212 protein-coding genes, 2 pseudogenes and 1 riboswitch (2 of these 215 only partly in view) are annotated in these 225,638 nt (G+C 72.7%); of the genes and pseudogenes, 84 read left to right on the forward strand and 130 right to left on the reverse strand.

Going from position 1 to position 225,638, the window contains the following annotated elements:
- On the forward strand, window positions 1–58 hold the 3' portion of the coding sequence (locus BLW57_RS32930; RefSeq protein WP_093479369.1) for an AAA family ATPase. It extends 2,936 nt beyond the left edge of the window; 58 of the gene's 2,994 nt are visible here — the last part of the coding sequence; its start codon lies off the left edge, out of view; it ends in the stop codon at window positions 56–58.
- Here the strand turns inward: BLW57_RS32930 and BLW57_RS32935 are convergent.
- The gene (locus tag BLW57_RS32935; RefSeq protein ID WP_093479370.1) at window positions 55–501 is read right to left on the reverse strand and encodes an Lrp/AsnC family transcriptional regulator; all 447 of its coding nucleotides are present in this window, start codon (window positions 499–501) and stop codon (window positions 55–57) included. The two genes, BLW57_RS32930 and BLW57_RS32935, sit on opposite strands and share 4 nt — an antisense overlap.
- A 94-nt stretch (window positions 502–595) precedes the next feature.
- Here BLW57_RS32935 and BLW57_RS32940 point away from each other — a divergent pair, with 94 nt between their 5' ends.
- Window positions 596–1,072 (forward strand): rhodanese-like domain-containing protein, encoded by a 477-nt coding sequence (locus BLW57_RS32940; protein ID WP_073895107.1) that lies wholly within the window; start codon window positions 596–598, stop codon window positions 1,070–1,072.
- A gap of 26 nt (window positions 1,073–1,098) precedes the next feature.
- Window positions 1,099–1,614, forward strand: a complete 516-nt coding sequence (locus tag BLW57_RS32945) for an Imm21 family immunity protein (RefSeq protein WP_093479371.1) — start codon at window positions 1,099–1,101, stop codon at window positions 1,612–1,614.
- A 24-nt stretch (window positions 1,615–1,638) separates the two neighbouring features.
- Here BLW57_RS32945 and BLW57_RS32950 read toward each other — a convergent pair whose 3' ends face one another.
- From BLW57_RS32950 to BLW57_RS32965, 4 genes are all read right to left on the reverse strand, one after another.
- A complete protein-coding gene (locus BLW57_RS32950) occupies window positions 1,639–2,877 on the reverse strand; it encodes a cytochrome P450 (protein ID WP_093479372.1) in 1,239 nt (412 codons plus the stop codon).
- Window positions 2,878–2,910: 33 nt separating this feature from the next.
- Window positions 2,911–4,302, reverse strand: a complete 1,392-nt coding sequence (locus BLW57_RS32955) for an NAD(P)/FAD-dependent oxidoreductase (protein ID WP_093479373.1) — start codon at window positions 4,300–4,302, stop codon at window positions 2,911–2,913.
- Window positions 4,292–4,534, reverse strand: coding sequence for a ferredoxin (locus BLW57_RS32960; RefSeq protein ID WP_093479374.1), 243 nt, complete (start codon window positions 4,532–4,534; stop codon window positions 4,292–4,294). Before BLW57_RS32960 ends, BLW57_RS32955 begins: the two co-directional genes overlap by 11 nt.
- Window positions 4,535–4,701: 167 nt before the next feature.
- Entirely contained in the window at window positions 4,702–5,379 is a 678-nt protein-coding gene (locus tag BLW57_RS32965; protein ID WP_093479375.1) for a hypothetical protein, read from the reverse strand.
- Window positions 5,380–5,592: 213 nt separating this feature from the next.
- On the opposite strand from BLW57_RS32965, the gene BLW57_RS32970 reads away from it, so the two are divergent.
- Complete coding sequence (locus BLW57_RS32970) at window positions 5,593–6,438, forward strand: SDR family oxidoreductase (RefSeq protein WP_093479376.1); 846 nt, start codon at window positions 5,593–5,595, stop codon at window positions 6,436–6,438.
- A 33-nt stretch (window positions 6,439–6,471) separates the two neighbouring features.
- Here BLW57_RS32970 and BLW57_RS32975 read toward each other — a convergent pair whose 3' ends face one another.
- Window positions 6,472–8,163, reverse strand: a complete 1,692-nt coding sequence (locus tag BLW57_RS32975; RefSeq protein ID WP_093479377.1) for a DUF885 domain-containing protein — start codon at window positions 8,161–8,163, stop codon at window positions 6,472–6,474.
- A 53-nt stretch (window positions 8,164–8,216) separates the two neighbouring features.
- Complete coding sequence (locus tag BLW57_RS32980) at window positions 8,217–8,702, reverse strand: Lrp/AsnC family transcriptional regulator (RefSeq protein WP_093479378.1); 486 nt, start codon at window positions 8,700–8,702, stop codon at window positions 8,217–8,219.
- Between the two features lie 60 nt (window positions 8,703–8,762).
- Here BLW57_RS32980 and BLW57_RS32985 point away from each other — a divergent pair, with 60 nt between their 5' ends.
- A complete protein-coding gene (locus BLW57_RS32985; RefSeq protein ID WP_093481005.1) occupies window positions 8,763–9,962 on the forward strand; it encodes a trans-sulfuration enzyme family protein in 1,200 nt (399 codons plus the stop codon).
- A gap of 463 nt (window positions 9,963–10,425) precedes the next feature.
- Here the strand turns inward: BLW57_RS32985 and BLW57_RS32990 are convergent, their stop codons facing one another.
- The 5 genes from BLW57_RS32990 to BLW57_RS33010 all read right to left on the reverse strand — a co-directional run bounded on the left by BLW57_RS32990 (window position 10,426) and on the right by BLW57_RS33010 (window position 19,450).
- Window positions 10,426–11,862: a GNAT family N-acetyltransferase gene (locus tag BLW57_RS32990; protein WP_256339642.1), complete on the reverse strand. Its 1,437-nt coding sequence runs from the start codon at window positions 11,860–11,862 to the stop codon at window positions 10,426–10,428.
- 162 nt (window positions 11,863–12,024) lie between these two features.
- A complete protein-coding gene (locus BLW57_RS32995) occupies window positions 12,025–14,679 on the reverse strand; it encodes a DUF7824 domain-containing protein (protein ID WP_093479380.1) in 2,655 nt (884 codons plus the stop codon).
- On the reverse strand, window positions 14,676–16,109 hold the full coding sequence (locus tag BLW57_RS33000) for an SWIM zinc finger family protein (RefSeq protein ID WP_093479381.1): 1,434 nt from the start codon (window positions 16,107–16,109) through the stop codon (window positions 14,676–14,678). The genes BLW57_RS32995 and BLW57_RS33000 overlap by 4 nt, the downstream gene beginning before the upstream one ends.
- Before the next feature lie 147 nt (window positions 16,110–16,256).
- Window positions 16,257–17,843, reverse strand: a complete 1,587-nt coding sequence (locus tag BLW57_RS33005) for an alkaline phosphatase D family protein (RefSeq protein WP_093479382.1) — start codon at window positions 17,841–17,843, stop codon at window positions 16,257–16,259.
- A gap of 776 nt (window positions 17,844–18,619) precedes the next feature.
- Window positions 18,620–19,450, reverse strand: a complete 831-nt coding sequence (locus BLW57_RS33010; RefSeq protein ID WP_073895088.1) for an alpha/beta fold hydrolase — start codon at window positions 19,448–19,450, stop codon at window positions 18,620–18,622.
- Between the two features lie 123 nt (window positions 19,451–19,573).
- On the opposite strand from BLW57_RS33010, the gene BLW57_RS33015 reads away from it, so the two are divergent.
- Window positions 19,574–20,452 (forward strand): RNA polymerase sigma-70 factor, encoded by an 879-nt coding sequence (locus BLW57_RS33015; protein ID WP_093479383.1) that lies wholly within the window; start codon window positions 19,574–19,576, stop codon window positions 20,450–20,452.
- Window positions 20,453–20,701: 249 nt separating this feature from the next.
- Window positions 20,702–21,463 (forward strand): GntR family transcriptional regulator, encoded by a 762-nt coding sequence (locus BLW57_RS33020; protein WP_093479384.1) that lies wholly within the window; start codon window positions 20,702–20,704, stop codon window positions 21,461–21,463.
- A gap of 386 nt (window positions 21,464–21,849) precedes the next feature.
- Here the strand turns inward: BLW57_RS33020 and BLW57_RS33025 are convergent, their stop codons facing one another.
- The 3 genes from BLW57_RS33025 to BLW57_RS33035 all read right to left on the reverse strand — a co-directional run bounded on the left by BLW57_RS33025 (window position 21,850) and on the right by BLW57_RS33035 (window position 24,959).
- Window positions 21,850–23,007, reverse strand: coding sequence for an ROK family transcriptional regulator (locus BLW57_RS33025; protein WP_093479385.1), 1,158 nt, complete (start codon window positions 23,005–23,007; stop codon window positions 21,850–21,852).
- Between the two features lie 126 nt (window positions 23,008–23,133).
- Window positions 23,134–23,790: a response regulator gene (locus tag BLW57_RS33030; RefSeq protein WP_093479386.1), complete on the reverse strand. Its 657-nt coding sequence runs from the start codon at window positions 23,788–23,790 to the stop codon at window positions 23,134–23,136.
- Window positions 23,791–23,804: 14 nt separating this feature from the next.
- On the reverse strand, window positions 23,805–24,959 hold the full coding sequence (locus tag BLW57_RS33035) for a sensor histidine kinase (RefSeq protein WP_093479387.1): 1,155 nt from the start codon (window positions 24,957–24,959) through the stop codon (window positions 23,805–23,807).
- 108 nt (window positions 24,960–25,067) lie between these two features.
- On the opposite strand from BLW57_RS33035, the gene BLW57_RS33040 reads away from it, so the two are divergent.
- On the forward strand, window positions 25,068–25,988 hold the full coding sequence (locus BLW57_RS33040; RefSeq protein ID WP_093479388.1) for an ATP-binding cassette domain-containing protein: 921 nt from the start codon (window positions 25,068–25,070) through the stop codon (window positions 25,986–25,988).
- A gap of 2 nt (window positions 25,989–25,990) precedes the next feature.
- Entirely contained in the window at window positions 25,991–26,707 is a 717-nt protein-coding gene (locus BLW57_RS33045; protein WP_093479389.1) for an ABC transporter permease, read from the forward strand.
- 142 nt (window positions 26,708–26,849) lie between these two features.
- On the opposite strand, the gene mug is transcribed toward BLW57_RS33045, so the two are convergent.
- The 9 genes from mug to BLW57_RS33090 all read right to left on the reverse strand — a co-directional run bounded on the left by mug (window position 26,850) and on the right by BLW57_RS33090 (window position 37,312).
- Complete coding sequence (mug, locus tag BLW57_RS33050; RefSeq protein ID WP_256339858.1) at window positions 26,850–27,386, reverse strand: G/U mismatch-specific DNA glycosylase; 537 nt, start codon at window positions 27,384–27,386, stop codon at window positions 26,850–26,852.
- A gap of 38 nt (window positions 27,387–27,424) precedes the next feature.
- Window positions 27,425–28,867: an adenylosuccinate lyase gene (gene purB / locus BLW57_RS33055; protein ID WP_093479390.1), complete on the reverse strand. Its 1,443-nt coding sequence runs from the start codon at window positions 28,865–28,867 to the stop codon at window positions 27,425–27,427.
- Between the two features lie 222 nt (window positions 28,868–29,089).
- Window positions 29,090–29,878: an SGNH/GDSL hydrolase family protein gene (locus tag BLW57_RS33060; protein ID WP_093479391.1), complete on the reverse strand. Its 789-nt coding sequence runs from the start codon at window positions 29,876–29,878 to the stop codon at window positions 29,090–29,092.
- A gap of 104 nt (window positions 29,879–29,982) precedes the next feature.
- Window positions 29,983–30,996, reverse strand: coding sequence for a hemolysin family protein (locus BLW57_RS33065; protein ID WP_093479392.1), 1,014 nt, complete (start codon window positions 30,994–30,996; stop codon window positions 29,983–29,985).
- Complete coding sequence (locus tag BLW57_RS33070; protein WP_093479393.1) at window positions 30,993–32,336, reverse strand: hemolysin family protein; 1,344 nt, start codon at window positions 32,334–32,336, stop codon at window positions 30,993–30,995. The genes BLW57_RS33065 and BLW57_RS33070 overlap by 4 nt, the downstream gene beginning before the upstream one ends.
- A gap of 151 nt (window positions 32,337–32,487) precedes the next feature.
- The gene (locus BLW57_RS33075) at window positions 32,488–32,913 is read right to left on the reverse strand and encodes a GNAT family N-acetyltransferase (RefSeq protein ID WP_093479394.1); all 426 of its coding nucleotides are present in this window, start codon (window positions 32,911–32,913) and stop codon (window positions 32,488–32,490) included.
- Window positions 32,914–32,958: 45 nt separating this feature from the next.
- Window positions 32,959–33,846 carry an LLM class F420-dependent oxidoreductase gene (locus tag BLW57_RS33080; protein ID WP_093479395.1) on the reverse strand — a complete coding sequence of 296 codons (888 nt, stop codon included), beginning with the start codon at window positions 33,844–33,846 and terminating at the stop codon, window positions 32,959–32,961.
- A gap of 78 nt (window positions 33,847–33,924) precedes the next feature.
- Window positions 33,925–36,495, reverse strand: coding sequence for an ABC transporter permease (locus tag BLW57_RS33085; protein ID WP_093479396.1), 2,571 nt, complete (start codon window positions 36,493–36,495; stop codon window positions 33,925–33,927).
- A 4-nt stretch (window positions 36,496–36,499) separates the two neighbouring features.
- Window positions 36,500–37,312, reverse strand: coding sequence for an ABC transporter ATP-binding protein (locus BLW57_RS33090; RefSeq protein WP_093479397.1), 813 nt, complete (start codon window positions 37,310–37,312; stop codon window positions 36,500–36,502).
- 175 nt (window positions 37,313–37,487) lie between these two features.
- Between BLW57_RS33090 and BLW57_RS33095 the strand changes: the two genes are divergently transcribed.
- The gene (locus tag BLW57_RS33095; protein ID WP_093479398.1) at window positions 37,488–37,730 is read left to right on the forward strand and encodes a toxin-antitoxin system HicB family antitoxin; all 243 of its coding nucleotides are present in this window, start codon (window positions 37,488–37,490) and stop codon (window positions 37,728–37,730) included.
- Between the two features lie 40 nt (window positions 37,731–37,770).
- A complete protein-coding gene (locus BLW57_RS33100) occupies window positions 37,771–38,109 on the forward strand; it encodes a fic family toxin-antitoxin system, toxin component (protein ID WP_371127871.1) in 339 nt (112 codons plus the stop codon).
- On the opposite strand, the gene BLW57_RS33105 is transcribed toward BLW57_RS33100, so the two are convergent.
- The 4 genes from BLW57_RS33105 to bioB all read right to left on the reverse strand — a co-directional run bounded on the left by BLW57_RS33105 (window position 38,110) and on the right by bioB (window position 42,170).
- Window positions 38,110–38,802, reverse strand: coding sequence for a class I SAM-dependent methyltransferase (locus BLW57_RS33105; protein WP_093479400.1), 693 nt, complete (start codon window positions 38,800–38,802; stop codon window positions 38,110–38,112).
- 126 nt (window positions 38,803–38,928) lie between these two features.
- Entirely contained in the window at window positions 38,929–39,657 is a 729-nt protein-coding gene (gene bioD, locus BLW57_RS33110; RefSeq protein WP_093479401.1) for a dethiobiotin synthase, read from the reverse strand.
- Between the two features lies 1 nt (window position 39,658).
- A complete protein-coding gene (locus BLW57_RS33115) occupies window positions 39,659–40,948 on the reverse strand; it encodes an adenosylmethionine--8-amino-7-oxononanoate transaminase (RefSeq protein WP_093479402.1) in 1,290 nt (429 codons plus the stop codon).
- Window positions 40,941–42,170, reverse strand: a complete 1,230-nt coding sequence (gene bioB / locus BLW57_RS33120) for a biotin synthase BioB (protein WP_093479403.1) — start codon at window positions 42,168–42,170, stop codon at window positions 40,941–40,943. Before bioB ends, BLW57_RS33115 begins: the two co-directional genes overlap by 8 nt.
- Before the next feature lie 148 nt (window positions 42,171–42,318).
- On the opposite strand from bioB, the gene BLW57_RS33125 reads away from it, so the two are divergent.
- Window positions 42,319–43,446, forward strand: a complete 1,128-nt coding sequence (locus BLW57_RS33125) for an 8-amino-7-oxononanoate synthase (protein WP_093479404.1) — start codon at window positions 42,319–42,321, stop codon at window positions 43,444–43,446.
- A gap of 67 nt (window positions 43,447–43,513) precedes the next feature.
- Here the strand turns inward: BLW57_RS33125 and BLW57_RS33130 are convergent, their stop codons facing one another.
- Complete coding sequence (locus tag BLW57_RS33130; RefSeq protein ID WP_093479405.1) at window positions 43,514–43,738, reverse strand: DUF397 domain-containing protein; 225 nt, start codon at window positions 43,736–43,738, stop codon at window positions 43,514–43,516.
- Between the two features lie 9 nt (window positions 43,739–43,747).
- Entirely contained in the window at window positions 43,748–44,608 is an 861-nt protein-coding gene (locus BLW57_RS33135) for a helix-turn-helix domain-containing protein (protein WP_093479406.1), read from the reverse strand.
- A 212-nt stretch (window positions 44,609–44,820) separates the two neighbouring features.
- On the opposite strand from BLW57_RS33135, the gene BLW57_RS33140 reads away from it, so the two are divergent.
- Complete coding sequence (locus BLW57_RS33140) at window positions 44,821–45,279, forward strand: ATP-binding protein (RefSeq protein WP_093479407.1); 459 nt, start codon at window positions 44,821–44,823, stop codon at window positions 45,277–45,279.
- Window positions 45,280–45,491: 212 nt separating this feature from the next.
- On the opposite strand, the gene BLW57_RS33145 is transcribed toward BLW57_RS33140, so the two are convergent.
- From BLW57_RS33145 to BLW57_RS33155, 3 genes are all read right to left on the reverse strand, one after another.
- Complete coding sequence (locus tag BLW57_RS33145) at window positions 45,492–45,974, reverse strand: C40 family peptidase (RefSeq protein ID WP_073895036.1); 483 nt, start codon at window positions 45,972–45,974, stop codon at window positions 45,492–45,494.
- Between the two features lie 3 nt (window positions 45,975–45,977).
- Window positions 45,978–46,209, reverse strand: a riboswitch (cyclic di-AMP (ydaO/yuaA leader).
- 339 nt (window positions 46,210–46,548) lie between these two features.
- Entirely contained in the window at window positions 46,549–46,857 is a 309-nt protein-coding gene (locus tag BLW57_RS33150) for a hypothetical protein (RefSeq protein WP_093479408.1), read from the reverse strand.
- Between the two features lie 7 nt (window positions 46,858–46,864).
- A complete protein-coding gene (locus tag BLW57_RS33155) occupies window positions 46,865–47,500 on the reverse strand; it encodes an ATP-dependent Clp protease proteolytic subunit (protein ID WP_093479409.1) in 636 nt (211 codons plus the stop codon).
- 88 nt (window positions 47,501–47,588) lie between these two features.
- On the opposite strand from BLW57_RS33155, the gene BLW57_RS33160 reads away from it, so the two are divergent.
- The 8 genes from BLW57_RS33160 to BLW57_RS33195 all read left to right on the forward strand — a co-directional run bounded on the left by BLW57_RS33160 (window position 47,589) and on the right by BLW57_RS33195 (window position 54,487).
- Entirely contained in the window at window positions 47,589–47,867 is a 279-nt protein-coding gene (locus tag BLW57_RS33160) for a type II toxin-antitoxin system Phd/YefM family antitoxin (protein WP_093479410.1), read from the forward strand.
- 223 nt (window positions 47,868–48,090) lie between these two features.
- Window positions 48,091–48,393 carry an urease subunit gamma gene (locus tag BLW57_RS33165; RefSeq protein WP_093479411.1) on the forward strand — a complete coding sequence of 101 codons (303 nt, stop codon included), beginning with the start codon at window positions 48,091–48,093 and terminating at the stop codon, window positions 48,391–48,393.
- Window positions 48,394–48,403: 10 nt separating this feature from the next.
- Entirely contained in the window at window positions 48,404–48,715 is a 312-nt protein-coding gene (locus BLW57_RS33170) for an urease subunit beta (protein WP_093479412.1), read from the forward strand.
- The gene (locus BLW57_RS33175) at window positions 48,708–50,429 is read left to right on the forward strand and encodes an urease subunit alpha (protein ID WP_093479413.1); all 1,722 of its coding nucleotides are present in this window, start codon (window positions 48,708–48,710) and stop codon (window positions 50,427–50,429) included. Before BLW57_RS33170 ends, BLW57_RS33175 begins: the two co-directional genes overlap by 8 nt.
- A gap of 11 nt (window positions 50,430–50,440) precedes the next feature.
- Window positions 50,441–51,115 carry an urease accessory protein UreF gene (locus BLW57_RS33180; protein WP_093479414.1) on the forward strand — a complete coding sequence of 225 codons (675 nt, stop codon included), beginning with the start codon at window positions 50,441–50,443 and terminating at the stop codon, window positions 51,113–51,115.
- A 200-nt stretch (window positions 51,116–51,315) separates the two neighbouring features.
- On the forward strand, window positions 51,316–51,993 hold the full coding sequence (gene ureG, locus BLW57_RS33185; RefSeq protein ID WP_093479415.1) for an urease accessory protein UreG: 678 nt from the start codon (window positions 51,316–51,318) through the stop codon (window positions 51,991–51,993).
- Complete coding sequence (locus tag BLW57_RS33190; protein ID WP_093481007.1) at window positions 51,990–52,751, forward strand: urease accessory protein UreD; 762 nt, start codon at window positions 51,990–51,992, stop codon at window positions 52,749–52,751. The genes ureG and BLW57_RS33190 overlap by 4 nt, the downstream gene beginning before the upstream one ends.
- A 140-nt stretch (window positions 52,752–52,891) precedes the next feature.
- The gene (locus BLW57_RS33195; protein WP_176985808.1) at window positions 52,892–54,487 is read left to right on the forward strand and encodes an alpha/beta hydrolase; all 1,596 of its coding nucleotides are present in this window, start codon (window positions 52,892–52,894) and stop codon (window positions 54,485–54,487) included.
- Between the two features lie 63 nt (window positions 54,488–54,550).
- Here BLW57_RS33195 and BLW57_RS33200 read toward each other — a convergent pair whose 3' ends face one another.
- The 10 genes from BLW57_RS33200 to BLW57_RS33245 form a co-directional block, all read right to left on the reverse strand.
- Window positions 54,551–55,564, reverse strand: a complete 1,014-nt coding sequence (locus BLW57_RS33200) for an NAD-dependent epimerase/dehydratase family protein (protein WP_093479416.1) — start codon at window positions 55,562–55,564, stop codon at window positions 54,551–54,553.
- A gap of 74 nt (window positions 55,565–55,638) precedes the next feature.
- The gene (locus BLW57_RS33205) at window positions 55,639–56,364 is read right to left on the reverse strand and encodes a lysophospholipid acyltransferase family protein (RefSeq protein ID WP_093479417.1); all 726 of its coding nucleotides are present in this window, start codon (window positions 56,362–56,364) and stop codon (window positions 55,639–55,641) included.
- A 519-nt stretch (window positions 56,365–56,883) separates the two neighbouring features.
- Entirely contained in the window at window positions 56,884–58,101 is a 1,218-nt protein-coding gene (gene rocD / locus BLW57_RS33210; protein WP_093479418.1) for an ornithine--oxo-acid transaminase, read from the reverse strand.
- Entirely contained in the window at window positions 58,101–58,910 is an 810-nt protein-coding gene (gene ddaH, locus BLW57_RS33215; RefSeq protein ID WP_073895012.1) for a dimethylargininase, read from the reverse strand. The genes rocD and ddaH overlap by 1 nt, the downstream gene beginning before the upstream one ends.
- Before the next feature lie 152 nt (window positions 58,911–59,062).
- Window positions 59,063–59,548, reverse strand: a complete 486-nt coding sequence (locus BLW57_RS33220; protein WP_093479419.1) for an Lrp/AsnC family transcriptional regulator — start codon at window positions 59,546–59,548, stop codon at window positions 59,063–59,065.
- Between the two features lie 37 nt (window positions 59,549–59,585).
- On the reverse strand, window positions 59,586–59,765 hold the full coding sequence (locus BLW57_RS33225; protein WP_176985809.1) for a hypothetical protein: 180 nt from the start codon (window positions 59,763–59,765) through the stop codon (window positions 59,586–59,588).
- A gap of 83 nt (window positions 59,766–59,848) precedes the next feature.
- Window positions 59,849–60,799: a cytochrome c oxidase assembly protein gene (locus BLW57_RS33230; protein WP_093479421.1), complete on the reverse strand. Its 951-nt coding sequence runs from the start codon at window positions 60,797–60,799 to the stop codon at window positions 59,849–59,851.
- Window positions 60,800–60,903: 104 nt separating this feature from the next.
- On the reverse strand, window positions 60,904–61,929 hold the full coding sequence (locus BLW57_RS33235; protein ID WP_093479422.1) for a 6-phosphofructokinase: 1,026 nt from the start codon (window positions 61,927–61,929) through the stop codon (window positions 60,904–60,906).
- Between the two features lie 236 nt (window positions 61,930–62,165).
- A complete protein-coding gene (locus BLW57_RS33240) occupies window positions 62,166–62,894 on the reverse strand; it encodes a type 1 glutamine amidotransferase (protein WP_073895005.1) in 729 nt (242 codons plus the stop codon).
- Window positions 62,895–62,914: 20 nt separating this feature from the next.
- A complete protein-coding gene (locus tag BLW57_RS33245) occupies window positions 62,915–64,153 on the reverse strand; it encodes a MurT ligase domain-containing protein (protein ID WP_073895003.1) in 1,239 nt (412 codons plus the stop codon).
- A 152-nt stretch (window positions 64,154–64,305) separates the two neighbouring features.
- Between BLW57_RS33245 and def the strand changes: the two genes are divergently transcribed.
- Window positions 64,306–64,845 (forward strand): peptide deformylase, encoded by a 540-nt coding sequence (gene def, locus BLW57_RS33250; RefSeq protein WP_093479423.1) that lies wholly within the window; start codon window positions 64,306–64,308, stop codon window positions 64,843–64,845.
- A 90-nt stretch (window positions 64,846–64,935) separates the two neighbouring features.
- Here the strand turns inward: def and BLW57_RS33255 are convergent, their stop codons facing one another.
- Window positions 64,936–65,580, reverse strand: a complete 645-nt coding sequence (locus BLW57_RS33255; protein WP_093479424.1) for a TetR/AcrR family transcriptional regulator — start codon at window positions 65,578–65,580, stop codon at window positions 64,936–64,938.
- Window positions 65,581–65,746: 166 nt separating this feature from the next.
- On the opposite strand from BLW57_RS33255, the gene BLW57_RS33260 reads away from it, so the two are divergent.
- Window positions 65,747–66,973 (forward strand): acyl-CoA dehydrogenase family protein, encoded by a 1,227-nt coding sequence (locus BLW57_RS33260; protein WP_093479425.1) that lies wholly within the window; start codon window positions 65,747–65,749, stop codon window positions 66,971–66,973.
- Window positions 66,974–67,021: 48 nt separating this feature from the next.
- On the opposite strand, the gene BLW57_RS33265 is transcribed toward BLW57_RS33260, so the two are convergent.
- From BLW57_RS33265 to BLW57_RS33300, 9 genes are all read right to left on the reverse strand, one after another.
- Window positions 67,022–67,594, reverse strand: a complete 573-nt coding sequence (locus tag BLW57_RS33265; RefSeq protein ID WP_176985810.1) for a cupin domain-containing protein — start codon at window positions 67,592–67,594, stop codon at window positions 67,022–67,024.
- 7 nt (window positions 67,595–67,601) lie between these two features.
- Window positions 67,602–68,819, reverse strand: coding sequence for a cytochrome P450 (locus BLW57_RS33270; RefSeq protein WP_093479426.1), 1,218 nt, complete (start codon window positions 68,817–68,819; stop codon window positions 67,602–67,604).
- Window positions 68,816–69,877, reverse strand: a complete 1,062-nt coding sequence (locus BLW57_RS33275) for a type III polyketide synthase (RefSeq protein WP_093479427.1) — start codon at window positions 69,875–69,877, stop codon at window positions 68,816–68,818. Before BLW57_RS33275 ends, BLW57_RS33270 begins: the two co-directional genes overlap by 4 nt.
- 611 nt (window positions 69,878–70,488) lie before the next feature.
- Window positions 70,489–70,722: a DUF6213 family protein gene (locus BLW57_RS33280; RefSeq protein ID WP_073894992.1), complete on the reverse strand. Its 234-nt coding sequence runs from the start codon at window positions 70,720–70,722 to the stop codon at window positions 70,489–70,491.
- A gap of 26 nt (window positions 70,723–70,748) precedes the next feature.
- Entirely contained in the window at window positions 70,749–72,134 is a 1,386-nt protein-coding gene (locus BLW57_RS33285) for an NADP-dependent succinic semialdehyde dehydrogenase (RefSeq protein WP_093479428.1), read from the reverse strand.
- 75 nt (window positions 72,135–72,209) lie between these two features.
- Window positions 72,210–72,683: an NUDIX hydrolase gene (locus tag BLW57_RS33290; RefSeq protein ID WP_093479429.1), complete on the reverse strand. Its 474-nt coding sequence runs from the start codon at window positions 72,681–72,683 to the stop codon at window positions 72,210–72,212.
- The gene (locus BLW57_RS33295) at window positions 72,680–74,218 is read right to left on the reverse strand and encodes an ATP-dependent DNA ligase (RefSeq protein WP_093479430.1); all 1,539 of its coding nucleotides are present in this window, start codon (window positions 74,216–74,218) and stop codon (window positions 72,680–72,682) included. Before BLW57_RS33295 ends, BLW57_RS33290 begins: the two co-directional genes overlap by 4 nt.
- A gap of 29 nt (window positions 74,219–74,247) precedes the next feature.
- Complete coding sequence (locus BLW57_RS40665) at window positions 74,248–74,388, reverse strand: hypothetical protein (RefSeq protein WP_176985811.1); 141 nt, start codon at window positions 74,386–74,388, stop codon at window positions 74,248–74,250.
- A 22-nt stretch (window positions 74,389–74,410) separates the two neighbouring features.
- Window positions 74,411–75,379 carry an NAD(P)/FAD-dependent oxidoreductase gene (locus BLW57_RS33300; protein WP_093479431.1) on the reverse strand — a complete coding sequence of 323 codons (969 nt, stop codon included), beginning with the start codon at window positions 75,377–75,379 and terminating at the stop codon, window positions 74,411–74,413.
- 78 nt (window positions 75,380–75,457) lie between these two features.
- Between BLW57_RS33300 and BLW57_RS33305 the strand changes: the two genes are divergently transcribed.
- The 6 genes from BLW57_RS33305 to BLW57_RS33330 all read left to right on the forward strand — a co-directional run bounded on the left by BLW57_RS33305 (window position 75,458) and on the right by BLW57_RS33330 (window position 80,684).
- On the forward strand, window positions 75,458–76,042 hold the full coding sequence (locus BLW57_RS33305) for a helix-turn-helix domain-containing protein (RefSeq protein ID WP_093479432.1): 585 nt from the start codon (window positions 75,458–75,460) through the stop codon (window positions 76,040–76,042).
- A gap of 86 nt (window positions 76,043–76,128) precedes the next feature.
- Complete coding sequence (locus tag BLW57_RS33310; protein ID WP_093479433.1) at window positions 76,129–77,100, forward strand: NADPH:quinone oxidoreductase family protein; 972 nt, start codon at window positions 76,129–76,131, stop codon at window positions 77,098–77,100.
- A complete protein-coding gene (locus BLW57_RS33315) occupies window positions 77,097–78,278 on the forward strand; it encodes an acyl-CoA dehydrogenase family protein (RefSeq protein WP_093479434.1) in 1,182 nt (393 codons plus the stop codon). Before BLW57_RS33310 ends, BLW57_RS33315 begins: the two co-directional genes overlap by 4 nt.
- The gene (locus BLW57_RS33320; RefSeq protein ID WP_093479435.1) at window positions 78,275–79,357 is read left to right on the forward strand and encodes an acyl-CoA dehydrogenase family protein; all 1,083 of its coding nucleotides are present in this window, start codon (window positions 78,275–78,277) and stop codon (window positions 79,355–79,357) included. Before BLW57_RS33315 ends, BLW57_RS33320 begins: the two co-directional genes overlap by 4 nt.
- 167 nt (window positions 79,358–79,524) lie before the next feature.
- A complete protein-coding gene (locus BLW57_RS33325) occupies window positions 79,525–80,388 on the forward strand; it encodes a phosphatidylinositol-specific phospholipase C/glycerophosphodiester phosphodiesterase family protein (protein WP_093479436.1) in 864 nt (287 codons plus the stop codon).
- Window positions 80,389–80,489: 101 nt separating this feature from the next.
- Window positions 80,490–80,684 carry a hypothetical protein gene (locus BLW57_RS33330; protein ID WP_020938562.1) on the forward strand — a complete coding sequence of 65 codons (195 nt, stop codon included), beginning with the start codon at window positions 80,490–80,492 and terminating at the stop codon, window positions 80,682–80,684.
- Window positions 80,685–80,771: 87 nt separating this feature from the next.
- Here BLW57_RS33330 and BLW57_RS33335 read toward each other — a convergent pair whose 3' ends face one another.
- The 4 genes from BLW57_RS33335 to BLW57_RS33350 form a co-directional block, all read right to left on the reverse strand.
- Window positions 80,772–81,950, reverse strand: a complete 1,179-nt coding sequence (locus BLW57_RS33335) for a phosphodiester glycosidase family protein (RefSeq protein WP_176985812.1) — start codon at window positions 81,948–81,950, stop codon at window positions 80,772–80,774.
- A 134-nt stretch (window positions 81,951–82,084) separates the two neighbouring features.
- Entirely contained in the window at window positions 82,085–82,444 is a 360-nt protein-coding gene (locus tag BLW57_RS33340; protein ID WP_093479437.1) for a DUF779 domain-containing protein, read from the reverse strand.
- Window positions 82,445–82,549: 105 nt separating this feature from the next.
- Window positions 82,550–82,897: a VOC family protein gene (locus BLW57_RS33345; protein ID WP_093479438.1), complete on the reverse strand. Its 348-nt coding sequence runs from the start codon at window positions 82,895–82,897 to the stop codon at window positions 82,550–82,552.
- Window positions 82,898–82,938: 41 nt separating this feature from the next.
- The gene (locus BLW57_RS33350; RefSeq protein ID WP_093479439.1) at window positions 82,939–84,390 is read right to left on the reverse strand and encodes a purine-cytosine permease family protein; all 1,452 of its coding nucleotides are present in this window, start codon (window positions 84,388–84,390) and stop codon (window positions 82,939–82,941) included.
- Between the two features lie 90 nt (window positions 84,391–84,480).
- Between BLW57_RS33350 and BLW57_RS33355 the strand changes: the two genes are divergently transcribed.
- The gene (locus tag BLW57_RS33355; protein WP_093479440.1) at window positions 84,481–85,116 is read left to right on the forward strand and encodes a TetR/AcrR family transcriptional regulator; all 636 of its coding nucleotides are present in this window, start codon (window positions 84,481–84,483) and stop codon (window positions 85,114–85,116) included.
- A gap of 258 nt (window positions 85,117–85,374) precedes the next feature.
- Window positions 85,375–87,054, forward strand: a complete 1,680-nt coding sequence (locus BLW57_RS33360) for an amidohydrolase (RefSeq protein ID WP_093479441.1) — start codon at window positions 85,375–85,377, stop codon at window positions 87,052–87,054.
- A gap of 147 nt (window positions 87,055–87,201) precedes the next feature.
- Here BLW57_RS33360 and BLW57_RS33365 read toward each other — a convergent pair whose 3' ends face one another.
- The 12 genes and pseudogenes from BLW57_RS33365 to BLW57_RS33420 form a co-directional block, all read right to left on the reverse strand.
- Window positions 87,202–87,840 (reverse strand): DedA family protein, encoded by a 639-nt coding sequence (locus BLW57_RS33365; RefSeq protein WP_093481011.1) that lies wholly within the window; start codon window positions 87,838–87,840, stop codon window positions 87,202–87,204.
- An 839-nt stretch (window positions 87,841–88,679) separates the two neighbouring features.
- Entirely contained in the window at window positions 88,680–89,111 is a 432-nt protein-coding gene (locus BLW57_RS43170) for an ANTAR domain-containing protein (RefSeq protein WP_306822923.1), read from the reverse strand.
- A pseudogene (locus BLW57_RS43175) lies at window positions 89,011–89,385 on the reverse strand (GAF domain-containing protein); the annotation flags it as partial. The pseudogene BLW57_RS43175 and the gene BLW57_RS43170, both read right to left, overlap by 101 nt.
- A 61-nt stretch (window positions 89,386–89,446) precedes the next feature.
- Window positions 89,447–89,620: a hypothetical protein gene (locus BLW57_RS41590; RefSeq protein ID WP_176985813.1), complete on the reverse strand. Its 174-nt coding sequence runs from the start codon at window positions 89,618–89,620 to the stop codon at window positions 89,447–89,449.
- 125 nt (window positions 89,621–89,745) lie between these two features.
- Complete coding sequence (locus tag BLW57_RS33375; RefSeq protein ID WP_093479442.1) at window positions 89,746–90,159, reverse strand: GAF domain-containing protein; 414 nt, start codon at window positions 90,157–90,159, stop codon at window positions 89,746–89,748.
- A gap of 4 nt (window positions 90,160–90,163) precedes the next feature.
- Entirely contained in the window at window positions 90,164–90,559 is a 396-nt protein-coding gene (locus BLW57_RS33380) for an STAS domain-containing protein (protein WP_176985814.1), read from the reverse strand.
- Between the two features lie 423 nt (window positions 90,560–90,982).
- Entirely contained in the window at window positions 90,983–91,339 is a 357-nt protein-coding gene (locus BLW57_RS33385; protein ID WP_093479444.1) for a PRC-barrel domain-containing protein, read from the reverse strand.
- Window positions 91,340–91,820: 481 nt separating this feature from the next.
- The gene (locus BLW57_RS33395) at window positions 91,821–92,081 is read right to left on the reverse strand and encodes a hypothetical protein (protein WP_093479445.1); all 261 of its coding nucleotides are present in this window, start codon (window positions 92,079–92,081) and stop codon (window positions 91,821–91,823) included.
- A gap of 1,145 nt (window positions 92,082–93,226) precedes the next feature.
- Window positions 93,227–93,631, reverse strand: coding sequence for an FKBP-type peptidyl-prolyl cis-trans isomerase (locus BLW57_RS33405; protein ID WP_093479447.1), 405 nt, complete (start codon window positions 93,629–93,631; stop codon window positions 93,227–93,229).
- A 400-nt stretch (window positions 93,632–94,031) separates the two neighbouring features.
- The gene (locus BLW57_RS33410) at window positions 94,032–94,292 is read right to left on the reverse strand and encodes a hypothetical protein (RefSeq protein ID WP_143051631.1); all 261 of its coding nucleotides are present in this window, start codon (window positions 94,290–94,292) and stop codon (window positions 94,032–94,034) included.
- A 42-nt stretch (window positions 94,293–94,334) separates the two neighbouring features.
- On the reverse strand, window positions 94,335–95,282 hold the full coding sequence (locus BLW57_RS33415; protein ID WP_093479449.1) for a phosphotransferase family protein: 948 nt from the start codon (window positions 95,280–95,282) through the stop codon (window positions 94,335–94,337).
- A gap of 557 nt (window positions 95,283–95,839) precedes the next feature.
- On the reverse strand, window positions 95,840–96,829 hold the full coding sequence (locus BLW57_RS33420) for an AraC family transcriptional regulator (protein ID WP_256339859.1): 990 nt from the start codon (window positions 96,827–96,829) through the stop codon (window positions 95,840–95,842).
- Between the two features lie 390 nt (window positions 96,830–97,219).
- On the opposite strand from BLW57_RS33420, the gene BLW57_RS33425 reads away from it, so the two are divergent.
- Entirely contained in the window at window positions 97,220–97,972 is a 753-nt protein-coding gene (locus BLW57_RS33425) for a LuxR C-terminal-related transcriptional regulator (protein ID WP_176985816.1), read from the forward strand.
- On the opposite strand, the gene BLW57_RS33430 is transcribed toward BLW57_RS33425, so the two are convergent.
- Window positions 97,956–99,263: a beta-ketoacyl-[acyl-carrier-protein] synthase family protein gene (locus BLW57_RS33430; protein ID WP_218138120.1), complete on the reverse strand. Its 1,308-nt coding sequence runs from the start codon at window positions 99,261–99,263 to the stop codon at window positions 97,956–97,958. The genes BLW57_RS33425 and BLW57_RS33430 overlap by 17 nt on opposite strands.
- Window positions 99,264–99,636: 373 nt before the next feature.
- Between BLW57_RS33430 and BLW57_RS33435 the strand changes: the two genes are divergently transcribed.
- Both BLW57_RS33435 and BLW57_RS33440 read left to right on the forward strand, forming a co-directional pair.
- Window positions 99,637–101,433 carry a fatty acyl-AMP ligase gene (locus tag BLW57_RS33435; RefSeq protein ID WP_256339644.1) on the forward strand — a complete coding sequence of 599 codons (1,797 nt, stop codon included), beginning with the start codon at window positions 99,637–99,639 and terminating at the stop codon, window positions 101,431–101,433.
- 71 nt (window positions 101,434–101,504) lie between these two features.
- A complete protein-coding gene (locus BLW57_RS33440) occupies window positions 101,505–103,313 on the forward strand; it encodes a fatty acyl-AMP ligase (protein ID WP_093479453.1) in 1,809 nt (602 codons plus the stop codon).
- A 318-nt stretch (window positions 103,314–103,631) separates the two neighbouring features.
- On the opposite strand, the gene BLW57_RS41595 is transcribed toward BLW57_RS33440, so the two are convergent.
- The 7 genes from BLW57_RS41595 to xylB form a co-directional block, all read right to left on the reverse strand.
- Entirely contained in the window at window positions 103,632–103,778 is a 147-nt protein-coding gene (locus BLW57_RS41595; RefSeq protein WP_176985818.1) for a hypothetical protein, read from the reverse strand.
- Between the two features lie 1,238 nt (window positions 103,779–105,016).
- Entirely contained in the window at window positions 105,017–106,204 is a 1,188-nt protein-coding gene (locus BLW57_RS42600; RefSeq protein WP_256339646.1) for a hypothetical protein, read from the reverse strand.
- Window positions 106,205–107,811: 1,607 nt separating this feature from the next.
- Window positions 107,812–109,335: an acetaldehyde dehydrogenase ExaC gene (locus tag BLW57_RS33455; RefSeq protein ID WP_093479455.1), complete on the reverse strand. Its 1,524-nt coding sequence runs from the start codon at window positions 109,333–109,335 to the stop codon at window positions 107,812–107,814.
- 76 nt (window positions 109,336–109,411) lie between these two features.
- Window positions 109,412–110,698 (reverse strand): GAF domain-containing protein, encoded by a 1,287-nt coding sequence (locus tag BLW57_RS33460; RefSeq protein WP_093479456.1) that lies wholly within the window; start codon window positions 110,696–110,698, stop codon window positions 109,412–109,414.
- Window positions 110,699–110,787: 89 nt separating this feature from the next.
- The gene (locus BLW57_RS33465) at window positions 110,788–111,393 is read right to left on the reverse strand and encodes an N-acetylmuramoyl-L-alanine amidase (RefSeq protein ID WP_093479457.1); all 606 of its coding nucleotides are present in this window, start codon (window positions 111,391–111,393) and stop codon (window positions 110,788–110,790) included.
- A gap of 849 nt (window positions 111,394–112,242) precedes the next feature.
- On the reverse strand, window positions 112,243–113,454 hold the full coding sequence (locus BLW57_RS33470; RefSeq protein ID WP_093479458.1) for an ROK family transcriptional regulator: 1,212 nt from the start codon (window positions 113,452–113,454) through the stop codon (window positions 112,243–112,245).
- Window positions 113,455–113,461: 7 nt separating this feature from the next.
- Entirely contained in the window at window positions 113,462–114,943 is a 1,482-nt protein-coding gene (xylB, locus tag BLW57_RS33475; protein ID WP_093479459.1) for a xylulokinase, read from the reverse strand.
- A 119-nt stretch (window positions 114,944–115,062) separates the two neighbouring features.
- Between xylB and xylA the strand changes: the two genes are divergently transcribed.
- Window positions 115,063–116,229, forward strand: coding sequence for a xylose isomerase (gene xylA, locus BLW57_RS33480; RefSeq protein WP_093479460.1), 1,167 nt, complete (start codon window positions 115,063–115,065; stop codon window positions 116,227–116,229).
- Between the two features lie 131 nt (window positions 116,230–116,360).
- Here the strand turns inward: xylA and BLW57_RS33485 are convergent, their stop codons facing one another.
- From BLW57_RS33485 to BLW57_RS33495, 3 genes are all read right to left on the reverse strand, one after another.
- On the reverse strand, window positions 116,361–117,701 hold the full coding sequence (locus tag BLW57_RS33485; RefSeq protein ID WP_093479461.1) for an esterase-like activity of phytase family protein: 1,341 nt from the start codon (window positions 117,699–117,701) through the stop codon (window positions 116,361–116,363).
- Between the two features lie 152 nt (window positions 117,702–117,853).
- Window positions 117,854–119,161 carry an SWF or SNF family helicase gene (locus BLW57_RS33490; protein ID WP_093479462.1) on the reverse strand — a complete coding sequence of 436 codons (1,308 nt, stop codon included), beginning with the start codon at window positions 119,159–119,161 and terminating at the stop codon, window positions 117,854–117,856.
- Window positions 119,158–122,064 (reverse strand): DEAD/DEAH box helicase, encoded by a 2,907-nt coding sequence (locus BLW57_RS33495; protein WP_093481013.1) that lies wholly within the window; start codon window positions 122,062–122,064, stop codon window positions 119,158–119,160. Before BLW57_RS33495 ends, BLW57_RS33490 begins: the two co-directional genes overlap by 4 nt.
- Window positions 122,065–122,312: 248 nt before the next feature.
- On the opposite strand from BLW57_RS33495, the gene BLW57_RS33500 reads away from it, so the two are divergent.
- The gene (locus tag BLW57_RS33500) at window positions 122,313–122,495 is read left to right on the forward strand and encodes a hypothetical protein (RefSeq protein WP_073894937.1); all 183 of its coding nucleotides are present in this window, start codon (window positions 122,313–122,315) and stop codon (window positions 122,493–122,495) included.
- 157 nt (window positions 122,496–122,652) lie between these two features.
- On the opposite strand, the gene BLW57_RS33505 is transcribed toward BLW57_RS33500, so the two are convergent.
- The 3 genes from BLW57_RS33505 to BLW57_RS33515 all read right to left on the reverse strand — a co-directional run bounded on the left by BLW57_RS33505 (window position 122,653) and on the right by BLW57_RS33515 (window position 124,720).
- Window positions 122,653–123,519, reverse strand: coding sequence for a hypothetical protein (locus BLW57_RS33505; RefSeq protein WP_093479463.1), 867 nt, complete (start codon window positions 123,517–123,519; stop codon window positions 122,653–122,655).
- 139 nt (window positions 123,520–123,658) lie between these two features.
- Complete coding sequence (locus tag BLW57_RS33510; RefSeq protein ID WP_093479464.1) at window positions 123,659–123,955, reverse strand: hypothetical protein; 297 nt, start codon at window positions 123,953–123,955, stop codon at window positions 123,659–123,661.
- A gap of 231 nt (window positions 123,956–124,186) precedes the next feature.
- Window positions 124,187–124,720, reverse strand: a complete 534-nt coding sequence (locus BLW57_RS33515) for a PadR family transcriptional regulator (RefSeq protein ID WP_093479465.1) — start codon at window positions 124,718–124,720, stop codon at window positions 124,187–124,189.
- Between the two features lie 114 nt (window positions 124,721–124,834).
- Between BLW57_RS33515 and BLW57_RS33520 the strand changes: the two genes are divergently transcribed.
- Complete coding sequence (locus BLW57_RS33520; RefSeq protein ID WP_093479466.1) at window positions 124,835–125,590, forward strand: alpha/beta fold hydrolase; 756 nt, start codon at window positions 124,835–124,837, stop codon at window positions 125,588–125,590.
- Window positions 125,591–125,687: 97 nt separating this feature from the next.
- Here the strand turns inward: BLW57_RS33520 and BLW57_RS33525 are convergent, their stop codons facing one another.
- Window positions 125,688–126,287 carry a class I SAM-dependent methyltransferase gene (locus BLW57_RS33525; RefSeq protein ID WP_093479467.1) on the reverse strand — a complete coding sequence of 200 codons (600 nt, stop codon included), beginning with the start codon at window positions 126,285–126,287 and terminating at the stop codon, window positions 125,688–125,690.
- 152 nt (window positions 126,288–126,439) lie between these two features.
- Between BLW57_RS33525 and BLW57_RS33530 the strand changes: the two genes are divergently transcribed.
- The 5 genes from BLW57_RS33530 (at window position 126,440) to BLW57_RS33550 (ending at window position 131,528) form a co-directional block, all read left to right on the forward strand.
- Window positions 126,440–127,213 (forward strand): MHYT domain-containing protein, encoded by a 774-nt coding sequence (locus BLW57_RS33530; protein WP_093479468.1) that lies wholly within the window; start codon window positions 126,440–126,442, stop codon window positions 127,211–127,213.
- Window positions 127,214–127,264: 51 nt separating this feature from the next.
- Complete coding sequence (locus BLW57_RS33535; RefSeq protein ID WP_176985819.1) at window positions 127,265–129,865, forward strand: sensor histidine kinase; 2,601 nt, start codon at window positions 127,265–127,267, stop codon at window positions 129,863–129,865.
- Window positions 129,862–130,299: a roadblock/LC7 domain-containing protein gene (locus tag BLW57_RS33540; RefSeq protein WP_093479469.1), complete on the forward strand. Its 438-nt coding sequence runs from the start codon at window positions 129,862–129,864 to the stop codon at window positions 130,297–130,299. Before BLW57_RS33535 ends, BLW57_RS33540 begins: the two co-directional genes overlap by 4 nt.
- 19 nt (window positions 130,300–130,318) lie before the next feature.
- On the forward strand, window positions 130,319–130,729 hold the full coding sequence (locus tag BLW57_RS33545; protein WP_093479470.1) for a DUF742 domain-containing protein: 411 nt from the start codon (window positions 130,319–130,321) through the stop codon (window positions 130,727–130,729).
- A 196-nt stretch (window positions 130,730–130,925) separates the two neighbouring features.
- A complete protein-coding gene (locus BLW57_RS33550) occupies window positions 130,926–131,528 on the forward strand; it encodes a GTP-binding protein (RefSeq protein ID WP_093481015.1) in 603 nt (200 codons plus the stop codon).
- Between the two features lie 9 nt (window positions 131,529–131,537).
- Here the strand turns inward: BLW57_RS33550 and BLW57_RS33555 are convergent, their stop codons facing one another.
- On the reverse strand, window positions 131,538–131,966 hold the full coding sequence (locus tag BLW57_RS33555) for a PPOX class F420-dependent oxidoreductase (RefSeq protein ID WP_093479471.1): 429 nt from the start codon (window positions 131,964–131,966) through the stop codon (window positions 131,538–131,540).
- Between the two features lie 93 nt (window positions 131,967–132,059).
- On the opposite strand from BLW57_RS33555, the gene BLW57_RS33560 reads away from it, so the two are divergent.
- Window positions 132,060–132,473, forward strand: a complete 414-nt coding sequence (locus BLW57_RS33560) for a roadblock/LC7 domain-containing protein (RefSeq protein ID WP_093479472.1) — start codon at window positions 132,060–132,062, stop codon at window positions 132,471–132,473.
- A gap of 124 nt (window positions 132,474–132,597) precedes the next feature.
- Entirely contained in the window at window positions 132,598–133,599 is a 1,002-nt protein-coding gene (locus BLW57_RS33565) for a DUF6397 family protein (RefSeq protein WP_101376948.1), read from the forward strand.
- A gap of 31 nt (window positions 133,600–133,630) precedes the next feature.
- Here BLW57_RS33565 and BLW57_RS33570 read toward each other — a convergent pair whose 3' ends face one another.
- Window positions 133,631–134,497, reverse strand: coding sequence for an acyl-CoA thioesterase (locus BLW57_RS33570; protein ID WP_093479473.1), 867 nt, complete (start codon window positions 134,495–134,497; stop codon window positions 133,631–133,633).
- A 19-nt stretch (window positions 134,498–134,516) separates the two neighbouring features.
- A complete protein-coding gene (locus BLW57_RS33575; protein WP_176985820.1) occupies window positions 134,517–137,030 on the reverse strand; it encodes a DEAD/DEAH box helicase in 2,514 nt (837 codons plus the stop codon).
- A gap of 145 nt (window positions 137,031–137,175) precedes the next feature.
- Here BLW57_RS33575 and BLW57_RS33580 point away from each other — a divergent pair, with 145 nt between their 5' ends.
- On the forward strand, window positions 137,176–137,970 hold the full coding sequence (locus tag BLW57_RS33580) for a metal-dependent hydrolase (protein WP_093479475.1): 795 nt from the start codon (window positions 137,176–137,178) through the stop codon (window positions 137,968–137,970).
- A 74-nt stretch (window positions 137,971–138,044) separates the two neighbouring features.
- Here BLW57_RS33580 and BLW57_RS33585 read toward each other — a convergent pair whose 3' ends face one another.
- The 4 genes from BLW57_RS33585 to BLW57_RS33600 form a co-directional block, all read right to left on the reverse strand.
- Window positions 138,045–138,308 (reverse strand): type B 50S ribosomal protein L31, encoded by a 264-nt coding sequence (locus BLW57_RS33585; RefSeq protein WP_073894907.1) that lies wholly within the window; start codon window positions 138,306–138,308, stop codon window positions 138,045–138,047.
- 66 nt (window positions 138,309–138,374) lie between these two features.
- Window positions 138,375–138,845: a DUF5709 domain-containing protein gene (locus BLW57_RS33590; RefSeq protein ID WP_073894905.1), complete on the reverse strand. Its 471-nt coding sequence runs from the start codon at window positions 138,843–138,845 to the stop codon at window positions 138,375–138,377.
- Window positions 138,846–139,511: 666 nt separating this feature from the next.
- Window positions 139,512–141,293 carry an ABC transporter ATP-binding protein gene (locus BLW57_RS33595; RefSeq protein WP_093479476.1) on the reverse strand — a complete coding sequence of 594 codons (1,782 nt, stop codon included), beginning with the start codon at window positions 141,291–141,293 and terminating at the stop codon, window positions 139,512–139,514.
- A complete protein-coding gene (locus BLW57_RS33600; protein ID WP_093479477.1) occupies window positions 141,290–143,116 on the reverse strand; it encodes an ABC transporter transmembrane domain-containing protein in 1,827 nt (608 codons plus the stop codon). The genes BLW57_RS33595 and BLW57_RS33600 overlap by 4 nt, the downstream gene beginning before the upstream one ends.
- A 256-nt stretch (window positions 143,117–143,372) precedes the next feature.
- Here BLW57_RS33600 and BLW57_RS33605 point away from each other — a divergent pair, with 256 nt between their 5' ends.
- Window positions 143,373–144,089 (forward strand): L,D-transpeptidase family protein, encoded by a 717-nt coding sequence (locus BLW57_RS33605; RefSeq protein WP_093481016.1) that lies wholly within the window; start codon window positions 143,373–143,375, stop codon window positions 144,087–144,089.
- Here BLW57_RS33605 and BLW57_RS33610 read toward each other — a convergent pair.
- Both BLW57_RS33610 and BLW57_RS33615 read right to left on the reverse strand, forming a co-directional pair.
- Window positions 144,086–146,098, reverse strand: coding sequence for an N-acetylmuramoyl-L-alanine amidase (locus BLW57_RS33610; protein ID WP_176985821.1), 2,013 nt, complete (start codon window positions 146,096–146,098; stop codon window positions 144,086–144,088). The genes BLW57_RS33605 and BLW57_RS33610 overlap by 4 nt on opposite strands.
- Before the next feature lie 160 nt (window positions 146,099–146,258).
- Entirely contained in the window at window positions 146,259–147,833 is a 1,575-nt protein-coding gene (locus BLW57_RS33615; RefSeq protein ID WP_256339647.1) for a M1 family metallopeptidase, read from the reverse strand.
- Between the two features lie 201 nt (window positions 147,834–148,034).
- On the opposite strand from BLW57_RS33615, the gene BLW57_RS33620 reads away from it, so the two are divergent.
- The gene (locus tag BLW57_RS33620) at window positions 148,035–149,645 is read left to right on the forward strand and encodes a peptide-N4-asparagine amidase (protein ID WP_256339648.1); all 1,611 of its coding nucleotides are present in this window, start codon (window positions 148,035–148,037) and stop codon (window positions 149,643–149,645) included.
- 61 nt (window positions 149,646–149,706) lie between these two features.
- On the opposite strand, the gene BLW57_RS33625 is transcribed toward BLW57_RS33620, so the two are convergent.
- Window positions 149,707–150,156, reverse strand: a complete 450-nt coding sequence (locus BLW57_RS33625; RefSeq protein WP_093479480.1) for a MarR family winged helix-turn-helix transcriptional regulator — start codon at window positions 150,154–150,156, stop codon at window positions 149,707–149,709.
- Window positions 150,157–150,270: 114 nt separating this feature from the next.
- Between BLW57_RS33625 and BLW57_RS33630 the strand changes: the two genes are divergently transcribed.
- Both BLW57_RS33630 and mltG read left to right on the forward strand, forming a co-directional pair.
- The gene (locus BLW57_RS33630; RefSeq protein WP_093479481.1) at window positions 150,271–152,082 is read left to right on the forward strand and encodes an ABC transporter ATP-binding protein; all 1,812 of its coding nucleotides are present in this window, start codon (window positions 150,271–150,273) and stop codon (window positions 152,080–152,082) included.
- Window positions 152,083–152,158: 76 nt separating this feature from the next.
- A complete protein-coding gene (mltG, locus tag BLW57_RS33635) occupies window positions 152,159–153,058 on the forward strand; it encodes an endolytic transglycosylase MltG (RefSeq protein ID WP_093479482.1) in 900 nt (299 codons plus the stop codon).
- Between the two features lie 12 nt (window positions 153,059–153,070).
- Here the strand turns inward: mltG and BLW57_RS33640 are convergent, their stop codons facing one another.
- Complete coding sequence (locus BLW57_RS33640) at window positions 153,071–154,150, reverse strand: NAD(P)-binding domain-containing protein (protein ID WP_093479483.1); 1,080 nt, start codon at window positions 154,148–154,150, stop codon at window positions 153,071–153,073.
- A gap of 123 nt (window positions 154,151–154,273) precedes the next feature.
- On the opposite strand from BLW57_RS33640, the gene BLW57_RS33645 reads away from it, so the two are divergent.
- Complete coding sequence (locus BLW57_RS33645; RefSeq protein WP_093479484.1) at window positions 154,274–154,696, forward strand: secondary thiamine-phosphate synthase enzyme YjbQ; 423 nt, start codon at window positions 154,274–154,276, stop codon at window positions 154,694–154,696.
- Window positions 154,697–154,735: 39 nt separating this feature from the next.
- Here BLW57_RS33645 and BLW57_RS33650 read toward each other — a convergent pair whose 3' ends face one another.
- Entirely contained in the window at window positions 154,736–155,527 is a 792-nt protein-coding gene (locus BLW57_RS33650) for a helix-turn-helix transcriptional regulator (protein WP_093479485.1), read from the reverse strand.
- A gap of 318 nt (window positions 155,528–155,845) precedes the next feature.
- Entirely contained in the window at window positions 155,846–156,241 is a 396-nt protein-coding gene (locus BLW57_RS33655) for a DUF5997 family protein (RefSeq protein ID WP_093479486.1), read from the reverse strand.
- A 58-nt stretch (window positions 156,242–156,299) separates the two neighbouring features.
- On the opposite strand from BLW57_RS33655, the gene BLW57_RS33660 reads away from it, so the two are divergent.
- Entirely contained in the window at window positions 156,300–157,106 is an 807-nt protein-coding gene (locus BLW57_RS33660; protein WP_176985822.1) for a LysR family transcriptional regulator substrate-binding protein, read from the forward strand.
- A 69-nt stretch (window positions 157,107–157,175) separates the two neighbouring features.
- Here BLW57_RS33660 and BLW57_RS33665 read toward each other — a convergent pair whose 3' ends face one another.
- The 3 genes from BLW57_RS33665 to BLW57_RS33675 form a co-directional block, all read right to left on the reverse strand.
- A complete protein-coding gene (locus tag BLW57_RS33665; RefSeq protein ID WP_093479488.1) occupies window positions 157,176–158,672 on the reverse strand; it encodes an MFS transporter in 1,497 nt (498 codons plus the stop codon).
- A gap of 106 nt (window positions 158,673–158,778) precedes the next feature.
- Entirely contained in the window at window positions 158,779–159,465 is a 687-nt protein-coding gene (locus tag BLW57_RS33670) for an HAD family hydrolase (protein WP_093481018.1), read from the reverse strand.
- 20 nt (window positions 159,466–159,485) lie between these two features.
- Window positions 159,486–159,962 carry an Lrp/AsnC family transcriptional regulator gene (locus tag BLW57_RS33675; RefSeq protein ID WP_073894876.1) on the reverse strand — a complete coding sequence of 159 codons (477 nt, stop codon included), beginning with the start codon at window positions 159,960–159,962 and terminating at the stop codon, window positions 159,486–159,488.
- Between the two features lie 230 nt (window positions 159,963–160,192).
- Between BLW57_RS33675 and BLW57_RS33680 the strand changes: the two genes are divergently transcribed.
- Entirely contained in the window at window positions 160,193–161,683 is a 1,491-nt protein-coding gene (locus BLW57_RS33680; protein WP_093481019.1) for an FUSC family protein, read from the forward strand.
- 128 nt (window positions 161,684–161,811) lie between these two features.
- Entirely contained in the window at window positions 161,812–162,861 is a 1,050-nt protein-coding gene (locus tag BLW57_RS33685; RefSeq protein ID WP_093479489.1) for a lactonase family protein, read from the forward strand.
- 79 nt (window positions 162,862–162,940) lie between these two features.
- Here the strand turns inward: BLW57_RS33685 and BLW57_RS33690 are convergent, their stop codons facing one another.
- The 4 genes from BLW57_RS33690 to BLW57_RS33705 form a co-directional block, all read right to left on the reverse strand.
- Entirely contained in the window at window positions 162,941–163,864 is a 924-nt protein-coding gene (locus BLW57_RS33690; RefSeq protein ID WP_093479490.1) for a sirohydrochlorin chelatase, read from the reverse strand.
- Window positions 163,865–164,037: 173 nt separating this feature from the next.
- Window positions 164,038–165,012, reverse strand: coding sequence for an N-acetylglucosamine kinase (locus tag BLW57_RS33695; RefSeq protein WP_093479491.1), 975 nt, complete (start codon window positions 165,010–165,012; stop codon window positions 164,038–164,040).
- On the reverse strand, window positions 165,009–165,686 hold the full coding sequence (locus BLW57_RS33700; protein ID WP_093479492.1) for a uracil-DNA glycosylase: 678 nt from the start codon (window positions 165,684–165,686) through the stop codon (window positions 165,009–165,011). The genes BLW57_RS33695 and BLW57_RS33700 overlap by 4 nt, the downstream gene beginning before the upstream one ends.
- 84 nt (window positions 165,687–165,770) lie before the next feature.
- On the reverse strand, window positions 165,771–166,859 hold the full coding sequence (locus BLW57_RS33705) for a WD40/YVTN/BNR-like repeat-containing protein (protein ID WP_176985823.1): 1,089 nt from the start codon (window positions 166,857–166,859) through the stop codon (window positions 165,771–165,773).
- Between the two features lie 280 nt (window positions 166,860–167,139).
- Here BLW57_RS33705 and BLW57_RS33710 point away from each other — a divergent pair, with 280 nt between their 5' ends.
- Window positions 167,140–167,730, forward strand: coding sequence for an Rv1733c family protein (locus BLW57_RS33710; protein WP_176985824.1), 591 nt, complete (start codon window positions 167,140–167,142; stop codon window positions 167,728–167,730).
- Window positions 167,731–167,855: 125 nt separating this feature from the next.
- Here the strand turns inward: BLW57_RS33710 and BLW57_RS33715 are convergent, their stop codons facing one another.
- Together BLW57_RS33715 and BLW57_RS33720 are read right to left on the reverse strand one after the other, a co-directional pair.
- Entirely contained in the window at window positions 167,856–169,835 is a 1,980-nt protein-coding gene (locus BLW57_RS33715; protein ID WP_093479494.1) for a PBS lyase, read from the reverse strand.
- 155 nt (window positions 169,836–169,990) lie between these two features.
- Entirely contained in the window at window positions 169,991–171,649 is a 1,659-nt protein-coding gene (locus BLW57_RS33720) for a DNA alkylation response protein (RefSeq protein WP_093479495.1), read from the reverse strand.
- 71 nt (window positions 171,650–171,720) lie between these two features.
- Here BLW57_RS33720 and BLW57_RS33725 point away from each other — a divergent pair, with 71 nt between their 5' ends.
- The 3 genes from BLW57_RS33725 to BLW57_RS33740 all read left to right on the forward strand — a co-directional run bounded on the left by BLW57_RS33725 (window position 171,721) and on the right by BLW57_RS33740 (window position 177,772).
- Window positions 171,721–172,479 carry a PaaX family transcriptional regulator C-terminal domain-containing protein gene (locus BLW57_RS33725; protein WP_093481021.1) on the forward strand — a complete coding sequence of 253 codons (759 nt, stop codon included), beginning with the start codon at window positions 171,721–171,723 and terminating at the stop codon, window positions 172,477–172,479.
- Window positions 172,480–172,956: 477 nt separating this feature from the next.
- A complete protein-coding gene (locus BLW57_RS33735) occupies window positions 172,957–173,472 on the forward strand; it encodes a hypothetical protein (protein WP_093479497.1) in 516 nt (171 codons plus the stop codon).
- Between the two features lie 10 nt (window positions 173,473–173,482).
- Window positions 173,483–177,772 (forward strand): cation-translocating P-type ATPase, encoded by a 4,290-nt coding sequence (locus tag BLW57_RS33740; RefSeq protein WP_093479498.1) that lies wholly within the window; start codon window positions 173,483–173,485, stop codon window positions 177,770–177,772.
- A 47-nt stretch (window positions 177,773–177,819) separates the two neighbouring features.
- On the opposite strand, the gene BLW57_RS33745 is transcribed toward BLW57_RS33740, so the two are convergent.
- Window positions 177,820–178,899, reverse strand: a complete 1,080-nt coding sequence (locus BLW57_RS33745; RefSeq protein ID WP_093479499.1) for an NADH:flavin oxidoreductase/NADH oxidase — start codon at window positions 178,897–178,899, stop codon at window positions 177,820–177,822.
- 131 nt (window positions 178,900–179,030) lie between these two features.
- Between BLW57_RS33745 and BLW57_RS33750 the strand changes: the two genes are divergently transcribed.
- Window positions 179,031–179,387, forward strand: a complete 357-nt coding sequence (locus BLW57_RS33750; protein ID WP_093479500.1) for an ArsR/SmtB family transcription factor — start codon at window positions 179,031–179,033, stop codon at window positions 179,385–179,387.
- Between the two features lie 46 nt (window positions 179,388–179,433).
- Here BLW57_RS33750 and BLW57_RS33755 read toward each other — a convergent pair whose 3' ends face one another.
- A complete protein-coding gene (locus tag BLW57_RS33755; RefSeq protein ID WP_093479501.1) occupies window positions 179,434–180,768 on the reverse strand; it encodes an FAD-dependent oxidoreductase in 1,335 nt (444 codons plus the stop codon).
- Window positions 180,769–180,929: 161 nt separating this feature from the next.
- Window positions 180,930–181,604, reverse strand: a complete 675-nt coding sequence (locus tag BLW57_RS33760; protein ID WP_093479502.1) for a TetR/AcrR family transcriptional regulator — start codon at window positions 181,602–181,604, stop codon at window positions 180,930–180,932.
- Window positions 181,605–181,848: 244 nt separating this feature from the next.
- On the opposite strand from BLW57_RS33760, the gene BLW57_RS33765 reads away from it, so the two are divergent.
- Window positions 181,849–182,097: a DUF2630 family protein gene (locus BLW57_RS33765; protein WP_093479503.1), complete on the forward strand. Its 249-nt coding sequence runs from the start codon at window positions 181,849–181,851 to the stop codon at window positions 182,095–182,097.
- On the opposite strand, the gene BLW57_RS33770 is transcribed toward BLW57_RS33765, so the two are convergent.
- The 4 genes from BLW57_RS33770 to BLW57_RS33785 all read right to left on the reverse strand — a co-directional run bounded on the left by BLW57_RS33770 (window position 182,085) and on the right by BLW57_RS33785 (window position 185,252).
- Window positions 182,085–182,819: an HAD family hydrolase gene (locus tag BLW57_RS33770; RefSeq protein ID WP_093479504.1), complete on the reverse strand. Its 735-nt coding sequence runs from the start codon at window positions 182,817–182,819 to the stop codon at window positions 182,085–182,087. The genes BLW57_RS33765 and BLW57_RS33770 overlap by 13 nt on opposite strands.
- Before the next feature lie 10 nt (window positions 182,820–182,829).
- A complete protein-coding gene (locus BLW57_RS33775; RefSeq protein ID WP_176985826.1) occupies window positions 182,830–183,546 on the reverse strand; it encodes a phosphatase PAP2 family protein in 717 nt (238 codons plus the stop codon).
- 122 nt (window positions 183,547–183,668) lie between these two features.
- Window positions 183,669–184,604 (reverse strand): M56 family metallopeptidase, encoded by a 936-nt coding sequence (locus BLW57_RS33780; RefSeq protein ID WP_093481023.1) that lies wholly within the window; start codon window positions 184,602–184,604, stop codon window positions 183,669–183,671.
- Between the two features lie 90 nt (window positions 184,605–184,694).
- Entirely contained in the window at window positions 184,695–185,252 is a 558-nt protein-coding gene (locus BLW57_RS33785) for a DUF5134 domain-containing protein (protein WP_093479505.1), read from the reverse strand.
- Between the two features lie 165 nt (window positions 185,253–185,417).
- On the opposite strand from BLW57_RS33785, the gene BLW57_RS33790 reads away from it, so the two are divergent.
- Window positions 185,418–187,085 (forward strand): FUSC family protein, encoded by a 1,668-nt coding sequence (locus BLW57_RS33790; protein ID WP_093479506.1) that lies wholly within the window; start codon window positions 185,418–185,420, stop codon window positions 187,083–187,085.
- The gene (locus tag BLW57_RS33795; protein ID WP_093479507.1) at window positions 187,082–187,672 is read left to right on the forward strand and encodes a MarR family winged helix-turn-helix transcriptional regulator; all 591 of its coding nucleotides are present in this window, start codon (window positions 187,082–187,084) and stop codon (window positions 187,670–187,672) included. The genes BLW57_RS33790 and BLW57_RS33795 overlap by 4 nt, the downstream gene beginning before the upstream one ends.
- A gap of 33 nt (window positions 187,673–187,705) precedes the next feature.
- Here the strand turns inward: BLW57_RS33795 and BLW57_RS33800 are convergent, their stop codons facing one another.
- On the reverse strand, window positions 187,706–188,470 hold the full coding sequence (locus BLW57_RS33800) for a VOC family protein (protein WP_093479508.1): 765 nt from the start codon (window positions 188,468–188,470) through the stop codon (window positions 187,706–187,708).
- A 187-nt stretch (window positions 188,471–188,657) separates the two neighbouring features.
- A complete protein-coding gene (locus BLW57_RS33805) occupies window positions 188,658–189,050 on the reverse strand; it encodes a VOC family protein (RefSeq protein WP_093479509.1) in 393 nt (130 codons plus the stop codon).
- Between the two features lie 68 nt (window positions 189,051–189,118).
- On the opposite strand from BLW57_RS33805, the gene BLW57_RS33810 reads away from it, so the two are divergent.
- Window positions 189,119–189,658 (forward strand): GNAT family N-acetyltransferase, encoded by a 540-nt coding sequence (locus BLW57_RS33810; RefSeq protein ID WP_093479510.1) that lies wholly within the window; start codon window positions 189,119–189,121, stop codon window positions 189,656–189,658.
- Between the two features lie 27 nt (window positions 189,659–189,685).
- On the opposite strand, the gene BLW57_RS33815 is transcribed toward BLW57_RS33810, so the two are convergent.
- Window positions 189,686–190,369 carry a glycerophosphodiester phosphodiesterase gene (locus tag BLW57_RS33815; protein ID WP_093479511.1) on the reverse strand — a complete coding sequence of 228 codons (684 nt, stop codon included), beginning with the start codon at window positions 190,367–190,369 and terminating at the stop codon, window positions 189,686–189,688.
- Window positions 190,370–190,771: 402 nt separating this feature from the next.
- On the opposite strand from BLW57_RS33815, the gene BLW57_RS33820 reads away from it, so the two are divergent.
- From BLW57_RS33820 to BLW57_RS33835, 4 genes are all read left to right on the forward strand, one after another.
- The gene (locus BLW57_RS33820) at window positions 190,772–192,169 is read left to right on the forward strand and encodes a DUF6421 family protein (RefSeq protein WP_093479512.1); all 1,398 of its coding nucleotides are present in this window, start codon (window positions 190,772–190,774) and stop codon (window positions 192,167–192,169) included.
- Between the two features lie 41 nt (window positions 192,170–192,210).
- The gene (locus BLW57_RS33825) at window positions 192,211–192,966 is read left to right on the forward strand and encodes an SDR family NAD(P)-dependent oxidoreductase (protein ID WP_093479513.1); all 756 of its coding nucleotides are present in this window, start codon (window positions 192,211–192,213) and stop codon (window positions 192,964–192,966) included.
- Window positions 192,963–194,033, forward strand: a complete 1,071-nt coding sequence (locus BLW57_RS33830; protein ID WP_093479514.1) for a threonine aldolase family protein — start codon at window positions 192,963–192,965, stop codon at window positions 194,031–194,033. The genes BLW57_RS33825 and BLW57_RS33830 overlap by 4 nt, the downstream gene beginning before the upstream one ends.
- A gap of 92 nt (window positions 194,034–194,125) precedes the next feature.
- Complete coding sequence (locus BLW57_RS33835; protein ID WP_093479515.1) at window positions 194,126–194,716, forward strand: transglutaminase domain-containing protein; 591 nt, start codon at window positions 194,126–194,128, stop codon at window positions 194,714–194,716.
- 105 nt (window positions 194,717–194,821) lie between these two features.
- Here BLW57_RS33835 and BLW57_RS33840 read toward each other — a convergent pair whose 3' ends face one another.
- Both BLW57_RS33840 and BLW57_RS33845 read right to left on the reverse strand, forming a co-directional pair.
- On the reverse strand, window positions 194,822–195,550 hold the full coding sequence (locus BLW57_RS33840; RefSeq protein ID WP_093479516.1) for a lysophospholipid acyltransferase family protein: 729 nt from the start codon (window positions 195,548–195,550) through the stop codon (window positions 194,822–194,824).
- A gap of 179 nt (window positions 195,551–195,729) precedes the next feature.
- Window positions 195,730–196,146 carry a DUF4395 domain-containing protein gene (locus tag BLW57_RS33845; RefSeq protein WP_093479517.1) on the reverse strand — a complete coding sequence of 139 codons (417 nt, stop codon included), beginning with the start codon at window positions 196,144–196,146 and terminating at the stop codon, window positions 195,730–195,732.
- Window positions 196,147–196,221: 75 nt separating this feature from the next.
- Here BLW57_RS33845 and BLW57_RS33850 point away from each other — a divergent pair, with 75 nt between their 5' ends.
- The 5 genes from BLW57_RS33850 to BLW57_RS33870 all read left to right on the forward strand — a co-directional run bounded on the left by BLW57_RS33850 (window position 196,222) and on the right by BLW57_RS33870 (window position 200,838).
- Window positions 196,222–196,635, forward strand: a complete 414-nt coding sequence (locus tag BLW57_RS33850; protein ID WP_093481024.1) for a TlpA family protein disulfide reductase — start codon at window positions 196,222–196,224, stop codon at window positions 196,633–196,635.
- 192 nt (window positions 196,636–196,827) lie between these two features.
- A complete protein-coding gene (locus BLW57_RS33855) occupies window positions 196,828–197,337 on the forward strand; it encodes a flavin reductase family protein (protein WP_093479518.1) in 510 nt (169 codons plus the stop codon).
- 217 nt (window positions 197,338–197,554) lie between these two features.
- Window positions 197,555–198,340 carry an electron transfer flavoprotein subunit beta/FixA family protein gene (locus tag BLW57_RS33860; RefSeq protein WP_073894819.1) on the forward strand — a complete coding sequence of 262 codons (786 nt, stop codon included), beginning with the start codon at window positions 197,555–197,557 and terminating at the stop codon, window positions 198,338–198,340.
- Between the two features lie 53 nt (window positions 198,341–198,393).
- Complete coding sequence (locus BLW57_RS33865) at window positions 198,394–199,356, forward strand: electron transfer flavoprotein subunit alpha/FixB family protein (RefSeq protein ID WP_093479519.1); 963 nt, start codon at window positions 198,394–198,396, stop codon at window positions 199,354–199,356.
- A 183-nt stretch (window positions 199,357–199,539) separates the two neighbouring features.
- The gene (locus BLW57_RS33870) at window positions 199,540–200,838 is read left to right on the forward strand and encodes a DUF6986 family protein (RefSeq protein WP_093479520.1); all 1,299 of its coding nucleotides are present in this window, start codon (window positions 199,540–199,542) and stop codon (window positions 200,836–200,838) included.
- A gap of 98 nt (window positions 200,839–200,936) precedes the next feature.
- Here BLW57_RS33870 and BLW57_RS33875 read toward each other — a convergent pair whose 3' ends face one another.
- Both BLW57_RS33875 and BLW57_RS33880 read right to left on the reverse strand, forming a co-directional pair.
- The gene (locus BLW57_RS33875) at window positions 200,937–201,731 is read right to left on the reverse strand and encodes a hypothetical protein (protein ID WP_093479521.1); all 795 of its coding nucleotides are present in this window, start codon (window positions 201,729–201,731) and stop codon (window positions 200,937–200,939) included.
- A gap of 7 nt (window positions 201,732–201,738) precedes the next feature.
- The gene (locus BLW57_RS33880; RefSeq protein WP_093479522.1) at window positions 201,739–202,788 is read right to left on the reverse strand and encodes a LacI family DNA-binding transcriptional regulator; all 1,050 of its coding nucleotides are present in this window, start codon (window positions 202,786–202,788) and stop codon (window positions 201,739–201,741) included.
- Window positions 202,789–203,034: 246 nt separating this feature from the next.
- Between BLW57_RS33880 and BLW57_RS33885 the strand changes: the two genes are divergently transcribed.
- The gene (locus BLW57_RS33885) at window positions 203,035–203,988 is read left to right on the forward strand and encodes an ROK family protein (protein WP_093479523.1); all 954 of its coding nucleotides are present in this window, start codon (window positions 203,035–203,037) and stop codon (window positions 203,986–203,988) included.
- Window positions 203,989–204,033: 45 nt separating this feature from the next.
- Here BLW57_RS33885 and BLW57_RS33890 read toward each other — a convergent pair whose 3' ends face one another.
- Both BLW57_RS33890 and BLW57_RS33895 read right to left on the reverse strand, forming a co-directional pair.
- On the reverse strand, window positions 204,034–206,055 hold the full coding sequence (locus BLW57_RS33890) for an NPCBM/NEW2 domain-containing protein (RefSeq protein ID WP_176985827.1): 2,022 nt from the start codon (window positions 206,053–206,055) through the stop codon (window positions 204,034–204,036).
- A gap of 450 nt (window positions 206,056–206,505) precedes the next feature.
- Window positions 206,506–206,859, reverse strand: a complete 354-nt coding sequence (locus tag BLW57_RS33895; RefSeq protein WP_093479525.1) for a hypothetical protein — start codon at window positions 206,857–206,859, stop codon at window positions 206,506–206,508.
- Between the two features lie 133 nt (window positions 206,860–206,992).
- On the opposite strand from BLW57_RS33895, the pseudogene BLW57_RS42605 reads away from it, so the two are divergent.
- From BLW57_RS42605 to BLW57_RS33905, 3 genes and pseudogenes are all read left to right on the forward strand, one after another.
- Window positions 206,993–207,159: pseudogene (locus tag BLW57_RS42605) on the forward strand (DUF6191 domain-containing protein); the annotation flags it as partial.
- A 7-nt stretch (window positions 207,160–207,166) separates the two neighbouring features.
- The gene (locus BLW57_RS33900; RefSeq protein WP_093479526.1) at window positions 207,167–207,358 is read left to right on the forward strand and encodes a hypothetical protein; all 192 of its coding nucleotides are present in this window, start codon (window positions 207,167–207,169) and stop codon (window positions 207,356–207,358) included.
- A 143-nt stretch (window positions 207,359–207,501) separates the two neighbouring features.
- Window positions 207,502–208,545 (forward strand): NUDIX hydrolase, encoded by a 1,044-nt coding sequence (locus tag BLW57_RS33905; protein ID WP_093479527.1) that lies wholly within the window; start codon window positions 207,502–207,504, stop codon window positions 208,543–208,545.
- Between the two features lie 341 nt (window positions 208,546–208,886).
- Here the strand turns inward: BLW57_RS33905 and BLW57_RS33910 are convergent, their stop codons facing one another.
- Both BLW57_RS33910 and BLW57_RS33915 read right to left on the reverse strand, forming a co-directional pair.
- A complete protein-coding gene (locus BLW57_RS33910; protein WP_093479528.1) occupies window positions 208,887–209,597 on the reverse strand; it encodes an MBL fold metallo-hydrolase in 711 nt (236 codons plus the stop codon).
- A 61-nt stretch (window positions 209,598–209,658) separates the two neighbouring features.
- Window positions 209,659–211,011 carry a dipeptidase gene (locus BLW57_RS33915; protein ID WP_093479529.1) on the reverse strand — a complete coding sequence of 451 codons (1,353 nt, stop codon included), beginning with the start codon at window positions 211,009–211,011 and terminating at the stop codon, window positions 209,659–209,661.
- A 132-nt stretch (window positions 211,012–211,143) separates the two neighbouring features.
- Here BLW57_RS33915 and BLW57_RS33920 point away from each other — a divergent pair, with 132 nt between their 5' ends.
- A complete protein-coding gene (locus BLW57_RS33920; protein WP_093479530.1) occupies window positions 211,144–212,388 on the forward strand; it encodes a geranylgeranyl reductase family protein in 1,245 nt (414 codons plus the stop codon).
- On the opposite strand, the gene BLW57_RS33925 is transcribed toward BLW57_RS33920, so the two are convergent.
- Window positions 212,378–212,833, reverse strand: coding sequence for a nitroreductase family deazaflavin-dependent oxidoreductase (locus BLW57_RS33925; RefSeq protein ID WP_093481025.1), 456 nt, complete (start codon window positions 212,831–212,833; stop codon window positions 212,378–212,380). The genes BLW57_RS33920 and BLW57_RS33925 overlap by 11 nt on opposite strands.
- 146 nt (window positions 212,834–212,979) lie before the next feature.
- Here BLW57_RS33925 and BLW57_RS33930 point away from each other — a divergent pair, with 146 nt between their 5' ends.
- From BLW57_RS33930 to BLW57_RS33940, 3 genes are all read left to right on the forward strand, one after another.
- Window positions 212,980–213,669: a TetR/AcrR family transcriptional regulator gene (locus tag BLW57_RS33930; RefSeq protein ID WP_093479531.1), complete on the forward strand. Its 690-nt coding sequence runs from the start codon at window positions 212,980–212,982 to the stop codon at window positions 213,667–213,669.
- 292 nt (window positions 213,670–213,961) lie between these two features.
- Window positions 213,962–215,182 carry a sensor histidine kinase gene (locus BLW57_RS33935; protein ID WP_176985828.1) on the forward strand — a complete coding sequence of 407 codons (1,221 nt, stop codon included), beginning with the start codon at window positions 213,962–213,964 and terminating at the stop codon, window positions 215,180–215,182.
- Window positions 215,179–215,847, forward strand: a complete 669-nt coding sequence (locus BLW57_RS33940) for a response regulator (RefSeq protein WP_093479533.1) — start codon at window positions 215,179–215,181, stop codon at window positions 215,845–215,847. The genes BLW57_RS33935 and BLW57_RS33940 overlap by 4 nt, the downstream gene beginning before the upstream one ends.
- 191 nt (window positions 215,848–216,038) lie before the next feature.
- On the opposite strand, the gene BLW57_RS33945 is transcribed toward BLW57_RS33940, so the two are convergent.
- Window positions 216,039–217,529: an MFS transporter gene (locus tag BLW57_RS33945; RefSeq protein WP_093479534.1), complete on the reverse strand. Its 1,491-nt coding sequence runs from the start codon at window positions 217,527–217,529 to the stop codon at window positions 216,039–216,041.
- Window positions 217,530–217,614: 85 nt separating this feature from the next.
- Between BLW57_RS33945 and BLW57_RS33950 the strand changes: the two genes are divergently transcribed.
- Window positions 217,615–218,013, forward strand: coding sequence for a MarR family winged helix-turn-helix transcriptional regulator (locus BLW57_RS33950; protein ID WP_093479535.1), 399 nt, complete (start codon window positions 217,615–217,617; stop codon window positions 218,011–218,013).
- Between the two features lie 7 nt (window positions 218,014–218,020).
- Here the strand turns inward: BLW57_RS33950 and BLW57_RS33955 are convergent, their stop codons facing one another.
- Both BLW57_RS33955 and BLW57_RS33960 read right to left on the reverse strand, forming a co-directional pair.
- Window positions 218,021–218,761, reverse strand: a complete 741-nt coding sequence (locus BLW57_RS33955) for a maleylpyruvate isomerase family mycothiol-dependent enzyme (protein WP_093479536.1) — start codon at window positions 218,759–218,761, stop codon at window positions 218,021–218,023.
- A 691-nt stretch (window positions 218,762–219,452) separates the two neighbouring features.
- Entirely contained in the window at window positions 219,453–220,622 is a 1,170-nt protein-coding gene (locus tag BLW57_RS33960) for an MFS transporter (protein ID WP_093479537.1), read from the reverse strand.
- 395 nt (window positions 220,623–221,017) lie between these two features.
- On the opposite strand from BLW57_RS33960, the gene BLW57_RS33965 reads away from it, so the two are divergent.
- Window positions 221,018–221,413, forward strand: a complete 396-nt coding sequence (locus tag BLW57_RS33965) for a luciferase domain-containing protein (protein ID WP_176985829.1) — start codon at window positions 221,018–221,020, stop codon at window positions 221,411–221,413.
- Between the two features lie 73 nt (window positions 221,414–221,486).
- On the opposite strand, the gene BLW57_RS33970 is transcribed toward BLW57_RS33965, so the two are convergent.
- A complete protein-coding gene (locus tag BLW57_RS33970; RefSeq protein WP_093479538.1) occupies window positions 221,487–222,266 on the reverse strand; it encodes a DeoR/GlpR family DNA-binding transcription regulator in 780 nt (259 codons plus the stop codon).
- A 247-nt stretch (window positions 222,267–222,513) separates the two neighbouring features.
- Between BLW57_RS33970 and BLW57_RS33975 the strand changes: the two genes are divergently transcribed.
- Genes BLW57_RS33975 through BLW57_RS33985 form a run of 3 tightly spaced genes read left to right on the forward strand, consistent with a single transcriptional unit; the run spans window position 222,514 to window position 225,087 of the window.
- Window positions 222,514–223,395, forward strand: coding sequence for an SIS domain-containing protein (locus tag BLW57_RS33975; RefSeq protein WP_093479539.1), 882 nt, complete (start codon window positions 222,514–222,516; stop codon window positions 223,393–223,395).
- A 31-nt stretch (window positions 223,396–223,426) separates the two neighbouring features.
- A complete protein-coding gene (locus BLW57_RS33980) occupies window positions 223,427–224,311 on the forward strand; it encodes a class II fructose-bisphosphate aldolase (protein ID WP_093479540.1) in 885 nt (294 codons plus the stop codon).
- Window positions 224,312–224,313: 2 nt separating this feature from the next.
- Entirely contained in the window at window positions 224,314–225,087 is a 774-nt protein-coding gene (locus tag BLW57_RS33985; protein WP_093479541.1) for an AraC family transcriptional regulator, read from the forward strand.
- On the opposite strand, the gene BLW57_RS33990 is transcribed toward BLW57_RS33985, so the two are convergent.
- On the reverse strand, window positions 225,074–225,638 hold the end of the coding sequence (locus tag BLW57_RS33990; protein WP_093479542.1) for a methyltransferase. Its footprint extends 569 nt past the window's final position; the window shows 565 of its 1,134 coding nt (coding positions 570–1,134); its start codon lies beyond the right edge, outside the window; it ends in the stop codon at window positions 225,074–225,076. The genes BLW57_RS33985 and BLW57_RS33990 overlap by 14 nt on opposite strands.

The following is a 225,638-nucleotide window of genomic DNA, read 5'->3' on the forward strand; positions in this document are numbered from 1 at the left end:
ACTGGAGGTCGTCAAGGGCAGGACGGGGTCGGTGCTGCGGCAGCGGGGGGCGGTCTAGCGGCCCAGGGGGCGGCGGGGCAGCGGGGAGGAGTAGACGACGCTCGTCGTCACCGAGCCCAGGGCGCCGATCCTGCCGGAGATCTCCTCCAGGTGGGACATGGACCGCGCGGTGACCTTGATGACGAAGCAGTCGTCGCCGGTGACGTGGTGGGCCTCCAGGATCTCGGGCGTCGCCGCGACCAGGTCGTGGAACGGCTTGTAGTTGCCGTTCGGGTACCTGAGCCGCACGAACGCCAGTATCGGCAGTCCGAGCCGCTCGGGGTCGACGACCGCCGCGTACCCCTGGATGACGCCCGCCTCCTCCAGCCGCCGGACCCGTTCGGTGACGGCACTCGGCGACATGGAGACCGCCCGGGCCAGTTCGGCGTAGCTGGCCCGTCCCTCGCGCTGGAGGACTTCGAGGATGCGCCAGTCGGTGGCGTCCGGGGAATACACGGTCATCCCGGATGGATAGCAGGGGAATCCCCGGCCGGGCAAGGGCAGGCCCGTGGATCGTCCCTTCAGGGCGCGGGCGCCGGACCGTAGATTTCCGTGCATGATCACTCATGCCTCCGAGAACCCCGTCCTCCGTGTCGCCCCCGCGGCTCCCGCCGAGGCCGCCGCCCACTTCCGGGCGAGCCTCGCCTTCCACGCCGACGTCTCCGACGTGGCCGCCGCCCTCACGGCCGGCACCGACCCCGGCTTCGCCGTCGTCGACACCCGCTCCACCGCGTCCTGGGACCAGGGCCACGTCCCCGGCGCCGTGCACCTGCCGACCGCGCTCGTCCCCGAGCAGGCCGAGCGGCTCCTCGACCGGTCCGTGCCCGTCGTGACGTACTGCTGGGGACCCGGCTGCAACGGTGCCACCCGCGCCGCCCTCGCCCTCGCCGAACTCGGCTTCCGCGTCAAGGAGATGCTCGGCGGCTTCGAGTACTGGGTCCGCGAGGGCTTCCCCTACGAGACCTGGCAGGGGCCGGCCCGCCGGGACGCCGACCCGCTGACGGCACCCGTGGAAGGCGAGTGCGGCTGCTGACGGCCCGCCGTGTAGGTTCTTGCGCCATGGCTCGATACGCGGATCCAGGCGTGCTGGAGTGGGTGGAGTCGGGCGGCGGTCCGCTGATAGCCGTACCGGAGACGGTCCTGCCGTTCTGGGCGGGTGCCGACACCGAGGAACTCGACACGGACTACGACCGGGCGTGCGAGGTCGTCGGACACATCGGCCTGCTGCCGGTCGGCGACAGCGCGGCCCTCGTCCTCGGCGACGAGCCGGCCTCCACCTCCTACCTGCCCGAGCACCACACCCTCGTGCGCTGGTCGGCCGCGGACTCCGAGGACGAACTGCTCGCCGCCGTCCCGGCCGCGCTCGCGGAGGCCGAGTGGGGCGACGAGGTCCGCTGGACCGTTCCCGGCCCCGTCGTCCTCTTCGACTCAGCCCGGCAGGGCGGCGACACCCCGCGCATCGAACACCTCCGCATCCCGCTGGATGCGGGCCCCTACGCGGTGCGAGCCGCCTGGGCCACCCCGCGACCCGAGACCTGGGTCGGCCTGGTGCAGCTCAGACGGCTCGCCACCTGACGGGCCGCTCGCCCCGGCACAACCTCAACGCAGGTCGTCGAAGGCGATGTTCAGGTGCCGCGGGCCGCGCAGCACCGCGTTCGGCCGGTACGGCGGCGGATCCTCGACCAGCCGCGGGTTCTCCAGCCGGCGGGCCAGTTCGATCAGGGCGATCTGCGTCTCCAGCCGGGCCAGCGGAGCGCCGAAGCAGCTGTGGATGCCGCTGCCGAAGCCGAGGTGCTGGATGTCCTCCCGGTCCGGGTCGAACCGCTCGGGGTTCTTGAACCGCTCCGGATCCCGGTTGCCGGCCGCGATCATCAGCCAGATGCGCGACCCCTTGGGGATGGTGACCCCGCGCACCTCGATGTCGGCGATGCAGGTGCGCTGCGGCACGATCTGCACCGGCGGCTCGTACCGCAGCAGCTCCTCCACGATGTTGACCGCCAGCGCCGGCTCCTCCCGCAGCCGCCGCAGGACGTCCGGGTGGCGCAGCAGGGTGAGCATGCCGTTGGTGATGAGGTTGACCGTCGTCTCGTGGCCGGCGATCAGCAGCAGCACGGCGGTGCTGAGCACCTCCATCATCGTCATGGAGCCGTTCGGGCCGTCGCTGCGCACCAGGTCGGAGAGCAGGTCGTCCTGCGGTTCCTTGGTGCGCTGCTCGGCCAGGCCGGACAGATACATGCCGAGCGCCATCCGCGACTCCCGCAGGGAGTTCAGGAACTCCTCGTCCGCGCCCTGCCGGGTGTCGGGGTCGAGGCTCGCGACCAGCGGGTCGACCCAGGCGCGGAACTTCGGCTCGTCCTCCCGGGGCACCCCGAGCAGCCGGCAGATCACCGTCACCGGGAACGGATAGGCGAACTGGTCGACCAGGTCGACCTGCCGGGCGTCGCCGAAGCCGTCGATCAGATGGGTGACCGTCGCCGCCATGTCGCCCCGCAGGTTGTCGACCCGGCGGGGCCGGTGGGGCGGCCCGAAGCCGCTGTTGGCGATGCGCCGCAGCCGGTCGTGCTCGGGCGGGTCCAGGCGCAGGAAGGACGGCGGCAGCCCGCCCGTCTCCTCCAGGTCGTTCAGCGCGTCGCGCCCCGAGGCGGCCACGTTGGCGGCGTCGGAGCTGATCCGCGGATCGTGGAGCAGGGCCTTGATGTCGTAGTACGAGCTGAGGACGTAGGGGCCGCCCTCCTCCTCGTGCAGCACCGGGGTGGCGCGGAGCTCCTCGTACAGCGGGTACGGGTCGGCGCGGTTCGCGAAGTCGGTGATCCGGTTGACCAGCGAGGCTTCTGTCATGACAGGTCCTTGGGCGTCGGGCCGGGCGGCCGTCTAGTGGCGGGCGGGGTGGAAGACCAGCTGCTGGTCGGCCGGCGAGTAGCCGCTGAGGGTCACGGTGGGCCCGTGGGTGGGCAGCGACGGGTCGGGGAAGTCGGCGGCCACCGGCTGCCGGCCCTCGGGACGCCGGTCCATCGTCGGGTACTCCACCGGGAACGGCGCGCCCCGCTCGATCTGCCGTGCGTAGAACTCCAGCCACCGGGTGTTGTCGAAGCTCACGGCGGCGATGACGCGGCCCTGGTGGCCGTACACGCCGACGAACCGCCGCTCGGCCGGCGAGCCCTGCGTGATCATGATCTGGTCGCCCATCGGCGGCACACCGACGGACTTGATGTTCACGCCGAACATCGACGACCAGAAGGCCGGCATCCACAGGTGCGGCCGCCGGTCGGCGCCGTGGCAGATCATGTTGTGCGCGGCCGTCTCCGCCTGCGCGACGGCGTTGCCCCAGTGCTCCAGCGACAGGAACTGGTAGCCGAACAGCGCGTGCGGGGACCGCGCGACGTCGCCCGCGACGAAGACGTCGTCCGTGACGATGCCCCGGAAGTCGAAGGCACGGCAGCCCGCGTCGCAGGCGATGCCCCGGGGGCCCGCGCCCAGCCCCGACCCGGCCAGCCAGTCCGTGTTCCGCAGCGAACCCAGCGAGACCACGACCACGTCCGCCTCGACGACACTCTCGTCGGACAGGTGGACCGCCCGCACCCTGCCCGTCGCGTCGCCCTCCAGAGCGGTCACCGTGACATGCGTGCGCAGATCCACGCCGTTCTCGAGCTGGAGCTCCGCGGCGACCGCGCCGACCACTCCGCCGAGCGCACCCACCAGCGGCGCCCCCGCGCGCTCCGCGACCGTGACGGGGATGCCCATCTCCCGGCAGGCCGAGGCGACCTCCGAACCGGCGAACCCGGCACCGATGATGAACACCCGGCGCGGCCCCGCCTTCAGCCGGTGGTACAGAGCGGCCGCGTCGTCCCGCGTCCGCAGCAGGCAGACGCCGTCCAGCCGGGCCTCCTCCTCCTTCGGCCAGGGCCGCGCGCGGACACCGGTCGTGATGAGCAGCCGGTCGTACTCCACCTCGTCGCCGTCGGCCAGCCGGACCCGTTTGGCCGACAGGTCGAGCCCGGCCGCCGGGACACCGAGCCGCCACTTGGCGTCGATCTCCCGGCGGTGCGGCAGCTCGGTGTGCAGCGGTGACGCCCGGCCCAGCAGCACGGACTTCGACAGCGGCGGCCGGTCGTAGGGCTCGTACGGCTCGTCACCGATCAGGGTCAGCTCGCCGGTGAAGCCCTCGGCGCGAAGGGTCTCGGCGGCGCGCAGACCCGCCAAGGAGGCACCGACGACGACGATCCGGCCCTCGCGCCTGAGCCATTCCACGGGGTCAGCGGCCATCGGACGCCCCCAGCGACCGGGACGCCGAATCCTCCGCACCGTCCAGACCGTCCGCGGTGATCGCCTGCACCGGGCACGCGGCGACGGCACGCGCCAGCCGCTCCCGCTGCTCCTCCTCCGCACGCGGGTTGTACACCAGCGACTCCTCGCCGTGCATGGCGAAGACGTCGGGCGCGAGGAACGCGCACTGCGCGTACCCCTGACACTTGTTGAGATCGACGACGAGCCTCATCGACGCTCCGCCCTTTCCGGTGGCCAGGTCCGGTGCGCTCCACCCCGTGGCGTGCGGTCAGCTCCGGACGGCGGTCATGTCCCGCACGCCAGCATGGGAGCCGGGCCGCGGGGCCGCCCGCCGGGAGGACCGACCGGGTGAACGGCGGCGCGGGGGTGCCGACACGGTCAGGAGGACGCCGCGGCCCGGGCCCTCGCGCGGCGGCCGACCATGAGGATGTGCAGGCTGAGCACGAGCGACCAGGCCGGGAAGACCAGCTCCGCCCAGGGCACGTTCGGGGACACGAAGAGCAGCGTCAGCGTGGTGAGGATGCCCACGACCGACAGCCAGCGCGGCAGCACCCCGAGGCGGTGACCCATCACCGACAGGGAGCACACGAAGACGGCCGCCATCCGCATGCCGTACCCCACCAGCAGCGTGTACGCGAAATCGCGGCCGAAGTCCCAGACGGACGGCCCGGGCGTCGCGCCCGTGGGAGCCTCCACGGCGAGTACGGCGGACGCCGCCGCGGCGCCCCCGAACATCATGGCCGTGAAGATCAGTCCGCTGCCCAGGAAGACGGTGGCCAGGAACCGGTCCTCGACCGCCCCGACGTGGGTGCGTACGGCGCCGACGAACCACAGGAAGAAGATGCCGGCGAAGGGCACCAGCGCGAGGGCCGCCAGCACGGCCCTGCGCCGCCCGGACTGCTGGAAACCCTGGGCGGTGACCGCGTCGGCCCCCGCGGGGACCCCCAGCCGGACCAGGACGATCGTCGCCGCCAGCAGCAGCGCGAAGACGACCCCGGCCAGCCCGGCCGCCCGCGGTGTCTCCAGCACCCGCTGCCCCGGCCTCTTCTCCCGCATGTCCCGGCCCGCCTCCTCCGCGTCGCCCCGGCACCAGCTAGCGGCCTGGCCACCGCGGACGCCACCGGGGGACGGCCGGACGGCCGAGGGGGGCCCCGCCCGCCCCGGAGGCGGGCCGTACCGGGCAGGCCGTGGTGGAGCGGCACGAGGTCCGCCGCCCGCTCGCCGGAATTCGCTCGCACCGGGCGCGGCGCACCCCTATCGTGGCCGGTCATGTCTCCTGACGCGCACCACCCCGCCCCGGAGGACCTGCGCCGGGATCCGCTGCCGCTGCTGGGCCGTACGGCCCTCGTCACCGGCGTCGGCCGGCGGGCGGGGATCGGGCACGCCGTCGCCCGGCGGCTGGCCGCGTACGGCGCCGGCGTCTACCTCCACCACCACGTACCGCACGACATGGAGATGCCCTGGGGCGCCGACAGCCCCGAGGCCGTCGCCGCGTCCGTGCGCGCGGCGCTCGGCGATCCGGCGGCACGCGTCGTGGAGGGGCCGGGCGACCTGGCCGATCCGGACGGACCGGCCCGGCTGATCGACACCGTCACAAAGGAGTTCGGGCGGCTGGACATCCTCGTCGCCAACCACGCCCTCAGCGGCCGCGACGGCACCCTGGACGAGGTCGACGCCGCGATGCTGGACGCGCACTGGGCCGTGGACACCCGCTCGGTGCTGCTGCTCGTCCAGGCGTACGTGCGCGCGCGCTCGCAGCTGCCCCCGGGGGCACCCGGCGGCCGCGTCGTGATGATGACCTCGGGGCAGGACATCGCCGGCGGCATGCCGGGCGAGATCGCCTACGCCCTCCAGAAGGGCGCCCTCGCCTCCGTCACCCGCTCGCTGTCCACCGCGCTCGCCGAGCGGTCGATCACCGTCAACACCGTCAACCCGGGCCCGGTGGACACCGGTTACGCCACCGGCGAGGACCACGCGGCCGTCGCCGCGCGGTTCCCCGCCGGACGCTGGGGGCTGCCCGACGACCCGGCCCGCCTCATCGCCTGGCTGGCCACCGACGAGGCGGGCTGGATCACCGGAGAGGTCATCAACTCCGAGGGGGGCTTCCGGCGTTGAACCGGAGGACGGCGGCCGGAAGCCCCCGGCAGGTCAGAGCCGGGCCAGCTCGTCGACCAGGTCGTCCAGGCCCAGCGAACCCTGCGACAGCGCCGCCATGTGCCAGGCCTTCAGGTCGAACGCGTCGCCGTGCCGCGCGCGGGCCTTCTCCCGGCCCAGCAGCCACGCCCGCTCACCGAGCTTGTAGCCGATCGCCTGACCCGGGATGGTCAGGTACCGGGTCAGCTCGCTCTCCACGAAGTCCGCGGGCCGGCTGCTGTGCGCCCCGAAGAACTCCTGCGCCAGCTCCGGCGTCCAGCGCTCCCCGGGGTGGAACGGCGAGTCCGCCGGGATCTCCAGCTCCAGGTGCATACCGATGTCCACGATCACCCGCGCCGCCCGCATCATCTGCGCGTCCAGGTAACCGAGCCGCTCCTCCGGGCCCGTGAGGTAGCCCAGTTCGTCCATCAGCCGCTCCGCGTACAGCGCCCAGCCCTCCGCGTTGGCACTGACCCCGCCGACGGTCGCCTGGTAGCGGGAGAGGTTCTCGGCCACGTGCGCCCACTGCGCGATCTGCAGATGGTGGCCGGGCACGCCCTCGTGGTACCAGGTCGACACCAGGTCGTACACCGGGAACCGGGTCTGGCCCATCGTGGGCAGCCAGGTGCGGCCCGGCCGGGAGAAGTCCTCCGACGGCCCGGTGTAGTACGGGGCGGCCGCGCCGCCGGGCGGGGCGATGCGCGACTCCACCTTCCGTACCCGCTCGGCGAGTTCGAAGTGCGTGCCGTCCAGGTCCGCGATGGCCTTGTCCATCAGGCCCTGCAGCCACTCGCGGACCTCTTCCACGCCCTCGATGTGCCGGCCGTGCTCGTCGAGGTGCGCGAGCGCCACCCACGGGGTCTCGGCGCCGGGCAGGACCTTCTCCGCCTCCTGCCGCATCTCGCCGAGGATGCGGTGGAACTCCGACCAGCCGTACGCGTACGCCTCGTCCAGGTCGAGATCGGTGCCGTTGAAGTAGCGGGACCAGCGCGCGTACCGCTCCCGGCCCACCGTGTCCGGGGCGCCCTCGACGGCCGGCGCGTACACGTCCCGCAGCCAGTCCCGCAGCTCCACCAGGGCGCCGGTCGCCGCGCGGGCCGCTTCCTTCAGTTCCGTGCGCAGGGCCTGCGGGCCCCCGTCGGCGAAGTCCTCGAACCAGCCCCGGCCCGAGCCGTCGGTGTCCGTCCACTCCGTGAGCTGTTCGATGAACGTCGCGGTCGGGCGCGGAGCGCCGAACAACTTCCGGTCCAGACCGAGTTGCAGCGACTCGTGGTACCCGGCGAGAGCCGCCGGCACCGCGCGCAGCCGCTCGGCGATCGCCGCCCAGTCCTCGTCCGTCTGTGACGGGGTGACCGTGAAGATGTCCCGCACCGAGTGGCCGGGCGTGTGCATGTTGCCGACCGCGCGCAGGTGCTCGTCCGCCTCGTGCACGGCGAGTTCGGCGGTCAGCCGCTCGCGCAGCAGCCGGCCGCAGCGCCGCTCCACGTCGCTGTCCGCGCCGGGCCGGCGTTCCGCCTCGTCCAGCTTCGTCAGGGTGGTCCGGGCCAGCTCCGCGAGGGCCTCCCGACCGGCCGGCGAATAGTCGGGCAGCCTGCTCGAACTCTCCTGCACGCCGAGGTAGGTACCGGTGATCGGATCGAGGGCGATGAGGTCGTCCACGTACGCGTCGGCGACCTGACGGGGGAGCGCGCTCTTGGTGTCAGACATGCCGCCCATCCTCGTACGCCGAGGATCACCGCGTCACCCACGTTTCGGGGGATTCAGCTCTGGGCGTCGCCGGGCGGCAGCAGTGGCCCGCACTCCCACTGCTGGAAGATCAACCGGGTCTCCACCCGGGCCACCTCCCGCCGTGCCGTGAACTCGTCCAGCACCAGCCGCTGCAGATCGGCCATGTCCGCGACGGCCACATGCACGAGGTAGTCGTCCGGGCCGGTCAGGTGGAACACCGAGCGCGCCTCCGGGAGCTCGCGGATCCGCTCGACGAACGGTCCCACCAGCTCCCTTCGGTGCGGACGCACCTGCACCGACAGCAGCGCCTGCAGCCCGCGGCCCAGTCTGCCCGGGTCGACCTGCAGCCGGTGGCCGAGTATCACCCCCGAGCGGCGCAGCCGGGTCACCCGGTCCAGACAGGTCGACGGCGCCACGCCCACCTGCGCGGCGAGGTCCCGGTAGGTGGTCCGGGCGTCGTTCTGCAACAGGCGCAGCAGGTGGAGGTCCACCGGATCCAGTACGACAGATTCGGCCATTGGCCGAACGTAGCACGGTGTTCGATTCCAGTGAACCGTTCGATGTTCACCCTTCCGCCCATGGACACAGCGAGCACCGGTGCCTACGACGACGTACGCACCGCAACGAGAGCACTGGCCACCGAGGCCGTGCACGCCGGCCGCGACGATCTCGCCCGCCAGGGTCTGCACGCCCCGCCGATCGACCTGTCCACCACCTACCCGTCGTACGACAGCCGCGGTGAGGCCGCCCGCATCGACGCCTTCGCCGCCGACGGCGCCGATCCGGTGGGTCCGCCCGTCTACGGCCGTCTCGGCAATCCCACCGTGGCCCGCTTCGAGACCGCGCTCGCCCGCCTGGAGGGCACCGAGTCCGCCGTCTCCTTCGCCAGCGGCATGGCCGCCCTCAGCGCGGTCCTCCTCGCCCGCTCCGCCATGGGCCTGCGGCACGTCGTCGCGGTACGGCCCCTGTACGGCTGCAGCGACCACCTGCTGACCGCTGGCCTCCTCGGCTCGGAGGTCACCTGGACCGACCCGGCCGGCATCGCCGACGCGGTGCGCGCGGACACCGGCCTGGTGATGGTCGAGTCCCCGGCCAACCCGACGCTCGCCGAGGTCGATCTGCGGGCCGTCGCGCACGCCTGCGGCTCCGTACCGCTGCTCGCCGACAACACCTTCGCGACCCCCGTGCTCCAGCGTCCGGCCGAGCACGGCGCCCGGCTGGTGCTGCACAGCGCCACGAAGTACCTCGGCGGTCACGGCGATGTGCTCGCCGGGGTCGTCGCCTGCGACGAGGAGTTCGCGGGCCGGCTGCGGCAGATACGGTTCGCCACCGGTGGCGTGCTGCATCCGCTGGCCGGCTACCTGCTCCTGCGCGGCCTGTCCACGCTCCCCGTCCGGGTCAGGGCCGCGTCCGCCAACGCCGCCGAACTGGCCCGCCGGCTCAGCGACGACCCGCGCGTCGCCCGCGTCCGCTATCCGCGGCTCGGCGGTGCGATGGTCGCCTTCGAGGTGCACGGCGACCCGCACGAGGTCATCAGCCGGGTCCGCCTCGTCACCCCGGCGGTGAGTCTCGGCAGCGTCGACACCCTCATCCAGCACCCCGCGTCCATCAGCCACCGGATCGTCGACGCCGACGACCGGCGCGGCGCGGGCGTGAGTGACCGGCTGCTGCGGCTGTCCGTCGGCCTCGAGGACGTGGACGACCTCTGGGCCGACCTCGACCAGGCCCTCGGCGTCCCGGCCCGCACCCCGGTACCCCTCCGGGAAGCGGTGCACTGACCGGGCTGTCCGCCGTCGTCCGGGTCGGGGGACCGGACGATCGGAGGGCGGGCGCGGTCGGCGGTGGTGCGCGAGGCGGCACCGCCGACCGCCGCCGTACGGGCCAGGCGCCGGTGCCGGTGCGGGTGCACGCTCGCCGACGGACCCTGGGGTCAGGCCCACCGGGCGGGCCGCGACCGTCGAACCAGCAGCGGTCGGCGCGGCGGCTCCGGCGGACCGTTTGGGCGGCGCCGGCCGATCGGGGTACGACGGCGCGGGCCGCTGCCGGCCGAGCGGAGCTTCAGCCGGCCGGGGAGGCTGGTGCCGGCCTGACGAGCCGACGGCGGCCGGCCCGGGCGACGGGTCCGGTGGGTCGATGCCGCCCGGGTGCGATGCGGGCGGCAAAGCCGGCTGACTGACATCGCCGGGGCCCGGGAAGTGGCCCGGCCGGTCGGGCCGGGCCGTCGCGGTGTGCGGTGGCGGGTCAGTCCCGGCGGGTCGGGGCGCCGAGCCGGTCCTGCGCGGTGTCGTGGGCCGGCCGGGCGGCGACCGGTGTGGCGTCCAGCCGGGCCGTGATCACCAGGGTGCCCTCCTCGATCTGGTAGTCCAGGGGCAGCCCGAGACCGCGCATCGCGGCGACCATCCCGGTGTTGGAGGCCTGCGTCACCGCGTACACGCTCTCGCAGCCTGCCTCCGAGGCCATCGTCACCAGCCGGCCGAGCAGTTCCGCGCCGATACCGCGCCGCTGCCACGCGTCCTCGATCAGCAGCGCGATCTCGGTCTCGTCACCGTCCCACAGCAGATGCCCGAGGCCGACGACGCGGCCCGAGGTGGTCTGGGCGGCGAGGGTCCGCCCGAAGCGCGGGCTGAGCAGATGGTTCAGATAGCGGTCGGCGTCGGGGACCGGGCCGTGGTAGCGCATGCCGAGGGTGCGCGCCGAGCACCGGTCGTGCATCGCCTTCGCCGCCGGCAGGTCCCCGGTGTCGATCCGTCGCACGGTGATGTCGTTGCCCTCGGGCAGCGTCAGCACGTCCCTGCCCTCCGGGATCCGCGGTCCGAGCCGGCTGTCCAGCTCCACCAGGGCGCGGGCCCGCGCGAACTCGGTCGGCGTGAACGGCAGATACGGCCGCTCCACGGTGAGCACACCGCCCTCCGGCGCCCGCAGTCGCATGACCGTGTCCTCGAGGACGCCCTCCACCGGCACCGGCTCCGGCCCGCGGCCGCCCCCGAACGGCGTCCCGGGCAGCGAACGGATCGAGCACCGGCCCAGCAACTGACGCAGAGCAAGGGGGAGTTCCGCGGCGTCCAGCGCGGTGCGGGCCGCCAGGCCGAGCACCCGGGTCGGGGCGTCGACCAGATCGTGGGCGTCGGCCCGTTCGATCCAGGTGGACCTGCCCCCGGCCAGCGAGACCGCCCGGGTGAGTTCGGCCGCCTGCAGTCCGCCCGGCGCCCGGACCAGGAACTCGTCCACGGTGCCGTCGGCCAGCGGGTGCGTCTGCAGGCTGAGGATGTCGACCCGGTACTCGGCCAGCGCGGCGCAGAGCGCCGCCAGCGATCCGGGTTCGTCCTTCACCGTCGTCCGCATCCGCCACAGCGCACCGGTGCCGGCCACCTCGTCCGTCGAGGCGCCGGGCTGCCCGGTGGGCCCGGCCGACCGCGTCCGCGCGGCCTGCCGGGCACCGGTATCACTGACCGGCGGTGCGTGTCCGTGGCGCCGTGCCCACCAGACGTGGAAACCTGCCGTCGCCGCCAGCAGCATGGCGGAGACCACCAACAGGGTCGGACCGTCGGGTCCGTGGCCGATCAGGTTCGCCACCGCGTCCGCCACCGCGACGGCCGTGAAGAGCGCGGCGAGTTCGACGACGTCCCGCCGCCAGTGGTGCACGGGTCGTCCGTGCTTCGTCCGGGTCACATCAGACATGTCTGGAGTCATGCAGCCACTGTGAAGGAAGGGTGTTGCGTGATCACGAACGGTTTGTGACCGATGGGTAAAGCATGCTCCGCCCCATTTGTTGGAATTTCTACTGCTGCGGGTGCGGCCGAGCCGCACCCGCAGGCCGGTCCACGGCCGGACCCGACCCGTTCACGCGGCCAGCGCCTCCGAGGCGAGCGCGGCTCGCAGCCGCCGCGCCTCGGTGACCAGCCGGGAGCTGCCCTTGCGCGCGGCGATGCCCGCCAGATGCGGCAGCTCCCCGTGTGCCCCGGAACGCTCGGCGCAGTCCGCCGCCGCGGCCAGCAGATCCCCGAGCCCTCTGGCGGGAACGGTGGACGCCTCCGGCCGGCCGGTCGCGAGGTCGGCGAACAGCACGGGAAGGGCATGCCGCAACATCTCCCAGACCGTCGCGTGCGCTCCGGTGGCCGCCGCCGTCCGAGCCGAGTCGGCCAGCCGCTGCGGTTTCACCGCGCCGCGCCGCACCAGCTGGCCGAGGTCCGCGCCCAGCACCGCGGTGTCGAGCTGCCCGCGCCCGGCCAGCACCAGCAGGGCGTCCACGGCGGCGAGCCGGTCCTCCGCGTGCCGTGCGCCGAGACCGTAGGCCACGCACAGGTGCACGGCCTCACCGGCCTCCCCACCGGACTCGGCGAGCAGCGGCAGGACGGCGGCACCACGGCTGTCGTCCACGGCCGTGGCCGCCACGTCGTGCTGCAGCCGGATCGCGACCAGCTCCCGGCGCTCCGGCAGTACGGCGAGCCAGTGACGGCGCAGCGCGTGGTCCCAGTGACCGCACCAGCGCTCCGTGAAGACGGAGACCGGCCCGCCGAGCCGGTGGAACTCCTGCGGGAACCCCTCCACGAGCTCGGGCAGTTCACCGAGCTCCAGCAGTACGCGTGGGCCGTGGACGCGCCGCCGGACCGGAGGCCGGACCGGATCGCCCGTCGACAGCCGGTGGGCCAGCCGCGCACCCTCGCGGGTGCCGAGCGCCCGTGCGTGCCGCGCCGCCTCCTCGGCCGCCGCGCGGTCGTCCGTGCGCACCCGCAGCAGGGCCTGGGCGAAGTCGGCCCCGCCCACCCGGGCGTCCAGGCGCCGGTACTCCGCGAGGCGGGCCACCAGGTCCGCCGGCTCCAGCAGGCCGGTGCTCCAGGTGGGTGTGGCGAGCAGCAGCGGCAGCGGATCCGCCCGGAGGCGGTACGCCACCTCGCGCAGCCGGGCGTCGAACACACAGCTGAGGCCGGCGTGCGGGCACTCGTGCTCATGGGGGACGCGCCGCACCGCGTCCAGCAGCGTGGCCGTGCTCACCTTGCCGTGCAGGGTCGCGAGGAGCAGGTCGAGACCCTCGCCGGCGCCGAGTGCGCCGTAACGGCCGTTGCCGAACATGTCGTCCATACGCGGCCAGTGGGTGTCGTCCGAGGTCGCCCACCAGCGGCTGGCGACGACCGGTCCGAGTGCCTCACGCAGCGCGTCGGGGTTCCGATGGGAGTGGCGCACCAGGCCGTCCAGCACCCGCTCGTAGGCGGCGACGTCCTCGTCGGCGGAGGCCAGCACCGCGCCGATCTCCTCGGCCAGTTCCACCGCCGTCTCCGGCGCGGGCCGCAGGCGCACCGGCTCGGGGGCGGGCGGCAGGATCTCCTCGTACACCTCCGGGGCTGCCACGGTGATGCCCGGCAGCGTGGCCGCCCGGGCGCGCAGGACGGGGGACAACTGCTCGACCGCCCAGCCCAGTTCTTCGACCGAGCCCAGCCGTGCGGCATGCCGTTCGACCAGTTTGAGGGCGCGCTCCTGCACCTGGGCGTCCTCGTGCCCGAACGCCTGGGCCACCACCGGCAGCAGCTCCGCCGCGGTGCCCGGCGCACGGGCCAGCACCTTGCCGAGCAGCACGAGCTGCGCCCGGACCAGCTTCTTCTCCGTGCGGAACAGCAGTCCCTCGGAGGCCTCGGCCAACTGCCGCGGGGTCAGCTCGCCGTCCAGGGCCAGGGCCGCGAGCACCGCCTGGGCATGGGCCGCCACGGGGGAGACCGCGTCCCGGGCGAGGGCGGTCCACTCGGCGATCCGCTCCCGCTCCTCCGCGCTCCCCAGGGCGAGGCCGGTGAGCAGCGGCAGGAAGACCCGGTGGTCCGTGGGGCCGCCGCCGCGCAGCAGCCGGGCGACGCAGGCGTCCACGAGGGACGCGCGGTCGAGGACACCGTCCCGGGCCAGGGTGAGCAGGGCGCTCTGCCACGAGTGCGGTCCGTCCTCCAGCAGCCAGCGCACCTCGCCGAGGTCCGTGAGCGTGAACAGACCGGCGACCAGAGCGGCCAGATGAGGCTCGACGCGCAGCGCGTCCAGCACCTTCGACTCGTCCCACCGGCCCCCGATGTGCTGGACCCAGCCGACGAGGTAGGCGTCCGTGACGGGCACCTCGCAGCCCGCGCGCGCCACGAGCCCGGACATCAGCGGGTACGGCACCCGCGCGGACACCGGCCGGCGTGCCAGCCGGTGTGCGACATCGGCCAGCCAGCCGGCGTCCCGGTGCTCCAGCGCCCGCAGGATGCTCTCGGTGGGGGCCTGACGCCAGCGCATGTCCGCGCCGGCGAGCCAGTCGGCGGCCGCCGCCGCGCCCGTCTGACAGGCGGTCCCCGCCAGATGCAGCGCCGGAGAGATCCGCTCGGACCGGGACTCCCACCACGGGACCGCCCGCATCTCCTTGCGCAACTCCTTCAACCCCGGCAGATGAAGCCGTCGTTCGGCATCCGTCAGCCCGGTCAGCAGTTTCAGCGCGTCCGCCGTGCGGCCCGCCCGGACCGCCTCCATCAGCTCACTCATCGCACACCCCCGTCGATTCCCGCCAGATCCCGCTGCACCGCGTCGGCGCTCGCCGCCGCGCCCGGCACCGCACCGCGCCGGACCATCCGCACCGCCAGCGCGTGCTTGCACGGCCCGCGCCCGCCCCGGTACCTCGCCCACCACAGACAGCTGCAGGTGAGCACCCCCGCCTCGTCCCGCACCCGGTGCACATGGCCGTCCTCCGCCGTCACCGTGGCGAGGGAGCCGTCCAGAGCCACCGCGCCCGCCTCGACCAGCGCCCGCGCCGAGCGCAACCGGGGATTGTGCGGCTCGGCGCGCCCCGAGTCGTACGGCAGCTCCCGGTGGAAGTGGGCCGCCTCCGCCGTGTCGTACCCGACCTGGCCCGAGGTGCCCAGGCGGACCAGGGCGGCACGGACCCGCTCCGGGGTGAGACCGGACGCGGCGGCGAGGTCGGCCACGTCGACGCGCGGCTCCCAGGCCGGCAGGACGGAGATCAACTCGGCGTCCTCCGCCGCCTCTTCCGTGGCCAGCGCGTCCAGCACCCCGCCCTCACCGGAGAAGCCGCGCGAGGCGTCCGGCGACAGCGTCAGCGTGAGCCGCATGCCGGGCAGGACGACCTCCCAGGCGGCGGCCGCGGGGGCCGTACCGGTGACCGCGGAGCCGTAGACCCGCAGAGCCGTGGCGTGGCGCAGCACCCGCTGGAGCGCGGCCAGCCGCTCCGGGCCCGGCAGGCAGACCGCGCCCGGCACCGGACGGGTCGTCGGCCGCAGCCCCCGGCCCACCGGCACCACCCAGCGCGGCCCGGCGGGGGCGCGGCGGCCGCCGTCGGAGCGGGGCAGTCCGCGCAGGAACCGCACCGCCTCGGCCGCCGGCAGTTCGGCCCGCAGGTCGAACCCCGCCGCCACCACCTGCGCCTCGGCGAAGCCGCGCAGCCAGCGCTCGGGCAGCGGGACCTTCTTCTCCACCACCGGTCCGCCCAGGGTGGTGACCGCCAGCTCGTCCGGGCCGACCCTCAGGTGCAGCGGGTCGTCGCCGCCGAGGCGGGTCAGCGCCTCACGCAGCGGGTTGTTGACGTCGACGTTGGTGGTGCCGTGACCCACCTCGCCGCCGTCCAGGCCCGGGGTGAGCACGTCCAGGCGGGCGTACACCCCGCCGCAGCCGGAGAAGGACTCGAAGCGCAGCCGGTCGCCATTGCCGGTCACCACCGGGTCGAGCGAGGCACGCAGTTGCGGCTGGTAGTACCGCGCGGCCGCCACGTCGGCCACCGCGAGCAGGCCCGCCGCCGCCACCTGAGGTGTGGTCAGGAAACCCGCGAAGAAGCTCGGATGGTCCTGGACACCCGTCGGCGTGGCCCCGCGGGAGGTTTCCAGCCCGAGCCGGCGCCCGTCCGCCGCCGACTCCAGCGCGGAGGGTCGGCGATAGGCCACGGCCTGCAGTGATCGCGTCATGGAAAAACCGTAGAGGCGACCACTGACAATCGGTCCGACCTGCGGAAACGTCCCAGACGCACGGGTAGTTGCCGTGCCGCGCTCCGGGGGATGACGCCGGGGCGCGGCACACTCGACAGGGTACGGGGCACGGCCGCCCCGCCGGTGCTACTGGCCGACCCGGCCCGGCTGGAGCGACTTCGTGAACAGCACGGTCCCGTCCTGCTCGCGTAGCCGGACCGTCAGCTCGCCGCTGCCGCCGTCGATGTCGACCTCGCCGAAGAACTGGTAGCCGCCCGCGGGCGACACGTTCGACGCCGTCGGCGCCTTCACGAACACCCGCTCCGGACCGAAGGTGCCGTCCAGCGCGCTCGCCGGGAATGCGCCCGCGTTGAGCGGACCGGAGACGAACTCCCAGAACGGCTCGAAGTCGGTGAACGCGGCGCGCGACGGCTGGTAGTGCTGGGCGGAGGTGTGGTGCACGTCCGCCGTCAGCCACACGGTGCCGGTGATCCGCCGGTGCTTGATGAACCTGAGCAGTTCGGCGATCTGCAGCTCGCGGCCGAGCGGGGCGCCCGGGTCGCCCTGGGCGACCGCCTCGATGTTCGGCCGGTTCTCGGTCGTGTCGGGCACCACGAGGCCGAGCGGCATGTCGGCGGCGATCACCTTCCACACCGCGTGCGAGCGGGACAGCTCCCGCTTGAGCCATTCCAGTTGCTCGCGGCCGAGGATGCCCTGCGGGTCGACGGTCTGGTCGTCGGGGGAGTTGGCGTTGCGGTAGGTGCGCATGTCCAGGACGAACACGTCCAGCAGCGGGCCCTGGCGCAGCACGCGGTGGACGCGGCCCTCCTTCGCGCCCGGCCGCAGCGTGGAGATCGGGAAGTACTCGCCGAACGCCCGCCGGGCGCGCGCGGCGAGCACGTCGACGCTCTTCTCGGTGTACCGGGTGTCCGTGGCCGCGATCACCTCGCCGGGATACCAGTTGTTGCGGACCTCGTGGTCATCCCACTGGATGATGGAGGGCACCTGGGCGTTGAACCGGCGCAGGTTGTCGTCGAGCAGGTTGTAGCGGAAGTTGCCCCGGAACTCCGCGAGTGTCTCGGCGACCTTCGCCTTCTCCTCGGTGGTGACGTTCCGCCAGGTGCTGCCGTCGGGCAGGGCCTGGGTGGGACTGATCGGGCCGTCGGCGTAGATGTTGTCGCCGCTGCACAGGAAGAAGTCGGGGTCGAGCTTCGCCATCGCGTCGTAGATGCGGTAGCCGCCCCGGTCGGGGTTGATGCCCCAGCCCTGGCCGGCCAGGTCGCCCGACCACAGGAACCGTACGCCGTCGCGGCGGTGGCGGGAGACGGTACGGAAGGCGCCCGCCACCGGCTCGCCCGTGCGGCGCGGGTCGTCGGGGTCGGCGAGGAGCACACGGTAGTGGATCTGCTCGCCGGACGGCAGGCCGCGCAGCCGGGTCGTGCCGGTGAAGTCCGTGCCGGCGTCCAGCAGCGGGCCGTGGAAGCGGCGCGGGTTGCGGAACGACTCCGTCGCCGATGTCTCCACGATCATCCGGGCAGGCCGGTCCGAACGCACCCACATCAGGCCGGAGTCGGTGGTCACGTCGCCCGTCTGCACGCCCCAGCCCGCCTGGGGGCGCCCGGACCGGGCGAACGCCGGGGCCGCGCCGAGGCCCACGGGCAGGGTCAGGGCCGCCGACGCGGCGAGGGAGCCGCGCAGAACGCTGCGGCGGCCCGGGAACGGACGGTGTGACATGGCTGCGCCTCCAGGAACGGGATCCGGCCAGTGTGCAGAGCCACACCTACTGGGGTGCTGCGGCGCGCACGGAAACCGAAGGTGAACAACGGACCGTCCGGCCACCGGACTCCGTCGCGGTCACGGAGACCGACGGTACGTCAGCCGGTGGGGGCACGGGGCGGCGGCGGTGCGGGTCGGCGGCCGCCGGGGCCACGGCCGGGGTCGGGTTCGCGGCGAGCGGTTGTCGTCGGGCCGGCTGGTACGTGGCTGTGCCGAGGCCCCGTGCGCGACAGATGCCGGCCGGTTGCCGCCGCCGAGTCGGCCACGCGTGCGCGGCCGCCTCGAAACGCGCGCGTGCAGCGGCGGGCAACAGCAGCGGCGGGACGGCACGTAGGGCCGGGCAGCTGCCGTTCGGGCGGCGTGCGGCCGCCGCCGGCTTGGCGACGCGTGGCGAGCCCGTGCGCGGCTGCCCTGAATCCGCGCGCGTGCAGCGCCGGCCAACAGTCGTGACGGGCCGACATGTACGGCCGTCGGCTGCCGCCGGGCGGCGCGCGCGACCGGCCGGCGCGCGGCCGTGCCGAGGTCCCACGCGCGCGACCGGCGCCGGGCGAAGGCTGCCGCAGGCCGGGTCGCGTGACCCGGTGCCGGTCGGCTGCCGCCGCCAGGGCGGCGTGCGGCGCGCACAGGCGCGGCTCTCATGAGGGCCGCGCGCGTGCGGCCCTGGTCAACAGGCTTCAGGGGAACGGTACGTACGACCAGCGACCGCTGCCCGGTCGGCACGCGAGCCGTGTGGGTCAGCGACTGCCGTCGAGGATGACCCGGGCGACCAGGGCCGGGTCGTCGTTCATCGGGCAGTGACCGCAGCCGGGCAGCCGCACCAGGCGGGCGTGCGGGATCATCTGCTTGGCGCGTATGCCCTGGCGGCGCAGGAGCAGCCGGTCCTGGGTGCCCCAGGCCACGGTGACCGGCAGGCCCGGCAGGTCGTCGGTGAACCGGACGGCCGTGCCCGCGCGCAGGGTGGCGTCGAAGCCGGTCGCCCCCACGAGGGCGAGCGTCTCGGCGACCACGGCCTCCGGGGCCCGGCGCGCGGGCCGGCTGTAGATGGTGCTCGTCAGCGCCGTACGGCCGGCCGCGCTGCGGCTCAGCCGCTCCACCAGCGGCAGCGGCAGCCGCTGGGCGATGCCCCGCATCGCCAGCAGCACCGCGAAGGCGTACCGGCGCTCGGCCTCCGTCCAGAACCCGGCGGGGGACAGCGCCGTGACGGACCGTACGCGCTTCTCGCGGCCCAGTTCCAGGGCGAGCAGACCGCCCAGCGAGTTGCCGGCGATGTGCGGGCGGTCCAGTTCCAGGGCCTCGAACAGGGCGCCGAGCACGGTGTTGGTCGTGGGCAGGTCGTAGGCGAGGTCGCCCGGCAGGGCAGGGGAGGCGCCGAAACCCGGGAGGTCGACGGTGATCACGTCACGCTCGGTGGCGAGGATGTCCACGACCGGGTCCCAGGCCTGCCGGTGATGGCCGATCCCGTGCAGCAGGACCAGGGGTGCCCCGTGTCCCACGCGCGCGTAGGACACGGTCACGTCCTTCGGGCCGTGCGCGGTCGGGACCTGGAAGGAGACGGTGGCGGACATGGGTGCTCCTCGTCTGGGTGCTGACGGACGCCGTAGACAGCTTGTCAGCAATTGCTACCGACGGGTAGCCCCTGACCCGGTCCCGGGTGGACAACCGCCAGGTGTGTCGGATGGGATGACGAGGTGACAGCTGACCTCACCGACGTCTTCGAAGCGCACCGGTCCCTGCTCATGGGGGTTGCCTACCGCATGCTGGGACGGGTGGCCGACGCCGAGGACGTGGTCCAGGACGCCTGGCTGCGCTGGTCCCGTGCCGACCGCACCGAGGTCGGCGAACCGCGCGCCTACCTGGTGCGGGTCATCACCCGGCTGGCCATCGACCGGCTGCGCCGCACGAAGGCGCACGGCGAGGCGTACGTCGGCCCGTGGCTGCCGGAGCCCTGCGTCACCGAGTTCGGCGGCACCGCCCCCGACACCGCGGAGCGTGCCCTGCTCGCCGACACGGTCTCCCTCGCCGTCCTGGTCGTCCTGGAGTCGCTGTCCCCGCTGGAACGGGCCGTCTTCGTGCTCAGGGAGGCCTTCGGCTACCCGTACGCCGAGATCGCCGCCCTGCTCGACCGCGGCGAGGCGGCGGTACGGCAGCTCGCCGGGCGGGCCCGCCGGCACGTGGCCGAACGACGACCGCGCTACGACGTGGACCCGGTCCAGCGCCGTGACCTGACCGAACGCTTCCTCGCCGCGGCGGGTGAGGGCGACCTGGAGGGCCTGCTGTCCCTGCTCGCCACGGACGTCCGCCTCGTCGGCGACAGCGGCGGCAAGGCCAAGGCACCGCTGCGGACCCTGCACACCGCGGACAAGGTGGGCCGCTTCCTGATCGCCGTGTCGGGCACCGTACCCGAGCTGTCCGTGCGCTTCCTGGAGGTCAACGGCGGTCCCGCCGTGCTGATCCTGTCCGGCGGCAAGCCCGACAGCCTGATCCAGGTGGACGTCGCCGACGCCCGCGTCAGCACCGTGTACATCGTCCGCAACCCCGACAAGCTGCGGCACCTCGCCGACCACTGAGGCGCCTCACCGAGCCGGACCCCGCGAGCCCCCGTCGTGCGACGGGGGCTTTGCCGCGATGTCACGCACACCGCCCATGACGAACGCCTCGTGAACGCTCCACGGCGGACGGCCGGTACATGACGCAGGGGACCGAGGATTGGTCTTGACCAAGGGTGACGGCAGCCCTATCGTCGCAGAGAAGTGCAACAACCTTTAATAAACAAGGGCGCTAAAAACCGCCGGACCACGGCTCTTGCGGAGGACAGGGTGGGGACCACGCAGCTGGAATCGGTGCCGGAACCGAAGTACTGGCATCTCAAGACCGTGCTCACCGAGGCACTCGACTCGGAGTTCTCGGTCGGTGAGATCCTGCCCAACGAGCGCGATCTCGCCGCCCGCTTCGGCGTGGCCCGCGCCACGCTCCGCCAGGCCCTCGAACAGCTCGAGCTGGAAGGCCGCCTGCAGCGCCGGCGCGGCGTCGGCACGACCGTGGCCCCGCCGCGCGTGGGCGTCGCCGTCGGCAGCGAGCAGCACACCTGGCCGGGGGCCGCGGGAGACGCCTGGCAGCCCGTCGACAGCGCCCAGGAGACCCCGCCCGCCGCGGTCGCCGCCGGCCTGGAGACCGGACCGGACGACGCCGTGCACACCGTGCGCCGCTCCCGGACGTCCCACGGCCAGCTGGTCGCCACCGAGCTGCTGTACATCCCGGCGGACTCGGTGCCCGACCTCACCGCGATCGACGCCCCGTCCGGCCCGGCACGCGCGCGTGCGGTGCTGCGCGAGCTCCAGCGGCTCGAACTGGAGGGGCAGGACCGCGCAGTCGAGCTGGGGTCCGCCCGTGCGGACGACGCCAGGGAACTCGACCGGCTGCCCGGCTCGCCCGTCCTCGTCGTCACCACCCGCTTCTTCGCGCAGGGCCGCACCGCGGCGCTGTCCGTGGCGACCTACCGTGCCGACACCTGCCGGCTCACCTTCGGCGACTCGGCCGGCGTCGAAATACACCACGATCCCGAGCGGCAGGCTTCCTGACCCCTCCGCCGAGCCTCCCGTCGGAGCGTGGGGCGGACTTCCCGAGCCCGTCCGCCCCACGCCCGCGGCACACCGTCGCGCTCCGGAACTCCACCGGGGCGCGGGGCGTCTGACGGTCCGGCACACCGGCCGTGGACGAGATACCGTCACATCCGTCGCTTCTCGGCCCTGGCCCCGGACGGGCCGACGCACGGACCCCGCCCGGCGGGACGGTGTACCCGACCCACTCGGCGGCACCCGGCGGCCCGGTGAAGCCGTCCGGCCGGACGACCGGCACACCCCCCCCGCGCTGAAGCAAAAGCACTGGTCCTCGCACGCAGCAAGGCGCTCCTGGTAACGCCCCGAGCGCCCCGTCCGCGCGGGGCCTCCGGCCGGCCCCGCCCCGGTCAGCGGCGGGTCGTCGCCGCGCCCTCCACCGCGAACAGCTGCGCCTCCACGTGGTCCAGGGCGAGGCGGAGCGCGCCCGTGGCCACGGCGGCCTCGCCCAGCAGCGAGAGCGTCACCTGGGGCGGCCGCAGGCAGTAGCGGGCCAGTTCGCGGCGCAGCGGCTCCAGGACACCGTCGAGTCCGGCCGCCCAGCCGCCGATCACGACCAGCTCCGGATCGAGCGCCAGGACCAGCGCGGCCACGTCGTGCACGAGCCGGTGGTTGAACCGCTCGACCGCCGCCCGCGCCCGCTGGTCGCCGTCCCGCGCCAGCGCGAACACCTCGGCGACCGCCTGCTCGTCCAACGGGTGCAGCGGCTCGTCGGTGGTCGACAGCAGAGTCTCCGGCGTGGCCTCCCGGCCCAGCAGGTGCAGCGCGCCGATCTCCCCGGCCGCTCCTCCGTAGCCACGGTGCAGCCGGCCGCCGATCAGCGAACCCGCCCCGGGACTGAGCCCGGCCAGCACGAACACGACGTCGTCGGTCTCGGTCGCCGCGCCCTTCCAGTGCTCGGCGACGGCCGCCGCGTTGGCGTCGTTCTCCACCAGCACCGGGCACTTGAAGGAGCGGCTGAGCCGGTCCCCGAGCTTCAGGCCCGTCCACTGCGGCAGGGCCGTGCTCAGCCGAACCGTTCCGTCGGCCTCCACGATGCCCGGGGTGCCCACGCCCACCGCCCGCAGCGAACCGCGAGCGACCCCGGCCCGCCGCAGCAGCTCGGCGACCGCGCCGCGCAGCCGGTCGAGTCGCTCGTCCGCCGGGGCGGACTCGTCGACGTCCTTGGCCTGCGCGCCGAGCACCCGCCCGTCCAGGTCGGACAGCAGCGCGGCGACGCGGTGCGGCCCGATCTCCAGGCCCAGCAGATGGCCCGCCTCGGCCCGGAACCGGAACCGTCGGGCCGGCCGGCCCTGGCGTCGCGTGGTGCCCTCGTCGGCCGCGGTCTCCACGACGAGCCCCGCCTCGATGAGGCCTTCGACCACGCCCTCCACGGTCGGCCGGGACAGTCCGGTGACCCGGGTGACCTCGGTGAGCGTCGCGCAGTCCGTGGCCCGCAGCGCGTGCAGCACCACCGCGGAATTGATCCTTCGCAGCAGCGAGGGATCGCCGCCGGTCAGCTGCCCCACCGTCCGTCCTTCCAGCTCGCGGGCGTGTTTGCCGGATCGTACTCGGCCCGGCGCACCCCGGCGAGTGCGGGTCGCCCCGGGCCGGGTACCCGCCCTCGACGGCGCACCCGGCCGCCCGCACCCCGGTCAGCCCGGCTCGACGAATCCCGACTCGTACGCGGCGATGACCGCCTGGGTGCGGTCCCGCGCGCCCAGCTTGGCGAGCACGCCGCTCACATGCGTCTTCACCGTCTCGGTGCCCACGACCAGCTGTTCGGCGATCTCCGCGTTGGACAGCCCCCGCGCCATGAGCCGCAGCACCTCCGCCTCCCGTTCCGTGAGCCGGGCCCGCTCCAGCGCGACCTCCGCCGGGCGTTCATCGTCGCCGTACCGGGCGGCGAGGCGTCGTACGGAGGCGGGGAACAGCAGCGACTCGCCCTCCGCCACGAGTCGTACCGCGTGCACGATCTCGGCCGGCCGGGCCCGCTTCAGCAAAAACCCGTCGGCACCGGCGCGCAGCGCCTCGTACACGAACTCGTCGTCCTCGAAGGTGGTCACCACCAGGATCTTCGGCGGCTCGGGCACCGTGCGCAGCACCGCGCGGGTGGCCTCGATGCCGTCCAGCAGCGGCATGCGGACGTCCATCGCGACGACGTCCGGCCGCAGTTGACGCACCAGCGGGATGACGGCGGCCCCGTCGGCCGCCTCACCGACCACCTCGATGTCGGGCTGGGCCTCCAGAACGGCCCGCAGACCCGCGCGGACCAGGGGTTCGTCGTCGACGAGGAGTACGGTGACCGGCATCCCGCCAGCGTAGATCAACTCAGCGGCAGCTCCGCGCGCACCTGCCAGTCGCCCTCGTCGGGGCCGGTGCGGGCGGTGCCGCCGAGCAGCGCGGCCCGCTCGCGTATGCCGCGCAGACCGCTGCCCCGGCCGGGGCCGGGCACCGGAGCCGGCAGCGGATTGCGGACCTCCAGGTCCAGCCGGTCGCCGGTGACCCGGACGCGGACCCGTACCGGGACGGCTCCCGCGTGCCGCAGCACGTTGGTGAGCGCCTCCTGGAGGATGCGGTAGCCCTCCCGGGACACCGGCCCGGGCAGGGCGGCGACCGGACCGGTCACCTCGGCGTCGACCTTCGCACCGGAGGTCCTGGCCGAATCCAGCAGCCGGCCCGCGTCGGCCAGGGTGGGTCGGGCGCTCACCGGCCGGTCGGCCTCGCGCAGCACGCCCAGCACCCGCTCCAGGTCCTCCAGGGCGGCCCGGCCGGTCTCCTCGATGGCGGCCAGCGCACGGTCGGTGAAACCGGGGTCGCCGGCCGCCCGTGCCGCGCCCGCCTGCACCACCGCGACCGTCAGAGCGTGCCCGATCGAGTCGTGCAACTCCCGTGCGATGCGAGTGCGTTCGAGCAGCTGCTCGGTGCGCTGCTCCAGGGCGGCCAGCCGCTCGGCGGCGGACGGACCGAGCAGCCGGCGGGCCCCGGCGGTGGCCAGCGCGCCGAGGCCCACCACCAGGCCGTACAGGACGATCAGGGGGAGCGGGACGAGGAGTCCGTAGGCCCAGTGCGGGCGGACCTCGTCCAGCAGCGGGGAGTGGGGGTCGGTGTGCCCGCCCGCGAGCCGGCCCAGCTCGTAGGAGAAGACGGGCAGCCACACCGAAGCGAACGCCGTCGGAACGGCGAGGAGCATCCGCAGCTCGAGCCAGAGCACCGTGCGCCCCCGGTCCCGCCAACTCGCCGACGGCGTCTCCGAGATGCCCGGCTCCTCCTTGCCGGGCGTCAGCAGCAGCCGGGCCTGGACGCCCTCGCCCACGCGCACGGCGGGTACCAGGCCGACCGGCAGGAGGACGAGCGCGGGCACCCACGGCTTCGACATGTCGATGAACAGCCACACGCTCTCCATCAGCATGGGCACCCACAGATGCAGCAGCCGGGTGTACGTCGTCCCCCGCAGAAGCGGGCGCAGGCAGCGGACCATGAGCACATCGTCGCAGGTGGCACCGGAGACGGACCTCCCCCGCACGGGGGAGGCGGTCCCCACCGGCGGGGGAGGGGCAACCGCCCGCGAAGGGCCAGGCTGTCGGTCATGTTGAGCATCGACGTACGAGACCTCACCAAGGAGTACGCCGGCCGCCGGGCCGTCGACGGGCTGACCTTCAGTGTGCGCCCCGGCAGTGTCACCGGCTTCCTCGGCCCCAACGGCGCTGGCAAGTCCACCACCATGCGACTCGTCCTCGGCCTCGACCGGCCCACCTCCGGTACGGCCGTGATCGGCGGCCGCGCCTACACCGAACTGCGGGATCCGCTGCGCCGGGTGGGCGCCCTGCTCGACGCGCGTGCCGCACACGGCTCCCGCACGGCACACGACCATCTGCGGGCTCTGGCCGTCAGCAACCGCATCCCGGCCCGGCGGGTCGACACGGTGCTGGAGGAGACCGGACTCGCCGCGGTCGCGGGACGCCGGGTGAAGACGTACTCCCTCGGCATGCGCCAGCGGCTCGGCATCGCCGCAGCCCTGCTCGGCGACCCCGAGGTGATCCTGCTCGACGAGCCCGCGAACGGCCTCGACCCCGAAGGCATCGTGTGGATCCGCACGTTGCTGCGCGGGCTCGCCGCAGAGGGCCGTACGGTCCTGGTCGCCAGCCACCTCATGGGCGAGACCGCCGCGTTCGCCGACCACCTGCTGATCCTCGGCCGGGGCCGCCTGCTCGCCGACACACCGGTGCGGGAGTTCATCGACGCACGCGTGCGGCCCCACGTCCGCGTCCGCAGCACCGATCCCGTAGTCCTCGGCGCCCTGCTCGCCCGGCACGGGCACGACGCCTCACGCGGCGAGGACGGCAGTTGGACGGTCCGGCACGCGCGCGTGGACGACATCGGCCGGCTGATGTCCGAGGCGTGTGTCCCTGTCCTCGAACTCGCCGCAGGCGAGGCCACCTTGGAGGAGGCCTACCTCGACCTGACCGCCGCCGAGGCCGAGTTCACCGCACAGCCCCAGGAGGCCTGACCATGTCGTTCGTCCCCGTGTTCCACTCCGAGTGGATCAAGATCCGTACCCTGCGTTCACTGTGGTGCGCACTCGCCGGAATCCTCCTGGCCACCGCCGCGTTCTCGGCGCTCGCCTCCGCCGACGCCGACACGGGCGACGCCGACCCGCTGTTCGCGGTGTTCTTCGGCATCAGCTTCGGGCAGATCGCCGCGATCGCCTTCGGTACGACGGCCGTCTCGTCCGAGTTCCGGGGCGGCGCGCTGGGACTGACACTGGCGGCGGTGCCCGACCGGCGGCGCTGGTTCGCCGCGAAGGCGACGGCGATCGCCCTGCCCGTGCTGGCGGTCGGCCTGCTCACCGGCCTGGTGACGCTCGTGCTCGGCAAGGCGGTGCTCGGGAGCGCCGGGCCCGGCTGGACCGAGGGGCTGCGCGGCGCGGTCGGCTGCGGACTCCAGCTCACGCTCATGGCGCTGTTCGCCGCCGGTCTCGCGGCCGTGCTGCGCAGCGGGGTCGCGACGCTCTCGGTGCTGATCCCGTTCCTGCTGATCGTGTCCTTCGTCGTCGGGGACCTGTCCGGCGGGGTCGCCGACCTCCTGCCCGACCGGGCCGGCCAGGTCGTCCTGCACAGCACCTGGGACGGCACCCTCGGCCCGTGGACCGGCCTCGCGGTGACCGCACTGTGGACGGCCGCGGCCCTGCTCGCGGGTGGCTGGTGCCTGAGGAGCCGGGACGTGTGACGGGTCGGCCGCAGCGCCGGGACGTACGACGCCGTGCGCCCGCGACCGCCGGGGGAGCGCCGGCCGGCCGGGAGCCGGGAGCCGGATCCCGGCGCCGCTCGCCGCCCGTCGGCCACCGCCCGGCGAGGCGGTCGGACACCCGTCAGTCGGGATCCTGCGGGGCGAACGCGGCCTGTCGCAGACGGGCGAACTCCTCGGCCATCGTGGCCGCCGTCCAGTGCGCGTTCAGTCCGCTCGGATTGGGCAGCACCCACACCCTGCTGTCCCCGATGGCCCGCTCCTGCGGGCCCACCCGCGCGGTGCGGTCGCCGAACGCGGACCGGTACGCGGTCACGCCCACGACCGCCAGCCACCTCGGCCGCAGCTCCGTCACCTTCGCGGTCAGCAGCCGGCCGCCCGCCACGTACTCCTCGGCGGTCAGCTCGTCCGCCCGCGCGGTGGCCCGCGCCACCACGTTCGTGATGCCGAGACCGTACGACAGCAGCTCGCCCTGCTCGGCCGGCCTCAGCAGCCGCGGGGTGAACCCGGACAGGTGCAGCACGGGCCAGAACCGGTTGCCGGGGCGGGCGAAGTGGTGGCCCGTCGCCGCTGTCATCAGCCCCGGATTGATCCCACAGAACAGGACGTGGAGGCCGTCCGCGACGACGTCCGGTACGAGACGGTCGCGGGCGGCCTCCAGCTCCGCCTTGGTGAAGCGGGGCGAGCGGGGGGAGCCGGTCAGAGGATCGCCCCGGGGGTGTAGCCGGCGGCCTCCGGGTGCTGCTTGGCGAGCTCTTCGATCCGGCCGACGACCACGCCGACCTGGTCGGCCGCGGCACCGGTGAAGGACAGCTTGTCGGCCATCAGCGCCGCCAGCTGCTCCCGGTCGAGCGGCAGCCGCTCGTCGGCGGCGAGCTTGTCGAGCAGCTCGTTGCGCTCGGCGCCCTGCTCCCGCATCGCGAGCGCGGAGGCGACGGCGTTCTCCTTGATCGCCTCGTGCGCGACCTCGCGGCCCACACCCGCGCGCACGGCACCCATGAGCACCTTGGTGGTGGCGAGGAACGGCAGGTAGCGGTCCAGCTCGCGGGCGACGACGGCCGGGAAGGCGCCGAACTCGTCGAGGACCGTCAGGAAGGTCTCCAGCAGGCCGTCCAGCGCGAAGAACGCGTCCGGCAGCGCGACCCGGCGCACCACCGAGCAGGACACGTCGCCCTCGTTCCACTGGTCGCCCGCCAGCTCACCGGTCATCGAGGCGTAGCCGCGCAGGATCACCATGAGGCCGTTGACGCGCTCGCAGGAGCGGGTGTTCATCTTGTGCGGCATCGCCGAGGAACCGACCTGGCCGGGCTTGAAGCCCTCGGTGACCAGCTCGTGCCCGGCCATCAGCCGGATCGTCTTGGCCAGCGAGGACGGCGCCGCCGCCAGCTGCACCAGGGCGGTGACGACCTCGTAGTCCAGCGAGCGCGGGTAGACCTGGCCGACCGAGGTGAACGCCTGCGAGAAGCCGAGGTGCCCCGCGATCCGGTCCTCCAGGTCGGCGAGCTTCGCCGCGTCGCCACCGAGCAGGTCCAGCATGTCCTGCGCGGTGCCGACCGGGCCCTTGATGCCCCGCAGCGGGTAGCGGCCCAGCAGCTCCTCGACGCGGCCGTACGCCACGAGCAGCTCGTCGGCGGCCGTCGCGAAACGCTTGCCGAGGGTCGTGGCCTGCGCGGCGACGTTGTGCGAGCGGCCGGCCATGACCAGCTCCGCGTACTCGCCCGCGAGCTTGCCCAGCCGCGCCAGCACGGCCACCGTGCGGTCGCGCATCAGCTCGAGGGAGAGCCGGATCTGCAGCTGCTCGACGTTCTCGGTGAGGTCGCGGGAGGTCATGCCCTTGTGCACGTGCTCGTGCCCGGCGAGGTCGTTGAACTCCTCGATCCGCGCCTTCACGTCGTGCCGGGTGACCTTCTCGCGCTCGGCGATCGAGGCGAGGTCGACGGTGTCGAGGACCCGCTCGTAGTCGGCGATCGCCGCGTCCGGCACCTCGATGCCGAGGTCCTTCTGGGCCCGCAGCACGGCGAGCCAGAGCTGGCGCTCCAGCTTCACCTTCTGCTCGGGCGACCAGAGCGTGGCGAGCTCGGCGGAGGCGTAACGTCCGGCGAGGACGTTCGGGATGCGGGGCTTGGCGGGCGCAGAAGTCACGTGTCCAGAGTCTACTGGCGATTCGTGCAGGCCAGCGCCATGGGGTGGTTCGGCTGAAGCTACGAGACGCCCGTCACCTCGTGCGGGCCGGGGAAGCGGCCGCGGCCTCGCCGGCGGCACCGGCCGCTCCATGACTCCGCTACACGGCCGCGACCTCGGCCCGGGCGCCGTCCCGCTTCCTCTTCCGGAGTCGTGGGCGCACGGGCCGTACAGCGGGTGCGGCTACGCCAGGTCCTCGTACGGCAGCAGCTCCGGCCGCTTCGCCGGGCGGCCGTCCCCCGAGGAGCGGCCGGTCAGGCGCCGCCCTATCCACGGGAGCAGGTGCTGTCGGGCGAACCGCGCGTCCGCGACCCGCCGGGCCATCCAGCCCGGCGGCAGGGTGGCCGGCATCGGCACCCGCCAGTCGGAATCCTCGGGCTCGTAGCCGAGCGTCTGCCAGACCGCCTCGGCGACCCGGCGGTGACCCTCGGCGGTCAGGTGCAGCCGGTCCACGTCCCACAGCCGCGGGTCCGCCAGCGAGGGCGCCCCGTACAGGTCGACCACCAGGGCGCCGTGCTTGGCGGCCAGTTCGTCCACGCACGCGAACAGCTCCTCCATGCGCGGCCGGAACCGCTCCAGCACCGGGCCCTGCCGGCCGGGGCTGCGCATCAGCACCAGTTGCTCGCAGGACGGCGCGAGGCGCTCCACGGCCTCGGTGAGCAGGTCCCGGACCTGGACCATGTCGCACTTGGGCCGCAGGGTGTCGTTGAGGCCGCCGACCAGGGTGATGACGTCGGGCTTCATGGCCGCGGCCACCTCGACCTGCTCGTCGACGATCTGCCGGATCAGCTTCCCGCGCACGGCGAGGTTGGCGTACCGGAAACCGGGGCTGCGGGCCGCTATCCGCGTGGCGAGCAGATCGGCCCAGCCGCGGTAGGAGCCGTCGGGCAGCAGGTCCGACATGCCCTCGGTGAAGGAGTCGCCGAGTGCGACCAGGCTGGTGTGCGTGGGAGGTGTGGGATTCGTCTGCATGGCGACAGCGATGGTATCCCGGCTCCATACCCGCCGGTCGGTCGGCCCGGTCCCGTCCGTCGGCGGGACCGGGCCCCGAGCCCGACGCGGGCCTGGGCGCGGCGTCAGGCGGGCTGGCCGAACAGCTGCCGCAGCACGTCCTCCATGGTCACCAGACCGGACAGTCGGCCGTCGTCGCCGAGCACGGCCGCGAGGTGCGTGCGGCTGCCCCGCATCGCGGTGAGCACGTCGTCCAGCGGCGTCCCCTCGCGCACCCGCGGGATGGGACGCATGTCCCGCAGCCGGAACGGCACGTCCCGCGGCGAGGCGTCCAGCGCGTCCTTGACGTGCAGATAGCCCACGATCCGCCGGCCCGCGTCGACCACCGGGAACCGGGAGAAGCCCGAGTCGGCCGACAGCCGCTCCAGCTGCTCCGGGGTGACGCCCACGCGCGCGTAGACGACGCGTTCCAGCGGGACCACCACGTCCCGTACGGGCCGGCTGCCCAGCTCCAGGGCGTCGTGCAGCCGCTCCTGGGCCCGGCCGTCGATCAGCCCGGCCTCGCTGGCGTCCTTGACGATCTCGGCGAGTTCGGCGTCCGTGAAGGTCGCCGCGACCTCGCCCTTGGCCTCCACGCGCAGCAGCTTCAGCAGCCCGTTGGCGAAGGCGTTCACGCTGAAGATCACCGGTCGCAGCGCCCTGGACAGGCCGACCAGCGGCGGCCCGAGCAGGAGCGCGCTGCGCACCGGTTCCGCGAGCGCGATGTTCTTGGGCACCATCTCGCCGAGCAGCATGTGCAGATAGGTCGCCAGGGTCAGCGCGATCACGAAGGACACCACGTGGCCCGCGCTCTCGGGCACGCCCACCGCGTGGAACACCGGTTCCAGCAGGTGCGCGATCGCCGGTTCGGCGACGACGCCGAGGACCAGGGTGCACAGCGTGATGCCGAGCTGGGCGGCGGCCAGCAGCGCCGACACGTGCTCCAGACCCCACAGCACGCTCCGGGCGCGGCGGTCGCCACCCTGCGCGAGCGGCTCGATCTGCGAGCGGCGCACGGAGATCAGCGCGAACTCCGCGCCGACGAAGAAGGCGTTGACGACGAGCGTCGTCAGGCCGATCAGCAGCTGGACGACGGTCATCGCGCCCCCTCCGGCGTCTCGTCCGCCCGCTCGTCGTCCAGCGGCGCGTGCAGCAGCACCCGGGCCGCCCGGCGGCCGGAGGCGTCCACCACGTCCAGCCGCCAGCCGGCGACGAGGACGGTGTCACCGATCTCGGGTATCCGCCCCAGTTCGGTGGCGACCAGGCCGGCCAGCGTCTCGTACGGCCCCTCGGGGACGCGCAGGCCCACGCGCGCGAGCTGGTCGATGCGGGCGGCGCCGTCGGCCGAGTACAGGGCCCGGCCCTCCTCGTCCGCACCGGCCGGGGCGAGATCGGGGGTCTCGTGCGGATCGTGCTCGTCGCGCACCTCGCCGACGACCTCCTCGACGATGTCCTCCAGCGTGGCGACGCCCGCCGTGCCGCCGTACTCGTCTATGACGACGGCCATGGTGCGCCGTCCGCCGAGCCGCTCCAGCAGCCGCTCCACGGTCAGCGACTCGGGCACCAGCAGCGGTTCGCGCATCACCTGGGCGACCGTGCGGTGGCGCCGCTCGTCGGCGGGCACGGCGAGCACGTCCTTGATGTGCGCGGTGCCGACCACCGAGTCCAGGCTGCCGCGGTAGACCGGGAACCGGGACAGGCCGGTGGCCCGGGTCGCGTTCGCCACGTCCTCGCAGGTGGCCTGGGTGTCGAGGGCGACGACCTGGACGCGCGGGGTCATCACGTTCTCCGCCGTCAGGTCGGCCAGGTTCAGCGTGCGGACGAACAGCTCCGCGGTGTCCGCCTCCAGCGCGCCCTGCTTGGCGGAGTGCCGGGCCAGGGCGGCCAGCTCCTGCGGGCCGCGCGCCGAGGCCAGTTCCTCCGCCGGTTCGATGCCGAGACGACGCACGAAACGGTTGGCCGTGTTGTTCAGATGCGTGATGAAGGGGCGGAAGGCCGCGCTGAACCAGCGCTGGGCGCTCCCCACCCGCTTCGCCACCGCCAGCGGTGAGGAGATCGCCCAGTTCTTGGGCACCAGCTCGCCGACGACCATCAGGAACACCGTGGACAGGGCCGTGCCCAGCACCAGGGCGACGGAACTCGCCGTGGCCGGCGACAGCCCCAGGGCCTCGAACGGGCCGGACAGCAGCTTGGCGATCGACGGCTCGGCGAGCATGCCGACCACCAGGTTGGTGACGGTGATGCCCAGCTGGGCGCCGGAGAGCTGGAAGGTCAGGCTCCGTACGGCCTTGAGGGCGCCCGAGGCTCCGCGCTCGCCGCGCTCGGCGGCCCGCTCCAGCTCGCCGCGCTCGACCGTGGTCAGCGAGAACTCCGCCGCCACGAAGGCGCCGCAGGCGAGCGACAGCAGGATCGCCACCAGCAGGAGCAGCACTTCGGTCATCGGGTCACCCCCGTCCCATGATCGGACAGGGCAGGGGGAATCGCGCGGTGTCGCGGACCGGGAGGCTCGCCCATGGGCGGACGCTCACAACCTTTCATGGAGGGACGGGTGCTCCCTCAATGGTAAAGGATGGGCAAAGAGATCGGTGATCTCAGTACGTCAGCGGCTTCACCCAGCGCCGCCACTGCTCCTGCGGCCCGTAGCCGGCGGCCCGCCAGGCATGCTGCCCGCTCTCGTTGCGGACCAGCACCATGGCGTCAGCGCGCCGGCCGCCGAGCCGGGTGAACCGCTCCTCCGCGGCGGCGAGCAGCGCGGAACCGATGCCCCTGCGGCGCCGCTCCGGATGCACCGCGAGCCGGTAGAGATGACACCGCCAGCCGTCGAAGCCGGCGATCACCGTGCCCACCAGCTCCCCGCCGGACTCGGCGAGCAGCAGCGCGTCCGGGTCCCGCTCGACCAGCCCCTCCACACCGGCGCGGTCGTCGCTGACGCTCGTCCCCTCGGCGGCCGTCTTCCAGAACGCGAGGACGGCGTCGAGATCGTCCGGCCCGGCAGGTCGTACACACAGCTCGGTCATGCGGTCATCGGATCACGGACAACCCGGCCGGGCGCGGGAATTCCGTCATACGGACTCCTCGCGCAGCCGTCGCATCACCGGCGCGAACGCCTCCATGGACGGCTCCAGCACGGTCAGGTACGAGAACCCGAACCGCTCCCGCTGCGCCCGCACCCGCGCGACGATCTGCTCCAGGGTCCCGACCAGCATGATCGGCAGGGCCAGTGCCCGGTCCAGGTCCAGCCGCGGGTGCCGTTCCAGCAGCGGCTTCAGTACGGGTTCGGGGTCGTCCGTGACGGCCACCAGCTGGATGAGCAGGTTCAGCTCGGCCGGTGCGGGGCGGTCCGCCGCCAGCTCGCGGTAGCGGGCCACGCGCTCGTCCAGCTCGTCCGCGGTGAGCGGCGTCAGCGTGCCCGCCGCGTCCGCGGCCCGGGCCCCGGTGAACGCGGCGACGTCCGCGTGCTCGGCGGTCAGCCGCAGCATCCGGTCGCCGTTCGCGCCGATCAGCAGCGGCACCCTCGGCTGAGCCGGGCGCGGCCGGTGTTCGGCGGAGCGGAGCGCGCGCTCCAGCTCCCCGACGGTACGGCGGAGCAGGTCCACCCGCTCCCGCGGCGAGCCGAACGGCAGGCCGGCCGTCTCGTGCTCGGCCCGGACGTACCCGGTGCCCAGGCCCAGTTCGAGGCGGCCGCCGGTCAGCGCGTCCGTGGTCGCCACCTCACGCGCCAGCAGCGCCGGGTTCCAGAAGCCCGCGTTCAGCACGAACGTGCCGAGCCGGGGCCGCTCGGTGGCCCCGGCCGCCGCGACGAGCGCCGGGAACGGCGCGACCATGCCCAGGTGGTCGGGCACGAGGATCACGTCGTACCCGAGTTCCTCCGCGCGACGGCACTTGGCCCGCCACTCGGCGGCCAGCGCGGACGTGAGCAGGTTGACCCCGAAGCGGAACGGGCGTGGCATGAACTCTCCTCACCGACAAGTGACTTGGCTCTGCCCCGCGATTCCATCACGTCCGCGGCCCGCTCGGCACGGGTGCTCTCACTCGTGCGCGATCGCCGCCAGCACGTTCATCCGCGACGCCCGCAGCGCCGGCAGCAGGGCCGCGACGACGCCCACCACCGCCGAGCCGATCACGACCGCGACGATCGTGCCCCAGGGGACAGCGAACGCCGTCAGGCCGCGCAGCGCCAGCACCTGCTGCATGCACACACCCCACACGAGCCCCAGCGCCAGCCCGAGGACCGCGCCGAACACCGCGATCACCACCGACTCCAGCCGGATCATCCGGCGCAGCTGCCGCCGCCCGAGCCCGATCGCGCGCAGCAGACCGATCTCCCGGGTGCGCTCGACCACCGACAGCGCGAGGGTGTTGACCACACCGAGGACCGCGATGACGATCGCCAGCCCGAGCAGCGCGTACACGAGGTAGAGCAGCACCGAGATCTGGTCGTGGACCAGCTTCTTGTAGTCGGTCTGGTTGCGCGTCTGGACCTGCGGATACGGCTTGAGCGCCTGTTCGAGCCGGGGGCGCAGCTCCTCCGCGCCGGTCCCGGAGGCCGCGTTCACGTAGAGAGCGGAGTCCTGGGCGTCCGGCACGTACCGGTCGAGGGTGCCGAGGCCGAGGAAGAGGCCGCCCTGGGCGCCGAACCCCTGCGTCGTCTCCTGATCGGTGAGGGCGCCGACCGTCAGCTCGGTGTGCCGTCCGCCCGGGAACTCCGCGGGCAGCACGCTGCCGACGCGCACGCCGTGGTCCCTGGCGAAGTCGGCGTCCATGGCGAGGTGCCCGTCGGCCAGCGCGGCCGCCGAACCGCCCCGCGCGTAGGGGATGTGCACGACGTCGTCGAGACCCGGCCCGTACGCGGCGGCGGACGTCTTGACCCGGTCCCCGTCCGGCAGCCGTACGGCGAGGGGGGTCTGCCGCTGCGGCACCACGAGCCCCACACCCGGCGTTCCGCGCACGGCGGCGCGCACCTCCTTGGTGAACGGGGCGAAGTTCGTGTTCTGGACGATCAGGTCGGCGCCCAGCGTCCTGTCGATCTGCCGGTCGAACGACGCGGACAGCGAGGCGCTCGCCACCGACATCCCGCCGACCAGGGCCAGGCCCACCATCAGCGCGGCGGCCGTGGCACCGGTACGGCGCGGATTGCGCAGGGCGTTGCGCTGGCTCATGCGGCCGACCGGCCCGAACAACGCGGGGAAGGCGCCGCCCAGCACCCGGATCACCGGCCGCACGAGCAGCGGCCCGGCGACCACGGTGGCGATCAGCGTCAGGACCACGCCGAGTCCCAGCAGTGCGGCCGCCTGCGCGGTCCGCGTGGCCGCGGCGCACCCGGCCAGGGCGGCGGCACCGGCCGCCCCGACCAGCGCTCCGACGATCGCGCGCGTCTTCAACGGCTTCCCCACACCGGCCACTTCGGCGTCCGCGAGCGCCGCCATGGGGGAGACGGCCGCCGCCCGGCGCGCGGGCAGGTAGGCGGCGACGAAGGTGACCCCCAGACCGACGACGTAGGCCGCGGCGGGCGTTGCCCAGCCGATGACCATCTCGGTGGTCTTCAGGTTCATCCCGAAGGCGCTCATCAGCCGGATCAGCCCGAAGGCCAGTCCGATCCCGGCGGCGAGACCGAGTGTCGAGCCGACCAGGCCCAGCAGCACCGCCTCCGTGAGCACCGAGCGCCGCACCTGCCGCCGGTCGGCGCCGAGCGCCCGCAGCAGGCCCAGTTCCCTGGTGCGCTGGGCGATGAGCATGGAGAAGGTGTTGACGATGAGGAACACGCCGACGAGCAGCGCGATGCCGGCGAAGCCCAGCATCACGTACTTGATCACGTCGAGGAAGGTGCCCAGGTTGGCGGAGGCCGACTTCGCCTGCTCGTTCGCGGTCTTCAGGTCGTAGGCGCCGGTGTCGACCGCCGTGCCGATCCGGCGCTTGAGCTCGGTGTCGGTCACCCCCCTGGCCGCGTCCGCCTGGATGCTGGTCGCCTTCGCGGCGGAGCCGAGCAGTTCCCGGCCGGCCACCGCCGGGTCCAGGTAGATCAGGGCGGAGCCCGGGTTGGTGGTGGTGAACGTGGCGATGCCGACGACCCGCACCCGGAAGGTGCCCGGCTGCGCGTGCACCGTCAGCGTGTCCCCGATCCGCACGCCCTTCTTGGCGGCGGTGTCGGCGTCCAGCAGCGCCTCGCCGGAGCCTCGCGGAGCATGGCCCGAGGTGAGCTTCACCGGGCTGTGCGGAGTGACGTGCCAGGCCATCGCGATGGTCGGGGCGCCGGTCGTGGGGCCGACCGACTTGTCGTCGGCGTCGACCACGACGGCGTTCTGCACCGACACCTCGGCCCGGGCCGCCGCGACCCCGTCGGTCCTCGCCACGCGGTCCCGCAGCGCGGCGGGCAGGGTCGGCACCGAACCGCTCAGCCGGGCCGACCGCAGGTCCTCCTGCTTCGGCAGCACCGTCACATCGGCCGCGGTGGAGGCGAACAGCCGGTCGAAGGTACGGGTGACGGTGTCGGAGAAGATCAGGCTGCCCGCGACGAACGCCACGGACAGGACCACGGCCAGCGCGGACAGGGCGAGCCGCCCCTTGTGCGCGAGGAAGCTCCTGAGGGTCGCCTTGAGCACCGGGTCAGTCCTCCCCGGCCGTGACGCCGTCGGCGAGCCGGCCGCGCACCACGTCGAAACGCTTCATGCGTTCCAGCACGGCGTCCGCCGTCGGCCGTTCCATCTCGTCGACGATCCGCCCGTCGGCGAGGAAGAGCACCAGGTCGGCGTGGGCGGCGGCGCCCGGGTCGTGGGTGACCATGACGACGCTCTGGCCGAGATCGTCGACCGCGCCGCGCAGGAATCCCAGCACCTCCAGGGCCGCCCGTGAGTCGAGGTTGCCGGTCGGCTCGTCCGCGAAGATCAGCTCTGGCCGGGAGACCAGCGCCCGCGCGCACGCGACGCGCTGCTGCTGGCCGCCGGAGAGCTGCGCGGGCCGGTGCGTCAGCCGCCCGCGCAGACCGAGGGCGTCGATGACCTGGTCCAGCCATTGCTGATCGGGCCGGCGCCCCGCGATGTCCATCGGCAGGGTGATGTTCTCGGCGGCCGTCAGCGTCGGGATCAGGTTGAACGACTGGAACATGAACCCGATCCGGTCCCGCCTCAGCCGGGTCAGCTCCCGCTCCTTCAGCCCGGTGATCTCGGTGTCGCCCAGCCACACCTGACCGGCCGACACGTTGTCGAGGCCGGCCAGGCAGTGCATGAGCGTGGACTTCCCGGACCCCGAGGGGCCCATCACGGCCGTGAAGCGACCGCGCGCGATGTCGACGTCGACCGAGTCCAGGGCGACGACGGCCGTCTCCCCGGAGCCGTAGGCCTTGGTCAGTGCGCGGGCGCGGGCCGCGATCCCGACGTCCGGCGCCCGGCCCGGAACGTGCTCCGCAGCAGTGGTGGACAAGACCGCCTCCCGGTCGCCTCGACGTCACGCCCCGACTCCTTGGTGGGCCGAGCCTAGTGTGACCCGGCGCACAGCCGGAATCCCACCTTCGCCCGAGACCCGGACCACGTCCAAAGGACGCGGTCCGGTCGGGGGCCCCTTGCCGTGCTAGCACTCCGGCGCTAGCGTCGAAACCATGGCGAAGACCCAGCTGAACGTACGCGTGGACGAGGGCACGGCCCGCGCGGCCCGCGAGCGCGCCGTGGCCCGCGGGATCAGCGTCAACCGCTACATCGAAGAGCTGGTCAGACAGGACACCGGGGAGGCCGGCCGTACGTTCGTCGACGCGGCCGCCGACTTCATGAAGCAGTACGAGTCCGTGTTCGCCGAGGAGTTCGCCGACGCCCGCGGCACCGACCCGGTCGAAGAGCGCCGCTGATCCCTTGGACGCACTCACTGTCGACCTCGCCTGGCTGCTCATGCTCGCCGAGCAGAAGACGCCCGGGGACCCGCAGGTCACCGACTGGGGCGCGCTGGTCGCCGCCGTCGCCCGGCACCGGGCCGAGATATTCGGCGTCCCGGTCTACGACAGCCCGCACGCCCGCGCCGCGTCCCTGCTCCAGCTGCTGATCCACGTGCCCGCGCTGGAACGCTCCAACGCGCTGTTCGCCTCGGCGGTCGCCTACGCCTACCTGGTCGCCGGCGGCGAGAAGCTCGCCACCACACCCGAGCAGGTCCGCGACCTCGCCCGGCTGGTCAAGGACGGCGCGGCGAGCGTCGAGGAGATCGCGCGGCAGCTGCGCGGCTGGAGCGTCTGATCAGCGGGCGGCCGGCTCGTCCGGCCGCCAGGCCACCCCCAGCGAGCAGTAGGAGGTCGGCAGCACGGGCCCCTTCTCCGGCAGCAGCACCCGCCGCTGCGGGCCGATGAGGAACCCGGCCTCGCGCAGGGCGGCCACCGGCTCCCGGGACAGATGGCAGCCCCCGTTCAGCACGGGCCACAGCGTGCGGTCCAGCGCCCGTTGCGTCAGCGTCATGGCCCGGCCGCCGCCACGCCCGTGCTCGAAGAAGCGCACCTCGCCGCCCGGCCGGAGCACCCGCCGCACCTCGCCCAGCGCCCGCGGCACATCCCGCACGCTGCACAGCACCAGCGACAGCACGACCGCGTCGAAGGCCTCGCTCTTGACCGGCAGCGCCTCGGCCGCGCCCGGCACCACGTCCACCGGCACCTGGGCGCGCAGCGCGGCCCCCAGCGCCAACTTCCTGAGCGACGGCTCCGGTTCGATCGCGACGACCTCCGCGACCGCACCCGGGTAGTGGCCGAAGTTCAGCCCGTTGCCCGCGCCGATCTCCAGCACCCGGCCGGACAGCCCGGCGAGGAGCCGCTCGCGCACCCCGGCCATGCCCAGCCGGGTCTCGGCACCCACGCTGAGCCGGGCGTAGTAACGGGCGAACAGCGGATGGTGGACGGGACCCCGCGCCACCTTGCCCGAGCCGGTGGACAGCAGTCGCATGGCAACCTCCCGAAGCACGACGGCCCTGCCAAGAGTGTCCCCCGCGGGACGCCCGGGCACCCCCGCCGAACGGATTCGGCGGCGAAAGACGGCCGAACGGGTGCGCGGGCGGTACGGGCGCCCGGCTCAGGCGAACGCCGGAGGTGCCTCACGTACCTTGAATGCCTCCGCGTCCCAGGTGCCGTCCAGACGGGGTGCGAGCCAGGCCGGGGCCGCCGTGCGGAACTCGGCCGGCGGCAGCGCGCCGGCGCGGGCGGGCAGGGCGCCGAGCAGCGGGGCCCCGGCCACCACGGGCAGGTCGGCCACGTTGCAGCGGGTGGCCAGGTCAGGGGAGTCGGGCCAGCTGCCGATGACCACGCCGACGAACTCCAGCTCACGACGCCGAAGTTCACGGGCCGTCAGCTCGGTGGTGTTCAGCGTGCCCAGCCCGGCCGCGGCGACGACCAGCACCGGTGCGTTCAGCAGCCGGGCCACGTCGGCCAGGGTGCCGCCCGCCGCGTCGAACCGGACGAGCAGCCCGCCCGCCCCCTCCACCAGCACCAGATCGTGGTCGGTGGCCAGCTTGGCGGCCCGGTCGGCCACCTCGTGCGGATGCACCGGCGCCATTCCCGCCCGGCGGGCCGCCGTGCCCGGTGCCAACGGCTCCGGGTAGCGGGCGATCTCATCGGCCGTCACCGGACCCGCGAGCCACACGACCTCGTCGGCGTCCCCGCGCTCGTCCGGCGTCACGCCCGTCTGCGCGGCCTTCAGCACCGCCACCGAGCGGCCGGCCGTGAGCGCCGCGGCGGCGACGGCCGCGGTGGTGACGGTCTTGCCGACCTCCGTGCCCGTTCCCGTGATCACCAGTACCGGCATCTCATCCCTCCCGCGCCGCGGCGCACACCGCGCGCGTGATCCGTTCCAGGTCCGCGTCCGGGGTGACGTACGGCGGCATCGTGTAGATCAGGTCGCGGAAAGGCCGCAGCCACACGCCTTCCCGTACGGCCGCGGCGGTCGCCGCGGCCATGTCGATCTCGTGGTCGAGCTGCACGACCCCGATGGCGCCGAGCACGCGGACGTCCCGCACGCCTGGGAGTTCCGCGGCCGGTGCGAGCCCCTCGCGCAGGGCCGCCTCGATCCGCTTCACCTCCGTGCGCCAGTCCTGCCCGAGCAGCAGTCCGAGGGACGCGCAGGCCACCGCGGCCGCCAGCGGGTTGCCCATGAACGTCGGACCGTGCGCGAGCACCGGCACCTCGCCGCGCGAGATGCCGTCGGCGACCCGCGCGGTGCACAGCGTGGCCGCCATCGTCAGATAGCCGCCGGTCAGCGCCTTGCCCACGCACATCACGTCCGGGGTGACGGCCGCGTGGTCCGCGGCGAACAGCGCGCCCGTGCGGCCGAATCCGGTGGCGATCTCGTCGAACACCAGCAGCACGTCGTGCGCGTCGCACGCCTCCCGCAGCACCCGCAGGTAGTCGGGTGAGTGGAAGCGCATCCCGCCCGCGCCCTGCACCACCGGCTCCACGATGACCGCGGCCAGCTCGTCCGCGTGCCGCGCGATCAGCTCGCGCAGATGCTCCGCGTACGACTCCTCGTACTCCGCGGGCGGCGCGTCCGCGAAGACCTGGCGCGGGAGCACGCCGGTCCACAGCTCGTGCATCCCGCCCTCGGGGTCGCACACCGACATGGGGTTCCAGGTGTCGCCGTGGTAGCCCCCGCGCCAGGTCAGCAGCCGCCGCTTGCCCGGCCGGCCGAGCGAACGCCAGTACTGCAGGCACATCTTCACCGCGACCTCGACCGAAACCGAGCCCGAGTCGGCCAGGAACACATGCTCCAGGCCGTCCGGTGACATGTCGACAAGGAGCTTCGCGAGCCGTACGGCGGGCTCGTGGGTGAGCCCGCCGAACATCACATGGCTCATCCGGCCCAGCTGCTCGTGCGCGGCCTCGTTGAGCACGGGGTGGCTGTAGCCGTGGATGGCCGACCACCACGACGACATCCCGTCGACCAGCTCGCCCGAGCCGTCCGCGAGCCGCAGCCGGACCCCGCTCGCCGACTCCACGACGAGCGGTTCGGCACGGCCGGGCATCGGCCCGTAGGGATGCCAGACGTGCTTGCGGTCCAGTTCCAGCAGTTCCGGGACGCTCGGCCGGGACAGGTCAGGCATTGGGCGCGAGGTCCGTTCCGGCACCACGGCGACGCACGGCGACGAGATCGGGGCGCGCCTCCTGGGCGGCGGGCGTGGCCGTCACGGCGGCCGTACCGCACACCCCGCCGCCGGCGTGGGACCCGCAGCCGGCCTCGGCGTGCGAGCCGCAGCCGGCCTCCGCCTCGGACCCGCACCCGGCGCCCTCGTGCGACCCGCATCCGCCGCCGGCGGCCGTGGCCCGGTGCTCCGGGAGCGTGACCTCCCCGGCGCCCTCCACCTCGAACCCGGCGTCCGCGATCATCTCCAGGTCGGCCTTGCCGGCCTGGCCCTCGCTGGTCAGGTAGTCGCCGAGGAAGATGGAGTTGGCCAGGTTCAGCGCGAGCGGCTGCATCGTGCGCAGGTGGACCTCGCGGCCGCCCGCGATCCGGACCTCCACGTCCGGACAGACGAAGCGGACCATCGCGAGGATGCGCAGGCAGCGCTGCGGGGTGAGGTTCCACTCCTTGGCCAGCGGGGTGCCCTCGAACGGGATCAGGAAGTTCACCGGCACCGAGTCCGGGTCCAGCGCGCGCAGCGAGTAGACGACGTCGACCAGGTCCTCGTCGCTCTCGCCCATGCCCGCGATCAGACCGGAGCAGGCGGACAGACCGGCCGCGTGCGCCTTCTGCACCGTGTCCACCCGGTCGGCGTACGTGTGGGTGGTGGTGATGTCCCCGTAGGTGGACTCGGAGGTGTTCAGGTTGTGGTTGTAGGCGTCCGCACCGGCCTCGCGCAGCCGCTCGGCCTGGCCGTCGGAGAGCAGACCGAGGCAGGCGCACACCTCGACGTCCTCGTTCTGGTCCTTGATGGCCTTGATGGTGTCCGAGACCCGGTCCACGTCCCGGTCGGTCGGGCCGCGCCCGCTGGCCACCAGGCAGACGCGCTTGGCGCCGCCCGCCAGCCCGGCGGCGGCCGCCTGGGAGGCCTCGTCCGGCTTGAGCCAGGTGTACTTCAGGATCTCGGCCTTGGAGCCCAGCCGCTGGGAGCAGTAGGAGCAGTCCTCCGGGCACAGGCCGGACTTGAGGTTCACCAGATAGTTGAGTTTCACCCGTCGCCCGAACCAGTGCCGGCGCACCTTGCCGGCCGCGGCCACCACATCGAGCAGGTCGTCGTCGGAGGTGGCCAGCACGGCGAGTGCTTCCTCGCGGGTCGGCAGCTCGCGCCGCAGCCCCTTGTCCACCAGCGTGTTCAGCAGGTCCATGAGGTCCGATCCTGGCCTACGGGACCGCCCCTGGCCAAGGAGACTTCGCACAAGCCCGACAGTTCTCCGTGTGGGTATCGCCACACAGTGGGCGGCCGGGCGGCCCGCTAGGGTCTGTGCGCTACCTACAAAAGCACCGGAGGGGTTCATGGCGTTCGGGTGGATCGACGAGCAGGCGGAGGCGCGCCGCCGCGCCGGACTCGTACGAACCCTGCGGCCGCGCCCCGCCGACTCGCCGCTGCTGGACCTGGCGAGCAACGACTACCTGGGCCTGGCGCACCACCCCGAGGTGACCGAGGGCGCGGCGCGGGCCGCCCGTACCTGGGGCGGGGGAGCCACCGGTTCACGTCTGGTCACCGGCACCACCGAGCTGCACTCCGAGCTGGAGCGCGAACTGGCCGCCTACTGCGGATTCGAGGCGGCCCTGGTCTTCTCCTCCGGCTACGCGGCCAACCTGGCCGCGGTCACCGCGCTGGGCCCGCACGGCTCGCTGATCGTCTCCGACGCGGGCAACCACGCCTCGCTCATCGACGGCTGCCGGCTCGCCCGGGGGGCGACGCAGGTCGTCGGGCACGGCGATCCCGAGGCCGTGCGCAAGGCCCTGGCCACGCACGAGGGGACGGCGATCGTCGTCTCCGACACCGTGTTCTCGGTCGACGGGGACCAGGCGCCGCTGGCCGGGCTGGCCGCGGCGTGCCGGGAGCACGGCGCGGGCCTGGTGGTGGACGACGCCCACGGTCTCGGCGTGCTGGGCGACGGCGGACGGGGCGCGCCGTACGCGACCGGTCTGGCCGGTGCCGAGGACGTGGTCGTGACGGCCACCCTGTCCAAGTCGCTGGGCAGCCAGGGCGGGGTGGTGCTCGGCCCGGCCCGGGTGATCGGCCATCTGGTCAACGCGGCCCGGACGTTCATCTTCGACACCGGTCTGGCGCCGGCGGCCGTGGGTGCCGCGCTGGCCGCGCTGCGGCTGCTCGTCCGGGAACCGGAGCGCGCGGCGCGGGCCCGGGAGGTGGCTTCGGAACTGCACGCACGGCTGACCGCCGCGGGCCTGGAAGCGGTACGTCCGGACGCCGCGGTGGTCTCCGTGCGGGCACCGTCCCCGGAGCAGGCGGTGCGCTGGGCGGCCGACTGCCGTACAGCGGGTCTGGCCGTGGGCTGTTTCCGTCCTCCCTCCGTGCCCGACGGCATCTCACGGCTGAGGCTGACCGCCCGGGCGGACCTGTCCGGGGCCGAGATCGAACGCGCTGTACGGGTGATCGGCGAGACGCGACCATGAGTCGGCGTGACACGGCCGGGCGTCGCCGCCAGGGGATGTGATCAGAGGCGGGCGGGGTGTCGGTGGATCACGGGAGCGTGGTCACGAACTCCGCCCAGCTCTCGGGGGAGAAGAGCAGTGCGGGTCCGGCAGGGTCCTTCGAGTCGCGCACGGCGAGCAGCCCGGCCCAGGGGCCGGTGTCCGGCCGGGCCGTCTCCACGCAGTTGTTGGCTCCCGTGCTGTGGCTGCTGCGCAGCCAGCTCACGTCGTGCAGGTCGGTACTGGCAGGGACGTTCCGAGGCAGAGCGGTCATGGTGCCTCCTTACGCGCCGTCACCTATCCCGGCGATGTAGTCCAACGAGTCCTCGGGTGAAAGGGCTTGGTTCTGAAGGGACTTGAAGGCCTGCGAGTAGGCCATCAGGTCTTCTTTCCGTTCGAGGTAGAGGCTACTCGTCAACTGGTCGACAACAACCACATCCAGATCAGAAGTGCTCGGAAATGAGAAGATAACGAAAGGCCCGGTGAGGCCGACATGCGCTCCGGCGCCGAACGGCAGTACCTGGAGCCGTACTTGGGGCAGCCGGGCGGCCTCCTCCAGCCGCTCCAGCTGCCGGGTCATCACCCCGGGACCGCCGACCTCGCGGCGCAGCACCGCCTCGTCGAGCACCGCGCTGAGCTCCAGCGGCGGGTGCGAACGCAGCACGTCCTGCCTGGCCAGACGTACTTCCACCAGCGCGTCCAGGTGCTCCTCGTCCAGGTCGTTCACGGCCGCCCGGGTCACCGCGGTGGCGTACTCGGCGGTCTGCAGCAGCCCCGGCACGACCGTCGTCTCCAGGGTGCGCATGACGCTCGCCTGCGACTCCAGACTGATGAAATCCCGGTACGTCGGCGGCAGCACCCCGCGATAGGCGTGCCACCACCGGTTGCTACCACCGGCGTCCTCCGACCCCGCCAGCATCAGCAGCAACTCGCGCAGATGTCCGCCCCGCACCCCGTAGGCGTCCAGGAGTAACCGCAGATCGGCCGGTTTCACACCGCTCGCGCCGGTCTCGATGCGGCTCACCTTCGACTGGTGCCAGCCGACCAGCTGCGCCGCCTCCCCGCTCGTGAGCCCAGCACCGGTACGCAGCGTGCGCAGTTCGGCGCCCAGTTTGCGGCGGCGCACCGCGGGACCGTTCTGCATGGGCTCCTCCTTACTCCTTATGGACCGCCCGGATACGGCTGCGCGTCGCAGAGTTCACCGCTTCGGGCGACAGATATATGCATATCTTGGTGGATCGCTCCCCGTGACCGGCCCGGTGATGGCAGTCTGGCGACGAGCACCAGTCCGGGACCGTACTCGAACCATCCGCTCCATGTCGGACTGCGGTCCCGCGGGAAAGGGACGACGTCGCCATGGCAGACCATCTGGAAGCATCCGTCACTCTGCCGAGCGATCCCGCCTCGGTCTCCGCGGCCCGCGCCTACGTGGTGGGGACGCTCGCGGAGTGGGGCCTGCCGTCGGACACCGACGTGGCCGACACCGTCCGGCTCATCGTCTCCGAACTCGCCACCAACGCCGTACAGCACACCTTCGGACAGTCACCCACCTTCACGGTCGACATCGCGCTGGACCGTGACGAACACCTGCGCATCGGCGTCACGGACAGTCATCCCCGCTTCCCCAAGAGACTGCCCGCCGCCGTCCAGCAGGACAACGGGCGCGGCATGGTCATCATCCGCTGTCTCACCGCCGAGTGCGGCGGCAAGCTCCGCGTCCGCCCGACCCGTGAGGGGGGCAAGACGGTGTTCATCGAACTTCCGTGGGCGCTGCCGGTCGAGCCGGTGGCGGCCGGAGGCCAGCAGGAACCGTAGCCCGGCACGCGCGCCCGGACGCCGTGACGCCCCGCCCGCGGCCTCCTCGGAGGTCGCGGCCGGGGCTGGACACCGGTGTCCGGGACGCCGCTGTTCGCGCTGATCCTCAGTGTGCCGGCCCCGGGCGCCATGGCTCCAGGCGGGCGCCGAGGCGGCGCTGACGGTCCTCGGAGCGGCCCCGCCGCCGGAGCCGCTCCTGCCGTGACGTCGGGTCAGCTCACCCGGCCGTACCACACGCTCTTCGTCCAGATCTTCTGGAGCCGCACCACGTCACCGGTCCTGGGCGCGTGCCAGATCTTGCCGTGACCGGCGTAGATGCCGACGTGGTAGACGCTGGAACCGGAGTGGAAGAACACCAGGTCGCCCGCCTTGCGGCTCCTGGCCGAGATGTGGTGCGACTTGTTGTACTGCTGGGCGGCGGTGCGTGGCAGCTTCTTGCCCGCCTTCTTGAACGAGTAGAGCGTCAGCCCCGAGCAGTCGAAGCGCCGCGGCCCGGTGGCCCCGTACTGGTACGGAGCACCCTTCTTGGAGGCCGCGATCTTCAGTGCCTTCGTCGCGGTGGCCGCGGTGGTCGCGGCCGAGGCGTCGGTGGCGAGGCCGGGCACCGCGATGGAGCCGCCGACGGCGGCGAGTGTCAGAGCCGAGGCCGTGCCGGCCCGGGCCATCAGCGACGGGACACGATTGAGCGCAGACATGCGCAACCCTTCGTCAGCCGCCTGTGAAGGATGACCTGTCGGATTCGGGCTGGCGAAGTTGCCCGGCCGCGTTGCCGCGGCTTCACCCCAAGGGCTGCTCGGAACATCCGGTCGTCCGCATCGAGCGGACGAACATCCGTTCCGGCGACCCGTCTAGCTTGGGTCCTCCACTCCTGCCGATCCACTCCTGTCGACCGGTCATCCGCGCGGCGGCAGGACTCGGCGTCCGCCCGGATCGCCCCGCCGCCGTGGCGGGGTCTTGTCGTCAGACAGGGATCTTCACTCACAGGTGTCCGAAAATCCCAATGGAATCGGGGATTTGTGGCGTTACTCACCACTCACCCGTTCGGGTGGACACTGCTCTGTTCGAGACATCGTCAAGTCCCGTTCGTAGCCCCCGACCTGGGGCGGAGCACTCGCCGGGACACCACGGACCGGTCCCGCGCGCAAGCCGGGAGGGTCAGAAAATCATCTGGATATACCTCGGTCGGCCGACAGTCGTTCGGACCGTTTCAACTCCGGCCCGAACGACGCGTCGACGCTCCGGCCCCCGCGGGCCCCACGCGCGTCCGGATCAGCCGACGCCGTCGGGCGGGAGTACGACGCGCGCGGTGCGGCGCTCGCCGTCCAGCACCCGCAGGGCCCGTGCCAGCGTGTCCCCGTGCAGCTCCGTCTCGCCCCGCGCGTGCATCAGCGCGAGCGCGTCACGCAGCTCCGCCGCCTTGCGCACCAGGGCCTGCGCCGCCCGCAGACCGGGATAGGTGTCGCCGTCGCGCGCGGGGTTGATCCGCCCCAGCAGGTCGGCCGCCTCCAGGTAACGGTCGATCAACTCGCCCTCCGCGCGGGTCAGCGCGGGCAGCGGTGGCAGTTCCTGAGGCGGCATCGGGCGCTCACCTCGCGTCCGGTGCGCCGGGCATCTCGCGGCGGCTGGGCACGACGCCGTCCACCAGGCCGTAGGCCAGGGCCCCGGAGGCGTCCAGGACCAGGTCCCGCTCCAGGTCCCGGTGAACCTGCTCCGCCGTGCGCCCCGTGTGCGCCGCGAGGATCGTCTCCGTCAGGGCGCGGGTCCGGGCCAACTCCCCGGCCTGGATCGCGAGGTCGCTGGGCTGCCCCCGCACCGGCTCCGGCAGGGCGGGCTGTTCGAGCACCATGCGGGCGCTCGGCAGCGTGAACCGCTGGCCGTGGGTGCCGGCCGCGAGCAGCACCGCGGCGACGGAGACGGCCTGCCCCAGGCAGTACGTCGCGATGTCGCAGCCGACGTACCGCATCGTGTCGTAGATCGCCGTCATCGCCCCGAAGGAACCGCCCGGGGAGTTGATGTAGAGCGTGATGTCCCGGTCGGGGGCGGCGTGTTCGAGGTACATGAACTGCGCCGTCACGTCGTTCGCGGCGGCGTCGTCGACCGGTGTGCCGAGGAAGACGACCCGGTCCTCGAAGAGCTTGCCGTACGGATCCAGGGTGCGCGCGCCGCTGCCGGTGCGCTCGGTGAACTCGGGCAGGACGTGACGGGCGGACGGTCGGGACATGGGCATACCCCTCCTCATGCCGTGGCCCTCTCTTGGACCCGGCGTCTGTACAGAATGTACAGTACGTACGTGACGTTATGATGGGGGTATGGCCTACGAGATTCCGGTGACGCAAGCCAGGGCTGAGCTCGCCGACCTGATCAACCGGGTGGTGTACGGCGGCGAGCGCGTCGTGGTGACCCGGCACGGCAAGCCCCTCGTCGCGCTGGTCTCGGCCGCCGATCTGGACCGGCTGGACGCGCTCGACGAGCAGGGCGAGGACGGGGTCGTCAGTACGGTGTCGGGGGTCCGCGAGGCCGGTTCCGTCGCCCGCGAACAGCAGCACTTCGGCATCGCGGCCGAGCACCGCCGGCCCGGCGCGCCCTAGCCCACGGGTATGGGTGAGCCCATCGCCCGGTCATACGGGGCCCAAGGTCTGGTTAACGTCGCTGAAACTCCGGCGAACTAGCCTTCCGCTCCACGCCACCAGGGGTTTTTCTGCCGCGTTTCGGCATCCACGGGCAATTTGTCTGTGTGTTACACCTATCCCGCCGTGGTGGCTGCGGCAGCCGGACCCCGCACGGTCCGGAGCAAGGACTGTGAGGTGGGACGTGCAACTGACCCCGCACGAACAAGAGAGGCTGCTGATCCACGTGGCGGCCGACGTGGCCGAGAAGCGCAGGGCCCGCGGACTCAGGCTCAACCACCCGGAGGCGGTCGCCCTCATCACGTCGCACATCCTGGAGGGCGCCCGGGACGGCCGTACCGTGGCCGAACTGATGTCCTCCGGCCGCAAACTCCTCACCCGGGACGACGTCATGGACGGTGTTCCCGAGATGATCCACGACGTCCAGGTGGAGGCCACCTTCCCGGACGGCACCAAGCTCGTCACCGTCCACGAGCCGATCATCTGAGGGGGCCGCGATGATTCCTGGAGAGATCCTCTTCGCCGAGGAACCCGTCAACTTCAACGACGGCCGTGAGGTCGTCCGTCTGAGGGTTCTCAACGCCGCCGACCGGCCTGTCCAGGTCGGCTCCCACTACCACTTCGCCGAGGCCAACCCCGGCCTGGAGTTCGACCGGGCGGCCGCGCGCGGCAGGCGGCTGAACATCGCCGCCGGCACCGCCGTGCGCTTCGAACCCGGCATCCCCGTCGACATCGAACTCGTCGCCCTCGTCGGCGCCCGGATCGTGCCCGGCCTGCGCGGGGAGACCGGAGGTGCCCTCGATGCCTGAGATCTCCCGCGGCGCCTACGCCGACCTGTTCGGGCCGACCACCGGCGACCGGATCCGGCTCGCCGACACCGACCTGCTGATCGAGATCGAGGAGGACCGCTGCGGCGGCCCCGGCCGGTCGGGTGACGAGGCCGTCTTCGGCGGCGGCAAGGTCATCCGCGAGTCCATGGGCCAGTCCCGCGCCACCCGGGCCGAGGGCACCCCCGACACCGTGATCACCGGTGCCGTCGTGATCGACCACTGGGGCATCGTCAAGGCCGACGTCGGCATCCGCGACGGGCGGATCACCGGCATCGGCAAGGCCGGCAACCCCGACACCATGGACGGCGTCCACCGCGATCTGGTCATCGGCCCCGAGACCGAGATCATCGCGGGCAACGGCCGCATCCTGACCGCCGGTGCCATCGACGCCCACGTCCACTTCATCTGCCCACAGGTCGCCGACGAGGCCCTGGCCTCCGGCATCACCACCCTGGTGGGCGGCGGCACCGGCCCCGCCGAGGGCTCCAAGGCGACCACCGTGACGCCCGGCCCCTGGCACCTGGCCCGGATGCTGGAGGCGATGGAGGCGTACCCCGTCAACGTCGGCCTCCTCGGCAAGGGCAACACCGTCAGCCACGAGGCGATGCTCTCCCAGATCAGCGGCGGCGCCGTCGGTCTCAAGCTGCACGAGGACTGGGGCTCCACCCCGGCCGTCATCGACGCCGCGCTCACCGTGGCCGACCGGACCGGCATCCAGGTCGCCATCCACACGGACACCCTGAACGAGGCGGGTTTCGTCGGCGACACCCTAGCCGCGATCGCGGGCCGGGGGATCCACTCGTACCACACCGAGGGTGCGGGCGGCGGGCACGCGCCGGACATCATGACCGTGGTCTCCCGGCCGAACGTACTGCCCAGCTCCACCAATCCGACCCGGCCGTTCACCGTCAACACCGCCGAGGAACACCTCGACATGCTGATGGTGTGCCACCACCTCAATCCCGCGGTGCCGGAGGACCTGGCGTTCGCGGAGTCCCGGATCCGGCCGTCGACGATCGGCGCGGAGGACATCCTCCACGACCTCGGCGCGATCTCGATCATCTCCTCCGACTCCCAGGCCATGGGGCGCGTCGGCGAGGTGATCCTGCGCACCTGGCAGACGGCCCACGTGATGAAGGGCCGCCGGGGAGCGCTGCCCGGCGACGGCCGCGCGGACAACCACCGGGTACGTCGCTATGTCGCCAAGTACACGATCAACCCGGCGCTCGCCCAGGGACTCGCCGCCGAGATCGGCTCGGTCGAGACCGGCAAGCTCGCCGACCTGGTGCTGTGGGAGCCCGCGTTCTTCGGCGTCAAACCGCTTCTCGTCATCAAGGGCGGGCAGATCGCCTACGCGCAGATGGGCGACGCCAACGCCTCCATCCCCACCCCGCAGCCGATCCTGCCCCGCCCGATGTACGGGGCGATCGGGCGGGCCCCGGCCGCCAACTCCGTCAACTTCGTCGCCTCCCCGGCGATCGAGGACGGGCTGCCGGAGCGGCTGCGGCTCGGCAAGCGGTTCGTGGCGATCGAGTCGACGCGCCGGGTCACCAAGGCCGACATGCGGGAGAACGACGCCCTGCCGGACGTCCGGATCGACCCCGACAGTTTCGCCGTGCACATCGACGGCGAACTGGTCGAGGCCACCCCGGCGGCCGAACTGCCCATGGCCCAGCGCTACTTCCTCTTCTGAGGGGCGGTGTGATGTCGAGAGCGGCACTGCTCGTCCTGGCCGACGGCCGCTTCCCGGCCGGAGGGCACGCGCACTCCGGCGGGGCGGAGGCGGCCGTCAAGGCCGGCCGGATCACCTCCGCGGCGAGCCTGGAGGCCTTCTGCCGGGGCCGGGCCCACACCGCGGGGCTGGTCGCGGGAGCACTCGCCGCGGCCGCGGTACTCGGCGCGGACATGGGGGAGTTGGACGCGGCGGCGGACGCGCGGACCCCGTCGCCCGCCCTCCGGGCGGCCGCGCGGCGGCTCGGCCGGCAGCTGCTGCGGGCGGCGCGGGCGAGCTGGCCGTCCGGCGAACTCGACGCGCTCGCCGGACGGTTCCCCAAGGGGGCGCACCAGCCCGTCGTACTCGGGCTCGCCGCCCGGGCGGCCGGACTCGGACCCGAGGACGCCGCGTACTGCGCGCTGTACGAGAGCGTGAGCGGGCCCGCCACGGCCACGGTACGGCTCCTCAGCCTCGACCCGTTCGACGCGACCGGCGTCCTGGCCCGGCTGGCACCGGAGCTGGACCGGATCGCGGACACGGCGGTGGAGGCGGCGCGCCGCGTGGCCGACGAGGGCGTCGACGCCCTCCCCGCCGCGTCCGCACCGCTGCTGGAGGTCGGCGCGGAGTGGCACGCGACCTGGCCCATGAGGCTGTTCGCGTCCTGAGCCGCCCCACACCTCGCGGATCCCCTTCGAAGGGGCCTCGCCCCTCGTATGAACCCGGACGGGCCCGGACCGGCTCACCCCCCCACGACCTCGACGGGCCCGCACCACCCCACCCCCCGACCCCGACCTGCCCGCACCGACCCGGCCGCCCCCCCCCGGGCGGGCCGGCGAATACGTTGGCCACCCCACAGGAGCCGTTCATGCATCTCGACCACGACCACCATGGCCCCGCAGCGCTCAGCGCGGACGCCCGTCGGCCCGACGGGACCCGGCGTGCGCTGCGCATCGGGCTCGGCGGGCCCGTCGGGTCGGGCAAGACCGCGACCGTCGCCGCGCTCTGCCGTGCGCTGCGCGAGGAACTGTCCCTCGCCGTCGTCACCAACGACATCTACACGCGCGAGGACGCCGAGTTCCTGCTCCGCGAGGCCGTCCTGCCGCCCGAGCGGATCACCGCCGTGGAGACGGGCGCCTGCCCGCACACCGCGATCCGGGACGACATCTCCGCCAACCTCGAAGCCGTCGAGGACCTGGAGGACGCGGTCGGCCCGCTGGACCTGATCCTTGTCGAGTCCGGCGGGGACAACCTCACCGCCACCTTCTCCAAGGGCCTCGTGGACTTCCAGATCTTCGTGATCGACGTGGCCGGCGGGGACGACATCCCGCGCAAGGGCGGCCCCGGCGTCACCACCGCCGACCTGCTCGTCGTCAACAAGACCGACCTCGCCCCGCACGTCGGCTCGGACCTCGCCCGGATGGCCGCGGACGCCAAGGCGCAGCGGGCCGGACTCCCGGTCGTCCTCCAGTCGCTGCGCGGCGAGGGCGGGGTCACGGACGTGGCCGCGTGGGTGCGGGAGCGGCTCGCGGCGTGGACGGCATGACGGCCACGGGGGTCCGCGCAACCGCACGGATCGTCGCCCGCGCGGACGGACGCGGCGGTACGGCGCTGCCCGTGCTGGACGGCGAGGGCCCGCTGGCGCTGCGCCGCACCAGGGCGAGCGGGACCGAGGCGAAGGTGATGGTGGTCGGCGCGATGAGCGGCCCGCTCGGCGGCGACCGCCTCGCCCTGGCCGTGCGGGCGGAACGGGGCGCCCGGCTGCACGTCGGATCCGCGGCCGCCACCCTCGCGCTGCCCGGCCAGACCAAGGACACGGCCCACTACGACGTCCGGCTCGACGTGGCCGAGGGCGGGGAACTGCACTGGTTGCCGGAACAGTTGATCTCGGCCGGCGGCAGCGACCTGTACGTCACCACGCGGGCCGAACTCGACGGCGGGGCACGGCTCGTGCTGCGTGAGGAGCAGGTGCTCGGCCGGGTCGGCGAGCAACCCGGGCGGCTCACCAGCCGGTTGACCGTACGGGTCGCCGGCCGGACCGTCCTGGACCAGGAGCTGGCCTGCGGTCCCGGAGCGCCGGGCGGGTGGGACGGCCCCGGTGTGCTCGCCGGTCACCGGGCGGTCGGTCAACTCGTCGTCGTCCGGCCTGAGTTCACCGATCATCCGATGGCCGCCCGGATGCTGGGGGAGTGCGCCGCGCTGATGCCGCTCGCCGGCCCCGCCGTCCTGGTGAGCGCGGTGGCCTCCGACGCCCTGCGGCTGCGGCGGCTGCTGGACGAGGCACTGGTGCTCCTGGGCCGGTGAAACACCCGCCCGCTCAGCGGGACGTGATCGTCCGGTTATCGGATTGGTAAAGATGGGTGTCAACCCCTGTTCTCAGACGGCTCACAGCAGAAAGGATCCCCGCCTGACGCACTTACAGCGAAGCTCGGGGAGGGGCCCACTTGAGGCAGAACAGACCGAAGAGCCGCCTGCTGGCACTCGGTTCGGCCGGAGCACTCGTCACCGCCACCCTGATCGCCGGGGCGGTCAGCGCGCCCGTCGCGAGCGCCACCGGGCGTCCCGCGCAGGACCGCGAGGCCAAGGGCGCGGAAATAGCCGCCGCCAGGGCGGCCAAGGCCGGCATCCACTGGCAGGACTGCCAGGCCGACTGGGGGCTGGAGAAGCCCATCCAGTGCGGCTGGGTCAGCGTGCCGCTGGACTACGCCCACCCCTACGGCAAGCAGATCAAGCTCGCCGTGGACCGCATCGGCAACACCGGCACCAAGAAGGAGCGCCAGGGCGCGCTCATCTACAACCCGGGCGGTCCCGGCGGGTCCGGCCTGCGCTTCCCGCGCCGGGTCACCACCCAGAACGCCGTCTGGGCGAACACCGCCAAGGCCTACGACTTCGTCGGGTTCGACCCGCGCGGCGTCGGCCACTCCGCGCCCATCTCCTGCATCGACCCGCAGGAGTTCGTCAAGGCGCCCAAGGCCGACCCGGTGCCCGGCAGCGAGGCCGACAAGAAGGCCCAGCGCAAGCTGGCCCGCGAGTACGCCGAGGGCTGCGGCAAGCGCAGCGGCGCGATGCTTCCGCACATGACGACGCCGAACACCGCCCGCGACCTGGACGTCATCCGCGCCGCGCTGGGCGAGAGGAAGCTCAACTACCTGGGCGTCTCCTACGGCACGTACCTCGGCGCCGTCTACGGCACCCTCTTCCCGGGCCACCTGCGCCGCATGGTCGTGGACAGCGTGGTCAACCCGGCCCGCGAGAACATCTGGTACGAGGCCAACCTCAACCAGGACATCGCGTTCGAGGGCCGTTGGAAGGACTGGGAGGACTGGGTCGCCGCGAACGACGCCGCCTTCCACCTCGGCACCACCCGCGCCGCCGTCCAGGACAAGTGGCTCCAGCTGCGCGCCGCCGCCAAGAAGAGCCCCATCGGCGGGGTCGTCGGCCCGGCCGAGCTGATCTCCTTCTTCCAGAGCGCGCCGTACTACGACTCCTCGTGGGTGCCGATCGCCACGGTCCTGAGCAAGTACAGCGCCGGTGACACCCAGGCGGTGGTCGACGCGGCCGCCCCGGACCTGTCGGACACCGCGGGCAACATCGCCTCGGAGAACAGCAACGCCGTCTACACGGCCGTCGAGTGCGCCGACGCCAAGTGGCCCACCAGCTGGCGCAAGTGGGACCGGGACAACACCCGGCTCAACAAGGACTACCCGTTCATGACCTGGGCGAACGCCTGGATGAACCTGCCCTGCGCCACCTGGCCGGCAAAGCAGCAGAACCCGCTCGAGGTCAAGACCCACAAGGGCCTGCCGAAGGTCCTGATCGTGCAGTCCACCCGGGACGCGGCCACCCCGTACGAGGGCGCCGTCGAACTGCACAAGCGTTTCAAGGGCTCCCGTCTCATCACCGAGAAGAACGCGGGCTCCCACGGTGTGACCAGCCTGGTCAACCCGTGCATCAACCAGCGCGTCGACGCCTACCTGCTCTCCGGCAAGCTGGACGGCAAGGACGTGACCTGCGCCCCGCACGCCACGCCCAAGCCGTAACCCCCGCGGTACGGTGACGAGGGGCGGCCGGTCTCCCGGCCGCCCCTCACTCCTGTCCGGGGCTCACGCGCCGAGCCAGGCGTCCTCCGCCGCGTAGTCGAACAGGTCGCCGTAGGCCTGCGCCATCTTCGGGTACGCCGTACGCCAGTCCGTTCCGGCGAGCCGGTCCGCGATCCACGCCACGGTCTCCGGCAGGGAGTCGGCGTACCCGACCACCGGGCGGTAGCCCAGTTCACGCTCCGCCGCCGACATGTCGACGACGACCGGATGCGGCACCGACCACGGGGTCTCTCCCACCCGCGGAGCCGGGGGAGGACCGTCGACGGACACCGTCTCCGTGCGCACCCCCATCACCGCGTCGATCGCCGCGGCGATCCCGGCGACCGTGGGCGCCTCCGCGTCGCAGGCGTTCAGCACCCGGGACCCGGGCCGCGCCGCGGCCAGCCGGATCAGCTCGGCGAGGTTGCGCACGCTCGCCGGATGGAAGCGGCTCGCCCCGCCGTACGCGAGCACGCGACGTCCCCGCCCGTCCAGGTTCCGTTTGACGAAGTACAGCTCGCGGGGGCTGCGGCAGTACGGCCCGTGCACCGCGCCGGCCCGCAGCAGGGTGGCCGGCAACCGGTCGCCCGCCGCGAGGAGTTCCCGCTCCAGCGCCACCTTGCGCGTGCTGTACGTGGCCTCGCCGGGAGCCACCGTCCGCTGGGTCTCCGGCAGGGGCACCGGGTACTCCGGGAAGCCGTCGGGCCGCTCCTGGGTGTCGAAGCCACGGCCCCTGCCGTCCTCGTACACCGACACGCTGGAGATGACCACGGCCGACCCGATCCGGTCGGCGAGGGCGGTCAACTGCCGGGCGTGCGCGGCCCCGAAGGCGACCATGTCGACCAGCACGTCGCAGCCGTCGCCGACCACCTCGGCCAGCGCGTCCCCGTCCTCCCGGTCCAGCCGCACGGTCCGTACCCCCTCCGGCCAGGCCGCGTCCCGGCCGCCGCTCCGCGAGGCGGCCGTCACCGCCCAGCCGTCCCGCGCCAGCGCGTTCACCGCCGGACGCCCGATCTGCCCCGCCGCTCCGATCACCACAGCACGTCTCATGCCGCGACCGTACGGCCGGGCGGACACGGCACGCCACGGTCCTCTGCCGACGGCAGAAGCCGTCAGCCGAGCGGCGCCCGGGGGAACCGCCGCTCCCGCACGCCCTTCTCCGCCGCCTGCCGCTCCTTGACGACGGCCGCGTACTCGTCGACGTACTCCTGCTCGGACAGCGTCAGGATGGCGTACATGAGTTCGTCGGTGATGGCCCGCAGCACCGCCTTCTCGTTCTCCATGCCGGCGTACCGGGAGAAGTCGAGTGCCTTGCCGAAGCGGATGGTGACGGGGTGCATCCTCGGGATCACCTTGCCGGGCGGCTGCGCCTCGAAGGTGCCGATCATCGCGCAGGGCACCACCGGCACGCCCGCCCGCAGCGCCATCACCGCGACACCGACCTTGCCCTTGTAGAGGCGGCCGTCGTGCGAGCGGGTGCCCTCCGGGTAGATGCCGAGCAGTTCCCCCCTGCCGAGCACGCCGAGGCCCTCGCGGATCGCGGCCTGCCCCGCCTCCTTGCCGGAGCGGTCCACCGGGATCTGGCCGGCGCTGCGGAAGAAGAACGCGGTGAGCCTGCCCTTCACCCCCGGCCCGGTGAAGTACTCCGCCTTGGCCAGGAAGGTGATGCGTCGCTTCAGGATCGCCGGCATCAGGAAGTGGTCGGAGAACGACAGATGATTGCCCGCGACGATCGCGGGACCCTCCGCGGGCACGTTCTCCAAGCCCTCGATCCGGGGCCGGAAGACGAGTCTGAGCAAGGGGCCCAACAGCACGTACTTGAGCAGGTAGTAGAACACGTCTCGCCCCTCACTCTGCCGGATGCGGCTCGACACCGGTGGATGAGCGCCCATGATCCCCGAGCGGGCCCGGACAGCGCTCCCCGTCATCTGTAACCGTCCGGAATCCACCTCATGCTGCCCCCGGGCTCCGGGTTCCCGGAACCGCGCGAGGACCGGCCGTACGGTGTGTCCGGACCACCGGCGCGCACGGCGACTGTCCGGGCGCCCTGGACGCGGGGCCCGCGGCTGCGACCTCGCTCCCGGAAGCCCGTGACGTCACGGTGCCGCAGTGTTCGCCGTCCTCCCTCACCGCGACCGCACCGGACGGGGCCCCGCGTCCCGCCCTCCCCGGCCGGAACTCGATCCCCGTGGATGCACAGGCCCGCCGCGGCCCCCGGCAGTCCCCCCCGTGCGGAGGAGCGTCCGCGGCCCGTAGGGGATGCCCCCCGATCAAGGAGCTGAAGCGGCTGCCCGGCACGTGCCGGGCACACGGGCGGGGGCCGGCGCCCACGGCACCGGCCCCCGCTCGCGGATCCGTCAGACCAGCACCTTCTCCAGTGCCGCCAGCGCGGAGCGCAGTTCCTCCGCCGTGATGGTCAGCGGGGGCGCCAGCCGGATCGTGGAGCCGTGGGTGTCCTTGACCAGGACGCCCTCCCGCATCAGCCGCTCACTGATCTCACGGCCGGTGCCGATCGCCGGGTCGACGTCGACGCCCGCCCACAGCCCGCGCGAGCGGAAGCCGAGCACGCCCCGGCCGACCAGCTCGGTCAGCCCGTCCCGAAGGACCACGCCCAGCTCGGCGGCCCGGCGCTGGAACTCCCCGGTCTCCAGCAGCCCCACCACGGCCGTGCCGACCGCCGCGGCGAGCGGGTTGCCGCCGAACGTGGAGCCGTGCTCGCCCGGGTGCAGCACACCCAGCACCTCGCGCCGGGCCACCACCGCCGACACCGGCACGATGCCGCCGCCCAGCGCCTTGCCGAGCAGCAGCACGTCCGGCACCACGTCCTCGTGCTCGACGGCGAGGGTACGGCCCGTACGGCCGAGGCCCGACTGGATCTCGTCCGCGATGAACAGGCAGCCCTTGCGCCGGGTCAGTTCGCGCACGCCGGCCAGATAGCCCTCGTCCGGGATGACGACACCGGCCTCGCCCTGGATGGGCTCGATCAGCACCGCCGCCGTCGTCTCGTCGACGGCCTCCTCCAGCGCCGCCAGGTCGTTGTACGGCACGATCCGGAAGCCCGGCGTGAACGGGCCGAAGCCCGCGCGGGCCGTCTCGTCCGTGGAGAAACTGACGATGGTCGTCGTCCGGCCGTGGAAGTTCTCCGCAGCGACCACGATCGTCGCCCGGTCGGCCGGGACGCCCTTCACGTCGTACGCCCACTTGCGGGCCACCTTGATGCCGCTCTCCACGGCCTCCGCGCCGGTGTTCATGGGCAGCACCATGTCCAGACCGGTCAGCTCCCCGAGCCGCTCCGCGAACTCCGCGAGCCGGTCGTTGTGGAAGGCGCGGGAGGTGAGCGTCAGCTGGTCCAGCTGCCGGTGCGCGGCCTCGACCAGGGCGGGGTGCCGATGGCCGAAGTTGAGCGCCGAGTATCCGGCGAGCATGTCGAGGTAGCGCTTGCCCTCGACGTCCTCCACCCAGGTGCCCTCGGCCCGGGCCACCACCACGGGCAGCGGGTGGTAGTTGTGCGCGAGGACGGGCTCCTCCGCACGGATCAGCTCGGCGGACGTGCGCGTGCGCGCGGGTGCGGTCATCAGCGGATCTCCTGGGTGCAGCACTTGATGCCGCCGCCGGCCTTGTGGAACTCCGACAGGTCGACGGGGACGGGGACGTAGCCGTGGCCGGCCAGGCGCTCGGCGAGGGCCTCGGCGTGGGGCGCGATGAAGACGTTGCGGCCGTCGGACACGGAGTTCAGGCCGAACGCCATCGCGTCCTCCCGGGTGGCGAGCACCGCGTCCGGGTACAGCCGCCGCAGCACCTCCCGGCTGCCCGCCGAGAACGCCTCCGGGTAGTAGCAGATGTTGTCGTCGTCCAGCACGAACAGCGCCGTGTCGAGGTGGTAGAAGTACGGGTCCACCAGGGTCAGGCCGATCACCGGGTGGCCGAGGAACTCCTGCGCCTCCCGGTGCGCCTCGCGGGTGGTGCGGAACCCGGTGCCGGCCAGCACGTACCGGCCCGTCCACACCAGGTCGCCCTCGCCCTCCGACACCGACTCGGGGCGGTACACGTCGTAGCCCGCCGCCTTGAACCAGGTGTCGTAGTGGACCGACTCCGGGCGCCGCTCCGGCGCGTGGAAGAGGGAGCCGAAGACCCGGCCGCCGACCACGAACGCGGCGTTCGCGGCGAAGACCATGTCCGGCAGGCCGGCGACCGGCTCGACGGACTCGACGGTGTGACCGTGGGCGCGGTACGTGCGGATCAGCGCCTGCCACTGGTCACGGGCGAGGTCCACGTCGACGGGCCGGTCGGGATGCATCCAGGGATTGATCGCGTACTGCACCGCGAAATGTGCGGGTTCGCAGACGAGGAAGCGCCGGTGGCGCGGCACACGATGTTCGGACACAGAGGGTTTCCTCCGCTTTCCAGTGTGTCACTGAGGGATGACACCACGGTAGGAAGCGCAGATCACCGCGACAAGCCCGAAAGGCTGCGCGCCCGCGCAGCATCGCTGCGTTGTGAGCAGGGCGGACGCACGACCGCTGCGCATGATCGCGGTCATTCCGGCGCCGCGTGGGTGGCGCCCGCTTCCGGGCTTTCCGGGAGAAGGTGGGACAACACCATCACGCTGATCGTCTTGCGGATGAACGGCTCGGTGCGGATCCGCTCCAGCACCTCCTCGAAGTGCTCCACGTCCCGCGCCCGCACGTGCAGCAGCGCGTCGGCGCCGCCGGTCACCGTCATGGCGGCGGTGATCTCCGGATGGTTGCGGACCACCTCCGCCAGGCGCCGCGGCGGGGCCGCGCCCTCGCAGTAGACCTCGACGTACGCCTCCGTGCGCCAGCCGAGCGCCGAGGGCTGCACCGTCGCCGTGAACCCGGTGATCACCCCGGTCTCCCGCAGCCGGTCCACCCGCCGCTTGACCGCCGTCGCGGACAGCCCCACGTCCGCCCCGATCTCGGCGAAGCTGGTGCGGGCGTTCGCCATCAGCGCGGTGGTGATCTTGCGGTCGAGGTCGTCGAACGTGAGCGTCCTGCTGTTCATGCGGGCACTGTAGGTCAGCCCTGCCGCCGGGGCCCCCTCAGGACTGGGTGACGACCATGGCGAGTGTCAGCAGCCCCAGGACGACCCAGCCGAACCACAGCCAGCCGTTGCTGCCGAGAGCGACCGTGTAGGCGGTCACGACGACGAGACCGCCGACCGTGAGGGCCCCCATCGCCTTGGTGGAGCCGTTCGTGGAGCCGTTCGTGGAACCGGGCATCGCGACACCCTCCTCGTGGTCCGTCCCCACCATGGTGCCCCGGTTCCCGCCCGTACGGGATGCCCGGACGGGAAGCGTTCCGCCTAGCCCTCGCGTGCGTTCAGCGAAGCCAGGTAGGCGTTGTACGCCTCCAGCTCCTTGTCGCCGTCCCGGTCCGCGGCCCGGTCCTTGCGCTTGGCCTGCCGCTGCTCGGAGCCGTACCACTGGAACAGCAGCGCGATCAGCACCAGCACGGACGGGATCTCGCTGAAGGCCCACGCGATGCCGCCGGCCGCGTTCTGGTCGGCGAGAGCGTCGATGCCGAGGGAGGCGGGCGGGTTCTGGAACGTCTCCACCATCGGCGTCGACGCCATCATCAGCGCGATGCCGAAGAACGCGTGGAACGGCATGCCCGCGAACAGCTCCAGCATCCGCATCAGGTACCCCGGCCGGTGCGGGCCCGGGTCCACCCCGATGATCGGCCAGAAGAACACGACACCGACCGCGAGGAAGTGCACCATCATCGCGACGTGCCCGGTCCGGGAACCCATCAGGAAGTCGAAGAGCGGGCTGAAGTACAGCGCGTACAGGCTCGCGATGAACAGCGGGATCGTGAAGGCGGGGTGGGTGATGACCCGCATGTACCGGCTGTGCAGCAACGCCAGCAGCAGCTCGCGCGGGCCCTTCCTGCCCCTGCCGGCGGTCGGCAGCGCCCGCAGCGCCAGCGTGACCGGGGCGCCGAGGAGGATCAGGATCGGCGACAGCATGCTGATCACCATGTGCTGCACCATGTGCACGCTGAACATGACCATGCCGTAGTCGTTCAGCCTGGTGCACATCACCAGCGCGATGGTGAGTACACCGACGACGTACGACACCGTACGGCTGACGGGCCACGCGTCCCCGCGCCGCCGCAGCCGTACGACCCCCCAGCCGTACAGAGCCAGGCCGGCCAGACAGGCGAGGAGGAAGAAGGGGTCCGCCGACCACTCAAGCCCTCGCGCCAGCGTGAACGGCGGCAGATCCATCATCATGCCGTGCCCGCTGTGATCCATCCGCCGGCTCCTGATTCGTGGGGGTTGTACGCGTCTGTCCGCCCACAAGAGTAGAACCGCCCCCGGTCACGACCGTGACCGGGGGCGGGTTGTCCACGGCTGGACTACAGCACGCACTCCGCCTCGTCGTAGCGCTCGACGGGCACCGTCTTCAGGGACTCGACCGCTTCCGCCAGCGACACCATCACGATGTCCGTTCCGCGCAGAGCCGTCATCCGGCCGAACTCCCCGCGGTGGACCGCCTCCACGGCGTGCCAGCCGAACCGCGTGGCGAGCACCCGGTCGTACGCCGTCGGCGTGCCGCCGCGCTGCACGTGCCCGAGGATCACCGGCCGCGCCTCCTTGCCCAGGCGGTGCTCCAGCTCGACCGACAGCTGCCGCGCGATCCCCGCGAAGCGCTCGTGGCCGTAGATGTCCTTGCCGCCCTCGTCGAACTCCATGGAGCCCGGCCGAGGCTTGGCGCCCTCGGCGGCGACCACGATGGCGAACCGCTTGCCCGCCTCGAACCGCTCACCGACCTTCTTCGTCAACTCGTCGATGTCGAAGGGCCGTTCCGGTACGACGATGGCGTGGGCGCCGGCCGCCATGCCGGAGTGCAGCGCGATCCAGCCGGTGTGGCGGCCCATGACCTCCACGATCAGCACGCGCTGATGGGACTCGGCGGTCGTCTTCAGCCGGTCGAGGGCCTCCGTCGCCACGGTCACCGCGGTGTCGAACCCGAAGGTGACGTCGGTGACGGCGATGTCGTTGTCGATCGTCTTCGGCACGCCCACGATGGGCAGGCCGTTGTCCGACAGCAGGCGGGCCGCCTTCAGCGTGCCCTCGCCGCCGATCGGGATGATCGCGTCGAGACCGAGCTCCCTGACATGGCCGCGGGCCCGCTCCACGCCGTCCCGCAGGTGCTCGGGACGGACCCGGGAGGAGCCGAGGATGGTGCCGCCGCGCGCCAGGATGCCGCCCACGGCGTCGAGGTCGAGCTTGAGGTAGTCGCACTCCAGGAGGCCCTTCCAGCCGTCCCGGAAACCGATGACCTCGTCGCCGTGGTCGGCGACGGCACGGTGCACGACGGACCGGATGACGGCATTCAGGCCGGGGCAGTCGCCGCCGGACGTGAGGACACCAATGCGCATAGCCCGATTACCTTCTCAACGTGGGCCGGGAGACCGGACCACGTTGTCCGGCGGATTCCCGGCCACCCTACCGGCGGGACGGGGTGGCTCCGTAGCGGGCGTCCGCCTGCTGGACGCGCCTGCACATGTGAGCAGACGCGCCGTCAGCCGGGCCCGTCACGAAGCCTGCCGGAAGGTGCTGAAGGGTGCCTTCAGCACACCGTGATCACGCCACGCGGGCTGCTGCGCGCCCGTACCTACGCGGGCTGCTGCGCAGCGGCGATGCGCTCGTTGCGGAGCGCCTCGTACCAGCGGTCGTCGATCGGCGGCAGCGCGTTGACGTCCAGCGCCAGCTTCAGCAGCAGGTCGGCGATCTGCGGGTTGCGGGCCAGCACCGGACCGTGCATGTAGGTGCCGAAGACCGTCCCGTTGTACGCGCCCTCCGTGCCGTCCCCGGTGCCGTTGCCCTTGCCGATGCGGGTGCGGGCGAACGGGCGGGCCGAGGCACCGAGCTGCGTGACGCCCTGGTGGTTCTCGAAGCCGGTCAGCGGGGGCAGCCCGAGCTGCGGGTCGATGTCCGCCAGCACGTCACCGACGCACCGCTCGCCCTCGCCGCGCACCGAGACCACGTCGAGCAGGCCGAGGCCCGGCTCGCGCTGCCCGAGGTCGTTGATGAACTCGTGGCCGAGGATCTGGTAGCCGGCGCAGACGGAGAAGACGATCGCGCCGTTCTGCACCGCACGCTGGAGATGGCCGTCGCGGCGCAGCCGCTCGGCCGCGAGCCGCTGCGGCCGGTCCTCGCCGCCGCCGATCAGGTAGATGTCGCCGGAGGTCGGGATCGGCTGGTCGCTGCGCACGTCGAGACGGGCCACGTCCAGACCGCGCTGCCGGGCCCGGCGCTCCACGACGAGGGCGTTGCCCTGGTCGCCGTAGGTGCTCAGCAGGTCCGGGTAGATCCACACCAGCCGCAGTTGGTTGTCGCTCATGAGTGATCGCCCTTCGAAGATCAGTTGCCGACGCGGCGGCGCAGGTCCTGGAACGCGGTGTAGTTCGCGATGACCTCGATCCGTCCGGGCGGGCACATCTGCACGGCCTGGTCGAGGTCGTCGCAGACCTGGAAGTGCTGGTTGGCCACTTCCAGGCGGACGGCCAGGTCCAGCTTCCGGTCGCCGATCACGAAGATCGGGTGGCCGGTCAGCCGGGTGTAGTCGACGTCCCACAGCCAGGAGGTGTCGGTGCCGTCGGCCCCACGGGCGTTCACGGACAGGATGACCGGCGCGGGCGGCGGGTCGATCAGGGAGAACGTCTCCAGCCAGCCGGCCGGGTTCTTGGCCAGCAGCAGCCGCAGGTCGCGGTTCTGGAACTGGACGACGTCGTACCGGCCGGCCACGGCCTGCACCTGGTACATCCGCTCCAGGGCGACCTGCGGCGGCACTCCGAAGACGGCGGCGACGGCCGCGGAGCTGGCCGCGTTGGCCTTGTTGGCGCGGCCCGGCAGCTGGAGGTGGATCGGCCAGGCGGAGCCGTGCGGGTCCAGCACGTGGTCCCCGGACAGCGCCCAGGTCGGCGTCGGCCGGCGGAAGCCGCACTCGCCGCAGAACCAGTCGTCGCCGGGGCGCTGCATCACGCCGCCGCACGACGGGCAGGACCAGGCGTCGTCCTTCCACATCTGCCCGGCCGCGACCCAGATCACGTTCGGGGAGGAGGAGGCGGCCCACACCACCAGCGGGTCGTCGCAGTTGGCGACGATCACGGCCTTCGACCCGGCGAGACCCTCACGCCAGTTCTCCGCGAGCATGCGGGTCTCGGCCGCGCGGTCCAGCTGGTCGCGGGAGAGGTTCAGCAGGGCGATGCACTTGGGGCTGGTGTCCCGCGCCACGCCCGCCAGGTACTTCTCGTCGACCTCGATGACGCCGAACTTCGACTCCGAGCCGCCCGCGAGGGCGGAGGTGATGCCGGCCGGCATGTTGGCGCCGAGCGCGTTCGAGACGACCGGGCCGGCGGCGCGCAGAGCCTCCGCGATGAGCCGGGTGGTGGTGGTCTTGCCGTTGGTGGCCGACACCAGGACGACGTCCAGGTTCTGGGCCAGCCGCCCGAGAAGGTCGGGGTCGAGCCTCAGTGCGACCCGGCCACCGATCACCGACCCGCTGCCCCGTCCCGCGGCGCGCGATGCCGCAGCGACCGCCTTGCCCGCGGTCACGGCCAGCTTGGCCCGCGGCGAGAGCGGGTCCGAGTTGCCTGCCATCAGTTCTCGATCCTCCTTGCGTACGCGCCGCGCCTCAGGCCATCCGGCAGCGTGGTGTGAACCTCAGCCTATCGAGATCCATTCGCACACCCGAATCCCGGCCCATGCCTCCGGCGGCGGGCTTGAGCTGAACGAACCGTACCCTTGCCGCCATGCGACACGGCACGATCCCGGGCGCCCACGGGCGCGTCCGGCCTCTCACCTTGCTCGGAGACGCGGTACTGCGCGAGCGGTGCCGGGAGGTCACCGACTTCGGCCCCGACCTGGCGGCGCTCGTGGAGGACCTGTTCGCCACGATGTACGCGGCGCGGGGGGTGGGTCTGGCCGCGAATCAGATCGGCGTCCCTTTGCGGGTGTTCGTCTACGACTGTCCCGACGACGAGGACGTGCGTCACCTGGGTCACGTGGTGAACCCCCGCCTGGTGGAGAAGGACGGCGTGGTGATCCGCGGCCCGGAGGGCTGCCTGTCCCTGCCCGGCCTGGAGGCGGGTACCGAACGGTACGACCACGCGGTCGTCGAGGGTTTCACGGTGACGGGGGAGCCGGTCACCGTGCACGGCACGGGCTTCTTCGCCAGGTGCCTCCAGCACGAGTGCGACCACCTGGAGGGCACGGTGTACGCCGATCACCTCACGGGTCGTCGGAAGCGCAGACTGGCGCGGCAGGTCTCCCGGGCCTCCTGGCACCGGTGAGGTGAGTCACCCGGGCGGGCGCCGGGCCGCGTCCGCGCGCGGCTCGGGCGGGACGGGCCCGCACCGGCTCCCGCCCGACCGCGGGACGCTTCAGAACCCCGGGCCGCCCACCTTGTCCCCGGCCGCCGCGAGCCGCCCCCACAGCAGATCGGCGAGGGAACGAACCAACTCGGCGCGGGAACACGGCCGCTCGCCCAGCCACCAGTCGCCGGCCGCGTGCATCATCCCGACGATCCCGTGGCCCCACACCCGCGCGAGCTGCTGGCTGCCGGGTCCGAGGTCCACCCGCTCCTCGATGACCCGGGCCAGTTCCTCGCCCATCCGCCGCAGCAGCGGAGCGCTGTGCTTGCCGACGTCGAAGCCTTGGTCGCCGCCGGCGCTGCCCTCCGACGGATGCATCAGGAACCGGTACACCTGCGGTCGTGCCTCGATCGCGGCGAGGTAGGTGTCGAGCGTGGACTCGACCCGCTCCCGCCGCTCGGCGGGGGCGTCCAGCGCCGCCCGCAGGGAGCCGAGCAGGGCGTCGGTGTGCCGCATGGCAAGCGCCGCGTAAAGTCCGCCCTTGTCGCCGAAGTGGCGGTAGAGGATGGGCTTCGTGATGCCCGCTTCCGCCGCGATCGCGTTCATCGACGCCTGCGGGCCGTCGCGCAGCACCACGCGGTCGGCGGCCTCCAGCAGCTCGCGCCGTCGGCGGTCCGCGGACCGCTGCTGGTCCGTCCGCTGTGTGGTGTCCATGTGCTCTCCCCACCCGTGCTGATTCGGTGACGCCAGCGCAAACTAACACTGACTGTGCCCCTGACATCGAACGGGATGCCGAGGCGTCATCGGCGGTTGACTTTTCCTACCCGTCGGTAACAGACTCGGGTTACCGCTAGTAACACGCACTGCCGCTGGAGGGGACATGGCCGAGTTCACCATGGAGCTCAACGACGAACAGAAGGAGGTCCGGGACTGGCTGCACGGCTTCGCCGCCGACGTCATCCGCCCCGCGGCCGCCGAATGGGACGAGCGTGAGGAGACTCCCTGGCCGGTCATCCAGGAGGCGGCGAAGGTAGGCATCTACTCCCTCGACTTCTACGCTCAGCAGTACTTCGACCCCACCGGTCTCGGTATCCCGATGGCCATGGAGGAGCTGTTCTGGGGCGACGCGGGCATCGCCCTCTCCATTGTGGGCACGGGCCTCGCCGCGGTGGGCGTTCTCGCCAACGGAACCGAGGCACAGATCGGCACCTGGATCCCCCAGATGTACGGCGACCAGAACGACGTCAAGGTGGCAGCGTTCTGCTCCTCCGAGCCCGACGCCGGCTCCGACGTCGCCTCCATGCGCACGCGTGCCGTGTACGACGAGGCCAAGGACGAGTGGGTGATCAACGGCACGAAGACCTGGGCGACCAACGGCGGCATCGCCAACGTCCACGTCGTCGTCGCCGTGGTCGACCCGGAGCTGGGCTCCAAGGGCCACGCGTCCTTCATCGTCCCGCCGGGCACCCCGGGTCTCGCCCAGGGCCAGAAGTTCAAGAAGCACGGCATCCGCGCCTCGCACACCGCCGAGGTCGTCCTGGACGACGTCCGCGTCCCCGGCTCCTGCCTCCTCGGCGGGAAGGAGAAGCTCGACGAGCGCCTCGCCCGGGCCCGGGAGAAGGCGAAGGCGGGCGGGGAGCGGGTGAAGAACGCCGCGATGGCGACGTTCGAGGCGTCGCGGCCGGCCGTGGGTGCCATGGCCGTCGGCACCGCCCGGGCCGCGTACGAGGTGGCCCTCGAGTACGCCACGACCCGTGAGCAGTTCGGCCGGCCGATCATCGACAACCAGGGCGTCGCCTTCCAGCTGGCCGACATGCGGATGCAGATCGACGCCGCCCGGCTGCTCGTGTGGCGGGCCTCGTGGATGGCGGTCAACGGCAGGCCGTTCACCGCCGCCGAGGGCTCCATGTCCAAGCTGTTCGCGAGCGAGACCGCGAAGAAGGTCACCGCGCAGGCGATCCAGATCCTGGGCGGCAACGGCTACACCCGCGAGTATCCGGTCGAGCGGATGCACCGGGACAGCGCGATCTACACGATCTTCGAGGGGACGAGCGAGATCCAGCGCCTCGTCATCGCCCGCACGCTGGCGGGCATGCCGATCCGCTGACGGCATCGTGGGGGAGCGGGTCCGCGGTGGGACCCGCCCCTCACGGCATCACCGGTGCCTGAGCGGAGTCAGCTGCTGGATGTCGTACTTCCTCCGCAGTGCCTCGATGGCCTCCTGGTCCGGCGGGCCGCCGTCGCGCAGGATCTCCAGCAGCTCCTCGAAGTAGCGCTCGTGGTCCGGGGGCGGGCTCGCCTGGAAGAACATCTTCGCCGGCGTGTCCGTCGGGTTCGCGAACGCGTGGGGGCAGCCGGGCGGTACGACGATCACCGTGCCCGGGGTCGCCCGGACCACGCGGCTGCCCGAACTCGACTCCCATCTCTGCCAGTTGTCAGGGGTCCGGATGCGCGGCTCGAAGGCGAGGACGTCCAGCTCGCCTTCCAGGATGTAGAACAACTCCTCGCTGCGCGTGTGCACGTGGGCGCCGACGTCGAAGCCCGGCGGGACCTCCACCTCGAAGGTGGAGGCCATCCGTGAGTGCGTACCGGTGACCTTGAAGGTCACCCGCTGGGCGGCCGTCTCGACGACCCGGCCGTGGCCGGGCGGCACCAGCAGGCCCTCGGTGGGGTCCGTCTCCCGGCCCGGCGGATCCGCCTGGGCCGAGAGTCCTTCGGTCGTCGTCATGGTCCGCTCACCACGTCACGGGCAGGGCCTCGGGCCCGCGGATCAACGCGCCCTTCTTGAAGGGCACCTGGTCCGGCGGGACGGCCAGCCGCAGGCCGGGCACCCGGTCCAGCAGGGCGTCGACCAGCAGCTCGGACTCCAGCCGGGCGAGCTGACCGCCCGGGCAGTAGTGCGGGCCGAAGCCGAAGGCCACGTGCGGGTTGGGGCTGCGGGAGAAGTCGATCGTCTCCGGGTCCGGGAAGACCTCCGGGTCGCGGTTGGCGGCCAGGTAGGAGACGTAGACGGGATCGCCCGCGCGAATCCGGATCCCGCTGATCTCCACGTCCTCCAGGGCGATCCGGGACAGCCCGACCGCGTTGCGGTGCGGTATGTAGCGCAGCAGCTCGTCGATCGCCCGGGGGCGGATCTCCGGCTCGGCGCGCAGCCGCTCCGCGAGATCGGGGCGGGACAGCAGCAGGTAGAACATCTGCCCGCTGTTGTTGGTGACCGCCTCGCCGCCGATCTGGAGGAGGACGGCGAGTCCGACGGCCTCCTCCAGGGTGACCTCCTCCCGGCCCACGGCGGCGCCGAGCAGTGAGGCCACGTCCTCGCCCGTGCTGTTCTCCCGCAGGCCGACGAGGTCGGAGAAGTAGGCGCTCATCTCGCGCTTGGCCTTCTCGCTGACCTCCTTGCCGTGCGCGGAGGACAGGATGAGCTGGGTCCAGGAGTGCATGTCGTGCCGGTCGCAGGCCGGGACACCCATCAGCTCGCAGATCACCGCGATCGGGAACGGGCTGAGGACCGCCGCCGTGAGATCGGCGGGCGGGCCGTCCTGGAGGAGTTCGTCGACCAGCTCGTCCAGCACGCCGCGCGCCTTGTCGCGGATGCGCTCCACGCCCTTGGCCGTGCACGCGGCGGCGACCGAGCGGCGCAGCCGGGTGTGGTCGGGCGGATCGAGGAAGCCGACCGCACCCCGGTCGGGGATGAAGTGCGGGGCGAGCCGGGTGACCGGCGCCTCCATGACCGCCTCCCGGCCGAACCGGGGGTCGTTCGCCACCGCGCGCACGTCCTCGTACCGGGTGACCAGCCACGCCCAGCCCTCGCCGTTGGGCAGCTGGATGCGGGTGACCGGGCCCTCCCGCATCAGCTCCGCCAGCACCGGGTCGAAGTCCGTCCCGGTCAGGTCGGCCACGGGCCACTGCCTGACCGGGGGCGGGCTCTCGGTGAGCGTGCTCTCCTCGGTCATCGCGAGTTCCCGTCGCTGACCCAGCGGCCCACCGTCATCTCGGCGGTGATGCCGGGTCCGAAGCCGGCGAGCAGTCCGCGCGCCCGGTCCTCGGGGCCGCCCTCCTCGAACAGCCGGCGCAGCGCGTCCAGGACGACGGCGCTGGCGATGTTGCCGTACTCGGTGAGCGTGGACCGGCTGAACCGGAAGGCGTGCGGGTCGACCTGCAGGAACTTGCTGAGGTCGTCGAGTATTCGGGGCCCGCCCGCGTGGATGATGTAGAAGTCCAGGTCGGACGCGTCCCAGCCGTGCGTGCCCGCCAGGTCCTTCAGCGCGGGGGCGAGCGGCTCCATGGTCGTCGGCACCCGCTTGTCCAGCAGGAAGTGGAAGCCGGTGGACCGGACGTCGTACGCGATCCAGTCCTCGGTCTTCGGGATGAGGTACGAGCCGTTGCGCTCCAGCCGGACGCCGGTGCCGCCGTTGCCGCGGACCACGGCGGCCGCGATGCCGTCGCCGAACAGGCCGTTGGACAGGAGCGAGCCGATGCCGAGGTCGGTGGGCTGGTAGCACAGCGAGCAGAACTCGCAGGCCACGATGAGCGCGTTGGCGTTCGGGTAGGCCGTGCAGAAGTCGTGCGCACGGTTGATCGCCGCGCCGCCTGCCGCGCAGCCCAGCTGGGCGATCGGGAGCTGCCGGGTGGTGCTGTCGAAGTCCATCTCGTTGATCAGCCACGCCGTGAGCGAGGGCATCATGAAGCCCGTGCACGAGACGTAGATGATCACGTCGATGTCGGTGGTGAGCAGCTCCGCGTCGTCGAGGGCCCGCTGGATCACCGCCGGGACCCGGGCCTTGGCCTCGGCCTCGTAGAGCTTGTTGCGGTCCTCGAATCCCGGGTGCTTGAGGGTCTCCTCGATGGGCTGCACGATGTGCCGGGTCTTCACGCCCGTGTTCTCGATCAGCCGCAGTGCGAGCGGCAGTTGAGGGTGGTCCTCGTGGCGGGAGCGCGCCAGCTCCAGCGTCTCCTCCATCGTGATCACGTGCTCCGGGACCGATACCGAGGGTCTGCACAAAGTCGCCATGAACCGTCCCTGCTTTCCGCTTTCCGGAGGGCCTTCGCCCACCGGCCCAGAAGGTGGTTCACCTCAGGAGGTGCTGCACCCACCGTCACCCGGGAGGCCGATGACTTCGCGTTGGATTACTCCGAATCGGGGACGCGGGGTCGGGCTCGAAGGGCGACTTTCGCGGCCGGACGAGGGAAAACGCCGGGACCGCCGTTACGGCGAAGGGCCTGTTGGGGACGGCCGTCACGGCACTCGCATCCAGGCCGGGCGATCGCGTCCGGGACGCCGCGCGCCGAAGTCGGCCGGGCACCCCCAAGGGCATCGGGAGCGCCGAGGGTCCGGGCGGCGGGGGGACGGTCCTGGCCGAGCGGAGCGTCCGGCGCAGCGGACCGGGCGCTCAGGGGCGGCCCTCCGGCTCCGCCGGCTCGGCGGCGGGTGGGGGAGACGGGGGACGGGGGAGGAGGGAGGAGGGGGACGGGGACCGGCGGGCGGGCCGCCGCCGCAGGGTCGTCCGCCCCTGACCCTCGAAGGAGCCGAGGAGTGCCTGTCCAGCAACTACGTTCGCTGGAAGGGACGTTGTGACGAGGTGTGCCTGAGGCCGCGCACCCGCTACGGCCGCACGGGTGAGCTCACGGAGCCCCGCTGCTGTGGGCGATGCACGCCACGTCGATGCGGTCCGCCAGCTTCGCCAGCTCGATGGTCAGGGCGGCGACGGTGTCCTCGTCGAGCCCCTGTTCCCCCGCCTCGACGAGATGCAGCCAGCGTCCGCCGACGGTCCGCAACAACTTACTCACGTCGGCCGCGGCCACCTGCAAGGTACCGCGGTCGTCGACGATCAGAGGCAGGGTCACTTCGCGGTTCACAAAAGGGGATGGTAGCCGCGCACCCCTCACGCACCCTGCCAAACCGTGGTGATGTTGCAGAACTCCCTGATTCCGTGCCCGGACAGCTCACGCCCGTACCCCGAGCGCTTCACGCCGCCGAACGGGAACGCCGGGTGGGAGGCGGTCATCCCGTTCACGAACACACCACCCGCCTCCAGATCCCGGGCGAACCGCTCCACCTCGTCCTCGTCCCGCGTCCACACGTTCGAACTGAGTCCGAACAGCGAGTCGTTGGCGATCAGCACCGCCTCGTCCAGGTCGCCGGCCCGGTACAGCGTGGCGACCGGCCCGAACGCCTCCTCCCGGTGGATGCGCATCTCCCGGGTGATGCCCGCGAGCACGGTCGGCGGGTAGTACCAGCCGGGCCCGTCCGGCCGCTGCCCGCCGCACAGCACCTCGGCCCCGCTGCGCCGGGCGTCGTCGACCAGCTCCTCCAGATCGCTGCGCCCCTGCTCGCTGGAGAGCGGCCCGATCTCGGTCTCCTCCTCCAGCGGGTCGCCGATCCGCAGGGCCTTCATGCCCGCCACGAACCGCTCGGCGAAGGCGTCGTAGACGTCCGTGTGCACGATGAACCGCTTGGCGGCGATGCAGGACTGCCCGTTGTTCTGCACCCGTGCGGTCACGGCCACCTGGGCCGCCCGGTCCAGGTCGGCCGAGGGCATGACGACGAACGGGTCACTGCCGCCCAGCTCCAGCACGGTCTTTTTGATCATCTCGCCTGAGGTGGAGGCGACGGCCCGGCCCGCGGGCTCGCTGCCCGTCAGGGTGGCCGCCTTCACCCGCTCGTCGCGCAGGATGTCGTCGACCGCGCCGGAGCCGACCAGCAGCGTCTGGAAGCAGCCCTCCTGGAAACCCGCCCGGTGGAACAGGTCCTCCAGGTACAGGGCCGTCTGGGGGACGTTCGAGGCGTGCTTGAGCAGGCCCACGTTGCCGGCCATCAGCGCGGGCGCGGCGAACCTGATCACCTGCCAGAGCGGGAAGTTCCACGGCATCACGGCGAGGACCGGGCCGAGCGGGCGGTAGCGCACCCGCACCCGGGACGCGCCGGAGTCCCGGACGTCCGACTCGGCGGGCTCCTCGTCGGCCAGCAGCCGCTCGGCGTTCGCGGCGTACCAGCGCATCGCCTTGGCGCACTTCGCGGCCTCCGCGCGGGCCTGTTTGACCGGCTTGCCCATCTCCGTGGTCATGACGCGGCCGATCTCCTGCTGGTCCTCCTCCAGCAGATCGGCCGCCTTGTCCAGCAACCGGGAGCGATCGGCGAACGCGGTCGTCCGGTAGGTGCGGAACGTGGCCTCGGCGAGCTGGAGCCGGCGTTCCAGCTCCTCCTCGCCCATGGCCTCGTACGTCTTGAGCGTCTCGCCGTTCGCCGGGTTGACCGTCGCGATGGGCATGGCTGACCTCCCTGGGAGCGGGCTTGTTTCGACCTTCGCGCGCGCCCGCGTGGAGCGCAACGCGTGAGCCGCTGTTCAGCCCGAGTGCTCCGCCAGGCGGTCGAGAAACGCGGCCTGCGCCGTGATGATCACCTCGCGGGCCCGTTTGAGGCCCAGCCATGCCACCCGGTCCAGCTCCGGGAACTCCTGGATCCGCCCGGACCGCGGGGGCCACTCCATGCGGAAGGTCCCGGGGTTGACCGACGCGGGGTCCAGGTCCGCCTCGATCGCCCAGGCAGTGACGATCTTGCCGTTGCTCTGCACGACCTCGCCGAGCGGTACGGCCTCCCCGTCCGGCGGCGCCAGCCCCAGCTCCTCCTGGAACTCCCGGCGGGCCGCCTCCCAGGCCGGCTCGTCCGGCTCGTACTCGCCCTTGGGCACGGTCCAGGCACCCGCGTCCTTCTTCGCGAAGAACGGGCCGCCCATGTGCCCCAGCAGCACCTCCTGTCCCTCGTCGGTGTGCCGGAACAACAGCAGACCCGCGCTGCGCTTCGTCGCACGCACCGTCACGGCTTGACCTCCGGGTGGGCCGCCAGCAGGGCCTCCACCGTATCGGCCTCCTCGGGGCGTTTGTCCTCGCGGTAGCGGACCACGCGCGCGAACCGCAGGGTGACGCCGGCCGGGTAGCGGGAGGAGCGCTGGAGGCCGTCGTAGGCGATCTCCACGACGAGTTCGGGGCGGACCCGGACCACCCCGCCCTCGTCCTGCACCGCCAGCTCCCGCAGTCGCTCGGTCTGCCAGGCGAGCACGGCGTCGGTCATGCCCTTGAAGGTCTTGCCGAGCATGGCGAAGGTGCCGTCGGGGTTGCGTGCGCCAAGGTGCAGGTTGGACAGCTTGCCGGTACGGCGGCCGTGGCCCCACTCGGCGGCCAGTACCACCAGGTCGAGGGTGTGGACCGGCTTGACCTTGAGCCAGGAGGCACCGCGCCGGCCCGCGCTGTAGGGCGCGTCGAGAGCCTTGACCACCACGCCCTCGTGGCCCCTGGCCAGGGTCTCGGCGAGGAACCGTTCCGCCTCCTCGATGTCCTGCGGCCCCGAGGCCACCGTCCGCCGTACGCGCATCGGCTCGGGCACCAGCTCCGCCAGCCGCGCGTGCCGTTCGGCGAAGGGCAGGTCGAGCAGGTCGTGGCCGTCGACCGAGAGCGCGTCGAAGAAGACGGGGGAGACCGGCACCTCGCCGGCGGCCTTCGCCACGTCCGTGCGGGACCCGACCCGGCCCGCCGTCTCCTGGAAGGACCGGGGCCGGCCGTCGGCGTCGAAGGAGATCACCTCGCCGTCCAGGATGAACCGCTCACCCCGCAACTCCATTGCGGCGGCCGTCACTTCGGGCAGCCGGGCGGTGATGTCGTCGAGCGTGCGGGTGTGGACGCGGACGGTGCCGCCGTCCCGGTGCACCTGGACCCGGATGCCGTCGAGCTTCTCCTCCACCACGCAGGAGCCCAGCTTCTCCACCGCCTCCGCGACCGAGGACGCGCTGTGCGCGAGCATCGGCAGCACCGGCCGGCCGACGGTGAGCCGGAACCGGTCGAGAGACCCGGGGCCCTCACCGAGCAGGGCCTCGGCCACCGGCTGGAGCGAACCGGCGAGCATCACCGCCCGCCGTACGTCCGCCGGGTCCGCGCCGGTCGCCCGGGCGAGCCCCTCCGTCGCGACCGCGTCAAGGGCGCCCTGCCGGACCTCCCCGGTGAGCAGGCCGAGCAGGAAGCGCTGCTCCTCCTCGGTGGCCGCCGCCATCAGCTCGCCGACGATGCGGCCCCGCTCCGCCTGTGAACCTGGCCCGGACACCTTGCCCAGGTCGGTGAGGCGGGCGTCGACCTCCCGCACGGTCAGGGAGGGCCCGGCCGCCGGCGGGACCGGCCGGCCAAGCACCTTCCAGCCGACACCGAGCCGGCCCTGCGGCAGCCGCCCGGCCAGATAGGGGATGACGATCGGTACGTCGTCCGCCTCCGCCTCCCGGAACAGCTCCGCGAGCAACGCGGTCTTGCGGGACCGGGCCGCGGTGGCGGCCACCTCCCGGGACACCTGGGCGAGCCGGGTCAGCAGCATGCAGTCATGGTGCACCGGGAGCGAGGTCTCTACACCCGGGCGGTCGCGTCCAGGTCGGCGAAGAGCAGTTCCGCGTTGATCGCCGCGCCCGCCCGGTAGCCCCGGCCGGCCGCGTTCACCACCTGCTCGGCGAACCCGCCGACGTTGCCCGCGGCCCAGACTCCGGGCACGGTCGTCAGCCCCCGCTCGTCGTCACCGGGCAGGCGCCGGACGGCGTGTCGCGGGGCTCTGCACCCGGGCGGTCGCGTCCAGGTCGGCGAAGAGCAGTTCCGCGTTGATCGCCGCGCCCGCCCGGTAGCCCCGGCCGGCCGCGTTCACCACCTGCTCGGCGAACCCGCCGACGTTGCCCGCGGCCCAGACTCCGGGCACGGTCGTCAGGCCCCGCTCGTCGGTCACCGGGTAGGCACCGAACGGCGTCTCGCGCAGCTCCGCGCCGAGACGGACGAGCAGGTCGTTGCGGGGCACGGCACGCGGGGCGGCGTACAGCACCTCGCGCTCGTGCACCGTCCCGTCGGCCAGCCGTACCCCGGCGAGCCGGTCGTCGGCCACGACGAGTTCCTCGACCCGGCCCGGCACCGGTGTGACGCCGGCGGCGGCCAGCCGGCGCAGATCGTCGGCCGTCAGCTCCGACTCGCTCACCTCGTGCAGGAAGAGCCGTACGTCCTTGGACCACTGCGTGACCATGAGCGCCTGGTGCGCGCTGAGCGGGGAGGTCGCCAGCACACCGGTCGGCAGATCGCGCAGCTCCCAGCCGTGGCAGTACGGGCAGTGCACCACGTCCCGGCCGAACCGCTCGGCCAGCCCAGGGACCGCCGGCAGCTCGTCCGTCAGGCCGGTGGCGATCACCAGCTGCCGGGCCCGTACGCTCCGGCCGCTCGCGAGTTCCACCGTGAAGCCCGTGGCGTCCCCGCTCGCGTCCACGGCCCGGTCCCGGACCAGCTCCACCCCGTACCGGGCGATCTCCTCCCGCCCCCTCGCCAGGAACTCCGCGGGGGACATGCCGTCCCGGGTCAGATACCCCTGCATGTGCGCGGACGGCGCGTTGCGCGGCTCGCCCGCGTCGACGACCAGGGTGCGGCGCCGGGCCCGGCCCAGCACCAGTGCCGCGGACAGGCCGGCCGCGCCCCCGCCGACGACGACCACTTCCCAGTTCTCGGTCATGGTGACCACCTCCGCGCCCGACGGTGGCCCGGACGCTGCCGGATTGACAAACTTCTTTGCCGAACCTGCAATACCGGTATGAGCACGGAGACGAGTACCGACGACGTCCTCGCGGAGGTGGGTCCGCGGCTGCGGCGGATCCGCAAGGAGCGGGAGGTGACCCTGGCGGCCCTGTCCGAGACCACCGGCATCTCCGTCAGCACGCTCTCGCGGCTGGAGTCCGGCCTGCGCAGACCCAGCCTGGAACTGCTGCTGCCCATCGCCCAGGCCCACCGGGTGCCGCTGGACGAGCTGGTCGGCGCGCCGCCGGTCGGCGACCCCCGGGTGCGGGCCAAGCCGATGGTGCGCCACGGCCGCACCTTCTGGCCGCTGACCCGCCAGCCCGGCGGCCTTCAGGCCTTCAAGGTCCTCGAACCGAAGCGGACCGCCGAGCCGGAGCCGCGCAGCCACGAGGGCTACGAGTGGCTGTACGTGCTGTCCGGGCGGCTGCGGGTCGTCCTCGGCGAGCACGACGTGGTGCTGTCGGCGGGGGAGGCCGCCGAGTTCGACACGCGGGTGCCGCACTGGTTCGGATCGACGGGGGAGGGGCCGGTGGAGTTCCTCAGCCTGTTCGGGCCGCAGGGGGAGCGGATGCACGTCAGGGCGCGGCCGGCCCGTACGTGACCCGTTCGACTGTTCCCTGATCGGCAAGCGACCGCTTAGTATGCGGTCGGACCCGGTCAGACGAAGCAGTCCCGTGGAGGCCCCGCATGCAGGCATGGCAAGTGCACGAGAACGGCGAGCCCAGCGAGGTGATGCGCCTGGCGGAGGTGGAACGGCCCACGCCCGGAGACGGTCAGGTGCTGCTGCGCGTGCGGGCCGCCAACATCAACTTCCCCGACGCGCTGCTGTGCCGCGGCCAGTACCAGGTGCGCCCGCCGCTGCCCTTCACCCCCGGGGTGGAGATCTGCGGCGAGACCGAGGACGGCCGGCGGGTGATCGCGAACCCCGCGCTGCCGCACGGCGGGTTTGCCGAGTACGCCCTCGCCGACTCCCGCGCCCTGCTGCCCGCGCCCGAGTCGCTGGACGACGCGCAGGCCGCCGCCCTGCACATCGGCTACCAGACCGGCTGGTTCGGCCTGCACCGCCGCGCCCGCCTGGAAGCCGGGGAGACCCTGCTCGTGCACGCCGCCGCCGGCGGCGTCGGCAGCGCGGCCGTGCAGCTCGGCAAGGCCGCCGGAGCCACCGTGATCGGTGTCGTCGGCGGACCGGACAAGGCCGCCGTCGCCCGCGAACTGGGCTGCGACGTGGTGGTCGACCGGCGCGCCGAGGACGTCGTCGCCGCCGTCAAGGAGGCCACCGGCGGCAGGGGCGTCGACGTCGTCTACGACCCCGTCGGCGGCGAGGCCTACACGCAGTCCGCCAAGCTGGTCGCCTTCGAGGGCCGGATCGTCGTCGTCGGCTTCGCCGGCGGCACCATCCCCAGCCCGGCGCTCAACCACGCCCTGGTGAAGAACTACTCGATCGTCGGCCTCCACTGGGGCCTGTACAACACCAAGAACCCCGCGCTGGTCCAGCACTGCCACGAGCAGCTCACCGAACTGGCCGCGCGCGGCGCGATCCGGCCGCTGGTGAGCGAGCGGGTGCCGCTGGACGGCGCCGCCGCCGCCGTCCAGCGGGTCGCCGACGGCGTGACCACCGGCCGGGTGGCCGTGGTCCTGGAGAAGGGAGCCGGCGCATGACCGACGCCGAGGAACTGCGCGGCCGCACGCGCGAGCTGCTGGCCGCCCACCCGCCCGCGGGCACCGACCGCCTGGAGTTCCTGCGGGCCCGCTTCGACGCCGGTCTGGCCTGGGTGCACTACCCCGAGGGGCTCGGCGGACTCGGCGCCCCGCGCTCCCTCCAGGTCGTGGTGGACGCCGAACTGGAGGCCGCGGGCGCGCCCGACAACGACCCCCGGCGCATCGGCATCGGCCTGGGCATGGCCGCGCCGACGATCCTGAAGTACGGCACCGAGGAGCAGAAGCGGCAGTTCCTGCGGCCCCTGTGGACGGGCGAGGAGGTCTGGTGCCAGCTGTTCAGCGAGCCCGGCGCCGGCTCCGACCTGGCCGCCCTCGGCACCCGCGCGGTCCGCGAGGGTGACTCCTGGGTGGTCAACGGCCAGAAGGTGTGGACGTCCAGCGCCCACCTCGCCCGCTGGGCCATCCTCATCGCCCGCACCGACCCGGACGTGCCCAAGCACGCGGGCATCACCTACTTCGTCTGCGACATGACCGACCCGGGCGTCGAGGTGCGGCCACTGCGCCAGATCACCGGCGAGGCCGAGTTCAACGAGGTCTTCCTCACCGACGTCCGCATCCCCGACTCCCACCGCCTCGGCGAGGTCGGCGACGGCTGGCGGGTCGCGCAGACCACGCTCATGAACGAGCGCGTCTCCATCGGCGGCATGCGGATGCCCCGGGAGGGCGGCATGATCGGCCCGATCGCGCGGACCTGGCGCGAACGCCCCGAGCTGCGCACCCACGACCTGCACCAGCGCCTGCTGAAGCTGTGGGTGGAGGCCGAGGTCTCCCGGCTCACCGCCGAACGCCTGCGCCAGCAGCTCGTCGCGGGCCAGCCCGGCTACGAGGGCTCCGGGATGAAGCTGGCCTTCGCCCGCCTCAACCAGGAGATCAGCGGCCTGGAGGTGGAACTCCGCGGCGAGGAGGGCCTCGCGTACGACGACTGGACCATGCGCCGCCCCGAACTGGTCGACTTCACCGGCCGCGACGCCGGCTACCGCTACCTGCGCTCCAAGGGCAACAGCATCGAGGGCGGGACCAGCGAGGTCCTGCTGAACATCGTCGCCGAGCGCGTGCTGGGCCTGCCCGCCGAGCCGCGCACCGACAAGGACGTCGCATGGAAGGACCTCGCCCGATGAGCACCGAGCCGGATCTCCTCTACACCGAGGAGGAAGAGGCGCTGCGCGCCGCCGTCCGCGACCTGCTCACGGACCACTGCGCCGCCCCGGCCGTCATCGCCCGCACCGAGACGGACGCGCCGCACGACCTCGCCCTCTGGAAGACCCTGGCCGCCACCATGGGCCTGGCCGGGCTCCTGGTGCCGGAGGAGCTGGGCGGTCAGGGCGCCACCCACCGCGAGGCCGCCGTCGTCCTGGAGGAGCTGGGCCGCTCGGTCGCGCCGGTGCCCTACCTGACCAGCGCGGTCGTGGCCACCGAGGCCCTGCTCGCCTGCGGCGACAAGGAACTGCTGGCGCAGCTGGCGGCCGGGCGGACCGTCGGCGCCCTCGCCGTCGCCCTGCACCACGCGCCCGGCGCCGCCCTCAGGACGGTACGCGTCGAGAACGGCACGCTGCACGGTGAGCTCGCGGGCATCGCGGACGCCGCCGCGGCCGACGTGCTGCTCGTACCGGGCGACGACGGCGGGCTGTACGCCGTGACCGCCGACGCCGTCACGCTCACCCCGCAGGTCTCCCTGGACCTCACCCGCCCGCTCGCCACCGTCACCCTCGACGGAGCAGCCGCCCGCCGGCTCGGCGACGCGGCACCTGCCGTGCGCCGGGCCCAGCGCGCCGCCGCCGGACTGCTCGCCTCCGAGCAACTCGGCGTCGCCGACTGGGCGTTGACGGAGACGGTCCGGTACCTCAAGGAGCGCAAGCAGTTCAACCGGCCGGTCGGCGGCTTCCAGGCGGTCAAGCACCGGCTCGCCCAGCTGTGGCTGGAGGTCGTCAACCTCCGGGCCGCCGCCCGCGCCGCCGCCGACGCACTGGCCTCCGGCGAGGACACCGACGTCTCGGTCGCCGTCGCCCAGGCGTACGCGGCGCCCGTCGCCGTCCACGCCACCGAGGAGGCCGTGCAACTGCACGGCGGCCTCGGCATGACCTGGGAGCATCCGATCCACCTGTACCTCAAGCGGGCCAAGGCCGACTCGATCGCCTACGGCACCGCGGGCGCCCACCGCGAGGCACTGGCCGAACTGGTCGACCTCCAGGCACCCTGACCCGTCACGATGAAGCCCGCCCCACCTGGGGCGGGCTTCATCGTGCGCCCTCCCCGGCGACATGAACACAGTGCGGCGATCCAGCCAACTCGGCCACGAGTGGCGGCCGTTGCGCACGCCACGCACGCATACTCTCCCCGGTCCCATCACCCCCAGGGAGGCAGCGCATGGCCCTCACCACCCGTCGCTCAGCCCTCACCACCCTCGGCGCCGCCCTCGCCGGCGCGATCGTCCTGCCCGCCACGCAGGCCCGGGCGGCGGGCGGCCACCCCGGCAGGCGCCCGCTGTGGCACGCCCACGCCCACAACGACTACGAGCACCCGCACCCCCTGTTCGACGCGCTCGACCACCGGTTCGGCAGCGTCGAGGCCGACATCCTCCTCGTCGGGGACCAGCTCCTCATCGGCCACGACGCCTCCGACCTCGACCCCTCCCGCACCCTCGCTTCCCTGTACCTCGACCCGCTCGCCGCCCGCATGCGGGCCAACCACGGCTCCGTGTACCGCGGAGGGCGCCGGCCGCTGCAGCTCCTCATCGACATCAAGACCGAGGGCGCGTCGACGTACCGCGAACTCGACCGCCATCTGAGGCGCTACCCGCACCTGTTCACCCGGTACGCGCACGGCCGCGTCCACCCCGGGCCGGTCACCGCCGTCGTCTCCGGCGATCGCGCGGCCCGCGCCCCCATGGAGGCGCAGAGCGAGCGCCGCGCCTTCTACGACGGCCGACTGGCCGACCTCGGCGGCGCGGCCCCCGCCTCCTTCGTCCCGCTGATCAGCGACAACTGGACGCTGAACTTCACCTGGCAGGGCGAAGGCCCCTTCCCGGACGCCGAACGGCGCAAGCTGCGCGGCATCACCGCCGCCGCCCACGCGCGCGGGCAGCGGATCCGCTTCTGGGCGACCCCGGACGCGCCCGGCCCGGCCCGGGACGCCCTGTGGTCGGAACTGCTCGCGGGCGGCGTCGACCACCTCAACACCGACGACCTCGCCGGGCTCGAAGCCTTCCTCGACGCCCACCCCTCCGCGTAACACCACACGATCGGAGGACACGTCAGCCGCCCGGCGAAACCCTCCGCTACGCCACACTTGCGGCCGAACGCCGCTCCTGGGGCGTGGCGGAGGAGGTTCCGATGGCCATTTCCATCTCTGTGGTGCTGCTGCTCCTGATCCTGGCAGTGGTGTTCATCCGCAACGGTGCGCTGAAGATCTCGCACGCGCTGGTCTGCATGCTGCTCGGCTTCTACCTGGCCAGCACCAGCATGGCCCCCACCATCCACAGCGGGCTCACCGCGACCGCCGACCTGGTCAGCAGCCTGCGGCCCTGATGGGGGCGGCCGTGTGGGGCGGCTCGGTCCGACAGCCCGTCAGGTACCGGGCCGGGCAGCCCGTCAGGTAGTCGGCCGGGCGGCCCGTCAGGCTGCGGAGAAGACGCCGATGCCGTTCGGGACGGGCCGTTCCGCGCCGCCGCTCGGATGGTTGCGGACCGACACGGCACCGGCGTCCCCCTCGCGGGCGACCAGCTCGGACGAGCCGCCACCGTCGAGGTTGAGGGCGTCGGACGCGCCCAGTGTCCGCATGGCGTCCGCCTCCTCCGCGACCGTCATGCCGGTCCGGTACTGCGCGGCCCCGTCCAGCACCAGGATCAGCAGCTGCTGCCCGCCGCCCTTGAAGCCCACGACCGTGCGCACCGCCGAGGTCCTGTCGTCGAGGCCGGACAGCGGCTTGCCGGCCCTCAGGACGGGGAAGCCGCCGATCGCGAACGCGTACGGCACCCCGGACGTGGCCGCCGCCAGGCTGTGCTCGACCGTCACCGGGTCGCCGACCGACAGCTTCCGCAGCTGCCGCGCTCCCTCCTCACGGCCCAGCAGAACCGTGGTGCCCGAGGCGATCGTGCCGCTGCCGGGTGTGCCGGAGGCGGCCACCACCCGGCCGCCCCGCACCGTCACCTCGTAGGTGTCGTCGCTGCACGGCGCCGCCCGCTCGGAGTCGGTGCCGCAGACGGCACGGGCCCGTGAGACGCTGCCCCACTTCGCGGTGAACGCGCCGACGGAGTTCTGCGGGAGCGCGTACTGGTTGAGGCCCTTGAGGGGCAGCCGGCCGTCCGGCGTGGAGACGGAGCCGACCAGGGCGAGCCGGTCCAGACGGGCCCGCCGGTCGGTGCCCACGCCGAGCACCTCCTGCGTGTTCGTCCCCGGCGGCAGCGCGGGCCCGAACCGCTGGCCCTTGGGCACCGCCGCCTTGAGCACCTTCCCGTCGGCGACGGCCGGTCCGACCGGCGCGCCGGTGGCCTCCACGCCCGGGTGCTGGGTCTCGGTGATGTTGAAGAAGTCGCCGTTGATCCCCGCGACCGCCCCGGCCGAGTCCGCGAGCCGGGAGACGGTGGACCGCGCCGCCACCGCACCCGGGTACAACAGGTCCACACCCACATGCGGATTCGCCAGATCGACCGTGAGCAGGTGGGCGTGCGCCGCGCCCGCTGCCGTGTCGACGTCGAACTGCCGGTAGGTGACGCCCGGCGCGATCCGCCTGCCCGCCGGCGCGGCGCCGGCCGGAGCCGCGCCCGCCAGGGCCGCGCCGGCCAGCACACCCATTGCCGTGACAACCGTGAGTACCGCTCTGCCCGCTGCCGAACGCCCGCGACGTCTGGTCACCGTGCCCCCTGATGCCTCGTCAACTGTCCCTGTGTCGAAGGCAGTGCACCAGACAGCGGCGGCGAACGGGACGACTAGACGTCGACTACGCGAGAACGGGTGAGAAAACGCACCCCCTCGGGTGCCTCCAGGGAGAATCCGCTGCCCCGGCCCGGGACGACGTCCACGATCAGCCGGGTGTGGCTCCACGCCTCGTACTGGCTCCGCGACATCCAGAACGTGACCGGCTCCTCGACGCCGTCCACGGCCAGCTCGGCCAGCAGCACGTCCGAGCCGCCCGTGCGGAACTCGCCGTCGGGGTAGCACATCGGCGCGCTGCCGTCGCAACAGCCGCCCGACTGGTGGAACATCAGCGGCCCGTGCAGGTCGCGCAGCCGGCGCACCAGCTCGGCAGCCTGCGGGGTGAGCTCGACGCGGGGGACTTCCTCTTCCATGGCACCGTCCTGGAGGACCGGGGACGTCGGAGACGTCGGACCCGAGCCAGTCTCACGGCTCGTCATGAGCCCGTCCAGGGGGCGTCGTTCCCCGCTCGCGGCGCGTCAGCGGTGGCTGAGGACGTTGACCACCGTGCCGGCCGGGTCCCGTACGAAGAACCGGCGCACGCCCCACTCCTCGTCGGTCAGCGGATGCACGATCTCCGCGCCGCGCGCCACCATCGCCGCGTACACGGCGTCGACGTCGCCGACCTCGATGCTCAGGTCGGGGACGACGGGGGCGGTGCGGTCCTCGCTCATCAGGCTCAGCTGCACGACCGGGTCGCCGGGGGAGGCGAGAGTGATGATCCAACCGTGGTTCATGACCTCCTCCAGCCCCAGGACGCCGTAGAACTCCGCGCTCTCCGGCAGCGCGGTCGTCCGGACGTTGGGAACGACACGGCGTACGTGCATGACGCGGCTCCGATGGTCGGTCGGCTGTGCTGGACGGTCGGTCAGCCTAGTCCTCGTGCGCGGCGCATCAGCGGCGCGTACACGTCGGCGGCCACGAGCAGGCCCGCCGGCAGGGCCAGATCGATGCCGCCCAGGGCCGCGGCCACGGGGCCGGTGTAGACGGTGTCGACGCAGACCGCGGAAGCCACCACGCCGGCCGCGAGGGCCAGCGCTCCGGACCGGTTGACGCCGCCGGTGTACCAGAAGGGGCCGGCGGGGGTCTCGTCGGCGAGGGCGGGGCCGTCGTAGCGGTTGCGGCGCAGCAGGATGTCGGTGGCGTACACCGCCGTGCTGGGGCCGAGCAGCACCACGGTCAGCTGGAGCACGTTCCCGACGGTGTCGAGGAAGTCGGAGACGAGCAGCGCGTACAGGGTGAGGGAGACCGACACGGCACCGTCGACGAGGACGCTGAGCGAGCGCCGGATGCGGATGCCGACGGCCTGCAGGGCGAGGCCGGCGCTGTAGGCGGTCAGCGCGTTGAGGGCGACGGTGCCGAGGACCAGGGCCAGCAGGAACACGGGCCGGAACCAGCCGGGCAGCAGCCGTTGCAGCGAGGACTCGGGATCGCTCATGTCGACCGCGGTCGCGGCGAGCGCGCCGAGGCCGCACACCAGGACGCCGGGCAGGAAGCCGCCGAGCGCCGTCCAGCCGGCCACGGCCGTCGCCGGTGTGGTGCGGGGCAGATAGCGGGAGAAGTCGGCGCTCGTGGTGTACGACAGCGGGCCCGAGGCGATGAGGGCGACACCCGCCAGGACGGTGGCCCACAGATCCGTGCCGGTCAACGGCCGGTCCGGCACGTAGCCGAAGTCGGCGTGCCGTACCACCGCCACGGCCACCACGGCGAAGACGGCCGTCAGGGCGAGGGTGATCGGGGCGTAGAGCCGGACGATCGCCAAGTGGCCGTAGACGCTGATCGCCAGCGTGACCGCGGCGATGAGCACCACGACGGCCGCCTTCACCGGGGTGGTCACCGGCAACCCGGTCCGGCCCACCAGGGAGAAGGCCGCGGTCGCGGCGGCGGCCAGGTTCAGCGCGAAGTAGCAGACGGAGATCATCCAGCCGGTCACCGCGTTGTTCACCCGGTTCCCGCGCACCCCGTACATCGTCCGCGTGATGACCTCGCTGGGGGCGCCCGCCGCCGGCCCCGGGATCGCGAGCAGGCCGGTGAGCAGCCAGAACAGATTGCCGACGACGATCACCGCCAGCGCCTGCCACAGGCTCAGCCCCATCAGCACCAGCGCGCCGCCCACCACCAGGCTCAGGTAGTTGACGTTGGCGGCGGCCCACACGGAGAACAGCTCACGGGGGCGGCCCCGGCGTTCGGAGTCCGGGATGTGGTCGATGCCGTGGGCCTCGACGCCACCGGTCCGCCCGGCGCCCGGGGGAGCGGCGGCGGTCCCGTCGGCGGCCGTGCGCCGCGCGTCGGGATGCGGGTCGGGGAGCGTGGACGCCATGGGGCCCTCCGGGGCGGTGGGGTCGGCCTGGCCGCTTATTGAGCGCGTGACCAGTTGCTTATTGGTCGCACACTCAATAGCATCGTCGTCATGTCGTCAAGCGTTCAGCGCAAGCGGATCCGCAAGGACCCGGCCGCCCGGCGGGCGGAGATCGTCGATGCGGCCGCCGCCGTCGCTCTGGCCGAGGGCCTGGAGTGCGTCACCCTGCGCCGGATCGGCGAGGAACTCGCCGTACGCCCCGGTCTGATCAGCCACTACTTCCCCTCGGCCGAGGACCTCGTCGCGGAGGCCTTCGGCAGCGCAGCGACCGGCGAACTCGACCGTCTCCTCCCCGCCGTCCGCCCCGAGGGCAGCCCCACCCGGCACCTGTGCCGCTTCCTTGCCCGCACCTCGGGAGAGGCGTACGACGCCATCAGCCGGCTGTGGATCAACGCCCGCCACCTCAGCCGGTACCGGCCCGTGCTGCGCGACCGGGTGGAACAGCAGGAGGCCGCCTGGCGCGACCGGATCGACGAACTGATCCGGGACGGCGTGGCCGCGGGCGAGTTCGTCACGGACGACTCCCTGACGGCCACCGTCCAGATCCTCGTGGTCCTCGACGGCCTCGGCGCGCACGCCAACACGGCGACGCCCCGGCGACCGCCCGCGGTCATGCGCATGGCCGTCACCACCGCCGAACGCGAACTCGGGCTGACACGCGGCGCGCTCGACCCGGGTGACGACTGAGCGCTGCCGGTGTTCCGGCGGGATCGTCCGCCTCCGGTTCGCACGGCGCGCGGGCGGGTGGCCTGCCCCTGCCGGTCCGGCTTCGGCCGGTCCCGTTCGTCCCTGGGCCGGCCTCCCGGCCGTCCTCGTCCTCGGGCGGCCGGCCCCTGAGCCATCCGCCCGGAACCCCGGTCGGCTCCGGTGACTCCGCGACGCCCACCGGGCCTTCTCATCCCATCCGCTCCATCCGTTTCCACCCCCCCGTCACCAAGGAGCCTCGTGCCCGCCGACCTCGTACTCCTCTCCGCCCGGCTGCTCGACTCCGGCACGGGCCGGTTCCACCCGCACACCGCGCTCGCGGCCGAGCACGGGCGCATCAGCTTCCTCGGTGACGACCGGGAGGCCCGTGCCCTCGCGGGCCCCGGCAGCACGGTCGTGGACCTGCGTGGAGCGGTGGTCACGGCGGGCCTCACCGACGGGCACCTCCACCCGGTCTCCGGCGCCGAACGCACCATGGGGGCCGACCTGTCCGCATGCCGTGACCTGCCTGCCGTACGGACCGTGCTCGCCGAGGCCGCCCGGGGCCTGCGCCCCGGCGCCTGGCTGCGCGGCTGGGGCCTGGACCCCAACGCCTTCGGCACCGCCCCGGTCGGTCACGCGGCCCTCGCCCCCGTCCTCGACGGCATCCCCGCCCTCATCGACCTGTTCGACGCCCACTCGCTGATCGCCAGTGAACGGGCACTGGAACTGGCCGGCGTCGACGGGCCGCGCTCGTTCGCCCAGGGCTCGGAGATCGTCTGCGACGCGGGCGGCCGGCCCACGGGCCTGCTGCTGGAGGACGCTGCCTGCGAACTCGTCGAGGCCGTCGCCCCGCGGCCCACCGACGCCGAGATACGCGCCCGGACCGCACGGGTGCTCGGCGCCATGGCCGCGTCCGGACTCACCGGCGGCCACGCCATGGACGCGAACGGGGACAGCCTCGCCGTCTACGCCGCGCTGGAGGCCGAGGACGCCCTGCCCCTGCGGCTGCGCGTCGCCCCCTGGTGCCGGCCCGACGCGGACGACGACACCGTGGACGGTCTCGTCCGGGCGCAGGGCACCGGTGGCAGGCTGTGGCAGGTGGCCGGCGTGAAGCTGTTCATGGACGGCACCATCGACAACGGCACCGCCTGGCTGGAGAGCCCCGACTGCCACGGCGAGTCGGCCGCCGCCCACTGGCCCGACCCGCAGCGCTACACGGACGTGATCACGGCTCTTCATCGCGCCGGCGTGCCCACGGCCACCCACGCGATCGGCGACGCGGCGGTACGCCATGTCCTCGACTCCGTCGAGAAGGCACAGGCAGAAGCTCCGGGATCGGTGCGGGAGCCGGCGAAGGGGTCCGTACGAAGGCCAGCGCCGGGGTCGGCTACAGGTCCGGTACGCCACCGTGTCGAGCACATCGAGACCGTCCCCGACGACACCGTGCGACGGTTCGCGCGGCTCGGAGTCGCCGCTTCCATGCAGCCCACCCACTGCTGCGAGTTCACGCGCGCCGATCACACCGACAACTGGTCGCGCCGACTCGGCGAGGAGCGCGCCGATCGCGCGTTCCGCTGCCGTGACCTGTGGGAAGCCGGCGCACGGGTCGTCCTCGGATCGGACTGGCCCATCGCGCCGTACCCGCCGCTCCAGGTCATGGCCGGCGCCCGGCACCGCCGCCCCGCCGACCTCTCTCTGCCCCCGCACGGCCCCGGCCAGGCCCTCACGCCACTCCAGGCGCTCCAGGGAATGACGGTCAACGCCGCCTGGGCCGCGGGAGAGGAAGACCACGCGGGCCGGCTCTCCGTCGGCCGGCGCGCCGATCTGACGGTCCTGGCCGAGGACCCGCTCGCCGTGCCCGACACCGACCTCTCGGCGCTCCCCGTCCTGCTCACCGTGGTGGGAGGACGGACGACTCACCGGGCGGCGGATCTGTGACCGGTGCCGGAGGGCACGGCACGACAGGACACCGTGCTGTGCGTTCCGGCGTCCGCCGGGTGTCCTCTCCGTCGTCCCAGCCGGCTCCTTCGACAGCACGGCTCGGCCGGCGGCGGGTTCGGCGGCGCCCCTGAGCGTCCGGCCCGGTCAGGGCCGCCTGCGGCGGCGCTCGCGGCGGGTACGCCCGGCCTCGAGCAGCAGCGGCAGCATCGACAGGGCGACGACCACGGCGACCAGCGGCAGCAGATACTCGTCGAGGTGCGGGAAGGAGGCGCCCAGGGTGTACCCGGCGAGTATCAGGGTCTGCGACCAGAGCACACCGCCCACGGTCTGCCAGACCGTGAAGGGCCGCCTGGGCACCCCGAGCGCACCGGCGACCGGGTGCAGGACCGTCCGCAGCAGCGGCACGAACCGGCCGATCACCAGCGCCTTGCCGTAGCCGTACCGGGCGAGCAGGTCCTCCGCCCGCGCCACCGCGCCCTTCACACGCCGGTTGGACGTGCGGCTCAGAAGCCTTCGCCCGCCGTGGCTCCCGATCAGATAGCCCACCTCGCCACCGGCCACCGCGCCGACCGCCCCGCACAGCAGGACCTGCCACAACTCCAGCCGGGGGTCCTGCTGAGCACTGCCGGCGCACAGCACACCGGCCGGGAACAGCAGCGTGTCACCGGGCAGGAAGAAGCCGACGACCAGCAGACCCGACTCGGCGAAGATCACGACGAGGAGCCCGAGCGCCCCGAAGGCAGCCAGCACCGAGGCGCTGTCCATCGGGTTGACGGCTGTCACCGCCATCGCCTCCAGGCCGTCCTCGTCCGTCGCTCTCCCTCCCAGCATCTCCTGTCACCCCGGCGCAGGCGCTTGCGGCGGCCACATCAAGCGCCGGGGCCACCTCAAGCGCCGGAACCACCTCAAGCTCCGCGGCCGGCTCAAGAGGGCGCCCGCCGGGCACCTGGCCCGGTCGGACGCCCTTTCGTTGTTCGGCCTGCGCATCCGTCCGTATATCCGTCGGACGGATCTAGAAGAAGCCGTGCTTCTTCGCCGAGTACGACACCAGCAGGTTCTTCGTCTGCTGGTGGTACAGCATTCGCGTAGCCCTGAGCAGTGCGAATGCTGGTTTGACGGTAAGCTGTGGGGTTCTGGCCCGGATAGGGTCCGGATCTTGGTCAGACGCTGGGCGAGGCGCGGGCTGTACAGGGCCGGTGAGATCCTGACGGGCCGGGGATGTATTGGCGTGGGGCCATGATCTGAAGCGGGCCGTCGCACGCACCGGCGGCCGGCGGTCGTAGCGAGTTCGAGATGCCGGGCCTCTTCGACAGCCCGCTCGCGGCATCCACGCGGTGGTGTTCCGCGCGCCGACGCGCTCGGCGCCAGTGCGTCGGCGCCGTTCCTCGACCCGGTGGGCAGTAGCACCATCTGGCCCGCGGCATTCGAGGCGCCGTTTCGTCCTCGCCCGACGGGCGAGGCCACGCGCGGCGCGGAGCGGACACGGACAAGCTGCCCGGACCGGTGGACGCCGAGCGCACAGGGGTCCCTCCCGAGTGTGCTCGACACGGGCCCGCGCACACTCTTCCGAGCTGACAGTCCGCTGAGTTGAGCGTTGTGCCGGGAAGTCGGCGCCCAGGGCTTCATGCGCCGGGCTTTGCGCGGGAAGGGGGTGTCGGCGTTGCACGGATCTGCCGGGTGTCGAACGTGCCTGCGGGGATGTTCCGGGCCGGCTGGGACGGTTTGAGGTTGTGCGCGCGGGCGTAGGCGCGCAGTGTGCCGAAGGCTTCGTCGACGCCCAGGTGCCAGCGTTCGGCGAGGACGCCTTTGACCTGCTCGATGACGATGCGGTTTGAGGGCGTATTGGAGCTGGTCGCGTTCGGCTTCGGCGTGGGACAGGGTGCGTTGCTGGAGGATCGCGATCGTCGCGACGTCGGCCAGGGCCTGGGCGAGAGCGAGGTCTTCGGGGCTGAGGGGCCCGGGGGCGGTGTGGAACAAGGCGAGGGTGCCGATGAACCGGCCGCGCAGCCGCAGCGCCAGGACGTTGGTGGCCACGAATCCTGTTTCCCGGGCACCGCGGGTGAATTGTGGCCAGTTGACGGTGGCCTGCGGGTCGGTGAGGTCGATGTCGGTGCGCGCCTGGCCGCTGCGGTAGCACTCGACGCAGGGGCCCTGGTCGTACTGGAGGGCGAACAGCTCCAGCAGCCGGGTGTGTTCGTCGGAGGCTGCGAGGACGTGCAGGACGTCGTCCTTGTCCGCGAGCAGGATGCCGACGGCCGCCACGTCCAGGAGTTCCACGCAGCGCACGGACAGCCGTTGCAGCAAGTCGATGACGTCGAAGTCGGCCACCAGGGAGTCGGCGACTTCGACGAAGACCTCGGTGACGTGCTGTTCACGGGGGGTCAGGGCATCAGTCCTTGTCTTCTGAGGCGGGCGGGAAGAAGTCGGTGCCGGGGGCCAGTCGAAGGCGTCTGGCCACGATGTCGTGAGCGGTGTCGGTGAGAGTGCGCCCGCTGCCGTAGGCGTGGGCGCGCAGGCGCAGCAGGGCGTCGGCCAGGGGGACGGCGAGCTGGACGCTGACCATTTCCGGTCGCCTGGCGGACGACGGCCTGCAGCAGGGGCGGCCCGTCCGACTCGTCGGGTGGCAGTATCGCGGGAGAGCCGCGGTCCATCAGGTGCATCGTCAGTACGAACGTCAGAGCCGGGGCGTCATCGCTGCCCTTGCGTCAGTTGGCCGGGCGCACGCCGTACGAGGCTGAGGACGCCCAGGACGATCGCGCCGATCCGCAGGGGGAAGCAGAACACCGCCCGCGCCGCCTGGTCCGGCACCTCCCTGATCGGTGCGGGCCACCGGTCGCGGCGCACGCGTGCCAGATCCGGTACCCGCACCGTGGTGCCGACGGCCAGACAGTCCACCCCCGGGCCCTCGCCGAGGGTCGCCTGCAGATCCTCGAAGCCGCGGGAGGCGCCGTCGGAGGCCCGCAGGGTCTCACCGCGGTCCGGTCCGGAAGTGAGAGAGACGGTGACGCCGTCCACGCCCAGTGCGGCGACACCGGCGGCGGCGATGTCGCCGCCGCGGCCGGCCGGGTCGCGTTCCTGGAGCAGGCTGAGGAGCCCGGCCATGCGGTCACTGATCACCAGAGGCCGCCGGCGGCCCCGGCACGGGGGACATCGGCGCGAAGTCTTCCGGGCGGTAGGGAGGCTCGGCCTGGTCGGCGTCGAGCAAGGCTGCGGTGCCGGTGAGGTCGAACACCCGGCGGACAGCGGGCGTCAGGTGGCGAAGCCGCAGTCGGCGGCCGCTCGCGTCCGCGCTCAGGGCGGCGGCGAGGAAGACGTTCAGGCCGCTGGCGTCACAGAAACTGACGTCGGCCAGTTCGATGTCCACGTCGCCGGTCTCCCGGCTGAAGTAGTCATCGACGGCAGCACCCACAGCGGGAGCGGTGTCCGCGTCGATCTCACCCGCCAGGAAGACGGTCGCGCGACCGTCGCGCCGGTAGAGAGTCATCGCACGTACGCCGGTCATGACGCCTCGCTTCCCGTACGACCTGCCCGCCTGCGGACTTGTGCCCTGCGGCATGCTCGTGCGGACGGGTGCGCCGTACATGATGCTGCCGGTACCGGGCGGTGCCCGGAGGTGCACAGGGGCGGAAGGAGGTGCGCCTCCGCCGCCGGTGAGCAGTGCCTGCTTCGAATCGGCCACGCCGGGGTCCAGGACGCACCTCGTGGATTACGCCCGACCGCCCTTGCCGTGTATGGATGGGTGGGACACGTTCCTGGAGTGCGGGGAAGAGACGCAATGTCTCCGCGGCCCAGGCCCGACTGGCCCGGGCCGCCCTTGCGGAGCGACAGTGAGCCGTCGACGGCCCGGAGGACGGGAGGGACGAGGGCGCGGACCCGGCGCGCACTCGGTGCGTACCTCGGGGGCAGCCATCCTGCCTGGAGGCGGTCAGCGGCGTGCCAGTTGCCGTTCCCCGGCGGTGCCGGGCTGGTAGGGCAGCCCGTAATGCTTGAAGATCGCTTCCTCTTGATCAGCGGGCAGGACGTCGTCCATGCCGATCGAAGGGGCCTGCGCCACCAGCGCTTTGGCGTAACTGATCTTGAGGTAGTCCGGTCCGGTGATCGCGTCGTCGAGGGGTACGAAGACCAGACGGTGCCGGGTGGGCAGTCCGGTCCGTACCGTGGCCATGGCCGGCTCATCGGTGCTGGTGTCCACGTAGACCGCCTCGAGGACACCTACCTTGCGAGACTCGGCGTCGACGACATCGCGTTCGCGCCATTCCCGGACGTCGGCTGCGTGAATCATGACTTCTCCTTACCTGGACGACCTGTCCGGCCGCCGCGTGTTGCACTGCTGGCTTTGGGCATGAAAGTTCCGAAGGTACGTCGTAGCGCGCGCTCCATCCGGTCGGGGAGCGGTTTGCCCTCCCAGGCGGTGACCATGGCCGCGGCCACCTCGGGAAGTCTGGTGTCGCACTGCCGTGAGGCGTTCACGAGCAGACCTCTGGCCGCCCCACGGGTGCCGGGGTCAGCGCCATGAGCATGCCGCGGGCCTGGTCGATGACCGCGCGGCCGGCCAGTGCCCGCCGCAGCTGATCGTTCTGGGCCGCAGGACCTCGACGTCCTCTCCCGTCGCCGGGTTCCCCCACGTGGCCTCCGCCCGCAGCTTCCACCGGTCCTCTGGAGCACGGTTGTGCCTTGCATGGCGTACCTCTCGACTAGCTGAATGGGTCCGGCCTGGCGCAAGCGGTCCCGCAACTCTCCTGGTCGCCGGGCCCCTTCACGGGTCACCCGCGGCGTTCGCGGTCCCGACGGTCCTCACGCTCCCAACGCGCCCGGTTCTGGCGGCCGTAGCGGCGGTTCCAGCGTTCCTGACGATCCCGCCGCTCCTTGTAGTCCCGGAACTCCACTGAACTGCTACCGCCGCCATGATCGCGGCCGTGGCGGACAGCGGCGAAGACGAGCACCGTGGCGGCCAGCCACCAGAAGGGGTGAAGGAAACCGAGGCCGACCAGAGGCACGATCAGGATGAGAAGCAGAACGAACACAGTGGGCCTCCCCGGGAGCTGGACACAGCATCGATACCGGGGACTGGGGTTTCACCCAACAGCCTAGTCCTGAATGCCGGTTGTGGATACCGTTCGAGGTCAGCGCACCTGGCGAGGCACGGATGGCTGCCTGACACCTGTCGGGGAACCGACACGAGGGCTGGCGTGCGAGACGCCGCCCCAGCCCCCGGCAGCGCCGCACCCCCGGCGCCATATGTACCTGCTGATCGTCCCCGCTTCGACGCCCTTCATCCTTCGAGCGCTTGCCTGGGCCGCAGCAGACGTCCGCCGGCCGGACCTGAACGTCTCGGGAAGTGGCGCCGGTGGTCGCCCAGTTGAGAGGGTCTGGTAGTCCTGATCGCGCGTCATCTGCGAGGCTCCGGTCGTTTCGCGGCTGATGGCGGGTGTTCTGATCCACGGCATCAGCCCTGGCGGTGCAGCATCCGGACTCGCCGGCGTCGCTGAACACGCTGGCTACGAGGCGGTCCCTGGCCGGGCACGGTGGGAGGTCCTGCGAGGAGGCCGGTTCCCGGGTGGGTCAGGGCTGTGTCGGACGTCCGTGGTGGTTGCTGAGCTGGTCGTGGTAGGTCGGGGCGCCGATGTGCTTTTCCTTGTCGAAGTCAGGAGCGCTCCTGATGGCCTCGACCCGCAGTCCGGTTCGACCACTGCACCACGACGATGTAGTGGCCGCGGTGCAGGTCGTGTCCGACTGCCTCGGACCGGACGTAGGCGCTCGCCTCGGCCGTCCCTGCTTTGGATGTCAGACAGTAACGCCAAGAACCCGATTCATTACAGTAGGTAGTCGTCATTTCATGTTGCCTGGAGCGCAACGATGCCTCCAGGCAACCGACTTCAGCCTCTAGGAGAAACCAAGTTTCTGAGGGCTGCAAGAACAAAGAATGTTCTTCGTCTGTTGGTGGTACAGCAGCTGCACCCAAGCTGACCAGGGGAAATAGAGCTGGTGCGGCTCTCTGGCGGGGTGCTGGTCCGGAAGTCGGTCGCCTCGTGGCTTTCGGCGGTCAACGAGTCGCAGCGGAACCGTTCGCACGCTGCGGAGGCGGAAGCAGGAGCGACAGCGAGGAGCACGGCGGCGCCCACCCCGGCGGACGACGCGGCACGCTGCAGGGGAGGAGCGGCCAGGGTCACTAGGCGTTGCTCCACCCGGTTGTGCTGGAATACGAGTCCAGCAGGTCCACCACGAAGACCAGGGTCGAGCCCGCCGGGATCAACGGCGAAGGCGACTGATTGCCGTAGCCGAGACGCGGGGGAACGATGATCTCGCGCCGACCGCCGACCTTCATCCCCCTCACCCCCCGGTCCCAGCCCTTGATGACCTTGCCACTGCCCAGGGCGAACTTGAACGGCTGACCGCGGTCCCAGGAGGCATCGAACTCCTTGCCGGACTCGAAGGTCACCCCGACATAGTGGACCCTGACCACCATGCCCGGCTTCACCTCAGCCCCGTCCCCGACGACCAGGTCCCGGATGGTCAGCTCGGTAGGAGCGTCACCCTCCGGAACGTCGACCTCGGGCTTCGTCAGTTCACTCATTGCTGCCTCATCACTATGAGCCGGAAGCCGTCGCACGGACCAGTCGGACACATGGACACTCCGTGCAGCAGATGGTCAGGCTACCGAGAACGCCCGTCCCCGGAGCACACCGGATTCAGTGGCCACACGTGATGATCTTTCACGACTGACGAACGCGACCGGCACGCACAGGTCACACCGTGAGCGCCAGAACGGGGCGACGGCCGAAACGGCGAACCTGAACACCCACTGACCGGTCCTGACCGGCTGATCAGCCACCCCCGCGTGACGCTGGAACCTCACAAGGGGCCCGTGCCGCGCTCGTGGGTGCGCTCTCAGCCGTAGGCGGCAGCTTGAGCAGGCGGCGGCCGTGACCATCCGCTGTCGAGGCGGCTTCAGCCAGCGGAGGGGTGGTGCGCGATCAGCGCCCGCGGAGATGGCCAGCGACTTCCTCAGCTCCGGCCTGCGGTGCCGCCAGGTTGACGGACTCATCGGGCTCGGTACGCAGGGCGAAGGGCCTGCCGAGGCCGGCGGGACTGGCTGTGCGCCGTGACCGATGAGGGTCGAAGGTGTCGATGCTGGTCGTGGCGGGGTCCGGCACGCCGGCAGCCACCACGATGCGGTCCTGCCGCTCGACCCCCAGGGCCATGTGCCCCTGGATCCGCTCGGGATCGTAGGGCACCGCACACACCGTCACCGGAACTTCCCGGCTGCCCGCGGTGCGTCACCGGCGTAGGGACTCGGCGACGGCCGGGTCCTCGAGCACGGTGACGCACCAGGCGAAGTGCTCGTCACCGCCGCCCGGCGCGAAGGCGTCGCTCGTGGCCATCGCATAGGCGGCCCGGTACAGCAGGAGGTCGTCGACCGCGTAGCCGAACTCGTCGGCGAACCGCGTGGTGAGCTGCCGGGTGATCTCCGGGGCGTGCTCGGTACCCGCCGGGAAGATGGCCGCGGCCACGGCGGCGTCGAACCGCGGGTCCCCGCCCGTGGACAGGAAGCCGTAGTCCACGAGGGCGAGCGGCCGCAGGTCGTCGTCCACCAGCACGGTCTCCGGGAAGACGTCACCGTGGACGACCGCCTCGTCGGTACGGGGCAGCGAGCGCAGCTTCCGAAGCAGCCGGGCGCGCGTGTCGTCGAAGTCGCGGACATGCGTGGAGAGCCGGTCCGCGCACCGGCTGACCCGCCGGTCCACCAGGTCCGCCAGGGCGGATCCGAAAGTGGTGTGGCCTTCCCACAGCGGGCGTTCCTCGTCCAGCACAGAAAGGTGCTTGACCTCGTCGACGTCGTGGGCGTCCGCGAGGGCGCGCAGCACGCCGACCAGGCAGTCGACCGCTTCGGGCAGCACCTCGTCCGGGTCGTCGGTGCGGATCCTGCCCGCCAAGGGCTCGCCGGTCAGCTCCCGCTCCACGGTCATCGGGACACCGTCGATGTCTTCCACGGCGAGGATCTCCGGGGCGCCGAACGGCAGGTGCGCCGCGGCATCGGCGTAGAAACGCTGCAACCGCCGCAGTTCGGATCCCCGTCGGCGCTCCCACACCTTGGCCACCGTTCCGTCCCCGAGTCGGTAGACGGCTCCCTCCACCGCCGCCTCGACGGGCCCGGCGTCGGGATATCCGGCGTCGACGAAATGTCGTACGCGCCGGGCCGTGGTGTCCCGTATCGCATCGGACATCTCGTGCCTCCTTCCGCCTCCGGCGTGAACGACCGGCCGGTCGGCGGGGCCGACGCCGGGACCATCTCCCACGGTAGGCCCCTCGCCCGCGCGACACCCGGTGACGGAGCGCTGCCGGGCGCCGTGCGGTCCGCCACGCGTATACGGCGGAACAGTGCCGGCGGATCCTGGGGTTCTGTGGCATCGACAAAGGTCACCCGTTTTGACCTGCGAAAATGTCATGGATGATCGTTGATCGGGAAGGACCGCCAAGATCCCCAAAGGACTCATAATCCGTCGGCCGTCCGCTCCCTCATCTCCGTGAACGGTGAACATCAGTGGCTTGTGCAGGCGGTCGACACGGAGGTGTTCCGTACATACGAGTTCGGGCGCGCCCTGCTGAAGGGTTGCCATTGCGCGGATCACCCTGGCCGGATCGAGTCGAGACCGGGGGTTTCCATACCCTCTCGTGACGGCGTGTGACCCGGCCTGCGAGGACGAGGCCGCCATGACTACGGGCTGGCTCGCACGTTACGGACCGCAGCACGTGCCGCCCCACAGAGGCGGCAGGCCGTCCTTCACTCGTGGACCCTCGACAGGTCGCGTACCGATCGCGTTCGGTAGGCACCGGGGGTCGCACCGGTCCACCGGCGGAACGCGCGGATGAATGCCGCCGCGTCGGCGTACCCGAGACGTACGGCGATCTGGTCGACCCCGAGTCCGAGGGTGGACAGCATCTCGACAGCACGAGCGTGCCGCGCCGCGTCGACCAGACGCCGGTAGGACGTGCCCTCCACTGACAGACGCCGGTGCAGAGTGCGGGTGGAGACGTGCAGCGCGGCTGCGGCAACGCCCATGTCGGGGATGCCGTCCGGCCACTGCATGAGCAGTTCCCGTACCCGCGCTGCGAATCCGGTGTCGGTGCGCCGGGCCAGCAGGAGCCGGCACTCGCGTTCGCACACCTGCATGGTGTGCTGGTCCGCCTGCGGCAGCGACTGCTCCAGTACCGGCGCGAGGGTGACGATCGCGTTGCGCGGCGCCCCGAAGGCGATGGGCACGTCGTCAAACCCCTCGTACGGCGCGGACTTTTCAGGCCGTGGGAAGCGCAGATCCAGCCGGAGGGGGGTGAAGGGCCGGCCCACGATGGTGTCGAGGATGGCCCGGATAGTGGCTATTTCCCGCTCGATGAAGAAGTGCCGGACGGGCGGGGGCACCAGCCCGTCGTCCAGGACGAGACAGACCTCGTTTTCGTCCTCCTGAAGGTGGATCCCCACCATGGCGAAGGTGAGTTCCAGGTACCGCAGTCCCACAGTCGCGGCCTCGCGTAGCGTCGGGCTGGCGAGCAGTGCGAAGCCCCACACGCTGTACGTACGCAGCGGAATCCGGCTGCCGACCTCGAGCCCCAGGCCGGGAGCGTCGCCCGTGGCGCGGACCAGGTTCTGCGCCACAGTGAGCTCCTGCCAGGCCCGGACATGTGCGGCATCGTCGGCAAGAGCGTTCTCGTCCACACCACTGCCGTCGAGGCATACCGGTACGGGCACTCCACGCTCGACGCCCACGTCCACCATCGCGCGCACGCCTGCGATGCCCCGGTTGAACAGCCGTGGAGCCGTAGAGACCTCGTCGGCCGCCGACCCGTGTCCGGAACGGCCAACAGCATGGCCGCCATTGCCTGGAACCAGCACTGCCAATCCCCCTAGCATCGGAAGGGATCGATGCGACGTATCCCGCCGTAGGCTCCCATTCAGCCTAGTCGGGATGTGCGTGAGGCCCAGGGGGCGTGCGCGTTATCAGCCACCGCTGTCTGTAGCGCTCGGCCCGCCCCGCCCCGCGGTCATCACGCGCGCAACCGCTGCACCGGAAAACATTCTCGAGCACAGCCAGTGAAACGCACAGTGCCGGTTGCTGGTTGCCGAAGGCAACGGGGGCACTTCCGAATCGCATGGGCGGAGCGAATGATGGACGAGTTCAGCACGTTGGAAGTAATGCTGGTCGACAATGAGGATCTCGTGCGCCGCGGATTCCGGCAGGCCCTCGGGGAGGCGCCGGATATCACGGTGGTCGCAGATACGAGAGTCGGCGAGGAAGCATTACGCATGGTCGAACTGCGGCGACCGCAGGTCGTCCTCGTGGATGCCGAATGCGAATTCATCGGGAAACTCGCCCGGCCCTTGGGGACGGCAGTACCCCGAGTCGCGCCGGGGATAATTGTCCTGACCAGCAACGCCCTTGACAGCCATCTGCTCGGGTCGCTGAAGGCGGGCGCACGTGGTTTTCTGCTCAAAAGTGCCAGCCAGGACGAGCTGATCTCGGCTGTCCGTGCGGTTGCTGACGGCGCGGCCTTCTTGTGCCCCACGATGACCCGACGGCTGATCGATCGGTTCGAGATTCTGCCGCCGCCACATGAGCGGTCTCACGCGGTCGCCCTGGCAAGCCTGAGCGGCCGCGAGACCCAAGTTCTCTGCGGTATAGCCATGGGCAGGTCGAACCAGGAGATCGCCCACGAGCTGCATGTCACGCTCGCCACCGTGAAGTCCCACGTCTCGCGCATCCTCGCCAAGCTCGAGTTGCCGAACCGGATGCACGCGGCGCTGATGGCCCAGCGGAGCGGTCTCGTGCCCCCGCCCCAGCCACCGCGGGCCAAACAGGCCGCGGCAGGCCCCCTGTCCTCCGGCCGCCCGTCCCAAGCCGTGGTCAGGCGGGCTTGGTGAACGCGAGAACCACGTTGTGACCGCCGAAACCGAAGGAGTTCGAGATGGCTGCGGTGACCCTGATGCGCTGCGGGGTTCCCGTGACGATGTCCACCTTCACCTCAGGATCCTTGTCGTCGAGGTTCCTGGTCGCGGGAATCACGTCGGTGAAAACGCTCAGGACCGTGAAGATGGCCTCGATCGCCCCGGCCCCGCCTATGAGATGGCCGGTGATCGACTTGGTCGCCGTCACCAGAGCATGCGGACCGAGCGATTCCAGCAATGCCGCCGCCTCGATACGGTCACCGACGGGCGTACCGGGAGCGTGGGCGTTGACGTGAACGATGTCCTGCGGGCCGAGGCCGCCGGAGCGCAAGGCCTCGCGGATCGCACTGATCTGACCGTCCGCTGACGGAGACGTCATGGTGTGCGCGTCGGAGCTCATCCCTGTACCGGCGAGCGTGGCATACATCCGCGCGCCACGAGCTTTCGCGAACTGGGTCCGCTCCAGCACGACGGCGCCGCCGCCCTCGGACATGACGAAGCCGTCACGGGCACTGTCGAACGGCCGCGATGCGTTCTGAGGGTCCTCATGACGGCCGGACAGGGCTCCCATGCGGGCGAAAGCCGCCATGGACAGCCGGCCGATGCATGCCTCGGTGCCGCCGGCGACAACGACATCGGCCCGCCCGTCCCGCAGTAAGGCGAGCCCCATGGCTATTGCCTCCGCTCCGGAGGCGCAGGCGCTGGTCGGCGCGTGGGCGCCGGCCCGGGCGTCGAGAGCCAGACTGACGGCGGCGGCCGAACCGTTGGGCATCAACATCGTCACCGCGAACGGCGACACGCGGCCCGGCCCTTTGGCCAACGACACGTCGTGCTGGTCGACCAGCGTCCCCCCGCCGCCGAGACCGGTGCCGATCACCACGGCCAGCCGCTCCGGCGCCACCTCGGGCGCGCCGGCGTCGGCCCATGCCTGCCGGGCGGCCACCATCGCGATCTGCTGGCAGCGGTCCATCCGTCGGGCCTCGACCCGGTCCAGTACCTCGGTCGGTTCCTGACTCAGCCGACCTGCCAGTCGTACGGGCAGATCGCGAGACCACGGTTCGTCGAGCACGGTGATCGGGGATTCGCCGGCGAGCAGCGCCTTCCAGGTGGAGTGGACGTCGCCGCCCAGCGGCGTGGTCATTCCCAAACCGGTGACCATCACGCCGGTCGTACCCAGGACCTCCCCGTCCGGGCGACCGGGGAGATCGGGGAGTTCGGGGAGCTTCGGATAACCCAAGAAGTAGTCGTCAGATGCGTCGTAGGACATCGAGGTTCCCTTTCTGAAGCCTTCTGGGGAAACGTTCTCCCTTGGATACGGGCCGTTCGTCGTCGACTGGCCGTCGTCATGACGTTATCCGTACGAGGCACTTTCCGTAACGGCCGACGGACCGAGCCGTGACGGCGACCGGAGGATGGCTTTCATCCGTCTTCCGGCCTACTCGAAGCTCGCCTCCGGTAGGGGGGATGGACCCATCCCGCGGCGGATACCCGATATTTCTCCGCCGACTTAGCATCTCTTCGAGCGGAAACCACCAAGACGCACACGTACAGCAATGGCTGAATACGTAACCAAGTCCCGGCGGCTCAGTGGGGAAATGGCAGGGGAAATGCCAATGGCCGAGTCGAACAGGAGGACCACGATGTCAGAGGATGCCGTCACAGAATCCCGACTGGAGCCGACGACCTTGGTCGAGCTCTGCAGGTATCGCGCGTCCAGGGAGCCGGATCGACGGATGTTCGCCTTCCTGGAGAACGGCCTCGAAGAGTCCGACTCGCTCACCCTCGCCCAACTGGACGCCCGGGCAAGGGCAATCGCGGCGCGTCTGAGCAGGCAAGCCCCGCAGGGCGCCCGCGCCGTGCTGAGTTACCCGCCCGGCCTGGACTTCGTGTCGGCCTTCTTCGGCTGCCTGTATGCCGGCCTGATCGCGGTGCCGGCTCCTCCGGTGCTGCGCGTCGGTGTCGACGACCGGTATGCGCGCTTCCGGGCAATCGTCAACAGCTGCCAACCGGATGTGCTGCTGTCGAGCGGGTCAAGGCTGAACCGTGTCGACGCGTTGCTGAAGGACATCTCCACACCACGCCGGCCGACCTCTGTGGCGACCGACGAGATCAGTGAGACGGACGCGTATGGCTGGAATGCCCCCGGCATCGGCCCGGACACGATCGCGTACCTGCAGTACACCTCCGGCACGACCGGTCCGCCCCGGGGTGTGGAGCTCACCCATGGCAACGTTCTGCACAACCTCTCGTTGATCTTGGCCAACGGTACCCGGGCCACGGACGACTTCGACCGGCTGCCGCCTGTTGTGTCCTGGCTGCCCGTGTTCCACGACATGGGACTGATCACCGGGGTCCTGCAGCCGATCTACGTCGGGTACGACGCCGTAATGATGCCGCCCTCGGCGTTCACCCAGCATCCGGTCAACTGGCTCCGAGCGATATCGGAACGCGGGGCGGGCATCAGTTCAGCACCCGGTTTCGGGTACGAGTTGTGCCTGCGGCGCGTCTCCGAGGAGCAGGTGCGTTCCCTCGATCTCAGCGCCTGGCGGATCGCGGTGGTCGGCGACGAGCCGGTGCGTGCAGAGATGATCGACCAGTTCAGTGCCATGTTCGCCCGGGCCGGCTTCCGCCGCGAGGCGTTCTTCCCGAGTTACGGCATCGCCGAGTCCACTGTCATGCTCAGCGGCGGGCCGGTGGAGCCCGAACCGGTGATCCGCCGGTTCGACGCGGTGGCGCTGGCGAAAGGCAAGGTGCAGCGAGCCGGTCCCGAGGACGAGGTGCGCCGGCTGGTCGGCCTGGGCCAGGTGCACCCGTCCATGACCATCGCGGTGGTGGATCCGGCCACCGGCGAACCGTGCGCCCCGGACGAGACGGGGGAGATCCTGGCGTCCGGACCGAGTATCGGTGCCGCGTACTGGAACGCCCCGAAGGAGACAGCGCGTACGTGCAACGCCACCGTGCGCGGCCACGAGGGCCGCCGGTTCCTGCGCACCGGCAGCCTGGGCTTCCTGGACGGCGGTCAGCTCTTCGTCACCTGCCGTGTGGACGACCTCATCGTCGTGGAGGGCATGCAGCACTACCCGTACGACATCGAGGCGACCGCGGCAGCAAGCCACCCCGCCATACGAGAGGGGTGCTGCTGCGCCTTCACCGCCGAGGACGGCGGACGCACACGCCTCGTCGTCCTGGCTGAGATCAACAGCCGGTACCGCGTCACGACCGGCCCCGTCCCGGACACTCCGCCAGGTCCCCGCGCGACCCACACGGCCGATGAGGTCGAAGAAGCCGTCCGGGAGGCCGTCTTCGCCGGGCACGGCCTCCGGGCCGACGACGTCCTCCTGGTCAAGGCCGGTGCGCTGCCGTTCACCACCAGCGGCAAGTTGCAGCGCGCACAGTGCCGGTCCAGGTACCGGGCGCGGGCATTCGCAACAGTCTGAACCTCGCTCCATGCAGGGGGCGCGCGAACTGTCCACCGCCTTCTGCCTCTTCCTCCGTTTGGAGTGGTCATATGCGAACCAATCCCGAGCACGGTGTCCGACTGCCCGAGGCGGTGGCCGGCGAGCACGGCGCAGTGTCGACGCTGGTCGACTTGTGCCGCACTCGTGCGGCAGCCGAGCCCGACCGGAAGAACTTTGTGTTCCTGGGCGACGGTGTCGAGGAATCAGAATCACTGACCCTGGCCGAACTCGACCGCCGGGCGCGGGCGGTCGCCGTGACGCTGCGACAGCAGGTTCCTGCCGCGCGCGCACGCGCGCTGCTGAGTTACCCGCCGGGACTGGACTTCCACGTCGCCTTCCTGGGCTGCATCTATGGCGGTCTGATCCCGGTGCCGGTGGCTCCGCTCGACGGGACGCGGAGCAATGCCAAATGGACCCGGGTGGAGTCGATCGCCGCGAGTTCCGAGCCCTCGCTGTTCCTGTCGACCGGTCCCATGCTTGCCGCCGCGGAGCACGTCCTCACCGACACCGACGGGCTCGCCCAACTCAACCGGGTGGCGACCGACGAGGTACCCCTGGACCTGGCCCGGGAGTGGACCCCACCGGTGGCCACCGCTGAGATGGTCGCCTATCTGCAGTACTCCTCGGGATCGACCGGTGTGCCGAAAGGCGTCGCGATCACTCATGGCAATGTGCTGAACAATCTGTCCTTGATATACGACAATACGCGTCGGTCTGCCGACGACGCCGGGCTGCCCCGACCGTCGTCGGTGTCGTGGCTGCCGCCGCACCACAACATGGGCCTCATCTGCAATGTCCTCGACCCCCTCTTCTCCGGCCGGGATGCCACCCTGCTGCCGACGATGACCTTCGTGCAGCGTCCGCTCACGTGGCTGCGGGCCATCTCCCGGCTCGGACGCGCGGACAGCTGCGCGCCGAACTTCGCCTACGACCTGTGCGTCCGCCGGGTGACGGACGCACAGCGCCGGGAACTCGACCTCAGCCGCTGGGAGATGGCGCTGGTCGGAGGTGAGCCAGTCCGCTCCGATACGCTCGACCGCTTCAGCGCGGCATTCGCGGAGGCCGGCTTCCGGCGCGAGGCGCTGTCCCCCGCGTACGGCCTCGCCGAGGCGACAGTGATGGTCACGGCCGTGCCGGTCGGCCAGGCCCCGGAAGTCCTGCGGCTGGACCCCGAGTCGCTCGCCGCCGGAAAGGTGCGCCCAGCCGCGTCGGCACAGGACAGCCGGGAGTTGGTCGGCTGCGGCCCGATCCATCCGTTGAGCACGGCTATAACCGTGGACCCGGAGACAGGCAAGCCCTGCGGGGAGGACGAGGTGGGTGAGATCTTCGTATCCGGCCCGAGCGTCGCAACGGAGTATCTGAACGCTCCCAAGGAGACTGCCGAGACCTTCAGGGGGTCCATTCCCGATCAGCCGGGGGAGCGGTTTCTCCGTACTGGTGACCTCGGATTTGTGCAGAACGGGGAGCTGTTCATCACCGGCCGGGCAAAGGATGTCATCATCATCGCCGGTGCCAACCACTACCCGCAGGACATCGAGGCCACCGTTGAGGCCAGCCACCCGGCAGTCCGCGAGTTCGGTACTTGCGCGGTGTCGGTCGACGACGGCGCACACGAACGGCTCATCGTGCTCGCCGAGACGACGACGGCAGCCGGAGGCGAGACCGGTGATCATGTGACCGCCCAGGAGATCAAGCAGGAGATCAGGCGCGCGGTCCATGCCGGACACCGCATCCAGGTACACGATGTCGTCCTCCTCAAGCCGGGGACGCTGCCGCTCACGACGACCGGCAAGCTGCAACGGCGCGACAGCCGGGACCGTTACCTCGGGGGCTCCTTCGAAGCGGCCCTCATCGAATGACGGTGCGCCCTCTGCGCATCCGGTGCCCTGGCGGGGGCCTTGCCCCGGCCAGGGCACCGCGCAGGTTCGCCGACGCCGGATCCCGTTGCCGCCCGTACGCTGAGGGAGTCGATCCGCAGGAATCCGTTTTGGCAGGCCTCTCAGCGGGCGAAAGGGACCACGCAGGGACCACAAGGACAGGAACCAACTGATGAGGACCAGGCAAGGCCGACACAACTGCACACGCCTGACGCGTAAATAGGAGCAGGTCAGGTGGGGGTGGGCAGGTCCGAGTGCCCGGTGGCCGTGGCGGTCGCCGGGTGTCCTGGCTCTCGCCGGTCAGGCCGCGCCTTGCAGCGGGTTGAGGGTGACGGTGTAGCCGAGCTGCTTGAGCGCGTTGATCGCGCGACGGGTGGCGCGTTCGGGGTCGCGCTGGGCAAAGTAGGTGCCGCCCAGCTCGTGGTAGGCGATGTTCTCGGTGAGCATGTGCCAGATCGCGCTGATGATCGAGTGATCGAGGGCAACCAGGCCAATCCGATGGGCTACGCGGAGGGCGACTGAGCGGGACCCTGGCCCGTAAATGCCCCCGAACTGCTGGTCACAGCTGGGATACCAGTGGGAGATATCGGGGGTGGAGGCGCATCTCGACTCGCCGCTTAGCCGTGTGCTGCGAAGGGTGCCTGCCGGACATCTTACCTGGTCAGGCGCCCTTTTCCTGCGTCTAGAAGAAGCCGAGCTTCTTCGGGGAGTACGACGCCAGCAGGTCTTCGTCTGCTGGTGGTACACGACCTCACCCGCCTTTGCACGGGCAGGGCAGGGGCGTGGTCGCGCTCGTCCTATACCTCGACCGGCAAGGCCAGCCCCGGCTCGCCGCAACTTCGAGCACGACACGCAGCGTGCGCATCTACAACGCGCTCACTGGCGAGGAGGACAAGGCAGCACGCATCCAGCGGTCGGCGGCCTCTCTCGGGCCCTACCCCTTTCCGGGTTTCGGAACGCTGCTGGCGCTCGGCGGCGCTGACGGGGAGCCTGTGAGCCTCTGGGATCCAGACACGGGAACGAGGGTATTCACCTCCCCGCCCGACCACACGGGAAGGATCAAGGCCGTGGTCGCGGTCGATACAGGACAGCGGATGCCCTTCGTGGTGTCCGCATCGTTGGACCGTACGGTCCCGGAACTCCTCGTCCCTGGTGGGCATCCTGCGTTGCCTGGGGCGCCACAGGGCCGCCTCGTTTGTGATGAGCAGGGCCAGCCCGTTCTGGTCCTCGCGGTCGCAGAAGCGTTCCAGCCTTGCTACGTCCCGCAGGAAGTCCCTACGTGCGACGTCCGGGGCGTTGTGTCCGCGCAAGGCGTATTCCTCGGGAGGCGTCCCTGCTGTACCCGACCACTGCCGGGTCACGTACTTGAACTCGATTGCCGTACGGCTCGCCGGCCCCAGGCATAGTAGGTCCAGGTACTCCGAGGCGTTGCTTCCGCGCATCGGAATCTCGAGACGGCACCTGACCTCCGGTGCGACCTCGCCTACAGCGAGGGCGAAACTGTGCTGGAGATCGGCTTCGGAGTGGGACGCCGAAGCGCTCATGATCCGCCGAACGCATCTTCAAAGGGGGCCGATACCGAGGATGCCGTCGGGTGGCAGCGATCTCCTAAAGAAGGTTCGTACGACGGAACCCGGGCTTGCTCGACTACTGGGTGCAGTGGCGGCGTGCATCGTGACCGACGGTTATCGCGTCGCGCCTCGGGAGCACGTTCCGCACGCGGTACGGCCTCCTTTGATGCTGGTCAGGGTCAGGGTGATGGCCGTGCTGCACCTGCAGCGGCAGCGCCACCGGTCGGTGGTCTTCCCCGGATAGGGCTCCAACGGCTCGAACCCGGCGGCGCGTGCCTCCGCGGCGGCTGCCGCGGGATCGGTTCGGCCACCGGATCGGGGGCACTTCTTGCAGCCGGTGGTTCCCGACCGGACGGATGACAGGCGCGTCATGACCTCGTTTCCGCAGGAACAGCGGCAGCGCCAACGGTCCGTGGTACGGCCGGGGTACGGCTCAAGCGGCTCGAACCCGGCCGCTCGCACTTCGGCGGACGCACGCTCGTCGGTTGCCGAGTTGCGGGCACAGAACCGGCAGCCCTTCGAACCGCTGTTGACGTTGGAGTAGGTGGGGCTGGTTTCGCGACCGCATGTGGTGCAGCGGCACCGGCACGGCGTTTGGCTGCCCGGGTAGGCTTCCAGCGGTTCGAGTCCGGCGGTGCGCATGGTTTCTTGGGCCTTCGGCGCGTTTGTGGCGGCGCGTTTCGCCTGGGTCTCCTTTGCCCGGCAGACGCGACAGCGCTGGCCCGCGTTACGGACGGCGTTGAACGTAGGACGCCCCTCGTGCCCGCAGGTCGTGCAGCGCGAGGGCCAAGTCGCGTTGGTGCGGCCGGGATATGGCACGAGTGGCTCGTATCCGCAAGCCCGCATCTCAGCGGCTGCGGCCTCCGCGTCGATGAGGACCGCAGCACATGGTCGGCCGCCAACTCGGGGCGCATAGGGTTCCTCCGCGCTCCGTGTTTCCTCATCGACCATGGCCCAGACCTCAGCCGCCGTGACGCGGGCTGCCGAGCAGGTCTCGGTCCAGCCATTCGGCATGACGTCGCTCGTGAGGAAAGGAATGAGTCCGGCTTGACGCAGGCGGCCCAGCACGGCCTGCTCGACGTCGTAGGCGGCCGCGCCGGTGGTGTATTCACGGGCCTGATGCAGTTGCCAACCCTGGCGTTCGTGTTGGATGAGGCGAGAGGTGTAGCCGGTGCAGGCACCGATCCCGATCTTGACGGCTTTCCACTCCTGGTGGCTGATCATGTAGACCTTCGACGGTCCTGCCAGGTCGATGCCGTGGGTGGCACAGAACTTGCATCCTCCACCAGCACGGATTTTCATGAGCGTCGGGGAGACCTCGTTGCCGCAGGCTGCGCAACGACACCGCTACGCAGTCACCGAGGTGGCATAGGGCTCCAGCGGCTCCAGCCCAGCCGCGCGCATGGCAGCCACCGCGATGTCCGGGTCGGTCTTTCTACCCGCTGCCGCCCTCTCGTCGGCACAGTGCCGACAGCCGCCCTGGCCCGCCAGAATGCCGCCCAGACTCGGTGACGTCTCACGCCCACAGCCGTTGCAGAGACACCGCCACGCCTTGTCACGACGCCCGGCGTACGGTTCGAGCGGTTCCAGGTCGGCAGCACGCATGAGGGCCTCGGCTTCGTCCGCGGGCCAGCGGCGTCGGCCACCCGGGGAGGGAGGGCAGTACGGGCATGCCCGAAGGCCGCGCCTGAGGTTACTCAACCTGATCTCGACGTCTCGGCCGCACGCGACGTGGCGGCAGTGCCACAGTCCGCTCGGTCCCGGGTAGGACTCCAGCGGCTCGAGGTCGAAGTCCTCCGCCTCAATTGCGGCCCGGTCGCCGTCCGTGCGGGGCAGTTCGCGGCGACGCGACCATGCCCGGTTGATGCCCTGCCCGGCGTTCTTGCGCCCGCACGGGCCGCAGCCCCCTTGTCCGCCCTTGACCGACCCATGAGTGGGTGTCCCGATCGTGCCGCAGGTTGTGCAGCGGCACCGCCAGGGGATGTCGGTCCCGGGATATGGCTCCAGTGGTTCCAGACCCGCCGACCTCATGAGCGCGGCGGCCTGGTCCGGATCGACCGGCGCGTTCGGCGCGCACCATCGGCACGGTCCCCCTCCGCGTTTGATGTACGAGTAGCGCGACTTGACCTCCCGACCGCACGGCACGTGCCGGCAGCGCCAAGGGGATGTCGCCCCGGGATACGGCTCCAGCGGTTCCAGGCCGGCCGAGCGCATCAACGCCACCGCCTCCTCCGGAGGAATTCGGAGCCGTGCCTGAGCAGTACCGGCAGCCGCCCTGCCGGCCCCCGCGGCAATGTTGCCTAACCGCGGCGACACTTCTCTCCCGCACGCTTCATGGCGGCAGCGCCAGGGCTTGTCACTTCCTGGATAGGGCTCCAGTGGTTCGAGCCCGGCATCCCGCAGAATCAGCACCGGATCGCGTGGATCCTTCCGCGGACGTCCCGTCGCCACCCAGCCTCCTTCTGAAGTGCCCGCTTCCGGGGTGAGGATCGTACGAGGCACTGACAACGGCCTTGTTCACCTCAGGAGCTTGGGGCGGGCTTCCTCGCGGCGGCCTCTTTGCCCGGCCCTTTCCGGGCTGTCCTCTTCGTGGTCTTCGGCAGGCCGCTCCCGCCGCGAGGAGCCTTCACTCGCGATACGGACTCGTTCAGGGCGGCCATCAGGTCGAAGAGCTCTCCCAGTGCTGCCGACGGTTCGGCGCTGCTTACGGGTATCGACGGATCGCTGAGCTCGTGAGCGGGCGGCTCGTAGGGTGTGTCCTTCGGAGCTCTTTGGTCCGTGGCTGGTCCCGCGGGAACTCCCTTGGATGCCAGATGGTAGCTTTAAGAACTCAATTGATTACACTGGGTATCTTTCACGTCGGGTTGCCTGGAGCGCAACGATGCCTCCAAGCAACCCGACTTCAGGCTCTAGAAGAAGCCGAGTTTCTGAGGGCTGTAAGAGCAAAGAATGTTCTTCGTCTGCTGGTAGTGGTCCAGCATCATCTTGTGGGTCTCGCGGCCGATGCCGGACTGCTTGTAGCCGCCGAAGGCCGCGTGCGCCGGGTAGGCGTGGTAGCAGTTGGTCCACACGCGGCCCGCCTGGATCGAGCGGCCCGCGCGGTAGGCGGTGTTGATGTCCCGCGTCCACACGCCCGCGCCGAGGCCGTACAGCGTGTCGTTGGCGATCTTGATGGCGTCGTCGAAGTCGTCGAAGGCGGCCACCGAGACGACCGGGCCGAAGATCTCCTCCTGGAAGACGCGCATGCGGTTGTCGCCCTCGAAGATGGTCGGCTGGACGTAGTACCCGCCCTTCAGCTCACCGTCGTGCTCGATGCGCTCCCCGCCGGTGAGCACCCGGGCGCCCTCCTGACGGCCGATGTCCAGATAGGAGAGGATCTTCTCCAACTGGTCGTTGGAGGCCTGGGCGCCGATCATCGTGTCGGTGTCGAGCGGGTGCCCCGTCTTGATCCGCCGGGTCCGTTCGACCGCCGCCTCCAGGAACTCCGAGTAGTGACCGCGCTGGATCAGCGCCCGCGACGGACAGGTGCACACCTCGCCCTGGTTGAGCGCGAACATCGTGAAGCCTTCCAGCGCCTTGTCTCGGAAGTCGTCGTCGTGCGCCCACACGTCGTCGAAGAAGATGTTCGGCGACTTGCCGCCGAGCTCCAGCGTTACCGGCTTGATGTTCTCCGAGGCGTACTGCATGATCAGCCGCCCTGTCGTGGTCTCCCCGGTGAACGCGATCTTCGCGACCCGCGGACTGGACGCCAGCGGCTTGCCCGCCTCCGCACCGAAACCGTTGACGATGTTGAGCACGCCCGGCGGCAGCAGATCGGCGATGAGGCTCACCCAGTAGTGGATGGAGGCCGGGGTCTGCTCGGCGGGCTTCAGGATGACGGCGTTGCCCGCGGCGAGCGCAGGCGCGAGCTTCCACGCCGCCATCAGGATCGGGAAGTTCCACGGGATGATCTGCGCGACCACGCCCAGCGGCTCGTGGAAGTGGTACGCCACCATGTCGTCGTCGATCTCGCCGAGCGAGCCCTCCTGCGACCGGACCGCCCCCGCGAAGTAGCGGAAGTGGTCGATCGCGAGCGGGATGTCGGCCGCCAGCGTCTCCCGCACCGGCTTGCCGTTCTCCCAGCTCTCGGCCACCGCCAGGCGCTCCAGGTTCGCCTCCATGCGGTCGGCGATCTTCAGCAGGATGTCGGAACGCTCCGTCACCGACGTACGGCCCCATCCGGGAGCGGCCTCGTGCGCCGCGTCCAGTGCCCGCTCGACGTCCTCCGCGGTGCCGCGCGCGATCTCCGTGAACGGCTGCCCGTTGACCGGCGACGGGTTCTCGAAGTACTGCCCACGCGCCGGCGGCACGTACTCTCCGCCGATGAAGTGGTCGTAGCGCGCCTGGTAGGAGACGATCGCGCCCTCGGTGCCCGGCGCCGCGTAACGAGTCATGCTGGTCTGCCTCCCTTGCAGCGCTGCCCGCCGTTGGGCAGCTCTCGGCGCGAGGCTAGGCAGGCGGACGTTGCAACTACGTTGCGCCGATGGTCCGTGCCACCGCCCTGCCGCCCGGGGCCGTCAGTTCCGCCTCCAGCGCGGCCAGTCGCGCCCGGACCGGAGCCGTGGGACGCACCGCGGTCAGCGCCCGCCACACCTCCACGTCGTCCTCGCCCCACGGCGCGTGCGCCCAGTCCGCCAGCAGGTCCGGGTCACCGTGCGCCACAAGGGCCGTGCGCAGCCCGTCGGCGAGCCGGTCCCGCAGCCGCACGATCGCCGGCGCCTGCGAGCCGGGCAGCAGCGGACCGCTGTACGCCTCCGCCGCCGCCGTGACCGCCCCCGCCCCCAGCCGCCGCTCCACCGCGGTGGCGTCCGACTCCACCGCCGCCGTGAGCCGGTAGGGCCGCGAGGCGAGCAGACCCGGGCCCAGCAACCGGCGCAGCCTCGCCAGTTCGGCGCGGACGGTCACCGGCGTCACCGACTCGTCCGCGTAGAGGGCGCAGAGCAGCTCGTCACCGCTCAGCCCCTCCGGATGCCGGGACAGCAGCACCAGGATCTCGCTGTGCCTGCGGCTCAGTCTGATCCGCCGCCCGTCCAGAACCAGTTCGGCCTCGTCCCGGCCCAGCGCGCCGAGCAGTGGCGTGTCCTCAGCGGGCCGCGGTGGCGTCAGCAGCGCGAGCTGCGCCTCGGCGGCCCGGGCCACCGCCTGCACGAAGCCGAGGCTGTGCGGATGCGCGAGCCCGTCCCCGCCGGTGATGTCCACAGCGCCCAGCACCCGGCCGGTGCGCGGATCGTGCACCGGCGCCGCAGCGCACGTCCACGGCTGCACCCTGCGTATGAAGTGCTCCGCGGCGAACACCTGTACCGGCCGGTCCACGGCGACCGCGGTGCCCGGCGCGTTGGTGCCGACCGCGGTCTCGGACCAGCGTGCCCCCGGCACGAAGTTCATCCCGTCCGCCCTGCGCCGGGTCGCCCGGTGCCCCTCGACCCACAGCAGCCTGCCGTGCGTGTCGCACACCGCCAGCAGATGCTCGCCGTCCGCGGCGAACGTGCCCAGCAACTCCCGGAAGAGGGGCATCACCCGGGCCAGCGGATGCTCCGCCCGGTAGGCGCCCAGGTCCCCGTCGGTCAGCTCCACGCTGGCCGCGCCGTCCGGTCCGACGCCGGCGCGTGCGCTGCGCCGCCAGGACTCCGCGACCACCGACCGCACCGGGCGCGCGACCGTGCCCGCCGTGGTGAACGTCTCGTGTGCACGGCGCAGCACACGGACACGTTCGACGGGGTCGGCCCCCGGTTCCAGGGCCACCCACGCATCGGTCAACTCGGCCTCCCCGGAGGGTCGAAGAGCGGTACTGCGGCTGGGACCATCGTCACGCACCGTGTTCACGCGGACAACAGGCAGGACGTGCGCTAGGCGAAATTGACCATTCTGATGTACCGCACCCAGTCCCAGAAAGGGCCGGGATCGGTGTGGTCGGTCCCCGGCACCTGGTAATGGCCGATGATGTGTTCCCTGTCCTTGGGGATCCCGTGCGTCTCGCAGATCGCCGCGGTGAGCTTCGCGGACTGCGCGTAGAGGGCATCGGTGAAGTACTCGGGCCGGTCCACCCAGCCCTCGTGCTCGATGCCGATGCTGCGGGTGTTGTAGTCCCAGTTGCCCGCGTGCCAGGCGATGTCCGCCTCGTGCACGCACTGCGCGACGCGTCCGTCCGACGACCGGACCAGGTAGTGCGCGGACACCTTCTTCTGCGGGTTCCGGAAGATCGACAGGGTGTCGGCGTACGTCTCCTGCGTGACGTGGATGACCACACGGTCGATGGCGTAGCTGCCGGGGCGTTCGGACGGCGTGTAGTTGGAGGTGCTGGCCGCGTGCCACTCGGCGGACGGGTAGTCCACGACCTGGGTCTGCGCGCCGGCACGTGGGTCGGGGAGCAGTGCGTAGGGGACGGCGGACAGCGCCGCGCCCTTGAGGAACCGCCGCCTGCTCAGACGCCGATTCGGTCGCTCCATGTCCATGGTGGGGCCTTTCGGAAGTCGGGGTGGACCGGCGAGAGGTGGGGGCCGCCGGTGCTCCGGGAGTGCTGCGGACGGTCACGGGTGCCGTCTGGGGCGTTCTGCTGGGGGAGTGCCAAGGGGCTGCCGGGGGAGTGCCAAGGCTGGGTCGTCCGGGCAGCGCCACGGGGGGCCGTCCGCGGATCGCCTCAGGTGGACAAGGGGGCTTCGGGTGGTCAAGGGGGCTTCGGGCGGTGGGGGGGAGGCGTCAGCCGCGCGGTGCTCGCGCCGCGCATCGACATGCCCCCGGCTCACGGAGTCCGTGCTCGCGCTCCGGTCACCGCACCGGGGCGGACCGCGATATGCGGAACCCGTGTGCCGGCGGGCGTGCGCACCCGGCCGGGAGGGGCCGGGTGACTCCCTGCCGATTCACCTCGTGCGACGCGCGAAGTGCCATGGAGCGGGCCGGGCCCATGGCCTCGCGCCGCCGTGTCCCGGTCGTCTCTCCGTACATGTGTCCCCCGATCCGTGTGCGCGCGCCGTCGTCCGTCGCCGGTGATTTCTCTCGGTGTCCGCGAGCGTCCCGCGGCTGTGACGGCCCGGCAGGTGCGGCTCGTGCGAATCACGGTACGGCGCCGCCGGGTTGGGCAGAGGAAGGCGGCGCGGTTCCGTGGACAACGCGCCACCTGTGGACAACTCGGCCACCCGTTCGGATCAATCGGAGCTGTCGATAGTAATATTGACGGAGCGTTACCGCGTGCAGTGACGTTACGTCAGGCGCCGGGCGGTTCACGACGGAACCGCCCTCCCAACGGCTTCACGGCGGTTCCGGGGCAGGGAGCCGTGGGGCTCGCGGTCGTCAGGCGATCGACCTCAGGACCGTTCCGCCACCGCCGCCGGGTCGTCCAGTACCGCCCGGACGACGGAGTGCGCGGCGCCCAGCAACGGACCCTCCGAGCCCAGCCGGGACACGGCGACGGGGCAGGCGGGGCCCGCCGTGCGGTCGGCCAGCTCGTTCTCCAGCGACGGCAGCAGCCACGGCGAGAGACCGGCTAGGGCGCCGCCCAGGACCACCGTCTCGGGGTCGAGCAGATTCACCGCCCCGGTCAGGGCTATGCCGAGTGCCGTTCCGGCGTCCCGCAGAGCCTCCCGAACGCGCTCGTCGCCCGCCGCGGCCCGCTCCGCGAGCAGCCCGACCAGGTCCTCGCCCGGTTCCAGTCCGGCCGCGCGCAGGACGGCCTCCTCGCCCGCGTACTGCTCCAGGCATCCGCGGCCTCCGCAGGGGCAGGGCGGCCCGTCCGGCCGCACGGGCACATGGCCCAGCTCGCCCGCGAACCCCCGGGTGCCGCGCAGCAACCCGCCGTCCACGACCACGGCGGCACCGATACCGATCTCGGCCGACACGTGCAGGAAGTCCTGGGAGGCGACACCCTCGCCGAGCCACAGTTCGGCGAGGGCGCCGAAGTTCGCCTCGTTGTCGACCGTCAGTGGTCCTGCCGCGGGCAGCAGGGCGCCGAGGTCCGTGTCGTGCCAGTCCAGGTTCGGAGCGCGCACGACCGTCCGTCCGTCCCGCGCCACCAGCCCGGGGACGGCGACGGCGAGCCCGGCGGGCCGGAGGTCCTCCCGCTCGGCGTCCGCGACCACCTCGCGGACCAGGTCCGTCAGCTCCTCGATCACCGGACCGGGCCGACGGCCCCGGTTGGCGCCGTACCGCACGCCGCGCGCGCGGACCGTGCCGCGCAGGTCCACCGCGCACACCGCCAGATGATCGACGCCTATCTCCGCCCCGATCCCGGCCGGACCTCGGCCGTTCACCGCGAGTGCCGAACCGGGCCGGCCCACCCGGCCCGGGCGTTCGGGCCCCAGTTCCTCCAGCAGTCCCCAGCGGATCAGGTCGTCCACCAGGGTCGACACCGCCGCCCTGGTCAGGCCGATGTGCGAGGCGACCGCCGCCCGCGACAGCGGTCCCTGGGCGCTGACGGCATGCATCACCCGGGCGAGGTTGCGCCGGCGCATCCCCTGCTGGGTGTCCGGCAGGGCACGGCCGCTGCCCGCGGGGCGGCCCTCGTGCGGCGGCGTGGTCATGCCTGTGTCAATCCTCGGTGTCTGCCGCTCGGCCCTGTGTGCGGGGCCGGGCTTCGGTCCCCCGCTCCAGCAGCGGGGATGCGTCGGAGAGTACCCCGGTGATCCGCTCCAGCGTCTCCATGTCCTGTTCCACGGCCTCCAGGACCGGTCCGGCTGCCGTGTTCCACCGGCGGGCCACGGCCGCGGGATCCTCGCCGGTGAGCAGCCCCGCCGCCTGTGCCGCGGCCCCCAGGGCGACCAGTTCCCTGGCCTCCGGGACCTGCACGGGCCGCCCCGACAGGCGGCGTACGGTCTGCTGCCAGGCCGTGCCCCGGGCACCGCCACCGATCAGCAGCAGCGGGGTGCCGCGGTCGGCATCCTCGTCGAGAACCAGGTCCAGGGCCCCGAGCAGCGCGTGCACAGCGCCGTCGTACGCGGCCTGCAGCAGTTGGCCGGCGCTCGTGTCGTGGCGCAGCCCGTGCAGCAGGCCGGAGGCGTTCGGCAGGTTCGGGGTGCGCTCGCCGTCCAGGTACGGCAGCAGGGTCACCGAACCCCCCGGCTCCACGGCCTCCCGGTCCAGCCCCAGCAGGGCCGCGACGCGGTCCACGGCGAGCGTGCAGTTCAGCGTGCAGGCCAGCGGCAGCCAGTCCCCGCGCGCGTCGGCGAAGCCCGCCACCGTCCCGGTCGGGTCGCCCGGACGGTGCCGGGAGACCGCGTACACCGTGCCGGAGGTGCCGAGACTGAGCACCGCCGTCCCCGGCCGCAGACCGAGACCCAGTGCCGCCGCGGCGTTGTCGCCGGTGCCGGGCGCCACCAGCGTGCCCTTGGAGAACGGCAGGTCATGCGTGTCGCGCACGGTGCCGACCACCTCGCCCGGACGCACCACACGCGGCAGCAGCGCCGGGTCCAGACCCACATGAGCGAGGGTTTCCTCGTCGTACTCCTCCGTGCCCGAAGCCCACCAGCCCGTACCGGAGACGTCACCGCGGTCGGTGGTGCCCAGCCCGGTCAGGCGCTCGGTCAGATAGTCGTGGGGGAGTCGTACCGCCCTCGTCGCGCGTACCGCCTCCGGCTCGTGTTCGGCCAGCCAGGCCCACTTCGTGACCGTGAACGACGCTCCCGGCACGCTGCCGGTGCGCTCGGCCCAGGCCTTCGGGCCGCCCAGCTCGTCCACCAGCCGGCGGCCCTGCGGTGCCGAGCGGACGTCGTTCCACAGCAGCGCCGGACGCACCGGGTCGCCGTGCTCGTCCAGGGTGACCAGGCCGTGCTGCTGGCCGCCGACGGACACCGCCGCCGCCTCGTGCGCCGCGTCGCCGCACTGGTGCAACGCCTCGCGGAGGGCGCCCCACCACTGGCGCGGATCGCTCTCCCGTCCGGCGCCGGAGGACACGGTGTGCGGCGCCTGACCGCTCGCCACCACCTGCCCGGTGGCCGCGTCGACGACCAGCGCCTTCGTGGACTGGGTGGATGTGTCCACGCCGACGACGAGCGGACCCTCGGCTGCTGACATCGGGCTCTCCTCTTTCGCGGCTCTGCGGGATACGCATCTTGTGTCTTCCCGCACTGCGCCCGCATACTAATTTGTAAACGGCCATGACGAAATAGTTCTAGCAGCAAGGAGCCGAGGCGATGAGCTATCAGCCCACCCCCGAGGACAGGTTCACCTTCGGTCTGTGGACCGTCGGCTGGCAGGGGAGGGACCCGTTCGGCGACGCCACCCGCCGCGCCCTCGACCCGGTCGAGACGGTGCGGCGCCTGGCGGAGCTGGGCGCCCACGGGGTGACCTTCCACGACGACGACCTGATCCCCTTCGGCTCCTCCGAGGCCGAGCGCGAGTCGCACGTCAAGCGGTTCCGGCAGGCTCTGGACGCGACCGGCATGACCGTCCCGATGGCCACCACGAACCTGTTCACGCACCCGGTCTTCAAGGACGGCGCGTTCACCGCCAACGACCGTGACGTGCGCCGGTACGCCCTGCGCAAGACGATCCGCAACATCGACCTGGCCGCCGAGCTGGGCGCGAGCACCTACGTCGCCTGGGGCGGCCGCGAGGGCGCCGAGTCGGGCGCGGCCAAGGACGTGCGTGCCGCCCTGGACCGCATGAAGGAGGCCTTCGACCTGCTCGGCGAGTACGTCACCGACCAGGGCTACGACCTCCGCTTCGCCATCGAACCGAAGCCGAACGAGCCGCGCGGCGACATCCTGCTGCCCACCGTCGGCCACGCCCTGGCCTTCATCGAGCGCCTGGAGCGCCCCGAGCTGTACGGCGTCAACCCGGAGGTCGGCCACGAGCAGATGGCCGGCCTGAACTTCCCGCACGGCATCGCGCAGGCCCTGTGGGCGGACAAGCTCTTCCACATCGACCTCAACGGCCAGTCCGGCATCAAGTACGACCAGGACCTGCGCTTCGGCGCCGGCGACCTGCGCGCCGCCTTCTGGCTCGTCGACCTCCTGGAGAGCGCCGGCTACGCGGGACCCCGGCACTTCGACTTCAAGCCGCCGCGGACCGAGGACCTCGACGGCGTGTGGGCCTCGGCGGCGGGCTGCATGCGCAACTACCTGATCCTCAAGGAGCGTGCGGCCGCCTTCCGCGCGGACCCCGAGGTGCAGGAGGCGCTGCGCGCCGCGCGCCTGGACGAACTCGCCCGGCCGACCGCCGCCGACGGCCTGCAGGCCCTGCTCGCCGACCGTGCGGCCTTCGAGGACTTCGACGTCGAGGCGGCCGCGGCGCGGGGCATGGCCTTCGAGCGCCTCGACCAGCTCGCGATGGACCACCTGCTCGGCGCGCGCGGCTGAATCACGCGCGCGTGCGTGAAGGGGCGGGGAGAGCGGCACAAGTGTGCTGCTCTCCCCGCCCCTTCGGCCGGCCTGCCGCCCGGCCCCCTGCTGCTGCGGGCCGGACGGCTCGCCCTGTGGCCAGGCTCGCGTCACAGCCCCTTGGGCAGCCGCACGTAGGTCACGGTCGTCCGGATGCCGCTGTCGACCAGGCGGCCCTGGGCGTCGAACGCGCCCGCGCCGTCGGTCATCCCGAAGTCGTTGTCGTTGACGAGAGCGAGCGTGTCGCGGTCCACGCGCGCGATGCCCTCGATCTTCCCCGGCACCCCGGCGACCTTGCCCAGGTCCACCACCAGGCGCTTGGCGAGGACGGGCACACCCTGAGCCGCCGGGTCGTCCAGCTGCTCGAGCGACGGGGACGTCGTGTCGTCGTCCCAGGGGCCACCGAGGATGTCCGACCTGCGGCCCAGCTCGACCAGCTGCAGCCGCGCCGCCTTGTCGGTGCGCTCCTCGACGAGAAGCCGGTTGCCGCCCACCGCCACCCCGGAGGAGATCTTCAGCTCGGACGTGTCGTCCTCGCTCGGGTCGACCACGTTCACCGGGTCGAACCGGTAGGCGTACTCGGCGGTGACCGCCTTCTTCCTGGGCGAGAAGCGCAGCAGACGGGTGGAGCGCGAGGCGGCCCCGGCGTCCGTGTCCGGCAGCGAAAGGGGGCTTTGCAGAGCCAGCACCAGATCACCGCCGGGAAGCTGGGCCAGCCCCTCGAAACCGCGGTTGATCTTGCGGTGGAGCAGGATCGACGGCAGCGCCTCCACCACCGGGTAGTCGGTGCCCGAGAGGTGCAGCCCCTCGGGCACGTAGCGGGTGAGCACCTTCCCACGCGCGGAGACGTGCACGAGCGAAGGGCCGTACTCGTCGACGAGCCAGAAGCTGTCGTCCGCCGCTCGCACGATGCCCTCGGTGTCCAGACCGTTCGGGTCGTACGACAGCGGCGTCCCGGCGTCGTAGGTGTACGGCGCCTCGTCTCGGTTCTGCTGGTTGGGCAGCCCGGTCACGGCCTTCCCGGAGGAGGTGGTCAGCGGTATCGCGTCGATGACCTCGACCGTGTCTCCGCAGACCCGGACCTTCACGATGGCCGGGTCGAAGCCCGGCACCGGGAACGTGCGGCGCTTCTTGCCGTCCACCTTGATCTGACCGTTGGGGCCGCGGTCGGTCACCGTCCAGTACTCGCCCTTGCGGCCGGCCGGATAGACGTCGCTCCCGATGCCGCCCAGCTTCACCCCGCGGTCGTCGCCCACACTGCCGGGCAGCAGCGCGTTGCTGAACGCGCCGAGCGGGATCTCCCCGAGCGTCGCCGTACGGACGACGCGCGCGTCCCCGGACGGCGCCGCCGTGGCCGTCCCGGCGGCCACGAGGGCAGCCGCCAGGGCGAGAGGCAGGCCCGTGACGAGGGAACGGTGTACGCGGCCTCGGCCGGCGGTATGCGGGGACATCGGGCCTCCTGAAGGCGAGTTCGCTGACAGCCGCCAGATTTGGGCCCCGGGTGGAACGCCGCACGACGGCCACGTGAACAGCGGGTGTCCGCCGCTCATCGGATCATGTGGATCCGGCAACGACCACGCGCAGGACAGGTTGTGACCTGGTGTCAGGAGCCGTCCGGACCGCCCGGCCGAGCCGATGCCAGGGCCGTCGCGGGATCACGGTCCGCTCCGCCCGCCGGGACCCAGCGGCCGTCCTCGTCGCGGTACGGCCACCAGCGTCCGTCCCTGCCGAGCCGTAGCTGAACTCCTTCCTCGGGCAGGGTCCACCGGTTGCCGCTCCTGTGCAGTGGTGGCCGTTCGTCCTGCTCCCAGGCCGCTTCCAGGCCGGCACACGCGCGTGCCAGCGCCACGCCGTCCACCGCCCATTCCTCGTCGAGTACGGCCAGGCAGGGCGCGCCTCCGGCCTGCCAGGCACGGACAGCGTCCGCGAGGCCCCGGCGGCCCCGCCCCGACTCCGTGGAGAGCCGCTCGGCCACGGCCTCGGGCGGCGTGCCGCAGGCCAGCCGTACGGCGTCCTGAGCGGCCGTCAGGCGTAGCTGTACGGCGTCCCGAGCGGCAGTCGTCCCGGCGCCCGACCCCGGGCCGGCCGACAGGTCCCGCGCGAGCAGCCGGAAGGCCTCGACGGCGGTGCGGCCCGCCAGGTGTTCCAGCGCGGCCGACTCGATACCGGGGACCGGTTCCGGTGCAGCGTCCAAGGCTGGTGGCGTCCCCGGTGCCGGTGGCAGTGCGGGCAGTTCGGGGAGCCGGGGCAGGATGTCCGCGGCCGCCCACGCCTCCGCGGCGTCGACGCCCTCGGCGCCCGGCTCGTGCGGCACCGCCCGGGATGCCGTGCCGCGCACGTGCAGTTCCGCGAGGAAGGTGTCCTTCGCGCGCCCGCGCAGCAACAGCAGCAGAAACGGATCCTCGTCCAGCAGCCGCGCCACCTGGTGGCAGAGCGCGGCCGTGTGCCCGCAGTGGTCCCAGGTGCCGCACTCGCACTCCGGATCCAGCTCACCGAGGCCCGGCAGGAGATCGATCCCGTGCGCGGCCGCGTCCTCGATCAAATGCGGCGGCAGCTCCCGGTCGAGGAGCGCGGCCATGTGCCCGGCCTGCTCCACCGCCAGGTCCAGAAACCGTCCCCACTCCTCGGCGGACAACTCCGGCACCAGCACGTCGGCCCGGTGTGTCGCACCTCCCGGGGCATGGACGACGGCGGTCACCCGGCCGGGCCGCACGGTCACCGCGCCCACCCCGCCCGCGCGCGCGAGCCGGCGCCCCGCCTTGACGGCCGCCCGGTCCATGGCCGCGTCCTCCAGCGCCCGCAGCCAGGCCTGCCCCCACCACGTCCGCGTGAAAGCCTGTCCGCGTGCGGGTGGCGCCGCGGCGAACGTGCGCACCAGGTCGTCGTCGTGTTCGTCGTCGTAACGGCTCATCGTGCCTCCCCGCGCAGTTCCACCAGCGCGGCCAGGTCCGCGTCCGTCAGTTCGGTGAGCGCGGCCTCGCCGGTGCCGAGCACGGCGTCGGACAGCTCCCGCTTCCGGCCGAGCATCTCCGCGATGCGGTCCTCCAGGGTTCCCTCGGCGATCAGCCGGTGCACCTGCACGGGACGGGTCTGCCCGATGCGGTACGCCCGGTCGGTGGCCTGTGCCTCGACCGCCGGGTTCCACCAGCGGTCGTAGTGCACGACATGCTCGGCGCGGGTCAGGTTCAGCCCCGTCCCGGCGGCCTTGAGCGACAGCAGGAACACCGGGACCTCACCGTCCTGGAAGCGCCGCACCATCTCCTCGCGCGCAAGGACCGGTGTGCCGCCGTGCAGGAAGAGCGAGGGCACGCCGCGGGCGGACAAGTGCTGTTGGAGGAGGCGGCCCATGCGCACGTACTGCGTGAAGACGAGCATGCCCGAGCCCTCCGCGAGGATCGTGTCGAGCAGTTCGTCCAGCAGCTCCAGCTTTCCCGAACGCCCGGTGAGCCGCGGTGAGTGGTCCTCCTTGAGGAACTGGGCCGGGTGGTTGCAGATCTGCTTCAGGCCGGTCAGCAACTGGACGATGAGGCCCCGGCGGGCCATGTCGTCGGCGGCCGCGATGCGTGCCAGCGTCTCACGGACCAACGCCTCGTACAGGCCCGCCTGTTCACCGGTCAGGGTCACCGGGTGGTCCGTCTCCGTCTTCGGAGGCAGCTCGGGGGCGATACCGGGGTCCGACTTGCGCCGGCGCAGCAGGAACGGCCGGACGAGGCGCCCGAGCCGATCGGCGGCGGCGGGGTCCCGGCCGGTCTCGACCGGTTGCGCGTACCGCGCGCGGAAGGCGCCCAGGCGGCCGAGCAGGCCGGGTGTCGTCCAGTCGAGAATGGCCCACAGCTCGGTGAGGTTGTTCTCCACCGGAGTGCCGGTGAGCGCGATACGCGCGCGTGCGCCGATGGAGCGCAGCGCCCGCGCGGTCGCCGAGTACGGGTTCTTCACGTGCTGAGCCTCGTCGGCCACCACCATGCCCCAGGGGATGTCCGCGAGCCGTTCGGCGTCCAGCCGCATCGTGCCGTACGTGGTCAGCACGAACTCCCCGGCCGCCACGGAGCCGAGGTCGCGCGCGGGGCCGTGGAACCTGCGCACCGGCACGCCGGGGGCGAAACGCTCGATCTCCCGCTGCCAGTTGCCCAGCAGGGACGCCGGACAGACGACGAGCGTGGGACCGGCCGTCGAGCTGTCCGTCTGCCGGTGCAGATGCAGCGCGATCAGCGTGATCGTCTTGCCGAGACCCATGTCGTCGGCGAGGCAGCAGCCCAGCCCGAGGGAGGTCGTACGGGCCAGCCAGTCCAGGCCGCGCACCTGGTAGTCCCGCAACCGGGCGGCCAGGCCGTGAGGCTGCCCGACGGCTGCGGTCACGGTCCTGGTGCCCTCCAGCCGCTCCTTGAGCCCGTCCAGCCATCCGGTGGGCCGCACGTCGACCTCGTGGCCGTCGATCCGCGCGGAACCCGTCAGCGCGGCCGCCAGCGCTTCCACGGGAGCGAGGGAGCGGTTCTCGAGCGTGCGGGCGTGCCGAACCTGGCGGGGGTCGACCAGCACCCATCCGTCCCGCAGCCGCACCAGGGGACGCTTGGCCTCGGCGAGCCGGTCCAGTTCCTCGCGGGACAGCTCCCGCCCGTCCAGCGTGAACGCCCAGTTGAACGCGACCCTGCCGTCGGCCGCGACGAACGATTGCGGCGCCGCGGTGTTCCCCGAAGGGGGAGCGTCGTCGGGCGGTCCGACCGTGGCGTGGACGGTGAGCCCGTGCGCCAGCTCCTTCGGCCAGCGCACGTCGATCCCCACCGAGGCCAGCGCCGACGCGCCCGCGCCCAGGAGTTCGGTGATCTCGTCCTCGGCGAGGTCCACCGCATCGGGAACGGCGGCGGAGAGCAGCGGTGTCAGGGGCGGCCAGGCGCGGGCGGCTCGGCGCAGCGCCAGCAGCGCGTCCGCACGCGCGCGGGGAGCGAACGCGTCCGGGGAAGCAGATCCGTCGTGCGAAACCTCAGCGTCGGGTGAGGCGGTGCCGGTCCACAGGACGGCGGCGTCCACGACGTCCGCCGTCCCGCTGGTGCCGTGCACCTGCAGCACCGCGCGGAAGCGGACCCGGGCGTCGTCCTGTCCTGCCGTGTCGTCGAGGCCGGACGCCTCGACCCGCAGTGACAGCCGTACTCCCGCGTCGTGGGCGGCGGCGATGCCGTCCGCCCACGCGCGCAGCGCGGGCAGCCGCTGCGGTTCGGGCGCCGCGTACGCGGGGCCGCCGGTCACCGTCGGCGCGGCCGGGGAGCGGGGCAGCGCGTCGGCGACCGCGTCCAGAAAGGCGCGCAGCAGCCGCTCGGGATCCGGAAGCCGCAGCGGGCCTTCGGACGGGAGAGGCACGGCATGCGCCTCCGGGGGCATGGCCGCGGCGAGTTCCCGGACCAGTTCCGCGTCGCGCGCCGACAACGGCCCGATCCGCCACGCCTCGTGTTCGCCGGGGGATAGACCGGGCAGGAGCAGGCCGCGTGCGAGGAAGTGCAGGGCCAGCAGCCGGGCCGCGCTCCAGAAGGCGAGGGACCGGTGCCAGTACGGCAGCTCGCGCGCGCGGGTGAGCAGCGGCAGCGCGTCGCTCACGGGCAACAGGATCGCGGGCGTACGGATCTGCTCGACGGCGCCACCCGCCGAGGGCACTACGACGTCCAGGTCTGTCACGGAGGCATCCGGGACGGCGGGGAGTTCTTCGCCGTCCTCCTGCCAGAAGGCGAGCCGACCGGTACGAGCGGGGTCGGAGGGCAGGAACAGGGCGCGACAGTCGGCCAGTCGGGTCAGTGGGGTCGGTTCGGAGGATGGTGCCGTGGAGATTCTCCGCACAGCTCTGCTGCACTCCTCAAATTTGACTACTTGCCTCGGGGTGGCCGAGGGTACAGCACGGACAAGGGGGTTCCCGACGGCTCGGCGAGGTGACCTGAGCCACTCAGGGGTCCGGAGCGGAGTCGGCGGCCCATTAGGGGACGCCCCAGGGAGGTCTCAGGGTCGCCGTCCGGAACCGCGGGGAGCGGGAGGCCGTTCTCAGAGCAGAGAGCGGCAGTGGCCGCGAAGGAGGGACGCTCATGTCCAACAACGCGAAGATCGCCGCGGGTGGTGTGGCGGTCGGACTCATTCTGCTGATATGGCTGCCCTGGTGGGTATCGTTCCTGATCGTCGTCGGGGTTCCGGTGGCCGCCTACCTGGCGCTGGATCCCTCGCAGCGGCGCAGGCTGCGCCGGGTCGGCCGGAAGGAACTCGGCCGCTGAGGCACCGGCGAACCGCCGCGTCGGTTCGCCGCCCGTCGGTCCACTGGAGCGCCCTGCCGGCGCGCCCGCGTGCAGCCGCCCGGGCCCTTGGGCCCGGGCACACCCCCCGCGTGGGCCGACGGACGCTTCGCCTCCGTCGGCCCACGCGGGGCTCGGTTCACATGGGCCGTACGGCCATCTTGTCGAGTGCCTCCAGCAGCCCGGGCAACTCGGGACCGCGCCCGACCGGCAGGACTTCGCCGGGTTCCTCGTCGAGCAGGACGAAGGCGATGTCGTCGGTGCGGGCCACCATCGACCAGCCCGGACCGTCGGCGCGCAGCGTACGCGCGTCGCCCGGCGCGAACGAGGAGCGCACCCGGCCGAGCGGCGGGGGTGAGTCGACGTAGGAGCGCACCTCCGCGAGCACCCGCCGGATCCCCCGGTGCCCGGCCTTCGGCCCGTCCTCCCCGGCCGCCGGTGAAGGCGCCGCCGGCTGCGCGGGGGCCGCCTGTTCCTCCGTTGCGGACTCACCCGGCACGGCGAATTCGGCGTCGTTGATCTGCTCGCGCCACGCGGCCCACTGCAGCGCGATCTCGTCGGCGCCGAGCCGTCGCTGCGCGGGCCCCCAGACGCTGGTGTCCGGCGGGCTCAGCGAGGGACGGTCCGCGCTCTCGGGCGGCGGGTCGTGGGGCGCGGGGACGCCGGGCGCAGCCACGGCGACCGCCAGCGGCCAGCCCGGCAGGGCGGTGACGACCGCGCGTTCGTCCGGCGACAGGTCGTACTCCATGCCGCAGTCCCAGGACGCGATCGCCACGGCTACCAGCGAGACGTCGTCGATGACGACCGTCCAGCGGGCACCGTCGCCGTCCTGGCCCAGCACCAGGCCGTACCCGTCGGCGAGGGGCGTCAGCCCCAGGGCCGCGCACGCCTCCGGGTAGTCGTCGCCCAGCACGCTCGGAAACTGTGCCGGCGTCAGCAACACCGCCGTCAGCACGTACAGCGCATCGTCCGCGGCGGCGACGGCCTCCTCGTCCGTCCCGGCCATCCCTGCCTCCCAATGAATCGTCCGTCGGCGCGCACCCTAGTGCGAGGAGAAGGCCCTTGTCACGACTGCTCACACCGCTCGGAGCTGCAGGTTTCCGCCTGGACGGGGGCGAAACGACCGTAACGGAGGTCCGGGTTGCTCAGGTCGTCGGCAGCCCGAGGAGATCCCGGGCCACGGCGGCCGGCGACTCGGCGCGCTCCCGGGCCAGCACGACGACGGCCCGGCACGCCAGCTCGCTCACGCCGAACGACAGCGCCTCTGGCGACACCCACCCGGCCGCCTCCTCGACCCGGTCCTGGTCGTCCGTCGCGCGGGCGGCCACATAGACGGCCGCGGCCTCGAACAAATTGTGTGCGCGCTTCTCCCGGCCGCCCGTCTCCCGGGCCGGTGCGGAGGTGCGAAGTCTGGCGGCGTATTTGCGTACCGTGTCGAACACGCGAAACCACCTCTCCCCATGACGGGGTCGTCATCGATCTCATTTCGTCCCCCTCAACGTAGAGTTGGATCTCCGGTGACAGAAGAGGGGCGACGCGATGAAGCGCCGCGACCTTCTCGCCGCCCGCCGGCCGGACGGGGCGGCCGGCACCTCGGTGGGCACGGGCTCCGCACCGCGTTCGAATCATCGGCACGGCGGCGCCCGGTCCCGCCGGAGCGCGACCGGGGCTCCTCAGCGACCGGCCCGGTCGAGTGACGCGAGGGTGTCGCGCAGCCAGGCGAGTTCGGCCCGGCTCGTGGCCCGCGCGATGGTGAGGACACCCTGCCGGAAGGGATCCTCCAGTTCCTCCGCGCGCAGCGGCCGGTCGCCCTCGTAGAAGAAGCTCGCCGGTTCCTCCAGGAAGGCCAGCCGCCTTCGCAGCACCGCGGCCTGCGCCGCGGGATCCTCCAGGTGTCGCAAGAACGCGAGCAGGGTGAACCACTGGTTCTCGTCCGTGATCTCGCGCTGCCCGGGCTCGGCGAGCCGGCGCCTGAGCTCACGACCCCCCTCCTCGGTCAGCCTCAGCACATGGCGCGGCGCCGCCACGGCACCGGGCTCCGGGCTGCGCACCAGCAGGCCGGCCTTCTCCAGTCGCTTGATCGCCGGGTACAGCGTGCTCTCGGCGACCGGTCGCACATGGCCGGTGAGTGCCGCGATGTGCCGGCGCAGGACGTATCCGTGCAGCGGTGCGTCGTACAGGAAGCCGAGGATGGCGAGTTCGAGCATGGCCGCATTCTCCCCCCCGGAGCGCTGTACCTCGGCACATCAATACTTTCTTTCCGCTATACATCGGTACCGATGTATAGTCGCTACGGCGACAAGGCATCAGGGAGGGGCTTCGTGAAGCAGGCGGCGTTCGACAGGCAGGGAAGCTGTATCCGTTGGACCGAGGTGCCCGGAGCGGAACCGGCACGGGTGTACCTGCACGGACTCGGGGCGATGTCAGCCGTGTACCACGCACACGTCGCGACCCGGCCGGAACTCGCGGGCAGACGAAGCCTCTTCGTGGATCTGCCCGGGCACGGCATCAGTGACCGGCCCCAGGACTTCGGCTACACGCTGGAGGAGCACGCGGACGCGGTCGCCGCGGCACTGGACGAGGCGGGAGTCGGGGGCGCCGAGCTGATCGCGCACAGCATGGGCGGCGCGGTCGCCGTCGTGCTGGCGCACCGACGGCCCGACCTCGCCTCCCGGCTGGTGCTCACGGAGGCGAACCTCGACGCCTTCCCGCCGCAGTCGGCCGGCAGCAGTGGCATCGCCGCCCATGAGGAGGACGAGTTCGTCGAGAAGGCCTACGCGCGCGTGCTCAAGGCGGTCGGGCCGCTGTGGGCGGCCACCATGCGACTGGCCGACCCGCGCGCCCTGCACCGCAGCGCCGTCGGTCTGCGGCGGGGCTCGGACCCGGTGATGCGCACCCTCCTGGAGGGACTGGCGATCGAGCGTGTCTACCTCCAGGGCGAACGCAGCGGCGAACTCGCGGACAGAGAGGGCCTGGAGGCGGCCGGGGTCCGCGTGGTGACCGTGCCCCGCGCGGGGCACAACGTCATGTTCGACAACCCCGATGCCTTCGTGGCGGCCGTCGCGGCGGCGGCCTGACCGGCCGGCCGCCGCCGGTCCGCGCGCACGCGCCGTCAGGCCCTCGCGCGAGCCGGCGGTTCTCCCGCACGGGCTCTCAGTCCTCGCGTACGGGCTTTCAGTCCTCGCGTACCGCGAGCGCGAGGAAACGGGCGTCTTCGTCGACGTACGACGTCATGCGCCACCCCGAACGGGACAGGAGCGGAGCGAGGTTCGCCTCGTCCCGCAGGTCGTCGGGCGTGATCCGCCGGCCCTGACGGGCCGCCAGGGCGGCCCGGCCGATGGGGTGGAACAGCGCGAGCGTGCCGCGCGGCCGTACCACACGGGCCAGTTCCCGCAGGTTGTCCGCGGGGCGCGGAAGATGTGCGATCAGGCCGGCCGCGAAGACGGCGTCCAGTCCGCCCGCCCGCAGCGGCAGCGCGGCCACGTCGGCGAGCAGCAGCCGCCCGTGCCGGTCCCGGCCCGCCCGCGTGGCGGCCGCCAGCATCGCCGGGGTCAGATCTGCACCCAGTACCACACCGGAGGGGCCCACGGCAGAGCGCAGAGGTGGCAGCGCCCGGCCGGTACCGCAGCCGGCGTCGAGCACGCGGTCGCCGGCCCGTAGCCCGAGGCCGGTCACCGCGGCGGCGTAGGCGGGCCCGTCGTCGGGGAACCTGCTGTCCCAGCCGGCCGCCCGGGCGGTGAAGAACTCCTGGACATCTGTGTGGTCGTTGCTCATGCCCCGCATGATCCCTCACCGTCACGAGGGACACCTCGGCGCGCATGTTCGAGCGGGACCCGATCGTTCCGGCGCATCTCCATGTCATATTCCAACACCTTTCGAAATGCGCCCCCTTTGTGCGCCCCTGCCCCGGCTAGCGTCCCGGGGCCATGGGACACCTGGACCACGCCGCCTTCGGCTGGCTGACCCCCTCGCTGTCGTACGTGATGGCCTGCACAGGCGCGGCACTCGGGCTGCGCTGCACCGTCCGCGCGCTCGCCGCCACCGGCCGTTCGCGCCGCAACTGGCTCTTCACCGCCGCCTCGGCGATCGGAACGGGCATCTGGACCATGCACTTCGTGGCCATGCTCGGCTTCCGCGTCAGCGGCACCGACATCCGCTACGACGTGCCGCTGACCATCCTCAGCCTGCTCGTCGCCATGGTCGTCGTCTGCGCCGGCGTCTTCGCCGTCGGCTACAGCCGCGACCGCAACCGGGCGCTCCTCCTCGGCGGACTCACCACCGGGCTGGGCGTCGCCAGCATGCACTACCTGGGCATGGCCGCGGTGCGGCTGCACGGACACGTCCGGTACGACCCCGCCCTCGTCGGACTGTCGGTGCTGATCGCCGTGGTGGCGGCGACGGCCGCCCTGTGGGCCGGACTCAACATCAAGTCACCGCTCGCGGTCACCGTCGCCTCCCTGGTGATGGGCGCGGCCGTCAGCAGCATGCACTACACCGGGATGTTCGCGGTGGCTGTGCGGGTGAACCCGGCCGACGACGCACTTCCCGGGGCCACGGCGATGCAGTTCATCTTCCCCCTCGCCGTCGGCCTCGGGTCCTACCTGTTCATCACCTCGGCCTTCGTCGCCCTCTCGCCCACGGCCGACGAGCGCGAGGCGTCCGCCTCCGCCCAGCGGCCCGTCGAGAGTGCCGCCCACTAGCGGGATCCCGGCCGCCCGAGCGCCCCGACCCACGTCCCGAGCGAGGAGGCCATGCGCCCACCCCGAACACCTGACAAAGCCGCCTCACCGGCCCAGCCCCCGCGCGGCCGCCGTGCGCACGCCGGACCGCCCGCGCAGGAGGGCTCGGACCGCCCGCTCGACCCGCCACCCGCCCCGCCACGCGGGCAAGGGGGCCGACCGAGGCTGCGCCCCCGGACCGTGCGCGCCAAAGTCATCAGCCTGCTGATGGTGCCCGTCGTCTCCCTGCTGGCCCTGTGGGCCTACGCCACCGTCACCACCGCTCAGGACGTCGCCCGGCTGCGCCAGTCCCAGCGGGTCGAGGCCGAGCTGCGCACCCCGGTGGCGGCGGCCGTCGCCGCACTGCAGGCGGAGCGCGGCGCGGCAGTCCGCCGAGCGGGCACCCCGGGCGCCGGGACCGGCGCCGACCTGGAAAGCCTGGCGGCACGTACCGACCGCGCCGTGGCCGCGCTGCGGCTCGGCGACGACAGCACGGTCGCCGACAGCCAGGAACTGCCCGCCGGCGTCTCCGAGCGGCTCGACGCCTTCGTCACCGGGGCCGAGGACCTCCGCGCGCTGCGGGCGGCCGTACTCGACCGCAAGGCCGGCTGGGCCGAGGTCTACACGCAGTACACGAAGACCATCGGCGCGGCCTTCGCCGTGGACGGCGCCCTCACCGGCGTCCAGCAGGCGGACGTCGGATCCGACGCGCGCGTGCTGCTCGAATTCTCCCGAGCCGCCGAGGCGCTGGCCCAGGAGGACGCCGTCCTCGGCAGCGCGCGGACCGTCGGCGGCCTGCAAGGGGAGCGGCTGCGGCTGTTCGGCTCCGCCGCCTCGACGCGCCGTGCCCTCACCGATGCGGCGGTGGCCGACTTGCCCACCGCACAGCGCGCGGCCTGGCGGGACCTGGCCGCCGGCCGCTCCTACACCGAACTGGGCGCCGCCGAGGACCGGATCTTCACCGGCAAGCCGTCCGACGCGCTCCCGCGAGCCTCCTGGAGCGCCGCCCACGCGCGCGTGCAGAGCGGAATGCGGACCATCGAGGCGGACACCGGTCGTGCCGTCGCGGGCCGTGCCGACCCCGTGGCCCGCGGTCTGCTCGGTCCGGCGGGCGCCGCCGTGCTCTTCGGTCTCGCCGCCGTCGCGGCCTCGCTCGTCATCTCCGTGCGGATCGGACGCGGGCTCGTGATCGAGCTCGTGACCCTGCGCAACGACGCCCTGGAGATCGCCCGCCGCAAACTGCCCGAGGCGATGCGGAGGCTGCGTTCGGGCGAGGAGATCGACGTCAACACCGAGGCGCCCCCCGGACCGCCTTCCGAGGACGAGGCCGGCCAGGTCGCCGAGGCCCTGACCACCGTGCACCGCGCCGCCCTGCTCGCGGCCGTGGAGCGCGCCGAACTCGCCAGCGGCATCTCCGGTGTCTTCGTCAACCTGGCCCGACGCAGCCAGGTGCTGGTCCACCGCCAGCTCAGCCTTCTGGACAGCATGGAACGGCGCTCCGACGACCCGAACGAGCTGAGCGACCTGTTCCGTCTGGACCACCTCACCACCCGGATGCGCCGCCACGCCGAGAGCCTGATCATCCTCTCAGGCTCGGCACCCGGCCGTGCCTGGCGCATGCCGGTGTCCCTGACGAACGTCGTACGCGCCGCCGTGTCGGAGATCGAGGACTACGCGCGCGTGGAGGTACGCCAGCTCCCCGAGGCCCACGTCATCGGCACGGCCGTCGCCGACCTCACCCACCTGCTCGCCGAACTCGTGGAGAACGCGGCCCAGTTCTCACCGCCGCACACGCGCGTACGCGTCACCGGTGAACCCGTGGGCAACGGGTACGTCCTGGAGATCGAGGACAGGGGACTCGGCATGGGCGCCGACACCCTCGAGGAGGCCAACCGGCGCATCGAGCAGTCCGAGGCCCTCGACCTGTTCGACAGCGACCGGCTCGGACTCTTCGTGGTCAGCAGGCTCTCCTCCCGGCACGACGTCAAGGTGCACCTGCGCACCTCTCCCTACGGCGGCACCACCGCCGTCGTCCTGCTGCCGACCGCGCTGTTGCACAGCAGCCCGGCGGAACGTTCCGCCCGGCAGCCCGAGCACGGCCGTTCCGAGCGGGAACGCGACTACGCGCGCGTGCCCGGCGAGGCACCGCCCCCGGAGGCCGTCACCGCACGGTCGGACCGACCGGCCCTGGCCTCGACCACCGCGGGCCCCCAAGGCACCACGGCCGGGCCCGACCCCCATCACCCGGAGTCCGCACCTGGACCGAACCGCACCGAGCCCGGACCACACCACACCCGGCCGCAGCCCGCCCCCGACCGCACCACGAACGAACCCCCGCCCCCCGGAGTCACCGCCTTGAGGCTGCACCGCCCCCCGAACGACTCCGAGTCCTCAGACGGCCTCCCGCGCCGGGTACGCCAGGCGAACCTGGCACCCCAACTCCGCCGACAGCCCGTCGAGGAGCCCGCCCCGGCACCGGCACACAGCGACGACCGGCGCACCCCCGAACTCGTACGGAACCGCATGGCGGCGTACCGCGACGGCTGGACGCGCGGCGGTGGCAGGCAACCCGGCCGCGGCGCCGCACCTCAAGAGACCACGGGCAGCCACAGCAGCGAAGGAGACCCGGCATGATCCAGGACCCCAACACGAGGGCAGGCCAGAGATCCGGCGAGCTGGACTGGCTGCTCGACGACCTGGTGATGCGTGTGAGCGAGGTACGGCACGCCGTCGTACTGTCGAACGACGGCCTGGCCGTCGGCGCGTCGTCGGACCTCAGGCGTGACGACGCCGAACACCTCGCGGCCGTCGCCTCCGGCTTCAACAGCCTGGCCAAGGGGGCCGGGCGGCACTTCGGGGCGGGCGGCGTGCGCCAGACCATGGTCGAGATGGACGACGCGTTCCTCTTCGTCGCCGCGGCCGGCGACGGTTCCTGCCTCGCCGTCCTCACGGCCGTCACCGCCGACATCGGCCTGGTCGCCTACGAGATGGCCCGCCTGGTCAAGCGGGTCGGCGAGCACCTCTACGCGGCGCCGCGCATCGCGGCACGGCCGCCCGCCGCAGGCTGATCCGGACAGGGTGGCGCAGATGACCGAGACCCCGACCGGCGGCCCGTGGGAGCCGGGCAGCCAGTGGTACGACGGTGAGGCGGGCCCACTGGTGCGCCCGTACGCCATGACGGGCGGCCGGACCCAACCGGGCCCCACCGGCGTCCGCTTCGACCTGATCGCGCTCGTCACCCTCGACCCCGCCGGACCGGAGCCCGACGACACCGCGCTCGGCCCTGAACACCGGACCCTGATCGACCTGTGCCGCCCGGAGACCCAGTCCGTGGCCGAACTCGCCGCCGACGCCGACCTTCCCGTCGGCGTGGTCCGGGTGCTCCTCGGTGACCTCCTCGAACTCGGCTGCGTGACCGTCAGCCGCCCCGTACCCCCGGCACATCTGCCCGACGAACGGATCCTGCGCGAGGTCATCGAGGGGTTGCGAGCGCTGTAGATGAACGTTCGTAACCCGCGGCCACCTTGCCGCATCCCGATCCGGACGAGAAACGCACCGGACCGGACGCGAGATGTACACATCAGATGCGATTCGGTCCAACCACCCGCACGGGTGCCCTGGTTGTCATGATGCTGACTTCGCATCCGGAGCACCCGTACGCCGACCGCAGCAGGCCCTCCCGAGAGAAGTGATCATGGTCTCCGAGCACTCCGACACCGTCGACGACACCTCCGCCCTGGCGCTGAAGATCCTGGTCGCCGGCGGATTCGGGGTCGGCAAGACCACCCTGGTCGGCGCCGTCAGCGAGATCCGGCCGCTGCGCACCGAGGAACTGCTCAGCGAGGCCGGTCAACTCGTGGACGACACCGACGGTGTGGACAAGAAGGTCACCACGACCGTCGCCATGGACTTCGGGCGCATCACCATCCGCTCGGGCCTGTCGCTGTACCTCTTCGGCACACCGGGGCAGGACCGCTTCTGGTTCCTGTGGGACGAGTTGTCGCAGGGCGCGCTCGGTGCCGTGGTCCTCGCGGACACGCGGCGCCTGGAGGACTGCTTCCCGGCCGTCGACTACTTCGAGCACCGGCACATACCGTTCGTGGTCGCCGTCAACTGCTTCGCCGGAGCCCGCGGCTACGGGGCCCACGACGTCTCGCGGGCCCTCGACCTCGACCGCGGCACCCCCGTGGTGCTGTGCGACGCGCGCGACCGGGATTCCGGCAAGGAGGTACTGATCCGGCTCGTCGAGTACGCGGGGCGCATGCACACCGCCCGGCTTCTGGACTCCGTCCGCTGAACCGGCCGCTCAGGCCGCCAGGTCCTTCACGGCCACCACCTTGTCGATGCTCACCCGCACCAGCAGCTCGCCCGGAACGCCGTTGCGGGCGCCGTATTCCTCGGCGCGGTCCTCGCCCATGTACCGTGCGGCGATCCGGGTGGCCCACAGGCGTACCTCGTCGAGGTCCTCCGACAGCCGGGCGCGACCGTTCAGCACCACGAAGTGGAACGGCGGCCGGTCGTCGTCCACGCACAGCGCGACCCGCCCGTCACGGGTCAGATTCCGCCCCTTCACGGTCTCCCTGCCGGTGTTGAAGACCAGCTCGTCGCCGTCCAGCAGGAACCAGATCGGTGCCACATGCGGGGCCCCGTCGGCGCGGACGGTGGACAGTTTGGCCGTGCGGGTGCCTTCCGAGACGAACGCCCGCCACTCCTCGTCGGTCATCTTCTCTGCCATGCGCCCATCCTGCTTGCCCGGACGCCGGTCGTGGGGAAGGCTGGCGGGGAGTTCCTCCAGCCAGGGGGAGACATCACACGGGGAGACGGAGACATGGCGCAGAACCAGGGACTCGGGTGGCTCCTGGACGATCTGACCGAGCGGGTGGACCACGTACGCCACGCGCTCGTCCTGTCGAACGACGGACTGGTCACAGGGGCCAGTATGAGCCTGCGCCGCGAGGACGCGGAGCATCTGGCCGCCGTGGCGTCCGGACTGCACAGCCTGGCCAAGGGCTCGGGACGCCACTTCGGCGCGGGCCGGGTACGCCAGACCATGATCGAGTACGACGACGCAGTGCTGTTCGTGACCGCGGCCGGCACCGGAAGCTGTCTGTGCGTGCTCAGTGCGGCCGAGGCCGACATCGGCCAGATCGCCTACGAGATGACCCTGCTCGTCAATCGCGTCGGCGAACACCTCGGCGTCGACGCCCGGCAACCCGACCGGACCCCGAACGTGGACCTCTGACCGGCGAGTCCGCCGAGCCCTGGAGTTATCCACAGCCCCGCCACGACCCGCGGCGAATTGGCTACGGTGTGTGCACGGCGAACGCACAGGGCGTGAGCCATCGACTCCACGGGGGAGTACGACCATGTCGGCGAACACCTTCCGCGCGCCCGGCCCCATCAGCTGCACCGTCAGCCGTGCCGCGCGCGAACTCGGTCTCAAGCGGAGCGAGTTCGACATCGCAGTGCGGCTCGGCCGCATCCGGACCGTGCCCGACGAGGGCGGTGGCGGGGACCGGCGGGTGGAGCGCGCGGAGATCGACCGCCTCCGCTCGCAGGACGGCTTCCCGGACGCCCTCCGCGAGCGCGTCCGCGTGGTGGGCACCGTGGAGGGCGCCGCGCTCATGAACATTCCGGCCGGCCGATTCACGCGGCTGGCGCGCCTGGGCATGATCGTGCCCGTGCACCACTACCTCAACCGCTACCGAGCCGTGGTGTGGCTCTATCCGGCCGAGGAACTGCGCGCGTTCACTTCGGCCGCGGAACACGCGCACCTGCTGAAAGGCCGCACGCCCGAGACGCTGCGCGGCCAGCTGCAGGCAGGAGTGGACCTTCGCGCCCGCAACTGGCGCGGCCGGCACCTCGGCTTCCTGCTGCGGCAGGCGGACGGTCCGTGGGCCCGGTCCGGAGCGCTGGCCGCCTTCCTCGCACCCGGCGACATCGCCGATGTCGTCAAGGATCCCTACGAGCGTGCCCACCTGAACCGGTTCCGGCCCGCCCCGCCCGGTCGGGCGGCTCCCGGCTCCCCTTCCGCGCACCTCGCCGAGCGCATCATGACCGCGCGGGACTCGGACGAGACCGAGTGGCTGCGGGGCGAGCTGGCCCGTACGGTCGGCGAGGCCCGCGCCTTGTCGCCCGCCCCGCGCCCCGCTGTTCGACCGGCCCCGCGGCGGCCGCTCCCCGCGGCACGGCCGATCGCGCCGATGGCGCGAACGGTCACCCGTCCGAACGACGCGGGGAAACGGCCGGGATCGTCCTCCGCATCGCCGACCGGTGGGCCCGGCCACCACCGGCAGCGGCCGGCCCGCGGGCTGCGCGCCTGGCTGCGGCGTGGCCCCCGGACGGCCCTGGAGCCGGTACGGGTGTGAAGGGTGACGAGAAGCCCGTCCCGGCAGCCCGCTACATCGCCCTGAACAGACCTTCCTGGACGACCGACACCAGCAGACGCCCCTGTAGGTCGTAGATGCGCCCGCGGGCCAGGCCGCGGCCGCCGGTGATGATCGGCGACTCCTGGTCGTACAGGAACCACTCGTCGGCGCGGAACGGCCGGTGGAACCACATGGCGTGGTCCAGGGAGGCCATGTCGAAGCTCCGCGGGCCCCACAGCGGTTCGACCGGGATGCGCACCGCGTCCAGGAGGGTCATGTCACTGGCGTAGGTCAGCGCGCACGTGTGGACCAGCGGGTCGTCGCCCAACGGACCGACCGCGCGCATCCACACGGCGCTGCGCGGCTCGGCGCCCTCGATCTCCTCGGGGTGCCAGCGCAGCCGGTCGACGTACCGGATGTCGAACGGCTGGCGGCGCGCCATCCGCTCCAACTGCTCGGGCAGCGCGCCCAGATGCTTGCGGATCTCCTCGGTCACCGTCGGCAGCGACTCCGGGTCCGGGATCTCCCGGGCCGGCGGCAGCTGGTGCTCGAACGGTCCTTCCTCGGGCTTGTGAAAGGAGGCGGTCAGATTGAAGATCGTGCGGCCCTGCTGCACGGCCGTGACCCGGCGGGTGGTGAACGACCGGCCGTCACGGACCCGCTCGACCTGGTACACGATCGGCACCCCGGGCCGGCCCGGGCGCAGGAAGTACGCGTGCAGCGAGTGCACCGGACGGTCGCCGTCCGTGGTGCGGCCGGCGGCGACCAGCGCCTGGCCGGCCACCTGCCCGCCGAAGACCCGCTGCAGGGACTCCTGCGGGCTGCGGCCGCGGAAGATGTTGACCTCTATCTGCTCGAGGTCGAGCAGGGCGACCAGGCTCTCGGCCGGATTCGTCATCGGGGGGATTCTCCTTGGCTCACAGCTGGCCGACATCGGTGACGCGGATGATCGCGCGGCCCTCGGCGTCCGAGGCGGTGAGGTCGACCTCCGCGCTGATGCCCCAGTCGTGATCGTCGTTCGGGTCGTCGAAGATCTGACGGACGCGCCAGAGCCCGTTCTCCGGCTCCTCCTTGATGACCAGCAGCTTGGGGCCGCGGGCGTCGGGGCCGGTGCCGAGGTCGTCGTACTCGTCCCAGTACTTGTCCATCGCCTCGCCCCACGCGTCGGCGTCCCAGCCGGACTCGGCGTCCATCTCGCCGAGCTGGTCGACCTGGTCGAGGGCGGCCAGCTCCACGCGGCGGAACAGGGCGTTGCGGACCAGGACCCGGAAGGCACGCGCGTTGGTGGTGACCGGCTTGACCTCGTCGGCCTTCTCCCGGGCCTCCTCGGCGGTCATCTCCTCCGGGTTCGCCAGCTGCTCCCACTCGTCCAGCAGGCTGGAGTCCACCTGGCGAACCATCTCGCCCAGCCACTCGATCAGATCCTGCAGGTCCTCGGACTTGAGGTCGTCCGGGATGGTGTGGTCGAGGGTCTTGTAGGCACTGGCGAGGTAACGCAGCACGATGCCCTCGGTGCGGGCCAGCTCGTAGAAGGACACCAGCTCGGTGAAGGACATCGCCCGCTCGTACATGTCCCGGATCACCGACTTCGGCGAGAGCGGGTGGTCACCGACCCACGGATGGCTCTTGCGGTAGGTGTTGTACGCGTGGAAGAGCAGCTCTTCCAGGGGCTTCGGGTACGAGACGTCCTGCAGGCGCTCCATGCGCTCCTCGTACTCGACGCCGTCCGCCTTCATCGCGGCCACGGCCTCGCCGCGCGCCTTGTTCTGCTGCGCGACGAGGATCTGCCTCGGGTCGTCCAGGGTGGACTCCACCACGGACACCATGTCGAGGGCGTACGAAGGCGATTCGGGGTCGAGGAGTTCGAACGAGGCGAGAGCGAACGTGGACAGCGGCTGGTTGAGCGCGAAGTCCTGCTGGAGGTCGACGGTGAGCCGGACGATGCGGCCCTCGGCGTCGGGCTTGTCGAGCTTCTCCACGATGCCGCCGTCGAGCAGCGAACGGTAGATCGCGATCGCCCGCCGGATGTGCCGGAGCTGCTGCCTGCGCGGCTCGTGGTTGTCCTCGAGGAGGTGGCGCATCGCCTCGAAGGCGTTGCCCGGCCGGGCGATCACCGACAGCAGCATCGTGTGCGTCACCCGGAACCGCGAGGTCAGCGGCTCGGGTTCCGAATCGATCAGCTTCTGGAAGGTGTTCTCCGTCCAGGCGACGAATCCCTCCGGCGCCTTCTTGCGCACCACCTTGCGGCGCTTCTTCGGGTCGTCGCCGGCCTTCGCCAGTGCCTTCTCGTTCTCGATGACGTGCTCGGGCGCCTGCGCCACGACGAGCCCGGCGGTGTCGAAGCCGGCCCGGCCGGCCCGGCCGGCGATCTGGTGGAACTCCCGCGCCCGCAGCGTGCGCACACGGCTGCCGTCGTACTTGGTCAGGGCGGTGAACAGCACCGTACGGATGGGCACGTTGACCCCCACGCCGAGCGTGTCCGTACCGCAGATCACCTTCAGCAGACCGGCCTGGGCGAGCTTCTCCACCAGTCGCCGGTACTTGGGCAGCATGCCGGCGTGGTGCACACCGATGCCGTGCCGGACGTAACGGGAGAGGTTGCGGCCGAACTTGGTGGTGAAGCGGAAGTTGCCGATCAGCTCGGCGATCTGGTCCTTCTCCTCGCGCGAGCACATGTTGATGCTCATGAGTGCCTGGGCCCGCTCCACGGCCTGCGCCTGGGTGAAGTGCACGATGTACACCGGGGCCTGCTTGGTCTCCAGCAGGTCGGTGAGCGTCTCGGTGAGCGGGGTCAGCTTGTACTCGTAGGACAGGGGCACCGGGCGGGTCGCGGAACGGACCACGGAGGTAGGGCGTCCGGTGCGGCGGGCGAGGTCCTTCTCGAAGAACGACACATCGCCCAAAGTGGCCGACATCAGGATGAACTGTGCCTGGGGGAGTTCCAGCAGCGGGATCTGCCAGGCCCAGCCGCGGTCGCCCTCCGCGTAGAAATGGAACTCGTCCATCACGACCTGGCCGACGTCCGCGTTCTTGCCGTCACGCAGCGCGATCGACGCCAGCACCTCGGCGGTGCAGCAGATCACCGGTGCGTCGGCGTTCACGGAGGCGTCGCCGGTCAGCATGCCGACGTTCTCGGTGCCGAAGAGCTTGCACAGCTCGAAGAACTTCTCCGACACCAGCGCCTTGATCGGCGCCGTGTAGAAGGTGACCTCGTCCCGGGCCAGCGCGGCGAAGTGCGCGCCCGCCGCGATCATGCTCTTGCCGGAGCCCGTAGGCGTCGAGACGATCACGTTCGCCCCGGAGACCGCCTCGATCAGCGCCTCCTCCTGATGGGGGTAGAGCGTGAGGCCCCGCTCCTGCGCCCACGACTCGAAGGCTTCGTAGAGGGCGTCGGGGTCGGCGGTCGGCGGCAGCTGATCGATGAGGGTCACGCCCCCATCTTGCCTGGCCTTCTCCCCGAGAGGGGAATCGGATGCGGGGACGAAGATCATGGCCGATACGCTGTCTCGCCGACGCAGCGTCAGCGCACCAGGTCAACTGGACAGCGGCACATGAGGAATGGGGCGGGAAGCGGCCATGATGGGACCAGCACACTCACTGTCGGGGGCCGCGGCCTGGCTCGGCGTCGGGGCGGCCGCCGCGGCGGCCGGTCATCCGATGCCCTGGCCGGTCCTCCTCTGTGGGGCCCTGATCTGCGCCGGAGCCGCCCTCGCCCCGGACCTGGACCACAAGGCCGCCACCATCTCCCGTGCCTTCGGGCCGATCTCCCGGTGGATCTGCGAGATCGTGGACAAGCTGTCCTACGCCGTCTACAAGTCGACGAGGAAGCAGGGCGACCCGCGCCGCTCCGGAGGCCACCGCACACTGACCCACACCTGGCTGTGGGCGGTCCTGATCGGCGCCGGCTGCTCCGGGGCCGCGATCTCGGGCGGCCGCTGGGCGGTGCTGGCGATCCTGTTCGTGCACATGGTGCTGGCCATCGAGGGCCTGCTGTGGCGGGCGGCGCGCGGCTCCAGCAGCGATGTCCTGGTCTGGCTGCTGGCGGCGACCAGTGCGTGGATCCTCGCGGGAATACTGGACAAGCCGGGCAACGGTTCGGACTGGCTGTTCACCGCGCCCGGACAGGAGTACCTGTGGCTGGGCCTGCCGATCGTGCTGGGCGCCCTGGTGCACGACATCGGGGACGCGCTGACCGTGTCCGGCTGCCCGATCCTGTGGCCGATCCCGATCGGCCGCAAGCGCTGGTACCCGCTGGGACCACCGAAGCCGATGCGGTTCCGGGCGGGCAGCTGGGTCGAGCTGAAGGTGCTGATGCCGGTGTTCATGCTGCTCGGCGGGGTGGGCTGCGCTGCGGCCCTCAACGTGATCTGAGCCGCCCGCCCGGCAACGGGCGCCTCCGGTGCCGTCCCGGACGCCCGCCCTGCCCGGCCACGCCCCTGACTCGGTCAGGTGGCCTCGCCCGACTCCGCCCCGCCGTAGCGGCGCTCGAAGCGGGCGACGCGGCCCTCGGTGTCCACCGTGCGGGCCTTGCCGGTGTAGAAGGGGTGGCTCTCCGAGGAGATCTCCACGTCGATCACCGGGTAGCTGCGGCCGTCGTCCCACTCGATGGTCTGTTCGCTCTGCGCGGTGGAGCGGGTCAGGAAGGCGTATCCGGCAGCGCGGTCGCGGAAGACCACCGGGTGGTAGTCGGGATGCTTGTCCTGCTGCATGGCGGCTCCTCGGGCGAGGCGGTCGGGCAGGAGGCGTGCGGACGGGCCGGACGGTCAGCGGCTCGGTCAGCCGGACAAGGAGTCCTCGTCGACGATGTGCATGGCGGCCTCCTCCGCGGAGGCCGCGGCGCCGTCGATGCCGACGTCGGTGGCGACGAGTGCTTCCTCCTCGTCCTCGTGCGCGCCCTCGTCGGGGGCGACGAGCCGGCCGGAGCGGAAGTTCCCGACCTCGTTGTCGAGGAGTTCCCCGTCGCTGCCGTTGCAGTCGCCGATGCCGTCGTCGTCGGGGACGGCCGGGTCGGGCGTCTCCTCCGCGAGCCGCTGGTCGAGGGTCTCCCCCGCCTGGCGTTCGGCCGCCGTCACTCCGACGTGGTCGACCGCCCAGGGCCGCTCGGGAGGGGACCAGCCGCGGTCGAGCGGGTCGGCGACGCCGTCGAAGTCCAGTGTGTCCTCGACGTCGAGCACCCCCGAGTCCTCCCGGATCTCCGAGGAATCGGGCTGGTAGACGTCGTCCCCCCATCCGTCGGCGCTGTCCACGAGTACCTCCAGGTCGTGAGGACGGCCGTGTGCCGCCACGGCGGGCGGCGGGCCGCCGGCACGCGCGGCACGGAAACGCGACGCGAACCGAGTGGTTCCCGGGCGATTCCCGCGCCGGTGCCGATTTCCAGACTTCCACCCCGGCTCGGGACCGCGCAACGGCACGGGCCCCGGCCGCGTCCCCGGGCGCAGCTCCCGCACCTCGCGGGACCGGTGGGCCACCGCCGCATCACCGCAGGGCCCGCGCGGCTCCGGACCGCCGGTGTGGGCACGGTCGGCCCCGGCCCGGGGGAGACAGGTTCGTGCGCTTCCGGTCCTCGTCGTGTTTCCGGACCTCGTCCGCGCGGGCGCCAGAGTTTCCGGACCCGTCGGGCAGACGCTGCCGGCTCGTCCGGTACCGGGTCTCTCGATCCCGGTCCCGTCGACATGGGCACCCGTACTCGCGGCCTGCTCCGCCTGAGCATCCGGTACCGGGAACGCGGCCCGGCCGGCGAAGGCACCCGCACTCGCCGTTCGGCCGGGTCGGCGCGGGCCCGGCACAGGCAGCCGCACTCCCGGCTGCAGTTCCGCCCAGGCCCCCCGCTTCCGCTACCAGCCCAGTCGGCACAGGCGCGCACCTCGACGGTCCCAGGGCCTCGCCCTCCGGGCGCCGCCGCCCCCGCCTTCTCACCCGTGCCAGGACCGCCACAGGGCCGCGTAGGCGCCGTCCGCCGTCACCAGCTCCTCGTGGCTGCCCAGCTCGCTGATGCGGCCGTTCTCCACCACGGCGATCACGTCGGCGTCATGGGCGGTGTGCAGACGGTGAGCGATGGCGACCACGGTGCGGCCGTCCAGCACCCGTGCCAGCGAGCGTTCCAGATGGCGTGCCGCCCGCGGGTCGAGCAGCGAGGTCGCCTCGTCCAGGACCAGCGTGTGCGGGTCCGCCAGGACGAGCCGGGCCAGCGCGATCTGCTGGGCCTGCGCCGGGGTGAGCGCCAGGCCGCCGGAGCCGACCTCCGTGTCCAGCCCTTCGTCCAGGGCCCGGCTCCAGGCGTCCGCGTCGACCGCGCCCAGGGCCGCCCACAGCCCGGCGTCCGTGGCGTCGGTGCGGGCCAGCAGGAGGTTGTCGCGCAGGGAGCCCACGAACACGTGGTGTTCCTGGTTGACCAGGGCGACGTGCGAGCGGACGCGTTCGGCCGGCATGCGGGACAGCTCGGCGCCGCCCAGGGTGACCCGGCCGTCCCGGGGCGCGTAGATCCCGGCGAGCAGCCTGCCCAGGGTGGACTTGCCGGCGCCGGAGGGTCCGACGAGGGCCAGCCGGGTGCCCGGCGCGACCGCCAGGGAGACCTTGCGGAGCACGTCGACGCCCTCGCGGTAGCCGAAGTGCACCCGGTCGGCGTGCACGTCCCGCCCGGTCGGGGCCAGCGAGGCGTCCCCGGCGTCCGGCTCGACGTCCCGCACGCCGACCAGCCGGGCCAGCGACACCTGTGCCACCTGCACCTCGTCGTACCAGCGCAGGATCAGGTTCACCGGGTCGACGAGCATCTGGGCGACGAGCGCGCCCGTCGTCAGCTGGCCCACCCCGATCCAGCCCCGCAGGACGAACACACCGCCGACCATCAGGACCGAGCCGAGCACGAGGACGTGGACGGCGTTGATCACCGGGAAGAGCACGGACCGCAGCCACAGGGTGTACCGCTCCCAGGCCGTCCATTCCTTGATCCGCCGTTCGGACAGCGCGACCCGGCGGTCGCCGAGGCGGTGCGCCTCGACAGTGTGGCCCGCGTCGACGGTCTCGGCGAGCGCGGCGGCGACGGCGGCGTACCCGGCGGCCTCGGAGCGGTAACCGGAGGGCGCCCGCTTGAAGTACCAGCGGCAGCCGGCCACGAGCACCGGGACGGCGACCAGGACGGCGGCCGCCAGCGGCGGTGCCGTCACGACGAGCCCGCCGAGCAGCAGCAGGGCCCACACGGCACCAATGGCCAGCTGCGGCACGGCCTCGCGCATGGCGTTGGCCAGCCGGTCGATGTCGGTGGTGATGCGGGAGAGCAGATCGCCCGTGCCCGCCCGTTCCAGCACGCCCGGCGGCAGCCCGACCGACCGGACGAGGAAGTCCTCGCGCAGGTCGGCAAGCATCCGCTCGCCGAGCATCGCGCCCCGCAGCCGCACCTGGCGCACGAACACGGCCTGCACGCCCAGCGCGAGCGCGAACAGTCCGACGGTGAGCCCCAGATGCAGGTTTCGGGCGTCGTCCGACACCCGCTCGACCAGGCCGCCCAGCAGGTAGGGGCCCACCATGGAGGCGATCACCGCGACGGTGTTCACGACGATCAGCAGCAGGAAGGCCCGGCGGTGCCTGCGGAACAGCTCGGTGACGTAGGCGCGTACGGTCGCAGCCGCGCCGACGGGCAGGGTGGTGGCGGTCGTCGGGGCCGCCGGGTCGTACGCCGGCGGCGCAACGCCGATCATGCGCTCTCCTCGATCTCTTCCAGTTCGCCGAGCGCGCCCAGCAGGGCGTCCCCGTCGGCCGGGCCGGCGTCCGCGCCGGCCGCGGCCATCTCCTCGTCGGTCTCCCGCGTGACCACGGACCGGTACCGCGGCTCACCGTCGACCAGTTCGCGGTGCACACCGGTCGCCACGACCTCGCCGTCGTGGACCAGGACGACCCGGTCCGCACGGTCGAGCAGGAGCGGCGAGGAGGTGAGGACCACGGTGGTCCGCCCCGACCGCAGCCGGCGCAGCCCGTCGGCGATCCGTGCCTCGGTGTGCGAATCGACCGCGGACGTCGGTTCGTCCAGCACCAGCACCTCGGGGTCGGTGATCAGGGACCTCGCCAGCGCGAGTCGCTGGCGCTGGCCCCCGGAGAGGGAGCGGCCGCGCTCCGTGATGCGGGCGTCCATCGGGTCGGCCGCGTCCACCGACCCCTGCACCAGCGCGTCCAGGACGTCCTGGCACTGCGCGGCCGCGAGCGCGTCCGCCGCACCGACGGCTCCGGAGGCGGGCACGTCGAGCAGTTCGCGCAAGGTACCGGAGAGCAGTACCGGGTCCTTGTCCTGGACGAGGACGGCGGTCCGGGCGGTGTCCAGGGGGAGTTCGTCCAGGGGCACACCGCCGAGCAGCACCGGCCGGCCCGCCTCGGCGGGATGGCCGCCCAGCCGCTCCGCGAGCCTGCCGGCCGCGTCCGGGTCGCCGCAGACCACGGCGGTGAGCCGGCCGGCGGGGACGAGCAGACCGGTGTCGGGGTCGTACAGGTCGCCGTCCGGCAAATGGTCCGGGCGGGTGCCGTCGGTGGCCGTGGAACGTTCCAGGGACAGCACGCGCGCGGCCCGTCTGGCCGAGGGCCGCGAGAAGGAGTACGCCATGGCGATCTCCTCGAAGTGCCGCAGCGGATAGTTGAGGATCATCACCGCGCTGTAGACGGTGACGAGTTCGCCGACCGTGATCCGGCCCTCGCGGGCCAGGTGGACGCCGTGCCAGACGACCATGATCATCAGCAGCCCCGGCAGCAGCACCTGGACGGCGGAGATCAGCGACCACATCCGGGCGCTGCGCACGGCCGCGTGGCGTACCTCCTGGGAGGCCCGGCGGTAGCGGTCGAGGAACAGCTCCTCGCCGCCGATACCGCGCAGCACGCGCAGCCCCGCTACGGTGTCCGCGGCCAGTTCCGTGGCCCGGCCCGCCTTCTCGCGCTGCTCGTCGGCCCGGCGGGTCGCCCGGGGCAGCAGCGGCAGCACCGCGAGCGCGACGACGGGCAGTCCGACGGCGACGACCACACCCAGGGCGGGCTGGTAGACGAGGAGGCCGGCACAGACCGCGACGACGGTGAGCGCGGCGGCGGTGAACCGGGAGACCGCCTCGACGAACCAGCCGATCTTCTCCACGTCACCGGTGGAGACGGCCACCACCTCACCGGCCGCGACCCGCCGGGTGAGGGCGGATCCCAGGTGGGCGGCCTTGCGCGCGAGCAGCTGCTGGACACGGGCGGCGGCGGTGATCCAGTTGGTGACGGCGGCCCGGTGCAGGAAGGTGTCCCCGACGGCGATGCCCGTGCCGCACAGCAGCATCAGACCACCCGTCAGGGCCAGCCGGGAGCCGGAGCGGTCGACGACGGCCTGGACGGCGAGGCCCACACAGAAGGGCAGGGCGGAGACCGAGACGAAGTGGAGGAGGCCCCAGGCGAGTGCCTTCAGCTGGCCGCCCGTCTGGTTGCGCCACAGCCACCACAGGAAGCGGGGGCCCGAGCGCGCGTCGGGGACGCCCGGATCGGGATACGGAAGGTCTTGGATCTGCATGACGTCCCAGTGGCTCGTGTCAGAAGGGAGCTCGTGCGAGGGGAAGCTCGTGGCGGGGAGGCGGGAGAGGGCAGGGCAAGGGGGAGCGGCGGGCGGTGACAAGCCGTGAAAGGTTCGCGTCGCCGAGCGGTTGATTTCAACCGGTTTTCCTGGGGCACTCCCGCAATGCGCCCGTATCCGGCCAGGTGGCCGTCGCCCGAAGCCGCGATGTCATCATGGGGCGGTGATAGACAGCGTGCGGCGTGTGACGGTCGCGATGGCGGCCCTGGGGACTCTGTTGGCGACCACCACGGCCTGCGGCGGCCCGGGCTCCGGTGCCGACGGCGCGTCAGGGGCGGGCGGCCGGGGCACGCAGAGGCCGACGGGGGACGCGACGCACCCGAGCGACACGACCCGTGTCCCGGGCGTCGGCGAACGGCTCCACCGGAAGATCCCCGCGGACTCGAGCCAGGTCGTGGCCGTCTACGGCCGGGGCAAGGACTCGGCCGAATCCACGGTGGTGCTGTACACCCGGCGCGGTGGCCGCTGGCACCAGGAGGCGAGCTGGACCGCCCACAACGGGCGCAAGGGCTGGACGACCGACCATCACGAGGGCGACAAGCGCAGCCCGGTCGGTGTGTTCACCCTCTCGGACGCGGGCGGCGTGCTCCCGGACCCGGGCGCGAAGCTGCCGTACGACCGGGACCAGGCCGCCTACGCGGCCCCGGCCTACTGGAAGAAGGCGTACCACCACGACTTCGACTACGTCATCGCCATCGACTACAACCGGGTCCGGGGCAACCCGCCGAAGGACGCCACCCGCCCCCTGGGTGCGGAGAAGGGCGGCAGCATCTGGTTGCACATGGACCACCACAGCGGCACCTCGGCCTGCGTCAGCGTCTCCCGGGCGGCCATGGAGCATCTGCTGCGCACCCTCGACCCGGCCCGCAAGCCCGTCGTGGTGATGGGGGACCGGGCGGACCTGTCCGCCTAGCGTCCCGCCGTGCCGCCCTTCTGCGCCGGGGGTGGTCCCGCCGCGGCGGACTTGTTGCTCACGATGTCCACGTCGCTCGCCCGGACGTAGCCGAGCCGGTGGCCGAACTGGATCTCGTAGTAGCCCTCCTGGCCCTTCACGACCGGGCTCGGCGTGCTGACGAAGGACGACCGCGGGACGTAGGAGCTGTCGACGCGGGCCTGGGTCACGTATCGCTGGCCGGCCCGGAAACGGTAGGGGAGCGGCGACTCGGTCGGCTCCTCCACGTCCTCCGGGTAGGCGTCCTCCTCGGGCAGGGCGCGGCCGAACACCGGGACCTCGTCCAGTCCCTCCTTCGGCGTCACCATGCGGCCGGCCGCGCCGACGGCGGTCGGGTGCTTCTTCGGGTTCTTGAACCAGGCCTTGTTCCCCTGGAACCAGATGGCCGTCCAGTCGCCGCTGCGCCCGGCGACGGCATAGGTCTGGCCTGCGGAGACACGCGATCCGAGGTCGTTGACGTCCTCCGTGGAGGGGTCGCCGTCCGGCTTGCGGCCCGGATCCTGGATCAGCGGGGCCTTCTCGTCCGGTTCGGAGTGCAGCCGTACGGCGCTCGACCCGTGCGGCGGGCACGGCTCGCCGTCCTTGCCGCAGCCGGTGAACCTCGGCTTGTAGGAGGCGTAGTCCGGCAGGATCATCACCATGTCGCTGTCCGCCCCGGCCGTGGCCTTCAGCGGCGCGCCGAGCAGGTCGAAGTAGTGCCGCCAGTCCCAGAAGGGACCGGGGTCGTCGTGCATGTCGGGGATGCTGTCCGCGGTCGGTGACGGCACGTTGTCATGGCCGAAGATGTGCTGCCGGTCGAGCGGGACGTCGTACTTCTTCGCGAGGTAGCGCACCAGGCGGGCCGAGGATCGGTACATCTGCTCCGTGAACCAGGTGCCGGGGTGGGTGAGGAACCCCTCGTGCTCGATGCCGATCGAGCGGGCGTTCACGAACTGGCTGCCGGAGTGCCAGGCCTCGTCCCTGGTGCGGACGTGCTGGGTGATGTGGCCGTCGCTGGAGCTGATCGAGTAGTGCCAGGACGCCTCCGTCGGGTCCTGCACGGTCTTGAACATGTTCGGCAGGTACGACTCGGTGTCGTGGATGACGATGTACTCGATCTTCTCGTCCCGCGGCCGGTCGGCGAGGTCGTGGTTGCCGTACGCGCCGTCGTCGTCGATCTCCACGTACGGCGCGCTGAGCCAGTCGCAGGCGAGGTCGGCCGGGCACTCGACCTCCTTGGGCCGCTTCTTGTCCGGTGTGCGCGCCACGCGCACACCGGGGTTGCCGGCGAGGCTGACCTCCTGTCCCTCGGCGGTGGTGCGGTGCGCGCCCTTGCGGATCACGTCGAACACGTCGTTGGCGTAGGCGGTCGCCGAGGTGATGTCACGGGTGCCCGGGTAGTGCTTGACCGCCTCCCACCAGTCCGCCGGATTGTCGCTGAGGGGCTTGCCGAGCTTGCGTTGCGTGGCCGCAAGGAGTGCCGCCCCGCCGCGCACGTTGGCGGCGGCGTCCGTCCGCAGGCGCTCCGCCGGGACCTTGATCAGGCGTGCGGCGCGTTCCAGGTCCGCCGGCTGGACGCGGTGGCCGGGCAGCGACTCGGCCGGGCCCGCGTCGGGGTTCCCCGCGGCTCCGACGGGCGGCCGGGTGCCGGCGCCGTCCCTGCCCTGCGCGCCGGCCGCCGCCGGGGGCAGGGCCTTTCCGCCGTCGACGAGGTGCATCGGCCCGTAGCCGCCCGCGACGCTCGGGGAGCCCGGGTGGGCGTCCCATCGCGACTGCGTGTAGGACACACTCATGAGCACGCTGCGGGGCACGTGGTACTCGCGCGCCGCGTCCGCGAAGGCGTCCTGCAGCAGCCGGTCCTGCACCTCGTCGTCCCCGAGCACCGGGACGAGCAGCAGCGGCGCGAGCAGCGCCGCCGACGCGATCACGCACGCCGTTCGACGGCATTCGCGGAGGCTGTTGGGAACACGCAGGGCGGCCGGTCTTCTCATTGGACGGTTCTCCAGACATGTTCGACACCACCAGGACAGAGGGACTTGTCCTGGACGCCACCCCGGCAACGTTTCCGTGCCTGGCGCGCCCCGTCGCGCCAACCGTCACCTCGCTGGCCGAGCGGCAGGGCAGAGGCCACTCGGTCGGCGGCGTGCGGGCTCAGTCCTCGACGGGGTCGACCCGCCAGTCGGGATGACCCGGCATCGGCGGGGTGTGCGGCCCGTACAGCCAAGGCGTCAGAAAGGGCGTCAGGTCCTCGCCCGCGACCTCGGAGGCGAGTGCGACGAAGTCCCGGGTGCCTGCCGCCCGGCCCCGGTACCTGCTCACCCACGCCCGCTCGATCCTGCCGAACGTCTCCTCACCGACCTTCTCCCGCAGGGCGTACAGCACCAGCGCCGAGCCGTCGTAGCGCATGACCTTGAACAGGGCCGGCTCCGTCGGTTCGGCCGGAGCGCCCTCGTCGTGACGCCACTGGTCGTGCTGCTCGTAGGCCGCCCGCATGGCCTCTTCGAGGCCGGGACCACCGTGGGTGTCGGAGTACAGCCGCTCGTAGAACCGGGCGTGACCCTCGCTCAGCCACAGGTCGGACCAGCGGCGGACGGCGACGCTGTCACCGGTCCAATGGTGCGTCAGCTCGTGCACGAGGTTGCGTTCGGCGTCGACGCGGTCGCCGAGCAGGTCCTCCCTCGGGACGACGGACAGCGACTGCGTCTCCAGCGCCACCGGCTGGTCGGTGTCCCCGACCAGCACGCCGTAGCGGCGGAACGGGTACGGGCCGAGCTGCCGCTCCAGCCAGGCCAGGTGGTCGGGGGTCAGCGAGCGGTACGCCTCGGTGTCGCCGACCAGACTGTCCGGGACCACGTCCCGGACGGGCAGCCCGCGCGGTCCGGTGCCGTCGACGAAGGTGAATCTGCCCACCGCCATCTGGACCAGCTGCGCCGCGATCGGCTGCTCGGAGTCGTACGTCCACCGGATGCGTCCGTCGGCCTGCCGGACCTTGTCGACGAGCCGGCCGTTGGCCACCGCGCTGAGGTCCGGCGGGGTGGTGATACGGAAGGTGACGGGCGCCCGCAGGCTCGGATGGTCGTCGGCCGGGAAGATCATTCTCGCGCCGTCGGGCTGCGCGTACACCACGGTCCCGTCGGACGTGGGCACCCATCCGTAGTCCTGGATCGCGTCGTCGCGGTGGCGGCTCTGGGTCGGGTCGGCGGTGTAGGCGACGCGGACGGTGAAGGCGCTGCCGTGGGGGATGGGCCGGGCGGGAGTGACCACGAGTTCGTCGCCGTGGCGTACGGCGGTGGCGGGAGCGCCGTCGACGGTGACCCGGTGCAGCGTGTTGCCCGCGAAGTCGAGGTCGAACCGGGACAGGGCCTGGGTGGCGGTGGCGCTGATCGTGGCCGTTGCGGGGAACGGCGTCCGCACCGCCCGCCAGTCGAAGTCGAGCGTGTAGCGGCGGACCGTGTACCCGCCGTTCCCGGCGAGCGGCATCAGCGGGTCGCCGATGCCCGGGGCCCCGGGGGAGGGGACCTTCCCGGCCGACGCGGTCGCACCGGGAGCGGGCGAGCCGTGGGTTCCGTGCGGGAGGACGTGGGCGAACAGGGCGGCGCCGGTGAGGGTGCCGGCGCCCGCGAAGGCGACGGCGAGGACCGTGCGCCGGCCGCGGAGGACCTTCCGGGGGCGCCTCTGAGGGGACTTCTGCCGCGCGGACCCCGTGGGCCCCTTGCTGATCTCCATGACGGCACTATGTCAGTCAAGTGTGCTTATAGCACCAATTGCTCCAGTAGTGTGCGGCCGTGCCGGGCACGACGGCCCTGCGGACGGGGAGGCTGCGGCGGTCGATGCGGTGGCGCTGCGGCCTCCCCGTGTGCCGTCGCGGAGTTCTTCGTCCGGTCTGCTCGTTGCGGCCGGTGGTCAACTCCCCGTAGAACACCGGCCATGAGAAGACGGATAGTCATGTCCATGCTCGCCGGGGCGACCCTTCTGGTGAGCACGTTCTTCGGCACCGGAACCCCCGTCGCCCAAGCGGCGGACGCGCCCGCCGAGTTCGGCACCGACTGGCACGACCCCGTGACCGCAGCACCGCCCGTCGACCGCCCGCACACCAGGTCGTGCCAGGTCACCCTCGCCGACGTCCAGTTCCGCGACTTCACCCCGTACCGCGGCACGTACTCCCCGCCCCGGGGCTGCGGCGGCCGCTGGAGCAAGGTCGTCCTGCGCCTGGACGGCAAGGTGAAGGGACGTCAGTTCGACCGCCTCGGCTATCTGCACGTCGGCGGCGTGGAGATCCTGCGCACCTCCACGCCCGAGCCCTCGCCCGACGGCATCGAATGGCACGTCGAGAAGGACGTCACCCGCTACAGCGACACCTTCCGCGACGCGCGGGACGTCGAGATGCTCATCGGCAACGTCGTGGACGACACCTACACGGGTGTCATCGACGTGCACGTCACGCTGACCTTCTACGCGGGCCGGCCCGCGGACGCCGCGCCCGACCGGGTGCTCACTCTCGCCGACACGCCCGACGGCACGACGCTCACCACCCCGCGCAACAGCGAGCGGATCGTCGCCGAGGTGTACGCGACCGGGTCGGGAGGCGGCTGCGAGGAGTTCTGGTACCTGACCGTCGCCGACCCGGCGTCCTACTCCTGCAAGGCCGACCACGGCCCCTACCGCGAGGTGCAGATCAAGGTCGACGGGCAACTCGCCGGAATCGCCTCCCCGTTCCCGAACGTGTGGACCGGCGGCTGGTCCAACCCCTTCCTCTGGTACGTGCTTCCGGCGCCCCGGGCCTTCGACGTCCGGCCGCTCGAGTACGACCTGACGCCGTACGCCGGTCTGCTCAACGACGGCCGCCCGCACCGCGTGGAGGTCTCCGTCGCCGGTGTACCCGCCGGGCAGTCCGGCTGGAGCGCACCGGTGAACGTACTCGTCTGGCAGGACGCGCACCGCGCCCACGTCACCGGCGCGCTCACCGGAGACAGGGCGACGGACCTCGTCAACTCCTCCACCTACACGCCCGGTTCCGAGAACCGCGTGGACACGAGGGCCGGGCACCGGCTCACCGTCTCCGGCTACCTCGACACCTCGCACGGCCGCGTCACCACCACCGTCACGCGGACGCTCGCCAACACCTCCGTGCACCGCTGGACGGAAGGGGAGAACACCGACGGACTCGACGCGACCTGGACCGACGAGGAGACCGTCACCGTCGGCGGCCACGGCCCCACGCGGTCCACGCGCACGCACCGGACGTACACGATGGACGGCGCCACGACCGTCGGTACGGACGACCGGCTGCGCACCGTGCTGGCGCTCGGCGACCGCGCGTCGGTCGTGGAGCGCGAGGGCGGCCGGCGGACGCTCCGGTCGTGGCTGGACGACACCTACCGCGGCGACGCCTCCTACACGCTCAACGTCCCGCGCGACCAGCGGCACGCGGTCGGCACGTCGGCCGAGCGCTATCGGCTGCACGGCTCCGAGGGGTGCTACGACCGTTCGCTGACCACCGTCCAGGGGGTGCTGACGGAAGACCGCAGCCGCTGCTGAGCGCGGCGCCACGGGGGCGCCGCCCGGCACCGCCGACGACTGCTCCCGGCCGACGCGGCCGTCAGCAGGTGTGGGCGGCGCCCCCGTCGATCAACGTGTCGAGGAGTACGCCGAGCACCTGGCGCTCCTTCTGCGTCAGCGGGGCGAGTATCTCCTCGGCCGCCGAGCGGCGCGCGCCGCGCAGTTCGCGCAGGGTCGCGCGCCCCTCGTCCGTCAGTTCGATACGGATCGCGCGCCGGTTCGCCGGGTCGGGCGCCCGCCGGACCTTGCCGTTCGCCTCCAGCCCGTCGACCAGGGTCGTCACCGCACGGGGGACGACCTCCAGGCGCTCGGCGAGGTCGGCCATCCGCGGGGGCGAGCCGTAGTGCGCGAGGGTGCGCAGCAGCCGGGACTGGGCCGGGGTGACGCCCAGCTCGCGCCCCTCCAGATGGCGTTTCTGGATGCGGTGCACCCGGCGGGTCAGCCGCAGCAACTGCTCGGCGAGGAGACCGTCGGGATCTGGGGTCGTCATGCGGGAACAATATCAGGACGCCGTTCATTGTGAGTATAGGTAACAATGAGCTACGATCCGTTCCGTCATCGTCGGCCGACCCCGGCCGGCGCCCGTTCACCTCCGTAGGAGCCCATGCACCCCGACCGTGAACCCCACTGGACCCCGCCTGCCGACGCCGCCGAGCAACCACGGCAGGTGCGCCGCATCCTGAAGCTCTTCCGTCCCTACCGCGGACGGCTCGCGATCGTCGGCCTGCTGGTCGGCGCCTCCTCGCTGGTCTCGGTGGCCACACCGTTCCTGCTCAAGGAGACCCTGGACGTCGCGATCCCGCAGGGCCGTACCGGTCTGCTCAGCCTGCTCGCGCTCGGCATGATCGTGAGCGCCGTGCTCGCCGGCGTCTTCGGTGTACTGCAGACCCTGATCTCGACGACCGTCGGCCAGCGCGTGATGCACGACCTGCGCACCGCGGTCTACGGCCGCCTGCAGCGCATGTCGCTCGCCTTCTTCACCCGCACCCGCACCGGCGAGGTGCAGTCCCGCATCGCCAACGACATCGGCGGCATGCAGGCCACCGTCACCTCCACCGCCACCTCCCTGGTCTCCAACGCCACCAGTGTGATCGCCACGATCGTCGCGATGGTCGCCCTCGACTGGCGGCTCACGATCGTCTCGCTGCTCCTGCTGCCGGCGTTCGTCTGGATCAGCCGCCGCGTGGGCAACGAACGCAAGAAGATCACCACCCAGCGGCAGAAACAGATGGCCGCGATGGCCGCCACCGTCACCGAGTCGCTGTCCGTCAGCGGCATCCTGCTCGGCCGCACCATGGGCCGGTCCGACTCGCTGACCGCGTCCTTCGCCGAGGAGTCCGAGCGCCTGGTCGACCTCGAGGTGAGGTCGAACATGGCGGGGCGCTGGCGCATGGCCGTGATCACGATCGTCATGGCCGCGATGCCCGCCGTCATCTACTGGACCGCGGGACTGGCCCTCCGGCTCGGCGGCCCCGAGGTCTCCCTCGGCACCATCGTCGCCTTCGTCTCGCTCCAGCAGGGCCTGTTCCGTCCGGCCGTCAGCCTGCTCGCGACCGGCGTCCAGATCCAGAGCTCGCTCGCGCTGTTCCAGCGCATCTTCGAGTACCTGGACCTGCCCGTCGACATCACCGAGCGCGACAAGCCGGTCCACCTCGACCACATCAAGGGCGAGGTCCGCTTCGACAAGGTCGAGTTCCGCTACGACGCCGGCGACGAGTCGGCACGTCCGATCCTCGACGGCATCGACGTCACCGTGCCCGCCGGGGGCAGCCTCGCCGTGGTCGGCCCGACCGGCGCCGGCAAGTCCACCCTCGGCTATCTGGTGCCCCGCCTCTACGACGTCACCGGCGGCCGGGTAACCCTCGACGGCGTCGACGTCCGCGACCTCGACTTCGACACCCTCGCCCGCGCGGTCGGCGTCGTCTCCCAGGAGACGTACCTCTTCCACGCCTCGGTCGCCGACAACCTCCGCTTCGCCAAACCGGACGCCACCGACGAGGAGTTGTACGCGGCGGCCGCGGCCGCACAGATCCACGACCACATCGCCGCGCTGCCCGACGGCTACGACACCGTCGTCGGCGAACGCGGCCACCGCTTCTCCGGAGGCGAGAAACAGCGCCTCGCCATAGCCCGCACCATCCTGCGCGACCCGCCGGTCCTCATCCTCGACGAGGCAACCAGCGCACTCGACACCCGTACGGAGGCGGCCGTCCAGGACGCCATCGACGCGCTGTCCGCCGACCGGACCACGGTGACCATCGCCCACCGCCTGTCCACCGTCCGCGCCGCGGACCAGATCGTGGTGCTCGACTCCGGACGGGTCGCCGAACGGGGCACGCACGAGGAACTGCTCGAGCTGGACGGGCGCTACGCCACCCTGGTGCGCCGGGACGCGCAACTGGAACCGGCGGGCTGAACCGTCAAGCTGACGCAGCGGTCGACAAACTGAACATATGCCGGGTTTGTGACGATATGCGTACTACCGTGCCCGCATGCTGATGAACACTTCGCCACGGGGCAGGATCCGACTGACACGCCGGGGCAGATTCGCTCTCGTCGTGGCCGGCGCCGTCGTCGCCGGCACCGCCGTGGCGGTGCCGCTGCTGACGGCGAAGGGCGGTCACAAGGTGGTGGCGAAGCCCCCCACCCTGGTCGTCCCGGAAGGCTGGCGCGCGAGCCAGGTGTACGAGGCCGTCGACAAAGCCCTGAAACTGCCCGCGGGCAGTACCAGCAAGTCCATCGGCAAGGCCCGCCTCCCCCTGCCGGGCGAAGCCGGGGGCAACCCGGAGGGCTATCTTTTCCCGGCGACCTATCCGCTGCCGAAGGGGACGACCCCCGAGTCCCTGCTGCGGTCCATGGTCGACACCGCCGGCAAGCGGTTCGAGGCGGCGCCGGTGGCCGCCGGGGCGCAGCGCACCTCGATCAACCTCTACCAGGCCGTCACCATCGCCAGCATCATCCAGGCCGAGGCCGCCACGAAGGCGGACATGGGGAAGGTCGCACGGGTCATCTTCAACCGGCTGAACCAGGGCATGCCGTTGCAGATGGACTCCACCATCAACTACGCGATGAACCGCATCACCGTGCACACGACCGAGGACGACACCCGCGTCGAGAGCCCGTACAACTCCTACCAGCGCATGGGCCTGCCGCCGACGCCGATCGACAACCCCGGCGAGGAAGCCATGCGTGCCGCGTACAACCCGCCGCCGGGCGACTGGCTGTACTTCGTCACCGTCAAGCCGGGGGACACCCGCTTCACCGCCGACTACGCCACACACCTGCGCAACGTGGCCGAGTTCAACGCGCTCCACCAGAGCGCCGGGCCCGCGCCGACGCCGAGCCGGAGCCCGTTGCCGTCCCCAACCTCCTCCCAGCCGCCGCTCCGCTGAGCCGGTGGGACGTCACGCGGCGACCGGCTCCTCCTCGGCCAGCAGCCGCCTGATGTCCCGTACGGCCGCGCGCCCGGCCCGGTTCGCGCCGATCGTGCTCGCCGAGGGGCCGTAACCCACCAGGTGAATCCGCGGATCGGCCACCGCGCGGGTCCCCTCCACACGGATACCGCCGCCCGGCTGGCGCAGCCGCAGCGGAACGAGGTGCTCCAACGCGGCCCGGAATCCGGTGGCCCACAGGATGACATCGGCGTCCACGCGCCGGCCGTCGTCCCACTCCACCCCGTCCGGGGTGATCCGGTCGAACATGGGCCGGCGGTCCAGGACGCCGTTCGCGAGGCCCTGCCGGACGGCGTCGTTGAGGGGCAGCCCGGTGACGGAGACCACACTCCGCGGCGGCAGGCCCCGCCGCACCCGCTCCTCCACCAGCGCGACCGCCGCGCGCCCCGCCTCCTGGTCGAACGGGCCCTCGCGGAACACCGGCGGCCGCCGGGTCACCCAGGTCGTCGCGGCCGCGTACGGGGCCAGCTCCAGCAGGTGCTGGGTGCCGGAGGCGCCACCGCCCACCACCACGACCCGCAGCCCGGCGAACTCCTCGGGACCGGCGTACTGCGCGGTGTGCAACTGCCTTCCGCGGAACGTCTCCTGACCCGGGTAGCGCGGCCAGAACGGCCGGTCCCAGGTGCCCGTCGCGTTGATCAGCGCCCGCGTCGACCAGACGCCCTCCGAGGTCTCCACGAGCAGCCTGCCGCCGTCTCCCCCGCGCACCGCCCGCACGTCCACCGGCCGCCGTACCCGCAGGCCGAAGGTGCGCTCGTACCGGTCGAAGTACTCACGGATGACCTCGGCGGAGGGCCGTGCCGGGTCGGCGTCCGTCAGTTCCATGCCGGGCAGCGCGTGCATGCCGTGCACCTTGCCGTACGTCAGTGACGGCCACCGGAACTGCCAGGCACCGCCCGGACCGGGGGAGTGGTCCAGCACCACGAAGTCGCGGTCGGGCTCGAACCCGGTGCGCCGCAGGTGGTAGGCGGCGGCCAGGCCGGCCTGACCGGCGCCGATGACGACTACCTCGACCTCGCGTGTCGCGTTCACGCTCCCTGCAACAGGGAGCCGAGCGCGGATCTTCCCGCCGGGCGTGCCCCCGCTCGTAGCGAGCCGCTGGGAATCGAACGTGCCGCGGGGTGTGAAAACCGGCGCATGGGCCAGGATGGTGGCATGTCCGATGCCTTCACCACCCGAACGCTGAACGTCTCCACCGGCACCCGGGAACGCGTCGTCGATCTCACCGCAGACTGCGAGGAGTTCCTGCGGGAGGCGGCGGCAGGCCGCGACGGCCTGCTCAACATCTTCGTCCCGCACGCCACCGCCGGTATCGCCGTCATCGAGACGGGCGCCGGCAGCGACGACGACCTCCTCGCGGCGCTGCACACCCTGCTCCCGGCCGACGACCGCTGGCAGCACCGGCACGGCAGCCCCGGCCACGGCCGCGACCACGTCCTGCCGGCCTTCGTCCCGCCCCACGCCACCCTCCCGGTGATCGGCGGACGCCTGGAGCTCGGCACCTGGCAGTCGGTGTGCCTGGTGGACACCAACAAGGACAACCCGGAACGCCGGGTACGGCTGAGCTTCCTGGGCTGACGGCCCCCCACACCCGGCCCGTCCGGGACCGGTTCGGGTTCAGAGCGGGCCGGGGGAGCGGAGCAGGCCGAGACGCTGGGCGCGGAGCACCGTGCCCAGCCGGTCGCGGGTGCCCAGCTTGCGGTAGATGTTCTCGACGTGCTTGTGCACGGTGCGGGCCGAGATGCCGAGGCGGCGGCCGATGGCGTCCGCGGTGAGCGTGCCGGCGAGCAGGACCAGGACCGTGGTCTCGCGCGGCGTCAGCGTGCTCTGCGCCGCCCGCTCGTCCGGCGCGCCCCGCGGTCCGACCGCCCGCCGCCACTCCTCCAGCAGGAGCCGCTGCCGCTCCACCGCGGCCAGCAGCGGCTGCGCGCGCTCGGCCATGACGAGGTGGTCGTCGCTGAAATCCGCACCGGAGCGGTACACGAGGCAGCCGGTGACGGGAGTCGTGCTGTCCGGCAGCGGCACGCCCAGCACATGGTCCACGTCCAGGACGTCGCCGAGCAGGCGCGCCGTCGGGCTGCCCGGCCAGCCGGCGCCGGCGGCCCGAAGCGCGGAGACCGGCACCCGTCCGGTCCCGGCCGCGTAGTGCCGGGCGAAGGGGAAGCCCGCGCGAAGAAGCCGCACGTCCGACTCGTCCAGCCGGTCCAGTTCGACGGCGGCGGCATCGGGTGCGGTGCCGATCCTGCCCCGTCCCTCGCTCCAGTCGTCCAGCTTGTGGATGACCGCCTCACCACCGCACAGGCCGGCCAGGGCGCCGGCGAGCATCGGCCACAGACGCGCGGGGTCGCGTTCGTGCAGCGCCGCGACGGCGACGGCCGTCAGCCGCTCGTAGGCCTTCTCCAGCCCCACGTGTCCTCTCCGGTCGTCTCGGGTCCGGGTCCTCGCCGGCAGCGTACGCAGTTGTACGCATACCGCCGCCGCCCTGACGGGGTGCAGACTTCGACGCGGCGACGCCGGCCTGCCCGGACGCTCGTCCGACGGGCCGCCGACACGGGGGAACGGCGGCCCGTCCCCTGCCACGTCCGGGACGGCCCACTCGGCGCCGCCTGTCCTTCCTCCTACCCGCCGAACGCCCTACCCGTCGAACGTCGACGCCCCCGTCGCCGTGCGGTCGGCGACGGGGGCGTGCGAAGTGAAGGCTCCGACGGGACGGTCGGTGCGGCGAGGTCAGTGACGCTGGTCCTCGGCACGCTCCGCGTCCCTCGCCTTGATGCGCGCCGCCTCCTTGCGAACCTCCGCCTGGGTGGCGCGCTCCTTCTCCAGCCACTCCGGGCGTTCCTGCTTGAGCGCCTCGATCTGCTCGGTGGTCAGCGCCTCGGTGACGCCGCCGCGCGCGAGACCGGCGATGGACACGCCCAGCTTGGCGGCGACCACGGGGCGTGGGTGGGGGCCGTTGGCTCGCAGCTCGCGCAGCCACTCGGGCGGGTCGGCCTGGAGCTCGTTCAGCTCGGCGCGCGAGACCACACCCTCCTGGAAGGCGGCGGGGGTGGCGGGGAGGTACACACCCAGCTTCTTCGCCGCGGTCGCGGGCTTCATCGTCTGGGTGCTCTGCTGCGAACTCATGGGGTCAAGGGTATCGGCCGAGTGCGGGCCGCCCGACCACGGCCGGTAACCTGGCCTGGTGACAGGCTCGGAGGAATCACCGTCGTTCCGGCTCGCGTACGTTCCCGGAGTGACGCCCGCCAAATGGGTGAAGGTCTGGAACGAGCGCCTGCCCGGCGTCCCGCTCACCCTCGTCCAGGCACCCGTCGCCGAGGCGCACGAGCTGCTGCGCTCCCAGGAGGCGGACGCGGGGCTCGTACGGCTCCCCGTGGACCGTACTTTCTTCAGCGCGATCCCCCTCTACACCGAGACCACGGTGGTGGTCGTCCCCAAGGACCACTTGATCACCGCGGTGGAGGAGGTCAGCCTCGACGACCTCGCCGAAGAGGTGCTCCTCCACCCCCTCGACGACGTCTTCGACTGGGACGGTCCGCCCGGTGAGCCGGCCTTCGAGCGGCCCGCGACCACGGCGGACGCGATCGAACTGGTGGCGGCGAACATCGGCCTCCTGGTCGTCCCGCAGTCGCTCGCCCGCCTGCACCACCGCCGTGACCTCACCTACCGTCCGGTGGTCGACGGCCCTCGGTCGAGTGTCGCCCTGTCCTGGCCGGAGGAGGCCACCACCGATCTGGTGGAGGAGTTCATCGGCATCGTCCGCGGCCGCACGGTCAACAGCACGAGGGGCCGTGGGGCGGCGAAGACCGAGGCCGGGCAGCAGCGCAAGGGGCAGGAGCCGGCGGGCGCCCGGCAGAAGAAGCCGGGCTCCGCGAAGTCCGCCGGCGGGAAGAGCGCGGGCGCCAAGTCGGCGGGCCGCACCGTGCGCGGCCGCTCGGGGACGGGGAGCGGGAAACCGGCCAAACGAGGGAAGCCGCGCCGCAGGTCGTGAGGTCCCCGGTCTCCCGGCAGGGCCCTGGCCTCTCAGCGGGTCCGCCGGTCTCCCGGCAGGGCCCGGCGCTCACGAGCCGCGTGCGACCCTCTCCTCGGTCCCGCCCTCTTCGGATCGGGCCGGCTCGGCCGCCCTCTCCGGTTCGGGGTGCACCTCCCGTTCCCGCAGATCGGCGACGGCCAGTGCGAGTGCGATCACGATGAGTCCCACGGCGGTGAGCAGACCGAGCTGGATCGCCCTGTCCGGGCTGCCGTGATTGGCCATCTGCGCGAAGTACACCGCGCCCACCACGGCGATACCGGCCGCGGAACCGACGCGCTGGCCCGTCTGGAGGACGCCGCCCGCCGCACCGGCACGGTGCACGGGAACACGGGTGAGGGTCAGGGTCGTGTTCGGGGAGACGGTCAGCCCGGAGCCGATGCCGCCGATCAGCATCGGCAGCGCCGACGCCCATCCCACGCCGTCGCCGGGCACCAGTCGCACCGCGGCCACGACTCCGAGCAGCCCCAGTGCCACCCCGCTCAGCCCCAGCACGACCAGTTTGCGGCCGAAGCGCACCACCAGCCGGCCTCCGAGGGCGGCCCCGACCGCCGACGCGGCGGCGAAGGGCAGGACGGTCAGGCCGGCCGCGAGCGCGCTGTATCCGAGGCTGTTCTGCAGGTACAGGGTGTAGACGAAGAAGACCGTGGTGAAGCCGGCGAAGTAGGTCAGGCTGATCAGCGCGCCGAGCGTGAACGACCGCAGGGAGAACAGCGCCAGGTCGACCAGCGGGGCCCGCCCGCGCCGGCCCTGCCGCTTCTCCCACGCCCAGAACGCGCCCAACAGCAGCGCGCCGACCGGCATCATCGTCCACTTCTCCCGCCCGGTCCACTGCTGCTCCTGCACCAGCGGGAGCATGAGCGCGAGCACGCCGCAGCCGAGGAGCAGTACGCCGAACAGGTCGAACGTCTCACGCTTCCCGGGCGACGCGGGGAAGCGCGGCAGCAGCCGCAGGCCGGCCATGAAGGCGGCCACCCCGATCGGCAGGTTCACGATGAACACCCAGCGCCAGCCGTCGTCGGTGCCGACCGCGTCGATCAGCAGACCGCCCGCCAGCGGCCCCACCGCCGTCGACACCCCGATGACACTGCCGAGCAGCCCGAACGCCTTCGCCCGCTCCGAGCCCTGGAACATCTGCTGGATCAGCCCCGAGGTCTGCGGCGCGACCATGCCCGCCGCCGCGCCCTGCACCAGCCGGAACAGCACCAGCCAGGAGGGGCCGGCGGCGAGTCCGCAGGCCGCGGAGGCCACCGTGAACAGGGCGAGCCCGAGCAGGAAGGCCTGCCGCCGACCATGCATGTCGCCCAGCCGGCCGGCCGGGACCAGGGCGAGTCCGAAGGTGAGGGCGTAGCCGGAGACGACCCATGACTGGGCGGCCTCGGACGCCCCGAGCCCGCGCTCCATGGAGGGCAGCGCCACGTTCACGATCGAGGTGTCGAGCAGCGAGATGAAGCCCGCCGCGAGACAGACCGCGAGCGCCTTCCACCGCCGGTCGTCGGCGGCGGGCCGGGCCTGGACTGTGGTCATGTGGTCACGCTAAGCAGCGGGGGCGCTCACCGCACGGCGAGGCCCCCGCGCGACGGGGGGAACAGGTCCGAGAACGCTGTCCGCGTTCCCGGCCGATCCGCCCGGGTCAGGGCCTCGCCCGCCTCAGCCACGCGTAGGCGGAGCGGGCCGTGAACTCCGCCTGGCCGCCGCGCAGCAGCAGGGCCGCCGTGGCGAACTCCGGCGCGTCGGCCTGTGCGGCCACATAGGGGATCGCGATGCAGCGCATCCCGGCCGCGTGGGCCGCCGCCGCCCCTGCTGCCGCGTCCTCCAGTACCACGCAGTCGGCGGGGCGGGCGCCCAGCCGCCGGGCCGCCTCCAGGAAGACGTCGGGTGCGGGCTTTCCCACGGCGACCTCGTCGGCCGAGACGGCCGTGCGCAGGAACTCCGCCAGGCCGGTGCCGGCCAGGATGGCCTGGATGGCCTCCGGGGAGGAGCCCGAGGCGACGGCCATCGGCACCCCCTCGGCCGCCAGCAACTCCACGAACTTCCGCATCTCCGGGTACGCGCGCGTACGGGCGCGGGCCAGCGCCAGGTAGCGGCGGTCCAGGGCTTCCAGCAGCCCGTCCGCCGAGACGCGCAACCCGTACCGCCGCCGCCAGTCGGCCACCGTCTCCCGGGTGCTGATGCCGACGTAGCTCTCGTGCTCCGTCCAGGTGAAGGCGACACCGTACTCGGCCAGGGTCCGCCGGCTCGCCTCGAAGTAGTTCGGCTCGCTGTCCACCAGCGTGCCGTCGAGATCGAAGACGACCGAGAGGGCGCCGGGATCGCTCATGCGGACCAGCATGCCCATGATCAGGCGCGGGCAGCCCGGCCGACCGACTCCACCAGCGGGAGCAGCCGGTGAGGGACGCGTTCGCGCAACGCCACCTCGGTCCGGGTGCGCACCACGCCCGGGAGACTGATCAGCTTCTGGATCACGTCCTCCAGATGGGCGTTGTCCCGGCCGACCACCCGGGCGAGCAGATCCCCGCCACCGGTGATCGAGAAGGCCTCGACGATCTCCGGCACGGCGGCCAGCGCGTCCCCCACGTCGTCGAGGTGGCCCTGGGTGACCTCGATGTGCACGAAGGCCAGCACCGGGTGCCCGAGGGCGGCGGGGGAGAGGGACGGGCCCGTACCGGTGATCACACCGTCCCGCTCCATCCGCTCCAGGCGGGCCTGGAGCGTGCCCCGGGCGACACCGAGGATGCGGGCGTACTCGCGCACGCTGGTGCGCGGCTGCTCCAGGAGCAGCCGCAGGATGCGGGTGTCGAGTTCGTCCACGGCCATGAGGGACGACTGTACCAATGGCTCAGCGGACGGGCCTGCCCACGCCCCGGGCGACCTGGTCCGTTGGTATTCCCGCGGACAGTGGTCGACGTCCACAGCAGGGCCAATGGCTCAGTGATCCGGGCCTCACTTGAGCCAGTGACGTCCGTGATGCTCTCATGGGTACGTCGACGGCGCTGCGGACCTCCGCGGCGCCTTTTTCGTGCAGTCGTTCCCAGGGGAGGGCAGTGGTGCTGAAGAGGGTGTTCGTGGCTCCGGACCCGGGGCGGGCGCGGTTGCGCTTCGCCGTGCGGGCCGTCCTCGGCATCGGACTGGCGGTGGTGGTCTGTCTCGCCTCCGGGCACTCCCTCGCCGGTGCCGTCACCGGCGGCCTCGCCGCGCTGCTCGCCCTGTTCACCGTGGCCGATCCGACCGTGCGCGGCCAGGCGGTCACCACCGCCCTGCTGCCCGCCGTCGGGGTGCCGGTGCTCGCCGCCGCGGCCGAGCTGCACAGCCTGCCCGTGGCCCGGGACCTCGCCTTCCTGGCCGTCGTCGGCGCCGGCGTCTACGCGCGCCGCTGGGGGCCGCGCGGGCACAGCCTCGGCGTGTTCGCCTTCATGACCTTCTTCGTCGCCCAGTTCCTGCACGCGACGCCGGAGCAGCTGCCCGAGCTGTACGCCGCCGTCCTGCTGTCGGTGCTCAGCGCCGCGGCCGTCCGCTTCGGCGCCTGGTGCTACGAGCGGCGGCTGCCCCCGTCCGCCGTACCCGCCCCGCCCGCCGGCACCGGGCTGGCCCGGGTCACCACACGGCAGGCGGTCCAGGCGACCGCGGGCGCGGGCTTCGCCCTGGTCGTGGGGCAGATGGTGTCCGGGCAGCGCTGGTACTGGGCCGTCGGCGCCACCTGGTGGATCTTCGTCAACACCGCCTCCCGCGGTGAGACACTGGTGCGGGGCTTCCGGCGGGTCCTCGGCACGGTGATCGGCATCTGCCTGGGCTTCCTGGTCGCCGTCCCCGTGCACGGGGCGCCCGTCCCGACGGCCGTGCTCGTCGCGGTCGCCGTCTTCGGCATCTTCTACACCGCCGCCGTCTCCTACACCTGGATGATGCTCTGGGTGACCCTGCTCGCCGAGATGCTGTACGGCCTCCTCGGCGTCCTCAGCCCCGGCCTGCTCGCCCTGCGCCTCACCGAGACCGGCGTGGGCGCGCTCGGCGCCGCGCTGGCCGTGCTGTTCGTCCTGCCGGTCACCACCCACGCCACCACCGACGTCTGGATCCAGCGCGCCCTGCGCTGTGTGCACGCCTGCACGGCCGAGGCCGCGGCCCGGCTCGCGGGGTCCGCCACGGCCGACCCCGCGTCGCGCGTGGCCGAACTGGAGCAGCTGCTCGGCCGGGTCCGGCTCTCCGTGGCCCCGCTGGTGCACCCGCTGCACCCGATGCCGGCCCGCAAGCGGCGCGCCCGCCGGGTCCTCGCGCTGCTCGACGACTGCGCCCGGGAGATCCGCGGCCTGGTGGCGGTCGCCGCCGATCCCGAGGCCTCCCACGACGCCCGCCTGGCCGCCGCCTGCTGGCGGGTGGAGGCGGCCGTCGAGGCCCTGACCGCCGGCGGCGCCCATCCGCACGGACACCCCGCCGAGCCGCCCGCCGAACCCGCCCTCGCCCATCTGCACGGCCTCGAACGCGCCCTCGCCGACCTGGCCGAGCCGCTGCGGACGCCGTCGGGCTCACGGCTGGTCGGCGCCTGAACACCGGGTCTCCGCAAAGAACCGCCCTGCCACTCCTCCTCTTGGTCTAGACCGTCGGTGATCGACTGCTACCGTCGGCCTCAGGCCGGCTCAGCCCGGTCGACCGGCTCGACCGAGAGGGGACAGCGGTGGCACAGGACGGCAGAGCGGGCAGGCACCGGGCGTTCATCGGCTCGTTCACGGCGGCGGGCGGACCGGGACTGGTGGCCGCGCACGTCGCGCCGGACGGCGGGGCGCTCACCCTCGTGGCCGCCGTGAAGGACGTACCCGATCCCGCCTACCTGGCCATGGCGCCGGACGGAGCCATGCTCTACGCGGTCAGCGAGACGGCCGAGGGCGCCGTCACGGCCTTCCGCGTCCACGGCGACCGCCCGGAACCCGCCGGGCCGCCCGTCCCCGTGGACGGCAGCGGGCCCACCCACCTGAGCCTGCACGACGGGCACCTGCTGACCGCCAACTACGGCTCCGGCAGCGTCTCCGCCGTCCCCCTCCGGCCGGACGGCACCCTCGCCGCCAAGCCCTCCGGCGTCCTCCAGCACACCGGCTCCGGACCGCACGACCGGCGCCAGCGCGGACCTCACGCCCACCATGTGCAGCCCGACCCGAGCGGTCGGTGGGCCGTCAGTGTCGATCTCGGCACGGACTCGGTGCGGGTCTGTGCACTCGACCACGGCGCCCCCGTGCTGCACCACGAGTACGCGCTGCGTCCCGGATCCGGCCCCCGCCACCTCGCCTTCCACCCGGACGGCGAGCACGCCTACGTGGTCAACGAACTCACCCCCACGGTCACGGTGTGCCGCTGGGACGCGGCCCGCGGCTCCCTCAAGCCGCTGACCGAGGTCCGGGTGCTGCCGGACTCCCCGGTCGGCGACGCCTACCCCTCGGGCATCGTCGTCTCGCCCGACGGCCGCTTCGTGTGGACGGCGACCCGCGGTGAGGACGTCCTGTCGGTCCTCGCCGTCGAGGGCGACGGGCTGCGGCTGACCGGCACGGTGCCCTGCGGCGGCCACTGGCCGCGCGCCCTCGCCGAGCACGGCGGGTTCCTGTACGCGGCCAACGAGCGCTCCGGCGACGTGAGCTGGTTCGCCCTGGACGAGGCGACGGGTCTGCCCCGGTACGACGGCTCGGTCCAGGTCGCCGCGGCCTCCTGCATCGTGTTCGGCCGCGTGCTCGGCTGACCGGGCCCGGCCCCGGGAAGGCGGAGGGCCCGCTCCGATGATCGGAGCGGGCCCTGTGTCGTACAGGTGCCGTGGTGGTTCAGCGGGCCGGCGTGCCCTGCGCCTGCTGCGGGGCGATGCCCAGCGCCGTCGTGTACTTGGCGAGCGCGAGCTTGCCGATGGCCGGGTACGCGCCGAGCGCCTCGGAGGTGGCGCAGCCCGCCTCCTCGGCGGCCGCGGCCAGCAGGCCGGCGTCGATCTCCGGGCCGATCAGGTAGGGCGCCAGGGCCAGCTGCTGAGAGCCGGAGGAACGCAGCTGCTCGGCGACGGAGGCGATGGAGCCCTCCTGGTCCAGGGCCGCCGCCATGACCGGCACGGCCAGGCGAGCGGCGAGCAGCATGCCGGTGATCCCGGCCGCCTGCACGGCCTCCTCGCCGCCCACGGAGGCGAGGACGATGCCGTCCGCGGCCGTCGCCACGGTGAACAGCCGGGCGCGGTCGGCGCGGGCCAGGCTCGCCTCGGACAGACGCACGTGCAGCGCCTCGGCGAGCAGCGGGTGCGGGCCGAGGACGTCGGTCAGCTCGGCGGCGACCCGGCTGTCCATCACGGACTGGCGGATGTGGCGCAGCAGGGCGCTGTCCGGACCGGCCAGCAGCGGGACGACGACGGCGACCGGGCCGTCGGGCTGCTTGACCTCGAGGCCCGCGGCGACGGCCTGCTCGTAGCGTGCGGCGCGCTCCTCGGCGGCGTGCGCCAGCACGGACCGCAGGGTGGGGAATTCACTGTCGTCCCCGTCCACGAAACCGATCCGGGCGTCCAGGCCGGGCAGCTCGGAGCGGGCGATGCTCACGACCTCCTCGGCGAGGCCGCGCGTGGCGGCGCTGGGCGCACCGGGCACCGCGAGGACGAGCGCGGGCGCGCCCTCGGGGGCCACCAGCGGTTCCGGACGGCGGTGCCGTCCGGGCTGGCGGGGTCGCGGCATTCGTACTGGCAGGCCGGACGCGGGTCCAGTGGGGGAGCTCATGGCGCCGCATGTTACTGGCTCAACGGGCTCCCCTGTTCGGGGAGGGTGCAGGTGAGCGGTATCCGTCCGGTTTTGTCTGATGAGTTACGGGCCCTTGGTGCCTGTTCCGGGCATAGGTCGGGCTTATGTCGGGCAATTGGGTCGACGACGTGATCAGTCGCCCATGTGAGAAATCAGTCGCGGACCAGGGAGGTCAGGTGCAGCATCGTCGGTTCGCCCGGCAGGGAGAGCCGGCCGGCGGCGAGGTCGGTCGCGATCCGTACCGCACCGTGCAGCGGGTCGCCGTTCGCGGGCACCTGCCGGGCGTGGGGCAGCCGGTCCGCCAGTTCCCGGCGCAGCGGGGCGAGGAGGGGTTCGCCCAGGTTGAACAGGCCACCGGTGAGCGCCACTTCGAGCGCTCCTTCGGCGGGGCAGACGGCCGCCGCGGACTCGGCCATGTGCCGGGCCGCCGCGCGCAGGATGCCCCCGGCGACCGGGTCGTGCGGGGCGCACGCCGCGACCCGGGGTGCGAAGGACGCCAGCACGGCGGCCCGGTCGGAGCGCGGGTACAGCAGGCCGGGCAGCGAGGGCGCGGGGCCGAACTGCTCCTCCACGCAGGCCAGCAGCGGGGCGGAGCCGCCGTCCCGGCCGTCGTACGCGCGCAGCGCCGCCTCCAGTCCGGCCCGCCCGATCCAGGCGCCGCTGCCGCAGTCGCCCAGCAGATGCCCCCAGCCGTCGGCCCGCCGCCAGCGGGCCAGGTCGGTGCCGACCGCGATGAGTCCGGTGCCCGCGGCGAGCACCGCGCCCGGACGTGGCCCGAGCGCGCCGACGTACGCGGTGACCGCGTCGGCGGCGAGCGCCACGTGCCGCACGCCGAGTTCCTCGGCGAGTGCGCCGGGCAGTTCGGCGCGCAGGGCGTCGCCCAGGGAGGCGAACCCGGCGGCGCCGACGACCGCGGTGTCCAGCTCGCCGACCCCGGCCTCCGCGGCCAGGGCGCGCGCCAGGGGGACGAGCTGGTCCAGCAGATGGACGGGGTCGATGCCCCGTGCGCCCGTGCGGACCGGTTCGCGGATCGCCCGCGGGACGGACGGTGCCTGCCCGGGCACGCCGACGACGACCCGGAGGCCGGAACCGCCCGAGTCCACGGCGAGGAAGCCGGGGGCGGTCACGGCAGACGCCAGTCCACCGGCTGTCCTCCCTGCTGGACCAGCAGGTCGTTGGCCCGGCTGAACGGGCGCGAGCCGAAGAAGCCGCGGTCGGCCGACATCGGGGAGGGGTGCGCGGACTCCACCGCGGGCAGTCTGCCGAGCAGCGGGCGCAGATTGCGGGCGTCACGGCCCCACAGGATGGAGACGAGAGGCTTGCCGCGCGCCGCCAGCGCCCGGATCGCCTGCTCGGTGACCTCCTCCCAGCCCTTGCCCCGGTGCGCGGCGGGGCTGCGGGGCGCGGTGGTCAGCGCCCTGTTGAGCAGCAGCACGCCCTGCTGCGTCCAGGGGGTCAGGTCGCCGTTGGACGGCTGGGGCAGCCCCAGGTCGCCGTGCAGCTCCTGGAAGATGTTGATCAGGCTCGGCGGCAGCGGGCGTACCTCCGGCGCGACCGAGAACGACAGGCCCACCGCGTGCCCCGGCGTGGGATAGGGGTCCTGACCGACGATCAGGACCCGTACCTCGTCGAAGGGCTGCTGGAAGGCCCGCAGCACGTTCGGTCCGGCCGGGAGGTAGGTGCGTCCCGCGGCGATCTCCGTACGCAGGAAGTCGCCCATCGCGGCGATCTGTCCGGCAACGGGTTCCAGGGCCTGCGCCCAGCCCGGTTCGACGATTTCATGCAAGGGTCGTGGTGCCACGGGCGTCACCCTACTGCCGTGCACCGGCCGACGATCAACCGATGGCCGGAGCACGACGGCGCGGCCCCGCGCCCGCCTGCCGGGTCAGCCGACCACCGCCGCCCGCACGCACAGCACGTCCGGCAGATGGGAGGCCAACTGCTGCCAGCTGTCACCGTCGTCGGCGGACGCGAACAACTCGCCGTTGCGGTTGCCGAAGTACACACCCGCGGGGTCCGCGTCGTCGGTGCACAGGGCATCCCGCAGCACCGTGCCGTAGTGGTCCTCCTCCGGAAGTCCCTTGGACAGCGCTTGCCACGTCCCGCCCGCGTCCGTGGTGCGGAAGACCCGGCACCGGTGCTCGGCCGGCACCCGGTCCGCGTCGGCGTTGATCGGGAACACGTACGCCGTACCGCCCCGGCTCGGATGGGCGGCCACCGCGAACCCGAACGTCGACGGCAGCCCCGCGCCGATGTCGGTCCAGTGGGCGCCCGCGTCGTCGCTGCGGTACACCCCCCAGTGGTTCTGCAGGTACAGCCGGTCCGGATCGGCCGCGTCCCTGGCGACCTTGTGCACGCACTGGCCGAACTCCGGGTCCGGGTCCGGCAGGAACACGGCGGCCACACCGGAGTTGGACGGTGCCCAGCTGGCCCCGCCGTCGCCGCTGCGGAAGACGCCGGCCGTCGAGACGGCCACGGTCACCGCACGCGGGTCGCGCGCGTCCGTGAGGACCGTGTGCAGGCCCTCGCCGCCGCCGCCCGGCACCCACCGGGAACGGGTCGGGTGCTCCCACAGCGGCCGGACCAGCTCGAAGCTCTCGCCGCGGTCCTCCGAGCGGTACAGCGCGGCCGGTTCCGTGCCCGCGTACACCACGCCGGGCTCGGCGGCGGCCGGATGCAGCTGCCAGACACGCTCCAGGGAGGCTCCGGTGTCCTTGGGGAACTTCACCGCGGGCTGCGCCGGTTCGGTCCAGGTGCGGCCCAGGTCGTCGGAGTGGAACACCGACGGGCCCCAGTGCGCGCTGTCGCCGCCCGCCAGCAGGCGGGGCCGGGAGTCCCGGGTGTCGATCGCGACCGAGTACACCGCCTGCGCGTTGAAATACGGGCTCTCGTCGAACTCCCAGGCGCCGCCGCCCCGCCGCCGCCCGATGAACAGGCCTTTGCGCGTGCCCACCGCCAGCAGTACCTCGGTCATGCCGATCACCTCCGGGACGCCATCGTCCAGGTAGCCGTCAGGTCCGTCAGATATCGGCCAGTGTGCACCCCGGCACTGACAGTCTCCCCCGAGCGGCCGTACGCGCAGGTCACAGCTGTGTCGCCGGCCGGCGGCGGGGATACGGGCAGCGCTTTCCCTGATGTGCCTGCGCGAAGGGCGTGTCTCGTGCGACCGTCGGGGTGACGGCTCGTCGTGAGCATCGGGGCGGTCTTCCGCGTATGGGAGTGCGGTCCGGCCGGTCGGTGCGCTCGTGAGGAGGATGCCTTTGAAGGCGTTCCGTGGTCCGAAGGTGTGGCTGTGGCGCTGGCGGCGCAACCCGCTGAAACGCCGGGCCGACGTGGTCGAGGCCTGGGTGGTCCTCGGTGCCTGGTTGCTGACCCTGCTGCTCGGGGTGGCGGCGGGCCTGGCCGCGGCCCGTTCGGTGGAGCACGGACTCGCCCGGGAGCGCGCCGCCTGGCGTCCCGCGGTGGCCCACGTCGTGGAGCGGGTTCCCGGAACGTCCCCCGCGCACGGCCACGTCTCGTCCGGCGAGCGGATCTGGGCCGAGGTCCGCTGGTCGACGGCCGACGGGTCCACCCACACCGGCCAGGTCCGGGTGAAGCCCGGCAGCAGGGCGGGCACCCGGGTCACCGTCTGGACGGATCCCCGGGGGCATCTCGTCGGCCGGCCCACCACGGCCTCCGAGGCCGCCTTCCGGGCCGCCCTGATAGGCGTCCTGGTCGGCGTGAGCGCGGCCGCCGTGCCCTTCGTCGGCGGTCTGGCCCTGCGTGGCCGCCTGGAGCGCCGGCGGATCGAGGACTGGGACACGGAATGGGCCCGATTCGGGCCCCAGTGGGGCCGGATGGTCTGACGCCCACCTGCGGCCCGGGGCAGCCGGGCCCATGGGGGACTTTCGTTCTCATCAGCCCGGACCCGCGACGTCCGGCACGGACGCCGCGGCCTGGTCCGGGCCCGACCCGGACGAAGTGCCATCCCCTACGTGGCGACCCCGGACCGCACCTTCCCGCACGCCCTGAGCAGGGCCTCGTCCTCGGGGATGTGTCCGCCGTATCCGCCCGCGCGGGCCGTGTGCCGGCGGGGGGCGGCGAGTTCGGCCGCCACCAGGTCCCGCAGCGGCGCGGCCGCCCGGCCCATCGCGCCGAGACAGCGGGCGACCGGGAGGCGGGTGCGCGGGTCCTCCGCCCAGGCGGTCCGGAACACCGGCAGGACGGGGCCGGGGTCGGCGTCGATGCGCCAGAGCGCGCACGCGGCCGACGTCCGTACCTGCGCCGGTCCCGCCGTGGCCGCCCGGCGCAGCGCCGGCAGGGCGGGGCGCGCGGCCGGGCCCAGCCGGCCCAGGTGCCGGGCGGCGCGACGGCGGTTCACCGGATCACCCTCCGTCAACTCGCGCAGGAGTGAGGGGAGTACGGCCGAGGTGTCGCCTTCCGCCGACCAGAGCGCGCCCGCCGCGGCGGCCGCGTGCCGGGTGCGCAGCAGAGAGCGCAGGAGAGGTCTCGCCCGCGCGGCGGCGCCGAGCGCCTCGAGTGTCTCGATCGCCTGGTCCGCCACGGCGCCCGGGGCCCCCGGGCCGCCCGGCACACCCGACAGGAGCCGGAGCACCTCCGGCAGCGCGTCCTCGTCCTCGAGGGCCCTGACCGCGGACAGCAGCGGGGCGGCGAGCCGGGCCGTGGAGGCGGAGGCGAGCGGGACGCGGCCGAGCCGGTGCCGTACCGCCGGGGCGAGCGGTGCCGCGGCCAGACCCAGGTGCACGAGCTCGAAACCCAGGTCGGCGGGTGCCGCCGGACCGGCCAGCAGCTGGGCGAGGGGCGGGACCGCCCGTGCGTCGCCCGTCCGCGCCAGCGCCCTGAGCGGACCGCCCAGGGTGGGGGCACAGCGTTCCCAGCGGTGCGTCCACAGATCGGGCCGGGTGCTCACCAGGGTGTGCAGGTCGTCGGCGGCGGGCGCGGCCAGGGCGAACAGTTCCCCCAGGACCGTGAGGGCCGCCTCCCGTAACCGGTCGTGCGCCGTGCCGAGTTGGCCGCCCAGCAGCTCGACGGCCCGGGTGTGGTCCCCGCGCCAGCCGCGGAACAGCGCCGCCGCCATCCAGGCGCCGTTGCACCGGTCCACCGGGTCAGGGCTGGTCAGCTGCCCGAGAAGCAGGACCGTCCGGTCCGCCACCCGGTCGCCCAGCGCGGTGTGCAGGGTGCGCAGCAGGCGGGCCCCCTCCTCGTCCGAAGGGCGCAGCCGCCGTATCCGGCCCACCAGGGTGTCCGTGCCCGGGCCGGGCGGCACCCGGTGCGCGGACCGCTCCCGCAGCAGCCGGACGGCCGTCGGCACCAGGCCGGACGGGAGCCGCGCGGGCGCGCCGAGCGCGAGCTGTCCGAGCGCGGCGAGCCGGGTCCCGGGGCCGTACGGCGGCGCGCTCTGCTCGGCCAGGAGGTCCATCGCGGCGTCGGCGTGCGCGGGGTACCGGCGGACGAACAGGCCGAGCGCCTCCGTGAGCGCGAGCAGGACACGGTCGTCCCGCTCGGCCCGGACGCGGTTCGCCAGCAGACGCAGGGCGCGGGCCGGTTCCGCCAGGAAGTGGACGAGGGCACCGGCCGCCGCCGCCCGCACCGGAGGGTCCGGGTCCCCGGCGAGGGGGACGAAGCCCTCGGCGCCGGCGCACACCGCCTCCCGTGCCCGCGCGTCCGCGTCTCTGCTGTCCGCGCCGATGCTCACCAGCAGTTCCACCAGCGCGCCCCGGTCGGGCACCTCCTCACGGGCCGTCAGCGCGAACAGGAACGGGACGCAGGCCAGCGTCGAGTCGTACACGTTCCCCTGGTGGTGCACGGCGCCGTACATCCCGTCGAGCGCGGCCGTCCGCTCGGCGGTGTCCGCGGACGCCAGCGCCCGTAACCAGCCGGGCACCTCCACCGCGCTTCCGTGCGCGTGTCGCAGCGAGGCCCAGTCGACCTCGTCGATCCCCGTGAACACGTTGTCCTCCCCAGACGAGTGCCACCTGATCGCGAGTCTGCACCACGGCACCGGCAACGGTCCGGAACCGTACCCTGACTGTGTGCGATCCGTCGGCTGTCATCGGCCAGTGCCGGGGCGGCACGTCCCGGCCGGGGGAGGACCGTGGCGACGGATCAGTTCCGGCCGGGCAGCGCGCGCTCCAGGATCGCGTCCAGGTCGGTCCCCGCCGGCAGCGTGCCGAACGAGTGCCCCCAGTCGCCGCCCAGCCGGCTGGCGCAGAAGGCGTCCGCGACCGGGTGCGGCGCGTACCGGACCAGCAGCGACGCCTGCAGCGCGAGGGCCATCCCCTCGACCAGCCGGCGGGCGCCCACCTGATCGGTCTCGGCCAGTCGGTCCTTCAGCCCGGCCGCGGCGGCGTCCAGCCGGGCGTCGGCCCCGCGGGCGAGGGCGAGTTCGGCGAACAGGGCCTCGGCGCTGTCCGGTTCCCGTCCGAGGGCACGGAGCACGTCGAGCGCGTTGACGTTGCCCGAGCCCTCCCAGATCGACAGCAGCGGCGCCTCCCGGTAGTGGCGGGGCATGCCGGACTCCTCCACGTACCCGTTGCCGCCCAGGCACTCCAGGGCCTCGGCGGTGAACCCCGGTCCGCGCTTGGTGACCCAGTACTTGCCCACGGCGGTGGCGATCCGCCGGAACGCCCGCTCCCCGGCGTCCCCGCGCACCGCGCGGTCCGCCGCCCCGGCGAGCCGCAGCGTCAGGGTCGTCGCCGCCTCCGACTCCAGCGCCAGATCGGCGAGGACGTTGCGCATGAGCGGCTGGTCGACGAGACGGGCCCCGAACGCGCTGCGGTGGCGGGCGTGGTGGCCGGCCTCGACGAACGTCTTGCGCATCAGGGTCGCCGAGGACATCACGCAGTCCAGCCGGGTGCAGTTGACCATCTCGATGATGGTCTTCACGCCCCGCCCCTCGGGACCCACCAGCCAGGCCACGGTCCGGTCGAACTCCGGCTCGGAGGACGCGTTGGAACGGTTGCCCAGCTTGTCCTTCAGCCGCTGGATGCGGAAGGTGTTGCGGGTCCCGTCCGGCAGGATCCGCGGCACCAGGAAGCAGGACAGTCCGCCCGGGGCCTGCGCGAGCACCAGGAAGACGTCGCACATCGGCGCCGACGTGAACCACTTGTGGCCGCGCAGCGTGTACACGCCGGGCTCACCGGTGGGCGTGGCCGTCGTGGTGTTGGTGCGCACGTCCGAGCCGCCCTGCTTCTCGGTCATGCCCATCCCGGCGAGCAGTCCGGGCTTCTCGGTCGGGACGCGCAGCGCGGGGTCGTACTCCCGGCTGGTGAGCAGCGGTTCGTACACCTTGGCCAGATCCGGCTGTGCGCGCAGAGCGGGCACCGCCGCGTACGTCATCGACGTGGGGCAGCCGTGCCCCGCCTCGGTGTGGCCCCACACCAGTCCGCCGGCGGTACGGGCCACGTGCGCACCGGGCCGCTCGTCCGCCCACGGGGTGCCGGCCAGGCCCTCGGTGACCGCCGTCCGCATCAGGCGGTGCCAGCTGGGGTGGAACTCCACCTCGTCGACCCGGTTGCCGTAGCGGTCGTGGGTGCGCAGGACGGGCTCGTGACGGTTCGCCAGCTCGCCCCACTCCTGCGCCTCGGCGCTCCCCGCACGCGCGCCCAGCCGCCGGAGGTCCTCCTCGGCCCAGCCAGCGCCCTCCCGGCGCAGCCCCTCCAGCAGGGCCCGGTCGTCGGAGGCGTCGTAGGGGGCGAGCGGCGGAGCCTGGTTGGTGACGTCGTGCGTGGCGGACTGCGGCGACTGCGCGGGAATCGAGACCATACGAGAATGTTGCACTGTTCCTGCGGCTGTAGCAATGACGCAACATGAAGTCGCACGTAGAGTACGTGCCCATGCGCATGAACGACTCGGCCGAGCCGGACGCGGCCGGCCTGCGCACGCTGTCCGCCCGGTCGGTCGTGCTGAGCCTGCTCCTCGGCGCCCACCCGCCGGAGCTGCCGGTGAAGAACCTCGTCCGGCTGGTCGAGCCCTTCGGTGTCGGCGGTTCCACCCTGCGGGCCGCGCTCAGCCGGATGGTGGCCGCCGGCGATCTGCGGCGCACGGACGCCGTCTACCGGCTCAGCGACCGTCTGCTGGCCCGCCAACGCCGCCAGGACGACGCCGTGCATCCCCGTACGCGCGCGTGGGACGGCGACTGGGAGATGGTGGTGATCACCGCCATGGGCCGCGGCCCCGCCGAGCGAGCCGAGCTGCGCACCCGGCTGACCGCACTGCGGCTGGCCGAGCTCCGCGAGGGTGTCTGGCTGCGCCCGGCCAATCTCGACCGCCCCCTGCCGGGCGACCTGGGGGCGGTGGCCGCGACCTACACCGCCCGTCCGGACGAGCCCGCGCGCGACCTGGTGGCCCGGCTCTGGCCGCTGGAGGAGTGGACGGCCACCGCGCGGGCGCTGCTCACGCGCGCGAGCGGCGCCGAGCACCCGGCCGACCGTCTCACCGTCTACGCGGCGGCCGTACGCCACCTCCTCACCGACCCCGTGCTGCCGGCCGCCCTGCTGCCCGCCGACTGGCCCGGCGAGGCCCTGCGCACCGGCTACGCCGGCTACCGGCGGGAACTGACCGCGTTCCTGGGCCTCGCCGAGGGCGCGGACTGAGAGCGCACCGACCCGCCCACACCCTCCCGGGCGAAGGGGAGGCATGAACGCCGATCACCTACGACGCCCTTCTCCCCGCGGGGTCGCGACGGGCCACGTTCATGGAGACGGGCGTCTCCTCGCGCGGCCCGGTGGGCACGGTGGTGCCCGTCGTGCACGACCCCCGGAAGGCGTCGCGGGCCCGTACGGGCCCGCTCGCCGACATCGACACCACGGACGGCGGCATCGTCCTGCGCCTCATGTGGGGCACCGGCCTCGCGCTCGTCGCCGTGAGGGTCCGCCCTCGGGGTGGTGGCCGGTTGGCCCGAGGGTCCGGACGCACAGCGCACCGGAGCGGTGCCGCGGCTGAGGCGGGTGGCGCGGGCGCGCCCCGTGGCGTTCCCTGGAAGAGGGGGCGTCCCCTGTGAAAGGCGGGGTTGACCAGGGCGGTCGTGGGCACTCGGGGCGCACGGCAAGCGATCTCACCCGAGGAGAGTCATGGCTGAGCACAAGTCGTCGTCGACCCTCACGGCGCCTTTGCACGGCGCGGCCTCGGTACTGCGTAAAGTGCCCGGCGCCGGCGTCGTGGGCCGGGCGGCGGAGGACACCCTGGACAAGGTCGGCGCGGTCTCGCCCCGAGGCCGGCGCCTGGCGGTGTACGCGGGAGCCGGACTGCTCGGGGCCGCGGGAGTGGTGGAGTGGCCGGTGGCCCTGACCGGTGCCGCCGTGGCCTGGCTGACCCAGCCCCGGCCTTCGCACCTGGCGGAGGACGCGCCCGTGCACCGCCCCGAACCCGCGCACGACGTGGGCAGCGCGGCACCGAGGTCCGGCCCCGCCGAACCCGGCCACGGGGCGGCGGCCGCGAGCGGCACCGGAGGCGCCAGGACGCCCGGTGGCGCCGGGCAGTCCGGCCACGCCGGGCCACCGCACCCCGAACCCTCCCTGAGCACCGAGCCGAAGCCGGCCCCCGGCCCGCTCGGCCCCACGGCACGCCCCGACCGCACCACGCTCTGAGGAGGTACATGTGCTCGGCCTGCTTACGGCGCCCGCCGCGGCCGCACGCCTGCTGCCCGCCGCCCCACGGCTGCTCGCCCGGGCGGCGGCACCGGTCTTCGGGGTGGCGGCGGGCGCGGCCGCCGGGACCGCGCGCGCCGGAGTGCGCGGCGCTGATGCCGCCGTACGGGTGGCGCGGGTGGCACGCAACGCGCTGCCCGGCTCCGGTGACCACTGGCGGGCCGGTGCCCGCGCGCACCTCGCCCTGAGCCCCCTGGAGCACGAGCACGTCCGGCGCGCGGGCGGCACGGCCCACCTGGCCCGACACCTGGCCGAGGCGCTGGCCGAGCGCCCCGACGTGCTGCTCGCCTACTGGGACGAGGGACTCGCCCGCCTGGTGGTGACCGCCACCGAGGAAGAGGCCACCGACCGGGTCGTGGAACACGCCGCCGAACTGGCCGAACGGCACGGACTGCTCCTGGCCGGCGGCGACCTGGACGAGACCACGCACCCCGCCGACCCGGCCGGGGTACGCCTCGCCGTGAGCACGCTCGCCGTCGACTGCGTGGGCATCGCCGCCGGACTCACCGCGTACTCGCTGCGCCTGCCGCCCTCGCCCCGGGTGGTCACGGCCGTCGTGACGCTGCTGCGGGAGAACCCGCGCTTCCGTGCCCGGCTGCGCGACCGGCTGGGCCCCGGCCGGATGGACCTGGTGCTGGCCTGCGCGAACGCCGCCGCCCACGGTGCCGGCCAGACCCCCACCTCCCTCGTCCTCGACGGCGCCCTGCGGGCCTGCCAGGTGGCCGAGACGGTGGCCCGAGCCGCCGCCTTCGACTCGGTCCACGACCAGCTGTGCGCGCCGGAGAAGGTCAGCCTCGCCGCGGACGGCGGCCCCCGCCCGCCGCTGCGTGAGTCCCCGGCCCAGGAGTACGCCTCCCACGCCTCCGCGGGCAGCGTGCTGGGCGCGGCGGCCACCCTGCTGGTCAAGCACGACGGAGGCGAGGCGGCGGAGGCGGTGCTCGCCGGCTCGCCCAAGGCCGCCCGGTACGGACCCGCCGCCTTCCACGCCGTACTCAGCGCCGCACTCGCGCGGGCCGGTGTCCTGGTCCGCGACGCGGACCGGCTGCGCCAGCTGGAGATGGTCGGCACGGTCGTCCTGCACCCCGGCGCGCTGCGCACCGAGGGCGGCGAGGCGGACCCGTGGGCCGAGCCGGTGCTGGACGCGGCCCGCCGCGCCGGCCTCCGGGTGGTGGTCGTGGACGACCCCGCCCTCGAAGACTTCACCGGACTCGCCGACCAGGTCGTCGACGCCCGCCGTCCGCTGGACGACGTCGTCCATGAGGCGCGCGGCGAATCCGGTGCCGTGCTCACGGTCGCGCGCGTGCGTTCCGCCGACGAGCACGACGTGCTGGCCGGCCTGAGCGCCGGCGACGTGTCGATCGCCCTGACGGACCAGGACGGCGCGGTCGTCTGGGGCGCGGACATCCTGGCCCTGCACGGTCTGCCCGACGTGTGGCGGGTGCTGACCGCCGTCCCCGCGGCCCGTGCGGTCGGCCGGCGGTCGCAGACCCTGGCCCGCTCCGGTGCCGCCCTCTCCGGGCTGCTCGTGGCCGTCGGCGAGGCCAAGGGCGGACGCGGCCGGCTCGCCGTGCTGCCGGGGTTCCGGCACGCACCCGTCGACCTCGGTGCCACGACAGCGCTGCTGTCCGGGGCGCGGGCCGCGCTCGGTGTCGCGGTCGCCGGCGCCCCGCACCCGCGGCCCCGGGTCCACTGGCACGAGCTGGACCCGGACGAGGCCCGCGAACGGCTCGAACACGAACCGGCCGCCGAGAGCACCCCCTGGGAGGACCTGACCGCCCGCGTGCGCAAGGCGACCGAGGGCGTCGCCCGGCACCCCGCCGTCGCTCCGGCACGCTGGTCCTACGAACTCGGCCAGGCCGTGCGCGGTGAACTCCACGACCCGCTCACCCCGGTGCTGGCCGTGGGCTCGGCCGCGTCCGCGATCCTCGGGTCGGTCGTGGACGCGCTGCTCGTCGTCGGCGCCCTCGACCTCAACGCCCTGGTCGGTGGCATCCAGCGGCTGCGCGCCGAGCGGGCCCTGTCCGGGCTGGTCGCGGACCAGAAGCGGAAGGCACGCCTCGTGCCCACGGCGCAGGAGGCTCCGGCCGGCGGCACCCGCACCGTGGAGGCGGGCAAGCTCCAGCCGGGTGACGTGATCCACCTCAACGGCGACGACGTCGTGCCCGCCGACGCCCGGCTGCTGTGGCAGGAGGGCCTGGAGGTCGACGAGTCCGCGCTGACCGGCGAGTCCCTGCCGGTGGAGAAGCAGACGGACCCGACCCCGCACGCCCCGGTCGCCGACCGGCGCTGCATGGTCTTCGAGGGCACGACCGTCGTCGCGGGGCAGGCCCGGGCGGTCGTCGTCGACACCGGCGAGCGCACGGAGGCGGCCCGCGCCGTGCACCTCGCCGCCCGCACACCCCCGGCGGGCGGCGTCCAGGCCAGGCTCCAGGAACTCACGCGCAAGGCACTGCCACTGACCCTGGCGGGCGGCGCGGCGGTCACCGGGCTCGCGCTGCTGCGCGGCACCCCCATCCGCGAGGCGGTCAGCGGCGGTGTGGCGGTGGCGGTCGCGGCCGTACCGGAAGGCCTGCCGCTGGTGGCCACGGTCGCGCAGCTCGCGGCCGCCCGGCGGCTGAGCCGCGGCGGCGTTCTCGTGCGCACCCCGCGCACGCTGGAGGCGCTGGGCCGCATGGACACCATCTGCTTCGACAAGACCGGCACCCTCACCGAGAACCGGCTGCGGCTGGTGCGCACCTCCGACGCCTACGGCAAGCTCCACGCGGTCGACGACGCCGGGTCCGCGGACACGGTCCGCGCCGCCGCGCGGGCCTGCCCGAAGCTCAACGGCGGCTCCGAGCGGCCGGTGCACGCCACCGACGAGGCCGTTCTGACGGCGGCCGGCCCCGATCCGGACTGGACGCAGCTCGCCGACCTGCCGTTCGAGGCGGCGCGCGGCTACGCCGCCGCCGTCGGCCGCGGCGCGGACGGTGTGCCGGTGCTCGTCGTCAAGGGCGCACCGGAGACCGTGCTGCCCGCCTGTGCCGGCCTCCCGGAGCACGCCTCCGACGGCGCCCACGCGCTCGCCGGGGCCGGCCTGCGCGTCCTCGCGGTGGCCGGACGGCGGCTCGCCCCGGCCGACGACGTGTCCGAGGTCCTGGACCAGCCGCTGGCCGGCCTGGAGTTCACCGGTCTGCTGGCGCTGTCCGACGTACCGCGCGAGACCTCCACAGCCCTCGTGAGCGGGCTCGGCAAGGCGGGCGTGCGGCCGGTCATGCTGACCGGTGACCACCCGCAGACCGCGCGGGCCATCGCCGCCGACCTGGGCTGGCCCGAGGACACCGTGGTGGTCACCGGGGACGAGCTGGCGGCGGCCGACCGGGCGGCCCGGGCCCGGATGCTCCGGGACGCCGGTGTGGTGGCCCGGGTGGCACCCGAGCAGAAACTCCAGGTCGTGGAGGCGCTGCGGGACGCGGGCCGGGTGGTCGGCATGGTCGGCGACGGCGCCAACGACGCCGCCGCCATCCGCGCCGCCGACATCGGCGTCGGCATCAACGCGCGGGGTTCGGCCGCCGCGCGCAACGCCGCCGACATCGTCCTGACCGACGACGACCTGACCGTGCTGATCGACGCGGTCGGCGAGGGCCGCGCGCTGTGGCACAGCGTGGCCGACGCCATCGCCATCCTGATCGGCGGCAACGCGGGCGAGGTCGGCTTCGGCATCCTCGGCACGCTGCTGTCCGGGCGGGCGCCGCTGTCCACCCGGCAGATGCTCATGGTGAACCTGTTCACCGACCTGTTCCCGTCCATGGCCGTGGCGGTCACCCAGAAGGAGGGCGAGGCGGACCTGGCGCACGTGGAGGAGGCGGCCGGAGTCCTGGGCGAACCCCTGCTGCGGCAGATCCGCCACCGGGCCCTCACCACCTGCCTGGGCGCGGTCACGGCCTGGCTGATCGGCCGTTTCACCCCGGGCACCGCCCGCCGTTCCAGCACCATGGCCCTGTGCGGAGTGGTCGGCACCCAGCTCGTGCAGACCCTCCTCGACCGGCGCGACAGCCGCCTGGTGCAGGTCACCTCGCTCGGCTCCGCCGTGGCCCTGGTCGCCGTGGTGCAGACCCCGGGGGTCAGCCGCGCCGTCGGCTGCACCCCGCTCGGCCTGGTCGCCTGGGCCGGTGTGGTGGCGGCGATCGCCCTGGCCCTGGCGGGCCAGCGGACCCTGCCCCGCCTGGAGGAGACCATCGGACGACTGCTGCCGGACTGACGGACCCGCACGCCGTGCGGCGGGCCCGTCCGGACGGGGGGCCGGGCTCAGACCGAGCGGTGGTACTGCTCCGGCACCCGCACCTCGCCGCCCAGCTCGCGGGCGGCCTGCCGGGCCCAGGACGGGTTGCGCAGCAGCTCCCGGCCCAGGAACACGGCGTCGGCCTCACCGTTCGCGACGAGCTTCTGGGCCTGCTCCGCGTCGGTGATCAGGCCCACGGCGCCGACCGGCAGCGTCGTCTCCGCCTTGACCCGCGCGGCGAACGGGACCTGGTACCCCGGGCCGGTCGGAATGCGCGCGCCGGCGACGTTGCCGCCGGTCGAGACGTCGAGCAGGTCCACGCCGTGGGCGCGCAGGTCGCGGGCGAAGCGGACGGTGTCGTCGGGCGTCCAGCCGCCTTCCTCGGCCCAGTCGGTCGCCGAGATGCGGAAGAAGAGCGGCTTGTCCTGCGGCCACACCTCCCGAACGGCGTCGACGACCTCCAGTGCGAACCGGGTGCGGTTCTCGTACGAGCCGCCGTAGGCGTCCGTGCGGTGGTTGGAGTGCGGGGAGAGGAACTCGTTGATCAGGTAACCGTGGGCGCCGTGGATCTCGGCGATCTCGAAGCCGGCGGCCAGCGCCCGCCGGGCCGCCGAGGCGAACTGGCCCACCACCTCCCGGATCTGTTCGGCCGTCAGCTCGGTCGGCACCGGGTGGCGCTCGTCGAAGGGCAGCGGGCTCGGGGCGACCGGCTGCCAGCCGTGGGCCTCGGGCCCGATCGGCGCGCCGCCCCGCCAGGGCCGCTCCGTGGAGGCCTTGCGCCCGCCGTGCGCGAGCTGGACCGCGGGCACGGAGCCCTGTGTGGTGAGGAAGCGGGTGATCCGGCGGAAGGCCTCCACCTGGGTGTCGTTCCACAGGCCGAGGTCGTAGGGGGAGATCCGGCCCTCCGGGGCGACCGCGGTGGCCTCGACCATGACGAGTCCGGTGCCGCCGGTGGCGCGGGCGGCGTAGTGCGCGAAGTGCCAGTCGTGCGGGGCACCGGTGAGCGGGCCCTCGGGTTCGGCCGAGTACTGGCACATCGGCGACATCCACACCCGGTTCGGGATGGTCACTTCGCGCAGGGTGATGGGCTCGAAGAGCGCGCTCACTACGGACTCCATTCGTCACGGGACCGGTGGTCGACTCGTACGATAACCCTCGTACTACGAGAGATGTCCAACTACGATGACTCTCGTACAATGGTCACAGCCGAAGACGACCGCGACGAAGGGCGGCAGCCGTGACCGACACCGTCACCCCCGGCCGTGCGCTGCCGCACCCGGAGCGGGAGGAGATCCGGCTGGAAGGCGTGCTGCACGCGCTCGCGGACCCCATGCGGCTGCGGATAGTCAGCGAACTCGCCTCGGAGCCCACCGAGTTGTCCTGCTCGCGCTTCGACCTGCCGGTGACCAAGTCCACCACCACGCACCACTTCCGGGTGCTGCGCGAGAGCGGTGTCATCCGGCAGGTGTACCGGGGTACGGCGAAGATGAACGCCCTGCGCCGGGACGATCTGGACGGGCTCTTCCCGGGACTGCTCGACAGCCTCCTCGCCGCCGCCGAACGCCAGGCCCGCAGGCTCCGCGAACGCGTCTGACGCCCGCCGCCCCGGCCCGCCCGCACCGGGACGACGGTTGCCGCCGTTACGACGGTCGCGCCGCCCCCAGCAGCGCCTCCCAGTCGGCGAGCTTGACCACGCTCCGTCCGAGCCGCTCGCCCAGCGCGGCCTCGGCGTGCTCGATGGACAGCCACCCGCTCCAGGGCACCGGTTCGCCGCCCGGCACCCGCAGCGCTTCCACCGGATCGGCCGGCACGTCCGCCCGGGCCAGCGCGGGGGCGTCGGCGAGCAGGGACAGCGCCGTCTCCTTCGCGCAGGGCCGGTTGGTGCCGATGACACCCGTCGGCCCCCGCTTGATCCATCCGGCGACGTACTCGCCGGGGGAGGGGACGCCGTCGCGCACGACCCGCCCCGCCGTGTGCGGCACCGTGCCGGTCGCCGGGTCGAAGGGCAGACCGTCCAGCGGGACACCGCGATAGCCGACCGAGCGCAGCACCAGCTGGGCGGGCACGTCCTCGTACCGGCCCGTCCCCGTCACACCGCCGCGGCCGTCCGGAGCCGTGCGCTCGAAGCGCACGGCGCCCACCCGGCCCCCGTGTTCGAGCAGTTCGACGGGACGCAGGAAGAACCGCAGCCGGATCCGCCGCCCGGCCGGTGCCGGAGGCCGCGCCGCCCAGCCGCGCAGCACCTCCACATTGCGGCGCGGCACGGCCGGGAGCGCGGCCGGGTCGAGCGAACCCAACGCCAGCTCGCCCGCGTCGACGACCACCTCGGTGTCCGGGATGGTGCCCAGCTCGCGCAGCTCCTTGGTGGTGAAGCGGGCCTGCGCCGGGCCGCGCCGGCCCACCATCTGCACCTCGCGGATCCCGCTCCCGGCCAGCGCGTCGAGGGCCGCCTGCGGGATGTCCGTCGGCCGCAGCTCGTCGGCGCCGCGGACCAGCATCCGCGTGACGTCCACCGCGACGTTGCCGACCCCGATGACCACCGCCGAGCGCGCCCCGCGCAGGAAGCCCGCGTCTGCCGCGTCCGGGTGCGCGCTGTACCAGGACACGAACTCGGTCGCCGACCAGCTGCCCGGCAGTTCCTCGCCGGGGACGCCGAGCCGGCGGTCCGTGGCGGCGCCCACGCAGTACACCACCGCGTGGTACAGCGTCCGCAGGCGCTCCACCGGCAGACCGCCGGGGCCGCCCACCCGGACCCCGCCGAGGAACCGCACCCGCTCGTGCTCCAGCACGGTCCGCAGGCTGCCCTGCAACGACTTGATCTTCTCGTGGTCCGGTGCGACGCCGTACCGCACCAGGCCGTACGGACACGGCAGCCGGTCCAGGACGTCCACCTGGACGTCCGGATCGAGCTGGACGAGGTTCTGGGCGATGTAGCACCCGCTCGGCCCGGAACCCACGACGGCGACACGCAGCACAGTGGTACTCCTCGCCCGAAGGAGGTGGTGTGCGGACGGTTCCAGCATGGCACCGCGAGGCCCGCTGCGGCAGGGTCCTGCGGGCCGACCGGGCGCGTGTCGGGGTCGCGGGGCGGGCGATCCGACCGTCCCGAGGGCCTCGGACCGCCCCCGGGGCCCGGTCACGGCCCGCTCGGGCGTTCCTCCGTCGCGAAGAAGCGGGACAGGTCGCGGTCGCGGTCCCCCGCCCCGGCGGCCGTCTCGCTGTCCGGCGGCACACCCAGCTCCCAGTCGAGTCCGTACCGCTGGAACAGTTCGGCCCGCAGGGCCGGCACCGGCATCGGCACCCCGGGCACCAGCGCCGCGAACACCGCGCCCATCAGCAGCGCCCGCAGCATCGGGTAGTCGGCCGCGACGTCGTGGGAGCCGTACCGGGCGACCGTGTCGCCGAGCAGCTCCGAGAGCCGCCGCTGCTCCGGGCACTGGACGAACCCCTCGGCCTGGAGCAGCCCCGCCATGTGCTGACGCATGAGCACCGGACGGTCCCGGGCCAGGCCGAGGATCGCGTCGACCGCCCGGGCCAGCCGTTCGCGCCCGTCGTCGGTGCGCGGCTCCCGCTCCAGGGCCTCCTCCAGCGTGCGGTGCATCAGCCGGTGCACGGCCGACTGCACCAGCTGGCGCTTGCCGGGGAAGTAGTACGAGACCAGCCCCCGCGCCGAACCGGCACGGTCCGCGATGTCGCCGAGCGTCGTGGCCTCGAAGCCGCGCTCGTCGACCAGCTCCACGGCCGCCTGGAGCAGCCGCTCACGGGAACGCCGCCGCAACTCTTCATTGACCGAGGCGCTGCGCGGGGACATCCTGTAACTCCTGCGTTGACTGGCTGCCAGCCAACTATACTCAGCGCATCACAGGCGCCGCGGTACGCGGGGCCTACCGAAAGCTGCCGTCCGTCTGGGGCGACGCGGGGGATCGTCTCAGACGGGCGGTGCGGCGCGCCGGTCCTCGGCCCGTTCTCCGCCCGTCCCGGTCCGCTGCTGTCGCAGACCCGCCGGTCCCTTCCTACAGTGGGCTCGGGTGCCGAGCCGAGGAGGCGGGTGGGTCATGGAGCAGGACCAGCAGATCCTGAACAGGATCACGGAGATGGTCGAGGACGAACGCAGGCTCAGGGAGGCGCTCGCCTCGGGCGGGATCGACACGTCCACCGAGCAGCAGCGGCTGGGCCGGCTGGAGCAGGAACTCGACCGGTGCTGGGACCTGTTGCGCCAGCGCCGGGCCAAGGCCGAGTTCGGCGGGAACCCCGACGACGCGGAGGTGCGGCCCTCCTCCCAGGTCGAGGGCTACCAGGGCTGAAGCCGCCCGGACCGTGGCGCGGTCCGCCCCGCTCGGTCCAGCAGGTCCAGCACCGGCAGCAGCGCGTCGGGCCGGTGGGCCACCGGCAGGTGGTCCACGAAGTGCACGCGACAGCCGAGCGCGGCCGCGCCGCCGTCGGCCTCCCTGCTGTCGCCGACCATCACCACCTGCCGGGGATCGACGCCCAGCGCCTCGCAGGCGACCGAGAACAGCCGCGGATCCGGCTTCTGCACCCCGTGCTCGTACGACAGGACGTACGCGTCGACGTACGGGTCGAGCCCGTGCTCGCGGAACACCGGGCGGAGGTCCCAGCCGATGTTGCTGACCACGCCCACGCCGACACCGCGCTCGCGCAGCGCACGCAGCACCTTTCCGGCGTCCGGGTAGGCAGACCAGGCGGCGGGGGACATGTGCCGCTCGTACAGGGCGTCGTGCAGGCCCGGGTCGGGCAGCGCGACCCGGCGGGACAGTCCCGTGTAGGCGGCCCGGTGCAGTTCCGCGCTCTCGTCCCGGACCGCCCACAGGCCGGCCAGGTCCGCCGGCAGCTCCACCGGCATCGCCCCGCCCGGCAGGGCGCCGGCCGCCTCCAGCGCGCGTGCGACCTCGGCCAGTTCGGGGCCGGACAGGGTGGCTCCGCGCTCGTCCAGCACCGCACGCAGCCAGGACTCGGTGGACTCGACACGGAAGAGCGTCCCGGAGAAGTCGAACAGCACGGCAGCCATGCGCCGGACTCTACCCGGGCCGGCGCCCGGCCCCCGGGCGCCGGCCGGGGAGCTCCGCGCGGCCGGATCGCGGCCACTCGTGGCCCACCACGGCCAGAGCCGCGATCAGCGCCCCCAGCAGCCAGCCGCCCAGTACGTCCGAGGGCCAGTGCACCCCGAGCCACACGCGCGTCACTCCCACGCCCACGACCGAGACCAGCGCCGCCGCCACGGCCGTACGCCACAGGACGCGACCCGCGCCGCGACGGTGCAGCAGCCACAGCAGGAGGCCGCAGACCACGGTGGCCGTCATGGCGTGGCCGGACGGGAAGGCCGAGTAGTGGGCCGAGTCCACCGGGTCCGGCCAGACCGGGCGCGGCCGGTCGACGGCAGCCTTCACCGACTGCTGCACGAGTGTCGCCGCCGCCACGCCGGCCGCCAGCCACAGCGCCGACCACCAGGCCGCCCGCCGCCACACCAGCCACACCGCCGCGGCAGCGGCGACCAGACGCATGGTCAGCGGATCCCACACCCAGTCCGTGAGCACCCGGAAGGCGCGGGTGAGGCCGGTGTCGCCGACCGCCCAGCGGTGGGTGGTCCGGGAGACGTCCCCGTCCACGGTGAGCAGCGGGTGCCATCCGACGACGACGAGGACGAGCAGCAGCACGGCACAGGCACCGAGAACGGCGGCCAGGAGGGCCGCGCCGCGCAGGGCACGGGGCGGGGAGACGGCGGGCCGTTGTCGCATCCCGCGATCTTCGCCGACCGGATGCCCGCGGGGCCAGCGCGGGGCGGCGTCCGGCGGTGGCGGGCCGCGGTGCGGGCGGGGCGGGCTCCGCCCGCAGCTGTGCCCGCACGCCGGACGCGGGCTCAGCCCAGCGCGCGCAGCCCCGGGACCAGGGCCACCAGCACCGGGATCACCGGTACCAGGGCGGCGGCCGCCGTCAGGCGCAGGCGGCGCAGCACGGGCAGGCGGTCGGGCGGGGTCAGGAGGCGGTGCACGCGCTGCGGCACATGCGCCTGCGGGGCGGGGGAGGGGCCGAACACCCCGCGTTCCTCGTTGAGTTCGACGAGTGCCAGCGCGGTGGTCAGCCGGCCGACCCGCCGAGAGGCCATGTCGTCGGCGGCCAGCTCGACCAGCCGGTGCATCTCGTCACAGAACCCGGCGAACACCGGGACCTGCGGGAAACCGCCGGCCAGCGCGGCCGAGCAGTGCAGCAGCCAGTCGTGCCGGGCCTGCGCGTGCCCCTCCTCGTGGGCGACGAGCGCGTCGAGCTGACGCCCCTTCAAGCGGCGCAGTGCGGCGGTGGTGACGACCAGTCGAGGTGCCGTCCCGGGCAGCCACCAGGCGTCCGCGCGCTCGCCCTCCAGCACCACCAGCCGGTCGGCCGCCTGTTCCTCGCCCGGCAACAGCGGTGCGCGCACGAGGAGTTCGGCTTGCCGATCACGCCGGCGCGCCCGGGCCCCCACGACCTCGCGCACCAGCATCGCCAGACTCCACAGGCCGGCCGAGGCGAGGATCACGGCGGTGGGCGCCGCCCAGGGGCCGGCCGTGCCGAGGGCGTACGCGTCCACGACCGCGCGCGGAGCCGTGCCGAAGACGTGCCCGCGCACCGCCTGCCAGGCCGCCGCCGCACTGAGCGTCATCGACAGGGCGCAGCACAGCAGTACGGCCGCCACGACGCACTGCCACACCCAGAGGGCGAGGACCGGTTCACGGTCCGGCCAGTCGGCCCTGGCGAGCAGCCGCGGGGCGACGACGGCGGTCAGGGCGCCGAGCAGCAGCAGGGTCACGGGGACCATCATGGTCAGCACCCTATGAGCGCGAAGGGGTGCAGGGGTACGGTCCACGGCGCCAAGTGACGCAGGCAACGCGCCCTACCCCGGCGGGCGCCGTCACATGGTCAGCAGCATCGCGACCATACCGATCCCCATGGACAGCCGGCACGCCCGGGCGAGCTCCGGACGGTCGCCCCAGCGCGCGGCCACCACGCCGGTCCCGGCCCCGGTGCTGCCGGCCGGCACCAGCCGGGCGCCCGAGAGCAGCACGAAGGCGGTGAAGTACAGCAGGAGGCCGCCGGTCAGCAGGGGCACCCCCGCGCCGCCGCGCGCGTGGTGGGCGGCGGCCGGCGCCGCCGCCATCGTCACCGCCATGTAGACCATGGCCCCCGCGCCCACCAGGTGGTGCAGGTGGTGCGTGCTCCTGCGCGCGGCCCACAGGGCGCGCAGGGCCGCCGCGCCGAACACCGCCGCGTACACCGGCCACGCCCACACCGGAGGGGTGAACGCCGCCGCCGGTACGGCCATCACGGCCATGCCGAAGCCCATCAGCGCCTCACCGCCCGCGGCGCGGCGCTGCTCCTCGACTCCGCTGCGCATGCGCAGCAGGCAGTAGGCCCCGGTGGCCGTACACAGGGCGACCAGCAACCAGGCCGCCGACACCGGTCCGTGCACGCGCGCCTCCCCCGCTCGACGTTCGGTCCAGGGATGCGATGCCCACGGGGCGCGGAGCGCACGCGAGCGCAAGGATGTACACGGGGAGCATTCGCCGGAGCACGCCTGGTGAGCGTGGCGGGTGGGAAAATCTTTTACGAGTAAAACACATGCTAAATTGAATGGATGAGCAGCGCGACCACCCCCCGCCGTCTTCCCCTCGCCGGAGTCCTGCGGCTCGGCAGGCCCTCCGACATCTGGTTCAAGCCCGCGCTGAGCGTGGTTGCCGCGGTCGCCCCGCCCAACCTGATCCTGCTGGGCCTCGGCCGTCTCGACCTGGCCATGTACACGATGGCCGGATCGCTCTGCGCCCTCTACGGCCACGGCCGTCCCTACGCCGCCCGTGCCCGCACACTGGCCTGGGTCGTGCTCGGCATGGTCGGCGGCCTCGCCCTGTCCCTGCTCGCGGCGTCCCTGACCTCCGACGCCGTCGTCCTCGTCACGGTCGGCGCGCTCATGGCCGCCGCGCAGAAGACCGCGTGCGACGCCACCCGCGTCGGCCCGCCCGGCAACGTGGTCCTGACCTTCATCAGCTCCGCCTCCCTGTTCGTGCCGCAGACCCCCGGCCAGGTGCCCGCGCACATCGGGCTGGCCCTGGCCGCGGGCGCCTGGGCGTGGCTGGTCGGCATGGCGCCCGGACTGCTCCGCCCGCACGGCCCCGAGCGCCGCGCCACCGCGACCGCCCTGAACGCCGCCGCCGCGTACGCCGACACCCACGGCACCGCCGACGGCCACGCCCGGGCCCGCGCCGCGAGCGCCGCCGCCATCCACGCCGCCTGGCAGTCGCTGCTCGCCACCGGTGCCCGCCCCGACCCCACCAGGCGCGCCCTCGAACAGCTCCTCGTCCGCGCCGAGGTCGCCCTCGCCGCCCCCGCCGACGCCGACCCCGCGCGACTGCGTGCCTGGGCCCGCGGCCTGCGCGGCACCGGACGGATCCCGCGTATCGCCGCCTCGCGCGGCGCCGCGGACGAACTTCTCGGCGTGGCAGCCGAAGCCGCCCACCCTCCGCGCCCGTCGCGGCAGCGCCTCGCGCCCTTCGCCCCGATCGCCGCCCGCACCGCGGTCGGCTGCGCGCTGGCCGGCTACGCCTCCCTCGCGCTGGGCGTCGGCCGCCCCTACTGGGCGCTGGTCACCGCGGCCTCCCTCTACCAGGCCAACGTCAGCCTCACCTGGAACCGGGGCATCCAGCGCGTCGTCGGCAATCTCGTCGGGGTCCTCTTCTTCGCCGTCCTCGCCCCGCTCGCCCATCTCCACCCGGCAGCGCTGGTCGTGTGCTGCCTCGCCCTCAACTTCGGCGCGGAGGCGCTGATCGGCCGCAACTACTGGCTCGGCACCGTCTGCGTCACGCCGATGGCCCTGCTCATCACCGAGTTCGCCCGCGTCCAGAACCCGGGACAGCTGATCACCGAGCGGGTCGCCGACACCCTCGTCGGCGCGCTGGTCGGCTTCGTCGCGGCCGTGGCGGTCACCAATCGCCGGGCGGGCGACCGCCTGGAACAGGCCCTGACCGCGGCGGAACGCGCCCGTGAGAGCGCCGCCCGCCTGCTCGCCGAGCCGCGCCCGGCACCGCGCGCCCTGGAGTCCGCCCGCCGCACCCTCGCCGCCGCCCTGGTCGACCTGCGCGCCGCGGCCGACGCGGCCGCCGGCGAGTGGTGGCAACGCGCCCTCCCTGAGGACCGCGTCGTACTCACCGAGCAGGCCGGACACCGTACGCTCGCCGCGACGGTACGGGCTCGGGGCCGCGCACCGCAGGACCACGACCCCGGCAGGACGACGGAGGACACACGGCCATGACGGCGACGAACGGCGAACCGGCGGCCGGGGCCGACGTGACGAACGACCGGCGGGCGCCGGACCAGGGCGCGACCGGCGCCGCCGGGAACGACACGGTCGCCGCCGTCGTCCGGCAGTGGCGGACGGTGCACCCCGAACTGGACACCGGGCCCATGGAGGTCATCGGCCGGATCAACCGCTGCGCCGCCCTGCTCCAGCAGGCCGAGGACGCTCCGCTGCGCCGGGCCGGTCTCAGCCGCCCCGAGTTCGACCTGCTCGGCGCTCTGCGGCGCACGGGTCACGAGCTGACCCCCGGGGACGTCGCCCGGGAGACCTTCTCGTCCGGGGCGGCCGTCACCAAGCGGCTCAAACAGCTGACGGAGCGCGGGCTGGTCGATCGGCGCGTGGACGCCCGCGACCGCCGCGTCGCCCACGTACGGCTCACCGACGCCGGCCGCGACCTGGTGGACGGCATCCTGCCCGAGCAACTCGCCTACGAGACGGCCGTACTCTCCGTCCTCGCCCCCGAGGGCCAGGGCGAACTGGCCGGGCTCCTCGCCGAGCTGCTGAGCCGCCTGGAGGGCCTTTCGGGAGCACTGCGCGCGTAGCGGCTCCCGGCAGCCCGGGGACCGCTCGACGGCTCACCCCTCGTCGGGCGCCCGGTACACCCCGAACGCCGCGCCCTGCGGGTCCCGCAGCACCGCGATGCGCCGGCCGTTCGGCATCGATGCGGGAGCCACGGTCACGGCACCGTCCGCGCGTGCCGTGACCTCCGCCGCCGCGTCCACGTCGTCCACCGCGAAGTACGGCAGCCAGTGCGCCGGCACCTCGGGCGGGAACCGGTCGCCCATGTCGAGCATGCCGCCGAAGTCCTTCCCGTCGACGCCCCACTGCGTGTACCACTGCGAGGCGTTGACGCTCCAGTCGAACACCGAGGTGTAGAAGTCCCGCGCCCGCTCGGTCTCCCGCGTCGCCAGCTCCACCCAGCCGAGCGTGCCGGGCGCGTTGAACAGCCCGGCTCCCGGGAAGGACCGCGCCTGCCACAGCTGGAAGGCCGCGCCCGTCGGGTCGGCTGCCACCGCGAACCGGCCCACGTCGAACACGTCCATCGGGCCGAGGAGCACCGTGCCGCCGGCCTCCTCCACGCGGCGTCCCGCCGCGTCGGCGTCGGTCACGGCGAACGACACGTTCCACGCCACGGGCTGGGACTCCTGGTACAGGGGGCTGAGGGCGGCCACCGCCGCGTCCCCCAGGTGCGCCACCGTGTACCCGCCCGCCTCCTGGCGCGGGTCGGTCTCCGGCCGCCACCCGAACAGCTCGGCGTAGAACCGCTTCGCCCCCTCCAGGTCGCTCGTCCCCAGCTCGGTCCAGCAGGGACCGCCGGTCACCGGCTTGTCGATCTTCATGGCGGTTCCTTCCGGCCGGGCGGGCCCGCCGCGGGGGAGCGGCGGAACGCCCCGGCTGCTCGGAGATCGACCAGCTCCTGCGCGGGCCGCGACCCGCGCAGGAGCCCTCGTTCCGCACGCTAGACCCCGCTTCCGGCGCAGGCCATCCGGGACCGCCGGGGGACGCGCCGGGCACCGCCGGCCCGGCCTAGATCCCCGGCCGATAGCGCAGCGGATGGTCCGCCGGGATCTGCACCAGCACGATCCGGGTGCCGTCCGGGTCGGCGATCCACATCTCGACCAGTCCCCACGGCTCCTTCACCGGTGGCCGCACGATGTCGACGCCCTTCGCCCGCAGCTCGGCGTGCGCGCTCCCGACGTCCTCGACCTGCATCCACAGCGCGACGGCGGGCGAGGGCGGGGTGTCGGAGCGGCCGGAGACCTCGAGGAAGCCGCCGCCCAGGAAGTAGACGGTCCCGCGCTCGGGCCCCGTACCGAACTCCCGGTAGACGGACAGCCCCAGTTGCTCGCCGTAGAAGACGCGGGAACGTTCGGGGTCGGTGGGCCGCAGAAGTGTCCGGCCACTGAGTACATGCACCATGCATGCGGAGCCTAGTGGCAGGGTTACCCTCATCCCTGGCTCAGCACGCCCGAGATCGGAGACCGCCCATGGACACCCCCGCCGCCGGACTCGCCTTCCGCGACGCCACCGACGCCGACGTCGACGCGCTGGTCGCGCTGATCGAGTCCGCGTACCGCGGGGACGCCAGCCGGGCCGGCTGGACCACCGAGGCGGACATCCTCAAGGGGCAGCGGACCGACCCCGAGGGCGTGCTGGCGGTCATCAAGTCGCCCGACAGCCGGCTGCTGACCGTCGAGCAGGACGACCGGGTCGTCGCCTGCTGCCAGCTCGAACACCGCGGCGACCACGCGTACTTCGGCATGTTCGCGGTCAGCCCCACCCTCCAGGGCGCGGGTCTCGGAAAGATCGTCATGGCCGAGGCCGAGCGCTGGTCCCGGGCGACCTGGGGCGTCACCGAGATGCACATGACGGTGATCTCCGTGCGCGAGGACCTGATCGCCTGGTACGAGCGCCGCGGCTACCGCCGTACGGGACAGATGTCCCCGTTCCCGTACGGCGACGAGCGCTTCGGCATCCCGCAGCGTGACGACCTGCGCTTCGAGCTGCTGGTCAAGGCGCTGGTGTGACGTTCATGCGGAGGGCCGGGCGCCGGGTCACGCCGTGAAGCGGCCCGTGCGCTTGATCTCCGGATAGTCGGTCGTCGCGCCGTCCAGCTCCAGCGCGCGCACGAGCCGCAGATGCTCCTGGGTGTTGACCACCCAGCCGATGATCCTCAGCCCGGACTCGCGCGCGTGCTCGACGACCTCCAGGGTCAGCCGGCGGATGTTGAGGCAGACGGCCCCGGCGCCCACGGCGACGGCACGGTCCACCACATCGGGGCCGTACCGGCTGGCGACCAGCGCGGTGCGCACGCCCGGTACCAGGTCGGCGATCTCGGCGACCGCGTCGTCGTGGAACGACGACACCTCCACCCGCCCGACCAGGTCGCGCCGGTGCATCACCTCGGCCAGCGCCCGCGCCGCGGCCACGTCCTTGATCTCGGCCTGCAGGGGCACGCTCACCGCGTCCAGCACTTCCTCGAACACCGGCACCCGCTCCCCCCGGCCCGCGTCCAGGGCGCGCAGCTCCGCGAGGGTCTTCTCGGCGATCGGCCCGGTGCCGTCGGTCGTGCGGTCCACCTCCGCGTCGTGCATGACGACGAGGGCGCCGTCCTTGCTCAGATGCAGATCCAGTTCGATGAGATCGAGGCCGGCGTGCTGCGCGGCGACGAAGGAACGAAGGGTGTTCTCGGGCTCGACACCCATGACCCCGCGGTGACCGATGGTAAGGAAGTTCAAGGTTCGACTCGCTTCCGTCGACGGCGGCTCGGCACGCGCGGAAGGGGCGGACGCCGTCGTCCGCGCGGGCAAGGCCGCAGCCTAGTCGCCGGGACCCGTGATGAACCCGCACGTGCGAGGGGGATCGGGGCGCGTCGCGGGCGCCGACTGGCCGGTATTGGTTTCCGCCTCACCCGGGGGTGGGCGAGTCCTCCATCCCCTTGACTGTCCGGTTCAACCCGTTCACACCTGTTATGTCGGACATGTGAATACGACGAAAGTGAGTGTGGTCACGGTTTACGGCAGGAAAAACATCGGTGACCAACGGGTTGGGCAGAATAATTTCCCGAGCAGCCTCTTGCTGAGAGAAACGGGGTATGCATACGGTGTCCATACGCGAGGTTCTCCCGTGGAGGATGGGACATGACGGAAATTCTTGTGCAGTCGGGTGTGGAGGGACAGCTTTCTCCGCTGACCAGGGTCGTTGAGCAGCCGGCCTGGCCCGTGCTCAAGGATGCCGTGGAGCAGATCCGGCCATGGCAGTCGAAGGACGGATCGATCGACTTCGAGGCCGAGGGCGCCCCGCGGCGCGCCGACGCCGTGGCGGCCGTCGAGCGTGTCGCCGACGCGGTCGAGCAGCTCTCCCCGCTGGTCCCGCACGACGCGGCGTACCACGAGGCGCTGGTGAAGGATCTGCGCCGCTGGGCCGAGGGCGGCTTCGAGGTGCCGGACTTCCTGGACTCCCTGCTGGCCTTCCAGCCCGCCGCGGACCGCCGGGACGGCCTGCAGCACCTGGTCGTCTTCCCGATGTACACGCAGAACGGCAACCTCGACCGCAACCTGGAGGCGGTCGTGCTGCGCATGGTCTGGCCCGAGTGGCTGGCCGAGCTGGAGCGCACGCGCTACGACAACCCGCTGTTCTGCGGCATCACGTTCGAGGACTTCACCGCGGGCTACGACACCAACTCCGCCGTCCTCTTCCCGGAGACGATCGCCGTGCGCGAGGCGCCGGAACGATTCTCCTGGGGTGGCATCTTCTGCGACCGCGAGGCCGCGCGCTTCCGCCGCGTGACCGACGCCGCCGTCGACATCCTGGGCCTCACGCTGCCCGAGGACATCGCCGCGATGGTGCACGACCAGAAGCGCTGCGAAGACGCCTTCGTGCTCTGGGACATGGTCCACGACCGCACCCACAGCCACGGCGACCTGCCGTTCGACCCGTTCATGATCAAGCAGCGCCAGCCGTTCTGGATGTACGGCCTGGAGGAGCTGCGCTGCGACCTCACCGCCTTCAAGGAGGCCGTGAAGCTCGAGGCGGACGGCGTCCCGCAGGCCCGTGACGTGCAGTACGCCGTGCTCTTCGACCGCATGTTCCGCTTCCCGGTCACCGGCGACCGCAACCGCAACTACGACGGCCTCGGCGGTCAGCTGCTCTTCGCCTACCTGCACAAGCACGACGTCGTCCGCTGGACCGACAACAAGCTCGCCATCGACTGGGAGCGCGCCCCGCAGGTCACCAACCAGCTGTGCGCCGAGATCGAGAAGCTCTACAAGGACGGCATCGACCGCCCGAAGCTCGTGCACTGGTTCGCCGGCTACGAGCTCGTCTCCACCTACCTCGCCCCGCACCCCGGCTCCAAGTGGGCCAAGGGCCCCGACGCCCTGGACCTGGACCAGCCGCCGCGCAAGCTCGTGGACGATGTGCTTCCGGACGAGTTTCCGCTGAGCATGTTCTATGAGGCCCTGTCCAAGAAGCTGAAGAACGTGATCGCCTCCACCAAGGGCATCACGGCGGACAGCGCCGAGCGGCTCGCCGCGTGAGCGACCGCGTCCAGAACACTGCTGCTTCAGAGGGGAACATCATGGGGAACGGGGCGAACGGGGCACTGAGCGGTCGGGTCATCGCGGTCGCCGGTGCGGGCGGACCCGCCGGGCGCGCGGCCCTGCTGCGGCTGGCCGAGGCCGGGGCGACCGTCGTCGGCGCGGACAACGACCCGCAGCGGCTGTCGGAGGCCGTGGACGCGGCCCGGTACGCCTCCGGTGGCGCCACCGTCACCGGCGACACGGTCGACCTGCTCGACCTGCAGTCCACCCGGGACTGGGCCGCCCACATCGAGAAGGACTTCGGGCGGGTCGACGGTCTCGTCCACCTGGTCGGCGGCTGGCGCGGCAGCGAGACCTTCACGAAGACCAGCCTCGACGACTGGGACTTCCTGGAGCTCCTGCTGGTCAAGACCGTCCAGCACACCTCGCTCGCCTTCCACGAGGCGCTGCAGCGCAGCGACCGCGGCCGCTACGTCCTGATCAGCGCGGCCGGCGCCTCGAAGCCCACCGCCGGCAACGCCGCCTATTCCGCGGCCAAGGCCGCCGCCGAGGCGTGGACGCTGGCCATGGCCGACTTCTTCCGCAAGGCGGGGGGCGGCGAGGAGCTGACGTCGGCGGCTACGATCCTGGTGGTGAAGGCGCTGGTGCACGACGCCATGCGCGCCGAACGCCCCAACGCGAAGTTCGCGGGCTTCACGGACGTCACCGACCTGGCCGAGGCCATCGAGGGCGTCTGGAGCAAGACCGCCGCCGAAGTGAACGGAAACCGTCTGTGGCTGACCGAGAAGCCGTGAACCCTCCCAGGACCGACGCGCGTCGCCATCACGACCCGGAGGTCCGCGGTTTCGCCAGTGACAACTACGCCGGGGCGCATCCGGAGGTGATGGTCGCCCTGGCGCTGGCGAACGGCGGCCATCAGGTCGCGTACGGCGAGGACGACTACACCGAGAACCTGCAGCGGATCGTCCGTAGCCACTTCGGGTCCACCGCGGAGGCCTTCCCGGTCTTCAACGGCACCGGCGCGAACGTCGTCGCGCTCCAGGCGGTCACCGACCGCTGGGGCGCGGTGATCTGCGCCGAGAGCGCGCACATCAACGTGGACGAGGGCGGTGCCCCCGAGCGCATGGGCGGCCTGAAGCTGCTCACCGTGCCCACGCCCGACGGCAAGCTCACGCCCGAGCTGATCGACAGGCAGGCCTGGGGCTGGGAGGACGAGCACCGGGCCATGCCCCAGGTCGTCTCGATCACCCAGAGCACCGAGCTCGGCACGCTGTACACCCCGGAGGAGATCCGGGCGATCTGCGAGCACGCCCACGCGCACGGCATGAAGGTGCACCTGGACGGCTCCCGGATAGCCAACGCCGCCGCTTCCCTGGACGTCCCCATGCGGACGTTCACCAACGCGGTCGGCGTGGACATCCTCTCCCTGGGCGGGACGAAGAACGGCGCGCTGTTCGGCGAGGCCGTCGTGGTCATCAACCAGGACGCGGTGCGGCAGATGAAGCACCTGCGCAAGATGTCGATGCAGCTCGCCTCCAAGATGCGGTTCGTCTCGGTGCAGCTGGAGGCGCTGCTCGCCAAGGACCTGTGGCTGCGCAACGCCCGGCACGCCAACGAGATGGCCCAGCGGCTCGCCGAGGGCGTCCGCGCGGTGCACGGCGTGGAGATCCTGTACCCGGTGCAGGCCAACGGCGTCTTCGCCAAGCTCCCGCACGACGTGAGCGAGCGGCTGCAGAAGCGGTTCCGCTTCTACTTCTGGGACGAGAACGCCGGCGTGGTGCGCTGGATGTGCTCCTTCGACACCTCGGAGGAGGACGTCGACACGTTCGTGGCGGCACTCAAGGAGGAGATGGCGCGCTAGTCACGCGTGGACAGTCCCAAAAATTGCATAGATATGCGGTCGCCTGAAAAGTCATTGACGGTCGGGTGGCCGCATTTCTATGCTCCGCGGGTATGGAGCTGATCCAGAACACCGCCGACCTGTCTGCCTACTTGGCCGACGACGAGGTCATCGACCATCATCATCCCGCGGTCCGGGAGACGGCCGCCCGGCTCGCAGGCGACGCCGCCGACTCGTATGACTATGCACGCGCGGCCTATGAGTTCGTCCGGGACTCCGTACCGCACTCCCATGACTCCGGTGATCTCCGCGTCACCTGGCGCGCCTCCGACGTGCTCGGACTGCGTACCGGCATCTGCTACGCGAAGGCCCACGCGCTGGCGGCCCTGCTGCGGGCCGAGGACATCCCGACGGCACTCTGCTACCAGCGCCTGACCGACGGGGAGGGCGGCCAAGCGGTGCACGGCCTGGTCGCCGTCCGCTTCCACGGCGCCTGGCACCGGCAGGACCCGCGCGGCAACAAGCCGGGCGTGGACGCGCGGTTCTCCCTGAACGGCGAACGGCTGGCCTGGGTCCCCGACCCGGCGTCCGGCGAGGCGGACTATCCGGGCCTGTACGCCGCACCGCATCCGGCCGTGCTCGGCGCGCTCAGGGCCGCTCCCGACCGGCCGTTCCTGTGGAAGACACTGCCGGACGCCCTGTGAAGGCGGCGGACGGTCGCGCGGCGGCGCGGACGGCGAACCGGACGAGGGGCGGGGGAGGTGCGGCCGCCGGAAGACGGCCGGTGGGAAGAGATCGGTGCGCGGAGGTCAGTGGGCCTCTGCGGCGCGCAGCTGCTCCGCGGTCGGCGCGGCGCCACCGAGGTGGGCGGGCAGCCACCAGGTGTCCTCCGCGTCCTTCGGACGGCCGGGGTAGGCGCGCTGCGCGGCCTCCAGCAGCTCCTGGACCCGCTCGCGCAGCCGGCGGGTGATCGCGCCGGCGTACTGGTCGCGGGGCGCCTCGACCGGCTCGCCCACCCGGACGGTGACGGGCAGATGGTCGCGCTTGAAATTGCGGGGGTGCCCCTTCGTCCACAGTCGCTGGGTGCCCCACACCGCCATCGGGATCAGCGGGACGCCCGCATCCTGGGCGAGGCGGGCCGCGCCGGACTTGAAGCTCTTCAGTGTGAACGACTGCGAGATCGTGGCCTCCGGGAACACCCCGATGATCTCGCCGGACCGCAGCGAGTCCAGTGCGTGCGTGTAGGCGGCCTCGCCCTGGTTGCGGTCCACCGGGATGTGCTTCATGCCGCGCATCAGGGGACCGGACACCTTGTGGCGGAAGACGGCCTCCTTCGCCATGAAGCGCACCAGTCGCTTCTGCGGAAGGGCCGCCAGACCGTTGAAGATGAAGTCCAGGTAGCTGATGTGATTGCTCACCAGGACGGCGCCGCCCGTGCGCGGGATGTTCTCCGACCCCTGGCAGTCGATCTTCAGATCCCAGACCTTGAACAACGTCTTCGCGAATCCGATGACGGGACGGTAGACCAGCTCTGCCATGGGCGGGGTGGACCCTTTCTGCTCTGCTCGGGAAAGGGAGGGCTCCCGGCGGGAAAGTTACGCAGCCGTAGGTTTACGGCGTCTCGCAGATCGTGCCCGAAGAACGGACGGGTAGCCAGTCCTGGTGCCCCGCGTCGGCGAGATCCTCGTCACGTCGGCCGTGTTCCGCCGAATGTCCGTCACTCCACCCGTACCATGGCCCTCTTGAGGAGCAGGAACATCTCGCATCCCAGGCAGTACCCGAAGGCCGCGTTGAGGAATGCGGCGGCGAGCGCGGCCCCCGTCGCGGCCAGTCCGAGCCACTGCGGCCCCAGCACGAAGCCGACGAGGCCCAGCCCGGCGAACACCAGCCCCACCGTCTGCGCGAAGCGCGGCGGCTCCGGCGCCTCGAACTCCGTGGGCGGCCCGAGCCGTGGACGTACGGCCGTCCGGAACACCCAGCCGTACGGCGACCGGGCGACGCCCCTGGCCGCCCCCAGCGCGAACGCCAGGGTCTGCCAGCCCAGGATCCAGACGTTCTGTGTGACGAGCGCCGCCGCCAGCACGACCGTCGTCACGGCCGCTCCGAAGCGCGGCCCCCTCACATCGATGTCCATGAATCAAGCATTCCGCAACGGCACGTCGTGCGGGGGGCGGGAATCTTTGCAGTCTCGTGAAGGGTTGTGCGCATGATGACCGGACTGGTGGTGTGCGTGGCGGTGCTCCTGGCGACGACCGCCTTCGGAGTGCTGCACGGGCGGCGGAGCGGGAGGGTGCGGGTGCGAGGGCGGGACGACGGCAAGCGGCTGGGAGCGGCCGAGCTGGGCGGCGAACTGGGGGAGCGGGCCACGCTGGTCCAGTTCTCCAGCGCCTTCTGCGCGCCCTGCCGGGCGACCCGGCGCATTCTCGGCGAGGTCGCCGGCATGGTCCCGGGCGTCACCCACCTCGAGATCGACGCCGAGGACCGGCTGGCCCTCGTACGCGAACTGGAGATCCTCAAGACGCCCACCGTCCTGGTCCTGGACGCCGAGGGCCGGGTGGTGCGGCGCGCCACCGGGCAGCCCCGCAAGGCCGACGTCATCGCGGCCCTGGGCGAGGCCGTGTGAGAGCGTGCGGCGCCTTCCAGATCGCGGAACGAACTTGACTGTGCATGCCACCCGTAGTCAGCCTGGGCCTGTGCCGACCGAACTCCTTCTCTTCGGGCGGGTCCACGTCGACCTGGCCCGCACCGCCAGCGCGCGCTGTCCGGGCTGTTGAGCAGCCACGGACCCAGCCACCCCGCGCAGAAGGACAATTCCATGACGGCCACGCCCGACCTCGGCACCTTCCAGCTCGCCTCGCCCGACCTGCTCCGCTCCACCTTCCGCCGGCACGCCGCCGGTGTCGCGGTGATCACCGCGAGCGGCGCGGCCGGCCCGGTCGGCTTCACCGCCACCTCGCTCACCTCCGTCTCCGCGGAGCCGCCGCTGGTCTCCTTCGGCATCGGTACGGGTGCCTCCAGCTGGCCCGCGGTGGCCGCGAGCGAGCACATCGGCGTCCACATACTCGGTGAGCACCAGAGCGAACTGGCGGCGACCTTCGCCCGCAGCGGTGCCGACCGCTTCGGCGCCCCCACCGCCTGGCGGGAGGGCCCGGAGGGCGTACCCGTGCTGGACGACGTGCTCGCCTGGCTGGTCTGCCGGATCGTCGCCCGGGTCCCGGCCGGCGATCACCGGATCGTGCTCGCCGAGGTGCTCGGGGGCGATCCCTCGGGCGCCGGGCGCCCCCTCCTCTATCACCACGGCCGCTTCAACGGCCTGCGGGATTGATCACGCCCGGCTCTCCTGCGAGGACGTCGAATTCCGGTTACGCTGCGTTGCGAAGGTCACAGTTCAAAGCGCTTGCTTAGCGGGCATGAACTGGGTGTACTGACGAGTAATATTTCGGTCGGAGCGCGCGGACGCCCCGACCGGGATCGGCCGCTTGAGGCGCCTATGCTGCCTCCAAGAGGCAGCCCGGAAATGTCGAAGTAGTAGGAGAGCCGGCGTGAGCTTGAGGATCGTTGTCACTGTGAAGTACGTGCCCGACGCCACTGGCGACCGGCACTTCGCCGATGACCTGACCGTCGACCGCGACGACGTCGACGGTCTGCTCTCCGAGCTGGACGAGTACGCGGTCGAGCAGGCCCTGCAGATCGCGGAGAACGCGGACGACGCCGAGGTCACCGTCCTGACGGTCGGCCCCGAGGACGCCAAGGACGCGCTTCGCAAGGCTCTCTCCATGGGTGCCGACAAGGCCATCCACGTGGAGGACGACGACCTGCACGGCACCGACGCCATCGGTACCTCTCTCGTGCTGGCCAAGGCCATCGAGAAGGCCGGCTTCGACCTGGTCGTCTCCGGCATGGCCTCCACCGACGGCACCATGGGCATCGTCCCCGCGCTGGTGGCCGAGCGCCTGGGCGTCCCGCAGGTCTCCCTGCTCTCCGAGGTCTCCGTCGAGGACGGCACGGTCAAGGGCCGCCGGGACGGCGACGCCGCCTCCGAGCAGCTCGAGGCGCAGCTCCCGGCCGTCGTCTCCGTCACGGACCAGTCGGGCGAGGCGCGTTACCCGTCCTTCAAGGGCATCATGGCGGCCAAGAAGAAGCCGGTCGAGTCCTGGGACCTGTCCGACCTGGACATCGAGGCCGAGGAGGTCGGCCTCGACGGCGCGTACACCAAGGTCGAGGCCGCGAACGAGCGTCCGGCCCGCACGGCCGGCACCATCGTCAAGGACGAGGGCGAGGGCGGCAAGCAGCTCGCTGAGTTCCTCGCGGGCCAGAAGTTCATCTAAGGGCCCGCGCCCGCCGACCGCCCCTCAACTTCGTTTCGCAGGAGAGCAATCCCATGGCTGAAGTCCTCGTCTACGTCGACCACGTGGACGGTGCCGTCCGCAAGCCCACCCTGGAGCTGCTGACCCTGGCCCGCCGCCTCGGCGAGCCCGTCGCCGTGGCCCTCGGCAACGGCGCCGCCGACACCGCCGCCACGCTCGCCGAGCACGGCGCGGTGAAGGTCCTCACCGACGACGCGTCCGAGTACGCCGACTACCTGGTCGTGCCGAAGGTGGACGCCCTCCAGGCCGCCCACGAGGCCGTCTCCCCGGCCGCCGTGCTGGTCCCGTCCTCCGCCGAGGGCAAGGAGATCGCCGCCCGCCTGGCGCTGCGCATCGGCTCGGGCATCATCACCGACGCCATCGACGTCGAGGCCGGCGACGAGGGCCCGGTGGCCACCCAGTCGGTGTTCGCCGCGTCCTTCTCCACCAAGTCCCGTGTCGTCAAGGGCACCCCGGTCATCACGGTCAAGCCCAACAGCGCCGCCGTCGAGGCCGCCCCGGCCGCCGGCGCGGTCGAGGCCCTCTCGGTGTCCTTCTCCGCCCAGGCCACCGGCACCAAGGTCACCGGCCGCACGCCGCGTGAGTCGACGGGCCGCCCGGAGCTGACCGAGGCCGCGATCGTGGTCTCGGGTGGCCGTGGCGTCAACGGCGCGGAGAACTTCTCGATCATCGAGGCGCTCGCCGACTCCCTCGGCGCGGCCGTCGGTGCCTCGCGTGCCGCGGTGGACGCCGGCTGGTACCCGCACACCAACCAGGTCGGCCAGACCGGCAAGTCGGTCTCGCCGCAGCTGTACATCGCCAACGGCATCTCCGGCGCGATCCAGCACCGTGCCGGTATGCAGACCTCCAAGACGATCGTGGCCGTCAACAAGGACGCCGAGGCCCCGATCTTCGAGCTGGTCGACTTCGGCGTGGTCGGCGACCTCTTCGACGTCGTCCCGCAGCTGACCGAGGAGATCAAGACCCGCAAGGGCTGAGATCTCCCAGGGCACGTCCGAGGCCCCGGTGACCGACGCGGTCACCGGGGCCTCGGTGCATCCTGGAGGCGGGCGGGCGCGGGCGACCAAGGTCCGGACGGGGTGTTGACCAGGGAGAACCACCCGGATAACTTCATTCTACGGATTGTTGATTCCGTAGAGCGGAAAAATGGAGGGTGTGGGATGGGTCAGCAGGAGAAGGTGGCGACGAGCCTCGCGGGTGCCGTCAGCGAGGAGATCAGCGCCTCCCTCGCACCGGTCGACGCGGAGCTGGAGCGCCGCTACCCCGGGGACCCCGGCACCCGGCAGCCCGTCCACACCGTCTACGTCCCCGGCGACGCCTTCGCCGCCGACACCCTCCGCTCCTGGGGCGACCGCGCCCTCGCGGCCCTCGACGAACACGCCCCCGACGCCGCCTCCTTCGCGGCCGTCCTGGGACTCGCCGACGACCTCGCCGAGCCGGTGTACTCCCGCGTCCGCGCCAAGCTGGAGCGCGAGCCGGTGGAAGACCTGCGCGTCGACTTCGAGGACGGCTACGGCCCCCGCCCCGACGCCGAGGAGGACGAGGCGGCGGCCCGCGCGGCCCGCCTGATCGCCGAGGCGTACGAGAAGGGCACCGCGGCGCCGTACATGGGCATCCGCATGAAGTGCATGGAAGCCGCCGTGCGCGACCGGGGCATCCGCACCCTGGACGTCTTCCTCACCGGCCTGATGGAGGCCGGCGGCCTGCCCGAGGGCCTGGTCCTCACGCTGCCCAAGGTCACCTACCCCGAGCAGGTCGACGCCTTCGCCCGCCTCCTGGCGGCCTTCGAGAAGACGCACGGCCTGGACGCCGGCCGCCTGGGCTTCGAGATCCAGATCGAGACCAGCCAGTCCATCCTCGCCACCGACGGCACCGCGACCGTCGCCCGCATGATCCAGGCCGCCGGGGGCCGCGCCACCGGCCTGCACTACGGCACCTTCGACTACAGCGCCTGCCTCGGCGTGTCCGCCGCCTACCAGGCCAGTGACCACCCGGCCGCCGACCACGCCAAGGCGGTCATGCAGGTCGCGGCGGCGGGCACCGGCGTCCGTGTGTCCGACGGCTCGACGAACGTCCTGCCCGTGGGCCCGACCGCGAAGGTGCACGACGCCTGGCGCCTGCACTACGGTCTCACCCGCCGCGCCCTCGCCCGCGCCTACTACCAGGGCTGGGACATGCACCCGGGCCACATCCCCACCCGCTACGCGGCCGTCTTCGCCTTCTACCGCGAGGGCTTCGAGCAGGCGGCGGCCCGCCTCGCCCGCTATGCCGACCGGGCCGGCGGGGACGTCATGGACGAGCCCGCCACCGCCAAGGCCCTCGGTGGCTACCTGCTGCGCGGACTGGACTGCGGCGCCCTCGACATCGCCGAGGTCGCCCGCCTCACCGGCCTGACCCGCGCCGACCTGGAAGGCTTCGCCGCACCCCGGCGCGGTGACCTGACGGCCTCGGGGAAGTAACCGGACCGCTCGCGTTCCCGGCCCCACCGCCCCCCAGCAGGGCGGCGGGGCCGGGCGCGTCCTCGGCCGTCGGATCCACGAGATCGACGACGGGACGGTCAGGGCAGGGGAGCCGAGGGCCATGCATCGGCGCCGGGACTCCCGGGCGGCCGGCCGTGGGCGTACGTCTCCAGTCCCGACTCCGTCACCCAGCCCTGCTCGGCGAACAGCCGCGTGCCCCGCGCGCACAGCCCGGCGTCGCCGCGCGCCCGGGCGCTGAACTCCTCCGGCGTCACCCCGAACAGCGCTCGCAACGGCGCGGAGCGCCTGAGCAGTTCGGTGAGCAGGGCACGCTGGCCGGGATGCCGGCGCGGTGCCCGGCCGCCGTTGCGCAGCACCCCGTGCCGGTTGACGTAGGAGTACACCCCGGGCAGCACCTGCCCGTCGGCGACCTCGACCCGTACGCCCGACGCGGGCAGCCAGGCCCGCCAGAAGTTCCCCCCGGTCAGCGGCACGCCCTCGCTGGCGTCGATCACGTCGAGCTGCCGGCGGTCGAGCCAGATGACGAACAACTCGCGTACGGCGCCCGGCGACACGACCGGGGAGGCGGAGACGTACCCCATGCGGCTGACGTGCGCGGAGACGCCCACGTCGACGCCGGTCACCCGGGCCCGGACCATCGGCACGGGGGAGTCGATCCCGAACTCCGCCATCTTGTGCCGCAGTTGGGCCGGGGAGGCGTTGGAGCCGACGGCGAGGACCGGCGCCCGGTCCTCGTACACCGGGCGTTCCAGCGGCAGCATCCGGTCGCCGTGCAGCACACCGGAGTCGGCGGGCCAGGCCCCGGGGTACGTCAGCGGATGCTCCCGGGGCACCTCGGCGAGGCCGAGTTCCCGGAGCGTGCGGCCGGACACGAGCGGCTCAGTCGGCCGGCGGCAGCTCGCCCGAGCCGCGGGCGATCAGCCGGGTGGGCAGCTCGATCCGCTCCGGTGCGACGAGCGTGCCGTCCAGTTGCCGGAACAGGCGCTCGGCGGCGGTCCGGCCGAGCGCGGCCGAGTCCTGCGCGACGACCGTGACCCCCGGCTGGAGCAGCTCGGCCAGCTCGATGTCGTCGAAGCCGACCAGGGCGACCTGGCGGGACCGCTCGGCGAGGACCCGGATCACGGTGACCGTCACCCGGTTGTTGCCGGTGAAGATCGCGGTCACGGCGTCGGGAGCCGACAGCATCTCCTCGGCGGCCCGGCGCACCCGCTCCGGACTCGTCGTGCCGAGGGACATCCAGCGGTCGTCGACCGGTATCCCCGCGTCCTCCATGGCGGCCCGGTAGCCGCGCAGGCGCTCGGCCGCGGTGTGGATGCGGGGCATGTCGCCGATGAACCCGATCCGCCGGTGCCCGTGCCCGATCAGATGGGCCACGCCGTCGCGGGCACCGCCGAAGTTGTCGGACAGGACCACGTCGGCGTCGATCCGGCCGGCCGGGCGGTCCACGAAGACGGTCGCCACGCCCGCCCTGATCTCCGGCTCCAGGTAGCGGTGGTCGTCCCCGGCCGGGATCACCACCAGGCCGTCCACCCGCCGCGCGCACAGGGCCAGTGCCAGCTCCTGCTCGCGCTCCGGGTCCTCGGCGCTGGAGCCGTTGATCAGCAGGGCGCCATGGGCCCGGGCCACTTCCTCCACGGCGCGGCTGAGCGGGCCGTAGAACGGGTCCGCGAGGTCCTCCAGGACCAGGCCGATGCTCGCGGTACGGCCCTTGCGCAGCACCCGGGCGCTGTCGTTGCGGCGGAAGCCGAGCGCCTCGATCGCCTCCTGCACCCGGCGCTCGGTGTCCGGGGTGACCCCCGGCTCACCGTTGACCACCCGGGAGACCGTCTTCAGCCCGACCCCGGCCCGTGCCGCCACGTCCTTCATGGTCGGGCGGTTGCCGTAGCGCGTGCCGGTTAGGCGGTCTGCGCGGCGGGTGATCTCTGGCACGATGCGCTGTCCTGTCCTGTCGTCCGTCTGGTCCAGCGGCCCCGCGGGGGCCTCCGTACCTCTTTCCCACGGGGGTGGTGCGCGGATCCATGGGCTTGTATGAGGATGTGGCGTCGAGCATAGAGCCTGGACAACGTTGTCAGATGCGCGAGAGACTGTCCACCGCTGTCCCCGGCCTGCGCCCTACCGCTTGACCGGCCTGCGTTTTCCTGGTTCTTCAAGCTTCAACGGGGAGATTCGACTCTGATGCACACCGACCTCGTGGCGGCCCTGGACATCGGCGGCACCAAGATCGCCGGCGCGCTGGTGGACGGCGACGGACGGATCCTGGCCCGGGCGCAGCGCGCCACGCCCGCCCAGCAGAGTGGCGAAACGGTCATGCGGGCGGTCGAGGAAGTGCTCCTCGACCTCGGCGGCTCGCCCCTGTGGGGACGCGCCGGCTCGATCGGCATCGGCAGCGCGGGCCCGGTGGACGCCTCGGCGGGCACGGTCAGCCCGGTGAACGTACCCGGCTGGCGGGATTTCCCGCTGGTCGAGCGGGTGCGCGCGGCCGCCGGCAACCTGCCGGTCGAGCTGATCGGCGACGGCGTCGCGATCACGGCCGCCGAGCACTGGCAGGGCGCCGCCCGCGGCCACGACAACGCGCTGTGCATGGTGGTCTCCACCGGTGTCGGCGGCGGCCTCGTGCTGAACGGGCAGCTGCATCCCGGCCCGACCGGCAACGCCGGGCACATCGGCCACATCAGCGTCGACCTCGACGGCGATCCCTGCCCCTGCGGTGCCCGTGGCTGTGTGGAGCGCATCGCCAGCGGCCCGAACATCGCCCGCCGCGCGCTGGAACAGGGCTGGCGTCCGGGTCCCGACGGCGACACCTCGGCCGCCGCGGTGGCCGCCGCCGCCCGCGCGGGCGATCCGGTCGCCGTGGCTTCCTTCGAGCGGGCCGCGCGGGGGCTGGCCGCGGGCATCGCGGCCACCGCGACCCTGGTCGAGATCGACATCGCGGTGATCGGCGGAGGCGTCGGCAAGGCCGGCGACATCCTCTTCACCCCCCTGCGCAAGGCGCTCACCGACTACGCGACCCTGTCCTTCGTGCAGCGGCTGACGGTCGTGCCCGCGCAGATGGGCACCGACGCGGGCCTGGTCGGCGCCGCCGCGGCCGCGCTGGCCCGCAGGCCGGACGCGACCGCGGCGAGCGTCTGAGGACTCCGCGGCCCGCGTCCGGGGCTCGGTGGCCGCGTCCACGGCTCAGCAGCTCAGGCGTGCGTCCGCCCAGTCCGCGTGGTCCGAGTCGACGCCGTCCCCGCCGTCGGTGACGACCAGGCGGACCACCTCGGCGCCGGTCACGTCGGCGGTGACCGGCCGGGCGGGCAGCGCGTTGGTCAGCACGCCGGTCGAGGCGGCCTTCTTCCCGTCCGCCCAGATCTCGAAGGCGACGGTGCCGGCCGTGCCCTTCTCGTCGTCCACGCCGACGTCCGCGGTGACCTTCTCGCAGGCCTTGCCGGTGTAGAAGGAGACGTCGCTCAGGGCGTGCACGCCGAGCCCCTTGGCATAGGCGGTTCCGCCGACGGTGATCGGGTGGCCGTCGCCCGCCGCGCTCTCCCCGTTGCTGGTGTCGCGCTCCACCGGTCCCCAGCCGCTGCTCGCCGACAGCCACGGCAGGTCGCTGAGGTACGACGTCCCGGAGGGCGGCGGCAGCACGACGGACGCGGTCAGCGGGAGGGTGGCGGTGACCCGCTGCCCGGAGGGTGAGCGGTAACTCGTCCGCAGGGTGAGCTCGTAGGCGCCCGTCGGTGTCCCGGCCGGTGCGGTGACGCGCCACCCGGTGCGCAGGGACCTGCCGGTGGCGAGAGCCGCGGCCGTGGTCGCCGACGTGGCGTGCACGCTCCAGCCGTCGGGGCCGGTCAGCGAGACGGACACCCGGCGGGCGGGTGTACGGCCCAGATCGGTGACGGTGCTCGTCAGGGTCGCCGGGGTGCCCGCCTCCAGCAGGGTGCTCCCGTCCACCCCGAGTTCGGTGGCCGGCGGGTGGTCGGCCCAGTGAGGGTCGGCCGAGACACGGAGCAGGACCGTGCCGTGGGCCGGGACGGTGGCGGCGATGGTCCCGGCCGTGTTGTAGGCGCGGTGCTGCCACAGGTCGCGCAGCGTGTAGGCGTCGGCGTCCGGCAGGCCCACGGCGCTCGCGGTGGTCGCGATCCGCTGGGCGCTCGCGGACTCGTTGAACAGGGCCACCGCGCGGCTGCCGTCCGCCATCTCCCTGGCGACCACCCAGCGCCCGCCGGTGGAGGTGACGACCGTGCCCTGCTTGCCGAGCGGGTCCTGGTCGACGGCGATGACCTCCTTGTTGTCCAGGATGTCGAAGGTCGCCTCGGAAGCCCTGCGCAGGTCGGTGCCGATGAGCAGCGGCGCGGCCATGACCGACCAGAGGGAGAAGTGCGAACGGTACTCGGTGTCCGTCATGCCGCCGTTGCCGACCTCCAGCATGTCCGGGTCGTTCCAGTGTCCGGGGCCGGCGTACGGCGCGAGCGGCAGGTTCTGCTTGACGATCGACAGCATCGAGCTCCAGCTGTCGCTGATGTCACCGGTGGTCCGCCACAGCTGGCCGACGTCCCCGGCCCACTCCCAGGGCTTGTTCTCGCCCCACTCGCAGATGCTGTAGACGATGGGGCGGCCGGTCGCTCTCAGCGCGTCGCGCATGGTCCGGTAGCGCTGCCTGGCGTCGACGCCCTGGTTGTTGCAGTTGTCGTACTTGAGGTAGTCCACGCCCCAGTCGGCGAACTGCCGGGCGTCGCTGAACTCGTGGCCGAGGGCGCCGGGGAAGCCGACGCTGTCGCAGGTCTTGGTGCCGGCACTGGTGTAGATGCCGAGTTTCAGCCCCTTGGCGTGGACGTAGTCGGCGACGGCCCCGATGCCGTGGGGGAAGCGAGCGGGGTCGGGCACCAGCTCGCCCTGCGCGTCACGTCGGGGCAGCGCCCAGCAGTCGTCCAGGTTGACGTACCGGTAGCCGGCGTCCTTCAGGCCCTTCTCCACGAAGAGGTCCGCGATGCCCTTCACCATGGCCTCGTCGAAGTCGGCACGGCAGTGGGTGGAGTTCCAGTTGTTGAAGCCCATCGGGGGCGTCGGGGCGAGGCCGTCGGCCGGGGCCGGTGCGGTGGGTGTCCGGTCTGGGGCGGCCACAGCGGGGGCGGCGAGGCCGGCCACGCACAGCAGCCCCGCGGTGAGTGCTCCGACCACTCGTCGGCGGGTTGTGCGGGTGTGAGGGTGACGCATCTTCGACGCTCCTCCGACTCGCGAAAGGGTGGATGACGGCATGCGGGCAGTGGGCGGCATGTACGCGTCATCAGGGTGCGCGTTTACGGTAGGACGTGTCGGAGTGTGTTGGAAGGGGTGCGTCAGAAGTGCTCGAAAGGCCGTCAATCAACCGTCCCGGCAGCCGAGTTCGCCGCGCGGCCGAGGCTACGCGTTCGAATGTGTTGGCCTTCCAGGCACTCCAAGCAGAACTCCGCGACGCCTTAACATGGGCGAGCACCTGGCCCCGGGTCCACGAGGCGACGCCCCGACGGGCCCCGCAGGTCGGCGGCGGACAGCCCGGCCGCCGCCCGGACGAGGCGGTCGCCGGACCGTTCGACGTCCTCGAGGAGGGCGTCGTCGGGCGTGCGGAACACTGTGGAACCGCTCATGGTCACTCCAGGGCTGAGCGGGACAGGGCCGCGTCAGGGCTCACCGGAACTCGTGGACGACCTCGATGCGGCCGACGATGTGGGCGTTGAACTCGTCCAGTTCCCCGGCGGGCACCCACAGTTCGAGAATCGTCCGGCCGCCGGCCTGCTGGACCGGGTAGCGGCGGAGGAACTCGGTGTCGACCTCGAAGCGGGTCACGAAGCCGGCGCCGTCGTGCTTGACGTTCCAGTCCCGGGCGATCCGGATCGCGTAGTCCTCGTTGAGGACCGGGTAGAAGATCGGCTGCTCGGGGAGCCGGGGCGGCCATGCGCGCCATTCGAGCTCACGGACCAGCTCCAGCTCCACGGGACCCGTGGGTCGCCAGAGGGTGGTGGTGGGGCGGGGGCCTGTCATGGCGGTGACTTCTCTTTTCAGTGCGGTGAACGGGACACGGGTCCACCGGACGATACCGGGGGCGTGATCGTCGCGGCCACGACGTTTTCGGCGCCGTGGCGTGATTCGCCGTCTTCGTGACCCTGCAGGGGCGCACGGCGCCCTGTCCCCGGGCAAGCAGCACGAACCGAGGGAGCGCGGCAGTCCTCACTGGCGCTCCGCGACGACGAGGAGGACGGGGCACCCCCGCACCGCTCGACGGTCGACCTGCGGAGCGGAAGCGCGGTGATCCGCGTGACCCCCGGGCGCCTGCGCAGTTGATCAGCGCATGAAGAAGCGCAGCATGCTCGCCATCGCCAGCCTCGCCACGGGATTCGTCGTGGCCGCCATCACGCCCTCCCACGCCGCGGACGAGGGAACGCTGAGCGACCTCAACGTCTCGGACACCTTCGACACGGCCGGCCACCTCGTCAGTCACGACAGTTTCGCCCTCGACGACGCCATTGCGGGCCAGGAGTAGGCCCGACGTCGTACGGCGTATGTGCCGGTGTCCCCGCCGCAGGGGGCACCGGCACTCCCGTACGGGCGCCCTCACCGGGGCGGGGTTTCCGTGGCAGGGTGGAGCGGGCAAGCCACAGGGGGCCAACACAAGAGGGGGAGTCCGTGACCGTCGTCTGGATCAACGGCGCGTTCGGTGCGGGGAAGACCACCACCGCACGGGAACTGATCGAGCTGATCCCGAACAGCACGCTCTTCGACCCCGAGGTCGTCGGCGCGGCGCTCACGCATCTGCTGCCGGCCAAACGCCTGGCCGAGGTCAGTGACTTCCAGGACCTGCCGGTCTGGCGCCGGCTCGTGGTCGACACGGCGGCCGGGATGCTCGCCGAGCTGGGCGGGACCCTCGTGGTGCCCATGACCCTGCTCCGCCAGGAGTACCGCGACGAGATCTTCGGCGGACTCGCCGCCCGCAGGATTCCCGTGCACCACCTGCTCCTCGCTCCGGCCGAAACGATCCTGCGCCAGCGCATCGCGGCCCGGGAGATCCCCCCGGAACTGCCCGACGGCGAGATGCGGGTACGGCAGTGGTCGTACGACCACATCGAGTCCTACCGCACCGCCCTGCTGTCCTGGCTCACCTCGGACGCCCACCTGGTGGACACCAGCGCCCTCACCGCTCATGAAGCCGCCGCGCGCATCGCCGAGGCCGTCGGCAGCGGTGCCGTGCCCGCCTGCGACATCGTGCAGACCCCCGAACCCACCGCAGAGACGCTCGCCGCCGGTGTCCTCCTCTTCGACGAGGAGGACCGGGTGCTGCTCGTGGACCCCACCTACAAGCCCGGCTGGGAGTTCCCCGGTGGTGTGGTGGAACGCGGCGAGGCACCGGCCCGGGCCGGCATGCGCGAGGTCGCCGAGGAGACGGGGATACGGCTCCAGGACGTGCCCCGGCTGCTCGTCGTGGACTGGGAGCGGCCCGCGCCGCCCGGTTTCGGCGGGCTGCGGCTGCTGTTCGACGGGGGTCGGCTGGAGTCCGGCGAGGCGTCCCGGGTCCTGCTGCCGGGGCCGGAGCTGCGCGCCTGGCGCTTCGCCACCGAACAGGAGGCCGCCGAGATGCTCCCCCCGGTCCGCTACGAACGGCTGCGCTGGGCTCTCCGGGCTCGAGAGCGGGGCAGTGCGCTGTACCTGGAGGCCGGAGTCCCGGTCGGCTGAACCCCGCGCCGGGGGGTTATGTCTTGCGGGGTGCGGGTGAGCCGGCCGTGTGCGTCGGGGTCTGGACCGGGGTCGCCCCGCGTGGCGCTTCTGGCGCGGGGCCGACCGGGCGGCGCGTTCCCCTGACCGTGGCGCCGGGCGGTCGCGGTGGGCGCTTCGGGTTCGCCGGGGGCGCTGTGGCCGGAGGCCGGGGTGCCGGTCGGCTGATCGCGCCGGGGCCCGGGCCCGGCAGGCTGCCTCGCGTGACACTGTTGCGGTGTAGCCGGCCGGGCGGCGCCTCCCCACGGGCGGGACGGGGGCTCTGTCCGGAGACCGGAGGGCCGGTGGGCCGGCCGTTCGGATCAGGGGTGAGACGTGGCGGCGGCCCGGCGCAGGGTGGCGGCGGCTCCGCCGAGCACCGGGGCGCCGTGGCCGAAGCAGGCCACCTCCGGCTCCAGGTCCGCCAGCCGGCGGACGGAGTCGAGGAGGCGGGGCCGGTCGAGGTTGAACACTCCGGGCATCACCGTCCCGTCGACGGGTGACGCGGCCACCGTGTCCCCGGTGAACAGCACGCCCTCCTCGGGCAGGAACAGCGCGATGCTGCCGTCGGTGTGCCCGGGGACGTGGAGCACCCGGGCGCCGCCGCCGAAGTCCAGCAGGTCACCGCCCGACAGGGCGGTGACCGCAGCCGGGGGCACCGGTGTGCCCTCGGGCAGGTGTTGCGCCGCCTCCGCGTGGATCGGCAGCTCCCACTCCTCGAAGCGCGGCGGCGGACCGGCCAGTTCGCCCCGGACGAACGGCGCGTCCAGATGGTGCGCCAGCACTTCCGCACCGCTCAGCGCGGCGAACTCGCCTGCTCCGCCCGCGTGGTCCTCGTGGAAATGGGTGAGGACGATCCGCCGTACGTCTCCGGGAGCGTGACCGAGCGCCGAGACGGCCTCGGCGATGGGGCGGCCGGAGCCCGACGTGCCCGCGTCGATCAGCGTCAACCCGGCCTCGTCGCGCCAGAGGTAGGCCTGGCCGACGGGGAAGCGCAGGAGATGGAGGCGGGGGAGCAGTTCGACGAGGTCCATGCGCCGACCGTAGGCAGGGCCCCCGCCCGAAGGCGAGGGCCCTCTGCCACGGGCAGAACGGTCAGCCCGCGTAGTTGCGCAGGAAGAGCGCCTCCGCGACGGAGAGCTGCTCCAGCTCCGCCGGCGACACGCTCTCGTTGAGGGCGTGGATCTGCGCCTCCGGCTCGCTCAGGCCGATCAGCAGGATCTCCGCCTGCGGGTACAGGCCGGCAAGGGTGTTGCACAGCGGGATGGAGCCGCCCTCACCCGCGTACTGCATCGTCTCCCCCGGGTAGGCGACCGCCATCGCGTCGGCCATCGCCTGGTACGCCGGGGTGGAGACGTCGGCGCGGAACGCCTGGCCCTGCCCGATCTGCTCCGTGGTGACCCGGGCGCCCCACGGCGTGTGCGTCTCGATGTGGGCCTGGAGCAGCTTGGTCGCCTCCGCCGCGTCCACGCCCGGCGGAACCCGCAGGCTGATCAGGGCGCGGGCGCTCGCGTGCACGGACGGGGTGGCGCCGACGACCGGCGGGCAGTCGATGCCGAGGACGGTGACCGCCGGACGGGCCCAGAGACGGTCGGCGACGGCGCCGCCGCCGATCAGCCCGACCTCGCCGAGCACCTTGGCGTCCGCGCGGAACTGCTCCTCGGGGTACTCCAGGCCCTCCCAGACGGCCGTGGCGTCGAGCCCGTCGACGGTCGTCGAACCGTCCTCCGCGCGCAGCGAGTCCAGCACGCGGACGAGCGCGGCGAGCGCGTCCGGTGCGGCGCCGCCGAACTGGCCGGAGTGCAGGTTGCCGGCGAGGGTGTCGATGCGCACGCGGACCAGGGTCATGCCGCGCAGGGTGGTGGTGACCGTCGGCAGACCGACGCGGAAGTTGCCGGCGTCACCGATGACGATCGTGTCGGCCTCCAGCAGCTCCGGGTGCTCCTCGGCGTAGCGCTCCAGGCCGCCCGTACCCTGCTCCTCCGAGCCCTCCACGATCACCTTGACGTTGACCGGGACGCCGCCGTTCGCCTTGAGGGCGCGCAGCGCGAGCAGGTGCATGATCACACCGCCCTTGCAGTCGGCGGCCCCGCGGCCGTACCAGCGGCCGTCGCGCTCGGTCAGCTCGAACGGCGGGGTGGTCCAGCCGGCCTCGTCCAGCGGCGGCTGGACGTCGTAGTGCGCGTACAGGAGAACCGTTTTGGCGCCCTCGGGGCCCGGCAGGTAGCCGTACACCGACTGCGTGCCGTCCGGTGTGTCCAGCAGGGCCACGTCGACGAAGCCCTCGGCGCGCAGCGCGTCGGCGATCCAGCTCGCGGCCGCCTCGCTCTCGCTCTTCGGGAACTGCGTGAAGTCCGCCACCGATTTGAAGGCGACCAGCTCGGTCAGCTCCGCCTTCGCGCGGGGCAGCAGCGAGGCTACGGTCTCGGCGACCGGATTCGACGGCATGGGCACGCTCCTCGTGGGTGCGACGTTGAACGGGGTGAGTACCCCCGATACTCCCACAGTGGCCTGCGACGACGGCCGCCGTAGGATGCGAGGGACACTTCGGCGGCGGCTTGATCGGAGCGGTAGACCAACGTGAGCGGCGAGAACTCTTCGGCGGACGACGTGCGGCAGGTGTGGGACGTCGTCGTGGTGGGCGCGGGACCCGCGGGGGCTTCGGCCGCCTATGCGGCGGCGGTCGCGGGGCGGCGCGTACTGCTGCTGGAGAAAGCCGAGCTGCCCCGCTACAAGACGTGCGGCGGCGGCATCATCGGCCCCTCGCGCGACGCGCTGCCGCCCGGCTTCGAGCTGCCGTTCCGGGACCGGGTGCACGCGGTCACCTTCTCGAACAACGGCCGCTTCACCCGTACCCGCCGTTCCCGGCAGATGCTGTTCGGCCTGATCAACCGGCCCGAGTTCGACCAGCAGCTGGTCGAGCACGCCCAGAAGGCGGGGGCCGAGCTGCGTACGGGCGTCACGGTGCAGCGGGTCGAGCAGCACGGCTCGGCGGTGCCGGACCGGCGCACGGTCGCCGTCGTCCTGCAGGGCGGGGAGACGGTGCTGGCCCGCGCGGTGATCGGCGCCGACGGCAGCGCCAGCCGCATAGGGGCCCACGTCGGGGTGAAGCTGGACCAGGTGGACCTCGGCCTGGAGGCGGAGATCCCGGTGCCCGAGACGGTCGCCGAGGACTGGCGGGGGCGGGTCCTCATCGACTGGGGCCCGATGCCCGGCAGTTACGGCTGGGTGTTCCCGAAGGGCGACACGCTGACGGTCGGTGTGATCTCCGCGCGCGGGGAGGGCGCCGCCACCAAGCGCTACCTGGAGGACTTCATCGGCCGCCTCGGCCTGTCCGGTTTCGAACCGGCCATTTCCTCCGGCCACTTGACCCGCTGCCGTGCCGACGACTCCCCGCTGTCCCGCGGCCGGGTGCTGGTCTGCGGGGACGCGGCCGGGCTGCTGGAGCCGTGGACCCGCGAGGGCATCTCCTTCGCGCTGCGCTCGGGCCGGCTGGCGGGGGAGTGGGCCGTCCGCGTCGCCGAGGCGCACGACGCGGTGGACGCCCGCCGCCAGGCCCTCAACTACGCGTTCGCCGTCAAGGCGGGGCTCGGTGTCGAGATGAGCGTCGGCAAGCGGATGCTGGCCGCGTTCGAGAGGCGTCCCGGGCTGTTCCACGCGGCCCTCACCGGCTTCCGTCCCGCGTGGAAGGCCTTCAAGGAGATCACTCAGGGCTCCACCTCGCTGGGTGAGCTGGTGCGCGCCCATCCGCTCGCCCAGCGCGCCCTGACCGCGCTGGACCGCAATGCGCCGGCCGCGCCCGCGGAGGAGCCGGTCAGCCCGTGACGGTGATCCGGAAGACGGGGTGGTCGCCGGCGCAGGCGATGATCTCCTCGTCGGAGGACTTGGCGGTCACCCCGGCGAAGTACTGGTTGACCTCCCAGCCCCACTTCTCCAGGTAGGTGCGCAGTACGGGGAGCTTCTCGGCGTCGGGAAGCTCCACCGCGGTGAAGGGGCGCACCTTGCGGCCGACGCGCAGTTCCCCGCCCCCCGCGGCGCGCATGTTCCGCACCCACTGGGAGTGGCCGCGCGCGGAGACCAGGTACCGCTCTCCCTCGTAGGTGTGCGGGTTGACCGGGATGCGCTGCATCTTGCCGCTCTTGCGTCCGGGCACGGACATCTCGGCGGTGCCCATGAGGCTGATGCCGTGCCGGGCGAGCCAGCCGATCACGCTGTTCATGCGGACGGTGAACGGGCTGCCCTTGAGGTAGTAGGGCGAAGACGACGACATGGTGACCCCCACGGTTCGGGAGAGCGGTGCTCTCGCTCGACTCCAGTGTGGAGCAGACGGGTGCGCCAGGACAAGAGCAGTGCTCTCTTTTTTGGGCACCGCTCTCGTCTGTGTGCACCGCTCTTGCTCCGTGGCACACTGCTGGAATGAGCAGCGCACAGGGAGCCCGCGCACGGGCCAGGGCCGAAGTCACCGCGGCCATCAAGGAGGCGGCCCGCAGACAGCTGGCGGCAGAGGGGGCGGCCAAGCTCTCGCTGCGGGCCGTCGCCCGTGAACTCGGCATGGTCTCGTCGGCCGTGTACCGGTACTTCCCCAGCCGGGACGAGTTGCTGACCGCGCTCATCATCGACGCGTACGACTCTCTCGGCGAGGCGGCGGAGCGGGCGCGGGACGCCGCGGCCGGCGGCACGCACCTGGAACGCTGGACGGCCGTGTGCGAGGCGGTGCGCGGCTGGGCGCTCACTCATCCGCACGAGTACGCGCTGATCTACGGCTCGCCCGTGCCCGGCTACTCGGCCCCCGAGACCACCGTCCCCGCCGCGTCCCGCGTCGGCCTCGCCCTCATCGGCATCATCCGCGACGCCCACCAGGGGCCCGGCCTCGCCGTCCCGGCGCTCCCCGACTACCTGCGCCCCGAGGCGGAACGGATCGCGGCGGACATCGCGCCGGAGCTGCCGCCCGAGGCGGCCGCGCCGATGGTCGCGGTCTGGGCGCAGCTGTTCGGCCTGATCGGATTCGAACTCTTCGGTCAGTTCAACCGCGTGGTGGAGGACCGCGCCCCCTTCTTCCGGCACGCGGTCGGCCGCCTGGCCCACGAGGTGGGACTGGCGGGCTAGGCACCGGTCCGGGTGTGCCCCGCACGGGGAGCGGCCGAGGCCCGCAGGCCTGGTGGGGCTGGCCGCGAGGTGGCGCCGACGCGAGGACGACGGGTCCGTGAGAACGGAACCCGCGAGGTCACGGGGGTCCTGACAGTCCGCCGGCGTACGAGCCCCGAGGGGCGCACCCTGGGGCACCGGCGCGCCGGACCGGCACGGTCCCGGCACCGGCGGGCGTACTCCCCGGGGAGTATCGGTGATCACCTCGTCCGGCTGACGCCCTCGTGGCCGGTTGCCGTCTAGCGTGGCGGACATGGAAGAGGAGCACGGAGGCGGTCCCTCGCACTGGTGGCGGTACGGACCCCCGTGGTGGAACCGGCACCACGACCCGGAGGCGTACCGCTCCCGGCTGCCGTGGCGCTCCACCGCGCTCATCACCGCGTTCGTGCTGATCGGCACCAACTTCTCCGCGCACGAGCAGCAGCACCGCGTACCCCTCGACGGCTATGGACGCGCCCTGCTGATCGTCGCCTCGCTCCTGCTGCTGTGGCGGCACCGCCACCCGGTGGCCGTGGCCTTCGGCACGACGGCGGCGGCCGTCGCCTATCTGGCCCTCGGCTACCCGTACGGCCCCGTCTTCCTCACCGTCGCCGTCGCCTGCTTCAGCGCGGTCGTCGCCGGCCACCGGCGGGCCGCCTGGACGTCCATCGGCCTGCTGTGGGCCGGACACGCCCTGGTCGCGCTGTGGCTCTACCGCTGGCTGCCACCCGCGGGGGACGAGCGGGCGGGCCTCACCCAGGAGGTCGTCCTGGCCACCTGGGTGCTGGCGATCGTCGCCGTGGCCGAACTGGCCCGCGTGCGACGCGAGCAGTGGGCGCGCGAACGCGCGGACCGCGCCGAGGCGGCCAGGCGGCGCGCCGACGAGGAACGGCTGCGGATCGCCCGCGAACTGCACGACGTCCTCGCGCACAGCATCTCCGTCATCAACGTCCAGGCGGGCATGGGCCTGGTGCTCCTCGACAGCGATCCCGAGCAGGCCCGGGCCGCGCTCACCACCATCAAGGCCGCCAGCAAGGAGGCGCTCGGGGAGGTCCGCCAGGTCCTCGACACCCTGCGCGCCCCCGGTGCCGCGCCGCGCGCCCCCGCGCCGGGGCTGGACCGGCTGCCCGAACTCGTGGAACAGGCGGCGGCAGCGGGACTCACCGTGGAGATCGAGGGCGGGTCGCCGCACCTGCCGCCGGGCGCCGACCTGGCCGCGTTCCGCATCGTCCAGGAGGCCCTCACCAACGTCGTACGGCACTCGGGATCGCGGCACGCGCGCGTGCACCTCGCCCATGACGCCGGAGGGTTGCGGCTGCAGATCGACGACGACGGACCCGCCACCGGCGCGGACGCCGGGGGCAGCGGGAACGGACTCGCCGGAATGCGTGAGCGGGCCGCCGCGCTGGGTGGCACCATCGAGGCGGGCCCACGCCCCGACGGTGGCTTCCGGGTGCTCGCCGTACTGCCGTCGCGCCTCAGGGAGGACCAGTGATCCGGGTACTGCTCGCCGACGACCAGTCCCTGGTGCGGGCGGGGTTCAGGGCGCTGCTGGACGCGCAGCCGGACATCGGGGTGAGCGGCGAGGCCGCCGACGGCGAGGAGGCGCTGCGCCTGGTGGGCGAACTGCGGCCGGACGTCGTCCTCATGGACATCCGCATGCCCCTGCTGGACGGACTGGCCGCCACCCGCCGCATCACCGGGGACGCCGAGCTGAAGGACGTGAAGGTGGTCATGCTCACCACCTTCGAACTGGACGAGTACGTCTTCGAGGCGATCCGCGCGGGCGCCTCCGGCTTCCTGGTCAAGGACACGGAACCGGAGGAACTCCTGCGCGCCGTACGGGCCGTGGTCGAAGGGGACGCGTTGCTGTCGCCGGGTGTCACCCGCCGGCTGATCGCCGAGTTCGCGGCCCGTTCGAAGGAGCCCGCGGCGGCCGGCACGCTCTCCCTGCTGACCGAGCGGGAGCGGGAGGTGATGGCGCTGGTGGGCATCGGCCTGTCCAACGAGGAGATCGCCCGCCGCCTGGTCGTCAGCCCGCTCACCGCCAAGACCCATGTGAGCCGCACGATGGTGAAGCTCGGTGCCCGGGACCGCGCCCAACTCGTCGTGCTGGCCTACGAGTCGGGCCTGGTGCGGCCGGGCTGGCTGGGCGGCTGAGCGCACCGCCCACAGGTCGTGCCGCCGATCCGGCCGCCTCCGGGTGGGCTGCCGTACGACGACCCCGGCAAGCCCCGGCCGGAGCACCGGTGAGGCCCGCCCGCCCTTGCCCGCGCCCAGGCGTGCGCCCGGCGGGCCGGTCAGGTCGCCGCCGGGCGCACGTACGGAGGCGTTCCCCTCCGGGCGGAGCCTCAGTCGCCGACGGCGACGCGCTCCACCTCCGCCTCCTCCACGGTGGACCTGGCGACCACGACCGACAGCACGCTGGGCCGGCGGCGCAGTCCGGTGAGGGTGATGAGCAGACCGACGGCCGCGATGCCGGTGACGACCACGAAGCCCGGACGGTAGCTGTCGAGGACGGCCTGTGCGGTCGCGTGGGCGGGGGCGCCCGCGGTGACCACCGCGGTCACCACCGCCAGGAAGATGGCTCCGCCTACCTGGACCGAGGTGTTGAGCAGCCCGGAGACCATGCCCTGCTCGTGGTCCTCGACCCCGTTGGTGGCCTGGATGTTGAGCGAGGGGAAGACCAGCGCGCAGGCCGCGCCGATCAGCAGCATCGAGGGCAGGACGACGGCCGCGTACACCGGGTCCAGGTCGACGCGCAGGAACAGCGCGTACCCGAGGACCATCAGCGCGAAGCCGGTCGCGATCAGCCGCGGGGTGCCGAACCGGTCGACGATCGCGCCGACCTTGGTGGAGGACACCGCCACCAGCGCGCCCGCCGGGAGGAAGGCGAGCGCCGTGTGCAGCGCGGACCAGCCGAGCAGGGACTGCATGTACAACGTGGTGAGGAACTGGAAGCCGACGTAGGAGCCGAAGAAGGCGATCGCGCCGAGCTGGGCGCGGATCTGGCTGCCCGAGCGGAGCACTCCCAACCGGATCAGCGGGCTGGGCGAGCGCCGCTCGACCGCCACGAACGCGGTCAGCAGTACCGCGACGGCCAGGAAGGACAGCAGGGTGCGGGCCGAGGCCCAGCCGGCCTGCGGGGCCTGGACGACGGTGAACACCAGCAGCAGCATGGACGCGGTGCCGAGGACGGCGCCGGGGATGTCGTAACCGGCGTGGTTCTCCTCGCGGGCGCTGCGCGGCAGCAGCTTGAGGCCGGCGAGGAGGGCGATCAGGGCGATCGGCGCGGGCAGCAGCATGGTGAGGCGCCAGCTGGCCTCGGTGAGCAGACCGGACAGCACCAGGCCCATGGAGAAGCCGGTGGCGGCGCAGGTGGTGTAGATGGAGAGGGCGCGGTTGCGCAGCGGACCCTCGGGGAACGTCGTGGTGATGATCGACAGGCCGGCCGGCGCGGTGAAGGCGGCGCTGAGCCCCTTGATGAAGCGGCTGGCGATCAGCAGCGGACCGGAGTCCACGAGCCCGCCGAGCAGGGAGGCCAGCGCGAAGACGCCGAGGGCCACCAGGAACACCCGGCGCCGGCCGAGCAGGTCCGCCGTCCGGCCGCCGAGCAGGAGCAGCCCGCCGTATCCCAGGATGTAGCCGCTGACGATCCATTGCAGCGTCGACGTGGACAGATGCAGGTCGGAGCCGATGGACGGCAGCGCGACGCCGACCATCGACACGTCGAGCGCGTCCAGGAACATCGCGGCGCACAGCACCAGCAGGGTGCCCCACAACCGGGGAGTCCAGCGAACTCCCGAGGACGGGGTCGTGGAGGTGGTGAGCGGAGAGGTCATGCCGACGACACTACATGCACATGCATCGAATGCAAGCGCATTTAATTACGATGCAACAATTCGGTTTCTCTGCTACGGTGCGCTCATGGCGGCGAACAAGGCCGAGCAGGCGCTCGCGGAGCAGTGGCGGGACATTCTGGCCCTGCACGCCCGCACCCAGTGCGAGCTGGACCGGGAACTGCACGGACACGGGCTGTGCGCCAGCGACTTCGAGGTCCTCGACCTGCTGGCCGAGGGGTCCTCGGCGGACGGCGGCTGCGCCTACCGCGTGCAGGAGATCTCCGACCGCGTCCACCTCAGTCAGAGCGCTCTGTCCCGGCTCGTCGGCCGGCTGGAGAAGGACGGCCTGGTCGAACGGGCCATGTGTGCCGAGGACCGGCGCGGGGTGCGGGTGATGCTCACGGAGAAGGGGCGCGCGCTGCACGGTGAGGTACGGCCCGTGCAACGCGCGGTACTGGCGAGGATGCTGGACGAGCCGGACTGACCGGCCGTCAGATACCCGATGCCTCTCGCCACAGGGTGACGAGCGAGTGGTCACCGGTCACGCTCGGCACCGGCGCCCGGTTCCACAGCGCCAGGTACAACTGCTCGGCGGGCCCCGGCAGTTCGGCCTCGGCGGCTCCGACTTCCGCCCGCACGGTCACCGGTGGCTCGGTGGTGAGCCGTACGGTCCACACCGCGTCCGCCCCGGCGTCGAGCGCACGTACGCGCAGCGCACGGGGCGCCTCGCTGCGGACCCGGCTCCGGGAGCGGGCGTGGAAACCGCGCAGCAACTCGTCGATGCCGTCCGCCGCGAAGTCCGGTGCGATCGGGGTGGCCGTACCGCCGCGTGCCGCTTCCGCGTCGTAGCGGTGCATGGTCGTCTCGTGCGCCTGCCGACGGATCCAGAACGCCAGCGGTGAGGGTCCGGATGCCGGGAGGAAGGTCCAGCACTCCACGTCGGAGGGTGCGGTGGTCAGGGTGTCGACGAGCAGTCGGTGGCTGTCCCGGTACCAGTCCACGAGCTCGGCGCCGTCCAGGCCGGGCGCTTCTCCGAGGGGGCGCGGCGTGGTGTGCCCGTCGGCCACGAAGGCCGCGGCCCACCGGTGCACGGCTCCCGTGTGCCGCAGCAGGTCGCGCACCTGCCACTCCGGGCAGGTCGGCACCTTGGCGTCGGGACCGGCCTCGGCGGCGGCCGCCGCGAGCAACCGCCCTTCCCGGTCCAGGGTCTGAAGGAACTCGGCAGTCTCCATGCGGTGAGTGTGCCGGACGGAGCGGGCGCCAGGGAGCCCGGCCCTCGCGATACCGGCCCGCGGAGGGGGTGGGTGCGGGTTCCGGTGCAGGTCCGGATGCCGACGAGCCGGGCTGCGGGCCGGAGGCGGGTGCGACGGAGGAGCGGGCGGGATCGGGTGCCGAGCGGTTGCCAGGCCAGCCTCGTGACAGGAGTGGCCGCGTCAACCGCCCCCGCTTGCCCAGCCCACCTGTAGGGAGCGCCGAGCGGCAGTCCGGCAGGCCACAAGCACGGCCGCGCGGCGACCGCCCGTCGCCTGCCGCGTCGACCTGGATCGGGGTGCCGGACGACCGCCCGGCCGCACACGGAGGGAAATCGCCGAGTCGGCAGCCGAGTACGGGGCCGTGGACCTTGACCTGGACCTGGAGCGGGAGCCCCGAGCGGCGACGGGGCTGGACGTCAGCGGCCCGCGGGGTGGATGTGCTGCGCGTCGACCGTCCGGATGGCGAGCGGATGCCTGGCCGCTCCCGGCCGAATTCGTCAGGGGCGACGCGGCTTGTGGACCCTTCCCGGCCCGCCTTGTCGCCCCGGAGCCCGTGCGCCCGGCGACCGCCCGGCTGCACGCCGAGTGGTCGCCTCGCGTCGGCGGCCTGGACCGGGTGCCGAACGACCGTCCGGCCGCTCCCGGGCGCCTCGCCGGAGGGGGCGCCGCCTCAGCCGCCCATCGCTCGCCGCGTCGACACCGCGATCACCGTGGCGACGGCGGCCAGGGCGGCCACGCTGGTGAGGGCGGCGGGGAGGGAGAACCAGTCGGCCATGAAGCCGATCGCGGGCGGTCCGAGCAGCATGCCGCCGTAGCCCAGGGTGGACGCGACGGCCACGCCCGACGGCCCGGCCAGGGCGCCGGCCCGCTCGACGGCGACCGGGAAGAGATTGGCGAGCCCGAGTCCCGTGACGGCGAAGCCGATCAGTGCCGCCCAGACGGAGGGTGCGAGGGAGCCGAGCAGCATGCCCGCGGAGGCGACCGTGCCGCCGGCGATCACGGTCCGGGCCCGGCCGAGGCGCGCCAGCAGCGTCGAGCCCGTCAGCCTGCCGAGGGTCATCGCCAGCGCGAAACACGCGTACCCGGCGGCGGCCGTCCCGGCGGACGCGGCCAGGTCCTGCTGGAGGTGGAGCGCGCCCCAGTCGGCCATGGCGCCTTCGCCGTAGGCGGTGCACAGTGCGACGAGACCGAAGACGAAGACCAGCCCGCGGCCCCCCGTCCCCCGTGCGTCGGAATGCTTCTCGGCCGGTGAGGAGGACGTGCGGTGGGCGGGCGCCGGAGGCTCGTGCCGCAGCAGGGTGCGTCCGGCCACCGCCGTGACGAGGAGCCCGATCAGGGTGAGACCGAGCAGATGGCGGGTCGGGGACAGGAAGCCGGCGACCAGCCCGCCGAGGCCGGCGCCGACCATCCCGCCCAGACTGAAAGCGGCGTGGAAGCTCGGCATGACCGGCCTGCGCAGGGCGGCCACCAGATCGACGGCGGCACTGTTGAAAGCGACGTTCACACCCCCGTACGCCGCGCCGAAGAGAAGCAGCACGGCACCGAGCGCCGCTGCCGAGTGGGTGAGCGGAGGCAGCGCGACGCTGAACGCGAGCACCACCATGCACGCGACGGTCACCGGATGACTGCCGTAGCGGCGGCACAGCCGGCCGGTCAGTGTCATCGTGAGAACGGCGCCCGCGGAGACGCCGAGCAGCGCGAGCCCGAGCGAGCCGGCGGACGCGTGTGTCTGATGCTTGATGTCGGGGATGCGGACGACCCAGCCCGCGAAGATGAAGCCGTCCAGGGCGAAGAAGGCGGTGATCGCCACGCGCAGACGAGCAAGGTCCTGGCCCGGCACGACGCTGTGCGTTCGGGTTTTGTTTAGTAGCGGCACAAAACCAGGCTAGGGCGGCCGCGGGCCGTGGGCAAGTGAGCGGCGGCGGCTGGCGCGCTCGCGTCAAGGGATCGGCACGTGTGGAGCCTGTGGGCGCCGGCGGTGATGTGACGAGGAGTGGTGCCGAAACCCGGTTCCGTCGGTCGCGAGGCGGTATGTCGTAGGCGTGGTACGTCTCTTGGTGTGCTCGACCTGCGGCGACGTGCGGGCGTGGTCCGGCGGGTCAGGACAACGGACCTCGGTGGACGGCCTGTTCGGGGGTGTACACGCGTGCGGGCACGGTCGCCTTGGTGGATGCGGGACGGTTAATGCTCGCTCACAAGCTGGTTGCGGGCGGGTGAGCGCGTCATGATGGGCCCATGACGTTGGCCTCGCGCGCGCTCGCGCAACTGGCGACCTGGCCGGACCTGAGACCGGCCGTGCCGAGCTGCGGCCTGGGGCAGGCCGTGAGTTCGGTTCAGGGCGAGATCGCCCACTTCCACTCCGACCGGGATGTGGACCTGAGACTGACGGACCGGGCCGTCCGCCGGTTCACCAAGGACTTCAAGGGCTCGGGGGCGATCAGGATCGTGCCGGGCTCGCCGTGGCTGACCCTGCGCCTCGACGCCGCGAGCGACGTCGACCTGCTCCTGACCTTGGTGAGCGTGGCGCTCCAGGCCCAGGAGGCGTGGCCCGACCCGGCCGACCGGCCGCTGTCCGGCTGCAACGACCAGCGGGGCGCGGGCTTCGTGAAGGCCGACCTCGGCGCGTTCTGAGCCCGCGGCCGGGCATGCCAAGAGGCGTGAGCCGGTGACGCCGTGAAGGTAGGCCGGTCCGCGAAGGCGAGGCTCACACCGTCAGGACCCGTACCCCCGCCTCTTCGAAGCGGCGTACGGTCTCCTGACCCACCGCCGTGTCCGTCACGAGGGTGGTCACCAGCTCCGTCCCGCAGATGCGGGCGAACGCCCGCTGGCCCAGCTTGCTGGAGTCGGCGGCGACCACCACCCGCTCCGCGCGCTCGCACAGCAGCCGGTTGATGGCGGCCTCCGCCTCGTCGTGCGCGGCCGCGCCGTGCGTGACGTCGAACGCGACCACCCCCAGCACCGCCACGTCCAGCGTGATCTGGCCCAGCACCCCGTCCGCGAGCGGGCCGATGAGCTCGTACGACTGCGGGCGCGCCACCCCGCCCGTCACCACGATCTTGAACTGGGGCCGTACGGCGAGCTCGTTGGCGATGTTGAGCGCGTTGGTGACGACGGTGAGCGCCGGTGTGCCGGTGGACAGATCGCCGCGCACGGCGAGGGCGCGGGCCACCTCCGTGGTCGTCGTACCGCCGGTGAGGCCGACCGCCTCGCCGGGTGCGACCAGGTCGGCGACCGCCTTCGCGATCCGCTGCTTCTCGGAGGCGCGCCGGGCCGTCTTGTAGCGCAGGGGGAGTTCGTACGACACCCCGTGCACCACCGCTCCGCCCCGGGTGCGCACCAGCATCTGCTGCTCGGCCAGCTGGTCGAAGTCCCGGCGGATCGTCGCCGCCGACACCTGGAGCTCCGCCGCCGCCTCCTCGACCTCCAGCCGGCCGCGCTCGACGAGCAGTTCCAGCAGCGCCTTCCAGCGGGCGTCCCGCGACATCCGCGGCCTCCGTTCTCCGATCGGGTTCCGACCGGTCCGCGCCCGGTCTCCGATCGGTCTTTGATCACTCGCCGATCTTCCTGGCGAGCCCGTGCCGATCGTCCCGCGGCCGTTCCTCGATCGTCTGCCGATCTCCTCTTCCTCTCCGGCGACCCTAGCGCACCGGCTCTTGCGGCCCCCGATGCTTGATTGTGCTCGAAAGGTCGCTATATCTTGCAAGAACAATCAACAAGGGGAGGGTGTGGGCATGACGCATGTCGAGGACGAGCTGAACAGCCAGCCGGAGTGCTGGATACGGGCCGCCGGGGAAGCGGGGCGGCACCGTGGGGCGCTGCCGGATCCGGGGGAGCGGGTCGCCGTCGTCGGGTGCGGGACCTCGTACTTCATGGCGCAGGCGGTGGCCGCGCTGCGCGAGGGCAGCGGCCAGGGAGAGACCGACGCGTTCGCCGCCTCCGAGTTCCCGAGCGGGCGGTCGTACGACCGGGTCGTCGCCCTCACCCGCTCCGGAACCACCACCGAAGTGCTCCAGCTGCTGGCCGAGTTGAAGGGCCGCACCCGCACCACGGCCGTCACCGCCGACCCCGGTACCCCCGTCATGGAGGCCGCCGACGACCTCGTCGTGCTGGACTACGCCGACGAACGCTCCGTCGTCCAGACCCGGTTCGCGACCACCGCCCTCACCCTCCTGCGCGCCCACCTCGGCCTGCACAACGGCGCAGCCGTCACCGACGCCCGCACCGCCCTCACCACCCCGCTGCCCCAAGGGCTGGTCGAATGCTCCCAGTTCACGTTCCTGGGGCGCGGCTGGACGGTCGGTCTCGCGAACGAGGCCGGGCTGAAGATGCGCGAGGCCTCCCTGTCCTGGACCGAGGCCTATCCGGCGATGGAGTACCGGCACGGACCGATCAGCATCACCACCGCGGGCACGGCCACCTGGATGCTCGGCGAGGCGCCCGACGGGCTCGCCGAGCAGGTGCGCGCCACCGGCGGACTGTGGGTCGGGAGCGGGCTCGACCCGCTCGCCGAACTCGTCCGCGCACAGCGGCTCGCGGTCGCGGTCGCCGCCTTCCGCGGCCTGGACCCCGACCAGCCGCGCCACCTCACCCGCTCGGTGATCCTCGCTCCCTGACCCGCGCCCGCCCCCCGGAAGGACACGTCACGTGCCTCTTGCGTCAACCGGCGAGCTGGTCACCCGGGCCGCCGAAGTCCGCTCCGCCGTAGCCGCGTTCAACGTCATCACCCTGGAGCACGTCGAGGCCGTCGTCGCCGGCGCCGAGGCGGCCGACGCACCCGTCGTCCTCCAGGTCAGCGAGAACGCCGTCAAGTACCGCTACGGGCGGCTGCTGCCGCTGGCCCGCGCCGCCGTCGCCGCCGCCGAACGGGCCGCCGTGCCCGTCGCCCTGCACCTCGATCACGTACAGAGCGACGACCTGCTGCGGCAGGCGCCCGGTGCGGGCTTCAGCTCGGTGATGTACGACGCCGCCCGCCTGCCGTACGCGGACAACCTGGCCGCGACCCGCGCCGCGGCCGACTGGGCGCACGCCCAGGGACTGTGGATCGAGGCGGAGTTGGGGGAGGTAGGCGGCAAGGCCGGCCAGGACGGAAGCCGGACCTCCTCCCGGCCGGCACGGGATGCGCACGCGCCCGGCGCCCGCACCGACCCCCGCCAAGCACAGGACTTCGTCGCCGGCAGCGGGGTCGACGCCCTGGCCGTCGCCATCGGCAGCGTGCACGCCATGACCACCCGCACCGCCACCCTGGACCACGCGCTGCTCGAACGGCTGTCCGCGGCGCTGGACCTCCCGCTCGTCCTGCACGGCTCCTCGGGCGTGCCGGACGACGGGCTGGTCGCGGCCGTCGGCCGCGGCATCGCCAAGGTCAACGTCGGCACGGCCCTCAACGCCGCCATGACCGGCGCCGTACGGGAGTTCCTCGCCGCCCACCCGGAGGCCGTCGACTCCCGCAAGTACCTCGGGGTGGGCCGGGAGGCGATGGCCCGTGAGGTGACCCGGATCATCGGCCTCCTCTCCGGAGCCCGCCGCTGACCATGCGCAGGACGACCCTCCACCTCGGGGAGCCGCCGGACGTGGTCGCCGCCGGTGTCGGCGTCCACGGCCTGACGAGCCGTACGGACGTCTTCCGGCTCCCCGAGCTGTGGCAGCTCCACCTGTACGGCTGCCACGCCGAACTGGTCGTCGACGGAACCCCGCACACCCTCCGGCCGGGCCGGGTGAGTCTCGTACCGCCCGGCACGACCGTCCGCCACCGCTACCGGGGCCGCTCCGAACACCTCTACGCGCACCTGCGCATCCCGGCCGCCGGACCGGAGCACGCGATCCCCGTCGTCCAGGACGCCGGGGCCGAACTCACCGTGCTCACCTCGCTGTTGCGGGAAGCGGTGGTCGCCGTGCCCGGCTCGACCGAACGGACCCGCGCCGAGGTCTGGGCCGCGCTGTGGCGCATCACCCGTCTGACGCCCGCCCCCGCCGAACGGCACGGCCCGCACCCGGCGTTCGGCGCGGCCGTCGCCCCCGTCGAGGCGCACCTGGCCGAACCGCTCACGGTGCCGGAGATCGCCCGGGCGGCCGGCGTCTCGCACAACCACCTGATCGGGCTCTTCCGCGCCGCGACCGGGGACACCGTGGTCGCCTACGTCCGCCACCGCAGACTCGACCGCGCCCACCATCTGCTGCGCGCCGCGACCCTGTCCATCCCGGCGATCGCCGCCTCGGTCGGCATCCGCGACCTGCAGTCCTTCAACAAGGCCGGCCGGCGCGAACTCGGCGCCTCGCCGCGCGCCCTGCGCGCTAGCCCCTCCTGACGGCCCGCAGCACCACGAACTTCGGATCGCTCGCGACCAGTTCGCAGTTCCCGAACAGCCGCTTGAGGGTCACGTGGTAGCCGAGGTGCCGGTTGCCGATCACCCACAGCTCGCCGCCCGGCCTCAGCGCCCGCTTCGCCCCGGTGAACATCCGCCACGCCGTCGCGTCCGTCGTCGCCTGGTGGGAGTGGAACGGCGGGTTGTTCAGGACGACGTCCACACTTCCCGGTGCCACCCCCGCCAGCCCGTCCCCGACCCGGAACTCGGCATGCCCCGGAACCCCGTTGGCCTTGTAGGTCGCCTCCGCCGAGGCCACCGCCTGGAACGACTCGTCCACGAACAGCACTTCGGCCGTCGGGTCGGCCAGCGCCACCGCCGTACCCACGACGCCGTTGCCGCAGCCCAGGTCCACCACGCGGCCGGCGCCGGGGCCCGGCAGGTGCTGGAGGAAGAAGCGGGTCCCGATGTCGAGCCGGTCGGCGCAGAAGACACCCGCGTGATTGACCACGGTACGGCCCGACACCGCACCGACCCCGCCGGGTACGGCGTAG

The sequence above is a fragment of the Streptomyces sp. 1222.5 genome, assembly GCF_900105245.1.
GTDB lineage: Bacteria > Actinomycetota > Actinomycetes > Streptomycetales > Streptomycetaceae > Streptomyces > Streptomyces albidocamelliae.

Coding starts and splice junctions, on each gene's coding strand:
- BLW57_RS33420 (WP_256339859.1), bottom strand. CDS start 96,829: ATGGTGGACGTGGGCGTCGAGCGTGGAGTGCCCGTACCGGTATGCCTC.
- BLW57_RS33530 (WP_093479468.1), top strand. CDS start 126,440: ATGGGACACCTGGACCACGCCGCCTTCGGCTGGCTGACCCCCTCGCTG.
- BLW57_RS33035 (WP_093479387.1), bottom strand. CDS start 24,959: ATGGTCCGCTGCCTGCGCCCGCTTCTGCGGGGGACGACGTACACCCGG.
- BLW57_RS33300 (WP_093479431.1), bottom strand. CDS start 75,379: ATGACCGAGAACTGGGAAGTGGTCGTCGTCGGCGGGGGCGCGGCCGGC.
- BLW57_RS33440 (WP_093479453.1), top strand. CDS start 101,505: ATGCGAACCAATCCCGAGCACGGTGTCCGACTGCCCGAGGCGGTGGCC.
- BLW57_RS33010 (WP_073895088.1), bottom strand. CDS start 19,450: ATGTCCGCCACCGTCTCCTTCCAGGTCCCGACCGCGCACGGCCCGAAG.
- BLW57_RS32980 (WP_093479378.1), bottom strand. CDS start 8,702: ATGGCCGAATCTGTCGTACTGGATCCGGTGGACCTCCACCTGCTGCGC.
- BLW57_RS32970 (WP_093479376.1), top strand. CDS start 5,593: ATGTCTCCTGACGCGCACCACCCCGCCCCGGAGGACCTGCGCCGGGAT.
- BLW57_RS41590 (WP_176985813.1), bottom strand. CDS start 89,620: ATGGTCAGCGTCCAGCTCGCCGTCCCCCTGGCCGACGCCCTGCTGCGC.
- BLW57_RS33915 (WP_093479529.1), bottom strand. CDS start 211,011: ATGCCGTCGAATCCGGTCGCCGAGACCGTAGCCTCGCTGCTGCCCCGC.
- BLW57_RS32955 (WP_093479373.1), bottom strand. CDS start 4,302: ATGGCCGCTGACCCCGTGGAATGGCTCAGGCGCGAGGGCCGGATCGTC.
- BLW57_RS33870 (WP_093479520.1), top strand. CDS start 199,540: ATGGGTCAGCAGGAGAAGGTGGCGACGAGCCTCGCGGGTGCCGTCAGC.
- BLW57_RS33040 (WP_093479388.1), top strand. CDS start 25,068: ATGTTGAGCATCGACGTACGAGACCTCACCAAGGAGTACGCCGGCCGC.
- BLW57_RS33265 (WP_176985810.1), bottom strand. CDS start 67,594: ATGACGACGACCGAAGGACTCTCGGCCCAGGCGGATCCGCCGGGCCGG.
- BLW57_RS33765 (WP_093479503.1), top strand. CDS start 181,849: ATGGAGCAGGACCAGCAGATCCTGAACAGGATCACGGAGATGGTCGAG.
- BLW57_RS33245 (WP_073895003.1), bottom strand. CDS start 64,153: ATGGCAGGCAACTCGGACCCGCTCTCGCCGCGGGCCAAGCTGGCCGTG.
- BLW57_RS33075 (WP_093479394.1), bottom strand. CDS start 32,913: ATGACCGAGCTGTGTGTACGACCTGCCGGGCCGGACGATCTCGACGCC.
- BLW57_RS33895 (WP_093479525.1), bottom strand. CDS start 206,859: ATGACAGGCCCCCGCCCCACCACCACCCTCTGGCGACCCACGGGTCCC.
- BLW57_RS33270 (WP_093479426.1), bottom strand. CDS start 68,819: ATGACCGAGGAGAGCACGCTCACCGAGAGCCCGCCCCCGGTCAGGCAG.
- BLW57_RS33430 (WP_218138120.1), bottom strand. CDS start 99,263: ATGTCCTACGACGCATCTGACGACTACTTCTTGGGTTATCCGAAGCTC.
- def (WP_093479423.1), top strand. CDS start 64,306: ATGCGACACGGCACGATCCCGGGCGCCCACGGGCGCGTCCGGCCTCTC.
- BLW57_RS33070 (WP_093479393.1), bottom strand. CDS start 32,336: ATGACCGAAGTGCTGCTCCTGCTGGTGGCGATCCTGCTGTCGCTCGCC.
- BLW57_RS33975 (WP_093479539.1), top strand. CDS start 222,514: ATGACGCATGTCGAGGACGAGCTGAACAGCCAGCCGGAGTGCTGGATA.
- BLW57_RS33100 (WP_371127871.1), top strand. CDS start 37,771: ATGCTCGCCGAGCAGAAGACGCCCGGGGACCCGCAGGTCACCGACTGG.
- BLW57_RS33505 (WP_093479463.1), bottom strand. CDS start 123,519: ATGGCCGGGACGGACGAGGAGGCCGTCGCCGCCGCGGACGATGCGCTG.
- BLW57_RS33515 (WP_093479465.1), bottom strand. CDS start 124,720: ATGCTCGAACTCGCCATCCTCGGCTTCCTGTACGACGCACCGCTGCAC.
- BLW57_RS33550 (WP_093481015.1), top strand. CDS start 130,926: ATGGTCTCCGAGCACTCCGACACCGTCGACGACACCTCCGCCCTGGCG.
- BLW57_RS33945 (WP_093479534.1), bottom strand. CDS start 217,529: ATGACCTCTCCGCTCACCACCTCCACGACCCCGTCCTCGGGAGTTCGC.
- BLW57_RS33645 (WP_093479484.1), top strand. CDS start 154,274: ATGTCCGATGCCTTCACCACCCGAACGCTGAACGTCTCCACCGGCACC.
- BLW57_RS33340 (WP_093479437.1), bottom strand. CDS start 82,444: ATGGAAGAGGAAGTCCCCCGCGTCGAGCTCACCCCGCAGGCTGCCGAG.
- BLW57_RS33005 (WP_093479382.1), bottom strand. CDS start 17,843: ATGTCACACCGTCCGTTCCCGGGCCGCCGCAGCGTTCTGCGCGGCTCC.
- BLW57_RS33610 (WP_176985821.1), bottom strand. CDS start 146,098: ATGAGAAGACCGGCCGCCCTGCGTGTTCCCAACAGCCTCCGCGAATGC.
- BLW57_RS33845 (WP_093479517.1), bottom strand. CDS start 196,146: ATGGACATCGATGTGAGGGGGCCGCGCTTCGGAGCGGCCGTGACGACG.
- BLW57_RS33885 (WP_093479523.1), top strand. CDS start 203,035: ATGCACACCGACCTCGTGGCGGCCCTGGACATCGGCGGCACCAAGATC.
- BLW57_RS33000 (WP_093479381.1), bottom strand. CDS start 16,109: ATGACGCGATCACTGCAGGCCGTGGCCTATCGCCGACCCTCCGCGCTG.
- bioD (WP_093479401.1), bottom strand. CDS start 39,657: ATGCCGGTACTGGTGATCACGGGAACGGGCACGGAGGTCGGCAAGACC.
- BLW57_RS33180 (WP_093479414.1), top strand. CDS start 50,441: ATGTCGAGAGCGGCACTGCTCGTCCTGGCCGACGGCCGCTTCCCGGCC.
- BLW57_RS33310 (WP_093479433.1), top strand. CDS start 76,129: ATGCAGGCATGGCAAGTGCACGAGAACGGCGAGCCCAGCGAGGTGATG.
- BLW57_RS33820 (WP_093479512.1), top strand. CDS start 190,772: ATGACGGAAATTCTTGTGCAGTCGGGTGTGGAGGGACAGCTTTCTCCG.
- BLW57_RS33325 (WP_093479436.1), top strand. CDS start 79,525: ATGGCCCTCACCACCCGTCGCTCAGCCCTCACCACCCTCGGCGCCGCC.
- BLW57_RS33435 (WP_256339644.1), top strand. CDS start 99,637: ATGTCAGAGGATGCCGTCACAGAATCCCGACTGGAGCCGACGACCTTG.
- BLW57_RS33890 (WP_176985827.1), bottom strand. CDS start 206,055: ATGCGTCACCCTCACACCCGCACAACCCGCCGACGAGTGGTCGGAGCA.
- BLW57_RS33620 (WP_256339648.1), top strand. CDS start 148,035: ATGAGAAGACGGATAGTCATGTCCATGCTCGCCGGGGCGACCCTTCTG.
- BLW57_RS33030 (WP_093479386.1), bottom strand. CDS start 23,790: ATGCCGGTCACCGTACTCCTCGTCGACGACGAACCCCTGGTCCGCGCG.
- BLW57_RS32940 (WP_073895107.1), top strand. CDS start 596: ATGATCACTCATGCCTCCGAGAACCCCGTCCTCCGTGTCGCCCCCGCG.
- BLW57_RS33425 (WP_176985816.1), top strand. CDS start 97,220: ATGGACGAGTTCAGCACGTTGGAAGTAATGCTGGTCGACAATGAGGAT.
- BLW57_RS33470 (WP_093479458.1), bottom strand. CDS start 113,454: ATGACCACGCCGCCGCACGAGGGCCGCCCCGCGGGCAGCGGCCGTGCC.
- BLW57_RS33810 (WP_093479510.1), top strand. CDS start 189,119: ATGGACACCCCCGCCGCCGGACTCGCCTTCCGCGACGCCACCGACGCC.
- ureG (WP_093479415.1), top strand. CDS start 51,316: ATGCATCTCGACCACGACCACCATGGCCCCGCAGCGCTCAGCGCGGAC.
- BLW57_RS33580 (WP_093479475.1), top strand. CDS start 137,176: ATGATGGGACCAGCACACTCACTGTCGGGGGCCGCGGCCTGGCTCGGC.
- BLW57_RS33060 (WP_093479391.1), bottom strand. CDS start 29,878: ATGCAGACGAATCCCACACCTCCCACGCACACCAGCCTGGTCGCACTC.
- BLW57_RS33135 (WP_093479406.1), bottom strand. CDS start 44,608: ATGCAGAACGGTCCCGCGGTGCGCCGCCGCAAACTGGGCGCCGAACTG.
- BLW57_RS33095 (WP_093479398.1), top strand. CDS start 37,488: ATGGCGAAGACCCAGCTGAACGTACGCGTGGACGAGGGCACGGCCCGC.
- BLW57_RS33780 (WP_093481023.1), bottom strand. CDS start 184,604: ATGATGGTCCCCGTGACCCTGCTGCTGCTCGGCGCCCTGACCGCCGTC.
- BLW57_RS33675 (WP_073894876.1), bottom strand. CDS start 159,962: ATGGCCGTGGACGAACTCGACACCCGCATCCTGCGGCTGCTCCTGGAG.
- BLW57_RS33705 (WP_176985823.1), bottom strand. CDS start 166,859: ATGACCGAGGTACTGCTGGCGGTGGGCACGCGCAAAGGCCTGTTCATC.
- BLW57_RS33405 (WP_093479447.1), bottom strand. CDS start 93,631: ATGAGTGAACTGACGAAGCCCGAGGTCGACGTTCCGGAGGGTGACGCT.
- BLW57_RS33840 (WP_093479516.1), bottom strand. CDS start 195,550: ATGGCAGAGCTGGTCTACCGTCCCGTCATCGGATTCGCGAAGACGTTG.
- BLW57_RS32985 (WP_093481005.1), top strand. CDS start 8,763: ATGGACACAGCGAGCACCGGTGCCTACGACGACGTACGCACCGCAACG.
- BLW57_RS33175 (WP_093479413.1), top strand. CDS start 48,708: ATGCCTGAGATCTCCCGCGGCGCCTACGCCGACCTGTTCGGGCCGACC.
- BLW57_RS33560 (WP_093479472.1), top strand. CDS start 132,060: ATGGCGCAGAACCAGGGACTCGGGTGGCTCCTGGACGATCTGACCGAG.
- BLW57_RS33930 (WP_093479531.1), top strand. CDS start 212,980: ATGAGCAGCGCACAGGGAGCCCGCGCACGGGCCAGGGCCGAAGTCACC.
- BLW57_RS33855 (WP_093479518.1), top strand. CDS start 196,828: ATGACGGCCACGCCCGACCTCGGCACCTTCCAGCTCGCCTCGCCCGAC.
- BLW57_RS32945 (WP_093479371.1), top strand. CDS start 1,099: ATGGCTCGATACGCGGATCCAGGCGTGCTGGAGTGGGTGGAGTCGGGC.
- BLW57_RS33690 (WP_093479490.1), bottom strand. CDS start 163,864: ATGAGCTCCCCCACTGGACCCGCGTCCGGCCTGCCAGTACGAATGCCG.
- BLW57_RS33115 (WP_093479402.1), bottom strand. CDS start 40,948: ATGCCTGACCTGTCCCGGCCGAGCGTCCCGGAACTGCTGGAACTGGAC.
- BLW57_RS33625 (WP_093479480.1), bottom strand. CDS start 150,156: ATGACGACCCCAGATCCCGACGGTCTCCTCGCCGAGCAGTTGCTGCGG.
- BLW57_RS33910 (WP_093479528.1), bottom strand. CDS start 209,597: ATGGACCTCGTCGAACTGCTCCCCCGCCTCCATCTCCTGCGCTTCCCC.
- BLW57_RS33045 (WP_093479389.1), top strand. CDS start 25,991: ATGTCGTTCGTCCCCGTGTTCCACTCCGAGTGGATCAAGATCCGTACC.
- BLW57_RS33465 (WP_093479457.1), bottom strand. CDS start 111,393: ATGGACATGGAGCGACCGAATCGGCGTCTGAGCAGGCGGCGGTTCCTC.
- BLW57_RS33350 (WP_093479439.1), bottom strand. CDS start 84,390: ATGGCGTCCACGCTCCCCGACCCGCATCCCGACGCGCGGCGCACGGCC.
- BLW57_RS33800 (WP_093479508.1), bottom strand. CDS start 188,470: ATGAAGATCGACAAGCCGGTGACCGGCGGTCCCTGCTGGACCGAGCTG.
- BLW57_RS33795 (WP_093479507.1), top strand. CDS start 187,082: ATGACGGCGACGAACGGCGAACCGGCGGCCGGGGCCGACGTGACGAAC.
- BLW57_RS33655 (WP_093479486.1), bottom strand. CDS start 156,241: ATGAGTTCGCAGCAGAGCACCCAGACGATGAAGCCCGCGACCGCGGCG.
- BLW57_RS33540 (WP_093479469.1), top strand. CDS start 129,862: ATGATCCAGGACCCCAACACGAGGGCAGGCCAGAGATCCGGCGAGCTG.
- BLW57_RS33775 (WP_176985826.1), bottom strand. CDS start 183,546: ATGCGACAACGGCCCGCCGTCTCCCCGCCCCGTGCCCTGCGCGGCGCG.
- BLW57_RS33545 (WP_093479470.1), top strand. CDS start 130,319: ATGACCGAGACCCCGACCGGCGGCCCGTGGGAGCCGGGCAGCCAGTGG.
- BLW57_RS33565 (WP_101376948.1), top strand. CDS start 132,598: ATGTCGGCGAACACCTTCCGCGCGCCCGGCCCCATCAGCTGCACCGTC.
- BLW57_RS33125 (WP_093479404.1), top strand. CDS start 42,319: ATGGCGTTCGGGTGGATCGACGAGCAGGCGGAGGCGCGCCGCCGCGCC.
- BLW57_RS33805 (WP_093479509.1), bottom strand. CDS start 189,050: ATGGTGCATGTACTCAGTGGCCGGACACTTCTGCGGCCCACCGACCCC.
- BLW57_RS33770 (WP_093479504.1), bottom strand. CDS start 182,819: ATGGCTGCCGTGCTGTTCGACTTCTCCGGGACGCTCTTCCGTGTCGAG.
- BLW57_RS33170 (WP_093479412.1), top strand. CDS start 48,404: ATGATTCCTGGAGAGATCCTCTTCGCCGAGGAACCCGTCAACTTCAAC.
- BLW57_RS33825 (WP_093479513.1), top strand. CDS start 192,211: ATGGGGAACGGGGCGAACGGGGCACTGAGCGGTCGGGTCATCGCGGTC.
- BLW57_RS33490 (WP_093479462.1), bottom strand. CDS start 119,161: ATGAGCCGTTACGACGACGAACACGACGACGACCTGGTGCGCACGTTC.
- BLW57_RS33720 (WP_093479495.1), bottom strand. CDS start 171,649: ATGGTCTCGATTCCCGCGCAGTCGCCGCAGTCCGCCACGCACGACGTC.
- BLW57_RS33345 (WP_093479438.1), bottom strand. CDS start 82,897: ATGCACGTACGCCGTGTCGTTCCCAACGTCCGGACGACCGCGCTGCCG.
- BLW57_RS33150 (WP_093479408.1), bottom strand. CDS start 46,857: ATGCCGCCTCAGGAACTGCCACCGCTGCCCGCGCTGACCCGCGCGGAG.
- BLW57_RS33230 (WP_093479421.1), bottom strand. CDS start 60,799: ATGGATCACAGCGGGCACGGCATGATGATGGATCTGCCGCCGTTCACG.
- BLW57_RS33160 (WP_093479410.1), top strand. CDS start 47,589: ATGGCCTACGAGATTCCGGTGACGCAAGCCAGGGCTGAGCTCGCCGAC.
- BLW57_RS33065 (WP_093479392.1), bottom strand. CDS start 30,996: ATGACCGTCGTCCAGCTGCTGATCGGCCTGACGACGCTCGTCGTCAAC.
- BLW57_RS33105 (WP_093479400.1), bottom strand. CDS start 38,802: ATGCGACTGCTGTCCACCGGCTCGGGCAAGGTGGCGCGGGGTCCCGTC.
- xylA (WP_093479460.1), top strand. CDS start 115,063: ATGAGCTATCAGCCCACCCCCGAGGACAGGTTCACCTTCGGTCTGTGG.
- BLW57_RS32950 (WP_093479372.1), bottom strand. CDS start 2,877: ATGACAGAAGCCTCGCTGGTCAACCGGATCACCGACTTCGCGAACCGC.
- BLW57_RS33145 (WP_073895036.1), bottom strand. CDS start 45,974: ATGTCTGCGCTCAATCGTGTCCCGTCGCTGATGGCCCGGGCCGGCACG.
- BLW57_RS33380 (WP_176985814.1), bottom strand. CDS start 90,559: ATGACCGGCGTACGTGCGATGACTCTCTACCGGCGCGACGGTCGCGCG.
- BLW57_RS33355 (WP_093479440.1), top strand. CDS start 84,481: ATGTCGTCAAGCGTTCAGCGCAAGCGGATCCGCAAGGACCCGGCCGCC.
- BLW57_RS33295 (WP_093479430.1), bottom strand. CDS start 74,218: ATGCTGCTGACCCGGCTCGCCCAGGTGTCCCGGGAGGTGGCCGCCACC.
- BLW57_RS32935 (WP_093479370.1), bottom strand. CDS start 501: ATGACCGTGTATTCCCCGGACGCCACCGACTGGCGCATCCTCGAAGTC.
- BLW57_RS33725 (WP_093481021.1), top strand. CDS start 171,721: ATGCGCATGAACGACTCGGCCGAGCCGGACGCGGCCGGCCTGCGCACG.
- BLW57_RS33600 (WP_093479477.1), bottom strand. CDS start 143,116: ATGCAGATCCAAGACCTTCCGTATCCCGATCCGGGCGTCCCCGACGCG.
- BLW57_RS33570 (WP_093479473.1), bottom strand. CDS start 134,497: ATGACGAATCCGGCCGAGAGCCTGGTCGCCCTGCTCGACCTCGAGCAG.
- BLW57_RS33330 (WP_020938562.1), top strand. CDS start 80,490: ATGGCCATTTCCATCTCTGTGGTGCTGCTGCTCCTGATCCTGGCAGTG.
- BLW57_RS33850 (WP_093481024.1), top strand. CDS start 196,222: ATGACCGGACTGGTGGTGTGCGTGGCGGTGCTCCTGGCGACGACCGCC.
- BLW57_RS33835 (WP_093479515.1), top strand. CDS start 194,126: ATGGAGCTGATCCAGAACACCGCCGACCTGTCTGCCTACTTGGCCGAC.
- BLW57_RS33790 (WP_093479506.1), top strand. CDS start 185,418: ATGAGCAGCGCGACCACCCCCCGCCGTCTTCCCCTCGCCGGAGTCCTG.
- BLW57_RS33965 (WP_176985829.1), top strand. CDS start 221,018: ATGACGTTGGCCTCGCGCGCGCTCGCGCAACTGGCGACCTGGCCGGAC.
- BLW57_RS33130 (WP_093479405.1), bottom strand. CDS start 43,738: ATGACCGCTCTGCCTCGGAACGTCCCTGCCAGTACCGACCTGCACGAC.
- BLW57_RS33140 (WP_093479407.1), top strand. CDS start 44,821: ATGGCAGACCATCTGGAAGCATCCGTCACTCTGCCGAGCGATCCCGCC.
- BLW57_RS33320 (WP_093479435.1), top strand. CDS start 78,275: ATGAGCACCGAGCCGGATCTCCTCTACACCGAGGAGGAAGAGGCGCTG.
- BLW57_RS33525 (WP_093479467.1), bottom strand. CDS start 126,287: ATGAGCAACGACCACACAGATGTCCAGGAGTTCTTCACCGCCCGGGCG.
- BLW57_RS33865 (WP_093479519.1), top strand. CDS start 198,394: ATGGCTGAAGTCCTCGTCTACGTCGACCACGTGGACGGTGCCGTCCGC.
- BLW57_RS32990 (WP_256339642.1), bottom strand. CDS start 11,862: ATGTCTGATGTGACCCGGACGAAGCACGGACGACCCGTGCACCACTGG.
- BLW57_RS41595 (WP_176985818.1), bottom strand. CDS start 103,778: ATGCTCACCGAGAACATCGCCTACCACGAGCTGGGCGGCACCTACTTT.
- BLW57_RS33155 (WP_093479409.1), bottom strand. CDS start 47,500: ATGTCCCGACCGTCCGCCCGTCACGTCCTGCCCGAGTTCACCGAGCGC.
- BLW57_RS33585 (WP_073894907.1), bottom strand. CDS start 138,308: ATGCAGCAGGACAAGCATCCCGACTACCACCCGGTGGTCTTCCGCGAC.
- BLW57_RS33235 (WP_093479422.1), bottom strand. CDS start 61,929: ATGCGCATTGGTGTCCTCACGTCCGGCGGCGACTGCCCCGGCCTGAAT.
- BLW57_RS33710 (WP_176985824.1), top strand. CDS start 167,140: ATGCCTTTGAAGGCGTTCCGTGGTCCGAAGGTGTGGCTGTGGCGCTGG.
- BLW57_RS33955 (WP_093479536.1), bottom strand. CDS start 218,761: ATGGAGACTGCCGAGTTCCTTCAGACCCTGGACCGGGAAGGGCGGTTG.
- BLW57_RS33285 (WP_093479428.1), bottom strand. CDS start 72,134: ATGCCCATCGCGACGGTCAACCCGGCGAACGGCGAGACGCTCAAGACG.
- BLW57_RS33415 (WP_093479449.1), bottom strand. CDS start 95,282: ATGTCCGATGCGATACGGGACACCACGGCCCGGCGCGTACGACATTTC.
- BLW57_RS33935 (WP_176985828.1), top strand. CDS start 213,962: ATGGAAGAGGAGCACGGAGGCGGTCCCTCGCACTGGTGGCGGTACGGA.
- BLW57_RS33255 (WP_093479424.1), bottom strand. CDS start 65,580: ATGGACACCACACAGCGGACGGACCAGCAGCGGTCCGCGGACCGCCGA.
- BLW57_RS33080 (WP_093479395.1), bottom strand. CDS start 33,846: ATGCCACGCCCGTTCCGCTTCGGGGTCAACCTGCTCACGTCCGCGCTG.
- BLW57_RS33630 (WP_093479481.1), top strand. CDS start 150,271: ATGCACCCCGACCGTGAACCCCACTGGACCCCGCCTGCCGACGCCGCC.
- BLW57_RS33455 (WP_093479455.1), bottom strand. CDS start 109,335: ATGACTCGTTACGCGGCGCCGGGCACCGAGGGCGCGATCGTCTCCTAC.
- BLW57_RS33925 (WP_093481025.1), bottom strand. CDS start 212,833: ATGTCGTCGTCTTCGCCCTACTACCTCAAGGGCAGCCCGTTCACCGTC.
- BLW57_RS33665 (WP_093479488.1), bottom strand. CDS start 158,672: ATGACCACAGTCCAGGCCCGGCCCGCCGCCGACGACCGGCGGTGGAAG.
- BLW57_RS32965 (WP_093479375.1), bottom strand. CDS start 5,379: ATGCGGGAGAAGAGGCCGGGGCAGCGGGTGCTGGAGACACCGCGGGCG.
- BLW57_RS32975 (WP_093479377.1), bottom strand. CDS start 8,163: ATGTCTGACACCAAGAGCGCGCTCCCCCGTCAGGTCGCCGACGCGTAC.
- BLW57_RS33220 (WP_093479419.1), bottom strand. CDS start 59,548: ATGAACAGCAGGACGCTCACGTTCGACGACCTCGACCGCAAGATCACC.
- bioB (WP_093479403.1), bottom strand. CDS start 42,170: ATGGACCTGCTGAACACGCTGGTGGACAAGGGGCTGCGGCGCGAGCTG.
- BLW57_RS33305 (WP_093479432.1), top strand. CDS start 75,458: ATGAGCACGGAGACGAGTACCGACGACGTCCTCGCGGAGGTGGGTCCG.
- BLW57_RS32960 (WP_093479374.1), bottom strand. CDS start 4,534: ATGAGGCTCGTCGTCGATCTCAACAAGTGTCAGGGGTACGCGCAGTGC.
- BLW57_RS33670 (WP_093481018.1), bottom strand. CDS start 159,465: ATGAGCGATCCCGGCGCCCTCTCGGTCGTCTTCGATCTCGACGGCACG.
- BLW57_RS33595 (WP_093479476.1), bottom strand. CDS start 141,293: ATGATCGGCGTTGCGCCGCCGGCGTACGACCCGGCGGCCCCGACGACC.
- BLW57_RS42600 (WP_256339646.1), bottom strand. CDS start 106,204: ATGAAAATCCGTGCTGGTGGAGGATGCAAGTTCTGTGCCACCCACGGC.
- BLW57_RS32995 (WP_093479380.1), bottom strand. CDS start 14,679: ATGAGTGAGCTGATGGAGGCGGTCCGGGCGGGCCGCACGGCGGACGCG.
- BLW57_RS33375 (WP_093479442.1), bottom strand. CDS start 90,159: ATGGCCGGGCTCCTCAGCCTGCTCCAGGAACGCGACCCGGCCGGCCGC.
- BLW57_RS33555 (WP_093479471.1), bottom strand. CDS start 131,966: ATGGCAGAGAAGATGACCGACGAGGAGTGGCGGGCGTTCGTCTCGGAA.
- BLW57_RS33950 (WP_093479535.1), top strand. CDS start 217,615: ATGGCGGCGAACAAGGCCGAGCAGGCGCTCGCGGAGCAGTGGCGGGAC.
- BLW57_RS33605 (WP_093481016.1), top strand. CDS start 143,373: ATGGCGGCCCTGGGGACTCTGTTGGCGACCACCACGGCCTGCGGCGGC.
- BLW57_RS33190 (WP_093481007.1), top strand. CDS start 51,990: ATGACGGCCACGGGGGTCCGCGCAACCGCACGGATCGTCGCCCGCGCG.
- BLW57_RS33535 (WP_176985819.1), top strand. CDS start 127,265: ATGCGCCCACCCCGAACACCTGACAAAGCCGCCTCACCGGCCCAGCCC.
- BLW57_RS33615 (WP_256339647.1), bottom strand. CDS start 147,833: ATGGAGATCAGCAAGGGGCCCACGGGGTCCGCGCGGCAGAAGTCCCCT.
- xylB (WP_093479459.1), bottom strand. CDS start 114,943: ATGTCAGCAGCCGAGGGTCCGCTCGTCGTCGGCGTGGACACATCCACC.
- rocD (WP_093479418.1), bottom strand. CDS start 58,101: ATGACCGCACCCGCGCGCACGCGCACGTCCGCCGAGCTGATCCGTGCG.
- BLW57_RS33760 (WP_093479502.1), bottom strand. CDS start 181,604: ATGTCCCCGCGCAGCGCCTCGGTCAATGAAGAGTTGCGGCGGCGTTCC.
- BLW57_RS33970 (WP_093479538.1), bottom strand. CDS start 222,266: ATGTCGCGGGACGCCCGCTGGAAGGCGCTGCTGGAACTGCTCGTCGAG.
- BLW57_RS33900 (WP_093479526.1), top strand. CDS start 207,167: ATGAAGAAGCGCAGCATGCTCGCCATCGCCAGCCTCGCCACGGGATTC.
- BLW57_RS33335 (WP_176985812.1), bottom strand. CDS start 81,950: ATGGGTGTGCTGGCCGGCGCGGCCCTGGCGGGCGCGGCTCCGGCCGGC.
- BLW57_RS33985 (WP_093479541.1), top strand. CDS start 224,314: ATGCGCAGGACGACCCTCCACCTCGGGGAGCCGCCGGACGTGGTCGCC.
- mltG (WP_093479482.1), top strand. CDS start 152,159: ATGCTGATGAACACTTCGCCACGGGGCAGGATCCGACTGACACGCCGG.
- BLW57_RS33735 (WP_093479497.1), top strand. CDS start 172,957: ATGGCTGAGCACAAGTCGTCGTCGACCCTCACGGCGCCTTTGCACGGC.
- BLW57_RS33315 (WP_093479434.1), top strand. CDS start 77,097: ATGACCGACGCCGAGGAACTGCGCGGCCGCACGCGCGAGCTGCTGGCC.
- BLW57_RS33225 (WP_176985809.1), bottom strand. CDS start 59,765: ATGCCCGGTTCCACGAACGGCTCCACGAACGGCTCCACCAAGGCGATG.
- BLW57_RS33260 (WP_093479425.1), top strand. CDS start 65,747: ATGGCCGAGTTCACCATGGAGCTCAACGACGAACAGAAGGAGGTCCGG.
- BLW57_RS33485 (WP_093479461.1), bottom strand. CDS start 117,701: ATGTCCCCGCATACCGCCGGCCGAGGCCGCGTACACCGTTCCCTCGTC.
- BLW57_RS33275 (WP_093479427.1), bottom strand. CDS start 69,877: ATGGCGACTTTGTGCAGACCCTCGGTATCGGTCCCGGAGCACGTGATC.
- BLW57_RS33385 (WP_093479444.1), bottom strand. CDS start 91,339: ATGATTCACGCAGCCGACGTCCGGGAATGGCGCGAACGCGATGTCGTC.
- BLW57_RS33240 (WP_073895005.1), bottom strand. CDS start 62,894: ATGAGCGACAACCAACTGCGGCTGGTGTGGATCTACCCGGACCTGCTG.
- BLW57_RS33500 (WP_073894937.1), top strand. CDS start 122,313: ATGTCCAACAACGCGAAGATCGCCGCGGGTGGTGTGGCGGTCGGACTC.